This is a genomic window from Pseudomonas sp. Ag1 (assembly GCF_000278565.1).
Taxonomy (GTDB): domain Bacteria; phylum Pseudomonadota; class Gammaproteobacteria; order Pseudomonadales; family Pseudomonadaceae; genus Aquipseudomonas.
Genome location: NZ_AKVH01000107.1, coordinates 57,672 through 249,693, shown reverse-complemented (window position 1 = coordinate 249,693; position 192,022 = coordinate 57,672). Strand labels below are relative to the sequence as shown.

The following is a 192,022-nucleotide window of genomic DNA, read 5'->3' as shown; positions in this document are numbered from 1 at the left end:
CATGTGAGAGTAGGTCATCGTCAAGATTAAATTCCAGAACCCCTGATTGCTTATGCAGTCAGGGGTTTTGTTTTGGGCGGTCGGAAAGTATGGCGAGCTTGCTGGCGAAAAACTCCAACGGTAACGCGGGCTACCTGATGCCACGCATTGGTCTAAATCCCCTCGTCCCAATCCCCCCTCGCGCGCACAAACGCTACTGAATCCCCCGACAAATTTGCACAGTTATTTCTGAACCAGAACACTAGAATAGGCACCTAATCTTTTTTAGAGTCCGAGCCCTATATGCCCGACCCGGTTGATACCCTTGAGGTGTCAGACTTACCGCTGGACGAACTGGTGGCATGCCATGAGTGCGACCTGCTGATGCGCAAGCCGGAGCTTGCCCGCGGTGAGAAGGCCCAATGCCCGCGCTGCGGCTACGAGCTGTACGCTCACCGCCACAACGTCGTTGAACGAAGCCTGGCGTTAGTGCTTGCGGCGCTATTGTTGTACGTCCCCGCGAACTTTTTACCCATCATGCAGCTCAATCTACTCGGGCAGTCCTCGCAGGACACCGTATGGACCGGCGTCGTCGGCCTGTTCGACACCGGCATGCAGGGCGTCGCCGTGGTGGTGTTCCTCTGCAGCATGGGCATTCCGTTGCTCAAGCTCCTGTGCCAACTGGCGGTATTGCTGAGCATTCGCTGGAACATCGGTCGCAGCTACGGCCTGCTGTTTTATCGCATTTACCACCACCTCAAGGACTGGGGAATGCTCGAGGTGTACCTGATGGGCGTGCTGGTGGCGATCGTAAAACTGGCTGACATGGCCACTATCACCGTAGGGCTCGGTCTGGCCTGCTTCGTCAGTCTGTTAATGGTCCAGATACTGCTGGAGGTGGTCATGTCACCTCACCAGATCTGGGAAGCGCTGTCAGGAGAGGATGCTCATGCGGGCGATTGATGCGGGCATTCTGATCTGTACCGAATGCCACGAACTAAACAAACAAGACCCGGACACCGACGAGCAAACCTGCACCCGTTGCGGCGCGCTGGTCCACGCCCGTCGTCCGAACAGCCTGACGCGCACCTGGGCGCTGCTGATCACGGCAGCCATCTTGTACATCCCGGCCAATTTGTTGCCGATCATGACCGTAAGCTCCCTGGGCCAAGGCGATCCGAGCACCATCATGTCCGGCGTGATCCAGTTGATGCAGCACGGCATGTTCCCGATCGCCGCTGTAGTGTTCATCGCCAGCATTCTGGTGCCCACCTTCAAGCTGGTGGGCATCGGCTTGTTACTGTTCTCGGTGCAGCGTCACCAGCCACTTTCCGCGCAACAACGCATTATCATGTACCGCTTTATCGAGTTCATTGGCCGTTGGTCCATGCTGGATATCTTCGTGATTGCCATCCTGGTGGCGGTCGTAAACTTTGGGCGACTTGCCAGTGTCGAGGCCAATCTCGGTGCCGTAGCGTTCGCCAGTGTGGTGATCTTGACGATGCTTGCCGCAGTAACTTTTGATCCCCGACTGATTTGGGATAACACGGAGTCGGACGACGACCATGAGTGATTTGCCTAAGGCTAAAACCCGCCCAGCTTCCAACTGGTCGGCCATTTGGGTGCTGCCCCTGATTGCCCTGATCATCGGTGGCTGGTTGGGATGGCGTGCGTACAACCAGCAAGGTATCGAGATTCAGGTACGCTTTGAAAGCGGCGAAGGCATCCAGGCCAACAAGACCGAAGTGGTCTACAAAGGCATGTCCGTGGGTAAGGTCAAAACCCTGGCCCTGGATGACGAAGGTAACAATCGCGGGGTGATTGCTACCATCGAGATGAACAAGGATGTGGAGCAATACCTCAAGACCAACACCCGCTTCTGGCTGGTAAAGCCAAGTGTCAGCCTGGCCGGGATCACCGGCCTGGAAACCCTGGTCTCGGGTAACTACATCGCCGCCAGCCCAGGCGATGGTGAGCCGACGCGCAAGTTCAAGGCCCTGTCCGAAGAACCGCCTTTATCCGACGCCAAGCCCGGCCTGCACCTGACGATCAAAGCTGATCGACTCGGCTCGCTGAACCGTGGCAGCCCGGTGTTCTACAAGCAGATCCAGGTCGGCCAGGTCAAAAGCTACCTGCTCTCCGAAGACCAGACCACCGTTGAAATCAAGGTCTACATCGAGCCGACCTACGCCAGCCTGGTGCGTAAACACACGCGTTTCTGGAACGCCAGCGGCATCAGCATCGACGCCAACCTTTCCGGCGTAAAAGTCCGCAGTGAATCCCTGGCCAGCATCGTTGCCGGCGGTATCGCCTTCGCCACGCCGGAGAACCGCAAGGACAGCCCACCGACGGACCCGAGCCTGCCGTTCCGCCTGTACGAAGACTTCGATGCAGCCGCGGCGGGCATCAAGGTCAAAGTCAAACTCACCGACTTCGAAGGCCTCCAGGCGGGCCGCACCCCGGTGATGTACAAAGGCATCCAGGTCGGCAGCCTGAAAACCCTGAAGATCGATCCGGACCTGTCCAGCGCCAATGCCGAGTTGACCCTCGACCCACTGGCCGAAGACTACCTCGTCCAGGACACCCAATTCTGGGTAGTCAAACCGTCTATCTCCCTGGCGGGCATCACCGGGCTGGAAGCGTTGGTCAAAGGTAACTACATCGCCATCCGTCCCGGCGACAAGGGCACCGCGCCACAACGGGAGTACGTCGCCCGGGCCAAGGCGCCGCCACTGGACCTGCGTTCCCCCGGCCTGCACATGGTGCTCTTCACCGACAACCTCGGTTCCCTGGATGTCGGCAGCCCGATCCTCTACAAGCAGGTCAAGGTCGGTTCCGTGCAGAGCTACCAGTTCTCCCGCAAGAACAAGCAACTGGTGATCGGCGTCCATATCGAGAAAGAATACGAAGGCCTAGTCAATGGTTCGACCCGTTTCTGGAATGCCAGCGGCGTGACCCTGACCGGTGGGCTTACCGGCGGCATCCAGGTGAAAAGCGAATCCCTGGCCAGCCTGATGGCGGGCGGTATCGCCTTCGAAACCCCGGAGCCGAATGTGCCGCTGAAAAAGCGCATCCCGCGTTTCCGTCTGTTCCCGGATCGCGAAGCCGCCAACCAGCACGGTACGTTGGTGACCATCAAGGTCGACCGCGCCGATGGCCTGCGCCCGGGTACGCCAGTGCGCTTCAAGGGCCTGGACGTAGGCAAGATCGAAAGTGTCGACCTGAGCGCCGACATGCAATCGGTGCTGCTCAGCGCGCGTATCACCCAGGTGGCCGACCGCATTGCACGGGCCGGCAGTCAGTTCTGGGTGGTCAAGCCTGAACTGGGCCTGATGAAAACGTCGAACCTGGAAACCCTGGTGACCGGCCAGTACATTGAAGTACAGCCAGCGACCAAAAGCATCGGCCCACAGAAGAGTTTCGTCGCGCTGGACAAGCCGCCAGAAGCCGTTCATCAGGAGGAGGGCCTGAGCCTGGTACTCAGCGCCGCACGCCGTGGCTCGTTGAAGGAAGGCGTTCCGGTCACTTACCGCGAAGTCACCGTAGGCAAAGTTACCGGCTACGAGCTGGGCCAGACCGCCGACCGTGTGCTGGTTCACATCCTGATCGAGCCCAAGTACGCGCCTCTGGTGCGCAGTGGCAGCCGGTTCTGGAACACCAGCGGCTTCGGGCTCGACTTCGGCTTGTTCAAGGGCGCGACTGTTCGCACGGAGTCCCTGGAGACCCTGGTCGCCGGCGGCATCGCCTTTGCCACGCCGGACGGCGAGCGTATGGGCAACGCTGCACGGCCCCAGCAGACCTTCCCGCTGTTCGACAAGTTTGAAGATGAATGGCTGACCTGGGCCCCTAAAATCCCACTCGGCAAATAGACCGAGGCGCGGCCTTCGCGAGCAAGCCCGCTCCCACATTTGACCCAGTTCCCATTGAAGGAACCCGATTGAATGTGGGAGCGGGCTTGCTCGCGAAGAGGCCCTCAAGAACACCAAAAAAAGGCCGCGATCCAGAAGATCGCGGCCTTTTTGCATTTCAGCGCAACTGATTAAACCTCATCCAGCTCCGGCTCATCCGCCTGCACATTCACCGTTGCCTTCACCACATCGTGACGACGGATGTACTTCCAGTCCGCCTCATCAATGTAGATCCCGTTCGGCCCGCTGCCGCCTTCCAGGTCGATTGCCACCTGGGCGGAAACCTGCGGCTTCACACTCGCCAGAATCGGCACGAAGCCCAGTTGCAAGCTGGTCTCCAGCAATGCCGCCTGGTTCTTCTCATCGATGTCCGCGGCTTCATCGAGGTAGTACGGCAGGCGCACACGACCGGCCTGGTCGCGGTCCATCAAGTGCAGCAACAAATACATGTTGGTCAGCGCCTTGATGGTCATGGTGGTGCCGTTGGAGGCGGCGCCATCGATGTCGGTGTGAATGATCGGCTGGCCGTTGACCTTGGTGATCTCGAACGCCAGTTCGAACAAGTCCTTGAGGCCCAACTGGTTATGGTTGGCCGCAACCAGGCGCGCCAGGTATTCCTTGGCTTCCTCGTTCTTGTTGTCCTGCTCGGCGCTCTGGCTCAGATCGAACACCGACAGGGTTTCGCCTTCTTCATACTGACCGGCACTGTGGATGATCTGGTCGATATGCTTGAGGGCTTCCTTGTTCGGCGCGAGCACGATGCGGAAGCTCTGCAGGTTGGACACCTGGCGCTTGTTGATCTCACGGTTGAACAACGCCAACTGGTGCTCAAGGCTGTCATAGTCGCTGCGGATATTGCGCAAGGTGCGCGCGATATCCGTGACCGCCGCCCGCCGGGCCTTGCCCAGGGTCAGGGCTTCATCGGTACGGTGCGCGTAAGCGTTGATCAGCAGGTGCAGGCGGCGCTCCATATCGTCTTCACTGTCGAACTTGGCCACGCCCTTGAGGCGCACCTGTGCGTACAGCGCGTCGATCTGGCCATCAGCGCGCAGCAGGCCTTGCCAGCTGTCCTGGTAGTCATTGAGCAGCGGCAGCAGGTTGTCCATGGAATCGTCGACCGGGTCCATGAACGGCGTACCAAACGGCAAGTCTGCCGGCAGCAACTGGCGACGACGCAATGCGTCATCCAGGGTGCGCTGCTTGGCTTCCATATCACCAATCTGCCGGCCTACCAATTGCAGCTTGGCCGACAGTTGCTGGACGCGCTCGGTAAACGCATCGCTGGAGCGTTTCAATTCGTCCTGGGCCGCTTCCATCTGCGCCAGGCTTTCCAGCTTCTCGCCTTCCTCGGCGCTCAGGGTTTGTGCACGGCGGAAATCTTCCAGCGCCTTCTGCGCGTCCAGTACCTGTTGGTAAAGCGCTTCAGTCTGGGTCTTGCTCGCCGCGCGGTCGGCCGCCACGGCTTGCTGGGTTTTCAGTTGCTTGAGTTCTTTTTCCAGACGCTCTTTCTGGTCGCGCAACGCGGCGCGGTCAGCCAGTGCCTGCAACGCCGGTGGCTCGATGTGCGAGATGTCGATGGCCAGCCCCGGCACTTCAAAACGCTCGCCCTTGAAGCCATCAAGGATCTGCTCCAGGGATTTCACCCACAGGCCGTCCTCGTCCAGCGTGATGCCATGCTCACCCAGCGGCAAGCTGAACAGCGAACTGTTGAACAGGCGCATCAGACGCTCGACATCCTGCTGCGAGAATTCTTCCCGCAGCTTGGCGTAGCTGTTGTTGTCGGCGTGATCGAGTTGCTGCTTCACCGACTTCAGGCGTTTTTCCAGGTCCCGCAGACGTTCATCCAGATCCTCGGCGCTGAACTGACGCGACTGCGCCAAGGCCCCGGCCAGTTCATCGTGAGCATCCTTGGCGGCCAGCAGTTGCTGCTCCAGCACCTTGACGTCATCCACCAGCGCGAAGCGGTGCTTGAGCACTGACAGCTCACCCAGCCAGCGCTGAATCCCGCTGATTTCCCGCTCCAGGCGCATCAGCTCCTGAGTGCCGCCGCGCTGGTCGTTCTGCAGCGAATCCTGCTCGTTGCGGTAATGCTCGGCCTGGATCGTCAGTTCTTCCTTGCGCGCACTGGCGTAGTCCGACCAGGTGCCCAGCAACGAATCCAGCAGCGGTGACAGGCGATGCAGCTTGCCCCGCAGAATGTCCCGCTGCTTCACGCCGTTGGCCAAGGCTTCTACCAGAGGGCCGGCAGCCACCAGCGAGTTGTAGTCCTGCTCCATGCGTCGTACATCGCGGAAGGCTTCTTCGCACGCCGCGATGTAATCGACACTGCCGGAACGCAGGCTGTGTTCGAACGCATCCAGAAACAGCTGCTTCAACTTGGCCGCGGTGATTTCCCGCATGTGCAGCAAATTGATAAACAGCGCGCGGAAGGTCTTCAGGCTCTGCTCGCTGGTGGAGCGCAGCGGAATCAGGGTCAGGTCCAGCGGGATCGACGTATGGCCGCCCACCAGCAAACGCCGCAGCTCATCGGGCTTGAGCTCATAGGCTTTCAGGCCTTCGCGCTCAAGGTTGGTGAACAGCTCTTTCTGGCGCAGGCAGGTGTCGTTCTTCTGGTAGTGCGCCAGGTCCAGCTTGCCGGCGTAGGCAAAGAACTGGTGACCGAAACCACCGCCCGGGCCGCGACCGACCACGCCGATCACGTGCGGGCCATGGGGAAGCGAGACTTCCACGAGGATGTAGCTGGTGTCGGTGGCAAAGTAGAAACGCCGGGATTGCTCCAGGGTGTACTTGCCGAAACTCATGTCCGACATGCGCGCCAGAATCGGGAACTGCAAGGCGTTGATCGACGCCGATTTGCCAAGGTTGTTCGCGCCGTACACCGACAGCGGTTCTTCCAGCGGGAACAGGCCCAGGCTGTAACCGGCGGTGTTCAAAAGGGCGAAGCGGCGAATGCCGTAGCGTTCCTTGCTCATGCGTCGGTCTCCTGTTCTTCTGCAATGGCGCGGGCCAGGGCGTCTTCTTCGCTTTCTTCTGCAAAGTCACTCAAGTCCAGCGGGTCATCGGTCTTCAGCAGTTTTTCATCGCTGTCTTCGTCGATGATCACCGGGGCCGGCAACGGCAATACGCTGTGGATGCTCGCGGCCAGGTCGCGGTCTTGCTGGACCGAGAGGCACACATCGAGGAAGCGGTGCATCGGCGGCAGGAAGCGGTAGATGCCGTTCTCTTCACCGGCAAAACCCAGCTGGGTCATGCGGCGCATGATTTTTTCTTCCAGTTCCTCGACGGTCTGCACTTCGGCCTGGATAAACAGGTCGCGGTACTTTTCCAGCAACGACGGCAGTTCGTCACGGCCCAGGCTGCCACCGTCGAGCACGGCGATCGGATCGCGGCCCTGGTCGGCCAGGTGCTCGACGATGATGAAGGTGAACAACGCCAGGCGCTGGGCGGTCTTGTTGACCTGCGCGGCGGCCACGGCCGAGTCCGGCACGAAGTAGTAGAAACCTCGCGTGTCGCACACCAACTCAAAGCCCAGGGCCTTGAACAACGTGCGGTACTGGTCCTGGAAGTTCGACAGTTGGGCGTACAGCTCCGGGTCGCGGCGGCTGACGTGGTAACCCTTGAACAGCTCGCGAAAGATCGGCGCCAGCTGGGACAGTTCGGATAGATCAAGATGCATGAGGGGTGCTCGCAGAATTCCCGGCCGTATCAATACTGGCTGGAAGCAGGGCGAATGAGCGCAGGCTGACCTGGTGCTCGTGAGTGTGGTAATCCCGTCGTTCCAGACGTTCACGCTTGAAGCGTTTTTCCCGCGACAGGCGTGAGAACCAGTACAGCAACTCGTCGGTTGCGCCGTCCGGTTCCTGCTCCAGCAGCCAGGTCATCAGGTCCGGCATCGGCAGCGCGTCTTCACAGCGCTCGAGCATTTCCTTGACCGTGCGCGGTGCGCGAGGGGCTTCGCCCTTGTGGGATTTATGCGCCTTGGGGAAACGCGCCGGCTTCGGTTCGAAGTTGGCCAGGGCGTACACGTAGGCTTCGACCTGGCTGGCACTGCCAAGAAAGGTGCTTTGCGGCCGGGTGAACATCGGCATCGCCGCTTGCGGCACCGCGTCCAGGCCCTTGCGGCGAATCGCCGACAAGGCCAGCGCCGCGCCCCGGGTCACGGCATTGTGCCGGCGCGCTTCTTCCCGCAACGGCAGCAGCAGTTCCCGGGCGTGACGCAAGGTCAGTTGGGCGCTGGTCTGCATTTCGAGGATGCGCGCGTGGGTGCGCAGCAGCATGTCGTCGTCCACCAGGTGGCCGAGGCGCTGCTGCTCGGTGAGCATGCGCAACAGTACGTTTTCCACCTTGCGCACGCCTTGTTCGAAGGCGCCGTCGGCGTTCACCAGTTGAATCATCGGCTCGACGTATTCGTCCCAGGTCGCCAGTACTTCGGCGTAGCGCTGGCGCAACGGGATCTGCCGGTCGCTGGTCTTGGCGCGATCGGCCACGGCAGCGAGGGCCTGTTCGTCGTTGGCGAGTTTTTTCAGCACGTCGCGCACGCGCATGTCCAGCAGGCGCAGTTGGCGCGCCAGGTCATGGCCGTCGCGGATGTCGAAGGCGTCCTGGATATAACCCGCCAGGCGCTCAAGGTGGCGCAGGTAGGCTTCGATTTCCAGGCACAGGCCTAGCCGGTGCTCCTTGCGAAGATACGCCAGGAAGTCGTGGATCTGTGCGTTGAGCTCGAAACGGTTCGGGCTCTTGGCGACAGGCACCAGGATATCCAGGCGAATCCACACGTCCAGCAGGCTGGTGATGTCCTGTGGCGTGCTGTCCAGTTGTTGGGCGGCCAGCTGGGCGCGCAGTTCGCTGAGGCTCAGGGTGCCTTGGTCGAAGTGTTCGCACAGTGGCTCAAGCAGGGCCCAGTGTTCGGCGAGGGCGCGCAAGACGCGCTTGGGTTCGATCATCGGAATGGCCGGCTGGTTAGCGATTAAAAGCAGCGATTGTACTGCATCGGTGCCGGGATTTATCCACAGCCGGTCGTGAGGCGCTCACCGGAGCGATCAACTGCGGGCGATCTTCGTCGAAGGGCGGTAGAATCCCTGTTCTTTAGTTATCCACAAGTGGCCGACCTTTGCTTATCGAGTCCCGACGTCGCGCTTACTTGACCGCCATGCAGGTGGTCAACTGGCTGCCGCGCACTGAATTACCGTTCGCCGCCCCTTCGCGGCCCGAGCTGCTGGAGGCCCCGGAACCGTTCGAGGCTTTCGAGCCTTCGGGTGAGGAGGCGGCTGCGCCGGTGCCGCTGGTCAAGCCCGTGGCAGAAACCCCGGTGGTCCGGCCAAAGGTCGAAGTGCCGCGCCCGTCGCCGGTGGCCAAGCCGGTCGTCGCCGAAGAGGCGCCTGCCGTGGTCAAGGCTCCGGTCGTACCGCCGCCACGCTTTGCCCTGCAACTGCTGCGGGCCGGGCGATGCCTGCTGCTGGTGGAGTTACCCACAGGCGAGCGCTTCCAGGCCCGCGACCCGGCCTATCTGCTGCTCAAGGACATGTTGCGCGCCGCCGGCCTGCCCGACAGTCCGCAAATCGTTGGCGAGCCGGTGCGCTGGCCGCTGCTGGCCCGGGGCACCATGGACCAGGGCCCGGAAGCTGCACGGGATTTTGTGCAAGGTTTTGTCTCGGCGCGCCTGGAAGACGAACCCTGCGTGTGCCTGTGGCTGATCGGCCTGCCCGCCGTGCGTTTTGCCGGCGAAGCGAATGCCGAGGCCTGGTACCGCGAACTGCAGGTCGAAGGCCTGGGCTCCGTCTGGGCCCTGCCGGGCCTGGAACTATTAATGGAAGAGCCACAGCGTAAGGCTGATGTCTGGCAAGCCATGCGCCGGCTGATGGCGCGCTGGAAAAGTACCGATGAGTGAAGCTTTATCCTTCCGCCCGATGACCGAGGCGGACCTCGACGCTGTACTGAAGATCGAATACGCAGCGTTCAGCCACCCCTGGACCCGCGGGATTTTTCTCGACGGGCTGGGCAAATACCAGATCTGGCTGATGTTCGAAGGTGAGCAGCAGGTGGGTCACGGGGTGGTGCAGATCATCCTCGATGAAGCGCATTTGCTGAACATCACCGTCAAGCCGGAAAACCAGGGCCGTGGCCTGGGCTTGAGCTTGCTGGAGCACCTGATGTCCCGGGCCTACGAGGCCAAGGCGCGGGAATGTTTCCTGGAAGTGCGCGACAGCAACACCGGCGCGTTCCGGCTGTACGAGCGTTATGGTTTCAACGAAATTGGCCGTCGGCGGGATTATTACCCCGCCGTCGGTGGCCGCGAAGATGCGGTCGTGATGGCCTGCACCCTGGTCGACTAAACACAGGGCCCAATGTGGGAGCGGGCTTGGTGGGAGCGGGCTTGCTCGCGAAGGCGATGGTCCAGTCGCCAGATGTAATGACTGACACACCGCCTTCGCGAGCAAGCCCGCTCCCACATTCAGTTCGGCAGGGTGTCAGCGGTTGCCGTCTACTGGATCGATATCGGCCAACTCGGCCTCATCCAGGCCATTGCCGCCGCCGATCTCGTCTTCATCGACGATACTCAAATCGTAATCCGCCGGATGGTCTTCACCTGCTTCCTGCGCATCCCGCGCGCCATCCTCATGGATCAGCGTTTCCGGGCTCATGTCATCATCGGTTGAGTCATGATCGTCAGTGGAAGCACCGGTCATCCCGGCTTCGCGCACCCGTTCGTCGGGCATCAGGTGCTCACGCTCCCGAGGCGGAATTTCGTCGCCGATTTCCGCAGTCGGCTCCTCCTTGTCAAAATCCAGCTCGCGCATTTCGCCCATGCGATCTTCGTTGTCATCAATCGGTTCCGGCTGTGTAGCGCCGTAGGGACGTCGTGATTCAGTCATGGCGATTCCTCATACTGTGGGGCTTATAGTGTGTGGACAGGCATGGCTCCCCAAGATTCAAGAAATTGCCGCCGGCTATCTTTATTGTTGGCGTGACCCGGACGGGCGGTCGAGTGTCAAAACTGCGCATCATTCCTGAGGCTTTCCCTGATGAACGAACTACAAGACTTGCTTGATAACAACGAACGCTGGGCGGATGCGATCAAACAGGAAGATCCCGAATTCTTCGCCAAGCTCGCCCGCCAGCAAACCCCGGAATACCTGTGGATCGGCTGTTCCGACGCCCGCGTGCCGGCCAACGAGATCGTCGGCATGCTGCCTGGCGACCTGTTTGTGCACCGCAACGTGGCCAACGTGGTATTGCACACCGACCTCAATTGCCTGTCGGTGATCCAGTACGCAGTCGACGTGCTCAAGGTCAAACACATCCTGGTGACCGGCCACTATGGCTGCGGTGGCGTACGCGCCTCGATGCAGGACAACCAGTTGGGCCTGATCGACGGCTGGCTGCGCACCATCCGTGACCTGTACTACGAAAACCGCGACGTGCTGGCCCAGTTGCCCACGGAAGAGGAACGCGTAGACCGCCTGTGCGAACTGAACGTGATCCAGCAGGTGGCCAACGTCGGCCACACCAGCATCGTGCAGAACGCCTGGCACCGCGGGCAGAGCCTGTCGGTTCATGGCTGCATTTACGGGATCAAGGACGGCCGCTGGAAAAGCCTGAACACCACCATCAGTGGCTTCGAGCAATTGCCGCCGCAATACCGCCTGCGCCCGCTGGGTGCGGTCTAAGGGCTTTTGCGTTCGCGCCACTGCTCCATGAATTGCTGACCCTCGGGATTCAACGGCTCCTTCATGCCGGTGATCCAGCCCCGACAGTTGAGCTCGCCGCACTGGCAGCGAAACTGTCGGAACAATACGTCCTCGGTGTGGGCGTAATCCATGGTCAGCAGGGCACCGGCGGGAATGGGCTGAACGGACCACAGTTCCAGGTACGTCATGTCGAGAAACGCGTTCGGGTTGCACGAGTGCGAAATCAGGCCACTGAACCACGGGTCGTACAAGTGGATACGCGAGGACATCTGCACCGTATGCAGGCGCCGCTCATTCAATGCGTAGCCGGACACCCTGGCGATGCACATACGGCTGTCAAAGGTGACGCGGGTCTTGACTCCGTCGCCTGAACCGTCTCGGGTACGCACCACTTCATAGTCGCGAGCGCGGGGGTAGCCGTGTTCGGCGAGGGCGGTCGCGAACGGGTAAAGACACTTGCTCACAGCGGTTTTAGCCTTGTCCATGGCTTGAGTTTTCATGACTCTCCAGGAGGGGCTGCATCGACCTGCCGGTGGTGTCTTGACTGCCAGTCTTGCAGCGGATGGGCGCGGCTCAAGACTCGCTTAAGTGGGAGCCAATTTCTACTGTCAAATCTGACAGTAGAAATTGGCTATCTTTTATGTAGGAAAACGCCCTTCTGGCAGCCTGCTTCAGAGCGCCGGTGCTTCAATCGCCGGTTCTGGCACTGCGCTTTTCAATTGCCTCAGCTGGGTCTTGATCGCCGGCTGGGCACACTTGGCGTTCGCTTGATCGGGCGTCAGCTCGCGGATAGAGGTGTAGAACAGTTCGCAGGTCTGCTCCTTGCGCGTTACCTGCCAGGTGTTCATGCAGCCTTTGAGCTGCACATTCGGATCGCTGGCGGGCTTCTGGCCCATCGAGGCCTGCCAGCAGGCGGCGCTCAAGTCCTGGCCCATCACCTTCAAACCGGCCTCGTCGGCCTTTTGCTCGTCACCGTCGTAGGTGTCGGGGTTGGCGGCATACCAGATGTAGCTCGGGTGATTGGCACCCAGTACGGCGACCTGGCTCCCGACGGCCGGGCTGATTTGCGCCAGGCCCAGTACGGCAACGGTTTGCCCGTATTGCTGCTTGATCCAGCTGCGCACCGGCGCGCCGAAGGCCACCATCGGCAACGCGCCGCCCGCGTGCTGGCTCAGCTCCTTGACCATCCGGGTCTGATAGTCGGTGAAGTAACCGTACACACCTTCCAGGTCCTTGCCCGCCGTGGCAGGGGCGGCGATCGGGGCGATGTCGATGATGGTCTGGTATTCCGGCGTCTGGGTCGCCGGGATGCCATTGGCCGTGAGCAAGGTCGCCCAGCGGTCGGTGGTGGCCGACTCCAGGTAGTCCTGGAAGTGGGTCAGGGAATAATCCGGCGGGAAGTGCAGCAGCTCGATGCTCTTGCGGTTTTCCAGGGCCATGCCCAGCGGCAGGAACAGGTACCAGTTGAACTGCCATTTGCCATCACCATTGAGTTTGCTGGCGCCCTGGTAAGCCAGGTCGGCGGTATCGAGCAAGGTGGTCAACGGCTGGCCATAACCGTCTGGCACACCGCTGAACGTGGCCAGCACCTGGTCATGCTCGGTCTTGACGCTGACTTTGGCCCGGCTGTAACCGTCGCGTTGCAGGCTCTGGTTCAGGTAGTGCTCGACGGTCTGTTCCAGCGTCCAGGGACGAAAACAGATGACGCTGCAATTGTTCGGGTACGCGAACAACTGGGTGACCCGTTGCGGGGTACCCAGCGGTACGGTGATATCAGCCTGTACGACCGCACTCAAGGTCAGTGCGGCCAGGGTGAAGGACAACCTGGTGAGTTTGAACATGGATGGTTCCCTGTCAGCGAAAGCCCGTCTGCGCGGGGTGAATGCCCACCCTCACACAGTAGCGGTTGACCGGGAAAAGCGCGTAGAAAAACTGCGCGCTTGTCGCTTTTGAGCAAGTGCGTCTACACCTTGAAGTGCAGGGCGTTGGTCAGGTCACCCATGGGTTTCTGGCCGCGCGCGGTCATGGCATCGTCACGCTGCTTGAGCCCGTCGAGGGTTTCCAGCTGGAACACCCGGGTGATCAGACGCAGGATCGACGCGGTGTCGTAGACGGTATGGTCCACCGTGCCCTTGCGCGCGAACGGCGAGACCACCAGTGCCGGAATCCGCGTGCCCGGGCCCCAACGATCGCCTTTTGGCGGTGCAACGTGGTCCCACCAGCCGCCGTTTTCATCGACGGTGACGATCACCACCATGTTCTTCCACTGCGGGCTTTCCTGCAGCACCTTCAAGGCGCGGGTGATATGCCGGTCGCCCGAAGCGACGTCGGCGTAACCGGCGTGCATATTCAGGTTGCCCTGGGGTTTGTAGAAGGTCACCGCAGGCAGCTTGCCGGCCTGGGCATCGGCGAAGAACTTGTTGGTGCTGGCGTCATCCCCCAGGCCGCCATCGCGCAGGCGTTTATTGCGCTCAGCCGGGTTTTCCGGGCCTTGCTGCTTGAAGTAGTTGAAGGGCTGGTGGTGGTACTGGAAGTTCGGAATCTTCGGAATGCCGCCCGAGTCCTTGAACTGATCCAGCGTTGCTTGCCACGCACCGGCGTACCAGGCCCAGTCGACGTTCTTTTTCGACAGTTTGTCGCCGATGTGCTCGTGGGTTTGTGGCACCAGCACGTTAGGCAAGTCGGGCTTGGAGTAATCCGGGCGCTCGGGGTCGCGAATCCAGGTAGGCCAGTAAGGCGGGGCCAGGGTGTTCACGCCGAAACCGTCCGGGGTCAGTGCGCTGGGGCCGAATTGCGGCGGGCCGGTCATGGCGCTGGCCGGGGACTTGTCCAGAGGCTTGAGGCGCGGGTCGGTCGGGTCGTCGCTTTGCAGCGTGGCGATCTGTGCCTTGGCCACCGATTGCGCAGCGTTTGGGTACACCGGCGGGGTGGCGCTGATCAGGTATTGGTGGTTGAGGAACGAGCCGCCAAACGCGCCCTGGAAGAAGTTATCGCAGAGCACAAACTCCTTCGCCACGTCCCACAAGCGCAGGGCGTAACGGCTCTGGGCGTAATGGCCCATCAGCAGGCCGCCGGAGTCGCCCCAGGCGACGAACGCATCGTTTTTACCGCCATTGATCTGCATCTGGTTCTGATAGAACACATGCCACAAATCCCGGGTCACCAGGCTCAGGGGCTGGTCTTCGCCGTTCGGGCCCTTCAAGGCGTAGGGGGCGTTAGGCAGGTTTTCCTGGTATTGCACTTCGCTGGGGTAGGTCACGCCATCGACGGTCTGCGGGCCGATTTGCAACACGCCGCCCCAGGTCGGGGGCAGGGTGCTCAGCAGGCTGCCGTCGCGGTCGCGCTGCTGATAGTCCGCAGGGGCGAGGGCCGACAATGGTTTCTCGACCCCGGGGAAATCCGCAAACAGGTTGTTGAAACTGCGGTTTTCGGCGTAGATCACCACCACGGTTTTAACCTGTTCGTGCAAGGCCTTGTCCAGCTCTTGCGGCGTCAGCGGGCGATCCACCGGCTTGCCGGGTGCCTCGCTGGTATTGCCGCAGGCACTCAGGGTCGCACCCACGCCCAGCACGGCCGCGCCTCCCAGGAAGCGCCGCCGGCTGGTGTCGACTGGCGGTTTGGCTTCAATGTCTTGGGAAGGGCGGTCTTTGTGCTCGTCGCTCATTGCGGGGAGTCCATGCAGGTTAGTTGTTGCAATATGTTTCGCCGGAACGGTAGCAATGGAATGTGACGGAACGAAGACAGCGGTGTGATCATGTGGGCATGCTTCCTGATCCCAAGCACTGCTAGACTGGCCCGATATTGCATACCGCAGAGGTGCCCCATGAAACCTTCAACTGCCCTGGATCTCAAGAGGGCTGCCGTGCGTGAAGTAGTAGGACGTTTCCATACCTCCAACCCAAGGGTGTTTGGGTCCGTTTTGTTGGGGACTGATAAAGACGGCAGTGATCTCGATTTACTGGTTGATGCGCTACCGGGAGCGACCCTTTTTGACCTTGGTGGGCTGCAGGTGGAGTTGGAAGACTTGCTCGGGGTAAACGTCGATTTGCTGATGCCTGGCGATCTGCCTCTGAAGTTTCGTGCTCAAGTCTTGGCTGAGGCCCGGCCCGTATGATCTCAAATCGGATTGGCGACTACCTGGAGCACACGCCAGGCATCGTCCGACGCGATCACCTTTGTCGAAGGGGTGAGCAAACCTGAGTTTTTTGAAGACAAGCGTACCCAACAAGCCGTGATCATGAGTTTGATCATCATCGGCGAAGCGTCGACCAAAATAATGGATCAACATCCAGAGTTTGCAGCCGCCCAACCGCAGGTGCCTTGGCGCAGTATGCGCGGGATGCGCAACCGGATTGCCCATGGTTACTTCGACATAAATCTTGAAGTGGTATGGGACACGGTTCAGCACGCGCTACCTGAGCTGCTGAACAACCTGCCAGCCGCACCCGCCTGAAGAGCGGGTGCAGCTTCAGATAATTAAGGCATCACCGGCGGCAAATATTTAAGCGTCGTGCCCAACGCCCACAGCAGGAACAACACCAGCGGCGTATGCACCAGCAACTGCACAAACGAAAAGCCGATCAAGTCCCGCGCCTTCAACCCCAGCACGCCCAGCAGCGGCAGCATATAGAACGGGTTGATCAGGTTAGGCAGCGCTTCGGCGGCGTTGTAGATCTGCACCGCCCAGCCGAGGTGATATTCCAGGTCGTTGGCGACCTGCATCACGTACGGCGCCTCGATGATCCACTTGCCGCCGCCCGAAGGAATAAAGAAGCCCAGCACCGCCGAGTACACGCCCATCAACAGCGCGTAGGTGTCGTGGGACGCAATCGAGGTGAAGAAGGTCGAGATATGGTGCGCCAGGGTCGCGCCGTCACTGCCTTTCACCACGGTCATCAGCGCGGCAATCGAGCCATATAGCGGGAACTGGATCAGCACCCCGGTGGTGGTGGGTACCGCACGGGCCACCGCATCGAGAAAACTGCGCGGACGCCAGTGCAGTAGGGCACCGACCATCAGGAACAGGAAGTTATAGGTGTTCAGCCCCGAGATCGCGCTGATCGCCGGCTTGGTCGAGAATTCATGGAACAACCAACCGGCGGCCAGCAACGCCAGCAGGATGGTCAGCAACGGGCTGTGCTCCAGCCACTCGCCCGGACGGGTCGGCGGTTGCGGCTTGGGCATGTTGAAGGCCGGGTCGATACCGCAAGCCTTGGCGTCACGGGCGGAGTTCGGCCCGGGCGCGGTGGCGTAGGCGATGATCAGCGACACCACGATCAGCGCCAGCAACAGCACGCCGGACTGCCACAGAAAGATGGTGTCGGTGAACGGGATCATCCCGGTGATCGACAGGATCGACGGCGGCAAACTGGCCGGGTTGGCCTGCAACTGCGCCGCCGACGACGACAGCCCCAGCGCCCAAACGGCACCCAGGCCGAGGTAGGCCGCAGCACCGGCCGCGCGGTAATCCATGCGCAAATCCGTACGCCGGGCCAGCGCACGCACCAGCAAACCACCGAACACCAGGGACAGGCCCCAGTTGAGCAACGAGGCGACCATCGAAATCAGCGCCACCCAGGCCACGGCAGAACGGCCGTTCTTCGGGATGCGCGCCAGGCGGTCGATCAACTTTACGGCGGGCGGGGAGCTGGCGACCACGTAACCGCCAATCACCACAAAGGCCATTTGCATGGTGAACGGGATCAAACTCCAGAAACCGTCACCAAACGCCTTGGCGGCCTCGGTCGGCGCGGCGCCCATGCCCAGGGTCGCCACGGCGACAATGATCACGGCGAGGGCGGCAAACACCCAGGAGTCCGGAAACCAGCGCTCGGCGAAGTTTGAACAACGCAGGGCGAATCGGGCGTAGCGGCTGTCTTCGATAGCATCGGCCACGTTCAGTACCTCTATTTGTATTTATTATGGGGGGCGGCAGTTTTGCTGCATGTTCCTCTACGGCTATTCATTTGGGAATGTAGTTATCTTCATTGATCAATGAGTAAAGCAAATATATCCAGCGTGATTGCCATCACCGGGCCCAGCTCATAACCTGCAGGCCATTTTGTTTGTCTGCCGAGCTTTTCCATGACTGCCACCTCTTATCCACAGGCGCAGCGTTTCTCCCGCTCCGACTACAAAACCCTGGGCCTGGCTGCCCTGGGCGGGGCCCTGGAAATCTACGACTTCATCATCTTCGTATTTTTCGCGCTGACCCTCAGCCAGCTGTTCTTCCCGCCGGAAATGCCCGAGTGGCTGCGCCTGCTGCAAAGCTTCGGCATCTTTGTCACCGGCTACCTCGCGCGCCCGCTGGGCGGAATCCTGATGGCACACTTCGCCGATCACCTGGGGCGCAAACGAGTGTTCAGCCTGAGCATCCTGATGATGGCGCTGCCGTGCCTGCTGATCGGCATCATGCCCACCTACGCACACATCGGTTATTTCGCACCGTTGATCCTGCTGGCGCTGCGCATCCTCCAGGGTGCGGCAGTGGGCGGGGAAGTGCCCAGCGCCTGGGTGTTTGTCGCCGAACACGCTCCGGACAACCATCGTGGTTATGCCCTGGGCTTCCTCCAGGCCGGGCTGACCTTCGGCTACCTGCTCGGCGCGCTGACCGCGACACTGCTGGCGCAAGTCTTCACCCCGGCCGAAATCCTCGACTACGCCTGGCGCTTCCCGTTCCTGCTCGGCGGCGTGTTCGGCGTGATCGGTGTCTGGCTGCGGCGCTGGCTCAGCGAAACCCCGGTGTTCCTGCAAATGCAGGCCCGTCGCCAGGCCGGCGCCGAACTGCCGCTGCGTACCGTCCTGCGGGAACATCGCAGCGCGCTGCTGCCGGCGATGATCCTCACCTGCGTGCTCACCTCGGCCGTCGTCGTACTGGTGGTGATCACCCCGACCATGATGCAGAAAACCTTCGGCATGAGCCCCAGCCACACCTTCGCCCTGAGCGCGTTGGGCATCGTGTTCCTGAATATCGGTTGCGTGTTGGCCGGGCTGCTGGTGGACCGCATCGGCGCCTGGCGTGCGGTGTTGGTCTATAGCCTGCTGCTGCCGGTGGGGATTGCCGTGCTCTATGCGAGCCTGATTGCCGGTGGCGTGTGGCTGGGCGCAGCGTATGCAATTGCCGGCTTGAGTTGCGGGGTGGTGGGCGCGGTGCCGTCGGTGATGGTCAACCTGTTCCCGGCGCAGGTGCGGGTGTCGGGGATTTCCTTCACCTACAACATTGCCTATGCGCTGTGGGCGAGTACCACGCCGCTGATGTTGATCGCGTTGATGCCGACCAGCCCGTGGATCTGCGTGGGGTATTGCGTGGTGGTGGGCGCGGTGGGCGCAGTGAGTGCGGCGCATTTTGGCAAGCGCCTACCCACCTGATCGTTCCCACGCTCTGCGTGGGAACGCCTCACTGGACGCTCCGCGTCCGCTCGTGTGACGCGGAGCGTCACGGATGCATTCCCACGCGGAGCGTGGGAACGATCATTACGTCAGGAAGTGCCACATCAGCAGCGTGCCCACCAGGCCCACCACCGACACAATGGTCTGCAACACCGACCACACCCAGATCGTCTGCTTCAGTTGCAAGCCGAAGTATTCGCGCACCATCCAGAAGCCGGCATCGTTGACGTGGCAGAAGAACACCGAGCCGGCACCAATCGCCAGGGCGACCAGTGAGCTTTGCGTCGCCGCCAACCCCGCCATCATCGGCGCCAGGATGCCCGCCGTTGTCGTGGTGGCGACGGTCGCCGACCCCGTGGCCTGACGCAGCGCCACCGCAATCAACCAGGCCAGCAACAGGTACGGCATGTGCGCGCCTTCGGCCACCTTGCTGATGGTCTGGCTCACGCCGGCATCCAGCAGGGTTTGCTTCAACCCGCCACCGGCGCCGATGGTCAGCAACAGCACCGCGATCGGCGCCAGCGCCTTGCGCAGGGTGTTGCCGACATCGGCCCGCGGCATGCCGCTGGCCCAGCCCAGGCAGATCACCGCGGCAATCACCGCCAGGCCCAGCGCGATCAACGGCTCACCGAGGAACTTCAAGGTCAGTGCCACCGGGCTTTCCGGCGACATGGCAACCTTGGCCAGGGTGCTGCCGAGCATCAGGATCACCGGCAACAGGATGATCAGCAGCGACACACCAAAACTCGGCTGGCGCGGCGCCTTGGGCGGAGCACTGAACAGCGCGCCAATGTCGGCCGGCTCATCCACGTGCATGCGCTTGGACAGCCAGTTGCCGTACAACGGGCCGGCCAGAATCACGGCCGGTACCGCCAGGCAGAAGCCCAGCAACATGGTCAGGCCCAGGTCGGCGTGCAACGCGCTGACCGCAATCAGCGGCCCCGGATGCGGTGGCATCAAGGCGTGCAGGGTGGTCATCCCCGCCAGCGCCGGAATTGCGATTTTCAGCAGCGGCTGGTTCGAACGCTTGGCCATCACGAAGATGATCGGCACCATCATCACCAGGCCCACTTCGAAGAACAGCGGCAGGCCAATCACCATCGCCACCAGCGCCATCACCCACGGCAATGACTTGCCCTTGCCCAACCCCAGCAGGGTGGTGGCGATACGGTCGGCAGCGCCGGATTCGGCCATCAACGCGCCGAGCATCGAGCCCAGGGCAATGATGATCCCGGCTTCACCGAGGATCGCCCCGGCGCCTTTGCTGAAGGCCTTGGCCACTTCTTCCGGCGGCAAGCCCGCGCCGACACCGGCGATAAACGTACCGATCAGGATCGACAGGAAGGGCGGCAGCTTGGTCGCGCTGATCAACACAATGATGCTGGCGATGGCCAGTAATACGCAGAACATGAGGCGGGTGTCGTGAACCATCCACGCGGCAGTCGATAACTCCAAAACGGGACTCCTTATCGAACAGGTTGGCTAATATGTTTCTTTTTGTTTCCTGCTCGAAAAGCATACCTGATACAACGGTTCCAGAGCGTTCATGTTCAATTTTGGTGCGTATGGCTTAACGCTCAGCTGACGGCGAGATGACAATTTTGCAACTCGTGCCGGTGGTTTTGGCCTATAGCTCTATGATCAACCGGACGACCACCCACGAGGATATTTCATGAGCGCAGGACACAGCCACGCCCAGGTACGCGCCGGCCACGAACGGCTGTTATGGATCGCATTGGCACTGACCGGCAGCTTTATGATCGCCGAGGTGATCGGCGCCTTTATCACCGGCAGCCTGGCGCTGTTGTCCGATGCCGCGCACATGATGACCGACGCCCTGGCGCTAGGGATTTCCCTGGTGGCGATCCAGGTCGCCAAGCGCGCCGCCGACCGCAAGCGCACCTTCGGCTATGCGCGTTTCGAGATCCTGGCGGCAGCGTTTAATGCGCTGCTGCTGTTCGGCGTGGCGTTCTACATCCTGTATGAGGCGTATCAACGCTTGCAGGCGCCCGCCGAGATCCAGTCCACCGGCATGCTGGTGATCGCGGTGCTGGGGCTGGTGGTCAATCTGATTTCCATGCGATTGCTGAGTGCGGCCAGCGGCGAAAGCCTGAATGTGAAGGGCGCTTACCTGGAGGTCTGGAGCGACATGCTCGGCTCCATCGGCGTGATCATCGCGGCGCTGGTGATCATGTACACCGGCTGGGGCTGGGTGGATTCGGTGGTGGCGGCAGCGATTGGCTTCTGGGTGTTGCCCCGCACTTGGACGCTGCTCAAGGAAAGCATGAACGTGCTGCTGCAAGGTGTGCCGGATGGCATCGATATCGACAAGGTGGAGCAGGCGATTCGCGGCGTTCCCGGGGTCAAGGACGTGCACGACCTGCATATCTGGGCCCTCACCAGCGGCAAAAATGTGCTGAGTACTCATCTGGTGGCGGATTCGGCGCAAGGCAGCGAGCAACAGATCCTCAGCCAGGTGACGGAGTTACTGCATGAACAATTCGATATTTCCCACGCCACGATCCAGATCGAGGGCGAAGGTTTTCAGCATGACGAGCACGACGAGGTGCACGCCTGACCGTCACTCACGGTCTTCCAGCACATAACCCACGCCGCGCAAGGTATGGATCAACTTGCGCTCGAACGGGTCATCGATCTTCGCCCGCAGGCGGCGGATCGACACTTCCACCACATTGGTGTCGCAATCAAAGTTCATGTCCCACACGAACGAGATAATTTGCGTGCGCGACAGCACCACGCCGCTCTGGCGCATCAGCAGGTGCAGCAGGGCGAACTCCTTGGTGGTCAGGTCGATGCGCTGCAAACCGCGAAACGCCCGGTGGCGGCCCTGATCCAATTCCAGGTCGGCCACCCGCAACACATCCGGCACCGGCGAATGCACGCTGCGGCGCATCAAGGTGCGCACCCGCGCGAGTAATTCGGGGAACTCAAACGGCTTGACCAGGTAATCATCGGCGCCCAGGTCCAGGCCCTTGATCCGGTCGGCGAGGCGGCCCTGGGCGGTCAGCATCATGATGCGGGTGCTGCTGTTCTGGCGGATGCGTTGCAGCACGTCCCAGCCATCCATCAACGGCAAATTCACGTCGAGCATCACCAGGTCGTAGGCGTGCTGGCGAGACAAATGCAGGCCGTCGGCGCCGGTGGCGGCACAGTCGACGATATAGCCACTTTCGCTCAATCCCTGATGTAGATAATCGGCGGTTTTAGGTTCGTCTTCGATAACCAGAATACGCATGTCGAGGATCCCGCTGGGCAGTGGAAAAGTTGCCCGGAGCTTAAAGCAAAAGCCCGCGCCAGAGCCGTTGCTAACGGATTTGTAATGTTCTGGCCACTCCTCTGATAAGTACCGAAAGTTACATTGCCCACCTGTTAATTCATGGGCATGGAACTCTTGTTATGCCAACTTTTGTCCGCACGTTTATCGGCGCTTCGGTGCTGTTGCTGATGACGGTCCAGGGCGCAAACGCGCAAACCCTGACCCTCGAATCGGCCCTGCAAGCCGCCTTCGCCAACAACCCCGACATGGCCGCTGCGCAGTGGGAAATCGACATCGCCCAAGGCGGTCGCCAGCAGGCCGGTTTGATCCCGAATCCGGTGGCCTCCTGGGACGCCGAAGACACCCGCCGCAACTCGCGCACCACCACCGTAAAACTGAGCCAAACCCTGGAGCTGGGTGGCAAGCGCGGCGCCCGGATTGATGTCGCCACCCGTGCCCAGGAGGCGGCCGCACTCACCCTGGAACAGCGCCGCAACGGTCTGCGAGCGGAGGTCATCGACGGTTACTACGGCGCACTTCGCGCCCAGGAACGCCTCGACCTGGCCCAGCGCTCATTGGCATTGGCCGAGCGCGGCCTGGTGGTGGCCAATGGTCGCGTCACCGCCGGCAAAACGTCCCCGGTGGAAGCCACCCGCGCCCAGGTGCAACTCTCGGAAATCCGCCTGGAATTCAACCGCGCGCAGATGGGCCTGAGCGATGCCTACCGGCGCCTCGCGGCCAGTACTGGCGCGGCCAGCACCGATTTCCAGGCCGTCGCCACCCAAGCCCAGGCCGCCCCGGCATTACCGTCGCCCACGCAGTTGCTGGGGCGCCTGGAACAGACCGCCGAACTGCGCCTGGCCGAGCTGCAAATCGTCCAGGGCGAAGCGGCCCTGGGCCTGGAAAAAGCCCAGCGCATTCCCGACCTCGACGTGTCCATCGGCAGCCAATACGACGCCAGCGTGCGCGAGCGGGTCAACGTGGTGGGCGTTTCGATGCCAATCCCGCTGTTCAACCGCAACCAGGGCAACGTGCTGGCCGCGAGTCGCCGCGCCGACCAGGCCCGCGACCTGCGCAACGCTGCCGAACTGCGCCTGCGCACCGAAACCCGCCAGGCCCTGGACCTTTGGCAAACCGCGAATACCGAAGTGCGCTCGTTCAACCAACAGATCCTGCCCGCCGCCCAAAGCGCGGTGGACAGCGCCACCCGCGGTTTCGAGATGGGCAAGTTCAACTTCCTCGACGTACTCGACGCCCAGCGCACCTTGATTGCGGCCCGCACCCAATACCTCGCGGCGACAGCCCAGGCCACCGAAGCCTGGGTGCGCATCGAACGGATTTACGGCGACCTCGCCCGGTTTTGATTTTTTCAGGAGCGTTCCATGAACAACAAACACAGGATGGCGCTGGCCGTTGCGCTGATGCTGGCGTGGCCGGCCATCAGCGGTGCGGCAGAGGCGGAAGAAGAAGGCAAGATCGAGCTGACCGAACAGCAGGTCCAGGCCGCCGGTATTCAACTGGCCCCGGCGCAATCCCGGCAGATCAGCACTGTGCTTTCGCTGCCGGGCGAGGTGCGTTTCGACGAAGACCGCACCTCCCACATCGTCCCGCGTGCTGCCGGCGTGGTGGAGTCGGTGAAGGTCAACCTCGGCCAATCGGTGAAGAAGGGCGAGCTGCTCGCGGTGATCGCCAGCCAGCAGATTTCCGATCAGCGCAGTGAACTGGCGGCCATTGAGCGCCGGGTGGTACTGGCCCGCACCACCTTCCAGCGCGAGCGCCAGTTGTGGCAGGACAGGATCTCCGCCGAACAGGATTACCTGCTGGCGCGCCAGGCGCTGCAAGAGGCCGAAATCGCCCTGAACAATGCCCGGCAAAAGATGAACGCCCTGAGCGGCAGCGCTGTATTGGTCGGCGGCAATCGCTACGAACTGCGGGCGCCGTTCGACGGCGTGGTGGTGGAAAAACACCTGGGTGTCGGCGAGGTGGTGAGCGAGACCAGCAACGCATTCACCCTGTCGGACCTGTCCCAGGTGTGGGTCACCTTCGGCGTGTTCCCCAAGGATTTGAACAAGGTCCGGGTCGGCAAACCGGTGAAGGTCACGTCCTCGGAAATGGGCACCGAAGTACTTGGCACCGTGGCCTATGTCGGCAACTTGCTGGGGGAGCAGACCCGCACCGCCACCGTACGCGTCACGGTGCCGAACCCCGACGCTTCGTGGCGTCCAGGGCTGTTCGTTTCCGTGCAGGTCGCCACCGACACCTACCCGGCCAAGGTCACCGTCCCCCAGGAGGCGATCCAGACCGTCGAGGACAAACCCTCGGTGTTCGTGCGCACCAGCGACGGCTTCATGACCCGGCATATCGAACTGGGCGTCAGCGAAAACGGTTTCGTCGAAGTGCGCCAGGGCCTCGACGCCGGCGCGCAGGTGGCCACCGTCGGCAGCTTCATCCTCAAGTCCGAGTTGGGCAAGGCCTCGGCCGAGCACGCCCATTGATCCTGCGAGTGATTTCCCATGTTTGAGCGCCTTATCCAATTCGCCATCGAGCAGCGCATCATCGTGCTGCTGGCGGTGCTGTTGATGGCCGGTGTCGGTATCGCCAGCTATCAGAAATTGCCCATCGACGCCGTGCCGGATATCACCAACGTCCAGGTGCAGATCAACTCGGCGGCGGCGGGTTTTTCGCCGCTGGAAACCGAGCAGCGCATCACCTTTCCCATCGAGACCGCCATGGCCGGGCTGCCGGGCTTGCAGCAGACCCGCTCGCTGTCGCGCTCGGGCTTGTCCCAGGTCACGGTGATTTTCAAGGACGGCACCGACCTGTTCTTCGCCCGCCAGCTGGTCAACGAACGCTTGCAGGTGGCTCGCGAGCAACTGCCCGATGGCATCGAAAGCATGATGGGGCCGATCTCCACCGGGCTCGGGGAAATCTTCCTGTGGACCGTGGAGGCGAAAGACGGCGCGCGCAAGGAGGACGGCTCAGCCTATACGCCGACCGACCTGCGGGTGATCCAGGACTGGATCATCAAGCCGCAACTGCGCAACGTGCCGGGGGTGGCCGAGATCAACACCATCGGCGGCTTTGCCAAGGAATACCAGATCGCCCCGGACCCCAAGCGCCTGGCGGCCTACAACCTGACCTTGGGCGACCTGGTCACGGCGCTGGAGCGCAACAACGCCAACGTCGGCGCCGGCTACATCGAGCGCAGTGGCGAGCAATTGCTGATCCGTGCGCCGGGGCAAGTCGCGTCCATCGACGACATTGCCAACATCGTCATCACCACTTCCGACGGTACGCCGATTCGGGTGCGCAACGTCGCCCAGGTCGACATTGGCCGCGAGCTGCGTACCGGTGCCGCCACGGAAAATGGCCGCGAAGTGGTGCTGGGCACGGTGTTCATGTTGATCGGCGAAAACAGCCGCACGGTGTCCCAGGCGGTCGCGAAAAAACTCGAAGAGATCAACCGTTCGCTGCCTGAAGGTGTGGTGGCCGTCACCGTCTACGACCGCACCAACCTGGTGGAAAAAGCCATCAGCACCGTGAAGAAAAACCTCTTCGAAGGGGCGCTGTTGGTGGTGGCGGTGTTGTTCCTGTTCCTGGGGAATATCCGCGCCGCGCTGATCACCGCGATGGTGATTCCCCTGGCGATGTTGTTCACCTTTACCGGGATGTTTACCAACAAGGTCAGCGCCAACCTGATGAGCCTCGGCGCGCTGGATTTCGGGATTATCGTGGATGGCGCGGTGGTGATCGTCGAAAACGCCATCCGCCGCCTGGCCCACGCCCAGCAGCGCCACGGGCGATTGCTGACCCGCAGCGAGCGCCTGCATGAAGTGTTCGCGGCGGCCAAGGAAGCGCGGCGCGCGCTGATCTTCGGGCAACTGATCATCATGGTGGTGTACCTGCCGATCTTCGCCCTCACCGGGGTGGCCGGGAAGATGTTCCACCCGATGGCGTTCACCGTGGTGATCGCGCTGTTGGGGGCAATGATTCTGTCCGTAACCTTCGTGCCGGCGGCCATTGCGCTGTTCGTCACCGGCAAGGTCAAGGAAGAGGAAAACCTGGTGATGCGCAGCGCACGCCGTGTCTACGCGCCGGTGCTGGATTGGGTGATGGCGCGCCGGCCGCTGGTGTTCGGCCTGGCGGTGCTGGCCATCGTTGCGTCGGGCCTGGTGGCCAGTCGCATGGGCAGCGAATTTATCCCCAGCCTCAGCGAGGGTGATTTCGCCCAACAAGCGTTGCGGGTGCCGGGCACCAGCCTGACGCAGTCGGTGCAGATGCAGCAGCAGCTGGAAAAGACCTTGATGGCCGAGGTGCCGGAAATCGAGCGGGTATTCGCCCGCACCGGCACCGCGGAAATCGCCTCCGACCCGATGCCACCGAACATCTCCGACAGCTACGTGATGCTCAAGCCCAAGGACCAGTGGCCCGACCCGAAGAAGTCCCGCGAGGCAATCATCGCCGACATCCAGCGCGCCAGTGCGATTGTGCCGGGCAGCGTGTATGAACTGTCGCAACCGATCCAGCTGCGCTTCAACGAACTGATTTCCGGCGTGCGCAGTGACGTGGCGGTGAAGGTGTTTGGTGACGACATGGCGGTGCTCAACAAGACCGCCGGGGAAATCGCCGAGACCTTGCAAACCCTCAAGGGCGCCTCGGAAGTGAAGGTGGAACAGACCTCCGGCCTGCCGGTGCTGACCATCAATATCGACCGCGACAAGGCCGCGCGTTTCGGCCTGAACGTGGGCGATGTGCAAGACACGATTGCCGTCGCCGTGGGTGGGCGCCAGGCCGGGACGATGTACGAAGGCGACCGGCGTTTTGATATGGTCGTGCGTTTGTCTGATGCGCTGCGCACCGATATCGAAGGCCTGTCGCGGCTGTTGATTCCGATCCCGGCGCTGGCGAATAACGCGGCGGGGCAGTTGGGTTTTATCGCGCTGTCGGAAGTCGCCAGCCTGGACCTGGTGCTCGGCCCCAACCAGATCAGCCGCGAAAACGGCAAGCGCCTGGTGATCGTCAGCGCCAACGTGCGTGGGCGCGATATCGGCTCGTTTGTCGAGGAAGCCGGGACGGCCATCGGCACCCAGGTGAAAATTCCTGCGGGCTACTGGACCAGCTGGGGCGGCCAGTTCGAGCAGTTGAAGGAAGCTTCCGAGCGCTTGCGCATCGTGGTGCCGGTGGCATTGCTGCTGGTGTTCGGCTTGCTGTTCATGATGTTCAACAACCTCAAGGACGGGCTGCTGGTGTTCACCGGGATTCCCTTCGCGTTGACCGGCGGGATCATGGCGCTGTGGCTGCGGGACATTCCGTTGTCGATCTCGGCGGGCGTGGGTTTTATCGCGCTGTCGGGGGTGGCGGTGCTGAACGGGTTGGTGATGATTGCGTTCATTCGCAACCTGCGGGAAGAGGGGCGCTCATTGTCGGTGGCCATCAACGAAGGCGCCCTGACGCGCTTGCGCCCGGTGTTGATGACGGCGTTGGTGGCGTCGCTGGGGTTTATCCCCATGGCCCTGGCCACCGGCACCGGCGCCGAAGTGCAGCGCCCGTTGGCGACGGTGGTGATTGGCGGGATTATTTCGTCGACGCTGCTGACCCTGCTGGTATTGCCGGCGCTGTATCACTGGGCGCACCGGCGTGAAGAACAGGAAGACCGCCCGATGCCTGACCAATAACCTGTGGTGAGGGAGCAAGCTCCCTCACCACAGGTTATTGGCAGATAGCGTTGGTATGAAGGGGAAACACCAACCGAAACACAGTGAAATCTCCGGGCTCGCTGCTGACTTCTGCCCGGCCTTGATGCAGGGTCATGATCGACCGCACGATGGCCAGCCCCAGCCCGGTCCCCCCTTCGGAGCGGGCGCGGCTGCTGTCGACGCGGTAGAAACGCTCGAACAGGTTCGGCAGGTGGTGCGCTTCAATCCCCGGACCCGGGTTGCCCACCGACAGCGAGACTTGCTGCCCGTGGGTTTCCACCTGCAACGACACCGTGGAAGCGTGCGGGGTATGCCGGATGGCATTGGACAACAAGTTGGAAATCGCCCGCTGAATCATCAGGCGGTCGCCATGCACCGAGGCATCACCGTGAAGGCTCAGGCTCAGTTGCTTGTCTTCGGCACTCAACGCAAACAGCTCCATCACCCGGCGCGCTTCAGCGGCCAGGGACACGGGTGCAAACGAAACCCGCGCCGCCGGGTGGCTGACCTGTGCCAGGAACAGCATGTCGGAAACGATCCGCGCCAACCGCTCCATTTCTTCGGTGCTGGATTCCAGCACCGCCTTGTACTCCTCGGGCGGTCGCTCCCGGGACAACGTCACCTGGGCCTTGCCCATCAAGTTGGTCAGTGGCGCGCGCAGTTCGTGGGCCAGGTCATCGGAGAACTGCGACAGCTGCTGCACACCGCCATCCAGGCGCTGCAGCATGAAGTTGATGCCCTGCGCCAACTCGCCCAACTCGTTGGGCAAGTTATCCACAGCCAGGCGGTGGGTCAGATCCTGTGTGGTGACCTTGGCCGCGACGCGGCTGAACTGTTGCAGCGGTGCGAGCCCGCGTTGCACCACCCACCACGCGCCGATGCCGATCAGCAGCAACAGCAGCGGCAGGGCGATCACCGTGGAACGCAGGTAAGCACTGAGCAATGCCTGATCGTCCCTGCGGTCCAGGGACAGCAGCACCCGCACGCGTTCGCCGCTGGACAGGCGCATCAGGCTGGAGGCGCTGAGCACCTGGTTACCGTTGCTGTCGTCCCAGTTCAGGTAACCGAGGGTCTGGCGTGGTGCGAAGTCGGTCAGTAACGGTTCCTGTGGCTTGGCACCGACGCTCAGCAGCACCGCTTCATCGGGTGCGGTGCCGACGATGGTCAGGTAGAAATTGTCATGCCCCATCACCAGGTCCATCAGCGAATGCGGGCGGGCTTTTATGTCGCGGGTGTCCAGGCCGAGGGCGAGGCTGTGCTGGATCTGCTCCATCTTGCTTTCCAAGCCCTTGCGCGCCAGCTTCTCAAGCTCGTGGGTCAGCGCCAGGTAGGCCAGTGTCGCGAGCAGCACCACCAGGCCCGCGCCCATCAGGCTCACCGTCAGCCCGAGGCGCATCGACAGGCTGCTGGCTTTCATTGGCGGGCCTCCAGCACATAGCCCACGCCGCGAATGGTATGGATCAGCTTGACGTCACTCTGGTCATCGACCTTGGCCCGCAGGCGGCTGATGGAGACCTCCACCACGTTGGTGTCGCAGTCGAAATTCATGTCCCACACCAGGGAAATAATCTGCGTGCGGGTCAGCACTTCGCCAGACTGACGCATCAGCACATGCAGCAGCGCGAACTCCTTGGTGGTCAGGTCAATGCGCCGGGTGCCGCGATAGGCGCGGTGGCGGCGCGGGTCCAGTTCAAGGTCCGACACGCGGAAGACTTCCGGCACCGGTATGTGCTCGCTGCGGCGCAACAGCGTGCGCACCCGGGCCAGCAATTCGGGGAATTCGAAGGGTTTGACCAGGTAATCATCGGCGCCCATGTCCAGGCCCTTGATCTTGTCAGTCAGCCGGCCACGGGCTGTGAGCATCATCACCCGTTGGTTGCTGTCGCGGCGCAGTTGCTCAAGCACTTCCCAGCCGTCCTTGGCCGGCAGGTTTACATCGAGAATCACCAGTTCATAAGCGTGTTGCCCGGCCAGGTGCAGGCCGTCCACGCCGCTGGCGGCGCAGTCGACCACGTAACCGCTTTCGGTCAGGCCCTGCTGCAGGTAGGCGGCGGTTTTTTGCTCGTCCTCAACCACAAGGATACGCATGGGGATTTACCTTTTACTGATAGAGAGAGACTGAAATTCGAATTTTCCGAAGCCTGAAGGCTGAAGTAGCTACAGGGTCAATCAGCCAGTTTGTGACTGGTTGTTGCGTTGCAGAACGGGCGGGCAAAAAAAACGCCCCATCCGGGGCGTTAAAAATTCATCTCTTTCCAAAGGAGCTACACAAAAGCTTCAGAGATGAATGTGCTCGGTGTGCGCCGTTCAGATCGACTGCTTCTGTGCGTCGGCGGGCGCGGTCTCGGCCACGGACTGTTCACCGTGGACCTGTTGCTGTTGCTGGCGGAACTCGGCGAGGAACTGCCGGGAACGGTCGGCGCCGTCGTCGGCGAATGCGAGGGTGGAAGTGGCGCCGAGAAAACTGATCAATAACAGGTGGGATGGCTTCATGACGTGTCTCCAAATAAGGCGTGTGCCGTTAGTTGTGACCAGTGTATGAAGCGCAACTTAACGAGAAGGTGAGGCGCATATTACAGTTCTGACAGGCTTCAATTTGTGAACAGATGTTAGTCAACGGCAAATGAATGTAAGCATTTGCCGTTGTGTTCATTTACAGAATTGCCAATGGGTATTCGACAATCAACCGAACTTCCTCCAAGTCCGACTCAAAGGCACTTGAGCGAACGGTCGCCTGGCGCAAACGCAGCGACAGGTCTTTCAAGTTACCGCCCTGCACCACGTACTTCGCCTCGATATCCCGCTCCCAGCGGCGTTGATCGGTCAGCGGGTCGCCGGCCGCGTCACGGCGCATGTACACGCTGTTGGCGTTGCTGTAGTCGGCGCCGGTACCTTTGCCATAGCGGGTCATGAAGGTCAGGCCAGGAATGCCGAAGGCCTGCATGTCGAGGTTATAGGCGAGCATCCACGAGCGTTCCCTGGGCGAGTTGAAGTCGCTGTACTGGATCGAGTTGTTGAGGAAGATCGAGTCCGACATGCGCAGGTAGTCAAAGTCGTCATCGCCGTTGTTGCGCTGGTGCGACAGGGCCAGGCTGTGGGCGCCGACCTTGACCCCGAGCCTGGCGCTCCAGATGTTGTTATCGAACTCGCCAAGGCGTTTCTTGCCCTCGTCCACGGCCTTGTAATAGTTGAAGTCGCCAAACAGCGACACGTCATCGTTCAGCGGGTAGCTGGCGGCGCTGCCGAAGTAGTACTGGTCCCAGGCATCCTTCAGGCGGCTGGTGTACAGGCTGACGCTGAGGTGTTTGTTCACCTGGTAGTCGCCGCCGGCATAGCCGATCCAGGGTGAATCCACCTTGCCCGCATAAAAGGTCGCGAAGCCTTTATCCATGCCGCTCTGGGTGGGCTGGCTCATGCCGCTCAAGTGCCCGGCCTGCAAGCTCAAGCCGTCAATGCTGGTGTTTTGCGCGGTGACGCCACGGAAGCTTTCCGGCAACACCCGCGAGTCGCCGTAGGCCACCACCGGGGTCAGCGGGAACACGTCACCGGCCTTGATCACGGTATCCAGCAGGCGCACTTTTACCGCGCCGCCGAGCTTGCTGTAGCCGTCCTCGGGGTGGTTGTCGCTGTCTACCGGCAGTACGCCGAACGAGCCCTTGCCGCCGCTGCGGCCGGTGCCGGAGTCGAGTTTCAGGCCATACATCGCAAACGCATCGAGGCCGAAACCCACCGGACCCTGAGTGAATCCGGATTCGAACTTGCCGATAAAACCCTGGGCCCAGGCTTCGGAATAGCCATTGCCGGTGGGGCTCGACTGGCCCTTGCGGTCATCGCGGTTGAAGTAGAAGTTGCGGGCCAGCACGTTCAAGGTGCTGCCTTCGATAAATCCTTCGGGTTTTTCTTCCACGGCCATGCCTGACAGCGGGGTGAGCCCCGCCAGGGCGGCAATCATGGAGAGGGAAAGTGTGCGGTTAGTGCTCATGTAGCGCTCCTCGGTAGTGGCAGCTATCAGCTTCTTATCGATGGGGCATTCTTGTTGTGATGGCGCCCGGGCAGATAGTTGCAAACACGAGATAACGGCGAGGTGGCGCACAGATTACAATTTTGGAATTTCAATAAAACATAACGGATAAGTAATCTTTCGGTGAACTTTGCGACAGGCTTGGTTAGTTATTCTTGCTCTGAACTTTTAATTCAATAAGTCAGACGAGGACGCCCTCATGAATACCCTGAAAACCACTGTCGCTGCATTGGCCCTGATCGTTTCCGCCAGCGCGATGGCCGAAGGTGGAGGCGACCGCACCTTCGCCCAATTGATGCAAAACAATGAGCAAGCCATGGCCGCCTACGCCGCCAGAAAGGGCAAGCCTGCGCCCGAGGTGCTGGTGTATCGCTACGGCATGAAGCTGGACATTGCCAGGGTGGTGAATGTCACGCCGCCGATCCGCTCGTGCAGCGCGGTGCCGTCACGCATGACCTACGAAGACTCCACCGGCAAGCTCAACACGCTCCACTACCAAGTGATGGGCATCTGCCGTAACAACGGCAGTTGAGGGGCTGAAAAAATATAGTTGGGCAATGGGCTAAAGCTCTCTTAAGAAAATGCCGGCAGCGCCGATGCAGGTCAGATCCCGCCCTCATTTGCCCACCGGTGCCTCCATGTTCAACACCCGTCTCAAGCAGGAGCTGTCTGCTCTTCGCGAAGAATTATCCAGTTTGCAGCAGGTCAAGGAGAGCCTGGAAAGCGAAATGATGGCCCTGACCCTGGATCCCGAAGGGCGCATCGAGTCTGTCAATGCCATCTTCCTTCAAGAGATGGCTTACCAGGCAAGTCAGCTGCAAGGCCGCCTGATCGAGGATCTGGTGCCGGCGCACGTCAAGCACGACACCTTTCAACTGCGCTTCACGAACGCCCTGGTGCGTGGCGAACACTTCGCCGGTTCCGTACGCCTGATGCGCGGCAACGGCAATGAGGCGTGGCTGCGCTCCATCGTGCAACCGGTGCGTGGCAGTGACGGGCGTATCAAGCATATTTCGATGTACTCCAGCGACCTGACCCGCACTATCGAGGCGTCCCGCGAGCACGAAAACCTGATCACCGCGCTGGTGCGTTCCACGGCAGTGATCGAGTTCGACCTCAACGGTAATGTGCTGACGGCCAACGACCGTTTCCTCAACGGCATGGGTTACAGCCTGGCGCAGATCCAGGGCAAACATCACCGGATATTCTGTGAGCCGCAGGATGCCGGCAGCGTCGAGTACCAGCAGTTCTGGAAGCGCCTGAACGCCGGTGAATTCGTCGCGGGGCGCTTCAAGCGGGTGGACAGCCACGGGCGGGTGGTGTGGCTGGAGGCTTCGTATAACCCGGTGCTCGACGCCAACGAGCGGCTGTACAAAGTGGTCAAGTTCGCCACGGTGATCACCGACCAGGTCAACCAGGAACAGGCCGTGGCCGACGCGGCCAACATCGCCTACAGCACCTCGCTGCACACCGACAGCAGCGCCCAGCGCGGCACCACCGTGGTCACCCAGGCGGTGGAGGTGATGCGCGACCTGGCCAAGCACATGGAGCAGGCGGGTGAGGGCATTGAAGCGCTGAACGCCCAGTCCCAGGTGATTGGCAGCATCGTCAAGACCATCAGCGGCATCGCCGAGCAGACCAACCTGCTGGCGCTCAACGCCGCCATCGAAGCCGCCCGTGCCGGTGAGCAAGGCCGTGGTTTTGCGGTGGTGGCCGATGAGGTTCGGCAACTGGCGTCGCGTACCAGCAAGGCCACCGAGGAAATCGTCGGCGTGGTGCGCCAGAACCAGGACATGGCCCGCGATGCAGTGGCGCTGATGACCGATGGCCGCCTGCAGGCCGAGCAAGGGCTGGCCCTTGCGGCCGAGGCGGGCACGGTGATCGTCGAGATCCAGGACGGCGCCCAGAAGGTGGTCAGCGCCGTAGGGCAATTCGCCAATCAACTGAGCAGCTAGTCACCCGGGCTCATGCTTGATGTATCGTAGGTTTTTTTTCCGAGCCTTTCGTCCATGAGCCCTAACCATCGCCGTCCCGTCCCGCTGTCCAAGGCCTACCGCTTGCTCAACCACGGCCCGACCGTACTGGTCAGCGCCGCGCACAACGGCCAGCGCAACATTATGGCTGCGGCATGGGCGATGCCGCTGGATTTCGAGCCGCCCAAAGTCGCCGTCGTGCTGGATAAGGCCACCTGGACCCGGCAACTGCTCGAAGGCGCCGGCACTTTCGTGCTCAACGTACCGTGTGCGGCCCAGGCCGATATCGTGCAGACCGTGGGCAACACCACCGGCAGCGAGACCGACAAGTTCGCCGCATATGACTTGCAGACGTTCAGCGGCGAACACACCGAAGCGCCGATGCTTGAAGGCTGCGTGGCGTGGCTGGAATGCCGCTTGCTGCCGGAACCGCATAACCAGCAGACCTACGATCTGTTCCTCGCCGAAGTGGTGGCCGCCCAGGCTGATGAGCGCGTATTCAGCGACGGTCGCTGGCATTTCGAAGGGCAGGATGCGCTGCGTACCTTGCACCATGTGGCGGGCGGGCATTTCCTGACGATTGGTGAGCCGATTGATGGGCGACAGCTTTAAGCCCAGTGCCAATTCTTCCGGTACAGCCTGGTTTTGTGGCGAGGGAGCTTGCTCCCGCTGGAGCGCGAAGCGGTCCCATTGTTTCCTGCCAATACACTTGGTCGGTAGATATACGACTGCTGCGCAGCCGAGCGGGAGCAAGCTCCCTCGCCACAAAGGTTGTGTTACCACTGGGCTTTGCTGAGTGCCTCGGCAAACGCCATCAACTTCGGCGAGTACTGCCGCGATGGCGGATACACCAGCGATATCGCCCGACTGCGCCCGGCAAATTCCTCCAGCAAGGGCACCAGGCGCCCGGCCGCCAGATCTTCCCGCACCGCAAAGTCCATCACCTGGGCGATGCCGAATCCGCCCAGCGCGCCGTCCACCAGCGCATCGCCGATATCAAAGATCAACCGCCCCTCGACACTCACGTCCTGCACCCTGCCATCGAGCATGAACTGCCAGTCCACCAGCCGGCTGGTGCGCAGGTTGCGCACGGTCAGGCAATTATGGTCCTTGAGTTCATCGACGGTTTGCGGCGTACCAAAACGCGCGAGATAAGCCGGGGAGGCGACGGTGACCCAGCGCAGCGGTGGCAGTGCCCGGGCGATCAGGCGTTGGTCCTGGATGTCGCCGGTGCGCAGCAAGGCGTCAAAGCCTTCGTCGACGATGTCCACCAGGCGGTCGGTCATTACCGCTTCAATGCGCAGATCGGGGTATTGCAGGGTCAGCTCGCCGATTACCGGCATCACCACCTTGCGGCCAAACAACGAGGGCGTGCTGATCTTCAGCAAACCGGACGGTGAGGCACGGCGGTCGAGCATTTGCCGCTCGGCTTCGGCCAGTTCCGCCAGCAGCGGCGCGCTGCGTTCATACAGCATCTGCCCGTCGGGCGTGAGGCTGACGCTGCGGGTGTTGCGTTGCAGCAGGCGCACACCCAGCTGGTTTTCCAGCCGGGAAATGGCCCGGGACAAGCCCGATTGGGTCAGCCCCAGGTCTCCGGCGGCGCGAGTGAAACTGCGGGTTTCGGCGACGCGTACCAGCAGGCGAACAGCATTCAGATCCATGATTAAAGTCATTACTGAAAGAGTGATAGGGGTATTTATCATCTGTTGGGCATGAAAGAAACTGGCGCCTCTCATTTTCAGGCAGGACGCTGTGATGTCTTCTTCTCGACCCTCTGGCTGGATGCTGTTGCTGCTGGCAACCGCGCAACTGATCATCGCCCTCGACGCGACCATTGTGTTTGTCGCGCTGCCCCAAATCGGCAGCCACCTGGGGTTTTCTGCCCAGCAATTGCAGTGGGTGGTCAGTGCCTACAGCGTGGCGTTTGGTGGCTTCCTGTTGCTGGGCGGTCGGGCGGCGGACCTGTTGGGCAAGCGGCGCTTGTACATGCTTGGCCAGTCGCTGTATGCGCTGTCTTCCCTGGCGGCGGTGCTCGGTGGCAGCGCCTTGCTGCTGGTGCTGGCGCGGGCGGTGCAGGGTGTGGGCGGGGCGCTGTTGTTCCCGGCCACGCTGGCGCTGATCAACACCCACTACGCCGAAGGGCCCGCGCGTCATCGGGCGTTTGCCGTGTGGAGCGCGGCGTCTGCGGCGGGCCTGGCATTGGGCGCGTTGCTCGGCGGCGTGCTGACCCAGGCCTGGGGCTGGGAAGCGGTGTTCCTGGTGAACGTGCCATTGGCCGGTGCCTGTGCCCTGGCGGCGCGCTACTGGATTCCCGCCGATGGCGAGCGGGCCCGCGGGCGCAACTTTGATATCAGCGGTGCGTTGACCGTGACGCTGGGCGGCACCTTGCTGGTGTTCTCCCTGGTGCAGGGGCCGGAGTGGGGTTGGGCGGCACCGTCGACCCTGGGCTGCATGGCCCTGGCGTTGGTGCTGCTCGGGTTGTTTGGGTGGATCGAACACCGGGGCCGTGATCCGTTGATGCCGCTTCGCTTGTTGGGCTATCGCGAGTTGCGCATGGCCATGGTGTTGACGGCGGTGTTCATGAGCAGCTTTGGCGTGCAGTACTACTTTCTGGCGGTGTACTACCAGCAGGTCTACGGCTACAGCGTGTTGCAGGCGGGGTTGGCGTTTTTGCCGGCGACGCTGGTGTGCACCGCGGGTATCTGGCTGGCGGAGCGTTCATTGGCGCGGCTGGGGTTGCGCAACACCCTGGTCAGCGGCCAGTTGGCGGGTGCGGTGGGTATCGCTTTGGTATGTGTGGCGTTGCCGACGGGGGCGGGGTTCTGGTCGTTGCTGCCGGGGATTTTCATCCTGAGTATTGGCCAGGGCATGACCTGGACGGCGATGTGGGTGGCCGCCGGGCTGGGCATCCGGCCGGGCGAGCAGGGCGTGGCGGCGGGCATGGCGTCCACCAGCCAGCAGATTGGCGGTGCGTTGGGGCTGGCGTTGCTGGTGTCGTTGGCGAACGCCGGTGGGTCGACGGGCGCGGCGCAGGCGGGCGGGATTGAACTGGCGTTGTGGTGGAGCGCGGCGATTGCCCTGGCGGGGGCGGTGCTGGCGTTGGCCCTTAAGGAACGAGCTCCAGCGTCGAATACGATTTCGGCAGCGACATAGTTCAACTGTAGGAGCTGGCTTGCCTGCGATAGCGGAGTGTCAGCCAACAATTTATTAACTGATCCACCGCCATCGCAGGCAAGCCAGCTCCTACAGGTTGATCGCGTTTCAAGGCGGGATTTCAGCGCCCGAGCATCTTCACCCAGCGCGACGGCGGCATGCCGAAAGTGCTGCGGAACTGGCGGGTCATGTGGCTCTGGTCGGTGAAGCCGGCGGTCAGTGCCGCATCTACCAATGACTGGCCCTGGCCCAGCAGGCTGCGCACCAGGTCCAGGCGGCGCATGGTCAGGTAGCGATAGGGGCTGGTGCCGAACAACAAACGAAAATCCCGCGACAACGCCCAGCGGTCGCGGTTGGCGTATTCCGCCATTTCATCGAGGGTAATCGGCCGTCCCAGGGCACTGTGGATAAATTCCCGTGCGCGCTCGGCGGCCCGGTAGTCGAAGGTCTTGCGATTGACCGTGATGCCCGACGCGTTATTCAGCGCCTGGGCCAAGTCAAACATCGCGTCCTGTTCCTGCAGCGGGTCAATCGGGCAATCCAGGCTTTGCAGCAACACTTCACTGGCGCGGTACAGCCACGGGTCGCTGGACAATCCGCCGGGGATGAACGGTAACGGCTTGCCGCCGAGCACCTGCTGGATCAGCGCCGGCTCCACGTAAATCATCCGGTATTTGAAACCTTCCTCGCTGCCGGCCCAGCCGTCATGCACTTCATCGGGATGGATCACCATGGTCCGCCCCGGCAGGCTGTGGGTCATGCCGCCGCGATAGTGAAAGCTCTGCACACCGAACAGGGTACGGCCGATGGCATAGGTGTCGTGGCGATGGGGGTCGAAGCCAAACCCGGCAAAATACGCCTCGATGCGCTCCAGGCCACTGGCGTGGGGCGCGCGGTGCAGCCAGTCGATATTGGTCGCCATGATGAGTTGTCGCGCAAAGAGATGGAAATACGGTAACCCAGTCTGAATCCGCTGTCTGCCGGGGTCTTGTACGATTGTGCAGGGCGGGTACCGGGCATATGATCCTTATTCCTGCACTGCCCTCGGCGGAATCCCAAATGGAATTGTTCAATCCGGCCTACGCGGCTCCTCTGGTCTCGCTGGCCCTGCTCTGGACCGTCGCGGTCGTCACGCCCGGCCCGAACTTCTTCAACACCGCGCAACTGGCCGCCAGTTGTTCACGCCGCCATGGCGTGGTGGCGTCGGCTGGCGTGGCCACCGGCACCGTGATGTGGGGTCTGGCAGGCGGTTTGGGGATCAAGTCGCTGTTCACCGCAGCACCCATGTTGTACCTGGCGTTCAAGATCATCGGCGGCTGCTACCTGATTTACCTGGGGTTGAAACTGTTCCGGCGCTCGGCACCGTCGATGGCCCAGAACCTGTTGCCCGACGAACCTCGGCGTTCACTGTTCTCCGCCTGGCGCCTGGGTTTGCTGGGCAACCTGTCCAACCCCAAGGCGGCGCTGTTCGTCGCGACGATCTTTGCGTCCACCATGCCGCAGTCACCGTCGCCGACGCTGCTGACCCTGGCCGTGATCACCATGGCGACCTTGTCATTCAGTTGGTACTCCTGCGTGGCACTGGTGTTTTCCAGTGAGCGGATGGCCAACGTCTATGCCCGCTCGCGCAAGTGGCTGGACCGGTTTGCCGGTGGTTGTTATGTGCTGTTCGGGGCCACGCTGGTAGCGAATCGCTGACGGCTCATGGTAAGAAGCCTTACTTTCAAACGTGAGGCCGATCATGAGCAAGCTGCGGGTAGGGATTATTTTTGGTGGCCGTTCGGCCGAGCACGAAGTGTCGCTGCAATCGGCGCGCAACATCGTCGATGCACTGGACCGTTCGCGCTTCGAGCCGATCCTGATCGGCATCGACAAGGCTGGCCACTGGCACCTCAACGACACCTCGGGCTTTCTGCTCAACGAAGAAAACCCGGCGCTGATCGCCCTCAATCAATCCAATCGTGAACTGGCCGTGGTGCCGGGCAAGGCCAGCCAGCAACTGGTGGAAACCGCCAGCCAGGCCTCGTTGGAACATGTCGATGTGATCTTCCCGATCGTCCACGGCACCCTCGGCGAAGACGGCTGCCTGCAAGGCCTGCTGCGCATGGCCGACTTGCCGTTTGTCGGCTCCGACGTGCTGGGCTCGGCCGTGTGCATGGACAAGGACATCAGCAAACGCCTGCTGCGCGATGCCGGGATTGCCGTGACGCCGTTCATTACCCTCAACCGTCGCACGGCGGCGCGAACCACCTTCGAACAAGCCCGGCAGAAACTCGGAGTGCCGATGTTCGTGAAACCGGCGAACCAGGGTTCATCCGTGGGCGTGAGCAAGGTGGGCAGCGAGGCTGAATATCATGCCGCCGTAGAACTGGCCCTCGGGTTTGATGAGAAGGTGTTGGTGGAGTCGGCGGTAAAAGGCCGGGAAATCGAATGCGCCGTGTTGGGTAACGAGAATCCCATCGCCAGCGGCTGTGGCGAGATCGTGGTGCGGGACGGTTTCTACTCCTACGACAGCAAATACATCGATGACCAGGCAGCCCAGGTGGTGGTGCCGGCGGATATCAGCGTTGAAGCCAGCGAGCGCATTCGTGCGTTGGCTATCGAAGCGTTTGAAACACTGGGCTGTGCCGGGCTGGCGCGGGTGGATGTGTTTCTGACGGATGAGGGTGAGGTGCTGATCAACGAGATCAACTCGTTGCCGGGCTTTACGCGCATCAGCATGTATCCGAAGCTGTGGCAGGCGGCTGGCATGAGCTACAGCGAGCTGGTGAGCCGGTTGATCGAGCTGGCGCTGGAGCGGCATGCGGGGCGTAAGGGGTTGAAGATCAGCCGGTGATTTTTACGGCGTTAGACTTGGGAGCGCCGATTACTTTTTCATGAGCGACTCCATTGTGGCGAGGGAGCTTGCTCCCGTTGGGCTGCGCAGCAGCCCTGAAACTGAGTTTGGTGCGCTTGCTGAAAAAACGCATCAGCTCATTCTGGGGGCGCTTCGCACCCCAGCGGGAGCAAGCTCCCTCGCCACAAATATGGTGTTGCCGGGGAGGTTGTATTCGGCCGCTTTATCGTTGCGTTTTTCGCGAGATCCACGAATACAACAACGTCTTGCGCTCCGTACTGTCATGGGTCCTTCGGCGGTAACTCGCAAATGCAGGCGAGGTGCAATACGTACACACCTCGCTCACCTCAACCTGCTCAGGTTTTATCCCTGCCGCCTCCAGCAAGATCAGCGCATACCGGCCCAAATCAAACCACGCACTCAACGCCTGCCTGGGTTCTGGCGGCTGAATTTCCGGTGCCAACAACGGCCCCGGCTGCTCAAACGTCCACGGCGCATTTCCATCCCGCCACAAATGCCCCTGGCTCGCCTGCAACTGCGCCACAAACTCGCCACTCACCTCATAACAACACGGCTTGATCGACGGCCCGATCGCAATCCGCAACTGGTCCAACGCCACTCCCTCGGCGGTAAACCGTTGCATGGCATTGGCGATGATCCCGCCTTGCAGCCCCTTCCAGCCGCCGTGAATCGCCGCGACGAGATCCCCGCTCTCCGAAGCCATCAGCAGCGGCAGGCAATCGGCGGTAATCACCGCAATCGGCTGCACATCCCGGCTGAAAACCCCGTCAGCCTCCACCGTGTTGGGCGTAAGCTCCGGGTGCCATTCAATGGTCGTGGCGCTGTGCACCTGCTTGCAGATGAACACCTCGTCGGGCCGCAATGGATCGTCAATCGTACAAAACCCATGGTCGACGCCAGCCAGGGCGCCGAGGTTATTTGCCTTGTGCACGCGCAGCTCTCCAGTGAGTCAATTCAATCCCCCAGCGCTTCGCCTTCACGGCGTGGATCAGCCCCGCCGATCAACGACGCCTTGCCCTGCGCATCGCGCACCCGGACGATCGCCTGGGCGCCGCTGGTCATGTCGATTTCGCTCAGGGCGTGGCCCTTGTCCTTCAGTGCCTGTTTCAGCTGAGCACTGAACAACCCGGCTTCCAGCTCGGTCGCGCCGTTGCGGCTGCCGAAGTTGGGCAGGCCGACGGCCGCTTGCGGGTCGAGGTTCCAGTCGAGCATGGCCACCAGGGATTTGCTCACATATTCGATGATCTGCGAACCGCCCGGCGAACCCACCGTGGCCACCCACTCACCGCTCTGGCGATCAAACACCAGGGTCGGTGCCATCGACGAACGCGGGCGCTTGCCCGGCTCGATCCGGTTGGCCACCGGCTGGCCGTTCTCTTCGGGGATGAAGGAGAAGTCGGTCATCTGGTTATTCAGCAAAAAGCCCTGGACCATTACATGGGAACCGAATGCGGACTCCACCGTGGTGGTCATCGACACCGCGCCACCCACGTCATCCACCGCCACCACTTGCGAGGTGGAAATGCGCAACGGCGAGCGATCCGGCGCGTAGGCCACTTCAATTCCCGCAGGCTTGCCCGGCTTGGCGACGCCCATGCTGCGCTCACCAATCAATGCGGCACGGCCGGCCAGATAGTCCGGCGCGACCAGCCCGGCCACCGGCACCGGCACATAGTCGGAATCCGCCACGTACTGGGCGCGGTCGGCATAGGCCAGGCGGTCGGCCTCGGCGATCAGATGCACCGCTTCAGGCACCGGTTCCAGGCCGGCCGGGGAGTCGTTCTTCACCGGCTTCAACAGCCCAAGCGTCATACGCGGGTCGCGGGTTTCCAGGGCCTGCAACGTGCCGAGGATCTGCGCAATGGCGATCCCGCCCGACGACGGCGGCGGCATGCCGCAGACTTTCCAGCGTTTGTAGTCGGTGCACAACGGCGCCCGCTCAACTGCGCTGTAGCCCTTGAGGTCGGTCAGCGTCAGGCTGCCGGGGTTACTGTTGCCTTGCACCTTGCGGGTGATTTCGTCGGCAATCGGGCCGTAGTACAGCGCGTCCGGCCCTTCCTTGGCGATGCGCTTGAACACGTTGGCCAGCGCCGGGTTTTTCAGCAGCGTACCGGTGGCCTTCGGGCTGCCGTCGGCATTCAGGAAGTACGCGGTCATTTCCGGCGAGCGGCTGATGTAGCGGTCAGCGGCAATCAGGCTGTGCAGGCGCGCAGAGATCGGGAAACCCTCTTCGGCCAGGCGAATGGCCGGCTCAAACAGTTTGGCCCATTGCAGGTGGCCGGTCTTTTTATGGGCCATTTCCAGGGCACGCAACACCCCCGGGGTGGCCACCGAACGCCCGCCAATCTGTGCCTGCGGGAACGACATCGGCGTGCCATCGGCGTTGAGGAACAACCGCTCGGTAGCGCCCGCCGGTGCGGTTTCGCGACCGTCGTAGGCGTGCACCTGCTTGCCGTCCCACAGCATGATGAACGCGCCGCCGCCGATCCCGGAGGACTGCGGCTCCACCAGGGTCAGCACGGCCTGCATGGCAATCGCGGCGTCGATGGCCGAGCCGCCCTTGCGCAATATCTCGCGCCCGGCTTCGGCGGCCAGCGGGTTGGCGGCGGCGGCCATGTGGCGCTCGGCGTGGCGGGGGCTCATGTCGGTGCGATAGCCCGAGCCGAGCTCCGGGGCGGGCGGCAGTTCCGGCGCGGTGGCGCTGTGGCAGGCGGCGAGGGTGAGGGCGGCGGTGATCAGCAAGAGGGTGGTAAGGCGTTGGCGGTGAAAAATCGAAAACACGCGATGACTCCGTTCATTTGAGAATGATCTGTTGTCCGTGGGGAGGGAATGTACCTCAGTGGTTTGCAGGTTGGGAGATTGATCTGTATTTGGTTGTACGGTACAACTATATCCTTCGTCATTCGGGCAAGAGGTTTCCCCCCGTGAACCGTTCCAAGCCAGACCTTATCGATCAGATCCGCTGTGCCTCGCGTCTTATGGTGCGAGAGCTGGGCTTCATGCAGCCGAAGTTGGCGGCCAGCAGTTACCCACCGTCATCGGTGCACACGATTGTTGAAATCGGCGAGCATGGCGCGCTGACAGCGGCTGAACTGGTCATGTTGCTGGGGCTGGAAAAGTCGTCGGTGAGCCGCATGGTGCGCAAGCTGGTCGAGGCGGGCGAGCTGGAAGAGTTTGCCAACGAGGACGATGCCCGTTCGAAAAAGCTGCGCCTCACCACACGAGGCCAGAAGACGTTACGCGACATCGAAACGTTTGCCCGGCGCCAGGTGGGCGAGGCGATTGGCGACTTGTCCAGCGAACAGCAACAGGCCGTCAGCCGTGGGCTCGATCAATACGCCGCAGCCCTGCAAACCCAACGTACTGGCGCCCGGCAGCCGAGGCACTACCGCATTGCCCATGGCTACCGGCCAGGCATCATCGGGCGTATCGCGCAGATGCACGCCGAGTACTACGCCCAGCATGCGAATTTTGGCCAGCCGTTTGAAAGCCTGGTGGCGGCGGACATGGCCGAGTTGATGGGGCGCCTGGCCAACCCGCGCAACCAAGTCTGGGCAGTGCTGGACGCAGAGCAGATCGTCGGTTCGATCGCGATTGATGGCGAGGGCGAAAACGGCGAGGCGACCCTGCGCTGCTTCATCCTCGACCCGTCTGCCCACGGCCAGGGCTTGGGTAAACGGTTGTTGCAAGAGGCGCTGGATTTCTGTGACGGGCACCGGTTTCCGGCGGTGCGGCTGTGGACGTTCAAGGGCCTGGATGTGGCGCGCAAGCTTTATGAAAGCGCGGGCTTTGTGCTGGAGTCGGAACAGGAGGGGCAGCAGTGGGGCAAGTCTGTGGTGGAGCAGTGTTTTGTGCGGCAAGGGGTTTGACATACAGCGCCCCAGTAAGAGGCGCTCAGTGCTGATGCCGGTAGCGGGGAATGTCATGCGTCACCTTCTTGTGGTTCGCCAGCCAGGCTGACGTTCACATAATTCTTACCCGGGCACAGCTATGATGCTCGTCCTTATGCAATAAGCCTGACAGGGCGACCCATTATGAATGTGAGCGTTCTCTACGCGTTGGCGGCGGCGGCGTTGTTCGGCGCCAGCACTCCGCTTGCCAAGCTCCTGGGGGTGGATACGCCGCCCATCCTGTTGGCCGGGCTGCTCTATCTGGGCAGCGGCCTGGGCCTGGCCATCGTTCGGTTTGCTCGCGACCACGGCTGGAAACGGCCCGGGCTTGCAGCCGGAGAGTGGCCCTGGTTGGTGGGCGCCATTGTCTTTGGGGGCGTGCTTGCGCCTGTGGCGCTCATGTACGGGCTCACCCGCACAGCGGGCGCCACCGCATCGCTGATGCTCAATCTTGAGTCGGTGCTCACGGCCGTGCTGGCGTGGGTCGTGTTCAAAGAGAACGCAGATCGCCGCATCGTGATCGGCATGATCGCTATTGTTCTGGGCGGGATCGTTTTGTCATGGCCGCAAGGGACAGCGACGGCTCATGATTGGACGGGGCCGCTGGCCGTGGCGTTCGCCTGTTTTTGTTGGGCCATCGACAATAACCTGACCCGTAAGGTCTCTGCCTCGGATGCGCTGTTTATCGCCGGCAGCAAAGGCTTGGCGGCGGGTGTGGTCAATTGCTGTTTGGCGTTGGCCATCGGGTCGCAACTGCCAGCGGTGGCCACGCTCGGGTCAACCATGGTGGTTGGGCTGCTTGGGTATGGCGTGAGTCTGGTGCTGTTTGTGCTCGCTCTGCGCGGGCTTGGCAGTGCGCGCACCGGCGCCTATTTTTCCACGGCTCCTTTCCTGGGCGCGGTCATCTCGATCCTGATCCTGGGCGAGTCAGTTTCGCTGATGTTCTTGCTCGCGGCCGCCTTGATGGCCATCGGGGTGTGGATTCATCTGATGGAACATCATGCGCACGAGCATCAGCACGATCCCCTCATGCACGGTCATCGCCATACACACGATGAGCACCACCAGCATGTGCATAACTTTGCGTGGGACGGTACCGAGCCACATAGTCATGCCCATGAGCACGCACCGATCCAGCACAGTCATGCGCATTTTCCCGATGTGCACCATCGGCATAAACACTGACGTCTGTGGGGCAATAGGGCGGTTTACTTTTCTTCAGGCATAAAAAAACGGCCTACCTTTCGGTAAGCCGTTTTTAGTACTTGGTGGTACACAGCCATTTGAACTGATGATCTAAGATGCTGTATTTAATAGATTTTAATATTCATTGATTTGAAAGGCATACAGGTAGGCATACAAGCCGCCTATTACTGGCTACTGCTATCCCGCTTGGAGCACCGCCAGATAGTTAACTGCCACAGCCATAAGTCACCTATCTCGGCTGGTTTTACCTTTGTGCCCCTTCGTACCTAGAGCATTCAACGCGGTAAATGGTGTGAAGGTTGACATCTCATTCATTTTCGCTCGGAAAGCGCGACGCTCGCTTTCTTGTTTGAAGATCACTATGTCCCTGGATTGGAGTGTTTCGTCCTCTAGTAAGTGTTTTCTGACGTGCCAAAGGATGTCCCTGGCGTTTGGGGCGGTTGGAGCATGGGTTAAGGTTTTGGTTAGCAGTTGGAGGATGTCCGTCGGAAGCCATAGGTAGGCTTCGAATGTGAGCTTGTTGAGATTTCTCTGATCGTCAGGAAAGCTCATCCATTCAGCCAGCAATGAAGCGATTGCTTCTGACTTGACTCGGATCTGTTCAGATTTTTTCCACTCCTCCAGCTTCACTGCGTACTCATGGCCGATAGATTGCTTGATTCTCTCAGCGAACCAAGTTTTGAGCAGCCATAAAATGATTCCCATGCCTGTGATGCCACCAGCACTGCCAAGCATTGCCGCCCATACCAAATCTAAATCCATTTTCTACTCCGTCGGGTTGAGCGTGCGATCAAATTTGTGCTCACCTCTACCATCAGGAGAGGTTGCCAGATGTTTTATCAGATCCCTTGTACCTGCATGCTGCCTAGCGCAACGTTTCTGCTGCATCGAATCGCGAAAACCGCTGGGGACCCTGGTGATATCCAGAGGGTACGGGGCATGAAACCCGCGGGACCGCGTTAGCGGCAGCCGTGCCAACTTACTGAAATTTCAATGTTGAAATTGAAAGGATCTTGAAGAAAAAGCGGACATCGTTACCGTATTGGTAATGGTGCTCGAAGAGGGCCCAAACGGTAGGGCAAATGCACAGCTGAACTGGAGTTTACCGGGTTCACCTGTTCACTAAGCTGGGTGACTTTCCGCTAACACGATGCTGCGGGTTTCATGCCGCGTACTTGAATAAAATCCTCAGGGCCCCTGCACCTTTTCAACCCTGCGCCCTTTTTTGCCCGGATGTCATGGCACCGCCGAACGAGGCGATTGCCATTATGGAGCGCTTCAAGATTAAGAGGACGGTGCGGTTTTCTATCGCTGGAGGTTCCTACAGACGACGGGGCGGGGGTATTTTTTGGATACCCCCAAAAACCATGTAACAGGTGTAACTTGTGTATCGGTTAAAGCTAGGTTATTGATTTTATTTGTTTTTTCGTGAGTTGCACGTAGCGTTAAGTACATGTACACCTTGTGTAACCATTGATGTCGGTGTAACGGACATCATCTTGCCATCTGCGCGCGTCGGCTCATATCTACGTGTGATCCCTAAAAATTGTTGACCCCCAGCGGTCGTTACGAGCTTTCGTTTTCTGGACCTATGCTGGTAGGGACGAAGTGTTTAGTGAGCTTCTCGAAGAGGCTACTGCGATGCTCGATGACGATTTTCAGCTGTAGGGCAAAGAAAAAGGGAAGACTTATCTGTCGCTAGAAGTGGCCGAAAATGGTAGAAGCTGTTGAAGTATTTGCGGCTGCATAGTAGGGAGCGCTAATGTCGGCAGTGTTTGTTCATGTGTCGGATATCCATTTTGGTCAAGAAAAGGACGATCGGGTACACATCCATGCAGATGTAAAGCAGCAATTAATCTCGGACGCGCGTGAGGTGGTCTCTAGGATTGCTGGAGGTGCTGCGCACGGCATTCTAGTAACCGGCGATATAGCTCAGTCCGGCATTAAAGATGAATACGATGAAGCAGCCAAATGGCTAGATCAGCTAGCGGATAGTATTGGCGTAAATATCAACTGTGTTCAGATGGTGCCTGGCAATCATGATCTTGACAGGTCGAAACTATCGCCGGCTGTGCGCAGGATTCTCGACCAAATTCGAGCCGGTGGATCTACGGAATACGAAGAGACCCTTAGTGACCCTTTGATCCGAGCGGCGCTATTCGCCCGTTTTGAGGACTATGGCAATTTCAGCTTCGGCTATGACTGCCCTCTTAATGACGAGGCCGCTTATGCATCTGAGATGGTAGTGACGCTCGCGCCTGGACGAGCGTTACGCTTCATCAGATTCAATTCCTCGCTTCTCTGTCATGGTAAGGAACGTGATGAGCATCCAGAGCTGCTCATCGGTGCTCGCCAATTCACGATTCCTCGTGACGACGGGGTTGAGAACATCGTTCTCGTTCATCACCCTTTGAGTTGGTACAAGGATCAAGAGCAGGTCCGCGATTACATCCGAAGCCGTGCACGAGTTTTTATTTCGGGGCATGAACACGATCCCAAAGTATCTGTCGATAACGTCGAGCAGGGTTGCGATCTAATGATGCTAGCAGCCGGTGCTACTGTTCCTTTTAAATCCAATTCTGTATTCACCTTTACTTACAACATTATCGAATTCGATTGGGATGAGGAAGTCGATGGTTTGTCGGTAACGATTCATCCCCGGGCGTGGAACGCGCAACGTACTTGTTTCGAGGCTGATGACCAGCGTCTTGGAGGGAAGAGTCCCAACTATCGGTTGGGGTGCCCGTCGTTTCGTAAGGCAGGTCTTCAAGGGGCGGTTACAACAAGTCGCCTTAACGATGCCGCACCATCCGAAAGTCACACATTTTCTGTAGAGCCGACGATTGAGATGGTCCTGATGGATTCTTCAAGTGGGGAGCTTAGTCCTATGGCGCCGTCGGTTGAAGGTTACGAGGTTGCCCGACTCAGATTCTTTCGAGACCTGCTTGAAGGAGAGCGGTTACGTGTTCTCGTCGCAATGGACGCTATTCCGGAAAATTTTGATGAGCCAATGTCGCAGGGGCTGGAGCGCAGATTATTGGATCGGCTTGTTCGAGACGGAAAACTGGGCGATGTTGAGAAAATGATTGATCAGTTGATTGACGAGCGAAAGGACGGGGTTCATTGATGGAAAATATTGCGGTTTACATGCGAATTACGAGTGTCAGCGTTAGTGACGATGATGTGAGTTCCCGGCGCACCTCAGCGGCAAGCCTTGCAACAGCTTGGGGGAAAGAGTCGGACATCTTGAAGCTCGTCACGAAGGCGACCGACATTGCTAAAGCATTGAGCGGGGACGGTAGACCATCAATGTTGTTAGGCGAAGAAGTCCAGAAAGTCATTCAAAAAAAATCTGCATCATATCTGTATGACGAACGCCCGATGGACGTGGGCGTATGTGCTGGCGTAGCAATGCTTTCCCTACTTAATAAATCTGCAGGGACTTCCGGTTACCAGATCGTCGATATCTACGCTGCTGCCCTTTGGTCTGCCCTCGGATATCAACATGTGCTCGAAGACGCTCGGCGGGAAAAACTACGGCGTGACGTTTTCGACGCGGCCGTGAAGCGGAGCAGGACTTCGGCTGAGAAGGCGCGAACGCGATTGGACGTATCCGATCCATCCGGGATAAAAATCGCTATTGGCGCCGACGGTGCGCCAACCAACAATATTTCTGATGTATTGAATCTCACAGTTGAAGCACTACGTCGAAATGCGGCTTTAGATCGTGAGGAGCTGGATTTCCTGTGGTGGGCTCAGCTAGGGCGTAGTCGGATACTTAATCGGCAGCTATCGGCTATCACCGAACCGGCCCGAATCGTCTCCGCAGGTATCGAAGGTGCGAAGATGCTCCGACGTCTTCCATGTGACGTACATCGTGAAATCGTCTTACGAACGCTTGATCAAGATCCAGAACTCGATCTTTCTGAGTTGCTGGAGGCTATCGGAGATGATCGAGAACTACTCGGAGCGGAGTTTACAAAGGGTAATGTGATGAAGTATCCGACTATTTTTCCACTTCTTCATGCCTTAGCTACAGGTGAATTGGACAGTGTGGGCGCTACCTTAAAGCGGCCCGTTTCAGAGTGGGGTGAGCGAGCATTGATGGAGGCAGGGTTTGTTAAATTAATAGCTCACGGTCCTGCTCATCTATGAGTGGGTCTTGCAGGTTCGACGGGTGTACTGTCGATGAGACAGGGTTGTGTGCGCTCGAGCGAGACCCTTCAAGCTGCGGAAATCGGGCCGCAAACGATGTGCCCAACGCATTATCCTCAGACGTTCGGGGTAATGGTGAGTTCTCATCAAACGCAGGCGAGAGATTGGGAGCAGCTGTTCTTGAACAGCCCGAGCGCGCTAGCGCTTTTGCCTCCAGCCGTACGCTCGGGTTGGATGATTTGAATAATATTATGGGGACTCGCTACGTCAACGTGGTTGGCATCCTAGGCGATCCCGAGTCCGGTAAAACCGCATGTCTGGCAAGCCTTTATCTCCTTGTATCGCACGCTAAGCTCGAAGGCTGGTCATTTCGCGATAGCAAAAGCTTGACTGCTTTTGAAGAAATCGCGCGAGGTGCGCGAGATTGGAATGATGGCAGGGCTCCAGAACAGATGACTGTTCACACCGAATTGACGGATGATCGTAGTCCAGGTTTTTTGCACCTCCGACTCGTTAGGCGCTCTGACGGCCGGTGTGTCGATCTGGCACTTCCTGATATACCTGGGGAGTGGACGCAGGCGCTCGTCGCCACCGCGAGCTCAGATCGGTTCGAGTTCATGAGATCGGCAGAGGCTATCTGGATAGTTCTTGATGGTCGCTCATTAGCAGACATTGAGAAACGTCATGGGCTCATAGTCCGTATGGGACAGCTAGCCGCACGCTTAAAAACTATGTTTGAAGGGCACACACCTCGATTGATGGTTGTTGTAACTCATCGCGATTTGTATGCCCTTGAGGACAATGTGGCGGAGCGATTGCGCTCTGAGTTCAATCGTCGCGACGTAGAGGTCGAGATTGTGGGCGCTGCTCCGTTTTCAGAACAGCCACAAAATATACCCGCAGGATTTGGGTTAGCTGAGTTAGTCAATCTTACCATCGGGATACCTTCTGCCCGTCCCCCCCTGTGGGGCTCAACAGAACCTGCAGCAGATGGACGTTCTTATCTAAACTTCAGGAGGGATCGATGAGCCGATCAATCGTATTGCTTGGCGGTCCTGACTCAGGAAAGACGAACTACATTGGTCCTTTGTGGCGAGTGCTTGATGCCGGTAACGGGGAATTACATGCTGCAGAGCAGCCCGACGATATCAACTTCGTACTTGAAATCAGCGACCATATTTCTGCTGGAGGGTTTGCGCCGCGTTCGGAGCATAGCGATGCCAGACGTGATTTTGAAGTAGTCGTCGCCGCAGCAAAAGGGGGACCACAAGCTAGGATCGTCGTGCCTGATATTTCTGGAGAACTTTGGCGCAACGCTGTCATCAACAGCGAGATTGCCTCCGATTGGATGGATGAACTGAAGCGAGCCGATGGAGCGTTGCTTTTTGTGAGAGTTAATTCGGACCAGGATGTCAGACCCCTCGACTGGGTGACATCACGCACTATGTTGGAGAGAATTGGAGATGAGGAGGAGCTTGGATTACCTACGCAGGTAATGCTGTGTGAGCTAGTCAGATTTTTGGAAAACTCACTCTCCAGTCGTGAGGACGGAGAGCGCCCACGGCTCTCTATTGTCGTAACTGCTTGGGACCTAGTTGATACAGAGACATTTCAACGAGGCCCTTTTGCTTTTATTGAACGCGAATATCCGCTTGTCGCTGGTAAGCTGACAGACTTGGATAGTCTTGATGTTAGAGTCTTCGGCCTCAGTAGCGTTGGTGGTGACCTTAAGCACGATCCTGTCTATCGAAAAGCTTTTCTTGAAGGCGGGCCTGATGGTCGTGGATGGGTCGCCGTAATTGAGTCGGAGGAGTGGACAAAGGATCCTGATATCACTCTTCCCATCGCTTGGGCAGTAGGTCTTTCATCCTGTGACTAAAGCGGAAATTCAAATTCATGGCTATCGAAAAGGGCATCAACTGCTCGCTTCGTCAGCTGTGCTGTTAAAGGATGATCAGGCGGTTATAGACCGTCTATCCGACGTGGCCGGCCCGCTTCGTCCTAAAGAACAGTTTTCACCCTATATAACCGCGTATCCGCTTCCTAGTGGGCATTTTTACGTGATAGCCAGAACGTGGCAGGACAATAGTGTTGCACGAGCGGGCTGTGTGATCACCATGAGTGTATTAGTCGACGCGAAGTTGTGGTCACTCAGTCCCCCGATTCAATCCCTCCTTCGGCTGCTTGACCCGTCCCGGCTACCGACGGAGCAGGATGCCGTTAGCGTTGAGTTGGATGCGTCATTTGATGAGCGACTTCCTTCTACTCCCGCTTTCAGTGCAAGTGAGATGCTTGAAGCACTTTTCCTTGAGGATGCGAAGCCGATAGTGGTTTTCGACGCGCCCAGTCCGGAGCTGATCGCATTTCGTATAATCGCCGCGTTGTGGCCTGATATTAGGCGACGTTTCGCACTTTCGACGTTCGCACTTTCTCCTCGTAAAATAGGAGGCCGTGACCTTGATCTCGTTTTCGCACCAATGAACGCAAAGGCCAAGTTCAGTGACTGGCCTGGGCGTCGGGTGGACGGGAGGTCATCGCAGATCAGTCGGCACAGATGGACTGGCGCGTTGGTTCGGCGTGTCTTTGAGGAGCCAAGCCCCAATCTGCTATCCGAGCGGGAGATAAAATTGCTGGAGGGCAATGACGCGGACAGTGCGTCGGCTCTGCGCATTGCGCTACTTTGGGAAGAACTTCTTGAGAAATCGCAACACTCTCCTACAGCGGTGTTAGGTTTGTTAGATATCGCTAACTCTGGAATGGTCAACAACGTCTTTGCCGTAAAGCTTTTGGAACCTTTGTTGGCCAAAGCTACCCGCCTAGCTGAAAGTACGTTGCTAATTAATGACGCTTGGGACTTCGTTGGAGCAATCGCGCGAAAAATGCGTGGACATGACATGCCAGAGGGTCATGTTGCGGTACGTCACCTCGCTGGCCAACTCGCAGGGCGTGCACCTGATAGCGCCATCAATTTTCTAGGTAACCTCGATCTCAATGGCGCTACAGTCGATCTGATACCCAGCATTGCGCAAGGGCTCGGCCAGACTTCAGACTCACGAGTTGAAAAGGCAATGCTCGGCGCGCCTACTGACATTCTTGCAATCCTTGTCGCTCAGGATAGAGATTTGGCTCGACGGGTTGCCATGGATGACGATCTAATAAAAAGGATAGGAGAGACACTTACCTTCATCGATCGAAAGTTGGCAGACAGTGCTGGAAGTATGCTGCTTCCATTTCTCGTCGAGGATCGTCACATTATCGCTGCTAAACCAATATTTAACCGGTTGAATTCTCAAGAAATTGTCGCGGAATTGCGATGGCTAGGTCAGGCTAATAAATTTAAATCCAAACGTCTAAGCGTTATGCTCATAGAGCGAGCACGAAAAGTCGGCGGACTATCTGTCATTCGTGACGTTCTGATTTCGTTCGATGCCTCAGTGGCAAGAGATAATCTTCTCGCCCAGTCACTTGCTGCTACTAATACGGATCTGCGCTGGCTTCTTGATCAGGAACGACTGTCCAAGAGTTCTTTCGGGAAATTGCTTCTAGGAATGCTTGAGCGTGCGAGCGATGTTGAATTCGTAGGCCTTCTTGCTGATCAGAGAGTGATAAAGCAGTTATTGGCTCGACTTCCTGAGGGCTCAGTGGATATTTTAGTTCGGATGATTATGCAGGGGCATCTCCCGATTAATACATACATCCGGGTTATTAAAGCTACCATTGGTAGCGTAGACGATTCCAGAAGGTTTGAGATTGCTGAAAAAGTCTTAGAAAGATGCCTGTGTAATCGGTTCGACGGCGACGAGAGCGATTTCTTACCTGAGCTGCTCGGTATTATTGGAGCAAAACTTGATGGTCGGCGTACAGTTATTATAGGGTTAGGGCGTAATAACACAGGTGACCTGGTACGTCGAAATCTTATCGCTTACGAAAAAGCACCCTCGGCTGCCCGCCGGCGCATTGTCGAAGCCGTCGATGAAATTGCCTTGGCTCTTAGAGAACGTTACAGCCTAGAGCTAGATTCGGCGTCAAGTGAGGCCTGCGCTAATATAATGATCGATGCTGAAAAGACATCGTATAAAGCTCTATTGACTGCGGCGGGGATTCTTATGCCGTCGTTGCTGAATGCCAGGCACCAACCAATATCTCTGATGGTCGCAGCATTGTTTCCAATGCTTTATCGCGAGCTAGCTAGTGCAGATGATGTGCCAGACTTAATAAAGTTTATACCTTTCCTTGACTGGGATCGTTGCAAAGCTGCACGTCGTGAGCTAGTTGAAGCTTTTATGTTGTCATCATGGAGGCCGGGCGATCTAGCTTTAACGTCGTATCGATGCGGCGATGTAAGCAAGATTCTAGGGCAAGTAGCAAAAGCATATGGCGGCGGTAAGTATCTTGATATGATCGAAAATGACCTTGCTCGCTTAAGCGATAAAGAGCGTCGAATTATTGAATGGGAAATATCTGATATTAAGCCTGATAGTGGCTATTAGTTTTACACGGTTTGATTGGCTTGTTTGTGCTCTCGTGGAAAGCTCGGCGTATTTATGATTTATAGGAATGTGTGGTTGGTCTTTTTAAGGTCTAAATCTAGTTGGCGCAATGTTATTTAAGCGCCTGAGATTTGTTTATATATAAATCAGCCCGCATTTGCGGGCTGATTCGGGGTCAAGCGGCGAGTAGGTCTTCCAGCGAGATACTACGAGCTACCGCTGCCAAGTCCGAGCGTTCAAGTCTTGAATGAAAGGGGCCGAAGCGAGGCACGTTCAGTTCGGATAAAGCATTGCCCATTCCGCCTCTTTGGTGGCTGACGGCAAGTATCCGTGCGCCTACAGCGAGCAGTTGCTCGGTCGCCGCGTTCCATTCCTCATCCAATGCAAAGCCAACCGCGCTAAATGCTGCCGCCTTGGCTTCATCGTAAGCGTCCGAACTACACCGCCTTGCATCTCAGACCTTAATCCCCTTTAACCGCTGATTGACGCGCTCACACTCAAAAACTGCGAAATTGCACCCCACTTGACCACCCATTTGCGTTGCAACTGACCAATCATTTGCATTCGAAGTGATCAGGACTCTCGGCTCTGTAGGGTAAGAGCGTGGCTAAAAGCAGACCGTAGGTTTGGCCAGTCAACGGGGCTCATTGAGCGCCGCTCTTTTCCTGTTCAAGCCGACAAACAGGGGGGCAATGAAACGGGAAATCGTAGGCTAAGGCGCGAAGTTTTCGTGGCTATCTATTCCATGCAGCGAATCGATCAGCGGGCAGCTAACCGTCCCGTGGCTCGCGCAACAGTCATCAACCAACTGCGCCAGGACCAACTCGATCCGCCGCAGATCCGCAAGTTTCCCCCGCACGTCTTCGAGCTTCTGCTCGGCGTGCACACGCGCATCATTGCAGTGCGTACCGTCATCGAGCCGCAACAGTCCGGCCACTTCATCGAGGCTGAAGCCCAGCCGTTGTGCGGACTTCACGAATTTCACCCGTGCAATATCCGCCTCGCCGTAGCGACGAATGCTGCCGTAGGGCTTGTCCGGTTCGGGCAACAGCCCTTTGCGTTGATAGAACCGAATGGTTTCCACGTTAACCCCGGCTGCCTTGGCAAAGACGCCAATGGTCAGGCTTTCCGCAGTGTTTTTCATACCGCTTGACTCCGTACCTGACTACGGAAATAACCTTAACCCATCGATCAAACATTCGAAAGGTTGAACCCATGTCTGAATCACAAAAGGGCCGTGGTGCACTCCTCGCTGGAGGTCTGGCGGCGATCCTTGCGTCCACCTGCTGCCTGGGCCCGCTGGTGCTAATTGCCCTGGGCTTCAGCGGCGCCTGGATCGGTAATCTCACCGTTCTGGAGCCCTACCGCCCGTTTTTCATCGGCGCGGCATTGTTGGCGCTGTTCTTCGCTTACCGGCGCATTTTCCGCCCGGCTCAAGCCTGCAAACCCGGTGAGACCTGCGCAATTCCGCAGGTACGAACTACCTACAAGTTCATTTTCTGGCTCGTGATGGCACTCGTGCTGGTCGCGCTCGGTTTCCCCTACATCCTCCCGTTGTTTTACTGATCAGGCAGGAGTCTCCCATGAAAAAGCTGTTTGCCGCTCTCGCGCTCATTGCCGTGGTTTCCCCGGTGTGGGCCGCCATCCAAACCGTCACCCTGTCGGTACCGGGCATGACCTGCGCCGCCTGTCCGATCACGGTCAAGAAAGCGCTGACCCAGGTCGAGGGCGTGACCAAGACCGAGGTGAGTTTCGAGAAACGCGAAGCCATCGTGACCTTCGACGATGCCAAGACCAACTCCGAGGCCCTGACCAAGGCGACCGAGGATGCCGGCTATCCATCTACCATCAAGCAATAGGAGGAAATACCAATGAGAAATCCTCTCAATCTGTTCACGCGGATCGGTGACAAAGCCAGTTCCGTCGGTGTGCTGGTTTCAGCCCTAGGCTGCGCCGCGTGTTTTCCTGCTCTGGCTAGCTTAGGCGCTGCAATCGGTCTGGGCTTTTTGAGCCAGTGGGAAGGCCTGTTCATCACCACGCTACTGCCCTTGTTTGCGGCCCTGGCGCTGCTCGTCAATTCCCTTGGCTGGCTCAAACATCGGCAGTGGCAGCGAACTGCACTCGGCCTGATAGGCCCTGTCCTGGTCTTGGCTGCGGTGTTTTTGATGCGGGCTTATGGCTGGCGGAGCGGTTGGCTGCTCTATATCGGTCTGGCCCTCATGCTTGGGGGCTCGATCTGGGATCTCGTGTCGCCCGCCCACCCCCGTTGCGCCCCGGGTGCCTGCCCACCACAGCCAAAACAGTAATGCCGCAAAGAGACCCATTTGAGGAAGTAAACGCTATGACCACACTGCGAATCCACGGTATGACCTGCGCCTCCTGTGCCGACCGCGTCAGAGATGCTCTGGAGGGAATCTCCGGCGTGCACCGGGCGGACGTCTCCTACGCCGGTGGGAAGGCCGAAATGACGGCCGACGCGGCTGTCAGCCGTGAACAAATGCAAGCCGCCGTCGAGGCCCTTGGGTATCAAGCGTCGTTCGAAGTCGCCTCGCTACAACCGCGCCCCGGCCAGCTCGATAAGGCGCTGGGCTGGTTGCGCAGCGACACCGAGGTCGGCAAAAACGGCGACGCGCTACACATTGCAGTCATAGGCAGCGGCGGTGCGGCAATGGCGGCCGCCTTGAAGGCGGTGGAAGCCGGCGCCCGCGTCACTCTGATCGAGCGCGGCACCATCGGCGGCACTTGCGTCAACGTCGGCTGCGTGCCGTCGAAAATCATGATTCGCGCCGCGCATGTGGCTCATTTGCGCCGCGAGAGTCCGTTCGATGACGGAATGCCCGCCACGCCGCCGACCGTCCTGCGCGAGCGGCTGCTCGCGCAACAGCAAGGCCTTGTCGACGAACTGCGTCACGCCAAGTACGAAGGCATTCTGGAGAGCACACCAGCCATCACCGTGCTGCGTGGCACCGCTCGCTTCCAGGACGGCCACACGCTCAGCGTCGAACTGGTCGAGGGGGGCGGGCGCGAAGTCGCGTTCGACCGCTGCCTGATCGCTACCGGCGCCGGTGCGGCCGTGCCGCCGATTCGCGGGCTGCAAGACACCCCCTATTGGACCTCGGAGGAGGCACTGGCCAGCGCCAGTATTCCGCAACGGCTCGCCGTGATCGGCTCATCCGTGGTGGCCTTGGAGCTGGCGCAAGCCTTTGCCCGGCTGGGTAGCCGCGTCACCATCCTGGCGCGCAACTCGCTGTTCTTCCGCGAAGATCCGGCCATCGGCGAGGCGCTGACCGCAGCCTTCCGCATGGAGGGCATCGACGTGCTTGAGCAGACACAAGCCAGTCAGGTGACCCACGCCAACGGCGAATTCGTACTGACCACCAACCACGGTGAACTGCGCGCCGACCAACTGTTCGTCGCCACCGGCCGCACGCCCAACACCCAAAGCCTGAACCTGGAAGCGGCGGGTGTACTGTTGGATGAACGCGGCGCCATTCAGATCGATCAGGGCATGCGCAGTAGCGCAGTGGATATCTATGCAGCCGGCGACTGCACCAACCAGCCGCAGTTCGTCTACGTCGCGGCGGCGGCTGGCACCCGTGCGGCGATCAACATGACCGGCGGCGAAGCTACGCTTAATCTCGATGCCATGCCGGCGGTGGTGTTCACCGATCCGCAGGTGGCCACCGTCGGTTACAGCGAAGCGGAAGCACAGCGCGCAGGCCTCGAAACCGACAGTCGCACGCTGAGCCTGGACAACGTGCCGCGTGCGCTGGCCAACTTCGACACGCGAGGGTTCATCAAGCTGGTCGCCGAAGCGGGTTCTGGTCGGTTGCTCGGCGTGCAGGCGGTGGCCCCGGAAGCGGGCGAGCTGATTCAGACGGCGGTGCTGGCTATTCGCAACCGCATGACCGTGCAGGAGCTGGCCGACCAGTTGTTCCCCTACCTAACCATGGTCGAGGGCCTGAAGCTCGCGGCGCAGACTTTCACCAAGGACGTAAAGCAATTGTCCTGCTGCGCTGGATGAATGGAGAGCACCATGAAATTTGCCCGCTACATTACCGAGATCGCCGAACGTCTCACCCCGACCAACCGGCCCAAAGGTTTTGCGGAGTTCTTGGTCGCGCTACTGGGTGAACTTGCCAAGGGACGCCCGATTTCGCGAACTACGCTTGCCAGGACTCTTGGCTGGCCCGCTGAGCAAGTGGCGGCTGTGCTCGAACAAGCCACCAGTACCGAATACGACAACGATGGGAACATCATCGGCTATGTCCTCACCTTGCGCGAGACGTCGCATGTCTTGGAAATTGACAACCGCCGGCTGTATGCCTGGTGCGCGCTGGACACCCTGATGCTCCCGGCGTTAATCGGCCGTACAGCTCGCGTCTCGTCGCATTGCGCTGCAACTGGAGCACCCGTTTCGCTTACGGTTTCACCCAGCGAGATACAGGCTGTTGAACCTGCCGACGTGGCAGTGTCACTGGTATTGCCGCAGGAGGCGGCCGACGTTCGTCAGTCCTTCTGTTGCCATGTGCATTTCTTCGCATCTATCCCAGCGGCAGAAGATTGGGCCTCCAAGCATCAAGGATTGACTATCGTAAGCGTCCAAGAGGCGTTCGGCGTGGGCCAGGAGCTTAATCGACATCTGTTGCAGACCCTTCCAATGAGAACATCGTGATTGGATTTCGACTCAATGTCCTACGGAGTGGGCATCGGATTTCTCTTTCCGACTTTGATCCGGTGATCCCAGCCATCGCCAAAGTCATAGACCTAGCGGAATGTCCTTTTCCCGTTCAACGCTTTGATCAGAGTCTTGCGGGTCTCCGAGTTCACGGGAGGCCCCCATCCATCGGAGTCGGGAATACCGTAACTCTCACCAGCTATTTCAAACTCATGCAGATGGTCATCGTGCCAGCCCATTGCGATCTGGATCACCGCGTGCAATTTGCCTAAGGTGATGTTCTCGGGCACCGCCACACGGCGCCAGATGGCAGGTTCGATCCACTTCAATTCAATGTGCAGTAGCAACAAATCAGGTTCGGGTTTTGGCAAGCGAACAGTTTTGACCATGGATCAGGCGGCCTCGCAGAGTTCCGTGGAGGCGAGAGAAACGTTCCAGGGCAGCAGTTCGTCGACCCGATTGATCGGGTGGTCGGCGATGCGCTCCAGCACGTGTGTCAAATAGGCTTGCGGGTTCAGGTCGTTGAGTTTGGCTGAACCCACCAGGCTGTAAATCGCAGCCGCTCGTTCGCCGCCGGCGTTGGAACCGACGAACAGATAATTTTTTCTGCCTAGCGCGACAGCACGTAGCGCGCGTTCGGCAGCGTTGTTGTCGATCTCAATTCGCCCGTCATCGCAATAGCGCACCAAGGCCTGCCACCGATTGAGGGCATAGAGAATCGCACCGCCCAATGCCGATTTTTTCGACAGTTGAGTCAGCGTCTGGTTGAGCCACGCGTGGAGTTGTTCCAGCAGCGGACTGGCTCGGCTTTGCCGAACCACTTTTCGCAGGTTGGGCGGTTGCCCTCGAATCTCGCTTTCGATGGCATACAGGGCCGCAATCCGTTGCAGCGCCTCGGCGGCAAGTGGTGAAGCCAGGTCTTTGTAGACCTCGTAAAACTTGCGCCGGGCGTGAGCCCAACACGCCGCTTCCTCAATGGTGCCCGTGGCATATAGTTGAGCAAAACCGGCATAGCCGTCCGCCTGCAAGATCCCGCTGAAGCGCTTGAGATGCGCGCGGGGATGTTGCCCCTTGCGATCCGGCGAGTAGGCAAACCAGACCGCCGCCGGTGTCGCGTCCCCCGTAGGTCGGTCGTCCCGCACGTACGTCCACAGGCGCGCCGATTTGGTCTTGCCGTTGCCCGGCGCGAGCACGCCAATCGGCGTGTCGTCGGCATGGACTTTGTGTCCGCTCATGACGTGGTGCTCAAGGGCGTTGATCAGTGGTCGCAGCAACTGACTGCTCTGGCCAACCCAGTCGGCCAGGGTTGAGCGCTCCAGCTCCACGCCCTCACGGGCGTAGATCTCGGACTGCCGATACAACGGCAAATGATCGACAAACTTCGAGACCAGCACATGGGCCAACAACCCTGGGCCGGCAAGACCTCGGGCGATCGGGCGACTCGGTGCCGGCACCTGGGCGAAGTGCTCGCAGCAGCGGCAAACCCACTTCGGACGGACATGGCGAATGACTTTGAAACGTGCCGGAACGTACTCCAGCACTTCGGACACATCCTCACCTAAATGGCGAAGCGTCCCACCGCAGCCAGTGCATTGCGACTCGGGCTGATGAACGTGGGTTTCGCGAGGTAGGTGTTCAGGCAATGGTTTACGGCGCGAAACTGCGCGAGGTGCCGGCTCGACTGGAGGTGTCATTTCGGCTTGGCTGATTTGCAGCTCATCAAGGCTCAACTGGAGCTGGTCGATCATCGCTTCCAGTTGCTCGGAGCTGCGACCGAACTGCGTACGACGCAGCTTGGCGATCATCATCTTCAAGCGCTCAATCTCTGCGTGCTGGGCAGCGATCAGCGCCTTCAAGGCTTGAAGATCATTCGGCAGGGAGTCGGTCACGAGGGTCATGCCCGAATATTACTGGGGATTTTTTCAGCGCGGCAAGTCAGACCGCGAGGACGGGTGCTGTACGAATTGGCCGGCGCCAATCAATGCCCTCCAACAGCATCGACAACTGCGCGGTCGTCAGCGACACGCTGCCGCTGGTTGCTTGCGGCCAGACAAAGCGTCCTTGCTCCAACCGTTTGCAAAACAGGCACAAGCCGTCGCCATCCCACCACAACAGTTTGATCCGGTCACCACGCCGTCCGCGAAAGGCGAAGATCTGACCGGAGAAGGGATCGGCTTCCAGTTGAGTCTGCACCATGGCCGCCAAACCGTCGAAGCCACGACGCATGTCCGTGACGCCAGCGGCGATCCAGATACGGGTTCCAGCGGGAGGGGCAATCATCGCACTAACTGCTGCAAGACGAGTTGCAGCGTCTGCGGGTCTGGTGCTCCGGTGATACGCAACTTGGCTTTTCCTACCTCAACTGCGATCTCGGAATGACACTCTGCCTGTGGCTGGAAGACTGGCGGCAGATCCATTGGCGCCTCGATCACCTGGACTGGCAAAAACGAAGCACTCTGGCTGACCGGGCCGAATAGCCCTTCTTGGTATTGCTGCCGCCAGCGAAAGACCAGATTGGCATTGACGTCATGTTCGCGAGCGATCAATGACACGGAGGCGCCAGGCTGGAAGGTGGCCTCGACGACTTGGCGTTTAAAGTCCAGCGGAAAGTTGGGGCGGCGACCGGCTCGACGGGCTGGGGCAACTGTATCCAAGATAGTGTCCACTAAAAAATGGTGTCCACTATCTTGGCCAATTTGGAGGGCTGTCAGGAGAGGGTGCTGGCCGGACGGTTACGATTGAAGAAACTGTTGGTATATCCATCCCGGCGGCGAGCGTCCCTGGGGTTGTATGGCTGATTGGAACGTGTGAACATACTCTCAATATAGGTAGGGGGGGTATGGTATGGGTCATATGAGATCAAGCAAAGACAATCTTCTTAAGCGTGTAAAGCGAATCGCTGGGCAAGTCCAGGCGATTGAGCGAGCACTCGACTCTGATGATGACTGCTCGAAAACCCTGCTTTTGGTCGCTTCTGCCCGTGGCGCTATCAATGGGCTGATGGATGAAATTATCGAAGACCACGCTCGTGAACACGTTGCGAATCCGACACTCAGCAACGAAGAAAGAGCGAAAGGCGTCGATGAGCTTCTCGAAGCCATTCGCCGCTATTCCAAATAGGATTTGCCCAGATGAGTAATTCGTACACCGACTATTCCCACGACCATATGTTCCTGGGGAAATCACATGAAGAAAACGCCAAGCGAACCTTGTGGGTAGTGGCTCTGACCGTCGTAATGATGGTTGCTGAAATCACCGCAGGTTATCTCACTGGCTCAATGGCGTTGCTTGCTGATGGATTTCACATGGCAACACACGCTGGAGCACTTGGCATAGCCGCAGCTGCTTACGGTTACGCAAAAAGACATGCCTCAAATGCTCGCTACAGTTTTGGAACTGGCAAGGTTGGAGACTTGGGTGGCTTCGCATCTGCTCTGATTTTGGGACTGGTCTCTTTGGGAATTGCCGGAGAGTCGCTATTTCGTCTCTTTCAACCGACTCAAGTGCAATTCGGGACAGCGACTCTTATCGCAATTGTCGGATTAGCAGTGAATGTGGTGAGCGCGCTTTTGCTGTCTGGCGGTCATAATCATCACCATGGGCATGACCACGGCCAAGATGAATCTCACCATGCACATGGTCATGACAATAATCTGCGCTCTGCTTATATTCACGTCATTGCAGATGCACTGACTTCGGTTCTGGCCATCGCAGCACTGCTTGCTGGTCGTTACCTTGGTTGGGTCTGGCTCGACCCTGCAATGGGGATTGTGGGTGCAGTTGTCATCGCACGCTGGGCTTGGTCGTTGATGCGGGTGACTGCGAGTGTATTGCTAGACCAGACAGATGATCATGTCGCTGAAGAGATTCGTGAACTGGTTGAGCGACAGGGAGATGCTTCGATCATAGATCTTCATGTCTGGCAGGTAGGGCCGCAAGCCCGCGCCGCTATTGTGAGTGTTCTAGGCAGCCCAGCAGTGAATGCACAAAACATACGAGAACGGCTTGCGACAGTTCATGAGATCACTCATCTGACAGTTGAGTACCGCACGAAGCCGGGCGCTGTTTCACCCGATCAGGTCGCCGTTCAGGCTTAGCAATGAGCCCGTAGTTCGCATAAGTTCGCCGAGGAATTGACCAATGGCCAAGGACATCGAGAATCCGTGTACTTCTGTCTGCCAGTTGAACAGCGAACTGTGCGTCAGCTGCGGTCGCACCAAGGAAGACATCAGAAAATGGAAACGAATGAAGCGTCCAGAAAAAATGGCCGCTGTACAACGCGCGACCCTGCGTCTGAAAAGCCTGCAAAAAAAGAACTCTCAAACCACTGTAATTTAACTTTTCTACGCTTTCAGCCGAGACAGATGTCCAGATTCGGAAAGGCAAGCTGAGTGGCAACGCCACCCGAACTTAGCACTATCGTGGTCAGATGCGCAGTGCTTGTCAGCAGACGGAGCATGGCGTCATCTCAAATTGTTATTGAGGACAGCGGTACGGGGTTATCCGATTCGGCGCAGGCGCGCCTTTACAGCTTGTTGCTGATCGTCCTTTGCGTATTGCTTGAGAATGAAATCAACATAGCATGTCCCGCTGCATGGCCATGAGCTGGGACCATGCTGTGGCCGAATGGATGAGGTGGGATTAGTTTGCGGGGTATTCAGCAATGACCTGATCTACGCCGGCTTTGGTCAGGCCGATTATTTGGTAGGTCTCATGTACTCCGTCGACTTCCATTCCTGGAGAACCTGCTGGCATTCCAGGAGCAGCGATCCCGAGAAGGTCGTCACGCTTACTCATCGCAATTATTTGCTCAACTGGCACATGACCTTCAACAAACTTCCCGTTGATCATCGCAGTGTGACAAGACGAGAGTCGTGGAGCGACACCTAGATCTTGTTTGACAGCACTCATGTTGGTTTCTACATGATCAATGACGGTGAAGCCATTGGCCTCAAGATGCTGAATCCATTTTTTGCAGCATCCGCAGTTTGCATCTCGATGCACATCGATGGTCAGGGCCTGCGCCGCTTGAGCCGTTGAGCCGATGAACAGCGCAGCGAATGTTGCAATACGCAGAAATCGACTTGAAAGTCGGAAGCTACCTGTCATGAATATTTCCTTTTCCCTTGGAGACGGCGAGATGTTCTACGAAGCAATAGAACCCCACTCAAGCGTTCATGCCGCTGCAAAGGTTACATTGAAGGATCTACTTTAGAGTCGGGGAGCCAACTCCCCGATCATTTGAATTCGTAGGGCTAGTGCTCAAATCGCTCAGAACCACATCCGAATACCAGCTACAAACCGGGCCTCGTTTGTCTTTTCCCCTTCATCGCTGGCTAGGTCAGCCGTCTTACCATATGAGCGATTCCAGCTAACACCAATGTAGGGTGCGAATTGACGAGTAATTTCGTAGCGCAACCGCAGGCCTAGTTCGGTGTTGGCCAATCCAGATCCTATGCCGCGCTGAGGATCATTTTTCCCGTACAAGTTTACTTCGGCGGTCGGCTGCAAGATCAGGCGATTGGTCAACAGGATGTCGTAATCGCCTTCAAACCGAGCTGCGGTTTGACCGTTCTCACCAATATAAGCAGTCGCTTCAGCTTCAAAGTTATAGAGGGCCATGCCCTGAATACCGAGCGCTCCCCATGTTTGAGGTGACCCAGGTTTGAAGTCTTGTCGAATGCCGGTGACGACATCCCACCAAGGACCGATGGCGTGTCCCCACAGAGCCTGAAGTTCAGCGTTCTCGGTTACGCCATTGGTACGTTCGCCTTCCGAACGCAACCATAGGCGATCGACGTCACCGCCGATCCACCCTTTTGCATCCCAAGCCAGCGCACTACCGTTGTCAGCGTCTTGGTACTCAAATTTATCCAGGAGGATGAACGAGTTAATTTTTTTATCGTGCACACCATGGCCTGGTAAGTCTGGAAAAGCGGCGGCCCGGTCAGCGTCGGTAAGTACGGGGATTGGGGTTCGGCTTGTGGTAGTCGCCCCTCCATCCATGCTTTCCATACCGTCCATTTGCCCGTTATCGCTGTGATCCATAGCCCCCATCTTGCTATGGTCCATGGCTCCCATTGAGCCGTGGTCCATCTTGGAGTGATCCATCGCGGCATCTTTCGGTTTGGCGGGTTTGGATTTTTGTGCAGTTGAAGACTTTGCGTCCGCACTTGATGGCATCGCCATCGACGGATCCATCTCTTCAGCGGCTTGAGCCATGAAAAAGAATGCTGGACCGGTAGAGACTGCAAGTGCCATCAGCGTTGGGCGTAAAAACTTACTGGTCATGATCTCAATCTGCCTTTTTGGTTTTTTGGTCATGATCCATCGACTCATGGCTCATCTGGCTATGGTCCATCGCCCCGTGATCTAGCTTCGAATCGTTTGCCGTTGCTGGCTTGTCCGTTGCTGTAACAGGAACAGTGGTTGAATGGTCGCTGCCATTTTCCTCTGCCAGCACCGTGGACGAGAGTCCACCCAGCAGGACAGCGGCAAAGAGGCAACCCACGAGGGAATTACGATTTCGGTATGTGCTCACAGATCGTCTCCTTTACTCATCAACCCGTACTTCACGGAACATGCCCATTTCCATATGGAAAAGCAGGTGACAGTGATATGCCCAACGGCCTAAGGCATCAGCGGTGACTCGATAGCTGCGTTTGGTACCTGGTGGCATATCGATCGTGTGCTTGCGCACCATGAACTTGCCGTTCTCGTCCTCAAGGTCACTCCACATGCCGTGAAGGTGGATGGGGTGTGTCATCATGGTGTCGTTCACCAAGGTGATGCGCAGACGCTCGCCATACTTCAGGCGCAGCGGTTCGGCGTCAGAGAATTTGATGCCGTTGAACGACCACGAAAACTTCTCCATGTGACCGGTCAAATGAAGCTCGATGGTACGATTTGGCTCGCGGCCGTCAGGGTCTTGGAAAGTGCTTTTCAAGTCGGAGTAAGTGAGCACTCGACGACCATTGTTCCGCAAGCCTATGCCCGGATCACTTAGCTTTGGCGTTGGATTCATGGCTTGCATATCAACCAGGGGATTGTTGGTTTCAGAGGCAGGGTGTGTCTGCATTTCTCCACCCATACCACCCATGCCAGCCATCCCTGACATATCACCATTGCCCATCCCAGCCATCTTGCTGTGATCCATGCCCGCCATGTTAGTCATGTCACCGCTGTCCATGCCGGTCATCCCGGTCATGTCACTTTGGTCCATACCGGTCATCTTGCTGTGGTCCATGCCCGCCATGCCCGCCATGCCGGACATGTCACCTGGTGTCTTCTCTGCGCCGCCCATACCAGCCATGCTGCCATGGTCCATACCAGCCATACCGCCCATCCCCATGTCATCCATAGTGACGATTGGACGTGGATCTATAGCAGGTACCTGAGCAACTAGCCCTTCACGAAGAGCGAGGGTTCCGCGTGCATAACCCGTCCGATCCATAGACTGGGCGAAGATGGTGTAAGCCTCTTCACTGGCAGGCTCTACGATCACGTCATACGTTTCAGCTACGGCGATGCGGAATTCGTCAACACTCACTGGGTTGACGTGTTGGCCGTCGGCGGCCACAACGGTCATTTTCAAACCAGGAATGCGGACGTCGAAATAGCTCATCGCCGAGCCGTTGATAAAGCGTAGTCGTAGCTTCTCACCCGGCTTGAAAATACCGGTCCAGTTACCGTTTGGCGCCTGGCCATTCATGAGATAGGTGTAAGTATCTGCGCTGACGTCTCCAAGGTCGGTTGGGCTCATGTTCATTTCAGCCCACATCTTCCTGTCAGCTACTGTAGCTGACCAACCTTGCTTACTGACATCGTCGATAAAATCACCAACGGTGCGTTTATGGTGGTTGTAGTAGCCCGACTGTTTCTTAAGCTTGGCCATGACGCGACTAGGATCTTCATCGGTCCAATCAGTCAACATCACCACATAGTCGCGGTTGTATTGAAAAGGTTCAGGCTCTTTCGAGTCGATAACGATTGGCCCGTAAACCCCTGCCTGCTCCTGTAAGCCCGAGTGGCTGTGGTACCAGTACGTACCATTCTGATGAACCTTGAACTTGTACTCGTACATGCCGTCGGGTGCGATGCCATGGAAACTCAAGCCAGGTACACCGTCCATATTGGCCGGCAGAATGATCCCGTGCCAATGGATTGAGGTGTCTTGGTCCAGGCGGTTTTTTACACGCAGGGTGACTGTCTCTCCTTCGCGCCAACGCAGCAAAGGTCCTGGCAATGATCCATTGATGGTCATGGCTGTTCGCGGCGAGCCGGTAATGTTTACAGGTGTTTCACCAATAAACAGATCAAATTCATTGCCGGTGAGTACGCTCGGCAGACCTGGACTTGTCACCGCCCATACTGGAGTGCGCCAAAGGCCAAAGCCGCCGAGAATGCCACCAGCGGCCAAGCCTTTTACGAATGTCCGTCTAGAGGTTTTGGAATGCATGCCGTTTATTTCCAATCAGTCAAAAGGGAAGCCGTGCGAAACAACCGATCATGAGTTGCCCGGATCAGCTTTGCCCACCGTCACAAAAGACAAACTCTTACGGCAAGCGAGCTCAGAAATTGCCACATTTAAACCACCGCAGTGATTACATTTCTGTCAGCTTGGAGGGCTAGCTATTTAGCAATTCTTGTGATCCATCGCCTTGGCTTTGCTTTCAGCGACGGGATGTTGGGCATTTTGCGTTTGAGCTACTCGGTACGATTCCATCGAATTATTCCTGGCCACTTCCATGCGTGCGAAAGTCCGGTCACCACCCCCTTCAGCCATAGCCAAAGAAGAGACGGTCAGAGCCGCGATGACGAACAAGGTTTTGATAGGGTTCATTTGGGGGGCCTCGGATGATTATTGGTGACCCCTGAATCCACATCAGTCGTTGACTCTAGGGGGTGAGCTTGAGGCTCAATAGGACTATAAGACTCATCCCCTGTCAGGAAGCTTAGGCCAATATTACAGTTGTGTCAGGTTGCGATATTTCTCTTGAGATGCAGAGTGATTAGTCCGTAAGGTCTAAGCTATCCAACGACACATAACCTCCATCCACCATCTAAAATTTACCTGTGCGGCGTTGTAAGTTTCCGGTCACTGCACGATGGCGTGGCGTTTTTTGAGTTTTTCGCTGAAATCATACATCGGCTCGGACGCACTACGTTAAGCACTTGAGTGTTCGATAGGTGGGAATTAAATGGCAGCGTAACTAAAGGTGGCCACCGGTGAGTATTAATTTTGACAAAGCGCTTGGCTCCGCAGAAAGAGCATTACGTTTTCGCAGCCAACGAGCTGAGGTACTTAGCAATAATATCGCTAATGCCGACACTCCTAACTTTAAGGCCAGGGACTTGGACTTTTCTGCTGTACTGGCTAGCCAAACAAAAGGAGGTTTGGCTACTCCGTTCTCTTTAAAAACAACAAACCCAAAACATATTGCCGTAAACGAATTAGTAAGTGATATTCACGGCGGTGCTTTGCTTTACAGTACGCCGAACCAACCTTCCATTGATCAAAATACTGTGGATCAACAGGTCGAGGTCGCAAAGTATACGGAAAATGAAATTCATTTCGAAACCGCCTTTACTAGATTAAATGGAGCATTTAAGGGGCTACTTAAAGCTCTGCGAGGTGAATAATAAACTTTACCCAGCGAGGGAATCAGCGCCTCAGGCGCTGATTTGGGAAGGGAAACCGAGTGCTTCGACAGTTTTACGGACTTGCTCTGGGTTTTCACTGCTTTCAACGCTTACCTTACCTGCTGCGCGATCCACGGAAATCATAGCCTCGCTGTCCAGTGACTGAATTGCTTTGGTGATTTTGCTGACGCAGCTACCGCAACCAATGCCTGATACGTTTAAGACGAACATGGTTATTCCTCTTGTGCTGAGCAGTCTATTTTCACCGCAACAACAAGATCAACGTTGACACCACGGTAAGGTCAAGAGTTATGTATAGCGGGCTGTGAGCATCGGTTACGCTCATTCAATTCGGGTATTCCTCAGCCTCAAAGCATTGAAAACTACAGACGCAGAACTGACGCTCATGGCTAACGCAGCAATCATTGGAGACAGAAGGTGCCCCGTCAGTGGATAGAGCAGGCCTGCGGCGAGGGGAATACCCATTGAGTTGTAAAGGAAGGCGAACCCCAAGTTTTGCCGCATGTTTTTTACCGTTGCAACCGAAAGTGCCCGTGCCCGTAAAATCCCCATCAGGTCGCCTTTTACCAGCGTGAGCTGCGCGCTATTCATCGCGACGTCAGTCCCTGTACCCATGGCAATGCCCACATCTGCTCGCGCCAAGGCCGGTGCGTCGTTGATACCGTCGCCGGCCATGGCAACCTTTCGACCGGATTGCTGGAGGTCCGCCACCAGGCGCTCCTTGTCCTGAGGTTTCACTTCACCATGAACCTCTTCAATACCCATCTCCTTGGCGACAGCACGTGCGGTGGTGAGCCCGTCTCCCGTGGCCATGATGATTTTTACGTTATCAGCCTTAAGCTTGGTGACTGCTTCTTTAGAGGTCGGTTTTATCGGGTCTGAGACCGCTAGTAATCCTGCCAAGACCCCGTCAACTGCTAGATAGATGATGCTGATGCCTTCAAGGCGCAACAACTCTGCACGTTCTTGTAAGACCTTTGTGCTCACGCCGGCAGCTTCCATCAGTGCAGTGTTGCCCAGCTGTACTTTCTTGCCATCAACGAGACCACTCACCCCAATCCCTGAGCCGGACTCAAACGATTCAGGCTTGGTGAGCGCAATATTTTCAGTTCGGGCGTGATCGACGATGGCGTGTGCCAAAGGATGTTCGCTGCCTTGATCAAGGCTAGCGGCCAGTTGAAGCACATCGCGTGGGTTGAAATCTGGTGTGGCCTCCACACTGTGAAATACCGGCCGTCCCTCTGTCAGGGTTCCCGTTTTATCGACAATCAGTGTGTCGATCTTGCAAAGGTTTTCGATGGCACTGGCATCTCTGAACAGCACACCCATACTGGCGGCTTTACCCGTCGAAACCATGATCGACATGGGCGTTGCCAGACCCAGAGCACAGGGACAAGCGATGATAAGCACGGCGACAGCGTTGATCAGGCCGAAGACCCAGCTGGGTTCCGGGCCGAACAGTCCCCAACCTATGAGGGTCAGCAACGCAATCGCGATAACCGCCATCACAAAGTAGCCGGCGATCGAGTCGGCCATTCGTTGCATGGGCGCTTTGGAGCGTTGGGCTAGTGCGACCATTTGTACTATCTGCGACAGCATGGTGTCAGCGCCGACCTTTCGCGCCTCCATCACCAAGCTTCCATGAGTATTAAGCGTGGCACCGATCAGACTATCCCCTGCTCTTTTCATGACCGGCACAGGTTCACCAGTGAGCATGGATTCATCCACCGCACTTTCTCCCTCGAGTACAGAGCCATCAACTGGCACTTTTTCACCAGGTCTGACCCGCAAATGGTCTCCCAAGTGAACATGGGTAAGAGGAATGTCTTCCTCCTGACCATCGGCGTTGATCCTGCGTGCAGTCTTGGGAGATAGGCCAAGAAGGGACTTAATGGCGGCGGAGGTTTGTGACCGTGCTTTGAGCTCAAGAATCTGCCCAAGCAAGGTGAGCGAGATGATGACCGCAGCGGCTTCGAAGTAGACGCCGATGCGTCCATCTTGCATGAAGGTGGTGGGAAAACTTTGGGGAAATAGGGTTGCCGCGACGCTGTAAAGATAGGCTGCGGCAGTACCTAAACCAATCAGAGTCCACATGTTTGGACTGCGATTTCTAACGGATGCTATGCCTCTTACAAAAAAGGGCCAACCTGCCCATAAGGTGACCGGAGTGGCAAGAGCGAACTCGATCCAGTTTTGAACCGAACCATGGAAGATTTGTAATGAGTGACCCGCCATGGCTAGAAGGGCCACCATTACGGTTAAAGGCAGCGACCACCAAAAGCGGCGGGTGAAATCCAGGAGCTCGGGTTTGTCATCGTCATCAAGCGCGGGCATGACGGGCTCTAATGTCATGCCACATTTAGGGCAATTGCCGGGCCCTGGCTGTCTTATTTCCGGGTGCATAGGACAGGTAAACTCAGTGGCTAACTGTAGCGTGGGCTCTATAGCGGCGCTGCTGGGTTCAGCGCTGGGATGATTACCAATGTAGCGTTCTGGATCTGCCCGAAATTTCTCTTGGCATTTCTGGCTACAAAATTGATACGTCTGTCCTTGGTAAGACTCGCCAAATTTACTTGGAGGTATAACCGCCATACCGCACACCGGGTCGCGTAGACCACCGTCATTGGGTGAGGCAGCGTGGGCGGGACCGTGATCGTGGTGGCTCGGTGGAGTGGGCATAGCTATTTCTCTTCCTTGTTGGTTCCTGCCTGATCGCCATGGTCATGTCCGCCATGTCCATGTCCAAAAAAATGCATCAATGGACAGATCAACAGGATGAGGTAGGGCAAATACGGATAAACGTGGGTGAAATGTTCCCGCACCCCGTAAAAGGCACCGATCGCAATGAGCATGATCAGTACAACGCCTGTTTTGCGCCTCCAAAATGGTGGGGAGGTGCTTCCAGCCGGATGCTGATGCTTATCCATGATCTAGACCCCGTGTGTGAGCGTGTTGCTCTGATCTCTGCCTCAGAGCATAGCGAACTCTTGCGTCGACGCGGTTTTAGCGGTCGGTTCAGGCTTACTTCAAGTCAAATTGACCGACCATCCCCGACTGGTAATGACCTGGCACGTTGCAGGCAAATTGAAGTCCAGTTGTGTTGTTGAAGGTCCAGATCAACTCCTTGGTTGCCCCTGGCTCGATCAGCACGCTATTCGGGTCGTTGTGTTCCATTCCAACCATCTTCATGCCTCCCATGCTATGGCCCATGTTGCCCCACATTTTTCCAGTTCCGGTGGGTGTAAGCGTTCCATTCTGGAACATGCTCGCCATTTCTTTTTGGTGCGCCGCGTGAGCAGCGGCTTGGCCGATATTGAACTCGTGCAGCAACGCCCCTTTGTTGTGAAGTACAAAGCGAACCGTTTCACCGGGCTTTACGTCGATGCTTTTAGTTTTGAAGAAAATATCACCCATCTCTACATCAACCGTGCGAGTGACCTCTGAGGCGACTCCAGGCTGACCGATATCCTCTTTCCCATGACCTACGCTGGCCATCGCCGTAGCGCCGAGGAGTAGGGTGATTGCCGCAATAACTGGAGTAATGAGCTTAGTTTTCATGGTGACCTCGAGAGCCAGTGGAAAATACTAGCTATGCTAAAGGGATAGAGCTGAGCGTTAACTGACTTGAACACTACATTTCTGTCAGTTTTCCTGAGAAAACACGGCGCCCAGATGACGCCGTGTCTAGTGGGCGGTTCAGAGAGCCCCGTAGGAGTTATTCGGTTACTGATGGTTCTCAGAAAGCATCAGTTTGTGCTCGCGCTGCATTTGGTTCAAAACGTCATCAACCATGGCGTCGTGTTTTTCCATCCAGGCGAGATGTTCCTGAGGTGACATTGATGCTTTTGGATGATCTAGATGAAGCTGGCCCATGATCTCGCCCAGTATTTTCATATGCTCGGCCATGTGAACATGGCGCTGCCCTTCAGGAGCTTTTTCAGCTTGTACCAAGGTCGCTTCGGCTTTATCGCGCAGGCTTTCCATGCGCTCCATAATCCGATCTGCACCACCTTCAGCCAACGCAGATGCTGAGATGAGTATCGAACTAGCAAAGAATAGGACTTTTAAACGGTTCATGAGGAAGCTCCTTTTTGATTTGTTTTCCGGCTCCTCTAGCTTTCATGGTTAAGAGTCGGTCGAGCACCAGAAAGTACTCATGCTCGAACCCTAGACAGCACTCGCTGACATCTACCTGAAGCCAATATTACTTTTCTGTCAGTTGCTGGTTGGCAGAGGCATTTCATTGCAGACTCAGCCTCACAATTATTCGAGAGCCATCCCCATGAGACTTCTGGTTGCGGAAGACGAACCCAAAATAGGTATTTATTTGCAGCAAGGACTCACCGAGGCGGGGTTCAATGTTGATCGTTTTACCAATGGCAAAGACGCGCTTCAGCACGCCTTGAGCGAGGCGTATGACCTGCTGATTCTCGATGTGATGATGCCTGGGCTGGATGGCTGGGAAGTACTTCAGAAAGTGAGAGCATCCGGAAAAAATGTCCCTGTGCTTTTCCTCACGGCGCGAGACCGAGTTGAGGATCGGGTAAAAGGACTTGAGCTGGGGGCTGACGATTACCTGATCAAACCCTTCGCATTTTCTGAATTGCTGGCTCGCGTCAGAACGCTGCTGCGTAGAGGTACCACTGCCCCCTCCCAAACCCATATGAAATTGGCTGATTTGGAGGTGGACCTCCTCAAACGCAGGGTTATCCGCGCAGGCAAACGTATAGATCTAACGGCCAAAGAGTTTGCGTTGCTCGAATTGCTGCTCCGTCGTCGAGGTGAGGTTCTGCCCAAGTCGCTTATTGCTTCCCAGGTCTGGGACATGAACTTTGACAGCGATACTAACGTCATCGAGGTTGCTGTCAGGAGGCTCAGAGCAAAGATTGATGATGATTTTGAGGTCAAGCTTATCCACACCTCTCGAGGCATGGGGTACATGCTGGATGCGCCGGATTCGGGGACGGGGTCGGAATGAAGCGAATGTCCCTGACTACGCGCATGAGCCTGATGTTCATGCTAGCTGTAACGGCTGTGCTCACCGTCGCTGGACTCAGTTTTAACAACCTCAGCCGGCATCATTTCAAGATGCTGGATCAGCAGGCGCTGAACGAAAAGCTTCACTCGACGCAAAGAATTTTGACTGGGTTGAACAGCATTGATCAATTCAGTGATGTTAAGCCTGAGCTGGAGGCACTGCTTGGTGCTCATCGTGATTTGACAGCTCTTATCATCGATGGTGACGGTAAGCTCCTGTTTGCTGACCCAGGTCCGATCGTAGTTCCTGAAGACTTCCGAACGGTCACAAACAGCAATGTCTGGGAGTGGCGAGACCAGGAGCAGATATTTCGAGGCGTGACGGCGCAAGCCATAGTGACGGGGCAGGACAAGCCATTGACAGTGATGTTGATCTTTGATGTTACTCAACATATGGCCTTCTTCGAGACGCTTGAACGATGGTTTTGGATAGGACTGGTGATAAGCGCGCTGGTCAGTGCTGCACTGGGCTGGATGGTAGCGCGTAGTGGACTACGACCTATTCGCCTAGTCACTCAGGTAGCAGCTTCGATGTCAGCTAAATCGCTCAAAGAGCGTATTCCATTAGGTCCCGTTCCCCAAGAGCTCCAGCAGATGGTGCTCTCGTTCAACGCAATGTTATCTAGACTGGACGATGCGTTTGTTCGTTTATCGAACTTCTCTGCGGACATTGCTCACGAATTACGGACACCCGTTAGCAATTTGATGACTCACACTGAAGTGATTTTATCTAGAAAAAGAAATATTGAGGACTACGAGGACAATCTGTACTCAAATCTTGATGACTTGAAACGTATGGGACGTATGATTGATGACATGCTTTTTCTAGCGAAATCAGATAACGGTCTAATTACACATGAAAACAAACCGATTGACCTGGTAGCAGTAGTAGAGAAATTACTCGAGTACTACCGTTTGCTGGCTGATGAGCGAGGGATCGACCTGAAGGTCACAGGCAGGGGTAGCGTCCGAGGTGACGTACTCATGCTCGACAGGGCCATCTCTAATCTGCTCTCAAATGCGCTCCGGTACACCCCCGAAGGAAAGTGTATTACTGTCGATATTCGGCAGAAAGGAACTTCAATATCAGTCTCTGTGGAGAACCCGGGAGAGCCCATTGCGTCCGAGCATCTTGAAAAGCTGTTTGATCGATTTTATCGCGTGGACCCAGCTCGCAGAGAAGGAAGTCCAAGTAATGCAGGGCTAGGTTTATCGATTACTCGATCTATCATTGAAGCGCATGACGGAAAAATATGGTGTACGTCGTTAAACGGAATAACAGCCTTTCATATTGAACTCCCATGTGCTGATGCAAGAAAGGTCTAAGACACCTTGTTCATATGTATGCAGGCAACATGTGGTTAGCTCAATAGGATCGTTTTTGGATGAGAGAAAACTCTTGGAGCGTTCCAAAGAAAGTCGCGTATTTGGCGCCGTATCCGGGCAGATCAGTGCCAAAAACCCGCCCCAAGCTGACTGAAATGTAATCGAACAGTTTGCGTTCATGTGGCATCGTGTACTCGCACTGTGACGTTGGAAATCTTGTGATTCCTCCCTGTCCAGCCGGCCCTAGAACACGGAATTTGCTAGGTATTCGTCAGTGGTTTTAACGAGCGTCAAAAAGTAAAAAACTAGATATTCCCTAAAAACCTAGAACCAACAGCTTTTGCTGTCAGGAGTCTTGCATGTCATTCCTTAAAACTACCACCGTAGCTGTTGCGCTGACTGCGGGTTTGCTTCTGAGTGCAGTTGCTCAGGCGCATCCAAAGCTGGTTTCTTCTACTCCCGCTGAAGGATCGGATGCGGCGGCTCCGTCTAAAATCGAACTGCACTTTTCTGAGAATCTAACGACTCAGTTCTCTGGTGCAAAGCTGATTATGACCGATATGCCTGGTATGCCGAATTCACCTATGGGCGTAAAAGCTAACGTGGCAGGTGGCGGTGATCCGAAGACGATGGTTATTACACCCGCATCGCCATTGACCACGGGTACTTACAAAGTCGAATGGCGTGCCGTTTCCTCGGACACTCACCCGATTACCGGCAACTTTTCTTTCAAAGTGAAATGATTCATGAGCGACTCATTAAATATCGTTGTTCGCTTTGCTCTTTATTTCGACCTGATGCTGTTATTTGGACTGGCAATTTTTGGTCTTTATAGCCTCAGGGGAAAAGAAAGAATATCGGGAACAGTTTTGAATTTTGAGTCGCTTCTTTACAGTACTTCTGCTGTAGGTGTAGCTCTGTCCCTTGCCGCCATGTTGTTACTTGCGAAAGCAATGAGTGGCGTGTCGGGTTTCATGGAGCTACATCACCATATCTTTCAAATGGTTCTCATGGGGACTGACGTCGGTTTGACCTGGATGGTCCGAATAGGGGCGTTGGTGACGGCCATTATTGGCGTTTCCCTGAACAAGCGCTTTCCAACACTGAGTCTTTGGATTGTCACTGTCTGTGGCGCGATTGCGCTAGCGACGCTGGCATGGACAGGGCACGGAGCAATGGACGAGGGGAGCCGTCGCTACTGGCACTTTATTAGCGATATCTTCCATCTTTTGGCCGCAGGCGGTTGGTTGGGTGCGCTAGCGGCATTTGCCCTGCTGCTGCGTTTGAAATCACTGAAAGGTGAGCGAGAAGCACGAATTCTTGCTCGGGTACTGACAGGGTTTGAATCGGCCGGCGCGGTGATTGTAGTGATCATCAGCATTACGGGAGTGGCGAACTACCTATTTATCGTTGGGCCAAATCTCGATGAGGTGATGCTCAGCACTTATGGCGAGTTGCTATTTTTGAAGGTCCTGCTCTTTGCCGGGATGATCGTATTAGCGACGCTCAACCGTTTTCACCTAAGCCCGCTCTTGGAACGTTCTGTTCGAAATGGAGACTATGCTGTCGCGGTCAATGCCTTGCGCCGTAGCATGAAGCTCGAATTTTCAATGGCAGTCATCATTATTTGTCTAGTCGCATGGTTAGGTACTTTAAGCCCGGTCATGGAAATGAGCGCGGCATAGCGGTTGGTGATGGCCGACTAAGGAGTCTCAAGGGTGAATTGTAAGGGCCATTTGCACCGTCTACACTCCAGCTCATGAAACGCTACCTGCGGTTTTGCCTAATTTTCCTGATTAGCTTGGCGCTTCCCCTCAGCGGGATGGCGGGTGTTCAGACATCGATTGAACCATGCCCGATGAAAACCATGGGCATGGCGATGATGGATGGTATGGGGCAAGACTGCTGCCACGACATGAAAAGTCCCACCGAGCATGGCAAACCTTGTAAGCCCGGTCAGGAATGCAAAACTGGCGGCATGTTGCAAGTATCGATCATCAAGCCTCCTATCACCCTGTCCAGTCCTCTCATTCTATCATTCTCCAGCCATTTCCCGCTCGTACAAACCTCTTCAGGGGTATGGCGACCCCCACGTACTTGATTCCTGTACCACACTGAGCCTCATTCCGCGTTAGCGGGATGGCATATCTGCGCGCATGTCTTATGAAGCGCGCGGTGGATCATCACAGGAATCGTGAACATGAACTCCAAGTGCTGTTGCACAGGTTGGTCCTTCCTGGCCGGCCTGGCGGCAAGCGTACTTGCATTGCCGAGCTTCGCTAGCGCATTGACATTCGATGAAGCGCTGCGTCTGGCCGAAAACAATGCACCATCGTTGACCGCACAAGACGCCAAAATTCAAGCAGCCACTAGCGCGGCCATTCCCGCCGGCGAACTACCCGATCCCAAGCTACTGCTGGGCGTGCAGAACTACCCCATTGGTGGACCCGACAGATGGAGCATCGACCAGGACTTCATGACCATGCAAGTGGTCGGGATTAGGCAGGAGATGCCCAACAGCGACAAGCGCAAAGCACGTATCGAGGTCGCGGATGCGGCTGTTGATCGAGCGTCAGCCGAGCGTCGAGTGGCGCGTCTGAACGTCCGACAGTCCACGGCATTAGCCTGGATCAGAAGCTACTCGGTTGAGCGTAAAGATGCGTTGTTCCAGGACTTCTACAAAGAAAACCGTCTTCTGACCGATACCGTCAGAGCTCAGATTGCGGGTGGCCGAGCCCAACCCGCCGATGCGGTGACACCTAAACAGGAAGCTGCTCAACTGGCTGAGCAGCAGGATGATTTAGTTCGTCAACGTGCACAGGCCCGGGCCGCCCTCAAGCGCTGGATTGGCCCTGCCGCCGATGACAAACCGGTAGGCGGTTTGCCTGATTGGCCTATTGAGACCTCAGGTTACTCCCATAAGCTGCAACATCACCCCGAATTAGCGGCTTTTGTGCCGATGACCCGTGAAGCACAAGCCAAGATCCGTGAAGCTGAGGCGGAAAAGCAGTCTGACTGGAGCTGGGAATTCGATTATCAGCACCGAGGCCAACAATTCGGTGACATGGTCAGCGTGCAGTTTTCATGGGATCTCCCGCTGTTCCCTAACTCTCGGCAAAACCCCAAGATTGCGGCCAAGCACGCCGAACTAAACCAGCTTGAGGCTGAGCGCGAAGCCCTGTCACGCGAGCATACCCAGCAACTGGAGGATGAGTTGGCTGACTACGAGCGCCTCAATCGTGCAGTCAGCCGTAATCAGGAAAGCTTGTTGCCGTTGGCTAAAGAAAAGGTCGAACTCACGATGGCCAGCTACCGCTCCGGCAAGGGTGATTTGAACTCGGTTGTTGCCGCCCGACGCGAACTCATCGAAGCCCGTCTCAAGCAGGTTGACGTTGAAGAGCAACGTGCCCTGACCAGCGCTCGCCTGTATTTCTCTTACGGGGAGTCCGCTCAATGATTTTTAAATTATGGAAAGGGACTTTAATCATCGGCATCTCGATTGCCTTGGGTGTTGCCGGGGGTTACTGGTTAGCCCAACCGCGAATGAGCGGAGTAGCTGGTGTCGTACCGGATCATGAACCCAAAGCCTCTGCCGATCGAAAAGTTCTGTATTGGTATGATCCCATGTACCCACAACAGAAATTCGATAAACCGGGTAAGTCACCCTTCATGGACATGCAGATGATCCCTCAATACGCAGATACCAAGGGGGACAGCGCTGCCATTCGAATTGATCCAAGCCTGACTCAGAACCTTGGTGTGCGACTGGCTAGTGTCAGTCGAGGCGTATTTGCCTCGACACTGAACGTGGTAGGTGTGCTGGCCTTCAACGAACGGGACGTTGCAGTCATTCAGGCCCGTACAGCGGGTTTTGTCGAGCGTGTGTATGCCCACGCACCTGGTGATGTGCTGAAAGCGAATGCCGCCTTGGCAGATATCTTGGTGCCGGAGTGGGCAGCTGCTCAGGAGGAATTTCTCGCCCTCAAGCGTAGTGGCGATGCTGGCTTGCTGACAGCGGCCCGGCAGCGACTGCGGCTAACCGGAATGCCACTTACGTTAATTGCTCAAGTTGAGCGCACTGGCAAAGTTCAATCGAACCTGACGCTGACCAGCCCTATTGGTGGTGTGCTTCAAGAGCTGAGTGTGCGTGAAGGTATGACGGTGGCCGCAGGCGAGACGTTGGCTCGTGTTAATGGTTTGAGCAGTGTCTGGCTGGCCGTGGCTGTACCAGAGGCGGAAGCTGGGTCAATCGTAGTAGGGCAAGCAGCTGAAGCGCGTTTATCCGCATTCCCTGGAGTTGTGCTCAAGGGCGTCGTCAGTGCGATTCTTCCGGAAACCAGTTCGGACAGTCGCACACTTCGCGTTCGAGTTGAGTTACCCAATCCAGATGGCCGACTCAGACCAGGTTTGACCGCACAGGTAAGCCTCAATCGTTCAACGGAGCAAAGTGTTCTGTGGGTGCCGAGCGAGGCCGTCATTCGTACCGGTCGACGTGCGTTGGTCATGCTCTCTGAAGACGCTGGTCGATATCGCCCGGTGGAGGTGCAGCTAGGCCAGGATAACGATGGCAAGACGGCGATATTGAAAGGCTTGGAAGAGGGGCAGAAAGTGGTGACCTCTGGCCAGTTCCTGCTCGACTCGGAGGCCAGTCTCAAGGGCGTTGTCGCAAGCTCATTGGACGTTTCGCCATCTACTATGCCCGTTGGCGCTTTGCATGAGGCCGATGGTCAGATCGTTGAGATCAACGACAAAGAAGTCACGCTCGCCCACGGTCCCTTCAAGACATTGGGTATGCCAGGCATGACGATGACTTTCCCTCTCGCCACTCCTGCTCTGATGAAGGGCCTAAAAACGGGCGACAAGGTTCGGATCGCTGTTAGCCAGACGGACGATGGTCTGCGTGTTGAACGTCTGGAACGCTCTGGGGGCCAGCCATGATTGCGGCCCTTATTCGCTGGTCGGTGGCCAACCGCTTTCTTGTGTTGCTGGCGACGCTGTTCGTCACGGCATGGGGGATCTGGGCGGTTCAAAGTACGCCCATCGATGCATTGCCAGACCTGTCGGATGTTCAGGTAATTATCCGTACACCTTACCCAGGCCAAGCCCCACAGATCGTCGAAAACCAGGTGACCTATCCACTGGCAACCACCATGCTCTCGGTACCTGGGGCCAAGACTGTGCGCGGTTACTCCTTCTTTGGCGACAGCTTCGTTTATGTGCTGTTCGAAGACGGAACTGACTTGTACTGGGCCCGCTCGCGGGTGTTGGAATACCTGAGCCAGATACAAAGCCGCCTACCAGCCAGTGCTAAGCCAGCCTTAGGACCTGATGCCACTGGCGTTGGCTGGATTTTCCAGTACGCGTTGGTTGATCGCAGCGGTGGGCACGATCTGGCGCAACTGCGAGCCCTACAGGACTGGTTTCTCAAATTCGAGCTCAAGACGCTGCCGAACGTTGCGGAAGTTGCCACCGTAGGTGGCATGGTCAAACAGTATCAGGTCCAGCTCGATCCGCTAAAGTTGGCGAACTTGGGTATCACGCAGTCTGAGGTGACCGAGGCGATCGGCAAAGCCAATCAGGAAACCGGTGGAGCCGTGCTGGAAATGGCGGAGACAGAGTTCATCGTACGAGCTTCCGGCTACCTAAAGACGCTCAATGACTTTCGCGCCATCCCGCTCAAACTGGGCGCGGGCAGTGTGCCGGTCACGTTGGGCGATGTTGCCACGATTCAGTTAGGGCCTGAGATGCGTCGAGGCATTACCGAACTCGACGGTGAAGGTGAGACCGTCGGCGGCGTGGTGATTCTGCGCAGCGGGAAGAATGCTCGTGAAACCATTGCGGCGGTCAAAACCAAACTCGACGAGCTGAAAAGCAGTCTGCCGGCGGGGGTTGAAATCGTCACCACCTACGACCGCAGCAAGTTGATTGATCGTGCCGTGGAAAACCTCAGCCACAAGCTGATCGAAGAGTTCATCGTCGTCGCGTTGGTCTGCGGAATCTTTCTCTGGCACCTGCGTTCATCTCTGGTGGCAATCATTTCCCTGCCGGTTGGGGTGCTGATCGCCTTCATCGTGATGCGCTATCAGGGTATCAACGCCAACATCATGTCCCTTGGCGGGATTGCCATCGCCATCGGCGCTATGGTCGACGCTGCCGTGGTGATGATTGAAAATGCCCACAAGAAGGTCGAGGCTTGGCACGTGGCCAATCCTGGGGAGGAACTGAAAGGTGAACGTCATTGGCACGTGATGACTGAAGCGGCTGCCGAGGTAGGACCTGCATTGTTCTTCTGTCTGCTGATCATCACCCTGTCGTTCATTCCGGTGTTCACGCTGGAGGCTCAGGAAGGACGTCTATTCGGTCCATTGGCGTTCACCAAAACCTACGCTATGGCCGCAGCGGCTGGACTGTCGGTAACTCTCGTACCGGTGTTGATGGGGTATTGGATTCGTGGACGAATTCCCAATGAGCAGCAGAATCCGCTAAATCGCTGGTTGATCCGGATCTACGAACCCGCTCTGGACGCCGTATTACATCGACCTAAAATAACGCTGCTGGTTGCGTTGCTAGTCTTTGTCAGCGCGTTGTGGCCGATCTCTCGTCTGGGTGGTGAGTTTCTTCCCCCGCTGGACGAAGGGGACCTGCTCTATATGCCATCAGCTCTGCCTGGATTATCGGCGCAGAAGGCCGCGCAACTGCTTCAACAGACTGACCGTCTGATAAAGACAGTTCCAGAGGTCGAACACGTTTTCGGCAAAGCCGGCCGCGCTGAAACCGCGACTGACCCAGCACCTTTGGAAATGTTCGAAACCACCATCCAATTCAAACCACACGAACAGTGGCGCCCAGGCATGACCCAGGAAAAGCTCGTTGAGGAGCTAGACCAAGCGGTGCGTGTCCCAGGATTGACCAACATCTGGATACCGCCGATTCGTAACCGCATCGACATGCTGGCCACTGGCATAAAAAGCCCTATTGGTGTGAAGGTTGCCGGTACCAACCTGACGGAGATCGATGCCGTCACCCAAGCCATCGAACGTGTTGCCAAGGATGTCTCAGGTGTGAGTTCAGCGTTGGCCGAACGACTGACCGGTGGCCGCTATATTGATGTGGATATCGATCGTAAAGCTGCGGCCCGCTATGGGTTAAATATTGCCGATGTGCAATCGATCGTGGCCGGCGCAATCGGCGGTGAAAACGTCGGGGAGACGATTGAAGGGTTGGCTCGTTTCCCAATTAACGTACGTTACCCTCGTGAGTGGCGGGATTCACTCGGCGCTCTGGAGCAGTTACCTATCTATACCCCTCTAGGCAGCCAGATCACTCTTGGCACCGTTGCGAAGATCAAGGTCAGCGATGGTCCGCCGATGCTTAAGAGTGAGAACGCCCGACCTTCAGGCTGGGTGTATATCGACGTGCGGGGACGGGATATTGCTTCGGTAGTCGCCGATCTACGACGGGTCGTCAGCGAGCAGGTTAAGTTGCAGCCTGGTATGAGCCTGAGCTACGCAGGACAGTTCGAATTTCTCGAAAGGGCCAACGCACGACTCAAGCTGGTGGTGCCTGCCACGCTGTTGATCATCTTCGTGCTGCTTTATTTAACCTTTGCTCGCTTCGATGAGGCCTTGCTGATCATGGCCACTCTGCCATTCGCACTGACTGGTGGGGTATGGTTTCTCTATCTATTGGGATTCAACCTGTCGGTCGCCACTGGTGTCGGCTTTATCGCTTTGGCCGGTGTTTCTGCCGAATTTGGCGTAATTATGCTGCTTTATCTGAAGAACGCCTGGGCTGAGCGTGAAGACCTCGGCGATAGGACCGAGCACGGGCTGATGGCCGCGATTCGTGAAGGCGCTGTCCAGCGCGTTCGGCCCAAAGCCATGACTGTGGCTGTCATCATTGCTGGCTTGTTACCCATTTTGCTGGGCAGCGGGACCGGCAGCGAGGTGATGAGCCGAATTGCGGCACCCATGGTTGGAGGCATGATTACCGCGCCCTTGCTGTCGCTGTTTGTCATTCCGGCAGCCTATCGACTGATGCGTCGCCGGCACCTCTCAGTTGAGCCCATCAATCCTCAAGAAAAAGTCGTATGAAACTGACCCTGATTGCAGTTGCAAACACCGTATTTGCGCTGTCTCTTTCGGCCCACGCGTAGGACATGCCGGGCATGAAAATGTATGAATGGAATGCAAGCTCATTTAATGACAATGGCTAAGTGATTTAACGTTCGACTTTTGCAGAGCGTCGCAGCTCTTTTTTTGAGCCAGCCAATCACGAGCTGATAATAACAATACCCCGTCAGCTGGTCCCTCAAGCTTTACGGAGCTGCCAGTCGTGTTGTCTTTAATTATCACAGTAGGAGTTGCCGTAATGCCCGCTTTGAGGGCCTCCTCGACCTGTTGGCCAACATGCCGGGCGATCACTTTGTCGGTAGCTGCACAGGACAATAAGTCCTGGTAAGTAACATCAACGACGTTCAGATGCCCATTGAAACCCTCACCGTTGCTACGGGTCCGGTCAAAAATCTGGTCAATGGCTTGCCAGAAGGCAGGTGCGCCACCAAGCGCCCCCGCACATTCAGCGAGCTTGGCTTCGTGTAATGCGGTCGGACCGTGCACATCCAGTGGCAGATGATGCCACTGCAGGTTTACATCCTTCTGCTGCTGTATCCAGGTTTTCAACGCAGGTGTGTACGTCTTGCAGTAGGGGCACTCCAGATCCGCGAACTCAGTCACAGTCCAGCGTGCTTTGGAAGGACCAAACAACCACGGGCCTGTGTTGTGCGGGGATGGTATCTCACTTCGAGTGAGGGCTAAGCAGGCCATCGATGTGCCTGCCAAAACGCACCCCAGCATCAACCAATATTTGCGAAGGCCTATCATGCCCGAGCCTCTGCTGGCTTCGATGAAAGCAGCGCTTGTTTACGAAGGGCCTCAAGAAGAGCGTTCTCAGCATTCTCGGGTTGTGGGTGCTGTAGCAGCCAATTGGCTAACACCGCGTGAAGTTGGGACTCGATGTCACGACGATCCACCGCACGAACCAAAACCTGTTGCAGTTGCTCTATCAAAACGGGGGCACACACCTCAAGGGTTTGAAGGGCGTCTTCACCCGGTTGTTCAAGCAGCTGGGTCAGACTTTCTATAAGGTTCTGGGTCAGGGAATTCAATGCTCTCATGCTTGGCGCTCCAAGGCCGTGACTTGCTCGGGGAAAGTAATGATGTGAGGTTCGATACCGCGATAGCGGTCAAGCGTTGCAGCAACTTCAATGGCCGCATCCAGCTCGCTGCAGCCTTTGGCTTGCATGATGTCGAAGCGTTGCTTTTTCTCTTCCGGCTCGGTCATGGCCAGGGCCAGATACAAACTCGGTGGTACCGCCCGGAATAACATTTCCATGCTTTTGGACAACACGACGCCCTCGGTGAATTTGCCGCTTTCTTTACGCGCTGACAGCATCATCGACTTCTGTGCAGGAGTCAGTTCACGAAACCGCGCGATCTTCTCCACCTCATCAGGCGGCATGTTTAAGCACATCCACCACTCGATCATGTTGAGCAGGGCTGAGGCCTCTGGCGGCACGTCGTCAACGTTCTGGGTGGCCATCCAGAACCAGGCGCCGAGCTTTCGCCACATTTTGGTAATCTTGACGGAGTAGGGGGATAGGAGTGGGACCTTCAACTGGATGTGGCCTTCGTCGGTGAAGCAGATCAGCGGACGGCCTTTAAACTGGTCACGCTCGGCAATGTTGTTGACCGTGTTGAGCAGGGAAATATAAGCGATGGCCATCTGTGCGCTATAGCCTTCTCGCGCATAGGTGGCAAGGTCGACAATGGTAATGTCCGCTTCTGGCCATGGGGTGCCAGGACGGTTGAACATGTCGCCTTCGGTGCCCATACAGAACATGGACAAGGCTTCCGCCATCTCCAAGAATCGTGAGCTTCGGGCGTCTGGAATACCGGGCTCGAGTCCCATTTCTCGCAGCGCTTCACGGATATCTTCCGGCAGAACGATACGTTGCTCCGTCACGCATTTTTTCGCTGCATTCAGTATGCATTGGCGGATGGCGCTACGGTCGGCACGAGTAAGACGGGCATCCTCTTTTTCTTCACCACCGGTGATCATCAGCCTGGCCGCAATTTCCATCTCGCCCAGGATGTCGCGTTGTTCATCCTCGGTCTGGCTAGTCAGATGTTCGTCCGACGCCTCAAGATCATCAGCTTGGATAATCTTCACGTTTTGGCTGGGTTCGATGAGCTTCACGGCATCAGCGAATGGCGCGAGGCTGACACCCGATCCAGGTGCAAGTCGAACCCGGTTTACCGTCAAACCCAACTTTTTGGCGAAATCACCGAGTAAGCCGAAGCTGTTGCCAGCCTCCACAATGAATAGACGTGGCCGATAGATGGCGATGATTTGGCTAAGGATGTTTGTCGCGCTGGCCGATTTACCTGAACCCGTAGGCCCGAAAATGAACAAATGCGCGTTCATCTGCCGGTCCAGCTTGTTCAGCGGGTCGAAGGTTATCGGCGCTCCCCCACGGTTAAACAGGGTAATACCCGGGTGCCCGGTTCCGGTCGACCTACCCCAGACGGGGGCCAGGTTCGCAATGTGTTGGGCGAACATCAGTTGTGCGTACCACTCCAGTGCTTTGCGCGCATTGGGGTCGAAGTTGCCGGGTAGCCATCTAAGGTAGGAGTTCAGCGGTGCCACTTCATCCCGAGGTTCCACCGGCTCCATGCCCGCACCCAGCAATGCGCTGCTGAGTTGCAAACTGCGTTCGTGCAGCTGGGCATCATCTTTACCCCGCAGGTAAAACGCTACGCTACCTCTGTACAGCTTGTGCTTGCGCCCGAGCAACTGACGGGCGGTGGCGACGTCTTCGCGTGTCAGGATCGAGGCCTGAGTGTCTCCAACTGCCTTGCGTGAAAGCTGTTCCAGATGCCCTTCGAGAATGTCCTGCGGGGTGATCACGAGAGTGATACAGAGAATGGTGTCCTCTGGCATTTTGTCGAACAGTGCGTTGAGCGCATCACCGCCCTTTCGGGTTTCACCGGTTAAGTGCCCGGTCTTGGGAGCATCCCTCAAGCGGTCAAGCATCACCACCTGATGGGGAAGGCCGTCGAAATACCACAGACCTTTCTCTATATCTGACAGTGGTTCGCGATAAAACAGGTTTTGCGAGAAGTCAGTGCCGCTGGCGAGCGGCAGCTCGCCCTCTGCAGCACCAGGTGCTTGCTTGCACACCAATTCGTAGAAGCGGCGAATATCTGCATCGGCAGGGCCAAGATGATCGGGACGTGGATTGAACCAATGAATCAGCCAATGGCGAATGGCGTGGCCATCCATGCGATGGGTTTTAATGCCGGCGTTCGCCAAGCCGCCCACCAAGCGATCGCAGATGATTTTCAGGTAAGGACCTGGTGCCTGGCCTCGCACATCCGCTTGCGCGCCTTGGGTACGGCGGTAGACAACAACACGGACGCGGCGCTGTTGGCCCCTCCAGGGCAGTTGGCTGACCTTGGTGTCTTCAAACAGCCCGCCTGGTTTGGAGATGGATTCCAGGTGTTGCTTCATCAGCTTCAAATAAAGCTCGGTGAATGCACTGCCTTGTGCGCGTGGTTGAACGTAGTCATGCAGTTGCTGAAGGTAATCGTCCCAGCTGGTTTCGTCCTGGGCATAGAGCTGAACCACCCAGGGTGAGGTTTCAAGCTCGTCGAAGGAGTCCTGGAGGGCGTTTTCCAGGGCGTCGCGGGCCTTGCGTAACCATTCGGGATCCCGACCTTCAGTACCAATCGGTGTCAGCTCAAAAAAGGCAGCACGAGACACGCCGTCTTCCAATAGCATGGCTTTTTCTGCAGGCAGGTAATCTACCCACGGCAGTAGGTCTACGAAGGAGGGGTTGACGTGGTATAGACGGTCAGCATCAGCGGTTGTGGCTGGCTTTTTCTTTGGGTTACGCCAATCGCTCGGCGAGGGAATACCCATGGCAGCAAGGCGTTCGTAGTAACGCTCTGTAGCAGCCTCAAACGTCTCGGTTGCTGGTCCCTGCACATCGTCAGATAACGGCGAACCTGGTGTTACGCCAGGTTCCACACGCTCTGTCGCCCGTCGCGTTTTGAATCGTTCAAAAAAACCCATCAATATGCCTCCGTGCGTTCGCCAGGCATGGCGTATTGCACCCGCTGATACAGCGGAAACACCGTGGTGTAGCCTGGGATCGGTGCCGGGTCTGAACCCGCTAAATGAGGAAAGACGTACATCACCAGGTCGGGATTGGGTAGGCGTTTAAATTGGCTGTAGATCTCGTTTTGTGCGGTACGTGTGAACATGGTGTTGTCTGTTTCCCTCGTCTCCAGAGGCCGACGAAGATCTTGGCGTGCATCGAGCAATTGGCGGCTGCTCGAGCTGCTTGAGCCGCTGGAGCCTTGATCCCAAACGTCCATCATTGTGCGGTCCCCATGGGGGAGCAATTCGTCTTTGTTGGTGGAACAGGCCGAGGCGAGTAGGGCGATGGCCAGGTATGCACCTAGTTTTAAGCCATGATTAGTCAAGCGCAGTCGAAACATGACGGGCTCCTGAGCGATAGTTGACCTTGCGGCCATTGAGTTCGTAATCGATGGTCAGTTGCTGGTCCAGGTGCACAGCTATCTTTGCCCCGGGTTGTACATACACCGCTGCGAAGGCTTGCCCGTAGAGTTTGTTGACCCAGCTGGAGACGTCATTGACGCCCTGGCCAATAATTTTGCCCATGGCTTCACTGCCCGAGCCGCCGACAGAACCGATGGTCCCGGACTGAGGGTTTATAAAAGAGCCGCTGTTTCCATCTGACTTGATGAGGGAGGCAGCACCTGCGCCGGCGGCGGTAATCAGTACCTGCGAGCCAATGTATTGCGAGGCGTTGCTTTTGCGGTCGCCACTGATACAAGGAATGCCATAGGCATCGCTTATCCAGCCCAGGCCACCCTGAATGGTGGTTTGGTTGCCATTGTTCTGATTGTTACTATTTTGACTGCTATTCGTTTCTTCCTGAGGTTGTGGCAGCGTGCGCACAGTGCCGTCATTGAAGACGAACGTCAGGCTTTTGATCTGACCGCGTACGCAAGACAGGGTCCAATCGCCGGAAGCCGTTCCGCTGGCCACCGCGCCGGCGACGTCGGGCAAGTCGATGCCGTTGGCCGTGAGATTGTCCGGCCCGATCAATACCTTGAACGGGTAGGGGTCGTTGACAGTGCCGTCAATGGGCACCCGGCCGATCAGCGCGGACATGGCCACCGAACCCATCAATGTCGAGTTCTGCGGCAAGGTGTAGACCTTGCGCACCTGTTTGCGGGCCTCCTGTGGCGAGATTTCATTCGCAACACTTTGAGCGCCCGTGCGCAGTGCATTTTGTCCTCGGTCCACGGACTCGCCAAAAGAGGTCGGGAAGTTGAAGCCGCTTGCCGTTTGATTTGTCCCTGCAGCGATGGGCTTGCCGTTGACATCGACCGGCGTTGCGTCCTGCGGCTCTATCCAAACAACGTCCGCGCCAGGTCCGCCTTTGAAGCCTTGACCGTCACCTGGCTGAACGCCGAAGCCGATCGGCAAATCAGATCCAGACTCATTGCCACTGCCCGATTTGCTGCTCAGGGTATTGTACTGCTGCTGCAGTGTGTCCAAGAGGGTTTGGCTCTGTTGTTGCGCCTCCTGCTTCATCGTTTGCTGAACGTTCTGCAGTTTGTTATCGACGTTGAGGTCGATGTTCTGCAGGCGTTTTTGCAGCTCGATGTTCTGTTGCTTTAGTTCGTCATTGTTCTTCAAAGCATTGGAGACTTGGTCCTTGAGTTGTCTGCTTTCCACGACAATGGTGCGCAATGTGTCGCTGGGTGTATCTCCGTCAACCCCAAGCTTTTTAGCCTCCTTCGTACTAAGTACAACCGTTTCCGGCGCATGAACCTGTTGGTCGGCACTTTCGCGATTGAATAATTTGACCACTACGTATATCGCCAGGATCGCGAACGGTATGACCAGGTATTTAACAAGTGGATTACTCTTCACGACGGCCTCCCTTCGGATCGATCTGGCTGATGGCGGCCGGCAATAACGATTCGGCTAGACCATGACCACGGGTCACCAAGTAGACCGTCGAGGTGTCGCTGGAATCACCTTTGGCGCCAAGGTAGGGATGCTGAAAAGTCGCGGTGACAAAGTCACCCATCAGGTCACGCGGATCCAATGTGAGGTTTTGGGCGCTTGTGTTACGTAGCTTCACCGCCGTGACCCAATACTCGTCTAACCGCCACGACCCCAACGCAGAGGCTTCGACCGGCAATATCGGCATTAGGGTGGTGAGGTCCAAACCGCGCTTCAGATTGATCTGAGCAATCCCCTCCACGGGCTCAACGGTGCGTAGGGGCGCGTAAAGCATCTGTGCGGCATAGCGCGTCATGACCACCGGAAGAGGGGTCTCACGACGCGGTTTCGGCGCGTCCTCATCCTCCTCGGCTTGAGCGCTGGCTTGGGCCGTGGAAGAAGTTGAATGGTTGCTTGTAGGTTTGGCGTTGACTTGGCCGTAACGCGGGGCGGGACTGTCCCCGGCTACAATTTTAGCCGGCTCGGATGCGACCTGATTTGGTTTCCCTACCGTTGCGATGATATCCACGAGCATGATCTCACCGGAGTTCATGTTCTGCAGCTGTAAGCGAGTCGGTTCAATCGGCTCTTTCGCCAACAGGTAGAGGGCACCACCGGTGCTCTGCACGCGCAGTTTGTCGACGAGGTTACGAGGCAGACCCACCCGTACGTTTTGGTCCACAAAGACAATACGCTCCTGACCCACGATCAAGGGCAGTGCTATAGGGATACGATCCCAGCGCAGGATTTCGACGGCGTTGGCCAACCCGCAGAAGTGAAGGGCTACGAGCCCGATGATCAGTAGGCGGCGTGTCATCATTTGCCTCCTGCTCTGGTCGTTTCTGCGGAGACTTCGATGCGTTGTGGATTACTGCTATAACAGTCCCAGGCCAAGCCGAATGGGTTTTTTTCGGGATTGACGTCGAATCGGATAATTCTTAACGGATAGCGAGCAAATGCCCGCTTTACGCGCTCCCCGCCGTAGTGCTCGTCAGCGGTGATGTCCAGGTTGACGGTCCAGTCATTGATGCTGTGCTGTTCAATATGTTGCTCAGACTTATCGTCGATGCCTCTGCCTGGAATTTCAAATACACCCCGCTCACGTTTGCGCAGTTCCCCGCTATTGCGGCGTAGCTCGAAATCTTTCTGCAAGTAGGCTTTGCAGCTGGGAGTCAGGTAGCTTTCCAAGCGGGTAATGTTGTCCTCGTAGTCGGTTTCACCGTCAACGGGCCAACGGTTCATCTGCTGAAAAATGTACAGACCGAAGGCGTATACCGACTCCGGTGGAATATCCCACCACTTACGGGTGCTACCTGAACGTAGATCTGGAGGTACATGAACAGTTAGGTCACGCGGTGCGCTCTGCCAGCCATAAGCCATGTACAGACCCAGGGCAATGAGAAAACCAATGACCATGCGCAGGCTGTTAATGTGGGCCAGTTGGGCGTCTACTTTTTTACGGTAAGTCATTGAACCTCCGTTCGATGACAGGTCCACGCACCTGTACGAGTAATCAGCAGGGCTTTATTCCAGGTAGGAAAGAACCGCGCGATGTTCAATTGCATCTGGCGGTATAGCCATGTATCAGGTCGGCCGCGTTTCCACCGACGCAAGAAACGACTGGCAAGAAACAGCCCTAGGACAGCACAGAGCATGGCGGCGCCGATGATAAGTGCCCAAATCTGGGTCAATATCGCGGCCGGAATACCGATAACCAGCCCTGCGCCGGTGCTCAACGCCAAGGTGGCCCACATTTCGTCAGCGGTAAGGCCGCCCATGATGACTGGCTGATTGTTCAATCGCACAGGGAGGAAAATCAGGGTCCCATCGTCTGAGAGTTCTGTCATGGCCACGGCTCTTTTAAAGAATATTTGAAGCCTTGGTGACCAGAAAAATGGCGACACCGAGGATGGCGACGCCAACGGCGGCTGTCGCCCCCAGATCTCCCCATTTTTTCTTGCCAAGTTGAATTTCGTGGTAGGTGCCGAAGGCATGCCAAGCAACGCCACTGAAAATGACTGCGCAGATGATGAGGCCAAGCAAAGTAAAACCGTCAAAGGCGTAGTTCTGCATGGTTTGCATCAGGTTAGAGCCTTCCCCCCGGGTAGGAGGCTGAGACTGCGGAAGAGCCGCCATGGCCAGTTGGGGGAGAGCAAGCAACCCGATCAGCATGCGGCCCGGTTTTAAGAATGAAGTCATGGTGTATCTCCCATAGGGTCAACTAAGAACAAATGTGGTGAGGATCATGCAAAGCAGTAGGATGCGGACGAGCGAGGTCGAGGCAATCGTTCGATCAAGGTTGCCAGTGGCCCATCCTCGGTAGCAGCTCCAGATAGCCCAGGCGCCCCACATAAAGATGATGGCTACAGCGACGCCGACGAAAAACAGGTAGCTCGTCGAGGCAGGAAATCCTCCTGCCGCTTGAAACGCAGCAGCCTGAGCGCCGCTCATGCTCATGGCTTGCGTCCTTCGGTCGTGTATTGGCCTGACAGCTCAACAGGATCACGAGGCTGGGCTCGGGTTGGGGTTAGATAGCCCTCCAACCCATGACGAATTCGAGCGATATCACCTGCTAGACGCTGGTAATCGAAGAAGTAACGCTTGCCAGGTTCGTCGGCCACTTGAGCGCTACGACGTGCGGTGTCCTCTAAGGCATTCAACTGGCGGATCATCACGTCCAGGTTGGCCTGTTCGGAGGCTGAAGCAGCGGTCGCATGAGAGACAGGCAGGCCGCATCCAAAAAGTGCGATGAGGCCTGGCAAGGCAAGTCGGCAAGTGAGTGCAGTGAGACGCGGGTACTGGATCACGGCTGGGCTCTAGTCATTCCTGATGCCGTCAGCTTGCCGTGATCAAGCTATGGTCGCCGCAAGAAAACCATATTCAGGACTGTAAGGATTTCTTCTGACGGTACTGACACCATCAATCACAGTGGATAGGGCGTTTGAAGAACAGCAGATACCCGATGGGCAAGGCGAATCCGTAAGCCCAGCCTTGGGCGTTTTGATTGCCAACCTTGACTTCTCCTTTGACCACGGGCTGCACGCTGACCAGCTCCCAGCCTTCGCTGCCTAATTGAGCAAGGCGGTTTTGACGTTCAGAATCTTCCAGAAAACCCTGGGTGTCGGGTTCAGTGGTGGGCTCTTCGGACTTGAACATGAAGAGCTTTTTGGTTCTGACAACGTACTGAAAGGGAGAGAACTCAGTGTGGTATTCAAATTTCTGACGGCCCATGGCGACGTCCTCAATGTGCAGAGCTACCAGGGTTTCAATAATAAGCGCGTGCCAGCAATCTGAAATAGTTTGTTGCTAAGCGCGTGATTTCTGAGGTTGGAGTGCAGAGGTCCGAGCATCGACATAGCGCTGCATGATAGAAAGCACCATTGAGTTCAACGCTAGGATCTTCATCCCTCGCGTCACCGCCACGTACAGCAAATTCAACTCGTCATCTTTACGACCTTGATCGATATCGGGTGAAAGCGGATCAGCGCTAAAGTCGTCATACAGGCTGACAAAGTCCCACTCCAGCCCCTTGGCCTTGTGCCCAGTCGTGAGTGTCACGGTGGCGTCGAGCTCGTTATCTACAGAGCGGGAACGTAGGGTTTGGATCCGCTGGGGCAGGTCCGGATAGGCTGTAATGATCTTGATCGATCGCAACATCTCCGTATCCTGGCTTACCTCGGCTATTTCCACGTACTGTGAAAAGTCCCGGTAATCTCTCAACAGCCTGCGGTTCTGCACCTCATGGTTACGGTTGCGGCTGAATAGGTATAAATCTTCCAGATCGCGTAGCGAGTAGCTGTCGATACCGCCGACCCAGAAAATCTTGGGGTTGCTTGCGACCAGCTGCAGGGCGTTCTCGATGACGCCGGTCACGGTACGATGGATAAACGTGCGATGCGGTAGCTCTTCAGGCAGAGCCCGTTTAACCAGGGTATTGCAACCTAACCCCTGCAGCTTTCGTGTCTCACCCTTGTAAAAAAGAATGATGTTGGCCACATGCGCGACGGCAGGGCCGAAGCGAAAGCTTTGGGTCAGGTAGTGACGTTCGGCGTCGGCCATCCAGTCGCTGTTGAGCGCATCTTCTGCGCCGCGGAAGCGATAGATCTGCTGGTGGGGATCGCCGACTGCCACCTTGCGGACCCGTTGTATTTTTACTATGTCGGCAATAACTGGGTTCACGTCTTGACCTTCGTCGAGCAGAATGGCGTTAAATCGTTCGCTCAGGTCGGGCTTGCTTAGCTGATACAGCTTCAAGTAAGCGTCATGGGTGATCGACATTGCTGTGTCCTGCAGATCGATCATCCGGTTCCAGATGGTTTTAGCCACGTTTAAAGCATTGTTCAGGAAACGTTCCTGGGCACTTGTGAGCATTCGTTGCCCCTGGAATCTGGGAAAATGCACACGGCCCAACTCGTCATCGGCGCTGGCCATGAAGTTGTTAAGCGTGCTGAGGACATCCCGCACGAGCTCCCAGTCCTGGGTGTTGATGGCCCTTGCGATGTCCGTCAGGCGTAAGTTATTGGTCTGCTTGGTGGCGTACTGACTGCCATAGACTGCATATGCGAGGCCATGCGCCGTCTTACACACCACGTTTCTGCGTGGAAAGCGGCCCCTGGCAGCGAGCTCGACGGATTTGTTGTAGCAGAGGTAGAGCATTTTCACCGAGGCGTGTTGTGTGGCGTAGCCCACCAGTGTGGTGGTTTTGCCGGTACCGGCAAAAGCCTGAACCAGTAGCTTGTCAGCCGTGGAATGGATGATGGGCTGCTGTTCTTGTGTCCACTGCATGGGCAGCTCCTAAAGGTATTTTTTGAAGCTTGAAACGGTGATGTAAACGGACACACCCAACAGCACGGCGCAGGGCAACAGAATCAAAAGGGGGCTGATGCTGATGGGGATGGCCAGGTAGACCGTCCAGGGCACGATGGTCAGCGGAATGATCGTCCCCCGGGCTTTGTGATACAGGTAACTTGACTCGCGGCCGGAGCCGAATTTTCGTAGATCACGCCGCACCAGGCCATCGACCAAGCCAGTGAACGCCGCCAGTGCGAACAGCGGAATCGTCAACGTCAGAATGACCATTCGCACACAGAAGGTCAGGACTGTGTATAACGCGGCTAAGCCATAGTCCTGGAATTTGATCATCGCCCGACCGAGTTCGTAGCGAAGGTTCAAGGTTCCCGTTTGTTGTGGTGATGTTGAGCGAGCGTACTGTGTCAGTGCATTTATATTGTCCTGCATGCCGGTTTTCACCATCAGCCAGTCATAGACCGTTTGTGCCAGCCAGGTTGCCGTACGCCCCGGTTCTTTGATGACAACGCTGTGCAGCAGATCCTGGGACAGCCAGCCCAGTTCATGTTGGAACATCTGCTGAGCATGTTTCCAGCCGGCATCCGGCCAGAACGTGTACATGCAAAGCCATTCAACGACGATGGCGCCGAGCAAGGAGCCGAACATCACCCCCAAGAAATGAAAAGGGGTAGAGAACAGCATGCCCAGGAAGTTTTTTTGACCTTCCTGCTGTTGCTGGGCTTTTTCCGCGATATCGGCCATGGCTCTGTTCCTTCAAGCCTATGCGGCTTTTCCGTTATTGGCCATCTGGCGGAAGTCGTCTACCAAGTCATCAGGAAGCGACTCACTTAGTGCGTCATATCCCGGTGCTTGCCACCAGTCGCTGCTGGTTCCGGATCCTTTACGCATGCCCTCAACCAAGGCCTGAAGATCCTTGGGCATCACTTCATCGGGATCGCTTGCCGGCAACGGCATACGAATCTTCCACAAATTCCCGCCCTCTATCAGGGCAAAGCATTGCCCCTTGGGTAGGGCAACCACATGCGCCGGTTCGATCATCGGTACGCTGACACTTTGGATCTGATCGTGAGTGTTAGAGGTGAAAGCGGTGTTGCCGTTAATAGCGTCGTTTGCACTGCTTGCTGGTGTACTGGTAAACACCTGGACCTTTGGCAACTGGTTGGTCAGCAGCTCGGCGGTTGCAGTCTCACGTACACGTAACATGAACAGGTTGTTGAAGTTACCGATGACTTGGCCAGCTTTAGCCCGGTTACCGATTTTTGCCTCAATATCGCTCATGGTTTGGGTATAGGCCGTGACCTGCATGCCGGCACCACCGCCTTTGTTGATCATCGGTATGAATTCATCGCCCATCAGTTCGTTGAATTCGTCCGCATGTACGTTAATTGCTACCTTGCCGCCGGTGGCCCCGGGCAAGCCATCATCGATGCCAAACTTATAGATGTGACCCGCAACTGACACCAGGTCGCTGAACATCGAGTTGCCCACCGCTGCAGCTACCTCTGTATCAGATAAAGCGTCCAGGCCGACATAGACCACTGCCCGTTTGCGGATGATCTGCATCCAGTCAAAGATTGGTCGTGGGTCCTCAAGATCCATGTAGTCGGGAGATAGCAGCTCTGCAATCCGGCCTGTGGTCAGTTTTTCCAGCAATGGCAGAAGGCTGGCCACGATCTTGTCGAAATAGGTTTTGTCATAGCGTACGGCTGATCGCAGACCCTCCATCACTGGGTCGGAGATGCGTTGCTGAGTGAGGTACATGTCCAGGGCCACCACGCGTAGCGGTCGATCCTTCATGGCGAAACTGAGGTTCTTACGATCGATCTTTCCTTCCAGCTCAACGATGGTTTGCCAGGCTTTGGGATCATTTTCAGCAAAGTGCTTCTGCGCATACTCAATAAACAGCGCGTCAATGTTTGTCACATGCTTGAGGATCTGTTCATAGTCCGGCCGACGTCCCAGTGCCACGAGGGCGCGCGCGATGATGTTGACGAAACGCCAGGCGAATTCCCGGAATGCCGCGGAATTGCCTTCCCCCGAAAGTTGGCCGGCAATGCGGGTGGCAACCTCCGAGATCCGACCAAACCGGCCGACGGCGTTGTAGCGAGCGGAGTGATCGGGCCAGCCTAGGTGGAACACGTAGAATTCCTCCAGTCGGTTTGCGCGCTTGCATTCGATGTACATGCGCTTCAGGAGGTCTGCGTCGCCTTTAGGATCGAAGACAATCACCACTTCGCGGTCCAGGTCCATTTCTACATTGCGCTGGCTTCGATGAACGGGTTGCACGCGGCGCCCCATATGAACGCGGCGCCGGGGGCTACGGCGGGTACGCCTGATGTCTTGGGTGATAAACAACTCTGCCAAGCGGGTTTTTCCAACACGAGTAGTCCCCAATACAAGGGAGTGTCCAACCCGCTCACCCAGTGGCAGGCTGACATCCGCTTCGTTCGGCTCTATACCGTGTAAGCGCGGTAGCCCCCCGACTGGAGGAAGTGGACGCGCCGGGTTAAATGGCACATCCCACGAGGTAGCCTTTGACAGCAATTTGAGTGGAAAGGGTGCGAACTCCAGACGCTCCTCAATTCTGCGAGCAAAGGTATAGATAGACGTGGGCTCGACATACTCGGCGTACTTTGGGAGGTAAGTCTCCATCAACCGCTGAGTATGTTTTTGGGTCCAGCGAAAGCCTTTACCGATGAATAGCCGCTCATTGCTGACCGGCATGTCTTTGCTGGTCATGGTGTAGTGGGGTAGGCGCCGAATATTGCGCCGGTAACGCAGCACTACCAACGCTTGTTTGAGGCGGACGAACCCTAGACCCAGAAAGCCTGTACCGGCAACCATGCCGAATAAAGGCGTCAGAGCAACCGCCCAGGGCGCGAAAATACAGAGCAACGCCGCAGCGGCACATACGCAAACTGTGTACAGCTCAACAGCAGGGCGTAGTAACGACTCAATGGTGTAGGAGGTGGTCATGGATCACTTCCTATGAGTGAAAGGGGACAATGGCCCCACTGTTTCGAAATGGAAAACGACTGGCTTGCCTGTCTCAGCGATCAGCCCATAGGACTTGGCCAGGCGGTATATGGGGTGGTAGCTGTTAAGGGAGTTGACGTGTCCAGCAATGCGCTCTCGCCAGACTTCTAGTGGCATCGCTGCCTTGCTCAAATTACACGGCACGCACGCGGGCATCATGTTGCTGATGGCGTGGTTCTCTGGCCGCCCCAAAATGATGGCACCGGAGTACTTGCCGTCCACCCTCTCTGGTTCTCGCCATACTGCTTCCATGTGGTCCGCATGCCACCGGTCACCCAACAGCACACCGCAGTATGCGCAATGGCCCGCGAATTTAGCGTGAAGCTCGCAGCGTTGCTTCTTGGTCAGCTTCATGGGGCCGGGATCCTCCTTTCATGCGTGATGATGAATTGGCCAACTCTTGCCTCGCTTGCTCAACTGCCTCGGGCAGTCGTTCTTTTAGCCGCTGACATAGCTCCACCTCGTCACCAGGTACGCGGGCGATGACGGTGCCGCCATAGAGCTTGGCGACATAGGTGACCTGTTCAAAAAGCAGTTGGCCTGCTCGTGGGTCATCTGGTTGCTTGATGACCAAGGTGATGTGCGTAAGAGAGGCCATACCCTGGTTACTGCTGGATCGTTGTGGCAGTGATCAACAGCGGGTAATGCTGGACTCCCAAGCGCTGTGCCAGATCATTTGATGGAGCCGGGACCAACTGTAGATTTCCTGCCCATCGTTGGATTTCGGCAAACCGCTCGGCGCTGGCCACGTTAACCACAAGGCCCACTGCCTGCAGTTGCTGTAACTGATCGCGGCGCTGTGATAACCACTTTCTGGAGCTTTCATCGTCGCCTACAAGAAACAATGGTTGCAGGCCAGGTGCATTGATTACCCGGCCCTGTACCTGCCCGGGTGTCAGTTGGTCAGAGCGCACTGGAAACGAGCCTTGCCCACGCACACCAATATTCTCTGACTGTGCTGACTGCTCAGTAGGTTCTGGAGCCAAGTACTGGTAGTAGGGCAGAGCGGAAACACCCCCTCGGTCTTCAACAACAATCAGCGAGGTGGCATGCACTGCCATGGGGGAGGCCAAAGACAGCAAAACAGGCAGATGCAGCAATCTATTCATGGATTATTCGCCATCAGGTTGATACCGGTGACCCGGCTGAGGTGTTTGGCAAAAGCTCGTCGGTATCGGGCAGCGGGTTCGCCTCCGGCAGGGCGGTGGTACCGACCAGCAGCGGTGATCCAGTCGCCTCCTTTGGCTTTTTGCTCAGCCAGGATCTGGGCCGTAACCGAGAGGTTTTTGTACGGATCCAGCCCTTCGCAGGGATAGCTATAACGGTGGCCGTTGGCACCGATGTTGGTTTGTCCAAGCCCGACGTCGACTCTATTTGGGCCTGCGGTCTGAAGGGCGATCATCAACGCTCTGCAAGCATCGCTGCGTGTCGCAAAGCGATATCCGGCGCCGGCGACATTCAACGTCCAGGGCCAGGGGACGATCTGGCCGCGAAGTCGGGTGCCACTCTCTTGCAGTGCAACGGAGTACAGCACCTCGGACGGAACGCCGGCAGGCAGGGCAATCAACTGATAGGCCGGTGGCGGAACCTCGGCACCGTTAGCAAATGCCGCGGTGAGCAGTAGCCCCCCCGTTAAAGCCGCGCGAATTACAGACGCTGCCATTGTCCATTCACCTCGCGTACCACGGCCGGCAGCTCACCGCCGAGTCCAAGGCCAAGCCATCGACCGGCATCGTGATTCAATGTGATCTGTCGGCTTCTCACGCTGGCCGGTTCGACTCCAGCCAAGATGGCCCAGCGGCGAATTATTTCGTCATCACCTTGACTACCAACGAAGTACAGATCAAAGGACTGTTTCTGGTTTTGTAAGTCTTTGACGCGGTCAATACATGCGTTGCAACTGTCTTGAACAAAAACGGCTAGTCGTCCAGTGCCTTTCACAGCAGTTACCGCTCCCGAGCCTGGAGCAGATGCAGGGTTGGACGATAGTTGGATGACTTTTTCATTGGGGTAAAGACGTGCGAAGGCTTGGTCATAGGCCCTTTGGTACGCCAGTTCCTTATCGATACGCTGTCGCTCGGCTCGCACCTGCAGCTCTGCATAGCGTCGGCGCTCCTCCTCCGACTTCGCTTCGATGCCAAGTGCTGTCAGAGGATCCAGGCCTGGCGAATAGATTCCGCGAGGACCCTCCATCACAGTTTGAAAGCGGGACCATTCTTGGGGGGTTAATCCCCACTCGCGGGCGAGTTCTGTCTGACTGGCTCCTTGAGAAGAGTTGTGAACTTCACTGTTCTGAGTGTTCGAGATCGACGTTGATTGCCCCGAAGCCGCATGACAGACATATGCAAACGCGAAGGTGGCCAAGCCTGCAATGAAACCCAAAACGTAAAGAGCAATGTTCCTGGGCTTCTTTGTTTTCGAGGAAGTGGTAGGGGAGTGCATAAAGGAGGTCCTATTGCGCGACGGTTACGGTTTGAGGTGTTCCGGCCACGTCAAAGCGTGCGGATCTTCCGTCCAGCGCGTTGAGGCGCCAGGCGGTGCCCGCCACAGCGTCACCAGGTCGGATAAGGTAAATTTGATTCAACTGCGTGCTGCCAGGCGGTGCTACGGACAAAAAGCGTTCACCGCCGCGATACTCGATACCGACAACGGTAAAAGGGGGTGTTTGCGGTGTGACAGTGGTGGTAGCGGGCGGTGTTGGCCGCTTTGGTTGGCGGGCAACGGGCTTAGGCTTGGGCTTGAGGGGAACAGCAGTGGTTTGTTTGATGCGTGACTGACTGAGTTCTTGAAGACGGCTATCGAGTGTTTCGACGCTGGCTTTGAGGACTACCAATTCACCAGCAGACGCAGCATTTTGAGAGATTTCTTGCGCAGACTCCGTCGCTTGCTTTGCATACGCTTGTGCGGCATCAATTCGATTCGATAAAGCCTGCTGCCCGGCTCGGAAGTCCTCATTGGTCACCAGGTGGTTGCCGGCTACCGTGTCCAGTCGCTCATCGACTTTGCCCAGCCGCGTCAACAACGCATCGAGCGACTCTTTGTCTGCAGTCGCAGCCAAGCTGTTGCTGAGTTGGGAGAGTTGATGATGCTCATAACCCAGAATGCCTGCCAATAATGCAAGGCACAGACTGAGTATCGCTGTGGTTCGAGTAGGGCGTGGTAGGTTCATGGGCGTCCTCGCGAAAAAGCGAATACACCCTCTCAAACCGGTCTCTTAGGTGCATCAGGAAATAGGTTTTCCAGGACGCATGGTTTTTGAAGTGTCGAGTTGGCCGCTGGTAAATTGGGATCGTTATAAAAAAATGGCCACCCGAAGGTGGCCGTCAAACTATGAAGCAATGAGCTGCCTTGCAAGTGTCATTTCAACTGAATCACCATCTTGGTTCAGCGAGTCGAGACCAGAATCTGGCACATCTCCCGACGTGCTTTGAGCCACGGCGATTTTCTTGGCCATCAACTGCAGGCAAGTAATCTGAGAGCTGCCGGCATAGCCAAAAAAAACCACCCGCACCGGCTGCTTTTGCCCAATCCGCCATGACCGTCGAGCTGCCTGTTGCAAGGTGTACACGTTGTACCCCGTCTGCAGGAACGCAATGGTCGGAAAATCGAGCAAATCCAACCCGGTCTTGACCAGCTCCGGGTTAGTGATCAGTACGTCGACACCTCTGTCTACCTGGTCGAGGATCCAATCCTCGCGCCTGGCGGTATCCACTGACGCCCTCAGGACCGCTACTTTTAAACCAGATTGCTCCAGCAGTCGTTTCAGGCGAGAGGTGGTGTCTCGCGTGCCGCTGTACACGGTATAGGCCAGAACCTTCCGGCCTTTGGCTTTTTCCGTGAGGCAGAGGTCGAGCAGTGCTTTCTCCTTCGGCATTATTTGCTCATCTGCAAAGATCGAGGGGACGAACGCCAAGGTATCTTTGCTACGAGGGTGCTTAACGATCTCCGGTCGAAAGCAGCAGTCAGGCCAAGCCAGCAGCACGTTGAGTACTACCCCTAGCAAGGTAGTGTCTCGACGGGCCAATGCTTGGCGAAGTTCCTGCGTCAGTTTTCCTGCCAATTGCTGATAGGCCGACGCTTGTTCTGCAGACATGCTGATATCGACAAATTCCTCCTGGTACGCCGGCAACACGTTGCCACCGATATCTTTAAGTTTCAGAAACACGGTGAACGGCAACACAAAACGGTGAATGCCTTTAGGGCCGAAGCCTGGGGCTTTCACCGTTCGCACCGAGAGTTTTTTTCCCTTGGCTGTTTTGTGTGACACGTTGTCCCGCTCGGTGTAAATGTCCTTCAATACGCCGTGGTCGCGCATGAATGACATCGCGGCCGGAGCCATACTTCCGCGCGCGTTTGGTTTGTAACCGTCCTCGATCATTCGCCGGGTAAGTATTCGGAACAGGAGGTAGAACAGATCATCGGCATAGCCACCCATGAGGGTGCCTGTCAGCAGCACGGTTTTCCGTGCTTTCGCTGCCAATACACCCATGGCTTGACCCTGGGCCGAGCCACTGTTTTTGTATTCATGTCCTTCATCCACCACCAGCAGGTCGAAATATCCGTCTGGTAGGTAGCGTTTGATGAACTCGGTGGGTTGGAAACCGCCCTCGCCAAAGCCAAACTCAATGTTGGCCATGGCGCGCTCCATGCGTTTGGCTTGGCGGTCGCTGAAGATGAAATTGCCCTGAGCGTCCATCAGGTTGATGAATTCGCTGACGTTGTCGATCAGCATCGAAGCGAGGAAGTCCTCCCCGAAGTCATTCAGCAATCTGTCCGCACGTACTGGACCGATAGTCGGAATCCGACACATCGATTTTAGTATGGTCGCACGACGAGTTCCGTTGTCGGCTTTGCCCGGGCGCATCAGCGTCCAGAGTTGTCCTTGGCAATAAGGGCAGCTGCGACGGCGTTCCTCTCGGTGAAACTCTTCGACAGTCACACGGTTGCCTTCTAAGTCCAACAGAAGGCGTCCGCAGTCGGGGCATCCTGCGAAGTTGTATCCGCCGCTGGCGCGACGTGGCCAACATACCGTACGCCAGTGATACCCCATGCGCATTCGCACGCGTCCGAGAATGAAGAACTCTTTACGGCCATCGTAAGGATCCCCCAGTTGGTCACGTAGCTTGATCAGCTTAACCAGCGTATCGGGTCCATTGAGAACCCACACGCGTGCGTCTGGGATGGTTTCGAGTATCTCCCGTCGCCATTTGTAGACCAGGTGTGGAGGCGAAACCACCAAAGTGCGGCGGTAGCCCGCACTGTGCATGACAGCGGCTACAGCGATGGCCATCATGGTTTTCCCAGTGCCCATTTCTGCATTGATAACGGCTGCCTGCTCGTTGCGGTCTAGCAATAAAGCTGCAACGGCCTGCACTACATCAGCTTGAGCAGGGAACGGCTGGCGTTTGAGTTCGCTCATAACCCGTTGATAGGCTTCGTTGATGCTGCCGGAATAAACCGGTGGGTTAGAGCGATTGAGGGAGTCCAATAATTCATCACCGAATTCGTCGATGAACTCAGTCAGGCCGATGGCCAAGGGCGATACAGAGACTTGGGATAGGTCGTTCATGAGTGTTTCTCCAATAGGAACGAAACAGGGCATGCACGACACCCCGACGGGTATGGTGAATACCCTGCGGGTTGGTTAACGGATGGCCAGGTTGGCGTGGTGGGTCAGTAGTCCGATGGCAGCAACACGGTTGTTGCACTGCGGTCAGCTTCGGTGATGATCCAGAGCCGGGTCTCATCGCCGGCGCATATGTCATAACAGGAGAACAATCGATCCCCGTAGGTCAAAGCCCGTTGGTTACTGCTCCAGTCTTCTTTGGGCAGTTCCCCCCAGTCACCGGAGAAATGCCGTCGCAAGTAAGTGCTTGGATCGAGATGTCCACGCTCAATCAGGTGGTGCACTGACTGGGTCAGCACTAAGCGGCCAGGTTCAAATGTCACTCGTGGTGGTGGGGTCAGTGTTGGCTGTGTCACCACCTCATCAGCCTCATGCGGCGTATCCGCCGATGAACTGATGGTGATCACGCGGCCTTGGTTGGCAGAGCCTGGCGTCATGTCCCATGCCCGAATGATGGGCACGAAACGATCAGTCAGGATCCTTACCTCGGACACGTTGCCGTCCTGGTCTTCGGTGAACTCGGTCTTGCGGACCTTATCTTTGTAGGTATCGCCTTTGAGTACCAATACTCGGCCGGTTTTGGATTTCACTACGCCGGAAATCGCACCGGCAGCCAATGCCAACGCCAAGTGCCAGCGCGACAGCTCCCTCACGGGAGGTCGTGGCTGAGCGCCGCTTTGACCAAAGTGCAGTGTGAAGTCAGGCCACATGCCACGAAGTCTTTTGATTTCTTCGCTGAGCTGTTCAGGTTCAAGGCTGATACGGTAGAAGTGTTCCAGCTCGTTGGATGCCGAGAGAACCCTGTAGGGCTCCCATGGCCAACTGGTTGGTAACGCTTCCGCGCTCAATGTGCCGGTACCGATCGCCTGAAGGCGTGCGCGTACGTTTTTGACTTCTTGCGGTCGAGCGAGGTCCTGCCGGCGGATTCGTATACCGAAGATCACTACCTGTTTAAAGGTTGGATCAGCGGCTTTGTAGATCCGCAGTTCAGTAAAGTGATTGCATAGCCAACCACACAGCTCATCGTCCAGCACGTAGTGCGGAACAATCAGCACCAAGACTCCCCCGTACTGCAGCAGTGGTAGCGTCCGTTGATAGAACATCTTCTCCAGGCGCCGACGGCCGTTACCTTGGTACTGAGATGCACCTGCATGGTCAGCGACCAGGTTACCGTAGGGCGGGTTGAGCCAGAGCAAGCCGAAGGCCTGGCGGCTGATCATGGTGTCCATCAAGTCGCTGTGCAGCACGCAATCCAGCAGTGTCTTGCTGTGTTTGGCACGCTCCTGGTCATACTCGACTGCGTAGGTCTCAACGCGGTCACGCCCGAGTGCATGAGCAGCTTCAGCTAAGGCAACGCCTTCGCCTGCACAGGGATCGAAGATCCGCATCTTCCCGCTTGGGGATGGTGCCAACGCTTGTAGGGTGAGTTCCAGCGTCGTTTCGTCAGTGGGGTAGTAGCCATTGCGAGCGAAGTTGCGCGCCAATCGTGGGAACATCAAAGCCATGGTGAGGCTCCTGGATCAATGCTCAAACTGAGCGTGGGTTGAGAGCTGCCCCTGGCGAATGAGCTCGCCTAGGGCTGTTTCGAGAACGTCGAGTTGCAACGACAAACGCCATGCCGCAACAGCACCGGACGTTCCAGGTAACAGCTGCAGCATGTCGTGTTGGGTGAGCAACCCCATTACCTGCTCCTGCCAATGAGGCAGTAGCGGTAATGGACAGGTGTCCTGTATCAAAGGCCAAAGCCGTTGATGAGGTGACTGCCCGTTCTCAAGAAGGGCGTAGGCGAAGTGGTTGGCCCGATCCGGCTGTACGCAGCGTCGGTCAAACAACCAGAGGTGAATCAAGCTGCCGAATAACGTACCGCGCATTTGTCGCGTGGTGCGCTTCTCCAACAGATCGATGTTGGGGAAAACAGGAAGACTTCGGCCATCTACAACGATGTGAAACCGGCTTAGACCATCTTCTGTCGTGCCGAGGGTCAGCCTGGCCAGGAACTCCTGCAGCGCCGTGTCTCGACCCCATGCAGAAAGGAACACCAGGTTGCGTTGTTCGTCACACGCGCAAGCGTCGACGAAAAGATCATTGCACTCCTCGATTGGGAAGAGCGGGGTAGGGCTGGGCATGGGAACCTCCATAATGGAGGGGGAACCCGCCCGGAGGGGCGGTGAGCCCCTCGGGGGTGTTAGCAGTAAGTGTTATTGCTTGGGAAACAGCAGGTTGTCCGATTTGAACGTTTTATCGTTCGGGTCAAACGAGACCGTCTCGTCTTGAAATAGAGGGCTGTGCCCAGTGAGAAAAATTTGCCCCAGGTATTTGGGGCGAAGGGCAACGGCGGCATCGGCTTGTTCTGCCGTCATTTCGAGCTCCTCTACCAAGAAGTCCCAAAGCTCCTCATTCGTCGACACCTCGTTATTGGCGAGCTGATCTTCGATGTTTTCGAGGATTTCTTGGGTCAGGTTATTGAAGATTGGATTCATGTGCTGCTCCTGCTAAGTCGAGGAGCGCCCAGGAGGGAGCCCCTCATGGGTTGTGCCGATTGGCTTGGCGTATCGCGGGCTTCGTCAGGTATTGGAGATATTCCATACCTGCAGTTTGAAGTTGTGTACATAGCCGAGCTCAGAGAGCCGACTGCACTGTTGGCGTAGTTGCTGACGATCAACAGTTGTGTCCAGCCTGACTGTATCGCTTAGAGGCCAGATTGTGCCGAACAACTCAGCATCTGCCTCGAGGTCGTTGGTTCCGCCGGTCGGGGTCATCCCAAACGGGGCATCCTCTTTTGATACCTGTTTATTAGAGGCCGGTACTGCGGGTGGATTATTCCGCTGCACTGGCTTGGAGAGGTTGGAGGAAGACTCTTCATCCATAGGGTCAGGCTCGTTTGGCGAGAGCCTGGCGGCGTCTTCCGGTGTCAGATTGTCCACGTCGTCGAGGCTCATGCTTTCCAGCTTTGCACGGATCTCAACGACCAGGCGACCTGCTGTGGAGTAATACGAAGGACGGATCTCCGTTATCAGAAAGTCGCCTCGGTATTTTCCTTCATCGTACTGATCAAGGAGTGCGTCTTTGATCACGAACTCACCGATAGAGGTCGAGAGCCGTCCGACGTTGAATTCGCCATTGCGGCCACTGATGGTACGGATGGCCAGTTGGCCGGGGATGTTGATCATGGGCAGCTCCACACTGCTACGAATGAAAAAAGCCCGACAGATGTCGGGCTTTGGGTAGTGCTGTGAATGTCGAAGGATTATGGGCAAGAAGTATGAGTTTCTTCCTTGAGTGAGATGTACAGATAGAAAACGCCTGGCGGTGATTCTATGCGGTCAAGTTTTAGGTCCAGCCAGACTCGATCGGTGTTATTGCCGGCAGGCAATAAACGATAGAGGCCGAAATGGATCTGTGTGCTGTCAGGTTGCAAATGCAGTTCTCGATAGGCCTCCAGGACAACATCGCCCAGTCGCTCACTGACAACACTTGCATCCTGTGGGTTTTCAATATGCACCGCTTCCTGCCAGGCCCGGGGTGTTAAAACGACCGGGAGTTTGAGCAGGTCAGACGATACGAGGTTAGTGGTGGTTTGCATGTTTATCTCCAGGTGCGAAAACCACCTGGCCCGGTCGGGAGATGGTTTCCCGATGGGTCTTTATGCTGATTTGGAATCAGCGTGAGAGTCAGCCTATGCTACGTGGCGAGTTAGTAGTATTCGGGGTGGATAAGCTTATCTTCCAACTCCCAGCGAGCCCTTCGATATTCCTTGAGAAGTCCGTACTCCGACAACAGTGGGCTGTTTTCGGGATTGAATTCATCTCGATGGTCCATCTTTGCCAATGTGATAACCCCATCCAGAACTTCTAACCAAAGATCAGAAGTACGGGTGTAGCGCGGGTCATCATCGGGATCGAGTGCCGGGTTGCTCGGAAGTATTTTATCCAGCTCGCTGTAAACACTAGCTTGTGCTGCTAAAAGACCGATCTCGGTCAGCAGCGGCAGTCGTTGTGGGTTCATCATCATGGCTCATCTCCATTGCTCGGAAATCACCAATCCCGAAGGGTGGCGTTCCCTTCGATATGTAAATTGAAGTCACCCAGAGGGCGCTTGACTTCATGCAGCGTCACTTTCAGGTTGCGGATCTAAACGATCGCGGGCCTGCCAATACTCTTGGAGAAGTCCGAACGCCGATAAGGTCGGGCTGATGTCTGGGTTGAAATCATCTTTGTGGTCCATTTCGGCCAACTTAATAACCCCATCCAGAGCATCGAACCATAGGTCCGATGAGAGGAAGTAGTGCGGGTCATCATGAGGGTCAATTGCCACATTAATTGGACGTTGTTTGTCTAAGGCACTGTGAACACGAGCCTGAGCCGCTATTAGACCGATCTCAATCACCAGCGGCAGTCGTTGAGGGTTTATGATCATGGCGAATCTCCAGTCTTCGGAAACTACCAATCCCGAAGGGAGGCGTTCCCTTCGATACGAATATTGAAAGGCGCCCAGGGGGCGCCATGATTTCAATCATGCAGATTGACGTTGTTCAGGTTCAGGTTGTCCTTGGGCGTCATCCGAATCATCTCCAGCAGCACCATCCTGGGCAGGAAGGGGCTCAGCAGAGTCTTTCGGTTTGGCTTCATAGACAGTTACCCCATCCACCTTGATCCAGCCGATAAACAACAGGCGGCCCTTGAGGCTTGCTCCAGGTTGACCTTTTTTATCGCCTTTTTCGTAGGTAAATGCGTCGGTCCAGATATCACCGATTCGGAAGCTCACAAGGACCTTCTTTCCGGCTTCAACGGCTGCTTGGCTGCGACGAATCAGCTTTTCAGCTTCAGCGCCGACCACGTTGCAGTCGATATAGGAATACTCGGCATCATCCATCGAGCCGCGTAGTGCCGCAACGGTAACTGCCATGAATGGCTTACCTTTGCCGCGAGGTTTCACTTCACGGATACGGTTGAGATAACCGATACCAGTGGTGTGAAGGTCGAAGAATTTTGCTTCGTTGGATTGATTAGTGCTCATGGTGATTCTCCAGTTTCGAAATAACAGAAAGCGGAGAAACACTTCGCCCTGGGGGGAAAGTATTCCCCGCGAGGGTGGGTGGAGCTTAAGGTTGTTTAATGCATCAGCTTCATTGCAGCAATCATTACACCGACAGCTGCAGACAACATGACGCCCATGCGAATGGTGAGCTTGACTTCAAGCTGTGAAATCTCAGATTTGAACTCTGCAGCAAGAGCAGTTAAATCTGCCTTGGTAGCCAAACGTGAAAGCATGTCGGTCTCCAAAGCTTCAATAACAGCATTTGCCTTCTGTTCCGGGACGTTAATCGAAATCAACGCCTGGTAGAGAGCCAGTTCAGTTTTCATCAGACCTCCAAAAGTGAGAGGCCTGCCCTGACGGGGTAGGCCCGTCATGGGTGGGAAAGGTGCTTCCATCGACTAAGTCGACTGATCGCGCTACCGGAAGCTATGGCGATCTTGGGAGTGGATCAATGCGGAAAACCGCATCGTAGTCTTGCGGATCCAGACTACTTGGGCATGTTGCTGACGACGTCAGCGATACATGTGCAGATCATGGAAATACGATTGTCGCTTGTCAAGCCCCTACCGTGAAATCTCTGAGGAAACCTTCCCTTTGGGAAGGCTCCCTACAGAGGCGAAGGACGCAGACTTAGCAAGTTGCTGGCACCAACGAGCGTGCAGCTGGCTTCTTACGCGGTTTCCGAGCGGGCTTTTCGACCACTCGAGTGTTAGCCGCGTACCAAAGGTTCAGGTCGACACCTTTACGAGTTATTGCCGGTACATGATCCATCTCACGTACGAGACGCTCAGGTACGCAGGGCGGTGGAAGCAACGGAGCTGCTTTGGTATGGATAGCTGTGGGCGCAGCGCTGGTTTTCTTTACCGCACGCAGAAACTGTCGCGTGATGGTGCCAAGCGCGAAACCGAAGCCATAAGCAAGTTTGGACATGGTGATTCTCCTGCAGGTTGAATGCGGAGAACCCACTGACCCCGTTGGGGAAGTGATTCCCCGCGAGGTGAGTTGCATAAGGTGCTTCCATCGACGATTGTCGACCGACCGCGCTACCAGAAGCTCAGCGGTCTTGGGCGGATCTGACACGAACATCGTGTCGCAGTCTTCAAGATCCTGACTGCCTGGGCATGATGCTGACGACGTCAGCAAAGCACGTCCATATCATCGAAGGGGGGATGGTGATGTGTCAAGCGGAGAGGGATATTTCGCGGAGGGCAAAGAAGGTTCAGGTCGACAGGAGAAGCTACCGAGAGTAGCTGGGTCAACAGTCACTCTCGGATGTAGTAAGTAGCGTCTTTCAGAAAAAAATACCACCTGTGCGGGATGAAGGCGTTGTTGATCCCTGGGCTGTGATCTGAACGTCTTACTTCCAACACCTGGCCGATTATCGTGGCTGAGGCCAGCTAGCATAAGGCACGCATCCGCGCACAAAGGGAGCCCTGCGTTTCGCCGGCGGGCCACCGGCAAGGAAAAGCAGCTACCAATAGGTAGCCTGATCATCCTTTGCAAGATGATCAGGCTACCTATTGTGTGAGCTTTAAAAAGTGTGGGCCACAACACCAGTGTGGCCCTTAGACTACGGTGCTTCGAACCTCAACAGAGCCCTATGTGCCTTTGAACTCGCAATTCACGAGTTAGACGGCTGCGTGTCTGGCTTGAACAGGGAGACACAGGGAGAGCTCTGAACCAGGTCCGCACGCCCTTCCCGGAGCTATGCGTGCTTTGGGGTTGGTGATGAGGCAAGCCGCATCACCGGGCGCTACTGATGACCGCCAGTAGCCAACGGGGTGGAAACGTTGTTGTGATCATTATGTTGATAGGCCGGAGCTTATGCAACCCGGCGCCTTTCAAAGTCGGTCGACTCAGACTAATTGACGGCGACGACCGCACCTTCGGGAACAGGGGACGGAATTGCTATACCGGTCGCCCCAGTTATCTGTGAAATCAGCATTCCTGAACGCTTAAAACCAACGGTCGTTGTCTTTGTCAGGTCTACCAGCACAGAAGGCAAGCCTGACGGTGCAACCCCATCAAAATAAGTATAGGCCGTTCCTGATGAGATGTAAGAACCTACGCCCACAGGTTTCACAAACCACCCAGGTAGGTTGAGCGCAGAATCGCTCGGTACCCCGCTGAAGCCCGGGTTGGCCTGGGCATATTCGGTAGCGGCAGATCGGTACACCAGAAAGCCGCGACCCAGCGAGTCGAGGGTAGCGTAGTCGGATGTACGTTGGTCCTGATGTTGGTTCTCCATGAAAATGCTGGAGGCAATGAGCACAATCATCAAAACGAGCCATTGCATTGTCATGATATGAGCTCCATCCACAGAACGGTGGTTGTTACCACCTACGCGTCAATAACAAAACTATTTCGTGAGGATAATCAATGTTAAGCAAATTCCTACTAAGCCAAGCGCAATGACAGTCCACTTTGCGGCTCGCTTGATGCTCATTGGTTTGCGTTGTGGATTGATTAATTCCATAGTGGCGATCTTTTTTACTAAATAACGACCAGAGGCCGTTGGTTGTAACTTGTAAGTGAACTCGCCGACCTCGAATGCCTCTTTTCCTTCTAGTGCGCGACGCCATAGCACAGTTGAGCATATCCTGCTTCGGGTGCTTAGCCAGGTCTGTAATTCTCCAGCACTATACTCAACGTTATTCTCAAGCGTCTGCACTGCAATAATCCCCATAGACATACTATAAAACGTTTTGGAATTTATAAATGGATGCTTTATTTGAAGCAGCTCCAATAGAAAAGACCTGGCCAGGAAAGTCGAGATGTGGAGAGAAACCATCCACTTGCATTTCTGAAGATGTACCCAGTCTCACTATCCCCAATGCCAAAAGCGCCAGTTAAAGAGCACGACTTCCATGTAGTGTCGCCAAGGGAGCAGGTCACACTTCCTCTGGCAGGCGCCTGGCAGGTGCCCTGGATCAGCTGGAATTCCCACCCACCTGGTCTTTTCCATAAGCCTTGTTCGCAGGACAACGTTATTCCCGCGGCGCTTTTTGCAAGAAGGGTTCGGTCACTGCACTGTTGCCCCTCGGTAGCTATGCCTCCCAGGGACAAATATTCATTTGTCTGAATGCGATCATAGGCCGTTATCTTGCCCGTCGAGGTTATCTTTCCACCCCATAGTTCACCTCCGGTTGAAAAGTTTTTGTCGTTATAAACTTGGACCCAGTTGGGGCTATTTTGATAAATCCCGCCTCCCCATTTTTCGCTGTACCAGCCTGTGTCACCACGTGTTCTGAACCAACCACCTGTGCTGGTATCACCGTTAATGGTTGCAGTAGCGGCATTAACATTGGCTGTGGCGATAACGTTTCGAGCTGTAATGTCGGCGTTAGCTGTTATGTTGCCTGACGCTGTGATATTTCCTGCGTTGTTAATATTGTGGTTGCCCATCGTGATATCAGTATTCATCGTGTTGAATTCTGGATGATTGGGCACAGCGTTTCGATATAGATAGTCATTAGCCAACGCTCCATCCATAAGAAAAAGTGCGCTAGCTGTATGTCCTGGGCCAGGAGCTATAGCATAGTTACTTAGTGCTACCTGCCATCCACCCCGCACGCCCTGGACGATGTTCGGATTGGCAGAAGAGATGAACCCACCAGGTCCTCCGAGATTTTCAGCGATGGTTCGAATACCCATTTCAGGAATCGTCTGCCCACCTGTAGTAACCACAATCACTTCCAGTTGATTGGCGTTGGGTTTCCGGGCGAGGCCGACAATGGTCTGCCCAAAGGCGTTAGTGGGACTGAAACCCGCAGGAAGGTAGTTGGTGTTGACGAGCATCGGAACGGTTATTTGCACCGGTACGGTTGCTGCCGCGTTGGCCAGCACCACGCTGTAGTTATCCTTCAGATATTTGGCCAATGCCTCTGAAATGGTTCTCTGTTGATCAGCCGCAATTCGATAGTCCTGAGAATCCATCTGCTTGATTTGCCATGCGATCGCCAAAGTGACGACAACGGAGAAAACGGCCAATCCGATCGCCATGTCCAAGCTCAAGAAGCCCCGCTGCTTGTTCCTACTGGTCATTCCAGAGACTCCTTGATGATTGGTGAGCGATGTCGTGATCGAGCATCGTGATCTTTCCTGCATGGACTTTCTCTCGGATGCCCGGTCCGTCATCGCCCGTGAACAGCAGACTCTGCAGGGTTAATCGACGACTCCCTTCGTTGCCGCTTGATAAGGACTGGTGAAGAACGGCCACTAGCCCCTTGGAGAGCAGCTCTCGGGCGTTATTGAGTAACGGCTGAGCCAGGGCTGATATACGCTCAATGCCTTGAGTAACGCTGCCTGCATGGCCTGTGCTGATGATGAGATGGCCATTGATCGAGGCTTGAATTACTTGTGCTGCTGTCGAGCTGTCGCGAATTTCTCCCACGAACAGGAAATCGGCTCTTGTGCGCAGCGCTAGAATCAACGCTTCCTCGTATCCCCCCATCCGGCGAGAGACCGGAACTTGAATGCAGCGCCCACTGCCATGCCGACCATTCAAAAACGGTTCTGGAGGATCCTCGACAGCCACACAAATGCCTCCCCAGGCCTCAAGGCGAGCTTTCACCAGTGATGCAGCACTGGAGGTTTTCCCTGTGCCCATTTCCCCACAAATGAATATCAGGCCGCGAACCGTGTCACTCATCAGCGCGTCCTGCAGATAGTCGGGCAGACCCAGCATGTCCAATGGACGGATCTGGACTGAGGATTTGCTTACGACAAACACAGGTTTGCCATTCAAATCCAGCAACTGGGTTACACGAAGGACGACGCCATCTTCAATTAGGGCGAACTCTGGATCCTGGGTTGCCTTGTGCTTTTCCTCGCACTGCGCCCGTAAGCGCTCAAGGTCTGCCCGCCATTCGGCGGGCGCTTCAACCCTTCGTGCCTGCCCAGGGAGACCTTTGGCGTCGGCAAATCCATCGCCGAGGTACAGGTCGACGAATTCAGCATCAGAGATCACGCTCACACTGAATTCCTTAGTACGAAGTCCAAGCGATGGTATTGGCGTCCGAGGAGCAGCTGGTCGCAGCTGCCACCGCAGTGATTTCGCCGGCAATTGCAGTGCCGCCGTTGATCGCCGTAGTTGTCTGTTTGTCCTTGGCCATGTTCGAGGCAAGGGTGATGCAGGCATTTTTCGGAAGGTTGGATTCTGTGATGGTGAAGGTCATGCCGTTGCTCATCACGGTCACTGCGCCGTTCCAGCGGTTGGACAGGGCATTACCGTTGATGCTCATGCCGCCAGTTGCCTCGAGGTTGATCAAAGAAGGCGCTAAGTTGGTGCCTGCCGTGGCGTAACCCGTGGTGCTTTTCAGTCGTTTGGTATTGCTCAGCAACGTGCCGAGATTGCTCTGTTCAATAGTGACGTCCGAGCTGCCGAACGTTCTGTAGCCCATGAACACGATGAAACCAAGTGCCACCGCGATCAGCATCAACCAGAACATCCCGTCTAGGGAGAGAAATCCGCGTTGGTTGTTTGGAGTGTTTGTTGGCATTTCCAGTACCTCATTTAGGTTTGATTTAAAGCGTTGCAGTCACATTGCCGGCCAACTGGAAGATCCCGATCACTACCAGAATCATCATGACCCCCATGGCCATGGAGGACATGCCGATAAGAGATTTGGCGATGGCTTCGACGCGCTGAAGCGTTTGCTCCAGCCACCGGTTGGAAAACCGTTCCATCGACTCAGCGAAGCCTTTGCGGGTGGCGAGCACTTCCAGAAAATGCATCGCCATGGGGTCTGGGAATTGATGACCCGCAAGCTTCAATGCGGTACCGAAGTTTTTGCCGGCGCTCACTCCGTAATGAATGGCGCTCAGGCGCTCTTTCAACCATGGAGAGGCATTGCGTTGAAGAGAGGTCAGCGCATCTAGTTGGTTGATGCCGGAGCGCAGCATCACAGCCATGTTGAGCAGAAAGATCGATCCGTGGAGCGCCTTGTAGACTGACCAAGGCGGGAGCCTCTCTGCTCGGACTCGCAGGACCTGGAGCAGCTTGTTCAACTGCAGCTTCCACGAAGGGCTGGCGGCCGTAATCTGAAGGCCGCAAAACACGGGTAGAGTGATGATCGATATGAGGATGAAGACGATTACAGCTATCAGCGTCACTAGCCCGTAGTGGGTCACGAAATTCGATAGGGCATAGAGGAAGGCCGGCACGCCGGTCCACGCCTCGGGGTTGGAGCGTCGTGTCATGGAGGGCACCATCCACACTGCAATCACATACAGCAACGCCGCCATGACGCTCCACACCACGGAGGGGAAAACGGTGGCGGACGCTACGAGTTTGCTGATCCGCTGACGTACTTCGATGATCCTCACGCAGTCCCGAAATGCCTGCACCAGGTTGCCGGTGTCTTCCCCGGAAGCGATCAAAGAGTTCTCGTCATAGGGAACCCAGCCTTCGCAGGAAATGCTCAGCGATTTCCCACCTTTTACCGATTGCGCGATATCCCTGCAGGCAAGGGACACTGGATGGAGCTTCTGCCCGTTATCGCTGAATGCTCTGGCCACCGTGTGCAGTGCGTCCTCAAGCGACACACCATCCTCAAGGATGCCCATCAGGCTCTCGTAGAACTGGATTCTTTCGTTTTTGCCAAACTGCTTGGCATAGAAGGTCTCTGCCCAACGATTCAGCATCGCTCTGACGTCACTCAGCATGAGCGAGCTCCAGGATTTGCCGGTCAAAGTCCAACGGCCCCACCGTCATTTCGGCGTGGCGGGGGTCTACTAATCCTTGTTTCAGTTTGATGATCGTGTGTGCGGTCTTGGTAATACCGCCCATTTCCTTGACCCAGTGGCGACGTGCCGCACTTGCACCCTGCCCATTGAAAACGCGCATGAACTCAAGGTCGGTGAGCAAAGTTTCCGCAACCACCGTGCGACCGGTGATGCCCAAGCCTTTGCAATGCGGGCATCCCGGTCCTTTGAGGTAGGTCTCATCAATCGCTTCCAAATCGCGCAAGCGCTGCACCAGCGCACTGTTGAGCTGCCCGAGATGCTCGCGTGCGGGGACGCGGCAGTGGGAACACAGCACGGGCAAAAGGGATTGATTGACCACGCTTGTCATCAGTGCAGGATCAGTAACCAGGTGTCGGTCTACACCCATGTCGATCAGTCGTTGAAGAGCTGCTACAGCGTTGTTGGTGTGCAGTGTCGTCAGCACCAGGTGACCAGTCATACCGCCGCGGAAAGCCGCTTGTGCTGATGCAAGGTCCCGGATCTCCCCATACATGAGAATGTCAGGGTCGAGTCGCATGGAATTGGTGATACCGTCATTCCAGGTTTCACCGGCGCCCAGCGGTGACTGATTGGCGAGAAGTGGATATTCAGGTGGATCTTCCATCGTCAGAATGTGTTTTGTTCCACCGCACTCTTCGTGCAAGAGGTTCAGGTTTACCTGCAGCGACTTCGATTTGCCGGAACCGGTGGGTCCAGTGATCAGGTTCACCCCATAAGGCAAGCTGCGGATGCGGCTGAATGCATCAATTTGCTGCGTCAGGAAACCGAGATCACTAAGCGTCATTTTGGTTTTGTCGTCATACAGCAGACGCAAAACCATCAGAGGGCCATCTACGAGCGGCCGAGTGGCGACTCGGGCACCGAACAAACCGAGTTGGTCGACATAGGCGCGTTTTACCCTGGCGTCCTGGCTCACCTGCGGCTGGTAGTGGTCTTTCGCGACATCGCACATGCTGTTGTAGAGGGACGAGCAGAGCTCCATGCCCACCTGGCTCTGGTGCTGCTCTGCCTCCCACAAGAGCCCGTGGATGCGAAAGAAGATTCGAGTGATATCGTGACCTACGACAAAGTGGACGTCGCTGGCATTGCGCCGGTGGGCTTCTCCTAAAAGCTGCACCACCTGGGCCTGGCGCTTCGTCTCAGTCGCCGATAGTGCTTTACCATTTGCATCATCATTGGCGCGGTAGAGTGCCTTGATTGTGCTCATCGAGCAGACCTTGACCTCAAAGTGGTGATTTTCGTGTTCCAGCTGGTCCTCGAATGCCATGACATAGGCATCCGTTTGGTGTTGGGCTGACACATACAAAATCCCATCGCTGGTCAACGCACATAGTTGACGCAGCTCGGGTTTCAGCTCAAACGGTCCACCAGGGGCCGTCAGCAGTGTTTGGTGCGACGTCAGTAGGACTGCAGCAGACTCATCACTGTCAGGCTCTATGACATCTGGTTTTTCAGTCAGGATCGTCATCGAACTTCTCAATCAACGTTGGCCAGGGATCAGCCCAGGCGGCATAGGTGCTGATGGGGTAATGCTGGGGGCTGAATTGTTAACGTTGCTCAAGCTGGCCGGGGGCGTACTGGAAAAGCCGAGGGGGTAGCGCTTACCGCCACGCTCGAGGGTCACGTTTTCGACGGAGAGGATGGCCATGCGATAGCCACCGGGTAACTCCCGAGATGAGGCATCTGCGTCTACTTCAAATCCGCTGCTGTAGAGCAGAGTCGCACGCAGCCGTTTTGCTGAGCCGAATACCGCTTTCACGACAGGCAAGTCAGACTGTGTATCACTGCTGTGCGCCGAGGCTGCAGCCGGCTGTGTGAGGTTTCCTTGAGAAAAAAACACAGTTGACGGCTGCGTCGTCGCACTTTGGTCTTCGCCCTTGATCGATCTTTCGGCCTTGGCCTTCTCGGCTTTGGCATTCAACAAGATCGTCTGGCTTTGAATCTGGGCCAGCTCGCCGACGTTCACCCCAGATAGGGTGTTCTCATCTGCCCAGCTCGATGGTGCCCCTAACGCAAGGATGGAGCACAAAAAGCACAGCGCTTTATTTCGCATATAGGTCACCTATTACTGACCAGACAAGGTGGCCGGTCTCATATTTGGTTGTGATTTCGCGCAGCCGTAAGCCCTGACTGGGTGCGCCGGATAATGAGTCCAGCGGCGTAATGCCAGTGGCATAGCTCAGCTCGAATTGCTTCCATTGAGGCGGTGGGGGCGGCGGTGGCGCAGGTTGGCCCGGTATCGCTGGTTGAATGGGCACAACGACCGGCACTTCTTTCAGCACTGGGGTTTGAGTGAAGCTGTGCAGCCAAGACGACAGGTTCGCCAACATCACGATGGCGTCTTTTAGAGGCTCATCACCGGCTGCGGGTAGAGAGATGTCGAATTTCAACGTGGCCGAGTTGCCCTCGTCAAAGAAGGCCGGCCGATCAGAAAAGTGGCCCTGCGTCGCCTGTATCAGTTTGTCGGCCGTGCTATTGCCCGAGCGCTTATAGGAGGACAAAACCTGTGCGCCGTCGCAGACGGCACTCGTGAACTGCCATCCCTGAATGGACAGAGGCAACTGATAAATGACGTTGCTGCAACCCTCCAGGAAATCTGCAACAGATGGACGTTTGGCCCAAGGGTGTTCAAGCGCTTGGGGCGTCTGTTCCATACCGGATTCTTTTTGCAGTCTGGCCAACTCTGCCAGGCGTTGCTGTTCAGCCTGGAAAGCCGCCTCTTTGGCTATTTGGTCCTGATGGCTCTGCCATTGAGCCCACCCGATGATGCCGGCAGCGATCAGCGCGCCAAGAACCGCCAGCTGCACAAGTTCTGGTTTGGATAGCCCAAAGACGAGTGGCCGTAGCCGGTACTCGCGTTTTAGATGCGACGGCTGAAGTAGCTCTGCCACGTCCAGTGGTTGACCGCCCATATCGAACTCTGGGGGCAGGTACTCGTTGTCGAAGTTGATCCCACGACTGCGTTGTTGCGCGACTCGGCGGCGGACCTCAGCACCAGTGCCGATCATGTCGCAGCCAGAGATCACGCCACCTTGATACACAGCAACGAGGGCATATTGGTCAATCTCGCTCTCAGTTTTCCAGGCCGCGATCCATGAGTCCCCCAGCTGTCCAGCCAGGGTGGCCGCGAGCGAGTACATCCCTTTGGTGACCTCCTCGCTGCGCGCTACAAAACCTGCCTGAATAATGGCTGGTGTTCTTCTAATGGCGACAATGTCGAGGTGGTGCTCACGACCGTACTGGCGCGCTTCCTTCATGTGCCCGGTGACACTGCCCAGCGGATGCCAGCGCAGACCGGTGACAAATGATTTTCCACGATACTGGAGTACCTGGACTCGAGCAGAGCGTGCATTTTTTGAGGTTTCCGCAACCATGGCTTACCCCTTGGAACCTGTGCAATGCAGCAGTGGGGTATGGCAAGAGCCCCAAGGCTCGTTGGCAGCAGGTGAAATCACCGCGCTGGGGCTGCCTGTTTCGCTATCAACAACAGGAGTAATCAGCACTACGAGTACGCTGTGCCCTGTGGTGCGGATACGGCTGCCGCCCAAACCGAAGAATCCAGGATCACCTACGCCAGACTTGGTTGCGTTTTCGCTGTTCTCCTCAAAACCAGTCAGTACGAGGGTTTGACCGCTGCGCAATTTGACCTTGGGCGACAGGTTCTTGGTGTCGTAATCCGCTGTCTGGACACTGGAGCCGTTGCTCGTAAAAGTGGTGAAGGTCGGTTTGCTACTCATGCTCAGGGTGATCATCAGCAACATGTTGTCCTGGTCGATGATTCGAGGGAGCAACATCATGTTGAAGCCGCTGGTGATAGTCGCGGGGGTGAGCGAAGTAGACGATCCAACGGAAGCCGTGGTGGTTGTCGAGCTTGATGCGACATAGCTCTTTACGTTGCCGATCTGGATGGGTGCCGGCTGCAGATTCAGCGTGGTGACCGACGGCGAGCGAACGTTCGAGATTCGGCCCTGTTCGGAAAGTGCTTTGATGATTAAGTTGGAGCCAGCCCAAGGAGACTTCGACGTGTCCAAAATACTCAACGAGCCCGACACCGCGCCCGTGCTTATGCCGGTGGTGGCATTCTTCAGCGAAAAGCCCCATTTGTTGCTCAAGGACGTATAGACAGCCGTCCAGTCCAGGCCGGTCTGGTCTGTGTCGGTGAGAGTTACCTCGAAAACTTTGACGTTGAACAACACCTGACGGGTGATACTGCTGTTGATCGAATTCAGGTATTTAGCAACGTTTGAGAGTACTTCTGGTCGATCACTTACCGTCAGGGTGCCAGTGGAACGCGAGAGGAACATCCGACCTTGGGGCTGTTGGCTCAGCATCGCCTTGACGTTTTTTTCAATGTCTCCGATCAGCGAGGTCTTGATGGTAACGGTGGTGCTCTGGTTGCTGCCTGATTCACCCGATGCACCTGTCGACGAAGATCCGCCGCCACCACCACCGGAACTGCTCCCGCTGCCTGTAGCAGTCAGCAAGCCCGACTTCACTGTGCTTTCAATGACCTGGTCATCACCAAATGCCCAGACGTCGAACGTCTTGGTGTCGAAGTAAGTGACATGCACGCTTCGATCATCGGAGGAATAATTCCACGCTAAGCCTAACTGGGAGGTCGCTTGATTCAACAACCCTGACAGCTTGCCGCTGTACTTAATGGGGAATGTGTTGGGCGCAGTCAGCCCAATCGAATTCATTGAGCGGGCGTTGCTCGGAACATTGCCGATGACGCCGGCGGGCATGAAGTTGGTCAGGTTGTCGGCAGAGCCCAAACCAGGTGGAACTGCAGGTCCTGAGTTGCCCTGCGTCGAACTGGAAAGGACACTTGGGTCGATTGCGTCAGGGGCTACGATGACCGGTACACCACATTCACTAGTGATGTACTGCGCGATCTCAGCGATCCCAACGTTATATGAGGGGCGATAGGTGATGTCGCAATCCATGGTCAGCGGTAAACCACGCTTGGCGACCAGCGGTTTTTTGGATACCCATGGTTTGTCGCTGAACACCACCGTAGCGCGCGCGGACTCTTGCTGCTGATTTCTCAGAAATCGGCTGTATTGAGAGGCTGTCGCAGCGTCATTTTCAGCTCGGCTGGCCGATTCATTCACACGCTGCAGCGAACAGGAACTCACCAGTGCGACGATAAGTGACAAGGCTGTGCTTTTGATCCAGAGACGAGCAGTCATCATTTGTTCCTCTCTGTAATAAAAATCAGCCGCTGTGAGGAGTTACTGTCGACCACATCGACCAGAAAGGACCGTGGAGCCGAGTCGTAGAGTGGGAAAATCGACCCAATGGCTTCTTGGAAACTGCCCTCAAATCGAAGTGGAGCGTCAATTGAGTAATCCAAATCATCGACCTGCCACATCAGTTTCCAGCCCGCTTTTTCAGCCCAGCCTTCGACGGTTTGACGAAGGGTTGAGCCAGTTGAAGCCGTCCATGTCTGGGCCAGCGGCTTCGGCGCTGCAATGTCCGTCGCAACCGGCTTTGGCGCTGCAGAAACTGCGGCCGGCGCGGTGACCAGTTTCGGAGTTGAAGCGGCCTTGGCATCTGGGTTGCTGGACGAAGTCGAGGCCGGACTCTGAGTCGGCAAGGCAGACGTTTGTTTTGTAGAGCCATCCTTGGTAATCACCGTAGGAGGGGCCACGGTTTTGGCTGGTGCAGCGTTCGCCACAGGGGTAGCGGCTGATGCCGTTGTTGTGAAAGGCGCTGTTTGGGGAACGGCGGCGACTACTACTTGGCTGCCCGCATCATTGTTATTGCTCTTCGCTGCGATAGGCTGTGCAGCTGTCGATGTGTTGAGTTGAGCAATCTGAGTTGATGCAGGACGTGGAGAGTCCGGGAGCTGGTAGCCAGGGCGCAGGACGTAGCACACCTGACGGTTGACCTCGTCGACCTTCACCTGCCAGGCCGGACCTGCGAGCACCTGCAGGGTGTTACGCAGGGTCATAGGGCCAAGTTTATATTGGGCTGCTGGGAGTGGTCGGGTGTAAAGGATGTTGACGTGGCCAGAGTCTGCCGAGCAAAGCGTATAACCTGAACGGTCCACCACGTACTGCATGGCCTCATGCACATTTGGGTGCATGTTGGCTGGAATGCTGATGTCGATAATCTGAGCCATCAGGTCACGTTGGCCAGAATCTGGCAGCGTGCTGACGAGGGTGTAGCGGCCATAGCGCACTACTGGTTCTTTTTCAGGAACGGCGCCGCCAGGATAGAGGTCTGGCGTCAACATGTCCGGATTGCGACTGCTGTCGAAAGCGGGCTTGGGTGTCTGCGCCGTTTGGGTCGTGCAACTGGCGATTAACGCTAGAAGCGAGAGCGTGGTGACGTGCCTGATCATGTGCCGAGAGGCCCCCTGTAATGATAGGGGAACGGTGACAGGCTGGTACCAGCTGCGCAGTAGGAAATAGAAAACTACGTCTATAGGTATTTATAGGCTATACAAAGATGACGCGACCGAGGTGGAAAATTACCTAGTATCTGATCACCCATTTCCATTCACGCTGAGCATTCATTTGCATTCACGCTGACCACTCAATTGCATTCGACCTGACCAGCTATCCTGCCATTACGCCTAGAGTAATGAATCCAAAATCGCGTTCAGCGAACATCCATTCGAACATCAAATCTCCGTCCGCGTGCTGAGGCGATTGTTAATCCCTCCTGGTCGTTACCCTGTGGTCGACCGGTGAGCATTGATCCCCATCGTTAACTCCCGCCACAGGCATTTGTGCAAGCAGGCTGAACGTGGTTAAATCTGCATATTCGATTATCCACATATGCAGAGCGATTGCTTATGAGCCTTACACCACACACATTCTTCAAGTGCTTGGGTGATGAAACTCGCGCCCGGATCATGCTCATGCTTTCGGCTGAGGGTGAGTTGTGCGTGTGCGAGTTAATCTGGGCACTGGACGATAACCAGTCGAAGGTCTCCAGGCATCTTGCCCAACTGCGTGCTTGCGGGTTACTCGCAGATCGGAGGCAGGGTCAGTGGGTTTACTACCGGCTGCATCCCGAGCTTGAACAGTGGGCACTGGATGTTCTGAACGTCACTACGCAGGCACACCAGTCCTGGGTTAACGACCATCAAGGACGGCTGGCTTCCATGGAAGACAGACCCGTGCGCCAAGCCTCCTGCTGCTGACATCCTGATCTGGAACATACTCATGCTCATCGCAGCATCGATTTTCGTAGTTACGCTCGTCTTTGTTATCTGGCAACCCAAGGGGTTAGGTGTCGGCTGGAGCGCGGCAGCGGGTGCCGTTCTGGCACTACTGACTGGCGCCGTAAGTCTAGGGGATGTGCCGGTTGTGTGGCACATCGTCTGGAACGCTACCGCGACCTTCATTGCTGTGATCATCATCAGTTTGTTGCTCGATGAAGCGGGATTCTTCAAATGGGCGGCGCTTCATGTCGCTCGCTGGGGTCGGGGCAAAGGCGGACGTCTGTTTGCGCTGATGATCCTGCTCGGTGCAGCCGTTTCGGCACTGTTCGCCAATGATGGAGCCGCACTGATTCTGACCCCAATCGTCATCGCGATGCTGACGGCGCTTCGCTTCAGCCCGGCATCCACCTTGGCATTCGTGATGGCCGCAGGCTTCATCGCTGATACCGCCAGTCTGCCGATGGTGGTGTCCAACCTGGTGAACATCGTTTCGGCAGACTTTTTTGGCGTGGGTTTCGGTGAATACGCTTCTGTCATGTGGCCAGTGAACCTAGTGGCCGTGGCCGCGACACTGTTCATGCTCTGGATGTTCTATCGCAAGGACATTCCCGCCCAGTACGACGCGGATCAGCTTGAGGCCCCGGAGTCGGTGATTCGAGATCGGGCGACCTTCATTGCTGGCTGGTGGGTACTTGGCCTGCTGCTGGTTGGTCTGTTCGCACTGGAGCCGTTAGGTATCCCCATCAGCGCTGTTGCTGCTGCGTGTGCAATGATCCTGCTGGTCATCGCAGGTAAAGGCCAAATCATCTCCACGAGAAGGGTCATCAAGGACGCGCCCTGGCAAATTGTCGTGTTTTCGCTGGGCATGTATCTGGTGGTCTATGGCCTGCGTAATGCTGGCCTAACCGACTCGCTCTCGGGGCTGCTGAACATATTTGCCGAGCATGGCCTATGGGCCGCTACCTTGGGCACCGGTATCACCGCTGCGCTGTTGTCCTCGATCATGAACAACATGCCGAGTGTGCTTATCGGCGCTCTGTCCATTCAGGGCAGCGACGCTACAGGACTGGTACGTGAGGCCATGATCTACGCCAACGTCATCGGTTGCGATCTTGGCCCCAAGATCACGCCCATCGGAAGCCTGGCCACGTTGCTGTGGCTGCATGTGCTAGCGCAGAAAAATATCCGCATCACCTGGGGTTACTACTTCAAAGTCGGCAGCATCCTCACCCTCCCTATCTTGCTGGTAACGCTGGTGGCACTGGCGTCGCGGCTGAGCATCCCTGTCTAGGAGAAACCCATGAAAGTGCTATTTATGTGTACGGCAAACAGCTGCCGGAGCGTTCTCTCGGAGGGGTTGTTCAACCACCTGGCCCCGAGCGGTTTTAACGCCGTCAGTTCGGGCAGCTTCCCAAGCGGACAACTGAATCCACGCGCCGTGAGTACGTTGCAAGCGCTTGGTATCGACACCACAGATCTCTACAGCAAAGGCTCAGAGGTGTTTTCGGACTCACCACCGGATGTGGTGATCACCGTGTGTGATAAGGCTGGAGGCGAACCCTGCCCGGTCTATTTCGGGCCTGCTGTCAAAAGCCACTGGGGCCTCGCCGACCCTTCCGATGTAGAAGGCACAGACAGCGACATCCAAGCCGCATTTGACGCGACCGTCGTCCAGATTAAAAAGCGTTTCGAGGCATTCTTCAGCTTGGATCATTCGGCGCTCACACCGCAGGAACTGAAGCGCGAGCTAGATCAAATAGGTGAACTGTAATGGACGAATTTTCCTCGGAAAGCAGCCTGGATCTACCTAATCTGGATCAGTCGCTAATCGACTTCGTCACACTGGATCGCCTGCAAGGCAACGAGCAACCGACTCACAAACCACGCATCTTGTTGCTGTATGGCTCAACCCGTGAGCGCTCTTTCAGCAGGCTGCTGACCCAAGAGGCCGCGCGCATCCTGACCCTAATGGGAGCCGAGACCGTCATCTTTGATCCCTCGGGTCTGCCTCTCCCTGATGACGCTCCGGAAGACCATCCAAAGGTTAAAGAGCTGCGGGATCTGGTTCTGTGGTCAGAGGGACAGGTGTGGTGTTCGCCAGAGCGTCACGGTGCAATGTCTGCTGTATTCAAAGCCCAAATAGACTGGATACCTCTCACGTTGGGCGCTGTCCGCCCCAGCCAGGGCAAGACGTTGGCCGTCATGCAGGTCTGCGGTGGATCACAGTCCTTCAACACGGTAAACCAGCTTAGGATCCTCGGGCGCTGGATGCGGATGATCACCATCCCAAACCAGTCGTCAGTACCCAAAGCCTTTCTGGAGTTCGACGACGCAGGGCGTATGAAGCCATCCGCCTACTACGACCGTGTTGTGGACGTGATGGAGGAACTGATGAAGTTCACGCTGATGGTTCGGGGCCGGGAAACGTATTTGGTAGACCGCTATTCGGAGCGCAAGGAAAGCGCCGAAGCACTCTCGAAACGAGTCAATCAAAGATCGATTTGAGCGACCAAGGGGATAGAGGATGAGCAACACCACAGTAAGGATTGCGCAGATTTCGGACGCTCAAGCCATCCAGGCAATTTACGCACCGATGGTTGAGCATACGGCGATTTCGTTTGAGCTTGAGCCGCCCACAGTCGAAGAGATGGCCAAGCGGATTGGGTCGACTTTGCCGACTTACCCGTATCTGGTAGCGGAGCGAGACGGCCAGCTCATCGGCTATGCATATGCCAGTCAGCACCGGGCTCGTGAGGCCTATCGCTGGTCGGTCGACGTCACCGTTTATATATCGCCAGAAGCGCACCGTAGCGGGGTCGGCCGGGCACTGTATGGCGTGTTGCTGCCGACATTGAAAAGGCAAGGGTTTCACGCAGCCTTTGCCGGGATCGCGCTGCCAAACGATGGCAGCGTGGGGCTGCATGAAGCACTAGGCTTCGCTCACATCGGTACGTATCCAGAAGTAGGATTCAAGCATGGCGCTTGGCATGATGTTGGATATTGGCGTATCGCGCTGGATTCAACGAGTCCGCCAAAACTGTCCGTGCCTTTCAGTGAGATCAGTCTCTTCTGAATGGGTCTCGACGGCCATTATGAGCGATGGGAAGATTCTAATACGTAACAAAGTCAATTATGTTCGACTCCTCGAAATGAATACGAGCAAAGTGGGTAAAATCGAAATAGATTTGCCACTTTCGGAAGTTTGCAGATATCGAACGAAACTATTGTTGCCGATGGGGAGGCCTATTAGATTCCAGAAAACAAAAGTAATGGTTCCAAGTACGTTTACAAGGTCTCAGCCACTAAGAAGCAGTGATATACCGCAGATCTACAAATTGGTCGCCAATGCTTGTCTCGCGTTGCCGGCCGCGTCGGGCTCAATGAGGTCACTTGCCAACTGACGCTTATCCTGCAGCATTTGCCAAAGCATCTGGTCGATTGTGTTTTCCACCAGCGGGATTTTCACCACGACCATGCGCAATTGCCCATTGCGGTAGGCCCTGTCCTCAGCCTGGTCCTGCAGTCCAGGCGTCCAGGGGAGGCCCAGGAACATCACATAGTTGGCCGCAGTGAGGTTGTTGCCGGTGCCGGCAGCGGAGGTAGTGGCGGCAAAGACGCGGGTTTCTGGATCACTTTGGAATTGATCGATCGCCTTCTGCCGTTTGCCTACAGAGTCACTGCCGACAACCGTGACGCACCCGTACTCAGCTTGCTTGCACCGAGTGCGAAGTGTTCCTACCGTATCCTTGAACTCACAGAACAAGATTACTTTGTCCTCCGCGTCCAGTTCGCACAGCAGATCCATTACGACACGAATCTTTACCTGCTCAAGCAACTGACGCAGTGATCCCAACCTGGCGAGGCTAGGCCTGTCTTCGAGCCGAATTTGATCGTATTGCTTGCGCTCTTCAGCAGTGAGTTCGATGGGTAAAGTTTGGCGCTGTTTGCCCTTGAGACCGGGCAAGACATCCTTGCGTCGACGGAGCATCCAATCGCCGATTGCGCCCCGCAGATTCATGCGGAAATCCTGACTGCCGGCGAACTGTTCGCAGAATTCTTTCAAGGGCAGTTTCCCAACGGGGTGGCCGGATAGCCGTAGCAGCGTGTGCAGCTCAGATTCTCGGTTGAGGACTGGCGTACCCGTCAGCAGGTAACGGTTGGGTATCTTGGCGGCAATGTCGAAGCCGTGACGTGTCCACGCGGCGGTCGGCTCTTTCAGGCGGTGCGCCTCGTCGATGATCATCACTTCAAAGTGTCCTGCATGCAGAACAAAATCGCCAAGGCGTTCGTAGTTGGTGATAATCCATTGCGAAGAGGGATCAAAGACCTGTTGGCCGATAGTGGCCTTGGGATACACCATCTGGATTTCGCGTTGCCAGTTGATGATCAACGTCGACAGGGTGATAACCAAGATGGGTCTATTAGCTGCTCGGATTGCAGCGGCAATGATTGCTTGGCGAGTTTTACCAAGCCCCATGTCATCCGCAAGCAAGGCGCTTGTGCGCTGTAGCAAGTGCCGGATGCCTGCCGGTTGATGGTCCAGTAAAGAATAACCAGCCAATGCCTGGTTAATCTGTTCGGTAGTGGACCCGGTGCGCTCGATTGAGGGCACCGCGGCTAAATACACATCGGTTGAGGTGCTATCGTCAGCCGCTTTTGCTGCGCGCTCTTGTGGCGGTCCACCAAGACTGATGCGGGTGATTTCATCAGCTGGAACAACGGATCCGTCGGTCAGCAGCTCTTGCACGGTGTCGAGGATTTCGAACTGATCCTCCGACAATCCAAGCTCCAGGATCAAGTTGCTTCGCACCACTTCCGCACCAGCGTCAATGCGCCAGGACTTGGAATGCCCGAGAAACACGCCGTGCATGCGCCTTGAAACGGCGACCGCGCCAGGATGGTAGTCACCTGACAGCAGGATCCCGCCCTGAACGAGTGGAGCTATCCGAAAGGTCAGCCCCCACGTGAATGCCTGCCGATCTGGGTCGTTTTGTGCGGCTGTGATTTTATGTGAAAACGTCTCCCAACTTTCATTGAAACGGTCCTCGGACAACTCCATCAAACGGTGGAAGAGCACATCCAGGTCATCCAGCAACTTGCCTTTTGGTAATCGCCAATAGCGATGTTGAGGATGCTCGGCACGCCGAATATAGAAACCATTACGTTCGAGAAACAGCCGGTTCGCACCCTCAACGTATTGCATTAAGACCCCGAAGTCATAGCCGTCAAAAATGACTTTTTCGACCAGGTCCTGCCGGCGGTTCATCAGACGTGGACGACTCATGTCCTGCTCAATCGTTGGTTGATCCATTCCGCACAGGCCTGGGCATGCATTTTTTTCCGGTTTCGATTTGTATAGCGCGACATGGATAGTGTTTGGTCGGGCCATTCCAGGTTAATGGCGAGCTCACCCGATTTGATCTTTGCCCAAAACCATTGATAGGCCCGGTCAACCCTGGAGCCCGACTTAGGTGTGCGATTGCGGAGCCCTCTCAGTTGTATCGTCACCAGGTGTTTGGGAGTCAATTTTGCTAACGTTTCGCCCCAGGCACTTTCATCCATTTGGATTTCTGCAGAGGCCAACGATTTCCCGTTTTCGCGAACCGAAAAAAGACGGCAGATGCCCCGATAAGCACTGTAGTCGTAACCATCAATGCAATGGCCCAGCGCTCGATGTTCCGCATCAAGATCGGCGGGGCACTTCAGTTCGATAATTTGCAGCCCATTTGGACTCACGAGGGGTGTGCTGGTTGAATAAAGCAGCGGCTTCCAGGGCGTTAAAGAGTCTGTTCTTGTTTGTGGATCTACTGCATCTAAAGCCTCACGGATGTCTATCAACGCGAGGTGAAAGCCATTCACCAAGCTGGCGATCTGGTGATAGGAAGCAGTAGCAATGAAGCTTTTGAGTTTCTGCAGTGCTTCACCAGAAGCTGGTCCGTCGCTCTCATCAACGTTGTTAAAGAGCTCGTTCAGGTCTCGAAAGTCGTCGGCGATTTTGGACCAATTGTCGTCCGACCAATCAGTTGGACACCCTGACAGCAGCCTGTTCCAGTCCTGCGTTTGATCCAGCAGTTGATACGGGATTTTATCCAGCAGCGCGAAGAGAGTGATCCAGTGCGCTTTTTTAAGAGGACGGCGATTGCCCAGTGAGGCTCCCAGCAGCAGTCGATGCCAGGGTCCTTGTGGCCCCTCGCGGCTGATACGGGTCAATGCACTGCCGGTATCGAATACCCGCTGTTGACCCAGGTAGCGCACTGCAGCGCGCGGCGCCTGTAGCAGCCAAGCCAGTGTGTCGGAAAGGGGGAGGCCCGCGTCGGCTATGCGACCTACCAGGCACTCTTCAGCGGAAATCAAATAACGGTCCTCACTCCAGTATGGGCGCCACGCCTGAAGTTCATCCCATGGGCAGTTCATGTATACCTGCTGCTGCCCATCCCACGGCCACGGCCATTGATCTGCTAGTACCAGAAGTGGAATCAGTACTGGCTGGGCTTTTAGGGCCTGAAGGCGGCGTTTTCGGTCACCTTGAGCCAGCCAGTTATAGAGCTTGGGTGAGGGACATTGCGCTGAACGAATGGCGAATAAAAGCTCTTGGTCCAGACACTGGCAAAACTGCTTCAGCGTGCTGCCAATCTGCTTCAGGTAAAATCGGGTGCGGGGATTGAAGTACCGATTGTTGCTCGCCGTCCAATCGAAGCCGCGGCGATTAAAGCTTCCTAGATCTTCAATCGAAAGGGCTTTCGCCCTCTCTCCAGCAGACTTGCAGAAGGAGGTCAGTAGGACGTCTGCATACCAGCGTTTTTCAAACCTGAGCAGTAGCTGCTGGGCCACCATTGCGGTGGGTTTTCTCTTATGCACGCGGTCCTTGCTGAAGATTTTGCAGGCCTTAACCTGATGACCATCGAAGTACTGGAGGTGATCGCCGATTCTGGCCAGGAGCCGCCGTGTTTGATCATCTGTAGAGGGCAGGGCTACGCACCAGCAACGAGTATGGACAGTGGAACTCAGATAGGTATCGATGAAGGAGGTCAGCTGGGAGGGCGGTACGTTAAATTGTAAAGCCCAGGTCTGGGCGACTTCAATTTGCCGATGTGAGAACTTCTCCAGCTTCGGCGCTAAGATGCGCAGCCCCACCACCGATTGTCTCTTCTGTACGCTCACCCATGACCTCCTCTGCAATTTCGCAGAGGACTGTCAGGTATAGGAATGGTGGGCTTCTAGGGTTAATGCGTAACGGCGTTGTCGGTGATTTATATCGGCAATGGCAGAAGTCACACCCCTCTGGGTTTATTGAGATCTGGTTTGCCATTCAAGTTTGGAAAACTCACCTTGCATCCATTCGATTTGAAGCCTGTGCAACCCCAAAAGTCATAGCCACCGCCCCCTTTTTTTTGTCGCCTTGCGAGGGGTTGATTGCACTTGGGACAGTTGAAAGCGCCACCTGCTGTGGCTGGGCGTGGAGCGGACGCCATCGGCACACTCGGCATTCCACGTTGCTGAGACAGTTCCTCTTCCAGGCGTCTATGCAGACGCGCAACGACAGCTCCATAGGTGTCTTGGCCCTGGGCGACTTTGTCCAAATCCCGCTCCAGCTCCCTCGTAAAATCGAGCTCCACGAAACTGTAGAACCCTTCCAGCTTCGCGATTGTTTCCTCCCCCAGCGGCGCCGGTACCAGCTTGCGGCTTTTTTCCTCAATCATTCCTTTGCTGGTGATGTTCTTCAAGATCGAGGCGAACGTGCTGGGACGACCAATACCGCGGCGCTCCATTTCTTTGATTAGACTGGCCTTGGTGTAGCGGGATGGCGGCTGAGTTTTCTTCTTCAGCAGTTCTCCGTTGTGCACAGAGATGATCTGTTTTGGTGTGAGTGCAGGAACTGGGTTGCTCGCTGCTCCATCTTCCTCATCGTCTGTGTCATCGCCCTTGAGCAGTTTCCGCCACCCAGGATGAAAAAGGGTTTCACCAGTTGCATTGAATCGCAAAGCCTTACCATTTGGGCCAACCGCGAGCAGTTTTACAGCACGCACGTCGAATACCGCCGCTTCGATCTGGCTGGCCAGCGCCCGGACCCAAATCAACTTGTACAGGGCGAGTTCCTCGTCGTTCTCACCAGCTTTTGTATCAGCCCAATGCGTCGGGGTAATAGCGGGGTGGCCTTCCTGCGCGCCTTCGGCGGCCTTGAATGTACGTCGCTCGTCGACGGTCTTCAATCCGATAGATCTAGCTACGGTTCTAATATCCTCCATGGCCTCGTCTGGTACGTTGGGATTATCCGTCCTGTGGTAGGTGATCACGCCTTGTTCATACAATCGCTGGGCGACTTGCATGGTCTTGTCCGGGTCCCATTTCAAGGCGTTGCTGGCTGCTTGTTGAAGGGTGGAAGAGATGAAGGGCGCGGGTGGGTGGCGCTCGGCCTTGCGGTCTTCACAGGACTCGACGACGACATTACGTGTGCCGGCGACGAGTCGGGCCAGGTTGGCATCTTGAACGTAAGGAAAGTCTTTGCTCGCGAAATCCGGTACCGGTTGCCAGTCTGCATACCAGGTGGTGCCCTGATTCATATCCACAAAGTTCAGACGCACACCGAAGTGGTTGATTACCTGAAAGTTGCGGATCTCGCGCTCGCGCAAAACCACCAGGTATACGGCAGGCGATTGCACGCGGCCTGCAGAGGTGGGCTTGCCCATCAGTCGGCGTAGCTCCTGAGTCACCAGGTAACCCACCAAACGATCAAGTACACGCCGGCATTCTTGTGACGCGACTCTGTTCAAATCGATTTGGCGAGGATTGGCTAGAGCCTCTGCGACACGCTTCAGGGTGATTTCATTGAAGGTGATGCGTTTGTAGGATTTGACCGCCAGTACCTGCTGGATGTGCCAGCTGATGCTTTCACCTTCGCGATCCGGATCGGTTGCGAGGTAGATTTCATCGGCCTGTTTAGCTGCGGCCTTGATGGTCCGCACGGCCTTGGCGCTCTTATCCAGGATCTCGTACACCGGTGTGTAATTTTTGCGGACGCCTGTGGTGATCATGCTGTCGTCCTGCCCTCTGGCGGGCAAGTCACGTATGTGCCCACCACTGGCGACAACCAACCAGTGTTCGCCTGGGCGCAGTTTCTTCATCATTGGCTGAAGCTTTTTCAGCTTCCCAGGTGCCTCGATGATCAATAGCTTCACGGTGTGCCCCTTCTCAATTATGCAGAGCGGGACTGTCACGTCATGGCAGGTAAGGCTTCAATGGGAAATGGTCAATGCACAACGGGAGGCTTTTAGCGGCTAGAGGTCCAGCGTCAGCTGCTGTTCCTGGGCAAAGCCCTTTAGCCACGACGCGCGCATCGCAGGATGGTGGTAAGGGCAGTCATACACCCGTAGCCCTTTTCGGGCGGCGTCAGCACCGGCTATTTGAACGGCAGTATGGGGGTTATTGAATTGCCGCCTATCTGCTGGTTTCAAAGAAGTTCGAGATTGCGCCATTGGCTATCGGTCCCCGAAGAACAGATCTATCAGACAGTAACATCACGAATAGCGCATTTTTTTGCATCAAAAACGGAAGTTTTAAACTTCTGTGCTTGAGATAGCCGAATGGAAGTGTGACTCAACCTGAAAGTTAACGAATGGCGCGATTTTTTGCCAACCAATTGGCGGTTTGATGTCAATTCGAAGCTGGCTCGTCCGTCCAGTTCGCAACTCTGATCCACGCGATGAAGTCCTGAGTGGATTGTCCGCTTTGAACACGTAGTTGTTCCAGCTTGCCGTATAAGTGTTCAGTCATTTCGTCGTCGTCGTCAAAGTCGACGCGGTATTCAGTATCTAAGCGGTATTCATCGAGCAAGGTGTTGATAAATCGGCGGGCTTGCCAGGTATCAAGGTCTGTCTCTCCACGGCCCCCCATCAGATACTCTCCCGTTCGCCACCCAACTGGAGCCCATGATGCTCGGTTTATGTCCAGGGTGAGCCCGTAGTAGTCCGGAGCATTCACCTCGCTTTCATCAAAGTAAGCCCAGTAAACACGGCCTAAAGCTGGGTGCTCTGCGCCAATGACAACGTACCCTGTTGGGTCCCTCAAAACTTCATCCATCGGCACGTCCTAATTTGTAGTGGTTCTCTAATGAGGTCGGGGGAAACGATGAGCTGTTTCCCCCAACACCGACAGCTACACGAATGGGCCGAAAAATTAAGCCCCTGTTTTCAGAATTGCGGTGGATCGGTATCTGGATATTCATCCGGGCCTGGAGCTGGCTGCGGCCGCGATTCGGGTCTGTTGGACTGTTGCGAATTCTGGTTTTGCGAAGGCGCCAGATTCACCATGGTCACGCGGTGTGGCAGCATGCCGACCCGGCTGGCCTGGATTTTCAAAGCTTCGAATTCGCCATCGTCGTTCTTCCAACGGTCCATAACGGCGCGACCGGAAACCAGCACTCGCATACCTTTCTGGAACAGTTGCGAATAATGCTCGGCGTCCTTGTGCCACCACTCCACATTCGCCCAAAAACCGCCACGATCTTCGTAGCCGCCTTTGCCATCCGGAATCGAATTGTCGAAGTAAACGTTGGCTCGCATGAGTCGACGTGGGTCTTTATTGCCGTTGGGGAATTCTTTGAATTCCGGTGCAGAACCGATATTGCCTTCCCAGCCTTGTACGGGCGTGCCCATGAGTATTCTCCGAGGTTATTGGTGTTGCGTTGGGTTGTTGAGCTGCTGCAGGCGAGCGGTATACACGGCCTCTGCCTGGCCCATTTTTTCTGCGCACTCGGCGGCCTGTTTGGTGATCGAGTGCAGCAAACTCATTTGCATATTCAAGGTGATGCGCTGCAGCTCCATCACGTAAAGATCCTGCAGCATGGATTCCGGTGTTCTGGGTGAGCCCATCATTTCTGCCCAAACCCCTACGCCCATCCGCCGATCTGTCACCTGCTGCCATCTCAAAAACTGGGTGCCGGCTTGGGTGTTCTGCTCAGTCAACCGCACTGGAACTAGGGTGAATGGATATCGGCGGGCCTGGCTCAGCACTTCCTGGGCAAGAGCTTTTAAGTCCGATTCTTGAGCTCGGCAAAGATCGGCAAATTGGGTCAGCTCCCCCTTACCTTTAAAAGGCTTTAAAAGGCCCTTTAGTGAGGCAGCCTGTTGCAGTCGCTGAAAGGCTTCCTGTTGCAGTGGCCGGAAGGCGGTCTGTTGCAGCGACCCATCATTGGAGGGAATCTGGCCCATGCTCTTTAACCCTCAACGGGGTCATCGAGATGATCATCCGTCTCGGTTTGCTGCTGACCGCGGATGATCGGTGGCGCGAAATTCGAACGGCGGGTGCCTTCCAGGATGTCTTGTGGCAGCTCACCGTACCGCTCGTACATTTTGCGGGCTGCTTCAGCCTTGGCATTGTTTGCAGCGAAGTCGTCGCGGGCAGCGCCTGAGTACTTATAGATCTGGGCCAGACCAAACAGTCTCCGCAGTACCGCTGCGCCTTCGTCGATCCAGGTTTCCATATCGTGGCGCCCGACAAGGCCAACGTGCTGGGCCAACAGAATGCGTCTGACAATTTCGTCGTAGTTCGTCAGCAGGTACACAGCCTGAAATCCCAGGGGATTGGAGATGTACAGCGGGAGGCTGACAGGCTGGATCGAGAGGTTTTCGCTAATGCTGATGGCCGGTGGAAGAGAGGCCATGGCTGTGTCCAGGCGATCTTCGATGGTCTTTAACGCTTCCTTGGAATCGTTGATCTTTTCCTCGAGGAGGATCATCCACCAGTCAGAGTAGGGATCATCCTGTTGGGCGCCTCGAGACATTCGATTGACGACAGTGCAGAACCCTGACAGACCAATGATGCCGGCTTTGAGGTCATTTTTAGGGCGCCCCATCCATATACGAGCGGCGTGGTGAGTGTGAAGGGTGAGCTTCACATCGCTGCGCAGTGAACCGATGTTGAGCCGGAAGTTATCAGCCATGGTGCAGTGTTTCCTTGGGAAGAGGATTGACGTACCCATGCTGCAATTTGGCTATAGGAGACGCAGCATTAAATACGTAGCCCGATGGAAGGGGATTTGTTGAGGCTTCTATATAGGAAGAGCTGAAACTCGCCGGTGCGGACCGAATCCCTTGCGTGGCGGCCACCTCCGGTGCCGGATGCTGTCAGGGTGTTGTGGGCCACAACACTTGCCATGTCGCCGGCACGGATGCCGGATCCTGCCAAGGTGGTGCGGGCCGCACCACTTATATGGCKGCCACCTCCGGTGCCGGATGCTGTCAGGGTGTTGTGGGCCACAACACTTGCCRTGTCGCCGGCACGGATGCCGGATCCTGCCAAGGTGGTGCGGGCCGCACCACTTATATGGCGGCCACCTCCGGTGCCGGATGCTGTCAGGGTGTTGTGGGCCACAACACTTGCCGTGTCGCTGGCACGAATGCCGGATCCTGGGCAAGTGATTTGGGCCGAGTCACTTGCGTGGCGGCCGCGGCGTATTTCGGTTCCTGTCAGGGTGTTGCGGGCCGCAACACTTGCTGTGTAGCTGGCACAGATTCCGGTCACGACCGCTTCGCTCTGGGCCGCGTTACCACGATATTCTGGTTGTCCACCTGACATCATGGATGTGTACCCCGATTAGGCTTCAGCAGATGCAGCATTCCGCTGAGTGTGTGTTTTGCGGTTTGTATCGACTCAGGGCTACGCGTCTGCGTTAGCGTCTTCGTCGGCTGCTCTGCGCCCTCTGGCGGGGCTGAAGCGTCTTGACGCTCGGGGCTCGCTTTTGCCTTGTCGTCAGGGTTCCATTGGCTGTTGAAATCGCCGCGAACGGCCATGCCGACGAGCGTCATTAAGTATCCAAGCGGGTTTCGGACCCCTCCCGAGTCACAGCGGTGGACCCATTGTTTGATGAGCGCGGTTTTCAACTCTGCTGGAACCTTTTGCAGCGCCAGGACCGCGTTCTGTTTTTGCTCGACCGGTAGTCGATGCAGTGCACCGAGCAAATCGGCAGCGATGTCGTTTGGTGTGGGCGGTACATGTACAGAGCTTTTACAAACATCTTTGTGTGTATCTGTATACGTACTATATGAGTTCGGATGCCGAACTAAGTCCGAACTCAGTGATTTACGGCTGAGTTCGGCATCCGAACTCTGCTCCAAAGCGATTCGCTCTTCGCCTTTTTCACTGAGTTCGGTATCCGAACTCAGTGGAGATAGAGCTATATTTTGCTGAGTTCGGATTCCGAACTCAGTCGCTTTAAGAACGACTGGAGCCTGCGCTTTGGTCCAGGCCTGGCTATTCATGCGGGATTCGATGATGTCCAGCCTGCTAGGTAAGCGTTGGCCAACATCAGGATCAGCTGCAAATTCCTTCCAGGCAATTTCTGCCACTTCGCGAATCACCTTGGTCTGGTGCTGCATTGACTGCGCGAGTAGCTGCAAGTAGTCCTTGTCGAACTCTATAGCTTCGGCCGGTGTGACCGGTTCGTCGTGAAGCAGGTAGACGTTGCCTTGCACTTGTCCACTCAGATCATTGCGCACCCGTCGCCCCAGGCTAAGCCAACGGGTGAGACGTAAGGTCACTAATGCTTTTGATACAGTTTCACGCGAGGCAGGCCTACCGGGTTGCATACCCAAATATGGCCGCAGTTGGTCATAGGTAGGGAACGCCGTAAGGCCGTCGTCATTGATCAGTAGGCGAAATACCTGCCAGGTGTTTCTTTCAAGCGGGGTTAAGCGATCATCCAAAAGCAATCGGCGAGGAACCGTTTCGTGTGGGTTCCCGCTGAAAATAATTCCGGAGTAGGGGGAAGACCCTTCAATCCCCGGAGGCGCCGACTCTTTTTTCTGAAGCAAATGAGCTTCAAGGTGACCCGAGGCCGAGTCTAAAAGCGTCGACAAGGGAAGCCGAGACAACCTCATAATACAGAGTCACCTTCCACCGATGTCGCTGCAGGCTGTGCAAGTCGTTGAGAAGACACAAGCTGTAGCCTTCTCGGAAGGCCAGGGTTTGCAGGAGGGTAAAGCCCTTCCTTTATCCAGGACTGAATGCGATGCCAGATGATGGCCAGGCTGAGGTTTTCGTGGGTCTCATCTGGGCTAGTATCCTGTGGAGCATTGAGTTCCTCGGCGACCAACATGGCGATGTCCAGCAACGCGAGACTGTCGCCAAGCTCTACCTGATGCTCTTGCATTAGGTGCGTCCATCGGTACCAAAGCTGAGCGTCCATCTCCTCACTGAATTCGCGCCAACGGCCACGACGTGCCGTCACGCCGATCATTAGGCGTTGAAGGGCCACATCCTGCGGAGACAGCCCGAAGAACTGTTGCAGCATTTGAGTGGTCGCGCCAAGTCGCAGCGCACGTTCAATCATGCGCACTTCTTCATCAGAACGCTGCGCGCCTGACAGTAGTTTTTTTACCATGTCCCCATCAATGGTGACGTTGCACCAAGACACGGGAGTGTTAAGCAGCAAGCTCAGTACTGAAGGTTGTTGGAGCTGAGCCAATATCTCTGGCTCCAGGCCCATTTCGATGCAGCGCCGAAGTTGGCCATTACGCATGTGATGAAGCACCTGTGACAGGATTGCTTCATTTATTGGTGTCTTGGACATGACGACTCCCCCTTGTAGAGTCCGTGTGTTAACTGGCTGAATTCGGACCGTTGTTGGCGACTGACTGGATTTCCAGGTCAATCAAACGTCTTGCGAGACGAATAATGCGGAACAGCTTCACTAGAGCGCCGTCGCTGAGACGGCATTCACTTTCAGGGGGCTGATCTTTTGTGTGAGGCTGGCCCAGTAAGATCTGGCCCAGTCCGGCTGCGAACTCAAAGTCAGCCAACGCGTCGATTTGAAGCTTGGGTTGCTGCTGAATCATTTTCAGTACGATGGCCATCGAGCCGCTCAAAGACTGGAGCAGCGTCAAGGTATGTTGGGCTGTGGCAGTAATTTCGACTTCCGCTTCGGGGTGTCGGTAGCTGAACCCGACGCCACCATCGATATCGATAAATTGACCTGGGGCTTTGACCGAGCTGGCTATTTCGCGAGCCAATTGAGCGATGTGCTGACGCAGGGTCGCGGTATTGTCTATTTCGCGTTCGATGTACCAAAGGTCAGAAATGGGATTGAGTCCGCCAGCTTGAACAGGGATGGCCACCAAGGCATTGGAGGCGAAGTCGGGCAAGACCTCACCGTCAAGCGCAGCGAGCTCCCGTTTCATCTTGTCGACTCTGGGAGAAGTCTTCACAGGGCTCGCAACGTGCCCATCGATACGTGCTTGGCGCTCTTGTGGGCTCATTTGCTCCTGCGGAGTTGGGGCCAGTTGCTGTTGCACCCCTTGAGGTGAAGGACTCTCTTTGGAGGGCGTCGTCTTATGTGTGCTGCCCCCCGAAGTAGTAGGGGGTAGTTGTAGAGGGTTCTGATTAGCCTCAATGCCATTGTTCGAAACGTTAAGTTGAGTCCCCCCCTCAAATTGCGATGCAGGGTACTGTGGCAGCTCAAGAACCGGCGTAGACCGGCGCAATTGGTCCTGGTTCTGAGTGATTTCCAACAGTATTTGCTCGTAGCCGAGGTTCAGCGGCTTTTTAAGGTGATCTATCAGTTCGTCCTGAAATCGCTGGAATAGAAATTCTTCAGCGTCGCCCTCAAACTGGGACAGTACATCTTGGAAAAGCGTATCGAAATCAAGGTGCTGCTCCTGCTCTTGATAATTGCGATCCCAGCACTGAAGAGCTGTTTTGCGCAAAGACAGAAGCTTTATGATTCTGTCTACTCCCAGTCCAGAGTACAGCGCGCCTGGAATTGCTGGCAGTAAGTACCGAATGGTGTCGTGCATACGACTCAAGTGAGACGCGGAGACCGGGTAGCCATCCGCTGACAGCCGCCGTGAAAGCTCACGTAATGAGATAGACTCCCCTGCCTCTGTTTCATACAGCGCTCTCGCTTTGTCGACCCCAATAGCCCGCTCAATGAACAGGAGCTGGCCTTGGAGGTCGTTTTCAGCCAAGTGGCCGGTGAGCGAGATGATTTCGCCCCGAACGGCGTCCCAGGGTCGAAATAGGCAGTGAAACTTGAAGTACTTCTCGTCGCCGGTCTCACGATACAACTCGTTTAAAATTGCCAGGCGAGTGTTGCCGCCGTTGCGGATCCGGTACTTATCTTCCCCAGGTTTACGAGTGACGGGAGGTGGCGTATCGAGTCCCCGATTTCGTATCGACTCTTTAATTTCATCGTACTTCGGGTTACGAGTCGTCCTTGGGTTTTCGTCATACGGCAGCGTTTCGTCGAGAGTCAACAGCATGGGGGTATCGACGATGGGGTCGCTCATTCGCGCTGCCACCGGCGACTTCGATTCAAACGCCGGCAGCAACAGCTTATCTTTCATGGTTTGGGCCAAAGACGCTTTCATACTCTGGCTCCTGGCTGCTCATAAGCCGGGCTTGCCGCCAAAAGCTGGTCAATGATTTTCAAAGCACGATCCAGAGCAGCTTCAAGTTCGGCAGTTGTCTCCAGCCGATAAACAATTTCTGAGTTCATCGACCTGGCGTTTTCACGTGCTTCCAACGCGATGCGTTCGCGCATCCCGTCGGGCAGGCGAATAACGAATTTTTCTTCATGCAGACGCTGTGGTTTGTTACTCATGGTGGGCTCCGATGCCTAGGGTAGAAAGTGTGTTCAGCGACGTTTCAACTGATCAGTGAGTTGGGTAGGTAACCCCTTGATGACTAATGAATTGGACGCCTCGTCGTACTCGATCTTGTCCCCTAGCAGATGCGCTTCAAAACTGATGGACAAGCCTTCGGCACGGCCGGTGAACCGACGGAATTGGTTGAGAGTGCGTTTATCCAGGGGGATTTCCGGCGACAGGCCGTAGTCCTTATTGCGGATATGGTCGTAGAACGCCTTGGGGCGATCTTCATCGATCAAGCCTGACAGTTCCTCCAGGCCCATGGGTTCACCGAGCTTGGCCTGGCTGGTGGCGTAGTCCACCAGGGCCTTGGTTTTCTCGCGGGCCGATTCGTCTGGCAGGTCTTCGTTTTCAACGAAGTCGCTGAACGCCTTGAGGAGGGCGCGGGTTTCGCCCGGGCCGTCGACGCCTTCCATGCAGCCAATGAAGTCGCTGAAATACCCCGAGATCTTCTTACCGTTTTTGCCTTTGATGTACGAGATGTACTGCTTGGATTGCTTGTTGTTCTGCCACTCGGACAAGTTGATACGCGCTGCCAGGTGCAACTGGCCAACGTCCAGGTGGCGTGAAGGAGTGACGTCCAGATCGTCAGTAACCACCACGCCTTCACTGTGGTGGAGCAGGGCGACAGTTAGGTAGTCGGTCATGCCTTGCTGGTAATGGGCAAACAGTACGTGGCCACCGGTGGAGAGGTTGGACTCTTCCATCAGCTTTTGCAGATGCTCGACCGCCGTGTGGCTGAAGGCGGTGAAGTCCTGGTCACCTTCAAAGTACTGCTTTAACCAGCCGCTAAACGGGTGCGCGCCGGACTCGGCATGGAAGAAACCCCAGGCCTTGCCTTGTTTGGCGTTATAGCTCTCGTTGAGGTCGGCAAGCATGTTCTCGATGGCGACCGATTCGGATAGCTCCGAATCGCGTGCCTGGAGAACAGCAGGTGTGCCATCGGGTTTTTTGTCGATCAGGTGGACGATGCAATGACGGATAGGCATTAGATTGCCTCCTGCGAGTGTAGGGTTTGAGCTCGATCAGCACGACGAATACGGGCTTTGGCGTTGAGGCCTGAGCGGTAATCGCTTGCGGTTGATGAGGTGTAAATCGATCCAAGGCCAGATTTCGTGAACTTGATATGGCCACCTTGAGTGCGAGACACCGTCCAGCCATTCGCTTCAGCAAACTTCACGAGTACACGAAGGCTCTCGCTTTTTCCGCGTAGGAGATTGGTGGTCATAGCTCTGCATCCCTGTCTGCCAGAACGTTACCGGTCTGGATCGCGATGATTTCAGCCTGATCGCCAGGAAACTTGGTACCGAGCTCATGCAAAAAGTGACGCGTAGCCTCACGTGCTCCAGGCACGCGGAACACCACGCTGCAGTGCTGAACTTCCGCGGGGTGTTGCAGGTGAGACATGACGGCCACTTTCAGCGAGCAGCACTGGAGGTAGCGGGGCACCCAAACCGACCAGAAGTAGCTGGATAGCAAGGCGCCCGCACAGAGCAGTTCAACGGTAATTGTTGCGCTGGGCGTGTTGGTCAGCTCGACGTAGCCGAGCTTCTCAAACTCCAACAGATCCTCACGCATGCTCATTGGGACCACGGTGCTGTGGTCACGAGCAAGGCGGCCGATCGCTTGAGCTAATGCGTCGAGCTCCACCGGGTTGATCCCAGATTTATGGGCATGAGCCACAGCAGAGGCTTCGAACACGGCACCGGCATGGATACTAGGAAATAGCTCGGCGCTACTGTGCATCCGACACCTCCTGAAGCTCCTCGATGTCATAGCTATTGCAAGTAGGGCAAATAAGCTCGTCCACTTCACCGCCGGGTAAGGCTGGAGCGCCACTCACTTGATGTTTCGGGTGGTGGCTATCGCATTGAAGGCACCAGTGAGTGATGCGTACGAGAGTATTCATCGCTGAGGTGTGCTTTTTCATAGTTGAGCCCCTTGCCAGCCGGCGTTGGGACTGAGGTTGGCAAACCGGGTCTGATTGGCGATGAAGGCTGTTCGTACGGTCCCAGTTGGGCCGTTACGCGCCTTGCCGAGAATGATTTCTGCAATGCCTTTGTGTTCGCTCTGAGGGTGGTACACCTCGTCCCGGTAGACGAACATAATCAGGTCCGCGTCCTGTTCAATCGCACCGCTATCACGCAGGTCTGCGTTGATCGGACGCTTATTTGGCCGTCGCTCCAGTTCTCGGTTGAGCTGGGAAAGCGCAACCACCGGGCAATTCATCTCTTTCGCTAGGGCCTTGAGGGACTGGGATATAGCGCTGATCTCGTTGGCCCTGTTTTCCTGACCTGGGCAGCGCATGAGCTGCAGGTAATCGATCAGGATCAAGCTCGGGTGTCCGAAGCGACGAGCTGCTCGACGAGATTTAGCTCTGATTACTGCAGGCGTGAGCGCTGATGAGTCGTCGATGACCAGCCGCTCTCCATAGCCATTAATACGAGAAACCGCTGCAGTCAGCTTCGGCCAATCATCATCATCGAGCTTGCCCTTCAATAGCCTGCCCAGATCGATATGGCCTAGGATGCCCATCAATCGATACATCAGTGCTTTGGCCGGCATTTCCATGCTGAAAACCTGAACTGTACGATCAAGCTTTGCCTGCAGAGCCGTATCTATGAAGTTCAAGGCCAGAGAGGTCTTCCCCATAGACGGGCGCGCGCCGAGGATGATCAGGTCGGCTTCTTGAAAACCCGACGTCAGCTCGTCCAGGTCCTCCAGGCCTGAAGGCAGGCCGGTCACGGTGATATTGCCGTTGAAATGTTCGTCTATTTGTTCGACGACGTTCGTCAGGCATTGGTTGATATTGACGAATTCCGTTGCGCTCTTGCCTTCACCCAGAGCGAACAGTTGCTGTTCAATTGATTCTTGAACATCCTCCGCACTTGCCAACGGGTCTGTCGCCTCGCGAGAGCATTGGTATCCAAGGGACATGAGCTGTCTGAGCCGAGAGCGATTACGCACGATGGATGCGTAATGCTCGATGTTGGCTACAGACGGCGTGTTTTTGGCCAGCTCGCCCAGATAGCTCAGCCCTCCGGCTTCGTCTGGCTCCTCCAACGCGTTGTGGACGGTGACGATGTCGAACGGAATGGACTTGTCAGCAAGGCTTGCCATTGTCCGGAACAGCAACCGATGGTCGTGTCGGAAAAAATCAGAGGCATCCAGTTTGTCTGCGACGAGATCCCAGGTGTTGTTGTCGAGCAGTAGCCCACCTAACACACCTTGTTCAGCCTCTACGGAGTAGGGAGGTGAGAGGTCAAGGTGATTCATTTCCCAGACTCCTGGCCTATCTGAAGAAAACCACTCCCGTTGCGTGCCCCCAGGGCTTTGACCATGTCGACTTCAACCTTCGCTGAATTGATCATGACCTGAGCAACCTCGGCAACCGCTTTGGCCCGTTCGATTTCCATTGGTCTTTCTGGGTCCAGGAGGCTCTCGATCGCGACGAACAGGTGATTACGTAGATCTTCAATCTTGTTCTTCATGTTCAACCTCCCGGATGGTGCGTTTGAGTTTGCCGATAGCGCGTATTGCGGATTTCAGCTCTTCCGGATACCGATGAATGGTGTTCCGACGCATACGTTCTGCTCTCGTCAGCAACTCCAGGTTATTCAGGGCTATATGGGCCTTGTTGCCGTCCTTGAAGCACACGCACATGTTTATAGGGACTGGTCCGTGATGCTCCTCCCAAAGCAGTACATGCACGGCTTTCCAGTCAACGGGTGGGTAACCGGTATCGGTGATTTTCTTCTGCTGATAACCGTCAGGAGTTGTGCGCAGGCTGCCAATAGGCAGCCAGTTCCCCGGTTTATTGCCGGCCTTAAACTGCGTCTGAGTCATACGGCCAGAGGAGGGGAGCCCCTTAAGGCCCTTATTCCATGGGACGGATCCCTTGGGAAAGCGGAATTCTGCGCCCAACTTGCCGTCAAGCCGGCCACAGAGACTACTGCGAAGAAACTCGGCGCTTTTGCTCAAGCCCAGCCGTTTGGCTTTGGCATAGACCTGATAGACGCTGAGCCCCAATTCGGCGGCTAGGACCTGAGTCGGTTCATTGGGATAGCGGGCAATGAGCGAGCGCTCTTCTGCCTCACTCCAAACATGGTGTTTGTGAACCGGGGCAAGCCCAAGTTGGGATCTGGCTTGTTCCAGCGCCGCCATGGCCAAAGGTGAAAGCGAATGAGTTCTCATTGGCTCCCTCCATGCCCAAGGGCTCCTTGTGACTGCTGTCCGACACCACGATGCAGCCTGGCATGCTTGCCCTGGTCCCATCCCGCTTGCAAAGAGCGGGTGTCATGACCTTTGGCTTCGATGGGCTTGATAATGGCTAGCGTTAGTTTTGGATGATGCCATTCCAGGTAGGCTTGGATCTCCAGCGCAGTGTTTTCGTCTATCCCACCTGCAAACTGGTTCACCTTAGAGGCGACGGCATTGAGCCAGCCCTCGGCAAACAGTTGGCCGCGGTGACGTTTGGTTTTCAGTTGGCAGCGCTTCTGCTGGGCAACATGAGCTCGTCGGGCTGCGACAAGCTGGTGATGCAGCGTTGAATAGGTGTGAGCTGCCAGATCGGGTGAAATACCTTTCCCCAAGAACTTGAAGGACCAGCCAAGTAGCGGATTGAAATACGCCAAGTGGCTGCAATCGAAGGCTTGGGAACAGATTGAGGCCAGGTTGTGCAGCCAATCCTGCGGTGCCCGACGGGTTTTGGTACCCACAATGGATTCTTCGATTGTATGGGCAGCGACTTCGGTGTGTTCCAAGTTGTACTGATTCATCAAATGGCGAGCTTGACGAAGTGCAATTTCCACTTCGTTTGGGGCAGCGCCTTGTGACTTGGCCAGCGCCATGAGTTTGGCGACCTTGCTGAGGACTTTTTGCTTGTCCATCATTCACCCCCTTCCTGTTGGAGGCGGGGGGAGAGCGCCTCTGACCACAGGCGAAGTGTTTCTTCCTCATCAGCAGAGAGGTGAGTCCGGGCAAGGCAGTCCGCAACCTTCTGTTTCAGGGCATCAAGGCGGTCTTGAACACTTGACCCATCGTCGTAAGCAATCTCTTGCTCAACAGCTTGCACAACGTCATTACGAAGAGAGAGAACCGTGCTTATCCAAAAAGCACTTGGGCTGGTCCAGCCAATGAGCTTTCGAGTTCTGGCAGGCGACAGGTAATCACGGAGCCTGAGATTGAACTCCCTAGGGGAATAACCATTCCTGAAAACGTCTGCTCGATTAAGCGTCAGCGCTGTTTTAAGAATATCTAGAAGAGGGTCCAAAGCCGTTGGCTCAGGAGCAAAGGGTTCTAAATATGTTTCAGCTACCAGGCGTTTGGCTTCGGCATATCGACTTTGCTGACGGCGTTTGGCTTGGTTTTCGTCGCGGCCGCGCTTTTCCTTCGCGTGCTTAATGTTCGAGTTCACTGACTCGATAAGCTTCGCGGCGTCCTGCAAAAGCTGAAGCTGGTCAACGCTCAACTGAGCGCCAATCCGACCGGGTAATTGGTAACCGCTTGTCAGGGCTCGGATTTCTCGTGCGGTTCCACTGAGCTTGGCTTGCAAGCTGCGCAATTGCTGAGCGCTGTAGTACTTGCCAACCTCTAGGATGAGGTTTGCAGTAATACTGCGGGCGTCGGTAATGGAGGGCTTCGCCATTTCAACGACCCTCCCTCACCAAGTTAGCTACCTTTTCCTCGGTCATGGCCTCGAAGCGGTCACGCCATTCTGGAAAAAGCTCAATGGCCAATTGGCGGATCACGACAAGGGCTGCAGGGGATATGCGGTTGGAAGGCTGTCTGTATTCCAAGCGGTGTACTGGGACGCCCAGGGATGAACTGTTACGAAACACCACTGCGGAGGGGACGACGCATTCCAGAACGTTGATTTCGTCATTGTCCTGGAAAATTTCCCGTACCGACTGCTCGATCATTTGCGCGTCGGTGGTTTGGTCGAGATTGTTGACGACGATCCGCACAGGAGGGATTTTCATGCCCAGGCGCCCATAGGCGCGCAGGCCGTCCAGCATCTGCATGGATCCCCGGCTGAACTCCCGTGCAGCGAGCATATTGGGCGGAAGTGGGGATATGACCAAATCAGAGGCTAGGACCACCATTTCGAGCATTGCCGACCTGGCGCCTTGGGTGTCAATCAGTACCAGGTCGAAATGATCTTTGAAGCCCGGCATCAGGTTGGCGAGTCGCAACCGTCCGTCAGGTGCTTGCAGGATCAGGCTGTTCAGTTGGTTGTTGATGTCGTTGGAAATGACAAGCGACAGGTTTGGTATCGTGGTGCTGGATATGATCTTGGCTGATTCGGTGATATTGAATGCCAGCAGGTCGTAGATGCCTCCTTGAGCTTCATCGACCAATTGGTAATACGAGGAGAGCGAAGGCTGTGCAGGATCTAGGTCGATCATGAGCACGCGCAGGCCTGCATCCGCACAAAAAGCGCCGAGGTTGGCCTCGATGGTAGTTTTGCCTACGCCGCCTTTGGTCGAAACGACCGCAGAGATTTTCATGGTTTGGAGCCTCTAATGTGGGTTCATTAGAGGCTGCGAGGCCACGGAAACAGCTATGTGTAGCGAACACGATCCTGGGCTATGAAGCACTAAAACCAATTGTCTTTTAACCAATTGGTCGTAGGTTCGAATCCCACACGACCCACCATTTTTGAGACCAGTTAACGCTGGAATCGAATCTTAAGATCAGAGGCCAAAAGCGCTGATCGAAGAAGGCGACTGAGAGGTCGCCTTTTTTTTACCGGGGTATAGCGCAGTCCGGTAGCGCGCCTGCTTTGGGAGCAGGATGTCAGGAGTTCGAATCCCCTTACCCCGACCATATTAAAAATCCTCGTATCGAAAGATACGGGGATTTTTTTTGTGCGCGGAATCCTGTCCGCACCACAAAACAAATGTGGGAGCGGGCTTGCTCGCTAAAGCGGTGTGTCAGTCAGTGCATCTGGCACTGAACCACCGCTTTCGCGAGCAAGCCCGCTCCCACACTCACCGAGTCCTATCCCGGAACGTGCTGTCAGTGCAGTTTCAGGCGCGGCTCGGTCCCTCGCCCGATCTTGCTCCCCAGCATCAGCATCGCCGTGCGGAAGAAGCCATACAGCGCCATCTGGTGCATGCGATACAGCGACACATAGAACATCCGCGCCAGCCAGCCTTCCAGCATCACGCTGCCCGTCAGGTTGCCCATCAAGTTACCCACCGCCGAGAAGCGCGACAGCGAGATCAGCGAGCCGTAGTCGGTGTACTTGTACGACGGCAGGTCCTTGCCCTCGATTCGCAGTTTCAGCGACTTGGCCAGCAACGATGCCTGCTGGTGAGCTGCCTGGGCCCGTGGCGGCACATTGCGATCGGTGCCGGGTTGCGGGCAGGCCGCGCAGTCACCAAAGGCGAAGATGTTCTCGTCACGGGTGGTTTGCAGGGTCGGCAGCACTTGCAGTTGGTTGATACGGTTGGTTTCCAGGCCGTCGATGTCCTTGAGGAAGCCTGGCGCACGAATCCCGGCGGCCCAGACCTTGAGACTGGCCGGGATTACCTGGCCGCTGCTGGTGATCAGGGCGTCGGCCGTCACCTCACTCACGGCGGAGTTGGTCAGGACGGTCACCCCGAGTTTCTCCAGGGTTTTATGCACAGGCCCGCCGATCCGCTCCGGCAGGGCAGGCAACACCCGTGGGCCGGCTTCGATCAGGGTGATGTGCATGTTTTCCGGCTTGATCTTGTCCAGGCCATAGGCGGCCAGTTCATGTGCGGCGTTATGCAGTTCGGCGGCCAGCTCGACGCCGGTGGCACCGGCGCCGACGATGGCGACGCTGATCTGCTCTACCACGTCCGTCTGCCCGGCATGGGCGCGCAGATAGTGATTGAGCAATTGCTGGTGGAAACGCTCAGCCTGCTTGCGGGTGTCGAGGAACAGGCAGTGTTGCGCCGCGCCTTCGGTGCCGAAGTCATTGGTGGTGCTGCCGACGGCGATCACCAGGCTGTCGTAGCCCAGCACGCGCGCGGGCACCAGTTCCCGGCCTTCTTCGTCGAGGGTGGCGGCCAGCTGGATTTTTTTCTGCTCGCGATCAAGCCCGCTCATGCGCCCCAGCTGGAACTCGAAGTGGTTCCATTTGGCTTGGGCAACATAATTGAGTTCGTCTTCCGAAGAGTTCAGCGAGCCGGCCGCCACCTCGTGGAGCAAGGGTTTCCAGATGTGGGTGAGGTTGGCATCCACCAGGGTGACGCTGGCGATGCCGCGCTTGCCCAGAGTCTTACCCAGGCGGGTAGCCAACTCCAGGCCGCCGGCGCCGCCGCCGACGATAATAATACGATGGGTCATGGGGATATCTCGCAAGGCTAAAGGAAATCGGTGCAGTTACCCGAGCGAGCGCCAGGCAGCTCATAGCGTCAGGTAACTCAAAAGGCGGCTCAGCAAACCCAGGCCGATCACTGCAACCAGCACCACGGCAAGGAGCAGCCAGGGCCGGAAAGGCCTGCGCTCGACTTGGTTCTGGGACAGTTGCAGGTACTCTTCGACATGCTGTTGGTCGTCGGGGTTCAGGCGGCTGGTCATAAAGGCCTCGTCAGGTAGACGTTGCTGAAGGGCGCCACGTTACAGTCGGGTGATTGGCGGCATTGCCTGAAGCATAGTCGCCAACCCGATCACAGGCTGATGCCCACATCGAACACTATGCTGCGCCCCAGATTGTTGCGCAAGAAGTCCGGTGCGTCCGGGTGCGCGAACAGTACGCGGGCGAAGGTCGGCCCCACGAGGGACAGCGAGCGCCAGCCCTGGCGGAGGTACTCGGTGGGAGGAGGGAAGTGACTGTTGAGGTCCAGTACTTCGCGCTTGAGGCTGGCGAAGGCGATGAGGTCCAGCTCCCCCAGGTCCATCCCGCGCTCTTTATAGTTGTGGGCTTTCTTGCGCAGGGTGGGCGCCAGGCGCAACAGGAATTCGTGGGCGGGAATGCGCCGGGGCTTGGCTTCTCGCCGAACCAGTTGGCTCAGGGAAAACGCGCTGCGCCGCCGCAGCAGTTCGTCACGCCATTCATCGTTCAGGCGCCGGCCTTCATCGAGTACGAAAAACACTTCAAAACTGGCGTCGCGAAACAGCACGTCCGGCGGCTCTTGCCCGGCGGCGTGGAATTCTTCGGCGCGATAGGGCACGTTCAAGCCTTGCAACAGGCGCTGGCAGACCCAACGCTCACGCTCCCATTTGCGGGCATTGGACAGGAAAGCATTGGCTTGTTCGGCCGCTACGGTGAGCAGCCGCAAATAATCTGAGTCATCCATGTCACCAGCTTAGCGTCCAAATGATGACCGCAGGAAGTCCCGCGTCAAAAGGTCGGTGTAGACTGGCCACTCGACAGTTTCCCGTGGCATGAGGAGTATGCAGTGAAGTGTTTTGTGGTGCTGTTCTTGAGTCTTTTGCCCGTGTGGGCCCAAGCCGTCGAAGTGGGTGAGCGCGTTGCACGCTGGACGTTGCTTGATCAGTTCGACCAGGCCTACACCCTGGATGACCAGGCGCAAACCTTGCTCGTAGCGCGCAGCATGGACGCCGCCAAAATCGTCGACGCAGCGTTGCAAGGCCAGCCCAAGGGTTACCTGGAGGCTCGGCATGCGGTGTTTCTCGCCGATATCCAGCGCATGCCCCGGCTGATCGCGAAGATGTTCGCGGTGCCGGCGATGCAGGCCTACAACTATCGCGTCATGCTCGACCGCGATGCCCGTGTTACCCCGCGCTATCCCGCACCTGTGGATAAAGTGCTGTGGCTGCAACTGGATCACGGGACGCTGGTGGCGCAGCACGAATACGACTCCGCCGCTGAACTGCGCCAGGCCCTGGAGCAGGTGCAGCCGTGATCAGCGCAGCGGTGTTGGCGCCGGAAACCCTCAGCATCGGCTGGCTGCTGTATGCGCCGGTGGTGATGTGGGCGCTCCTGCGTTCGCCGTGGGTCGAGCTGTTTGCCGACCGCCGACGCCAGCACTTGCTGTTCGGCACCGTATTCGCACTGTTCATGTTGTGGTTGGTGCGCCGGGATTTCGACACTGGGGTGTCCTACCACTTCATCGGCATGACCGCCGTGACCTTGTTGCTCGATTGGCCCCTGGCGATCGTCGGAGGCTTTGCCGCGCAAATCGGCCTGGTGTTGCTCGGCCGCCAGGACCTGGCCGCCGTGGGGATTAACGGCATGCTGCTGATCCTGTTGCCGGTGCTGGTCACCGAAGGATGTGCGCTGCTGGTGGAGCGGGCGAAGCCACGCAATCCCTTTGTTTATATCTTCTGTTCGGGCTTTTTCGCCGCCGCACTGTCGGCCTTGTTGTGCCTGCTGGCAGGCCTGGGGCTGCTGTGGTTCGATGGCCGTTTTGCGATGCCGGAATGGATCGAGGATTTTGTCGGCTACTTGTGGCTGATCATTTTCCCCGAGGCCTTTATCAACGGCATGGTGATCAGCGCCCTGGTGGTGTTCTGCCCCGAGTGGCTGGAGACATTCAACCGCACTCGCTACCTCTCGGCGCCCTGGAAGGATGACGATCCGCGGCCTTGATCCAGGTCAAATGCCGCACGCGCAAGTGGTCGCATGCTCTGCAAAATTTCCAGGAGCACGGAATCATGAGTGTGTACGAGTGGGCACGGCAGGAGTTACGCAGAAGCCAGGACGCGGCGCAGGAAATCGGCTTTGACCCGGGCTTGACCCTGCGCGCCATGCTCAGTGCGGTGGTGCAGCAGAGCAAGGGCGTGCGCAGTTTTGAAGACCTGGCCGACGAGCTGCAGTACCTTGCAGAGAATCTCGACGACCAGCAGGACTATGGCTTTATGCGGCCTTAGTGTTTGGGCTGAAAGTCTTCGGAGAACAGGTCGTCCTCGGCGTCCGGGCTGACCGGGATCTTGTGTTCCTCGGACGCCCAGGCGCCCAGGTCGATCAGTTTGCAACGGTCCGAACAGAAGGGACGGTTGACGTTTTCTGCTTTCCATTCCACAGGTGCGCCGCAGGTTGGGCATTCGACGTTCAAGGGTTGGCTCATGATCGGCCTCCACGCAAAGTAAGGTAAAAGTGGTGCAGTCGCTCGACCTCGGCGTGCAGCCGGGCCAGGTCCTGGTCATTGACCAGCACGTCATCGGCATGGCGCAGGCGGTCTTCACGGGTGGCCTGGGCCTTGAGAATCGCCTGCACCTGCGCTTCGCTGATGCCATCGCGTTGCAGGGTACGCTGTATCTGCAACGATTGCGGCACGTCGATCACCAGCACCCGCTGGGTCATGGTGTACTGGCCGGACTCGATCAGCAGTGGTGACACCAGGATCGCGTAAGGCGATTGTGCACGCGCCAGGTGGCTGCGAATCTCCTCGGCGATCAGCGGGTGCAGCAACGCCTCCAGCCAGCGGCGCTCGTCGGGCACTTCGAAGATCAGCTTGCGCAACGCGCCGCGGTCCAGTTGCCCGTCAGGCTGCAGCACACCCGCACCGAAATGCCCGGCAATCTGCGCCAGGGCAGGGCGCCCGGGTTCGACTACCCAGCGCGCGGCGTGGTCGGCGTCAATCAAGTCCACGCCAAGCCGGACGAAGTGTTCGGCGGCGGCGCTTTTGCCACTGCCGATGCCGCCAGTGAGGCCAAGAATCCAGGGTGTTGCGACAGAAGTGGTCATCTGAAACCGACAGACTGCAAATAGAAGTCGGTTATTTGACCACCCCAGAGCAATGCAATCCAGCCGGCAATTGCCAGATACGGACCAAAAGGCATTGGAGTGGATGCCTGGGCTTTGCGCAGGCGCAATAGAATCAGGCCTCCCATCACACCCACCAGGGAAGACAGCAACAGCGTCATCGGCAGGATCTGCCAGCCGCCCCAGGCCCCGAGCATGGCCAGCAGCTTGAAATCCCCGTGCCCCATCCCGTCCTTGCCGGTAATCAGCTTGAACACCCAGAACACCGACCACAGGCTCATGTAACCGGCTACCGCGCCCCACAACGCATCGGGCATTGAAACAAAAACGCCAAAGCTGTTGAGGATCAACCCCAGCCAGAGCAACGGTAGCACCAACGCATCCGGCAGCAGTTGGTGGTCTGCATCGATCAGGCTCATCGCCAGCAAGCCCCAACTCAACAACAACACCGCTCCGGCTGCCCAGCCAAAACCGAAATGCCAGGCGACAACCGCCGAGATCAGCCCGCACGCCAGTTCAGTGATGGGATAACGCGCGCCAATAGATTGATGGCAACTTGAGCAACGTCCCTTGAGCAGTACATAACTGAGCAGCGGAATATTCTCCCAGGGGCGAATCGGGTGGTTGCAACGCGGGCAGCAGGAGTTTGGGTGCATCAGGTTATAGGGCGCGGCGACAGGCTCGGCGGGAAGGCCCAGTACTTCATGGGCCTGGGCTCGCCATTCACGTTCCAGCATCTTCGGCAGGCGCCATACCAGCACGTTGATAAAACTGCCGACAATCAAGCCCAGCAGCAACGCGCCTGACACAAACACCCACGGCTGATAAACGAGGATCTCAGTCAGTGGCGTGCTCAAAAGGCTGTACCGAGTTGAAAGATCGGCAGGTACATGGCCAGCACCAATGCCCCGACGATGCCGCCGAGTACCACCATGATCAGCGGCTCCATGAGGCTGGTAAGGTTGTCCACCAGGTTATCGACGTCAGCCTCGTAGTGGCAGGCGACTTTTTCCAGCATGTTATCGAGGGTGCCCGACTCCTCGCCGATAGCCGTCATCTGGATCGCCATGCCTGGAAACAGGCCGCTTATGGCCATGGATTCATTCAGCTGGATTCCGGTTGCAACGTCGTGCCGCATACGATTGATTGCCTGTTTGAACTGCCCGTTACCCGTGGCGCCGGCCACGGAATCCAATGCTTGCACCAATGGAACGCCCGCCGCAAAGGTGGTCGAGAGCGTGCGAGCGTAGCGGGCGACCGCCGACTTTTTCAGCAGTGTGCCTGCCACGGGAGCTTTCAACAAACTGGCATCGAGCCAGTGGCGAAAGCCTGTGGACGAGCGATAGGCTTTGCGCAGTCCTGCGAAACCGGCACCTGCGGCCAGGATCAGCATCCACCAGCTTTGCTGCATGAACTCCGACAGGCTGATGACGCCCAGGGTAAAGCCCGGCAGTCGTGCATCGACGCCGGCAAACAACCCCTGAAACTGCGGCACCACATGAATCAGCAGGATTGCGCTGACAGCGGTGGCGACTGCCAGTACCGTCACGGGATAGGTCATGGCCTTCTTGATTCTGGCTTTCAGCTGTTCGCTTTTTTCCAGGTGAATGGCCACCCTTTCCAGCAGCGCTTCGAGTGCGCCCGCCTGTTCACCCGCCGCAACCAGGTTGCAGTACAGATCATCGAAGTAGCGTGGGTATTTCTGCAAGGCGACAGCCAGGCTGCTGCCGGAGGCGATCTCCTGCTTCAAGCCTTGTACCAGCGCCCCCATATGCCGGTTGTCGAAGCCCTCGGCGATGATATCCAGCGCCTGTAAAAGTGCGATACCAGCCTTCAGCAGCGTCGCCAATTGGCGGGTGAAGAGGGCGATCTCTGCCGGTTTGACCGGCAGGGCGAGGCTCGGCCAACCGGCGAATTTCTTGCGTACGCGCCCAGGGTTGATACCTTGCTGGCGCAGCAGTGCCTTGATCAGGGCGGGATTGTGACCACGGGTTTCTCCGGATACCTTGCGCCCTTTGCGGTTGACGCCTTCCCAGGCATAGATCGCTGAAACATCATTCATTTCACGGTTCCGCACACAGACAGTGGAAGATTTATAGCTTAGTCAGGTGACGGATTCGGGCAGGCTCGCCGTGAGCGAAAAAATGTCAGTTTGTGCGTCTTGTTCAGCATTGGTTGCGCGGGGGTGAGTACACTGGCGCGGTTGCCGAGACGGGGTGCAGGATGCGCCTCGCGAAAGGTTTTATTCTGGAGAGTGAATGTGATGCGTCAGAAAGGTTTTACCTTGATCGAATTGTTGATCGTCGTGGCAATCATCGGCATTTTGGCCACCATCGGCCTGCCCATGTACACCAAGCACCAGGCCAAGGCCAAGTTCACCGCAGGGCTGGCCGAAGTCTCCGCGTTGAAGGCGGGCTTTGAAGACACGCTGAACCAGGGGACGCCACCGACCCTGGCGTTGATTGGCGGGACCAGCCCAACGGCCAACTGCAGGATTGACGTGACCGGCGACATCGCCACCGGTGCTGGCACGATTGCCTGTGAAATCCTCGATGCACCCGCGCCGGTCCTGGGCAAGATCATCACCTTGACCCGTAGCGCCACAACCGGCTGGAAGTGCACCACCACGGCAGAAGACCAATACGCCGCTAAAGGTTGTGCTTCCGGCGGCGCGTGATCATCAGGTCGTCTACTGTTTACGCAGCAAGGAAGAGCGTGTGTGTAAACCGCTCTACGCCCATCACAAGGAAGTAGAGGTTGCCGATGACGTCGTCTGTCCAGCAGCGGGGGAACATATTCCTCGTCGTGGTTATGTGTCTGCTGATGCTGGCGATCTGCGCGCCTTTCAGTAGTCATGACTGGCAACGTGCGGTGCAGATATGGGTGGCGCTGTGTGCGGTGGTGTATGGGCTGTGCTTGCCGCAGGCAGAGCGATGCGTAGACAGGTCGACAGCGCTCGGGGTGTCGCTGATCGGGGGCGCGGGGCTGGTTTCGGCCCTGTTGGCCCACCAGCCACTCTGGGCGTTGACCGAGCTGGCGCTGCTCATCAGTTGTTGCGCCACTGCTGTGGCTTTCAGCCGGGCCAGGCGCAATGGGGATGAGTCCCTGGATCGTGTATTGGTCCTGTTCGTATTGCTGCTGTGCATGGTTAAAAGTATTCAATATCTGCACGCCGGGGTACTCGCCTTCACCAGCGGCGAAGCAATCGTGAATACCGATTTGCTGTTGTCCGGGTTCTCCAATAAACGTTTCTACGGTCAGTTCCAGACCTTCACCCTGCCGCTGCTGGCGCTTCCCTTGCTGGTTTCAAACGTCGCTCGTCCAGCGCGGGGCGCAGTGTTCGCCCTGCTGTGTGTCTGGTGGCTGATCGCGATCGGTGGCGGTACCCGCGGCACCTGGCTCGGTATGGGCGCTGCCGGCTGCGTGCTGATGTTCCTGGGGCCGCAGGGGCGCCGTTGGCTGGGCTGGCAGTTGGCGGCACTGGCCTGTGGGTTAGTGTTGTATTGGTTGGTCTTCACGGTGCTGGCAGGGTACTTGGGGATTGTAATTTCCAATGGTGCCGTAGACCGACTGACCACCAGCCTCTCGGGGCGTGGGCCGATATGGTGGCAGGCCTGGAGCATGATTATCGAGCGGCCCTGGCTGGGTTTCGGGCCGATGCATTTTGCCGACATCGCCAATGACATTGCCGCTCACCCTCACCAGGCGATTCTGCAGTGGGCCAGCGAATGGGGCGTACCGTCGACGCTGTGCGTGATCGCGTTGGTTGCGTGGGCGGGTTGGTCAACCTTGGGCGTGTTGCGTGAGCGTGCGTTGTCATTGGCGCCCGTGGACCTGCTGCGCCTGTGCCTGTTTGCCTCGCTGATCGGTGCACTGGCCCAGGCACAGGTGGATGGGGTGATCGTGATGCCGGTGTCGCAACTCTGGCTGGCGCTGGTGGTTGGCTGGCTGATGGGATTGCATGTGTGGCGCGTTCCATCGGTCGCCCCGGTGCCGGCGTTGTACAGGGTGTGGATGGCCGCGAGCGTCGTGGCCGTGGGCTTGCTGGTGTTCGTCGCGATTCGTGACGTGCCCCGACTCACGGAGCGCAGCGAGCGCTACATGGGCCTGGGCAACGGTCACCTGCAGCCACGCTTTTGGGTGCAAGGTGTGATTGCCCTCGAAATGCAGTGAGTTGCCGGACGTCCAAGGCAGTGCTAGCTTTAGCCCACCGCCCGTGTAGCTCAGCCGGTAGAGCAGCGCACTCGTAACGCGAAGGTCGCAGGTTCGATTCCTGTCTCGGGCACAAAGGCAACACAGTTTTCAGATGATCCCAGAATGGTTCTGAAGGCCAGACGAACCGGTATTCATGCCTGTTCTTTTGTATCTGCGCGACCTTGATGACCCAGATGCATCCCCATTCCTCGATCTAAGAGAACGACATGACCACACAAGAAATGACCCAGGAAGCGCGGCACGAAGCAGCCCTCAAAAAGTACGTCGCGGAATCGCCGGAACTGCTGGATGAGATCAAGGACCTGAGCGCCGATGATCAAAGGGACCAGATCCAATGGGCGTTTGAGGATGAGGCCGAGGCCCAGGGCCTGCAGCCATGGGAACTGACCCTGAAGTACACCTCCACCCCCGAAGCGTTCGAGGCGGCGCGCCTGGCTTTGCACAAGGAAGCGGCCGAGGTGTTGGGTGTCGACTGGAACGAGTATTGCGGGATGAACAATCTCGCGATCTGACACAAGTTTAATGTGGCGAGGGGGCTTGCTCCCGCTGGGTTGCCAAGCGACCCCAAAAACCTTTGGAGCGCTGCGCACTCCAGCGGGAGCAAGCTCCCTCGCCACAAAAGCATGCGCTTACATTCAAGGGCGTTTCAGAGACTAAGCCGCATCGACAAATCCACCGCCTTCACATCCTTGGTCATCGCCCCGATGGAGATGTAGTCCACGCCGGTTTCAGCGATGGGCAGCAGGGTGCTTTCGTTGATCCCGCCACTGGCCTCCAGCTTGGCTTTGCCGTTGTTCAGGCGCACTGCTTCGCGCATGTCATCCAGGCTCAGCTCATCCAGCATGATGATATCGGCGCCCGCCGCCAGTGCCTCACGCAGTTCCTCCAGGCTTTCCACTTCGATTTCCACCGGCTTGCCCGGGGCGATCTTGTGGGCGGCGCTGATGGCCTGGGCAATGCCGCCGCAGGCTGCGATATGGTTTTCCTTGATCAGGAACGCGTCATACAGGCCGATGCGGTGGTTGTGGCAACCACCGCAGGTCACTGCATATTTTTGCGCCAGGCGCAGGCCGGGCAGGGTCTTGCGGGTATCCAGCAGCTTGACCTGGGTGGACGCGACAAAGTCCGCCAGGTATTGGGCGCGGGTGGCAACGCCTGACAACAGTTGCAGGAAATTCAGCGCGCAACGCTCGCCACTGAGCAGCGAGCGGGCCGGGCCTTCGAGGTGAAACAGCGCCTGGTTGGGGCTGACACGTTCGCCGTCGCGCACCTGCCAATGCACCGCGACGCGTGGGTCCAATTGGCGAAACACCGCTTCCACCCAGGCCGTGCCGCTGATGACGGCGGCGTCGCGCGTGATGATCGTGGCCTTGGCCAGGCGTTCGGCGGGGATCAGTTGTGCGGTGATATCCCCGCTGCCGATGTCTTCCAGCAGTGCGCGACGCACGTTGGCTTCGATTTCGGCGGTCAGGTCGGCTAGACGAAGATTGGGCATAACAGGCTCCACAAACAAAGTGCCTGGATTATAGGGGCAGGGCGGGCCTGAACCCAAGGCAACTGGCACCACGGGTGCGGTGCGCGATGTTCATTTACACGGCGATCACATAGTTCGCTGGCGCAACAACCCTCATTTGCAAGATAATCTCGCGCCTTGCAATTGGCGTCATAGCTTTGACGTCACGGTGATAGCCCGATTTTCGCAGTGCCCCGGCGTGCTTCGCGCCGTTGCTGCACCGATCTTTCACACAATCGAATACCGCCGTTTCAGGAGGCCAGGATGCACAATGACGGGAAGGTGGTGCCGATCAATAAGGCACGGGCGACGCCATCGCCGCTCGCCCGCCTGCCGGTGGTGTTGCTCCAGGTCCGTGACAAGGCGGCGCAGCAACTCAGGCAGGGACTGCAGGAGCTGTTTGATAACGCCGACGACACCCTGTTCGAAATGGCCGACAAGACCCGCAGTAACGTCGACCACGGTATTTTCTTTGAAGCCATGCGCGACCTGCGCCTCAAACGCAAGAATTTCGAGCGTGGCTTCATGGAGCAACTCTACGAAGCGTTTGCCAATCTTGGCAACGTGGAGCGCGGTGAGCTGCAACTGATTCCGGTGGTGTCCTACACCGCGGCGCCCGGGGGCTCGGGCGATGAACTGGAAAAAGCCGTCGCGCTCGAGGCCATGCTGGGCAAGGTGCTGCGCCGTGACGGGCTCGCCCTTGGGCAATTGACAGCCCGGCTGAATGCCTTGCTCGACAAACGTCTGGATGATCGGGACAACCCCCTGGGCCCGGCAATGCTGTGCGCGTTTTTTCTGCAAGCAGGACGCAGCCTTGGCGTGGAAATCCGGGTCAAGCTGATCATTCTCAAGCTGTTTGAGAAATACGTGCTCAGTGACGCTGATCTGTTGTACGGCGAAGCCAATCAGTTGCTGATCGCCACCGGCGTATTGCCCGAACTCAAGGCCGTGCCATCGCGGCGCGCCGTCGCCACGGCCGAGTTGCCTGAAGACACCCCGCCGATTGCCGGCCACCCGGCAGACGACAGCGGCCAGGAAGTTTTCGCGGCGTTGCAGGAATTGCTGTCGGCAGTGCGCGGCAGCGTGGCACCCACGCTGGAAGCCAGCGCCGAGACCCAGCCCATCTCCACCCGTGACTTGCTGCGCCTGCTCTCCCATTTGCAGCAATATGTGCCTGAGCCTGAGGTCGAGGACGATTTCGACCTGCGCAACCAGCTTGAACAATTGCTGACCCGGGTCAGCGTCAAGAGCGGCAAGTCGCGGGTGGTGGAGGATGCGGACGAGGATGTGATCAACCTGATCGCCATGCTGTTCGAGTTCATCCTCAATGACGGTACGGTGCCCGAGTCCCTCAAGGCGCTGATCGCCCGCCTGCAGATCCCGATGCTGAAAGTGGCGGTGCTGGACAAGAGTTTTTTCAGCCGCACCAATCACCCGGCGCGACGCTTGCTCAATGAAATCGCTTCGGCGGCCATGGGCTGGAGCCAGCGCGACGATTATCAGCGCGACAGCCTGTACCTGCACATCGAGCAGGTGGTGCAGCGGTTGTTGAATGATTTTGTGGATGATCCGGCAATCTTTTCCCAGTTACTGACCGAGTTCACCGCGTTTACCCATGACGAGCGACGCCGCAGCGAATTGCTGGAGCAACGTACCCGCGATGCAGAAGAAGGGCGCGCCCGTACCGAAATCGCTCGTCAGCGTGTAGCCGAAGCCCTCAATCTGCGGTTGCTGGGCAAAGTACTGCCCGAGGTCGTGGTGCAGTTCCTGCAACAGGCCTGGAGCCAGGTGCTGTTGCTGGCGTGCCTGAAGCATGGCGAGCACTCGCCACAATGGCTGGCCGGGTTGCGCACCATGGACGAGTTGATCTGGAGTGTCGGCCTCAGCGAAGACACCGAAGCCGGCCGGCACCTGCTGGAGCAGTTGCCAGGCTTGCTGAAAGCCTTGCGCGATGGGTTGAGCGGCGCGGCATTCGATCCCTTCATTACCCGGGAATTTTTCACCCGCTTGCAAACCCTGCATGTCCAATCGTTCCGGGGCAGTGCCGAGGAACAACCGTCGCTGTCGCAAGTCGAGGTGCGCGAGGCATTCGTCCTCAGTCCCGCGGCACCGGCCATCGAGGCGAGCCTGCCGGAAGATGATCCCGACCTGCTCAAGGTTCGCCAACTGCGGATCGGTTGCTGGGTGGAATTTCAGGAAGACGCCGAAAACACCCTGCGTTGCAAGCTGACGGCGATTATTGCGCCGGGCAATACCTGTATTTTCGTCAATCGAACCGGCCTCAAGGTATTGGAAAAAAATCCGCTTGAACTGGCCCTGGAGTTCAAGCGCGGCGCGGTGCGAACCCTGGATGATGCGCTGTTGTTCGACCGCGCCCTGGCTTCGGTGATTGGCAACCTGCGCCAACTTCATCGCGCCAAGTGATCGCAACCAGACAGCGGAACGCGGCATACTGAGTCACCCCAGCCTCGTTCAAGGAACCAGTATGCAGTTGGACCCCGCCAGCGGTTGGTGCCAGGGCATTCGCCATTGCCCCTCGCCCAACTTCAACGAGCGCCCCGGTGGCGAGATTTCCCTGTTGGTGGTGCACAACATCAGCCTGCCACCGGCGCAATTCGCCACCGGCAAGGTGCACGAGTTTTTCCAGAATCGCCTGGATGTCACGGAACATCCCTACTTTGAAGGTATTGCCGACCTACGGGTTTCTGCGCATTTTCTGATTGAGCGTGATGGCGCGGTGACGCAGTTTGTCTCGTGCCGGGACCGGGCCTGGCATGCCGGGGTATCGAGCTTCGAGGGGCGTGAGACGTGTAACGACTTTTCCCTGGGGATCGAGTTGGAGGGCACTGATGACCTGCCCTTCACCGATGCCCAGTATCAATCCCTGATCGCCCTGACGCGCCAGTTACTGGCGGCGTACACGGGCATTACCCGCCAGCGCATTTGTGGCCATAGCGATATCGCCCCGGGACGCAAGACCGACCCCGGACCCGAATTTGATTGGGCGCGCTTTCGCAGCGCCTTGCAGGATGGAGGACACGCACAATGAGTTTTCTGGTGTTGGTGCTGGCGGTATGGATCGAGAAGTTCTCGGCCCTGCGTCATCGTATACAACGTGATGGCGGTTGGTTGCGGGAACTGGCCAAGCTGGAGTCGAGCGCCAGCCTGGGCAAGCAGCCGTGGCTGATCCTCACATTGCTGGTGCTGCTGCCGGTGGCCTTGCTTGCGTTGTTGTTGCTGGTGCTGGAGCCAGTGGCCTATGGCCTGTTGGCGCTGCCGGTGCACCTGCTGGTGGTGATCTACAGCCTGGGCCGTGGCGATCTCCTGGCCGGATTGGGCCCGTTCCGTGATGCCTGGCGCCGGGGTGACCTGCAAGCGGCCGAACATGTGGCCGAACGTGACTTGAGCATCAGCGCCGACAGCGGTGAGCAGTTGCTGGAGCGGGTCCAGGGCCATCTGTTGTGGCAGGCCTACCAAAGCTTCTTCGCGGTGATTTTCTGGTACTTCCTCCTCGGGCCGGTGGCCGCCCTGGCCTACCGTCTGCTGGCGCTGGCGACCGAGACCAGCAAGAACCCACTGGTGGCCGAGCGTGCCGGGCAATTGCGCCATGCCTTCGACTGGTTGCCGGTACGTTTGCTGGCGGCGAGTTTCGCCCTGGTCGGCAACTTTGTGGCGGTCGGCCGGGTGATGCTGCATGAGCTGCTGAGCTGGGACATCAGTGCTGCGCAACTGGTGGAGAAGGTGGGCCTGGTGGCCGCGGAGATCCCGCCACCGGTGGTAGGCGCCGAGGGCATCAACAGCCTTGATCGTATCTGGGAGTTGCTGCTGCGTGCCGCCGTGCTGTGGTACGCCGGCTTTGCCATCTGGACCGTGCTGCCCTGATTTGCCCCCCCTGTAGGAGCGGGCAAGCTCGCTCCTACCTCGTTAACCTTAAGTTACAAACCTCCTTTTCGAATTGAGCTATACAGACAGAGCGCCAAATAGTGGCTATCTGCCGCCGCCCTGCGCCCTCAATAAAAATAAAAGAAAAGGGAGTTCACCTGTGAAGAGCTTGCTCTATCCCGCCGTCGCGTTCATGAACCGCCTGACCTTCGGCATGAAGTTCAGCCTTATCAGCGTGCTGTTCCTGTTGCCGATGCTGGCCACCAACTACTACCTGGTGCGCGATTCCTGGCGAGAATTCCAGGGCACTCGCATCGAGCTGCAAAGCCTCGACCTGCTGGGCAGCAGCCTGGCCCTGCGCCGCGACCTGGAAACCCTGAACAACCAGGTACAGATCAACGCAACCCTCGGCCAATCAGGCAAGGCCGGTGATATCGAAAACAAAATCACCGCCCTCGAAGACAGCCTGCTGCAGCGCCTGCAAAGCTTCCACGCCCTGTCCGCCGACCCAGAACAGGCCGCCGCCTTCGAAGCCAAGCGCGATGAAATGATCGCCGCCTTCAAGGCCCAGCAACAGGAAACTTCACTGCTCAGCAAAAGCGCGCTGATCGGCAAACTCCTCAACAAGGCGCAGATGCTCAGCCAGATCATCGCCAGCCAGTCGGGTTTGAGCCGTGACCCCCAGGGCGACCTGCGCCAACTCAGTGAACTGATCACCAGCGTCACCCCGCAAGTCACCCAGACCCTGGGGGAAGGCCGGGCCATGGGGGCTTATTCGTTGGGCCAGGGTTTTCTCAATTCGTCGTCCAGCACTCGTTTTGACGAGTTGCTGCAGCAACTGGAAAAGCTCCAGGCGGAATACGGCCTGAAACTGCAGGATGCCCTCGGCTCCAGCAAGCCAGCCCACGCAGCATTGGCGAGCCTGGCGGACGCGAGCAAGGCCAGCCTCAAGCAAGGCAGTGAGTTGTTCGAAGAGCAGGTCGTGGTGGCCGAAACCCTCGACGCCCCATGGCAAGGCTTCTACGACGACGTCAGCACGTTGATGGCCAAGACCTATCAGCTCGACGAAGCCACCCTGACCTTTCTCGAGCAGCAACTGGAGCAACGCCTGTCAGAAAACCGCACGCACATGATCGGATTGGTGGCGGCACTGGCGTCGGTGTTTTTGCTGATCTTCTATTTGTATGCCGGTTTCTACGCCTCCACCCGCACCACCTTGCGCCGCCTGGGGGCGACGATGGACAAGGTGGCGGCCGGTGACATGACCGTCACCTTCATCGCCCACAGCCGCGACGAACTGGGGGATTTGGGCCAGGTGTTCAACGCCACCGTGGCCAAAATCCATGACCTGATCGAGCGGGTAGGGCACACCGTCAACCAGGTCGAACACCAGGCCGGACAAGTGGAGTCAGTCTCGGCCAGCAGCAACCAGGCCGTGTCCGGCCAACGCAGCCAGATCGAGCAAGTGGCGACCGCCATGAACCAGATGTCCTCCACTGCCCAGGAAGTGGCGCGCAGTGCAGCGGCGGCGGTCAGCAGCGCCCACAGCGTCAACGATGAAACCGTCAGCGGACGCGGCCTGGTGCAGTCCCAGCAAGGCAGTATCGCGGCGTTGGCTTCGGAGATCGATCAATCGGTACGGGTCATCAACCAGTTGGCCATCGACAGCCAATCCATCAGTCGCGTGCTGGAAGTGATCAAGAGCATTGCCGAACAGACCAATCTGCTGGCGTTGAATGCCGCCATCGAGGCCGCGCGCGCGGGTGAGCAAGGACGCGGTTTCGCCGTGGTGGCCGATGAAGTGCGCACTTTGGCCCGGCGCACCCAGCACTCCACCGAAGAGATCGAGCAGATGATTGCCAAGCTCCACAGCGGTGTCGGCGCTGCGGTGAAGGCCATGGGCACCAGCCACGAGATGGCCAATGGCACGGTGGGGCAGTCGGAAAAAGTCCAGCAGGCCCTCGAAAACATCCTCGGCGCGGTAGGCATGATCGTCGACCAGAACCAGCAGATTGCCGCCGCCGTCGAACAGCAGACTGCCGTGGCCCATGACATCGATCAGAACATCGTCGAGATCAATCGCGCCGGTGAACATGCAGCGCAGGGCGCGCACCAGACTGAAGAGGCCAGCCGGCAGTTGTCCTTGCAAGTGATCGAGCTGAAGCAGTTGATCGGGGCCTTTCGAGTGTGAGGCATGGCCAGGCATGCATCGGGGATGGGCGCCTACCAGTTGAACAGCTCGCAGGCATTGCGGGTGCTCGCCTCGGCCAGCGCTGAGGAGCTGATGCCCATGCGCTCCGCCAGGGCGGCACAGATGTCTGGCAGGTGTTCGGGGCTGTTGCGCTGGCCGGGGTACATCACTGGGGCCATGTCCGGTGAGTCGGTTTCCAGTACCACGCTTTCCAGCGGCAGCCGGGCGATCACCTTGTGCATGCGCAGGGCTTGCGGCCACGTGGCCGCGCCGCCCAGGCCCAGTTTGAAGCCGAGCTTGATGTACTCGCGGGCCTCTTCCTGGCTGCCGGCAAACGCGTGGATGATTCCGCCCCGTGGTAGCCGAATGCGCTTGAGGGTGGCGATCACGGCAGCGTGGCTGCGGCGCACATGCAGCAGCGCCGGCAGTTGGAAATCCACCGCCAGCTTCAGTTGCGCTTCAAACAGGCTTTGCTGGCGTTCGCGGTCCAGCTTTTCGAGGAAATAATCCAGGCCGATTTCGCCCACCGCGCACAGTTGCCGGTGGCCGTTCAGGCGGGTCAGCCAGTCGCCCAGTTCCGTCAGGTCGGCGGGGCGATGGTCGTCGAGATACACCGGGTGCAGGCCGAAGGCGGCGAATAAATCCGCGTCGGTTTGCACCAGGTCCCACAACCGTTGCCAATTCTGCTGATAGACCCCGAGCACCACCATCCTGCGCACGCCCAGGCGGCGACTGCGGCTCAGGACTTCGCGGCGGTCCGTATCGAAGTCCGGAAAATCCAGATGGGTGTGGCTGTCGATCAGCTCCACACCGCTTACTCCGAGTGAATCCGCTGCTTGAACGTACGGCCGATGGCATGCACGCCGGGTTCGTAGTGCTGTTCTTCAATGGCCGCCAGCGCCAGGCGCAGCGCGGTGTCGGCAATCAACTGATGCTGCTGGGCCATGGCATTCACCGGCAGCGGCAGGAAATCCAGCAGTTGGGTGTCGCCAAACGTCCCCAGTCGCAGTGGCCGGGATTTGAGCGGGAAGTCATGCAGCGCGTCAAACACCCCTTGCAGCAAGACGTAGGACGTAGTCACCAGTGCGTCAGGCAAATGCCCCAGGCTTTGCAGCAACTGCTCCATCAGCTGTCGGCCACAGTCGCGGCTGAACGACTCGCCTTGTTCGATCAGCACTTCGCCGCTGAAGTCTTTCAGCGCTTGCTTGAAACCGGCGGTACGTTCCTGGCTGATGCTCAGCTCTGGCCGCGCGCCGATCAACACGATCTGCTTGGGCAGCGGGTGCAGCAGGCTGCTGGTCAATTGCTGGCAGGCCTGGCGATCATCGCTGACCACCGAGCAAAACTGCGTAGACTCCATCACCCGGTCGATGGCGATCACCGGCAAACCCTTGGCTTGCAGTTCGCGGTAGCTGTCGTCGGTGGCCGGCAGGCAGCTGGCGACAAACAGCGCATCGCAACGGCGGGCGCGGAACAATTGCAGCAGTTGCCGCTCACTGTCGGCGTCGTCGTCGGAGCTGGCGATCAGCAATTGATAGCCGCGGGCACGGGCGCCTTGTTCGAGCAGCTTGGCGATGCGTGCGTAACTGGGGTTTTCCAGGTCCGGCAGGATAAAACCCAGGGTACGGGTGTGCCGGCTGCGCAGCCCGGCGGCCTGGGGGTTGGGCGTAAAGCCATGTTCTTCAACCACGGCGCGCACCCGTTCGACGGTTGCGGTGCTGATCCGTTGCTGTTCGGCCTTGCCATTGATGACGTAGCTGGCGGTGGTCACAGACACACCGGCAATGCGCGCGATATCACTGAGTTTCAAACCGGGATTTCCTTGTTTTTTAGAGCTTGCCCCGACATTTTGTCCAATCGTAACCGATTACTGCAGGCGACCATTGTCGCAACTCAACAGCCGAGTGGCTCTTCAATCATGGGAAATTAACGCGTAATCTGCCATAAATTCTAGATTAAACGTTTCAGCAAGCGTATTTTTACGATTATCGCGACGAGTGTGGTCCTGCCAACTGACCACTCAGTCAATTTTATTCGAACGCTTTTGCACTGATTTATTCAAAATAATACCTAGTGCGCCCGCCGCACTAACTAGGAGAACGGCATGCTTGAGCTCACCCACGAGCAGATATCCATGGGCCAGACGGCTGTGGATAAGTCTGCTGCCTTGCAACTGCTCGCTGAAAAACTGGTGGCCGATGGCCTGGTCGCCGAGGGTTACCTCAGTGGCTTGCAAGCGCGTGAAGCCCAAGGTTCGACCTTTCTCGGCCAGGGTATCGCCATCCCCCACGGCACCCCCGAAACCCGCGACCAAGTGTTCGCCACCGGCGTGCGCCTGCTGCAATTTCCCGACGGCGTGGATTGGGGCGATGGCCAGATCGTCTACCTGGCGATCGGCATTGCCGCCAAATCCGACGAACACCTGCGCCTGCTGCAACTGCTGACCCGTGCCCTTGGCGAGACCGACCTGGGCCAGGCCCTGCGCCGCGCCAGTTCTGCCGAGGCCTTGCTGAAACTGCTGCAAGGTGCGCCGCAGGAGCTGGCGCTGGACGCACAGATGATTGGCCTGGGCGTGTCGGCTGATGATTTCGAAGAACTGGTGTGGAGAGGCGCACGCCTGCTGCGCCAGGCCGATTGCGTGAGCAATGGCTTTGCCGCCGTGCTGCAACAAGTCGACGCGCTGCCCCTGGGCGATGGCCTGTGGTGGCTGCACAGCGAGCAGACGGTGAAGCGTCCCGGCCTGGCCTTCGTCACCCCGGACAAACCCATGCGTTACCTGGGCCAGCCCTTGAGCGGCCTGTTCTGCCTGGCCAGCCTCGGCGAGGCCCACCAGACCTTGCTCGAACGCCTGTGTGCCTTGCTGATCGAAGGCCGTGGCCAGGAACTCGGCCGCGCCACCAGTAGCCGCGCCGTATTGGAAGTGCTCGGCGGTGAACTGCCAGCCGACTGGCCAAGCGTGCGCATTGCCCTGGCCAACGCCCACGGGCTGCATGCGCGCCCGGCGAAGATCCTCGCGCAATTGGCGAAAAGTTTTGCCGGTGAAATCCGTGTGCGCATCGTCGATGGAGACGTCGGCGCGGTATCGGTAAAAAGCCTGAGCAAGTTGCTCAGCCTCGGTGCGCGTCGCGGCCAGGTATTGGAGTTTGTCGCTGAGCCAACCATTGCCGGTGACGCCTTGCCCGCCTTGCTGGCGGCAGTGGAAGACGGCCTCGGCGAAGAAGTCGAGCCGTTGCCGGCAGTCAGCGCCCAACAAGCCGTGGTCGAGATCGAAACGGTCATCAGCGCGCCAGTGTCCGGCAGCCTGATCCAGGCCATTGCCGCCGCCCCCGGCATTGCGATTGGCCCGGCGCATATCCAGGTGCTGCAACCTTTCGAATACCCGCTGCGCGGCGAGTCGCCGGTGATCGAGCGCCAACGCCTGCACGCGGCATTGACCGACGTGCGCCGGGACATCCAGGGCCTGATCGAGCGCAGCAAATCCAAGGCCATCCGCGAGATCTTCATCACCCACCAGGAGATGCTCGACGACCCAGAACTGACCGACGAAGTCGAGACGCGCCTCAAGCAGGGCGAAAGCGCCGAGGCCGCGTGGATGAGCGTGATCGAAGCCGCCGCCAAACAGCAGGAATCGTTGCAGGACGCCTTGCTCGCCGAGCGCGCTGCCGATCTGCGTGACATTGGCCGCCGCGTGCTGGCACAACTGTGCGGCGTCGAAACCGCCCAGGAGCCGGACGAACCCTACATCCTGGTGATGGACGAAGTGGGTCCCTCGGACGTGGCGCGCCTGGACCCGGTGCGTGTTGCCGGCATCCTCACTGCCCGTGGCGGCGCCACCGCCCACAGCGCCATCGTCACCCGTGCTTTGGGCATTCCCGCGCTGGTGGGTGCAGGCCCTGCTGTATTGCTGTTGGCTTCGGGCACGCCGTTGTTGCTGGATGGCCAGCGCGGTCGCCTGCATGTGGACGCCGACGCCGCCACCTTGCAGCGCGCCACCGTCGAACGCGACACCCGCGAACAACGTCTGCAAGCCGCCGCCGCCCAACGCCATGAACCGGCCCTGACCCGCGATGGCCATGCCGTCGAAGTGTTCGCCAATATCGGCGAAAGCGCCGGGGTTGCCGGCGCGGTGGAGCAGGGCGCCGAAGGCATCGGCCTGCTGCGCACCGAACTGATTTTCATGGCCCACAAACAAGCGCCCGACGAAGCCACCCAGGAAGCCGAATACCGCCGCGTGCTCGACGGCCTCGGCGGTCGGCCGCTGGTGGTGCGCACCCTTGATGTGGGCGGTGACAAACCGCTGCCTTACTGGCCGATCGCCAAGGAAGAAAACCCCTTCCTCGGCGTGCGCGGCATCCGCCTGACCCTGCAACGCCCGCAGATCATGGAAGCGCAATTGCGCGCGCTGTTGCGTTCGGCAGACAACCGTCCACTGCGCATCATGTTCCCCATGGTTGGCAGTGTTGACGAGTGGCGCCAGGCCCGGGCCATGACCGAGCGCCTGCGCCTGGAAATCCCGGTGGCCGACCTGCAACTGGGGATCATGATCGAAGTGCCGTCGGCCGCGTTGCTGGCGCCGGTACTGGCCAAGGAAGTGGACTTCTTCAGCGTCGGCACCAACGACCTGACCCAATACACCTTGGCCATCGACCGTGGCCATCCGACGCTGTCGGCCCAGGCTGACGGCCTGCATCCGGCGGTGTTGCAACTGATCGACATCACCGTGCGCGCCGCCCATGCCCATGGCAAATGGGTCGGCGTGTGCGGCGAGCTGGCAGCCGACCCTTTGGCAGTTCCGGTGCTGATCGGCCTGGGAGTGGATGAGCTGAGTGTGTCTGCGCGCAGCATTCCCGAGGTCAAGGCACGGGTGCGTGAATTCAGTCTGAGCGAGGCCCAGGGCCTGGCACAAAAAGCCCTGGCGGTGGGTTCTCCCGCCGAAGTGCGTGCGCTTGTGGAGGCCGTGTAAATGGCAAGGATTTTAAGCCTGACGCTGAACCCGGCGTTGGACCTGACGGTGCGCCTGGCGCGCCTGGAACCGGGCGAGGTCAATCGCAGCGAAGCGATGATCACCCACGCTGCCGGCAAGGGCGTGAACGTGGCCCAGGTGCTGGCGGACCTTGGTCATCAGGTGACCGTGGGCGGCTTTCTTGGTGAGGACAATCCCCAGGCATTCGAGATGCTGATTGCCCGTCGCGGTTTTACCGATGCCTTTATTCGCGTGCCGGGCGAAACCCGCAGCAATATCAAGATCGCCGAGCAGGACGGGCGGGTCACGGATGTCAATGCGCCGGGCCCGTTGGTCAGCGAGCAGGCGCAACACGCACTGCTTGAGCAACTGGCGCGGATTGCTCCCGGCTACGACGCCGTCGTCGTGGCCGGCAGCCTTCCACGCGGCATCACCCCTCAGTGGTTCCAGGGCCTGCTGCAGCAACTGAAAAACCTCGGCTTGAAAGTCGCCCTGGACACCAGCGGCGAAGCGCTGCGCGCCGGATTGAACGCCGGCCCGTGGTTGGTCAAACCCAATACCGAAGAACTGGCCGATGCCCTTGGTCATTCCACAGATGCCATCCGCCAACTGCATCGGCAAGGTGTTGAGCATGTGGTGGTCTCCGACGGTGCCGCGGGTGTGAGCTGGTACAGCCCGGAAACGGCGCTGCACGCTACCCCGCCCAAGGTAACCGTGGCCAGTACCGTAGGTGCCGGCGACTCGCTGCTGGCCGGGATGCTTCACGGTTTGCTCAGTGGCGACACGCCGGAGCAGACCCTGGGCCGCGCCACCGCCATTGCCGCGATGGCGGTCACGCAGATCGGCTTTGGCATCACCGACGAAGCGCAGCTTGAGACTTTGCAGAGCGGCGTCCACGTGCGCCCGCTGACAGAACAATAAGAGGGTTGGTCATGAAGTTAGCCATTGTTACTGCCTGCCCGAACGGCATGGTCACCAGTGTGCTGTGCGCCCGCTTGCTGGATGCCGCCGCGCAACGCCAGGGCTGGAGCACCAGCGTCGAAGTGGTCGACGTGCAGCATCCGGAACGCCAATTGTCGGCGGCCACCATTGAAGCCGCCGAGTGGGTATTGCTGGTCAGCAGCACGCCGGTGGACATGCAGCGTTTTGTCGGCAAACGCGTATTCCGCAGCACGCCGGCCCAGGCGTTGCAGGATGTGGACGCGGTGTTGCGTCGCGGAGCCGAGGAGGCCCAGGTGCAGGTAGCTGACGCGGCACCGGCGAAAAGCACGCCGCGTATCGTCGCGATCACCGCGTGCCCGACCGGCGTCGCCCACACCTTCATGGCTGCCGAAGCGTTGCAGCAAACCGCCAAGCGCCTCGGGTATGACTTGCAGGTGGAAACCCAGGGCTCCGTGGGCGCCCGCACGCCGCTGAGTCCCGAGGCGATTCGTGACGCCGACGTTGTGCTGCTCGCCGCCGACATCGAAGTCGCCACCGAGCGCTTTGCCGGCAAGAAAATCTATCGCTGCGGCACCGGGATCGCGCTCAAGCAATCCGAGGCGACCCTCAACAAGGCGCTGGCCGAAGGCAAGCAGGAATCCGCTGCCAGTGGTGCCGCTGCCAAACCGGAGAAGACCGGTGTCTACAAACACTTGCTCACCGGCGTGTCGTTCATGCTGCCGATGGTGGTGGCGGGCGGTCTGCTGATCGCCCTGTCATTCGTGTTCGGCATTCATGCCTTTGAAGAAAAAGGCACTCTTGCCGCAGCGCTGAAAACCGTCGGCGACCAGGCGTTCATGCTGATGGTGCCGCTGCTGGCGGGTTACATCGCCTACTCGATTGCCGACCGTCCTGGATTGGCCCCCGGCATGATCGGTGGCCTGCTGGCCAGCACCTTGGGCGCGGGGTTTATCGGCGGGATCTTCGCCGGCTTTCTCGCCGGCTACTGCGTCAAATTCATCAGCCGCGCGATCCGTTTGCCCCAGAGCCTGGAAGCCCTCAAGCCGATCCTGATCATCCCGTTGCTGGCGAGCCTGTTCACGGGTCTTGCGATGATTTACCTGGTAGGGCCGCCGGTGGCGAAGATGCTCACCGGCCTCACGGATTTTCTCAGCACCATGGGCACCACCAACGCCGTGCTGCTGGGCATCTTGCTGGGCGGCATGATGTGCGTCGATCTCGGTGGCCCGATCAACAAGGCAGCCTACGCGTTTTCCGTCGGCCTGCTGGCAGCGCAAAGCGGTGCACCCATGGCCGCGACCATGGCTGCCGGCATGGTGCCGCCGATTGGCATGGGCATCGCCACCTTCCTGGCGCGGCGCAAGTTTGCCCAGACCGAGCGTGAAGCCGGCAAGGCCGCGCTGATCCTCGGCATGTGCTTTATCTCTGAAGGCGCGATTCCGTTTGCTGCCAAGGACCCGCTGCGGGTAATCCCGGCAAGCATCGCCGGCGGTGCGCTGACCGGTGCGCTGTCGATGTATTTCGGCTGCAAGCTGATGGCGCCCCATGGTGGATTGTTTGTGATGCTGATCCCGAATGCGATCAACCATGCGCTGCTGTACCTGCTGGCGATCGTGGCGGGCAGTTTGTTGACTGCCGTGGTGTATGCATTCCTCAAGCGCCCTGAGACCGTAGAACTTTCTGTCGCACCCGCCCAGGCATAACGCGGTTCATGTAGGAGCTGGCTTGCCTGCGATGCAGGCACCTCGGTGTATCAGCGCAACCGAGTTGAGGCTATCGCAGGCAAGCCAGCTCCCACATTTGACCTCCGTGAGCAATAAGGCCGGTGTCATAACTCGTTCATCCCGTCATGCTTAAGTTTCCCTTTTGCCGTTCGAGAGGGAACCCGCATGAGCCACTTCAATCTCGGCCGCCGCCGCGTGATGCAAGCCGTCGGCGCCGGCCTGTTGCTGCCGGGCCTCGCGCCTGCGGTGATCGCCTCGGTCAAGGATCGCCCGCAACTCACCGACGGCGTGCAGTCCGGCGACCTGCTGGGCGACCGCGCGATGATCTGGAGCCGCAGCGACCGCCCGGCCCGGATGGTGGTGGAGTGGGACACCCGCAGCGTATTCAGCAACCCGCGCAAATTCGTCTCGCCCCTGGCCGACAGCCGCACCGATTTCACCGCCCGTGTCGAACTCACCGGCCTGCCCGTCGACCAGGCGATTTTCTACCGTGTGCACTTTGAAGATGCCCAGACCGGCGTGGCCAGCGAGCCCTGGTTCGGTCACCTGCGCAGCGTGCCGCAGCAGCGCCGGGATATCCGCTTTGTGTGGAGCGGCGACACCGTCGGCCAGGGCTTCGGCATCAACCCGGACATCGGCGGCATGCGCATCTACGAAGCCATGCGCCTGCGCCTGCCGGACTTCTTCATTCACAGCGGCGACACCATCTATGCCGACGGCCCGGTGCCCGCGCAACTGACCACCGAGGACGGACGCATCTGGCGCAACATCACCACCGAAGCCAAAAGCAAAGTCGCTGAAACCCTGAATGAATACCGGGGCAACTACCGCTACAACCTGATGGACGAGAACGTACGTCGCTTCAACGCCGAAGTGCCGCAGATCTGGCAGTGGGACGACCACGAGGTGATCAACAACTGGTCGCCGAGCAAGCAACTGGATGAACGCTACAAGACTCGCGACATCAATACCCTGGTGGGCCGTGCGCGCCAGGCCTGGCTGGAATATTCACCGATGCGCCGGCAAAGCGCCGACCAGGGCGGGCGGATTTATCGCAAGCTCGGCTACGGCCCGTTGCTGGATGTGTTTGTGCTGGACATGCGCAGCTATCGCGGGCCGAACGATGACAACCTTGGCGGTGAAAAACCGTTCCTTGGGCGTGAGCAACTGGACTGGCTGAAGCGCGAATTGAAGGCCTCCCAGGCGCAGTGGAAAGTCATCGCCGCCGACATGCCCATTGGCCTGGGAGTGCCCGACGGTGAGGTCAGCCCCGGCGTGCCGCGTTGGGAAGCGATCGCCAACGGCGACCCGGGCCCGGCCCAGGGGCGCGAGTTGGAAATTGCCGAATTGCTCGCGTTTCTGCGGGCGCAGCAGGTGCGTAATCACGTGTGGCTGACGGCGGATGTGCATTACTGCGCGGCCCATCATTACCATCCGGATCGGGCGGCGTTTCAGGATTTTGAGCCGTTCTGGGAGTTTGTCGCCGGGCCGTTGAATGCCGGGAGTTTCGGGCCTAATCCGCTGGATAAAACCTTTGGCCCGGAAGTGGTGTTCGAGAAGGCGCCGACGGTGCAGAACAGCTCGCCGTTTGCCGGGTTCCAGTTTTTTGGCGAGGTGCAGATTGACGGGCAGACGGCGGAGCTGACGGTGATTTTGCGGGACCTGGATGGGGTTTCGGTGTTTGAACAGAAACTGGCGCCAGTGTGATTGCAATGCAATCTAGCTACTGAAGAAGAGCCAATGTGGGAGCGGGCTTGCTCGCGAAGGCGGTGTGTCAGTCAACAGATGTATCGACTGATCCACTGCCTTCGCGAGCAAGCCCGCTCCCACATTTTGATCGGTGTATCTTCAGGGGGTCAGTAAACATCCCGGCGGTAGCGGCCCTGCTCGATCAAACGTTCGACGGCTTCACTGCCCAGCACCTCATGCAGCACCTGATCCACACCCGCCGCCATCCCCTGCAAACTGCCGCAGACGTAAATCGCGGCGCCATCGGCCACCCATTTACGCAGCACATCCGCTGATTCGCGCAGGCGATCCTGCACGTAGATTTTCTCTGCCTGGTCCCGGGAAAAGGCCAGGTCCAGTAGCGCCAGGTCACCGCTGGCCAGCCAGCCTTGCAGCTCGTCCTGGCAGTGGTAGTCATGGGCGATATTGCGTTCGCCAAACAGCAGCCAGTTGCGCTGCTGGCCGTCGGCAACCCGCGCCTTGAGCAGGCTGCGCAACCCGGCAAGGCCGGTGCCGTTGCCCAGCAGGATCATCGGGAGCGGCTCGGTCGGCAGATGGAAACCACTGTTGCGCCGCACTCGCAGGCTGATGGTCGAACCCAGCGGTGCATGTTCGGTCAACCAGCCGGAACCCACGCCCACGCTGCCATCGGGGTGACGCTCCTGGCGCACGATCAGCTCCAGCACACCGTCGCTGGCAATCGAGGCGATGGAGTATTCGCGCATGCCCAGCGGCACCAGTGCATTGACCAGCGCCTGGGCATGCAGGCCCACCAGGTGTGCGCGATTGTCCGGCAGTTGGCGGCCGGCCAGGGCCTGGTCGAGGGTGTGTGCAAGGCCGTCGACTACCACACCTTCGCTGCCGGCCAGTCCCAGGCCTTCTAGGAAGTGTTCGATGGCCCATGGGCAATTGCGTGGCAGCACTTCCACCAGGTCGCCGGCCAGCCAGTCCCGGGGGGCTGGCGGGGTGAGCCCGAGCAAATAGACGCCGGAGCCACTGCTGTGCGGGTTGAGCAGGGTGCGTTGCTTCAGGGTCCAGTTTTCATAGGTCGCGCTGGCCCATGCCGCAGCGGGTGCATGGCCGGTCAGTTGGCCCAGTTGTTGTTGCCAGTGCAGCAACGCATCGGTGTCGCCGCTGTCGACTTCCACCGGGGCGAACAGCGGGTTGCCGCCCTGGTTGGTCAGCCAGAAATGCAGGCGCCGGGCGAAGCCGCAGAAGTGCTGGTACTGGCGATCACCCAGGGCCAACACCGAGTAGTTCAGGCCCTTGAGGGACATGTCCTGGCCGAGCACGCTGCGCTCGAAACCGCGGGCGCTGTCCGGTGCCTCGCCGTCGCCGAAGGTGCTGACCACGAACAGCGCATGGCTCGATTGGCGCAAATCCTCTTCGCTGACGCTGCCCAGCGACTGCACGTTCACCGGCACGCCGGCGGCCTGCAACTGCCCGGCGGTCTGCCAGGCCAGTTGCTCGGCAAAGCCGCTCTGGCTGGCAAAGCCGATCAGCCAGGCCGGCGCGTCGCTGTGGTTGCCGGTCAGGCCTTTGCGGGCATCGCGCACCTGGCGTTTCTTGCGGCGGCGGTCCAGGTACAACAGCCAGCCGGTGATGAAGAACAGCGGCATCAGCAGCGCGCTGAACGTCAGGATGATCCGGCCGGGCAGGCCGAAGTAGCTGCCGGTGTGCAGCGCATAGATACTGGTCAGGATCTGCGCCTTGAAGCTTTTGCCGGCGTAGGTGTCATGGGATTTGACTTCGCCGGTGGCCGGGTCGAGGTTGATCTGGTTCAGCGCGCGATCGTGGGGCGAGGTCTTCAGCAGGTAGTAGACGGTGGCGGGTTGGCCGGCGACCGCGGGCATGCGGATGTTGTAGCCGCTCAAGCCGGGGCCGGCGTTGCTGTAGATGCTGCTCCAGATCGCGGCGTAATTGGCCACCGGCGCAGGCCCTTCGGGGGCCGGGCCGCGCTTGCGTACGCGTTCGTTCTGCGGCGCGTCGGACAGCAGTCTGGTCATGCCGTTGCTGTACCACTCGTAGGACCAGAACAGTCCGGTGAGTGCCGCCAGAAGATAGAACAGCAGGCACCAGGTGCCGAATACCGAGTGCAGGTCCCAGTTGAAACTGCGGCCTTTCTTGCGCCAGTCCACCGCCAGCCATGCACGCCAGCTTGCCACCTGGCGCGGCCAGCGCAGGTACAGGCCCGAGAGGCAGAAGAACACCAGGATCAGCGTGCAGGCGCCGGTGATTTGCCGGCCGGTGTCGCCGATGGCGAGGAAGCGGTGCAGTTGCAGCACGAAACCGAAGAATTCCTGGCCGACGGCATCGCCCAGGTAGTCGCCGGTGTACGGGTCGAAGTAGCGCATCTGCCCGCGACGTTCACCGGGCGGTGGGGTGAACCAGACCTTGGCCGCGTTGGTGCTGTCGGGCTGCACCGTGAGCATCGACACGACTTTGCCTTCGCGGGCTTCCAGCAGGTGCACCAGTTCAGCGGGCGGCAGTACCCCGGCCGGACGCTTTTCCACCGTCAACACCGTCGGGTTCAGCAACTCGATGAGTTCATCCTGGAACGACACCGTTGCGCCGGTGATCCCCATCAAGGCCAACACCAGCCCGGCGGTAATGCCGAAGAACCAATGCAACTGGAACAGGGTTTTCTTCAACACGTCGTACGGCCTCGTCATCAGGTTAGGTGTTTCACGGCGCGCATTATGCCGCGAGTTGTCGAGAAACATTCTTTTTTACACGCAAAAACCCCACGCATCCGATGCGTGGGGTTTCGTGCAGTCATTTGTATCGGTTTAGAAATGGAAACTGGTGGTCAGCAGGGCCGTACGACCGGCTGCCTGGTTGGCAAAATGCGAGGCATAGGCCTTGTCGTAGTAGGTCTTGTCGGTGAGGTTCTGCACGTTCAACTGCAGGTCGACGTTCTTGGTCAGCTTGTAGCTGGCCATGGCGTCGTAGCGGGTGTAGGACGGCACGTAGACGGTGTTGCCCGCATCGCCGTAGACCTCGTCGACATAGAACGCGCCGCCGCCGATGGTGAGCTTGGGTGTCACGTCATACGTCGTCCACAGGCTGAAGGTGTTCTTCGGCGTGTTGGGCATCTGGTTGCCTTTGTTCGAGCCGGCACTGACGACACCGTTACGACCGTTCAGGCCCGGGTCCACCAGTTCGCTTTTCAGGTAGCTGTAGCCGGCGAACACTTGCCATTGATCGGTCAGCTTGCCGCTGGCGGAAAGCTCCAGGCCGTCGACGCGGGATTCGCCACCGTTTTCATAGGTCAGCGCGTCCACCAGGATCCGCGTGTTTTTCTTCTCGGTGCGGAACACCGCGGCGGTCAGGGACAGGCGGTCGTGGAACATGTCCCACTTGGTGCCCAGCTCGTAGTTGACGGTCTCTTCCGGTTTCAGGTCGCTGGTGGCGGCGCCGGCAGACAGCGGGTTGCCGTCGGCGCCTTCACCTACCAGGCCGCCGGCCGGTGAGGCTGAGGTGGCGTAGGAGGCATAGATGCTGCCGTTTTCAACCGGCTTCCAGACCAGGCCCGCCTGCCAGTTGAAGAACTGGCTGTCGTTCTTGATCTTGTTGCGGGCCTTGACGGTGGCGGTCGGCACCGCATTGGTGTTGGCCACGGTGTCGAAGGTGTCGTAGCGCAGGCCGACGTTCAGCAGCCATTTCGGGTCCAGCTCGATGGTGTCGAACACATAGGCGGCACGGCTGGTGGCCTTGGTGTTGGTGCCGTTGTAGTTGCGCGCAATGCTGCCGGTCCAGGCATCGTCCGGGTTCGGGTTGCCCAGCGAGGTGCACTGGCCGCCTTTGCCGGGCACCGGGCAACCGGGGTTGCTGTTCGGGCTGACGGTGTAGCCGCTGTAGCGGGTTTCTTCGCCGGTGAACTCAAGCCCGGTGGAGTAGGTGTTCTTGAAGCCCAGCGCCTGGAAGCTGCCAAACAGATCGGTCTGGTTGGTGGTGGTCTCGGTGGTGGACACGCGGGTGTTCGCGCGGCGCCACACGGTGCCGAACTGGTTGACGTTGTGCTGGCTGTCGTCGGGTTGGGTGACGATATAGTCCTGGCCGGTGTTGCCGTGGCGCAGGGTGTTTTTCAGCGTCATGTTGTCGTTCAGGTCGTGCTCGATGGAGAACGTGCTGATGTCGGCGCGGGTCTTGCGGAAGTCGCGATCCTTGAGGCCGTAGAAGTTGTTGCTGTCGCCGCCGTCGGTTGGTTTGTCATGCACGTGGGCGGCTCTTGCGCCGCTGTTGCTGTAGCCATACGGAATGCCCGAATCCGGCAGGTCGTTGCTTTCCATGTGGTAGTAGCTGAAGTTGACGCGCGTCGGAGTGCCCAGGCCGAAGGTCAGCGACGGCGCCACGCCCCAGCGGTCGTAGTTGACGGCATCACGCCCGGCGACGTTCTGTTCGTGGCTCATCAGGTTCAGGCGGAAGGCCGCGCTGTCGAGGAACTGACGGTTGACGTCGAGCACATAGCGGCGGGTCTGGTCGGAGCCGTAGGTGAAGCCACCGTTGGTGAAGTCCCGCGCCTGTGGCGTCTTGCTCACCAGGTTGAGGCTGCCGCCGGCCGAGCCGCGGCCGCCGAATGACGAGTTGGGGCCTTTGCTGACTTCGATGGATTCGATGTCGAAGATCTCGCGGCTCTGGCCGCCCGTGTCGCGCACGCCGTCGAGGTAGGTATCGCCCTGGGCGTCGAAGCCGCGAATGAACGGACGGTCGCCCTGCGGGTTGCCGCCTTCACCGGCGCCGAAGGTAATCCCCGGCACGGTGCGCAAGGCGTCCTGCAACGAGGTGGCGGCGGTGTCCTTGAGCACTTGCTGCGGTACGACGGTGACCGAGCGAGGAGTATCTACCAGCGGCGCGGTGTACTTCTGCGAGGAGGCTTTTTCGACCTGGTAGGACGTGCTGTCCTGTTCCTGGCCGGTGATGCTGGTGGCTCCCAGGGAAATGCTGTTGCGCTCGCCTTTCTGCTCGGTGTCTTCAGCAGCTTGCGCCATTTGGGCGGCAGAGCTGGCGCTGATGGCAACGCCGATGGCCGAGGCCAGCAAACGTGGTGAACTGGCAGGTGTTTTTATCGAAGTGCGCGGCATGAGTGTGTCCTTTCCCCAAGGAGGTGAGGCCGCGGAATATAGGGAGAACAAGACTTCATATCAATTGCGATACATTACTATTCGCACTGAATTTACGTTCTTTACACTTTTTGCTTACGGTTTTGACGATCTCGTTCGTCCTTTGGGCGGGAGTAGGGTTGTACACAGTCAATAAGAATCACTATCATTGGCGTCTCACTGTTTTCAGGTAATGCCTCCATGTTGCTGCACATTCCCGGCCTGTTCTCTCGCGAGGAAGTGCTGCGCATCCGCGAAGCCCTGGCGCACACCGAGTGGGCCGACGGCAAAATCACTGCCGGGCACCAATCGGCCAAGGCCAAACACAACCTGCAACTGCCGGAAGGCCACCCGCTGGCAAAGGAAATCGGCGCGGCGATCCTCGATCGACTGTGGAAAAATCCGCTGTTCATGTCAGCGGCGTTACCGCACAAGGTCTTCCCGCCATTGCTCAACTGTTACACCGCCGGCGGCAGTTTCGACTTCCATATCGACAACGCCGTGCGCCAGTCCAAGGGCAGCCACGAGCGGGTGCGCACTGACCTTTCCTCCACCGTATTTTTCAGCGACCCCGACGACTACGACGGCGGCGAGCTGGAAATCCAGGACACCTTCGGCCTGCAGCGGGTCAAGTTGCCGGCGGGCGACATGGTGCTGTACCCCGGCTCCAGCCTGCACAAGGTCAACGCCGTTACCCGTGGCGCGCGCTACGCCTCGTTTTTCTGGACCCAAAGCCTGGTGCGCGAGGACAGCCAGCGCACCTTGCTGTTCGAGATGGACGGGGCGATCCAGCAACTGAGCCGCGACGTGCCCGACCACCCCGCGCTGATCCAGCTCACCGGCACCTATCACAACCTGCTGCGCCGCTGGGTTGAGGTCTGACCGTGGGCTTTTTATTGCGCCGTGAAGAAGTACTCAACGTTGAGCAATTGCAGAGCATGCTCGACGACTCCCCGGTGCGCGCCGCCCAGGCGATTTTGATCGCCGCGAAAGAGGGTGTGGTGGATGCCCAGGCGCTGCTCGGGCAAATCCTGCTGGAAGGGCGCGGCATCGAGCGCGATGAAGCACTGGCAATGCGCTGGTTCCGCATCGCCGCCAAGGGCGGGCATTTGATGGCGCGCAATATGCTCGGGCGTTGCCTGGAGCATGGCTGGGGTTGCGAGGCGGATGCCGTGGCGGCGGCCCGGGAATATCGTCGGGCGGCCGAGGCCGGGCTGGATTGGGGTTTGTACAACTACGCCAACCTGCTGGCGACCGGGCGCGGGGTTGCCGAGGATCAAACCCAGGCGCTGGCGTGTTATCGACAGGCCGCGGAACTGGGCCATGCCAAGTCGATGAACCTGCTGGGGCGTTATCTGGAAGAAGGGCAGTGCTGCCCGAGGGATCTGGAGGCGGCGGTGGCGTGGTATCGCCAGTCAGCAGAAGGCGGGGATTTTCGCGGGCAGTTCAGTTATGCGGCGGTGTTGGCGGACCGGGGCGAGATAGAAACGGCACTGGAATGGTTGCGCAAGGCACTGGCGGGCGGGAATTTGAAGTTCTTGCGGGTGGCGCACAAGGCGTTGTGTGCCGCCAATGAGCCGCAGATACGGGCAATGGCCGAGATCTATCAAGAGCATGCGATTGAACTTGATCGTTCCCACGCGCTGCGTGGAAATGCCGCCCTGGACGCTCTGCGTCCGCTCTAACGGCGTGACGCAGAGCGTCACCGGATGCGTTCCCACGCAGAGCGTGGGAACGATCAGGGCGTGCGTTTACAGGTAGAACGATTTCAATGGCGGGAAGCCATTGAATTCAACTGCGCTGTAGCTGGTGGTGTACGCACCGGTGGACAACCAGTACATCCGGTCACCAATCGCCAGGTTCAGCGGCAGGCCGTACTTGTAGTTCTCGTACATGATGTCGGCGCTGTCGCAGGTCGGGCCGGCGATGACCACTTCTTCCATCTCGCCTTTCTTCTCGGTCCAGATCGGGAACTTGATGGCTTCGTCCATGGTTTCGATCAGACCGGAGAATTTGCCCACGTCGGTGTATACCCAGCGCTCGACGGCGGTGCGGGATTTACGCGCAACCAGTACCACTTCGCTGACCAGGATCCCGGCGTTGGCGATCAACGAACGGCCCGGCTCCAGGATGATTTCCGGCAGATCGTCACCGAAGTCTTCCTTGAGGAAGCGGATGATTTCCTCGGCGTAGGTTTCCAGGCTGTTGGTGCGGGTGATGTAGTTGGCCGGGAAGCCGCCGCCCATGTTGATCAGCTTCAGGTGGATGCCGTCTTCTTCCTTCAGGCGCTCGAAGATCACTTTAACCTTGGCAATCGCCGCGTCCCACACGCTGATGTCACGCTGTTGCGAGCCGACGTGGAAGGAGATGCCGTAAGGCACCAGGCCCAGGTCGCGGGCGAGAATCAGCAGGTCCATGGCCATGTCGGTCTGGCAGCCGAATTTGCGCGACAGCGGCCAGTCGGCGGTGGTCGAGCCTTCGGTGAGGATACGCACATACACTTTCGAACCCGGGGCGGCCTTGGCGATGTTGCGCAGGTCGGCTTCGGAGTCGGTGGAGAACAGGCGCACGCCCTTCTCGTAGAAGTAGCGGATGTCCTTGGATTTCTTGATGGTGTTGCCGTAGCTGATACGGTCGGGGCTGACGCCGCGGTCCATGACCTTGTCCAGCTCGTAGATCGACGCGATGTCGAAGCTCGAACCCTTGTCCTTGAGCAGGTCGATGATCTCGACGGCCGGGTTGGCCTTGACGGCGTAATACACCTTGGCGAATTCGAAACCGGCGCGCAGGTCATCGTAGGCCTGGCTGATCATCGCGGTGTCGATCACCACGAACGGGGTTTCCTGGGTGTCGGCGAACGCCTTCATTTTGTCAAAAGTGGCGCGCGCGAAATAGTCTTCGACCTGGATCGACATGCTGGGAACTCCTACTGGCAAACTAGATTGATCAATGGGTGCAAATGAACGTCCTCCGTATCCCCACTTTGGTTCGCCTACTTCCCAAGGCATGTCGCCGAAAGCAAAAAGGCCATGGGATCAACCGCTTCCCTTGGCCTTGCTGTCTCGTCGTCAGTACTTGAGCCGGATGGATCGTTTCCAGCATGGACGTTCGGCGCGAACTTTAGGACGTGAGGGGCTATAGATCAACTAAAAATGTCGCGTTTTTGCACGCGTTCGTCGTGCGGCCGCGTGCAGCTACTTATGTAACCGACCGGTATGACGGATTGATGTTCCCCCGGGAGGGGCAATTTGAGGTGTTGCAGGTACAGTGAAGATCCAATGTGGGAGCGGGCTTGCTCGCGAAGGCGGTGTATCAGCCAATGCATCCGGTGACTGACACTCCGCCTTCGCGAGCAAGCCCGCTCCCACATTTTGACCGCTGTGTGTCAGGTCAGGCCAGTGCTGTCTCGGCAGGCGACACAATGCTGGTCTTGCCCCCACGGGACTTACCGGAACTCAGATACTCGGCAATCGACTCCTGGGTGACTTCCCCCAGGAACACCCGCTCCGCATCCATCACCGGCAACCACGAGCGGTTGAACTCGTACATGCGCGACAACAGGATGCGCAAATGCTCGTCGTACGCCGCCGTGGCGTTGAATTCCCGCAGGTATTGGCCGCAGGTACCGGTCTGACGATGCAGGTCGCGACGTCGCACATAACCCAGCGCCTTGTTCTCGGCATCGGTGACCACCACGTAGCGACGGTCCAGCTCATCCATCTGCTCCAGGGCATCCGCCACCGGGGTTTCCGGGCTGACCGACGGCGCGTTGTCCGCCGCATCTTCAGCCTTCACCAGCAGCAGGCGCTTGAGGGTGCTGTCCTGGCCAACGAAGTTGCTGACGAATTCGTCGGCAGGGTGGGCCAGCAGGGTGTCCGGGTGGTCGATCTGCAGCAGCTTGCCGGCGCGGAAGATCGCGATCTTGTCACCCAGCTTGATGGCTTCGTCGATGTCGTGGCTGACCATGATCACGGTCTTGTTCAGCGCGCGCTGCATCTCGAAAAACTCGTTCTGGATCATCTCGCGGTTGATCGGGTCGACCGCGCCGAACGGCTCATCCATCAGCAGCAACGGTGCATCCGCCGCCAGGGCGCGGATCACGCCGATCCGCTGTTGCTGGCCGCCGGACAGCTCACGCGGGTAGCGATGCAGGTACTGCTTGGGTTCGAGCTTGATCATGCTCATCAACTCGCGGGCGCGGTCGTGGCATTTCTGCTTGTCCCAGCCCAGCAGCTTGGGCACCACCACGATGTTCTCTTCGATGGTCATGTTCGGGAACAGACCGATCTGCTGGATCACGTAGCCGATGTTGCGACGCAGGGTCACTTCGTCGAGGTCGGTGGTGTCTTCGCCGTTGATCAGGATCTTGCCGGAGGTCGGCTTGATCAGGCGGTTGATCATCTTCAGCGTGGTGCTCTTGCCGCAGCCCGAGGGGCCGAGGAATACGCAAATTTCGCCTTCGTTGACGGTCAGGCTTACGGAATCAACGGCGGTGATGGTCTTGCCGTTGCTTTGGAAGGTCTTGGTCAGGTTTTGAAGTTCGATCATTTGAGCAGTCCTTTTGGAGTCAGCGTGCGTTGCAGCCATTGCAGAAGCAGGTCGGCGAAGATGGCCAGGAGACTGACCAGCACGGCGCCAACAATCAGCATCGACATGTCGCTGCGGCTGATGGAAGCCAGAATAAGTACACCCAGGCCACCGGCGCCGATGGTGGCGGCGATGGTCATCACACCAATGTTCATGACGACGGCGGTGCGCACACCGGCGAGGATCACCGGTACGGCAATCGGCAGCTCGACCATGCGCAAGCGCTGGCCGAAGGTCATGCCGATGCCTTTGGCGGCCTCGCGAATGCCCGGCTCAACGCCGGTGAGGGCGAGGTAGGTGTTGCGCATGATGGGCAGCAGGGAATAGAGGAACACGGCGGTGATCGCCGGCATCGGCCCCAGGCCCTGGCCGAACTTGGAGTAGAACGGCAGCAGCAGGCCGAACAGCGCGATCGACGGCACGGTCAGCAACACCGTGGCACTGGCTTGCAATGGGCCGGCGAGCGTCGGGAAGCGGGTCATCAGCACGCCCAGGGGCACGCCGACGACGATTGCGAGGATCACTGCAATGCCGACCAGGGTGATGTGCTGCCAGGTCAGGTGCAGGACTTGGGCCCAATCAAGATGGGAAAAGGCGTTCAGGAATTCCATGTCTTCTCCTCTTAGTTGATCGGATGCTGGCGCAGGAAATCTGCGGCCACGGCGGACGGGCTTTCGTGGTCGACGTCGACCCGCGCATTCAGCTGGCGCATGGTTTCGTCGTCGAACAGCGCAGCCAGTGGCTTGAGATCAGCGGCCAGTTGCGGATGGGCATCGAGGTAAACCTGACGCACCACCGGCGCGGCGGTGTAGTCCGGGAAGTAGTGCTTGTCGTCTTCCAGCAGCTTCAATTTGAAGGCGTTCAGGCGACCGTCGGTGGTGTAGACCAAGCCGGCAAACACCTGGCCATTACGCAGCGCGGTGTACACCAGGCCGGCGTCCATCTGCCGGGTGTTCTTGCGGGTCAGGTTCATGTCGTACAGCTTGACCATGCCGGCCATGCCGTCGGAACGGTTGGCGAACTCGGTGTCCAGGGCCACCAGGCGGTTTTCCTTGGTTTTCTCGGCCAGTGCCGCGGTCAGGTCGCTGATGCTGTTGATCTGCGGGAATTCCTTGGCCACGTTCTCTGGCAGGGCCAGGGCGTAGGTGTTGCTGAATTTCGACGGGGAGAGCCAGACCAGGCCTTTTTTCGCGTCGAGTTCTTTCACTCGGGCGTAGGACTGTTCGCTGTCGAGCTTCTCGTCGACGTGGTTGTAGGCCACCAGCGACACGCCGGTGTATTCCCAGATCAGGTCCAGTTGCCCGCTTTCCTGGGCACTGCGTGCCAGGTTGCTGCCCAGGCCGCCGGTCACACGGGTGTCGTAGCCCTTGGTGCGCAGGTACTGGGAGGTGATTTCGGCGAGCAGGGTCTGTTCAGTGAACACCCGGGCACCGATGCGGATGACCGGTTTTTCAGCGGCTTGCGCAAACCCTGCGAACAGCAGGACGCAGCTCAATATCAATGTCAGTTTTTTCATGTGAATTCCTGTTTCAGGCCCAAGACGGGGCCAAAGCCTTAAGACGGACGCAACCCGCGTTCCAGCCAAAGGCGGCTGGCCATGGTCACCAGACCGTCGAGCAGCAAGGCCAGCAGCGCGGTGCATGCGGCGCCGAGCAGCAGTTGCGGCTGATTGTTCAGGGCGATGCCGGGGAAGATCAGGCTGCCCAGGCTGTTGGCGCCAATCAGGAACGCCAGGGGCGCGGTACCGACGTTGATCGCCAGGGCCACGCGCACACCGCCGATGATGATCGGCACGGCGTTGGGCAATTCCACGCGAAACAGCACCTGGCGCGGCGTCATGCCGATGCCGACGGCGGCTTCTTTCAGGGAACCTTGAACGTTTTTCAGGCCTTCATAGGTGTTGCGCACGATGGGCAGCAACGAGGCGAGGAACAGCGCGAAGATCGCGGGGCCGCTGCCGATGCCAAGGACACCGAGGGCGATGGCCAGTACGGCCAGGGGAGGGACGGTATTGCCGATGTTGAAGATCTGCATGAAGCGTTCTGCGCGCCCGACCATGTGGGGTCGGCTCAGCAGGATACCGACGGGAATCCCTACGATCAGGGCGGCCAGCATCGAAACAAGGACGAGGATCAAGTGAGCTTGCAGGTAAAACAACAAATCGTCGCGGTACAGTTCGATCGTGTTGATGCCGATCCAGTGGACCAGCAGGGCCAGGAGAGCGACGACAACCGCTCCTCCTATCAGCCCTTTGCCATAGCGAATAGCCACAGGCGGACTCCTTTTTTCTTTTGTCGGCGAACACATTTCCGAGCGGCAATGCCATTCCTGGCTGTCGGCGAATGTGGTCGCGAATAGCAGCTCGCCCCTACCGGCAACGCGGTATGCGGTCGAGCCATGAGCGCAGCCTCGTCAGGCTAACTTGCTGATTTTTCAGCCCCTGTTACGAGTGCGATAGCAGGGGAGTGGACGTCTCTACCTTTTAAAAGGTTCCATACTTGGCAGCAATTAGCCACCCCCAATGGGGTGAACGGTGGTCCGTCACCCCGGGTTTGCGCTATACTCGCCGCCCTTTTTTGACTCACCTGCCAGGCGATTTCCCATGACCCACCAGGCCGCCGAAGTCGCGAAACGCCGCACTTTCGCCATTATTTCCCACCCCGATGCCGGTAAAACCACCATCACCGAAAAGCTGTTGCTGATGGGCAAGGCGATCGCGGTGGCCGGCACGGTGAAATCCCGTAAATCCGACCGCCATGCCACCTCCGACTGGATGGAAATGGAAAAGCAGCGTGGTATTTCCATTACCACGTCGGTCATGCAGTTCCCGTATCGCGACCACATGATCAACCTGCTCGACACCCCGGGCCACGAAGACTTCTCCGAAGACACCTACCGCACCCTGACGGCGGTGGACTCGGCGCTGATGGTCCTCGACGGCGGTAAAGGCGTCGAGCCCCGCACCATCGCGCTGATGGACGTGTGCCGCCTGCGGGATACGCCGATTGTCAGCTTTATCAACAAACTCGACCGTGACATCCGCGACCCGATCGAACTGCTGGACGAAATCGAAGCCGTCCTGAAGATCAAGGCCGCGCCGATCACCTGGCCGATTGGTTGCTACCGCGACTTCAAGGGCGTGTACCACCTGGCCGACGACTACATCATTGTGTACACCGCCGGCCACGGCCACGAACGTACCGATGTGAAAATCATCGAGAAGCTCGACTCCGACGAAGCCCGCGCCCACCTGGGTGACGAGTACGACCGGTTTGTCGACCAGCTGGAACTGGTGCAGGGCGCCTGCCACGAGTTCAACCAGCAGGAATTCCTCGACGGCCAGCTGACGCCGGTGTTCTTCGGTACCGCCCTGGGCAACTTCGGTGTCGACCACGTGCTGGATGCCGTGGTCAATTGGGCCCCCAAGCCGCTGGCCCGGGTTGCCAACGAGCGTACCGTGGAGCCTGTGGAAGAGAAATTCGCCGGCTTCGTGTTCAAGATCCAGGCGAACATGGACCCCAAGCACCGCGACCGTATCGCCTTCATGCGTATCTGCTCCGGCAAATACGAAAAAGGCATGAAAATGCGCCACGTGCGTACCGGCAAGGACGTGCGCATCGGCGACGCCCTGACCTTCTTCTCCTCCGAGCGTGAGCAGCTGGAAGAAGCGTATGCCGGCGACATCATCGGCTTGCACAACCACGGCACCATCCAGATCGGTGACACCTTCACCGAAGGCGAAGTGCTGGGCTTCACCGGTATCCCGCACTTCGCCCCGGAACTGTTCCGCCGCGTACGCCTGCGTGACCCGCTGAAATCCAAGCAACTGCGCCAGGGTTTGCAGCAGTTGGCGGAAGAGGGTGCCACCCAGGTGTTCTTCCCGGAACGCAGCAACGACATCATCCTCGGCGCCGTCGGTGTGCTGCAGTTCGATGTAGTGGCCAGTCGCCTGAAAGAGGAATACAAGGTGGAATGCTCCTATGAGCCGATCACCGTGTACTCCGCGCGCTGGATCGACTGCAGCGATAAGAAGAAGCTGGAAGAGTTCAAGATCAAGGCCGTGGAAAACCTCGCGATCGACGGCGGTGGTCACCTGACCTACCTGGCCCCGACTCGGGTCAACCTGGCGCTGATGGAAGAGCGTTGGCCGGATGTGAAATTCCGCGCGACCCGTGAGCATCATTAAGATCTGAGCGGTACACCAAAAGGCGAAGCTGTCATGGCTTCGCCTTTTTTCATGCCCGAGAAAAGTGAATGGGCGGGTGTTGCATGCTTGCTGAATCGTTTCTCTGTGAGACTTGACAGTATTTCCCTGCCTTGCCTTCGGTCTATAAAGGCGATGCAGCGAGTCCCTTTAAAAGATGAGGTGATGACATGACTGATCCTAAAGCAAACGGTTCTTCAGGTGATATGCACGTTGTTTTAGTGCCTGAGCAAAATATGATGCTGACCCATGATGTCTTGCTTACTGCACTGTCCCGTCTAGTTGCAGTCGCTGGATACCATGGCGGGGTTAATGGGGTATCCATTCACTTTCTTCGAACAGGTCTTTCAGGCATTCAAAAAGGTGATGTTTTCAAAGTCGGTGTTCATGATGGCCTGGAAGTGGCGGCGATTGATTACACGTTCGAAGGTGATAACAGCATCCATGAGGCGGTAGACGGAAAAATTACTGTCGAGGATATCGATCATTCGCTGCCCTCTCTTCGTCTTAGCTTTGAGTTTCACGGCGAATTCAACCACGAAGTTGAAAACTTCCATGGGTCGTGCCGAGTCGAGGGGCTGGACAATTCCGGCTATGAAAAGATCAAGAGCCGATTTTCGAAAGACAGGCGATAAGCGTAGAAAACCGTTCGCAGGGGATTGAAGCGATTGTGCCGCCCATCCAGGCCAGGTGTTGCGAGAACGCCGCATTGGGTCTAGCGTCTATCGTGGCGACGGTAAAAGGCTGTCGTGCGCAATTCATCTTCTGACTGGGCGGAATTCGACCATGAGTATCTTTCAACGTGTGGTGCTGTTGCTCAAAGTGCTGGTGATGATGTCATTGGGCATGTCTGCCGCGTGGGCCAATACGGCTGTGCAAAGCCATGGCACGGGGTTTGTGGCGGCGAAGACGGTGCAGGCGGGTGGCTTGCAGTTGGCCAAGAGTGAATCCGAGCCCGGTGACGAAAACCAGGGCGGTTCCAAGGACGATGACGATGCCGAGAACCCGGACAATGATGGCGAAGACAGCGACACCTACAACGATGGCGACAGCGATACATAAGTAACGCAGGCAAAAGAAAGCCCCGCTTGCCGAACAGATGCGCTATCCGACAAGCAGGGCTGTAGAACACTGGAATGCTCTGGACTCACCCTCCAGAGCATTTTTTTGCACGTCAGACCACAAATTGCTCCGCGTAGTGGCAAGCCACCTGGCGGTTGTCCAGAGGTCGCAGCACCGGTTCATCGGTGCTGCACAGCTGGGTCGCGTACGGGCAGCGCTTGTGGAAGGCGCAGCCAGACGGCGGGTTCAACGGGTTGGGCAACTCGCCGACGATTTTGATCTTCGGTTTGTTCGGGTCCGGATGAATGGTCGGGGTCGCCGACAGCAACGCCTGGGTGTACGGGTGCAGCGGGCGCGCATAGATGTCTTCCTTCGGGCCCACTTCCACCGGGCGGCCGAGGTACATCACCATCACGTCATCGGCGACGTGCTGCACCACCGCGAGGTTGTGGGAGATGAACACGTAGGCGGTGTTGAATTCCTGCTGCAAATCCATGAACAGGTTCAGCACCTGGGCCTGGATCGATACGTCCAGCGCCGAGGTCGGTTCATCCGCCACCAGCACCTTGGGTTGCAGCATCATCGCCCGCGCCAGTGCGATCCGCTGGCGCTGGCCGCCGGAGAACATGTGCGGGTAGCGCTGATAATGCTCAGGGCGCAGGCCCACTTGCTTCATCATCGCCTGGACCTTTTCCCGGCGCTCGGCGGCAGACAGGTTGGTGTTGATCAGCAGCGGCTCGCCCAGTTGGTCGCCGACCTTCTGGCGCGGGTTCAGCGAGGCGTAAGGGCTCTGGAACACCATCTGCACGTCTTTGCGCAGTTGCTTGCGCTGGGCCTTGTCGGCACCGGCGACTTCTTGCCCGGCGATTTTCAGCGAGCCGGAAGACGGCTCTTCAATCAAGGTCAGGGCGCGGGCCAGGGTGGATTTGCCGCAACCGGACTCGCCCACGACCGCGAGGGTCTTGCCGGCTTCCAGCTCGAACGACACACCGTTGAGTGCGCGCACCAGGGCATGGCCCTTGAACAGGCCACGGGACACTTCGTAGTGACGGGTCAGGTCGCGGGCGGTAAGTACGACGGCCATTACGCCACCTCCTGGTTCAGCGGGTAGAAGCAGCGGGCAAGGCTGTTGCTTTTCGGGTCAAGGCCCGGGCGTTGGGCGCGGCAGGACTCCTGCACATACGGGCACCGCGGCGACAGCAGGCAACCCTGCGGGCGGTCATAACGGCCGGGAACGATACCCGGCAGCGTGGCCAGGCGCGTGGCGCCGAGGCTGTGCTCGGGGATCGCCTTGAGCAACGCTTCGCTGTACGGGTGCGCCGGGATGTCGAACAACTGCGGCACCTGGCCGACTTCCACGGCCTGGCCGGCATACATCACGCACACGCGCTGGGCGGTTTCAGCCACTACCGCGAGGTCGTGGGTGATCAGCACCAGGCCCATGTTCTGCTCTTTCTGCAAGGCCAGCAGCAGGTCCATGATCTGGGCCTGGATGGTCACGTCGAGCGCAGTAGTCGGTTCATCGGCGATCAGCAATTTCGGCTCGCCGGCAATCGCCATGGCGATGGCCACACGTTGGCTCATACCACCGGACAGCTGGTGCGGGTAGGCATCCATACGGCTCGCTGCTCCCGGGATTTCCACCTTTTCGAGCAGTTCGATGGCACGCTTGCGCGCTTGCTTGCCGGACATTTTCAAATGCAGGCGCAGCACTTCTTCGATCTGGAAACCCACGGTGTAGCTGGGGTTCAGGGCGGTCATCGGGTCCTGGAACACCATCGCCAGGTCTTTGCCGACGATCTGCCGACGCTGGCGGTTGCTCAGCTTGAGCATGTCCTTGCCGTCGAAGTTCAGGGCGTCGGCGGTGACGATACCGGGGTGCTCGATCAGGCCCATCAGCGCCATCATGGTCACGGATTTACCCGAACCCGACTCGCCAACGATCGCCAGTACTTCACCTTTGTCGACGGAGATGTCGAGGCCATCGACCACCGGCACGGCGGTCTTGTCGCCGAAGCGGACATTGAGATTCTTGATTTCTAGCAGTGACATGGGAATCTCCTCAGGCGGCGTTCTTGAGTTTCGGGTCCAGCGCATCGCGCAGGCCGTCGCCCATCAGGTTGATTGCCAGCACGCTGAGCAAAATGGTCAAGCCAGGCAGGCTCACGACCCACCAGGCGCGTTCGATGTAGTCGCGGGCCGAGGCCAGCATGGTGCCCCACTCAGGGGTTGGCGGTTGTACGCCAAGGCCCAGGAAGCCCAGGGCGGCAGCATCGAGAATCGCCGAGGAGAAACTCAGGGTGGCCTGAACGATCAGCGGCGCCATGCAGTTCGGCAGTACGGTGACGAACATCAGGCGCGGCAGGCCGGCGCCGGCGAGGCGGGCGGCAGTCACGTAGTCACGGTTCAGTTCGCCCATCACCGCAGCGCGGGTCAGACGGACATAGGACGGCAGCGACACGATCGCGATGGCGATCACGGTGTTGATCAGGCCAGGGCCGAGGATCGCGACAATCGCCACAGCCAGCAGCAGCGACGGCAGGGCCAGCATGATGTCCATCAGGCGCATGATGGTCGGGCCGAGCAGGCGCGGGAAGAAACCGGCGAACAGGCCCAGCAGGATCCCCGGGATCAGCGACATCACCACCGACGATAAGCCGATCAGCAACGACAGGCGCGAACCCTGGATCAGGCGCGACAGCAGGTCACGACCGAGTTCATCGGTGCCCAGCAGGAACTGGATCTGCCCACCTTCCAGCCAGGCCGGAGGGGTCAGCAGGAAGTCACGGTATTGCTCGCTCGGGTTATGCGGGGCCACCCAAGGGGCGAAGAGCGCGCAAAACACCACCAGCAACATGAACAGCAGGCCGGCAACGGCGCCCTTGTTCTTGGAAAAGGCTTGCCAGAATTCTTTGTACGGGGACGGGTACAGCAGGCTTTGATCGACTGCTACCGCGGGAGTAGGTGTGGTCATGGTCATGATCTCAGCGCTGGTGACGGATGCGTGGGTTGGCGAAGCCGTAGAGGATATCCACCACGAAGTTCACCAGAATCACCAGGCAGGCGATTAACAGGATGCCGTTTTGCACCACGGGATAATCCCGTGCGCCAATGGCTTCGATCAGCCATTTGCCGATGCCGGGCCACGAGAAGATGGTTTCGGTCAGGACCGCACCGGCCAGCAATGTGCCGACTTGCAGGCCGACCACGGTGAGTACCGGGATCAAGGCGTTACGCAGGCCGTGGACGAACACCACGCGTGCCGGCGACAGGCCCTTGGCCTTGGCGGTGCGGATGTAGTCTTCGCGCAGTACTTCGAGCATCGACGAACGGGTCATCCGCGCGATAACGGCCAGCGGGATGGTGCCGAGCACGATGGCCGGCAGGATCAGGTGGTGCAACGCGTCCCAGAATGCGTCCGGCTCGTCGGCCAGCAGGGTGTCGATCAGCATGAAGCCGGTGCGCGGCTCGATGTCGTAGAGCAGGTCGATCCGTCCGGAGACTGGCGTCCAGCCCAGGCTGACGGAGAAGAACATGATCAGGATCAGGCCCCACCAGAAGATCGGCATCGAATATCCCGCCAGGGAGATGCCCATCACCCCATGGTCGAACAGGGATCCTCGCTTCAAGGCCGCGATCACCCCGGCTAACAGCCCCAGGATGCCGGCGAACAACAGGGCGGCCATGGACAGTTCCAGGGTCGCAGGGAAAAGGGCGGTGAATTCAGTCCACACGCTGGTACGGGTGCGCAGGGATTCGCCGAGGTCGCCGTGGGCGAGCTTGCCGACATAATCCAGGTATTGCGCGTAGAGCGGTTTATTCAGACCAAGGCGTTCCATTGCCTGAGCGTGCATCTCGGGGTCGACTCGTCGTTCGCCCATCATGACTTCGACGGGGTCGCCAGGGATCATGCGAATCAACGCGAAGGTCAGCAAGGTGATGCCGAAAAACGTGGGGATCAATAACCCCAATCGGCGGGCAATAAAACTAAACATCTTGTTGTGTACCTCAATCAGCCGGTTAGGCAGGTTCGGCACCGTCAATGTCGACGGTGCCGAGCGTCTCTTATCTACTTCACCTGGGTGGTGGCGAAGTTATTTGTGGTCAGAGGGCTTTGGGTATAACCCTCGACGTTTTTACGCATGGCGGTGAACATTTTCGGGTAAGCCATGGGAATCCATGGTTGGTCCTTGTCGAAAACGTCCATTGCTTGTTCATAGAGTGCAGCGCGCTGGGTGGGTTCAGCGATGGCGCGCGCCTTGTCGATCAAGTCTTGAAACTCCTTGTTACACCAGCGGGCGTAGTTTTCGCCGTTTTTGGCTGCATCGCAACTCAAGTTCGGGGTGAGGAAGTTATCCGGGTCCCCGTTATCCCCCGCCCAGCCGGCGGAGACCATGTCATGTTCGCCATTCTTGGCGCGCTTGAGCATTTCGCCCCATTCCATGACCTTGATGTTCACTTTCAGGCCGATCTGCGCCAGATCCGCCTGCATGCGCTGGGCGCCGAGCATTGGGTTGGGGTTGGTCGGGCCGCCGCCGTTGCGGGTAAACAGGGTGAACTCGGTGCCTTCCGGTACGCCGGCTTCCTTGAGCAGGGCGCGAGCCTTGTCGAGGTCGCGGGGCGGGTTTTTCAGCTTGTCGCTGAAACCCAGCAGGGTTGGCGGGTACGGGCCGGTGGCGTCGACCGCGTTGCCTTTGCCGTACAGGGATTCGTTGTAGCCCTTCTTGTCGAACGCGATGTTGATCGCGTGACGCACCCGCGCGTCGCTCATGTACTTGTGGGTGGTGTTCATGGCGGTGTAAGCGGTGGTCATCGCCGCCAGTTCCGCCACCTTCAGGTTCGGGTCGGCCTTCATGCTCGGCACGTCATCCGGTTTCGGATACAGCGCGATCTGGCATTCGTTGGCCTTGAGCTTTTGCAGGCGCACGTTGTTGTCGGTGGTGATGGCCAGGATCAGCGGGTCAGCCGGCGGCTTGCCACGGAAGTACTCCGGGTTGGCCTTGAAGCGCACTTGGGCGTCTTTGGCGTAGCGGGTGAAGATGAACGGGCCGGTGCCGATGGGCTTGGCGTTCAGGTCGTCGGTCTTGCCGGACTTGAGCAACTGGTCGGCGTATTCGGCGGAGTGAATCGAGGAAAACGCCATGGCCAGGTCGGCCAGGAACGGTGCTTCAGGGCGGGTCAGGGTGAAGACCACGGTGTGGTCATCGGTCTTCTCTACGCTCTTGAGCAGTTCCTTGAAGCCCATGCTTTCAAAGTATGGGTAGCCCACGTTGGACTTTTTGTGCCACGGGTGATTCGGGTCCAGCTGGCGCTGGAAGCTCCAAAGCACGTCGTCGGCGTTCATGTTGCGCGTGGGTTTGAAGTAGTCGGTGGTGTGGAACTTGATGTCGTCACGCAGGTGAAAGGTGTAGGTCAGGCCATCGGCACTGATTTGCGGCAGATCCTTGGCCAGCGCCGGGATCACCTCGGTGGTGCCGGGCTTGAAGTCCACCAGGCGGTTGAAGATGGTTTCGGCCGCGGCGTCGGCGGTGACAGCCGTGGTGTACAGGACCGGATCGAAGCCTTCCGGGCTGGCTTCGGTGCAGACGACCAACGGTTTGGCCGAGATGCCGACAGCAACGCTCAACAGCGCAGCGGCAATGGCGGCTTGTAACGGGAGCATTTTCATCTAAGAGCCCTCTGCAATCGATTGGACCAGACAAGCGTAGGCGGCGGGCCCGTCCTGAGCCCGCCGCCGACCTGGCGCTGATTAAAGAATGTTGAACGGGATGGTGGTCACCAGGCGGAACTCACGCAGGTTGCCGTCAGCCTGGTTGGCGCTGGCACGGTGAGTCACGTAGGTACCACGAATGGTGGTGGCCTTGAGTGCGCCGCTCTGGATCGCGTAAGCCGCGCCTACACCGTATTCCTGGTGCTTCTCGCCGTCCTGGGCCTGAATGCCGTTGTAGGCAAAGCCAGCGCGGCCGCCGTCGCCGGTGTAGTGAGTACCGTCGATACCCCAGCCACGTGCCGAGTAGACGTTGAACTTCAGGCCCGGCACGCCGTATTCGGCCATGTTGATGCCGTAGGCGATCTGGAAGGACTTCTCGTTCGGACCGTTGAAGTCGGACGTCAGGGAGTTGGCCAGGTAGATGCCGTTGGTTTCGTGCAGGTAGTCGAAGTACTCGTCGCCGTTCACGGCCTGGTAGGAGAAGGTCAGGCTGTGAGCCTGGTGGGTCAGGCCGAACGACAGCGAGTAGGTATCGTTGTCGATCTTGCCCATCAACTTTTTGCCTTCGTCGACGGTCTTGTAGTAGTTCAGGCCCGTGGTCAGGGACAGGGTCTGGCTGTCACCCAGCTCGTGGGTAGCACCGAAGTAGTACTGGTTCCAGAAGTCTTCCACGTTAGCGGCGAACAGGCTGGTCTTCAGGCTCTTGAACGGCTGGTAGTTGACGCCCAGGGTGTTGACCTTGTCGGTTTCCTGGCGGCCGTTGCCGTATTCGGTACGGAATTTCGACAGGCTCTGCTCGGTCCGTGGCGAAACGCGGTCGAACACGCCGCCCTGGAAGGACAGGTTGCTGAACTCTTCGCTGTTGAAGCTCACACCTTCGAAGCTCGAAGGCAGCGCACGGTTACCGATGGTGTCGATGATGCCGCTGCTGAAGTTCTGGCGACCGGCGGTCAAGGTGGTGTTCGAGACACGGAACTTGACGTTGGCCAGG

General features: G+C 57.8%; 186 protein-coding genes, 2 tRNA genes and 3 pseudogenes (1 of these 191 running past the window's edge). 71 read left to right on the top strand and 120 right to left on the bottom strand.

The window, feature by feature from the left end; all coding sequences use genetic code 11:
• The first annotated feature begins 282 nt into the window (after positions 1-282).
• The 3 genes from A462_RS08490 to A462_RS08500 are packed head-to-tail and all read left to right on the top strand — an operon-like array spanning position 283 to position 3,848.
• Positions 283-942, top strand: a complete 660-nt coding sequence (locus A462_RS08490; protein ID WP_008437533.1) for a paraquat-inducible protein A — start codon at positions 283-285, stop codon at positions 940-942.
• Positions 929-1,552, top strand: coding sequence for a paraquat-inducible protein A (locus tag A462_RS08495; RefSeq protein ID WP_003214366.1), 624 nt, complete (start codon positions 929-931; stop codon positions 1,550-1,552). The genes A462_RS08490 and A462_RS08495 overlap by 14 nt, the downstream gene beginning before the upstream one ends.
• The gene (locus A462_RS08500; protein WP_003214369.1) at positions 1,545-3,848 is read left to right on the top strand and encodes a PqiB family protein; all 2,304 of its coding nucleotides are present in this window, start codon (positions 1,545-1,547) and stop codon (positions 3,846-3,848) included. Before A462_RS08495 ends, A462_RS08500 begins: the two co-directional genes overlap by 8 nt.
• 170 nt (positions 3,849-4,018) lie before the next feature.
• Here A462_RS08500 and mksF read toward each other — a convergent pair whose 3' ends face one another.
• From mksF to mksB, 3 genes are read right to left on the bottom strand one after another with little or no spacing between them, the layout of a single operon-like run.
• The gene (gene mksF / locus A462_RS08505) at positions 4,019-6,859 is read right to left on the bottom strand and encodes an Mks condensin complex protein MksF (protein ID WP_008437530.1); all 2,841 of its coding nucleotides are present in this window, start codon (positions 6,857-6,859) and stop codon (positions 4,019-4,021) included.
• Positions 6,856-7,563, bottom strand: coding sequence for an Mks condensin complex protein MksE (gene mksE / locus A462_RS08510; protein WP_003214375.1), 708 nt, complete (start codon positions 7,561-7,563; stop codon positions 6,856-6,858). Before mksE ends, mksF begins: the two co-directional genes overlap by 4 nt.
• On the bottom strand, positions 7,553-8,830 hold the full coding sequence (mksB, locus tag A462_RS08515) for an Mks condensin complex protein MksB (protein WP_003214377.1): 1,278 nt from the start codon (positions 8,828-8,830) through the stop codon (positions 7,553-7,555). Before mksB ends, mksE begins: the two co-directional genes overlap by 11 nt.
• Before the next feature lie 206 nt (positions 8,831-9,036).
• Between mksB and A462_RS08520 the strand changes: the two genes are divergently transcribed.
• On the top strand, positions 9,037-9,774 hold the full coding sequence (locus A462_RS08520) for a hypothetical protein (protein ID WP_003214379.1): 738 nt from the start codon (positions 9,037-9,039) through the stop codon (positions 9,772-9,774).
• Positions 9,767-10,219 (top strand): ribosomal protein S18-alanine N-acetyltransferase, encoded by a 453-nt coding sequence (gene rimI, locus A462_RS08525; protein ID WP_003214382.1) that lies wholly within the window; start codon positions 9,767-9,769, stop codon positions 10,217-10,219. Before A462_RS08520 ends, rimI begins: the two co-directional genes overlap by 8 nt.
• A gap of 135 nt (positions 10,220-10,354) precedes the next feature.
• On the opposite strand, the gene A462_RS08530 is transcribed toward rimI, so the two are convergent.
• Positions 10,355-10,759, bottom strand: coding sequence for a hypothetical protein (locus tag A462_RS08530; RefSeq protein WP_003214383.1), 405 nt, complete (start codon positions 10,757-10,759; stop codon positions 10,355-10,357).
• Between the two features lie 150 nt (positions 10,760-10,909).
• Between A462_RS08530 and can the strand changes: the two genes are divergently transcribed.
• Positions 10,910-11,554: a carbonate dehydratase gene (can, locus tag A462_RS08535; RefSeq protein ID WP_003214385.1), complete on the top strand. Its 645-nt coding sequence runs from the start codon at positions 10,910-10,912 to the stop codon at positions 11,552-11,554.
• On the opposite strand, the gene A462_RS08540 is transcribed toward can, so the two are convergent.
• From A462_RS08540 to acpA, 3 genes are all read right to left on the bottom strand, one after another.
• The gene (locus A462_RS08540; protein ID WP_032899640.1) at positions 11,551-12,075 is read right to left on the bottom strand and encodes an SET domain containing protein; all 525 of its coding nucleotides are present in this window, start codon (positions 12,073-12,075) and stop codon (positions 11,551-11,553) included. The genes can and A462_RS08540 overlap by 4 nt on opposite strands.
• 171 nt (positions 12,076-12,246) lie before the next feature.
• Positions 12,247-13,416, bottom strand: coding sequence for a hypothetical protein (locus A462_RS08545; protein WP_003214388.1), 1,170 nt, complete (start codon positions 13,414-13,416; stop codon positions 12,247-12,249).
• 122 nt (positions 13,417-13,538) lie between these two features.
• Positions 13,539-15,239, bottom strand: a complete 1,701-nt coding sequence (gene acpA, locus A462_RS08550) for an acid phosphatase (RefSeq protein ID WP_008437519.1) — start codon at positions 15,237-15,239, stop codon at positions 13,539-13,541.
• Between the two features lie 159 nt (positions 15,240-15,398).
• On the opposite strand from acpA, the gene A462_RS08555 reads away from it, so the two are divergent.
• Positions 15,399-15,689 (top strand): nucleotidyltransferase family protein, encoded by a 291-nt coding sequence (locus A462_RS08555; protein WP_008437516.1) that lies wholly within the window; start codon positions 15,399-15,401, stop codon positions 15,687-15,689.
• A 12-nt stretch (positions 15,690-15,701) separates the two neighbouring features.
• The gene (locus tag A462_RS08560) at positions 15,702-16,028 is read left to right on the top strand and encodes a HepT-like ribonuclease domain-containing protein (protein ID WP_008437514.1); all 327 of its coding nucleotides are present in this window, start codon (positions 15,702-15,704) and stop codon (positions 16,026-16,028) included.
• A 23-nt stretch (positions 16,029-16,051) separates the two neighbouring features.
• Here the strand turns inward: A462_RS08560 and A462_RS08565 are convergent, their stop codons facing one another.
• Positions 16,052-17,470 (bottom strand): short-chain fatty acid transporter, encoded by a 1,419-nt coding sequence (locus A462_RS08565; RefSeq protein WP_008437512.1) that lies wholly within the window; start codon positions 17,468-17,470, stop codon positions 16,052-16,054.
• Positions 17,471-17,659: 189 nt separating this feature from the next.
• On the opposite strand from A462_RS08565, the gene A462_RS08570 reads away from it, so the two are divergent.
• A complete protein-coding gene (locus tag A462_RS08570; protein ID WP_008437510.1) occupies positions 17,660-18,943 on the top strand; it encodes an MFS transporter in 1,284 nt (427 codons plus the stop codon).
• A 105-nt stretch (positions 18,944-19,048) separates the two neighbouring features.
• Here the strand turns inward: A462_RS08570 and A462_RS08575 are convergent, their stop codons facing one another.
• On the bottom strand, positions 19,049-20,419 hold the full coding sequence (locus tag A462_RS08575; RefSeq protein ID WP_008437508.1) for a GntT/GntP/DsdX family permease: 1,371 nt from the start codon (positions 20,417-20,419) through the stop codon (positions 19,049-19,051).
• Positions 20,420-20,636: 217 nt separating this feature from the next.
• Here A462_RS08575 and A462_RS08580 point away from each other — a divergent pair, with 217 nt between their 5' ends.
• On the top strand, positions 20,637-21,542 hold the full coding sequence (locus A462_RS08580) for a cation diffusion facilitator family transporter (RefSeq protein WP_008437507.1): 906 nt from the start codon (positions 20,637-20,639) through the stop codon (positions 21,540-21,542).
• Positions 21,543-21,545: 3 nt separating this feature from the next.
• Here A462_RS08580 and A462_RS08585 read toward each other — a convergent pair whose 3' ends face one another.
• Entirely contained in the window at positions 21,546-22,220 is a 675-nt protein-coding gene (locus A462_RS08585; RefSeq protein WP_008437506.1) for a heavy metal response regulator transcription factor, read from the bottom strand.
• A gap of 161 nt (positions 22,221-22,381) precedes the next feature.
• Between A462_RS08585 and A462_RS08590 the strand changes: the two genes are divergently transcribed.
• From A462_RS08590 to A462_RS08600, 3 genes are read left to right on the top strand one after another with little or no spacing between them, the layout of a single operon-like run.
• Positions 22,382-23,605: a TolC family protein gene (locus A462_RS08590; protein ID WP_008437505.1), complete on the top strand. Its 1,224-nt coding sequence runs from the start codon at positions 22,382-22,384 to the stop codon at positions 23,603-23,605.
• A gap of 18 nt (positions 23,606-23,623) precedes the next feature.
• Positions 23,624-24,736 carry an efflux RND transporter periplasmic adaptor subunit gene (locus A462_RS08595; RefSeq protein WP_008437504.1) on the top strand — a complete coding sequence of 371 codons (1,113 nt, stop codon included), beginning with the start codon at positions 23,624-23,626 and terminating at the stop codon, positions 24,734-24,736.
• An 18-nt stretch (positions 24,737-24,754) separates the two neighbouring features.
• Positions 24,755-27,916, top strand: a complete 3,162-nt coding sequence (locus A462_RS08600) for a CusA/CzcA family heavy metal efflux RND transporter (RefSeq protein ID WP_008437503.1) — start codon at positions 24,755-24,757, stop codon at positions 27,914-27,916.
• 34 nt (positions 27,917-27,950) lie between these two features.
• Here the strand turns inward: A462_RS08600 and A462_RS08605 are convergent, their stop codons facing one another.
• The 4 genes from A462_RS08605 to A462_RS08620 form a co-directional block, all read right to left on the bottom strand.
• Positions 27,951-29,354, bottom strand: a complete 1,404-nt coding sequence (locus A462_RS08605; RefSeq protein ID WP_008437501.1) for a heavy metal sensor histidine kinase — start codon at positions 29,352-29,354, stop codon at positions 27,951-27,953.
• Positions 29,351-30,025: a heavy metal response regulator transcription factor gene (locus tag A462_RS08610; protein WP_003214417.1), complete on the bottom strand. Its 675-nt coding sequence runs from the start codon at positions 30,023-30,025 to the stop codon at positions 29,351-29,353. The genes A462_RS08605 and A462_RS08610 overlap by 4 nt, the downstream gene beginning before the upstream one ends.
• Positions 30,026-30,244: 219 nt before the next feature.
• Positions 30,245-30,430: a hypothetical protein gene (locus A462_RS08615; RefSeq protein ID WP_008437498.1), complete on the bottom strand. Its 186-nt coding sequence runs from the start codon at positions 30,428-30,430 to the stop codon at positions 30,245-30,247.
• A gap of 160 nt (positions 30,431-30,590) precedes the next feature.
• On the bottom strand, positions 30,591-31,919 hold the full coding sequence (locus A462_RS08620; RefSeq protein ID WP_008437496.1) for an OprD family porin: 1,329 nt from the start codon (positions 31,917-31,919) through the stop codon (positions 30,591-30,593).
• A gap of 238 nt (positions 31,920-32,157) precedes the next feature.
• Here A462_RS08620 and A462_RS08625 point away from each other — a divergent pair, with 238 nt between their 5' ends.
• The 4 genes and pseudogenes from A462_RS08625 (at position 32,158) to A462_RS08635 (ending at position 34,543) form a co-directional block, all read left to right on the top strand.
• The gene (locus A462_RS08625) at positions 32,158-32,490 is read left to right on the top strand and encodes a DUF2790 domain-containing protein (protein ID WP_008437494.1); all 333 of its coding nucleotides are present in this window, start codon (positions 32,158-32,160) and stop codon (positions 32,488-32,490) included.
• Positions 32,491-32,539: 49 nt separating this feature from the next.
• Positions 32,540-33,373, top strand: a pseudogene (locus tag A462_RS35290) (PAS domain-containing protein); the annotation flags it as partial.
• 108 nt (positions 33,374-33,481) lie between these two features.
• Positions 33,482-33,913 (top strand): methyl-accepting chemotaxis protein, encoded by a 432-nt coding sequence (locus tag A462_RS35285; RefSeq protein ID WP_371132413.1) that lies wholly within the window; start codon positions 33,482-33,484, stop codon positions 33,911-33,913.
• Between the two features lie 54 nt (positions 33,914-33,967).
• Positions 33,968-34,543, top strand: coding sequence for a flavin reductase family protein (locus A462_RS08635; RefSeq protein WP_003214424.1), 576 nt, complete (start codon positions 33,968-33,970; stop codon positions 34,541-34,543).
• Between the two features lie 164 nt (positions 34,544-34,707).
• Here A462_RS08635 and A462_RS08640 read toward each other — a convergent pair whose 3' ends face one another.
• On the bottom strand, positions 34,708-35,592 hold the full coding sequence (locus tag A462_RS08640; RefSeq protein WP_008437493.1) for a LysR family transcriptional regulator: 885 nt from the start codon (positions 35,590-35,592) through the stop codon (positions 34,708-34,710).
• A gap of 121 nt (positions 35,593-35,713) precedes the next feature.
• Between A462_RS08640 and A462_RS08645 the strand changes: the two genes are divergently transcribed.
• A complete protein-coding gene (locus A462_RS08645; RefSeq protein WP_008437492.1) occupies positions 35,714-37,084 on the top strand; it encodes an MFS transporter in 1,371 nt (456 codons plus the stop codon).
• A gap of 121 nt (positions 37,085-37,205) precedes the next feature.
• On the opposite strand, the gene A462_RS08650 is transcribed toward A462_RS08645, so the two are convergent.
• Positions 37,206-38,006, bottom strand: a complete 801-nt coding sequence (locus tag A462_RS08650) for an AraC family transcriptional regulator (protein WP_003214430.1) — start codon at positions 38,004-38,006, stop codon at positions 37,206-37,208.
• 137 nt (positions 38,007-38,143) lie between these two features.
• On the opposite strand from A462_RS08650, the gene A462_RS08655 reads away from it, so the two are divergent.
• Together A462_RS08655 and ddlA are read left to right on the top strand one after the other, a co-directional pair.
• The gene (locus tag A462_RS08655) at positions 38,144-38,782 is read left to right on the top strand and encodes a LysE family translocator (protein WP_008437491.1); all 639 of its coding nucleotides are present in this window, start codon (positions 38,144-38,146) and stop codon (positions 38,780-38,782) included.
• Between the two features lie 43 nt (positions 38,783-38,825).
• On the top strand, positions 38,826-39,920 hold the full coding sequence (gene ddlA / locus A462_RS08660; protein WP_008437490.1) for a D-alanine--D-alanine ligase: 1,095 nt from the start codon (positions 38,826-38,828) through the stop codon (positions 39,918-39,920).
• A 223-nt stretch (positions 39,921-40,143) separates the two neighbouring features.
• Here the strand turns inward: ddlA and A462_RS08665 are convergent, their stop codons facing one another.
• Together A462_RS08665 and ggt are read right to left on the bottom strand one after the other, a co-directional pair.
• On the bottom strand, positions 40,144-40,872 hold the full coding sequence (locus tag A462_RS08665; protein ID WP_008437489.1) for a polyphenol oxidase family protein: 729 nt from the start codon (positions 40,870-40,872) through the stop codon (positions 40,144-40,146).
• Positions 40,873-40,895: 23 nt separating this feature from the next.
• Entirely contained in the window at positions 40,896-42,722 is a 1,827-nt protein-coding gene (ggt, locus tag A462_RS08670) for a gamma-glutamyltransferase (protein WP_008437488.1), read from the bottom strand.
• Positions 42,723-42,919: 197 nt separating this feature from the next.
• Between ggt and A462_RS08675 the strand changes: the two genes are divergently transcribed.
• Both A462_RS08675 and A462_RS08680 read left to right on the top strand, forming a co-directional pair.
• Positions 42,920-43,810, top strand: coding sequence for a bifunctional helix-turn-helix transcriptional regulator/GNAT family N-acetyltransferase (locus A462_RS08675; RefSeq protein WP_050550323.1), 891 nt, complete (start codon positions 42,920-42,922; stop codon positions 43,808-43,810).
• Positions 43,811-43,975: 165 nt separating this feature from the next.
• Entirely contained in the window at positions 43,976-45,016 is a 1,041-nt protein-coding gene (locus A462_RS08680) for a DMT family transporter (RefSeq protein WP_008437485.1), read from the top strand.
• 246 nt (positions 45,017-45,262) lie between these two features.
• Here the strand turns inward: A462_RS08680 and A462_RS0132640 are convergent, their stop codons facing one another.
• The gene (locus tag A462_RS0132640; RefSeq protein WP_008437483.1) at positions 45,263-45,799 is read right to left on the bottom strand and encodes a hypothetical protein; all 537 of its coding nucleotides are present in this window, start codon (positions 45,797-45,799) and stop codon (positions 45,263-45,265) included.
• A 1,000-nt stretch (positions 45,800-46,799) separates the two neighbouring features.
• Between A462_RS0132640 and A462_RS08685 the strand changes: the two genes are divergently transcribed.
• The 5 genes from A462_RS08685 (at position 46,800) to A462_RS08700 (ending at position 53,682) form a co-directional block, all read left to right on the top strand.
• Positions 46,800-48,164 (top strand): metallophosphoesterase, encoded by a 1,365-nt coding sequence (locus A462_RS08685; RefSeq protein ID WP_008437482.1) that lies wholly within the window; start codon positions 46,800-46,802, stop codon positions 48,162-48,164.
• Positions 48,164-49,192: a GTPase-associated system all-helical protein GASH gene (locus tag A462_RS08690; protein WP_008437480.1), complete on the top strand. Its 1,029-nt coding sequence runs from the start codon at positions 48,164-48,166 to the stop codon at positions 49,190-49,192. Before A462_RS08685 ends, A462_RS08690 begins: the two co-directional genes overlap by 1 nt.
• Positions 49,193-49,356: 164 nt before the next feature.
• Entirely contained in the window at positions 49,357-50,220 is an 864-nt protein-coding gene (locus A462_RS33695) for a TRAFAC clade GTPase domain-containing protein (RefSeq protein WP_238544254.1), read from the top strand.
• Positions 50,217-51,071: a hypothetical protein gene (locus A462_RS08695; protein WP_008437471.1), complete on the top strand. Its 855-nt coding sequence runs from the start codon at positions 50,217-50,219 to the stop codon at positions 51,069-51,071. Before A462_RS33695 ends, A462_RS08695 begins: the two co-directional genes overlap by 4 nt.
• Complete coding sequence (locus A462_RS08700; protein WP_032899633.1) at positions 51,064-53,682, top strand: GAP1-N1 domain-containing protein; 2,619 nt, start codon at positions 51,064-51,066, stop codon at positions 53,680-53,682. The genes A462_RS08695 and A462_RS08700 overlap by 8 nt, the downstream gene beginning before the upstream one ends.
• Before the next feature lie 712 nt (positions 53,683-54,394).
• On the opposite strand, the gene merR is transcribed toward A462_RS08700, so the two are convergent.
• On the bottom strand, positions 54,395-54,826 hold the full coding sequence (gene merR / locus A462_RS08705) for an Hg(II)-responsive transcriptional regulator (RefSeq protein ID WP_003425050.1): 432 nt from the start codon (positions 54,824-54,826) through the stop codon (positions 54,395-54,397).
• Positions 54,827-54,897: 71 nt separating this feature from the next.
• Here merR and merT point away from each other — a divergent pair, with 71 nt between their 5' ends.
• The 5 genes from merT to merB are packed head-to-tail and all read left to right on the top strand — an operon-like array spanning position 54,898 to position 58,357.
• Complete coding sequence (gene merT, locus A462_RS08710; RefSeq protein ID WP_003425049.1) at positions 54,898-55,248, top strand: mercuric ion transporter MerT; 351 nt, start codon at positions 54,898-54,900, stop codon at positions 55,246-55,248.
• A gap of 17 nt (positions 55,249-55,265) precedes the next feature.
• Positions 55,266-55,541, top strand: a complete 276-nt coding sequence (gene merP, locus A462_RS08715; RefSeq protein ID WP_003425048.1) for a mercury resistance system periplasmic binding protein MerP — start codon at positions 55,266-55,268, stop codon at positions 55,539-55,541.
• 12 nt (positions 55,542-55,553) lie between these two features.
• Positions 55,554-55,988: an organomercurial transporter MerC gene (gene merC, locus A462_RS08720; RefSeq protein WP_003425046.1), complete on the top strand. Its 435-nt coding sequence runs from the start codon at positions 55,554-55,556 to the stop codon at positions 55,986-55,988.
• 35 nt (positions 55,989-56,023) lie between these two features.
• Positions 56,024-57,706, top strand: coding sequence for a mercury(II) reductase (gene merA / locus A462_RS08725; RefSeq protein ID WP_003425044.1), 1,683 nt, complete (start codon positions 56,024-56,026; stop codon positions 57,704-57,706).
• Between the two features lie 12 nt (positions 57,707-57,718).
• On the top strand, positions 57,719-58,357 hold the full coding sequence (gene merB / locus A462_RS08730) for an organomercurial lyase MerB (RefSeq protein WP_003425042.1): 639 nt from the start codon (positions 57,719-57,721) through the stop codon (positions 58,355-58,357).
• 92 nt (positions 58,358-58,449) lie between these two features.
• Here the strand turns inward: merB and A462_RS08735 are convergent, their stop codons facing one another.
• From A462_RS08735 to A462_RS35280, 4 genes and pseudogenes are all read right to left on the bottom strand, one after another.
• The gene (locus A462_RS08735; protein WP_003425039.1) at positions 58,450-58,749 is read right to left on the bottom strand and encodes a plasmid pRiA4b ORF-3 family protein; all 300 of its coding nucleotides are present in this window, start codon (positions 58,747-58,749) and stop codon (positions 58,450-58,452) included.
• A 3-nt stretch (positions 58,750-58,752) separates the two neighbouring features.
• Complete coding sequence (gene tnpC / locus A462_RS08740; RefSeq protein ID WP_003425038.1) at positions 58,753-60,258, bottom strand: IS66 family transposase; 1,506 nt, start codon at positions 60,256-60,258, stop codon at positions 58,753-58,755.
• 37 nt (positions 60,259-60,295) lie between these two features.
• Positions 60,296-60,640 (bottom strand): IS66 family insertion sequence element accessory protein TnpB, encoded by a 345-nt coding sequence (gene tnpB / locus A462_RS08745; protein WP_003425037.1) that lies wholly within the window; start codon positions 60,638-60,640, stop codon positions 60,296-60,298.
• Positions 60,637-60,933: pseudogene (locus A462_RS35280) on the bottom strand (transposase); the annotation flags it as partial. The pseudogene A462_RS35280 and the gene tnpB, both read right to left, overlap by 4 nt.
• Before the next feature lie 271 nt (positions 60,934-61,204).
• Here A462_RS35280 and A462_RS08755 point away from each other — a divergent pair.
• The 3 genes from A462_RS08755 to A462_RS08765 are packed head-to-tail and all read left to right on the top strand — an operon-like array spanning position 61,205 to position 62,698.
• Positions 61,205-61,480, top strand: coding sequence for a metal/formaldehyde-sensitive transcriptional repressor (locus tag A462_RS08755; RefSeq protein WP_024073346.1), 276 nt, complete (start codon positions 61,205-61,207; stop codon positions 61,478-61,480).
• Positions 61,481-61,491: 11 nt separating this feature from the next.
• Complete coding sequence (gene dmeF / locus A462_RS08760; RefSeq protein ID WP_008437453.1) at positions 61,492-62,457, top strand: CDF family Co(II)/Ni(II) efflux transporter DmeF; 966 nt, start codon at positions 61,492-61,494, stop codon at positions 62,455-62,457.
• Positions 62,458-62,500: 43 nt separating this feature from the next.
• Complete coding sequence (locus A462_RS08765; RefSeq protein WP_008437450.1) at positions 62,501-62,698, top strand: DUF1289 domain-containing protein; 198 nt, start codon at positions 62,501-62,503, stop codon at positions 62,696-62,698.
• 303 nt (positions 62,699-63,001) lie between these two features.
• On the opposite strand, the gene A462_RS08770 is transcribed toward A462_RS08765, so the two are convergent.
• From A462_RS08770 to A462_RS0132635, 5 genes are all read right to left on the bottom strand, one after another.
• On the bottom strand, positions 63,002-63,469 hold the full coding sequence (locus A462_RS08770; RefSeq protein ID WP_008437448.1) for a DUF411 domain-containing protein: 468 nt from the start codon (positions 63,467-63,469) through the stop codon (positions 63,002-63,004).
• A 162-nt stretch (positions 63,470-63,631) separates the two neighbouring features.
• Positions 63,632-64,684, bottom strand: a complete 1,053-nt coding sequence (locus A462_RS08775) for a copper resistance protein B (RefSeq protein WP_008437443.1) — start codon at positions 64,682-64,684, stop codon at positions 63,632-63,634.
• A complete protein-coding gene (locus A462_RS34330; RefSeq protein WP_024073347.1) occupies positions 64,656-64,901 on the bottom strand; it encodes a hypothetical protein in 246 nt (81 codons plus the stop codon). The genes A462_RS08775 and A462_RS34330 overlap by 29 nt, the downstream gene beginning before the upstream one ends.
• A gap of 12 nt (positions 64,902-64,913) precedes the next feature.
• Complete coding sequence (locus tag A462_RS08780) at positions 64,914-66,818, bottom strand: copper resistance system multicopper oxidase (RefSeq protein WP_008437439.1); 1,905 nt, start codon at positions 66,816-66,818, stop codon at positions 64,914-64,916.
• A 177-nt stretch (positions 66,819-66,995) separates the two neighbouring features.
• Positions 66,996-67,202: a co-regulatory protein PtrA N-terminal domain-containing protein gene (locus A462_RS0132635; RefSeq protein WP_019821302.1), complete on the bottom strand. Its 207-nt coding sequence runs from the start codon at positions 67,200-67,202 to the stop codon at positions 66,996-66,998.
• A gap of 386 nt (positions 67,203-67,588) precedes the next feature.
• Here A462_RS0132635 and flgB point away from each other — a divergent pair, with 386 nt between their 5' ends.
• A complete protein-coding gene (gene flgB, locus A462_RS33685) occupies positions 67,589-68,002 on the top strand; it encodes a flagellar basal body rod protein FlgB (RefSeq protein ID WP_008437437.1) in 414 nt (137 codons plus the stop codon).
• 30 nt (positions 68,003-68,032) lie between these two features.
• Here flgB and A462_RS33680 read toward each other — a convergent pair whose 3' ends face one another.
• The 5 genes from A462_RS33680 to A462_RS08795 all read right to left on the bottom strand — a co-directional run bounded on the left by A462_RS33680 (position 68,033) and on the right by A462_RS08795 (position 72,100).
• Entirely contained in the window at positions 68,033-68,233 is a 201-nt protein-coding gene (locus tag A462_RS33680) for a heavy-metal-associated domain-containing protein (protein ID WP_008437435.1), read from the bottom strand.
• A gap of 111 nt (positions 68,234-68,344) precedes the next feature.
• Positions 68,345-70,702: a heavy metal translocating P-type ATPase gene (locus A462_RS08785; RefSeq protein ID WP_083853237.1), complete on the bottom strand. Its 2,358-nt coding sequence runs from the start codon at positions 70,700-70,702 to the stop codon at positions 68,345-68,347.
• A 2-nt stretch (positions 70,703-70,704) separates the two neighbouring features.
• The gene (locus A462_RS0132630) at positions 70,705-70,950 is read right to left on the bottom strand and encodes a DUF2933 domain-containing protein (protein ID WP_032899631.1); all 246 of its coding nucleotides are present in this window, start codon (positions 70,948-70,950) and stop codon (positions 70,705-70,707) included.
• A gap of 94 nt (positions 70,951-71,044) precedes the next feature.
• Positions 71,045-71,581, bottom strand: a complete 537-nt coding sequence (locus A462_RS08790; protein WP_008437431.1) for a cupredoxin domain-containing protein — start codon at positions 71,579-71,581, stop codon at positions 71,045-71,047.
• Between the two features lie 165 nt (positions 71,582-71,746).
• Positions 71,747-72,100 carry a co-regulatory protein PtrA N-terminal domain-containing protein gene (locus A462_RS08795; protein WP_008437430.1) on the bottom strand — a complete coding sequence of 118 codons (354 nt, stop codon included), beginning with the start codon at positions 72,098-72,100 and terminating at the stop codon, positions 71,747-71,749.
• Between the two features lie 205 nt (positions 72,101-72,305).
• Between A462_RS08795 and A462_RS08800 the strand changes: the two genes are divergently transcribed.
• The 8 genes from A462_RS08800 (at position 72,306) to A462_RS08825 (ending at position 82,479) form a co-directional block, all read left to right on the top strand.
• On the top strand, positions 72,306-73,001 hold the full coding sequence (locus A462_RS08800) for a heavy metal response regulator transcription factor (protein WP_008437429.1): 696 nt from the start codon (positions 72,306-72,308) through the stop codon (positions 72,999-73,001).
• Positions 72,998-74,386: a copper resistance membrane spanning protein CopS gene (gene copS, locus A462_RS08805; protein ID WP_008437425.1), complete on the top strand. Its 1,389-nt coding sequence runs from the start codon at positions 72,998-73,000 to the stop codon at positions 74,384-74,386. Before A462_RS08800 ends, copS begins: the two co-directional genes overlap by 4 nt.
• Positions 74,387-74,745: 359 nt before the next feature.
• A complete protein-coding gene (gene copC / locus A462_RS33675) occupies positions 74,746-75,129 on the top strand; it encodes a copper homeostasis periplasmic binding protein CopC (RefSeq protein WP_008437424.1) in 384 nt (127 codons plus the stop codon).
• A gap of 3 nt (positions 75,130-75,132) precedes the next feature.
• Positions 75,133-76,071: a copper homeostasis membrane protein CopD gene (gene copD, locus A462_RS08810; RefSeq protein ID WP_008437423.1), complete on the top strand. Its 939-nt coding sequence runs from the start codon at positions 75,133-75,135 to the stop codon at positions 76,069-76,071.
• A gap of 74 nt (positions 76,072-76,145) precedes the next feature.
• Positions 76,146-76,487, top strand: a complete 342-nt coding sequence (locus tag A462_RS34950; protein ID WP_073844967.1) for a hypothetical protein — start codon at positions 76,146-76,148, stop codon at positions 76,485-76,487.
• A 99-nt stretch (positions 76,488-76,586) separates the two neighbouring features.
• Positions 76,587-77,843, top strand: coding sequence for a TolC family protein (locus A462_RS08815; RefSeq protein ID WP_008437421.1), 1,257 nt, complete (start codon positions 76,587-76,589; stop codon positions 77,841-77,843).
• A complete protein-coding gene (locus A462_RS08820; protein ID WP_008437420.1) occupies positions 77,840-79,324 on the top strand; it encodes an efflux RND transporter periplasmic adaptor subunit in 1,485 nt (494 codons plus the stop codon). The genes A462_RS08815 and A462_RS08820 overlap by 4 nt, the downstream gene beginning before the upstream one ends.
• Positions 79,321-82,479 carry an efflux RND transporter permease subunit gene (locus A462_RS08825; RefSeq protein WP_008437418.1) on the top strand — a complete coding sequence of 1,053 codons (3,159 nt, stop codon included), beginning with the start codon at positions 79,321-79,323 and terminating at the stop codon, positions 82,477-82,479. The genes A462_RS08820 and A462_RS08825 overlap by 4 nt, the downstream gene beginning before the upstream one ends.
• Positions 82,480-82,584: 105 nt before the next feature.
• Here the strand turns inward: A462_RS08825 and A462_RS08830 are convergent, their stop codons facing one another.
• The 42 genes from A462_RS08830 to pilL2 form a co-directional block, all read right to left on the bottom strand.
• Complete coding sequence (locus tag A462_RS08830; RefSeq protein WP_008437415.1) at positions 82,585-83,268, bottom strand: DsbA family protein; 684 nt, start codon at positions 83,266-83,268, stop codon at positions 82,585-82,587.
• The gene (locus A462_RS08835) at positions 83,265-83,561 is read right to left on the bottom strand and encodes a hypothetical protein (RefSeq protein WP_008437414.1); all 297 of its coding nucleotides are present in this window, start codon (positions 83,559-83,561) and stop codon (positions 83,265-83,267) included. The genes A462_RS08830 and A462_RS08835 overlap by 4 nt, the downstream gene beginning before the upstream one ends.
• Positions 83,558-86,521: a conjugative transfer ATPase gene (locus A462_RS08840; protein WP_024073351.1), complete on the bottom strand. Its 2,964-nt coding sequence runs from the start codon at positions 86,519-86,521 to the stop codon at positions 83,558-83,560. Before A462_RS08840 ends, A462_RS08835 begins: the two co-directional genes overlap by 4 nt.
• Positions 86,521-86,949 carry a TIGR03751 family conjugal transfer lipoprotein gene (locus A462_RS08845; protein ID WP_008437412.1) on the bottom strand — a complete coding sequence of 143 codons (429 nt, stop codon included), beginning with the start codon at positions 86,947-86,949 and terminating at the stop codon, positions 86,521-86,523. The genes A462_RS08840 and A462_RS08845 overlap by 1 nt, the downstream gene beginning before the upstream one ends.
• A complete protein-coding gene (locus A462_RS08850; protein ID WP_024073352.1) occupies positions 86,927-88,417 on the bottom strand; it encodes a TIGR03752 family integrating conjugative element protein in 1,491 nt (496 codons plus the stop codon). The genes A462_RS08845 and A462_RS08850 overlap by 23 nt, the downstream gene beginning before the upstream one ends.
• The gene (locus tag A462_RS08855; protein WP_008437410.1) at positions 88,407-89,309 is read right to left on the bottom strand and encodes a TIGR03749 family integrating conjugative element protein; all 903 of its coding nucleotides are present in this window, start codon (positions 89,307-89,309) and stop codon (positions 88,407-88,409) included. Before A462_RS08855 ends, A462_RS08850 begins: the two co-directional genes overlap by 11 nt.
• Positions 89,309-89,962, bottom strand: coding sequence for a PFL_4703 family integrating conjugative element protein (locus A462_RS08860; protein WP_008437405.1), 654 nt, complete (start codon positions 89,960-89,962; stop codon positions 89,309-89,311). The genes A462_RS08855 and A462_RS08860 overlap by 1 nt, the downstream gene beginning before the upstream one ends.
• The gene (locus A462_RS08865; RefSeq protein ID WP_008437403.1) at positions 89,959-90,339 is read right to left on the bottom strand and encodes a TIGR03750 family conjugal transfer protein; all 381 of its coding nucleotides are present in this window, start codon (positions 90,337-90,339) and stop codon (positions 89,959-89,961) included. Before A462_RS08865 ends, A462_RS08860 begins: the two co-directional genes overlap by 4 nt.
• A 13-nt stretch (positions 90,340-90,352) precedes the next feature.
• Positions 90,353-90,691, bottom strand: a complete 339-nt coding sequence (locus A462_RS08870; RefSeq protein ID WP_008437401.1) for a TIGR03745 family integrating conjugative element membrane protein — start codon at positions 90,689-90,691, stop codon at positions 90,353-90,355.
• 18 nt (positions 90,692-90,709) lie between these two features.
• Positions 90,710-90,949, bottom strand: a complete 240-nt coding sequence (locus A462_RS08875; RefSeq protein ID WP_008437400.1) for a TIGR03758 family integrating conjugative element protein — start codon at positions 90,947-90,949, stop codon at positions 90,710-90,712.
• Complete coding sequence (locus tag A462_RS33665) at positions 90,946-91,254, bottom strand: integrative conjugative element protein, RAQPRD family (protein ID WP_178110642.1); 309 nt, start codon at positions 91,252-91,254, stop codon at positions 90,946-90,948. The genes A462_RS08875 and A462_RS33665 overlap by 4 nt, the downstream gene beginning before the upstream one ends.
• A 157-nt stretch (positions 91,255-91,411) precedes the next feature.
• The gene (locus A462_RS08880; protein WP_008437393.1) at positions 91,412-91,723 is read right to left on the bottom strand and encodes a hypothetical protein; all 312 of its coding nucleotides are present in this window, start codon (positions 91,721-91,723) and stop codon (positions 91,412-91,414) included.
• A gap of 75 nt (positions 91,724-91,798) precedes the next feature.
• The gene (locus tag A462_RS08885; protein WP_008437391.1) at positions 91,799-93,277 is read right to left on the bottom strand and encodes a UvrD-helicase domain-containing protein; all 1,479 of its coding nucleotides are present in this window, start codon (positions 93,275-93,277) and stop codon (positions 91,799-91,801) included.
• 9 nt (positions 93,278-93,286) lie between these two features.
• Entirely contained in the window at positions 93,287-94,042 is a 756-nt protein-coding gene (locus tag A462_RS08890; RefSeq protein WP_008437388.1) for a TIGR03747 family integrating conjugative element membrane protein, read from the bottom strand.
• Positions 94,043-94,060: 18 nt separating this feature from the next.
• Positions 94,061-96,277 carry a type IV conjugative transfer system coupling protein TraD gene (gene traD, locus A462_RS0132625; protein WP_024073353.1) on the bottom strand — a complete coding sequence of 739 codons (2,217 nt, stop codon included), beginning with the start codon at positions 96,275-96,277 and terminating at the stop codon, positions 94,061-94,063.
• Between the two features lie 3 nt (positions 96,278-96,280).
• The gene (locus A462_RS08895; protein WP_008437384.1) at positions 96,281-96,691 is read right to left on the bottom strand and encodes a hypothetical protein; all 411 of its coding nucleotides are present in this window, start codon (positions 96,689-96,691) and stop codon (positions 96,281-96,283) included.
• Positions 96,651-96,935: a hypothetical protein gene (locus A462_RS34325; RefSeq protein WP_024073354.1), complete on the bottom strand. Its 285-nt coding sequence runs from the start codon at positions 96,933-96,935 to the stop codon at positions 96,651-96,653. Before A462_RS34325 ends, A462_RS08895 begins: the two co-directional genes overlap by 41 nt.
• 7 nt (positions 96,936-96,942) lie before the next feature.
• Positions 96,943-97,446 carry an integrating conjugative element protein gene (locus A462_RS08900; protein WP_008437383.1) on the bottom strand — a complete coding sequence of 168 codons (504 nt, stop codon included), beginning with the start codon at positions 97,444-97,446 and terminating at the stop codon, positions 96,943-96,945.
• The gene (locus A462_RS08905; protein ID WP_008437382.1) at positions 97,443-98,000 is read right to left on the bottom strand and encodes a lytic transglycosylase; all 558 of its coding nucleotides are present in this window, start codon (positions 97,998-98,000) and stop codon (positions 97,443-97,445) included. Before A462_RS08905 ends, A462_RS08900 begins: the two co-directional genes overlap by 4 nt.
• On the bottom strand, positions 97,985-98,779 hold the full coding sequence (locus A462_RS33660; protein WP_124361236.1) for a TIGR03759 family integrating conjugative element protein: 795 nt from the start codon (positions 98,777-98,779) through the stop codon (positions 97,985-97,987). The genes A462_RS08905 and A462_RS33660 overlap by 16 nt, the downstream gene beginning before the upstream one ends.
• Before the next feature lie 10 nt (positions 98,780-98,789).
• The gene (locus A462_RS33655; protein ID WP_038448855.1) at positions 98,790-99,506 is read right to left on the bottom strand and encodes a hypothetical protein; all 717 of its coding nucleotides are present in this window, start codon (positions 99,504-99,506) and stop codon (positions 98,790-98,792) included.
• 159 nt (positions 99,507-99,665) lie between these two features.
• The gene (locus A462_RS08925) at positions 99,666-101,906 is read right to left on the bottom strand and encodes an SNF2-related protein (RefSeq protein ID WP_008437374.1); all 2,241 of its coding nucleotides are present in this window, start codon (positions 101,904-101,906) and stop codon (positions 99,666-99,668) included.
• 104 nt (positions 101,907-102,010) lie between these two features.
• Positions 102,011-103,468 carry a DUF6094 domain-containing protein gene (locus A462_RS08930; protein ID WP_008437372.1) on the bottom strand — a complete coding sequence of 486 codons (1,458 nt, stop codon included), beginning with the start codon at positions 103,466-103,468 and terminating at the stop codon, positions 102,011-102,013.
• A 15-nt stretch (positions 103,469-103,483) separates the two neighbouring features.
• Entirely contained in the window at positions 103,484-104,089 is a 606-nt protein-coding gene (locus A462_RS08935; protein ID WP_008437370.1) for a hypothetical protein, read from the bottom strand.
• Positions 104,090-104,161: 72 nt separating this feature from the next.
• Positions 104,162-104,443 carry a hypothetical protein gene (locus A462_RS08940; RefSeq protein ID WP_008437369.1) on the bottom strand — a complete coding sequence of 94 codons (282 nt, stop codon included), beginning with the start codon at positions 104,441-104,443 and terminating at the stop codon, positions 104,162-104,164.
• Between the two features lie 84 nt (positions 104,444-104,527).
• Positions 104,528-105,133, bottom strand: a complete 606-nt coding sequence (locus A462_RS08945; RefSeq protein WP_008437368.1) for a DUF3275 family protein — start codon at positions 105,131-105,133, stop codon at positions 104,528-104,530.
• A 77-nt stretch (positions 105,134-105,210) separates the two neighbouring features.
• Positions 105,211-105,546 carry a hypothetical protein gene (locus A462_RS33650; RefSeq protein ID WP_082236564.1) on the bottom strand — a complete coding sequence of 112 codons (336 nt, stop codon included), beginning with the start codon at positions 105,544-105,546 and terminating at the stop codon, positions 105,211-105,213.
• Positions 105,547-105,656: 110 nt separating this feature from the next.
• A complete protein-coding gene (locus A462_RS08950) occupies positions 105,657-105,974 on the bottom strand; it encodes a hypothetical protein (RefSeq protein ID WP_008437367.1) in 318 nt (105 codons plus the stop codon).
• A gap of 90 nt (positions 105,975-106,064) precedes the next feature.
• A complete protein-coding gene (locus tag A462_RS08955) occupies positions 106,065-106,379 on the bottom strand; it encodes a hypothetical protein (protein WP_008437366.1) in 315 nt (104 codons plus the stop codon).
• Between the two features lie 96 nt (positions 106,380-106,475).
• Positions 106,476-106,979, bottom strand: a complete 504-nt coding sequence (locus A462_RS08960) for an STY4534 family ICE replication protein (protein ID WP_008437365.1) — start codon at positions 106,977-106,979, stop codon at positions 106,476-106,478.
• Positions 106,980-107,074: 95 nt separating this feature from the next.
• Complete coding sequence (locus tag A462_RS08965) at positions 107,075-107,326, bottom strand: hypothetical protein (protein WP_008437363.1); 252 nt, start codon at positions 107,324-107,326, stop codon at positions 107,075-107,077.
• Between the two features lie 1,535 nt (positions 107,327-108,861).
• On the bottom strand, positions 108,862-109,302 hold the full coding sequence (gene pilM, locus A462_RS08970) for a type IV pilus biogenesis protein PilM (protein ID WP_008437362.1): 441 nt from the start codon (positions 109,300-109,302) through the stop codon (positions 108,862-108,864).
• Positions 109,303-109,359: 57 nt separating this feature from the next.
• A complete protein-coding gene (locus A462_RS34320) occupies positions 109,360-109,746 on the bottom strand; it encodes a hypothetical protein (protein WP_124361237.1) in 387 nt (128 codons plus the stop codon).
• Positions 109,728-111,044: a shufflon system plasmid conjugative transfer pilus tip adhesin PilV gene (gene pilV, locus A462_RS08975; RefSeq protein ID WP_008437360.1), complete on the bottom strand. Its 1,317-nt coding sequence runs from the start codon at positions 111,042-111,044 to the stop codon at positions 109,728-109,730. Before pilV ends, A462_RS34320 begins: the two co-directional genes overlap by 19 nt.
• Complete coding sequence (locus A462_RS08980) at positions 111,034-111,975, bottom strand: ATPase, T2SS/T4P/T4SS family (protein WP_008437359.1); 942 nt, start codon at positions 111,973-111,975, stop codon at positions 111,034-111,036. The genes pilV and A462_RS08980 overlap by 11 nt, the downstream gene beginning before the upstream one ends.
• Before the next feature lie 10 nt (positions 111,976-111,985).
• Positions 111,986-112,501, bottom strand: coding sequence for a type 4 pilus major pilin (locus tag A462_RS08985; RefSeq protein ID WP_173667485.1), 516 nt, complete (start codon positions 112,499-112,501; stop codon positions 111,986-111,988).
• A 25-nt stretch (positions 112,502-112,526) separates the two neighbouring features.
• Positions 112,527-113,666, bottom strand: a complete 1,140-nt coding sequence (locus tag A462_RS08990) for a type II secretion system F family protein (protein ID WP_008437357.1) — start codon at positions 113,664-113,666, stop codon at positions 112,527-112,529.
• Complete coding sequence (locus tag A462_RS08995) at positions 113,656-115,215, bottom strand: GspE/PulE family protein (protein WP_008437356.1); 1,560 nt, start codon at positions 115,213-115,215, stop codon at positions 113,656-113,658. Before A462_RS08995 ends, A462_RS08990 begins: the two co-directional genes overlap by 11 nt.
• A 12-nt stretch (positions 115,216-115,227) precedes the next feature.
• A complete protein-coding gene (gene pilP / locus A462_RS09000) occupies positions 115,228-115,800 on the bottom strand; it encodes a type IV pilus biogenesis protein PilP (RefSeq protein ID WP_008437355.1) in 573 nt (190 codons plus the stop codon).
• On the bottom strand, positions 115,790-117,121 hold the full coding sequence (gene pilO2, locus A462_RS09005; RefSeq protein ID WP_008437354.1) for a type 4b pilus protein PilO2: 1,332 nt from the start codon (positions 117,119-117,121) through the stop codon (positions 115,790-115,792). The genes pilP and pilO2 overlap by 11 nt, the downstream gene beginning before the upstream one ends.
• 3 nt (positions 117,122-117,124) lie before the next feature.
• The gene (pilN, locus tag A462_RS0132620) at positions 117,125-118,939 is read right to left on the bottom strand and encodes a PilN family type IVB pilus formation outer membrane protein (protein WP_032899626.1); all 1,815 of its coding nucleotides are present in this window, start codon (positions 118,937-118,939) and stop codon (positions 117,125-117,127) included.
• Positions 118,939-120,096 (bottom strand): PFGI-1 class ICE element type IV pilus protein PilL2, encoded by a 1,158-nt coding sequence (gene pilL2, locus A462_RS09010; protein WP_008437352.1) that lies wholly within the window; start codon positions 120,094-120,096, stop codon positions 118,939-118,941. Before pilL2 ends, pilN begins: the two co-directional genes overlap by 1 nt.
• A gap of 456 nt (positions 120,097-120,552) precedes the next feature.
• On the opposite strand from pilL2, the gene A462_RS09015 reads away from it, so the two are divergent.
• Genes A462_RS09015 through A462_RS09035 form a run of 5 tightly spaced genes read left to right on the top strand, consistent with a single transcriptional unit; the run spans position 120,553 to position 123,997 of the window.
• The gene (locus tag A462_RS09015; protein WP_008437351.1) at positions 120,553-120,903 is read left to right on the top strand and encodes a metalloregulator ArsR/SmtB family transcription factor; all 351 of its coding nucleotides are present in this window, start codon (positions 120,553-120,555) and stop codon (positions 120,901-120,903) included.
• 22 nt (positions 120,904-120,925) lie between these two features.
• Complete coding sequence (locus A462_RS09020) at positions 120,926-122,215, top strand: arsenic transporter (protein ID WP_008437350.1); 1,290 nt, start codon at positions 120,926-120,928, stop codon at positions 122,213-122,215.
• A gap of 9 nt (positions 122,216-122,224) precedes the next feature.
• A complete protein-coding gene (locus tag A462_RS09025) occupies positions 122,225-122,695 on the top strand; it encodes an arsenate reductase ArsC (RefSeq protein WP_008437349.1) in 471 nt (156 codons plus the stop codon).
• Positions 122,695-123,429, top strand: coding sequence for an arsenical resistance protein ArsH (arsH, locus tag A462_RS09030; protein ID WP_008437348.1), 735 nt, complete (start codon positions 122,695-122,697; stop codon positions 123,427-123,429). Before A462_RS09025 ends, arsH begins: the two co-directional genes overlap by 1 nt.
• Positions 123,430-123,448: 19 nt before the next feature.
• On the top strand, positions 123,449-123,997 hold the full coding sequence (locus tag A462_RS09035; protein WP_008437347.1) for an arsinothricin resistance N-acetyltransferase ArsN1 family B: 549 nt from the start codon (positions 123,449-123,451) through the stop codon (positions 123,995-123,997).
• 255 nt (positions 123,998-124,252) lie between these two features.
• Here A462_RS09035 and A462_RS09040 read toward each other — a convergent pair whose 3' ends face one another.
• From A462_RS09040 to A462_RS09125, 21 genes are all read right to left on the bottom strand, one after another.
• Complete coding sequence (locus A462_RS09040) at positions 124,253-126,208, bottom strand: DEAD/DEAH box helicase (protein ID WP_024073377.1); 1,956 nt, start codon at positions 126,206-126,208, stop codon at positions 124,253-124,255.
• Positions 126,205-128,085: a hypothetical protein gene (locus A462_RS09045; RefSeq protein WP_008437343.1), complete on the bottom strand. Its 1,881-nt coding sequence runs from the start codon at positions 128,083-128,085 to the stop codon at positions 126,205-126,207. Before A462_RS09045 ends, A462_RS09040 begins: the two co-directional genes overlap by 4 nt.
• Before the next feature lie 110 nt (positions 128,086-128,195).
• On the bottom strand, positions 128,196-130,100 hold the full coding sequence (topA, locus tag A462_RS09050) for a type I DNA topoisomerase (RefSeq protein ID WP_008437341.1): 1,905 nt from the start codon (positions 130,098-130,100) through the stop codon (positions 128,196-128,198).
• Positions 130,101-130,199: 99 nt separating this feature from the next.
• On the bottom strand, positions 130,200-130,397 hold the full coding sequence (locus A462_RS33640; protein WP_073845721.1) for a CrpP family ICE-associated protein: 198 nt from the start codon (positions 130,395-130,397) through the stop codon (positions 130,200-130,202).
• 178 nt (positions 130,398-130,575) lie between these two features.
• On the bottom strand, positions 130,576-131,001 hold the full coding sequence (locus tag A462_RS09055; RefSeq protein ID WP_008437339.1) for a hypothetical protein: 426 nt from the start codon (positions 130,999-131,001) through the stop codon (positions 130,576-130,578).
• A gap of 110 nt (positions 131,002-131,111) precedes the next feature.
• Positions 131,112-131,576, bottom strand: a complete 465-nt coding sequence (locus A462_RS09060; protein WP_008437336.1) for a single-stranded DNA-binding protein — start codon at positions 131,574-131,576, stop codon at positions 131,112-131,114.
• Positions 131,577-131,591: 15 nt separating this feature from the next.
• Positions 131,592-132,131, bottom strand: a complete 540-nt coding sequence (locus A462_RS09065) for a DUF3158 family protein (protein WP_008437334.1) — start codon at positions 132,129-132,131, stop codon at positions 131,592-131,594.
• Between the two features lie 5 nt (positions 132,132-132,136).
• On the bottom strand, positions 132,137-132,862 hold the full coding sequence (locus tag A462_RS09070; protein WP_008437331.1) for a PFL_4669 family integrating conjugative element protein: 726 nt from the start codon (positions 132,860-132,862) through the stop codon (positions 132,137-132,139).
• A 634-nt stretch (positions 132,863-133,496) separates the two neighbouring features.
• Positions 133,497-134,798 carry an STY4528 family pathogenicity island replication protein gene (locus tag A462_RS0132615; RefSeq protein ID WP_019816979.1) on the bottom strand — a complete coding sequence of 434 codons (1,302 nt, stop codon included), beginning with the start codon at positions 134,796-134,798 and terminating at the stop codon, positions 133,497-133,499.
• A complete protein-coding gene (locus A462_RS09075) occupies positions 134,795-135,490 on the bottom strand; it encodes a DUF2857 domain-containing protein (RefSeq protein WP_008437329.1) in 696 nt (231 codons plus the stop codon). The genes A462_RS0132615 and A462_RS09075 overlap by 4 nt, the downstream gene beginning before the upstream one ends.
• Before the next feature lie 28 nt (positions 135,491-135,518).
• On the bottom strand, positions 135,519-137,285 hold the full coding sequence (locus A462_RS09080) for a ParB family protein (protein WP_008437328.1): 1,767 nt from the start codon (positions 137,283-137,285) through the stop codon (positions 135,519-135,521).
• The gene (locus A462_RS35070; protein WP_008437327.1) at positions 137,282-137,518 is read right to left on the bottom strand and encodes an Arc family DNA-binding protein; all 237 of its coding nucleotides are present in this window, start codon (positions 137,516-137,518) and stop codon (positions 137,282-137,284) included. The genes A462_RS09080 and A462_RS35070 overlap by 4 nt, the downstream gene beginning before the upstream one ends.
• A 33-nt stretch (positions 137,519-137,551) precedes the next feature.
• Complete coding sequence (gene yejK / locus A462_RS09090; protein WP_008437326.1) at positions 137,552-138,553, bottom strand: nucleoid-associated protein YejK; 1,002 nt, start codon at positions 138,551-138,553, stop codon at positions 137,552-137,554.
• On the bottom strand, positions 138,553-138,792 hold the full coding sequence (locus A462_RS34940; RefSeq protein ID WP_008437325.1) for a type II toxin-antitoxin system HicA family toxin: 240 nt from the start codon (positions 138,790-138,792) through the stop codon (positions 138,553-138,555). Before A462_RS34940 ends, yejK begins: the two co-directional genes overlap by 1 nt.
• Positions 138,789-139,310 (bottom strand): hypothetical protein, encoded by a 522-nt coding sequence (locus tag A462_RS09095; RefSeq protein WP_008437321.1) that lies wholly within the window; start codon positions 139,308-139,310, stop codon positions 138,789-138,791. The genes A462_RS34940 and A462_RS09095 overlap by 4 nt, the downstream gene beginning before the upstream one ends.
• A 180-nt stretch (positions 139,311-139,490) precedes the next feature.
• On the bottom strand, positions 139,491-140,840 hold the full coding sequence (gene dnaB / locus A462_RS09100; protein ID WP_008437319.1) for a replicative DNA helicase: 1,350 nt from the start codon (positions 140,838-140,840) through the stop codon (positions 139,491-139,493).
• On the bottom strand, positions 140,837-141,055 hold the full coding sequence (locus A462_RS09105; protein ID WP_008437317.1) for a hypothetical protein: 219 nt from the start codon (positions 141,053-141,055) through the stop codon (positions 140,837-140,839). The genes dnaB and A462_RS09105 overlap by 4 nt, the downstream gene beginning before the upstream one ends.
• Positions 141,039-141,758 carry an HNH endonuclease signature motif containing protein gene (locus A462_RS33630; RefSeq protein WP_020301295.1) on the bottom strand — a complete coding sequence of 240 codons (720 nt, stop codon included), beginning with the start codon at positions 141,756-141,758 and terminating at the stop codon, positions 141,039-141,041. Before A462_RS33630 ends, A462_RS09105 begins: the two co-directional genes overlap by 17 nt.
• Complete coding sequence (locus A462_RS09115; RefSeq protein WP_008437315.1) at positions 141,755-142,456, bottom strand: DUF2786 domain-containing protein; 702 nt, start codon at positions 142,454-142,456, stop codon at positions 141,755-141,757. Before A462_RS09115 ends, A462_RS33630 begins: the two co-directional genes overlap by 4 nt.
• Positions 142,453-143,211: a hypothetical protein gene (locus A462_RS09120; protein WP_008437314.1), complete on the bottom strand. Its 759-nt coding sequence runs from the start codon at positions 143,209-143,211 to the stop codon at positions 142,453-142,455. Before A462_RS09120 ends, A462_RS09115 begins: the two co-directional genes overlap by 4 nt.
• A gap of 1 nt (position 143,212) precedes the next feature.
• Entirely contained in the window at positions 143,213-144,073 is an 861-nt protein-coding gene (locus tag A462_RS09125; RefSeq protein ID WP_008437313.1) for a ParA family protein, read from the bottom strand.
• 242 nt (positions 144,074-144,315) lie between these two features.
• Here A462_RS09125 and A462_RS09130 point away from each other — a divergent pair.
• A tRNA-Pro gene (locus tag A462_RS09130) sits at positions 144,316-144,392 on the top strand.
• 192 nt (positions 144,393-144,584) lie between these two features.
• On the opposite strand, the gene A462_RS09135 is transcribed toward A462_RS09130, so the two are convergent.
• The 3 genes from A462_RS09135 to A462_RS09145 all read right to left on the bottom strand — a co-directional run bounded on the left by A462_RS09135 (position 144,585) and on the right by A462_RS09145 (position 146,836).
• Positions 144,585-145,883 (bottom strand): NAD(P)/FAD-dependent oxidoreductase, encoded by a 1,299-nt coding sequence (locus tag A462_RS09135; protein WP_003215906.1) that lies wholly within the window; start codon positions 145,881-145,883, stop codon positions 144,585-144,587.
• A 60-nt stretch (positions 145,884-145,943) separates the two neighbouring features.
• Positions 145,944-146,117 carry a DUF3094 family protein gene (locus tag A462_RS09140; protein WP_003215908.1) on the bottom strand — a complete coding sequence of 58 codons (174 nt, stop codon included), beginning with the start codon at positions 146,115-146,117 and terminating at the stop codon, positions 145,944-145,946.
• Positions 146,118-146,206: 89 nt separating this feature from the next.
• A complete protein-coding gene (locus tag A462_RS09145) occupies positions 146,207-146,836 on the bottom strand; it encodes a DUF1780 domain-containing protein (RefSeq protein ID WP_008437312.1) in 630 nt (209 codons plus the stop codon).
• Between the two features lie 102 nt (positions 146,837-146,938).
• On the opposite strand from A462_RS09145, the gene A462_RS09150 reads away from it, so the two are divergent.
• The 3 genes from A462_RS09150 (at position 146,939) to A462_RS09160 (ending at position 148,373) form a co-directional block, all read left to right on the top strand.
• Entirely contained in the window at positions 146,939-147,406 is a 468-nt protein-coding gene (locus A462_RS09150; RefSeq protein WP_008437311.1) for a hypothetical protein, read from the top strand.
• Complete coding sequence (locus A462_RS09155; RefSeq protein WP_003215915.1) at positions 147,403-148,092, top strand: energy-coupling factor ABC transporter permease; 690 nt, start codon at positions 147,403-147,405, stop codon at positions 148,090-148,092. The genes A462_RS09150 and A462_RS09155 overlap by 4 nt, the downstream gene beginning before the upstream one ends.
• Before the next feature lie 65 nt (positions 148,093-148,157).
• Positions 148,158-148,373 carry a hypothetical protein gene (locus tag A462_RS09160; protein WP_003215917.1) on the top strand — a complete coding sequence of 72 codons (216 nt, stop codon included), beginning with the start codon at positions 148,158-148,160 and terminating at the stop codon, positions 148,371-148,373.
• Here the strand turns inward: A462_RS09160 and yacG are convergent.
• Genes yacG through A462_RS09180 form a run of 4 tightly spaced genes read right to left on the bottom strand, consistent with a single transcriptional unit; the run spans position 148,370 to position 151,270 of the window.
• Positions 148,370-148,570, bottom strand: a complete 201-nt coding sequence (gene yacG, locus A462_RS09165) for a DNA gyrase inhibitor YacG (RefSeq protein WP_003215918.1) — start codon at positions 148,568-148,570, stop codon at positions 148,370-148,372. The two genes, A462_RS09160 and yacG, sit on opposite strands and share 4 nt — an antisense overlap.
• Positions 148,567-149,190 carry a dephospho-CoA kinase gene (coaE, locus tag A462_RS09170; RefSeq protein ID WP_008437307.1) on the bottom strand — a complete coding sequence of 208 codons (624 nt, stop codon included), beginning with the start codon at positions 149,188-149,190 and terminating at the stop codon, positions 148,567-148,569. Before coaE ends, yacG begins: the two co-directional genes overlap by 4 nt.
• Positions 149,187-150,065, bottom strand: a complete 879-nt coding sequence (locus A462_RS09175) for a prepilin peptidase (protein ID WP_008437306.1) — start codon at positions 150,063-150,065, stop codon at positions 149,187-149,189. The genes coaE and A462_RS09175 overlap by 4 nt, the downstream gene beginning before the upstream one ends.
• The gene (locus tag A462_RS09180; RefSeq protein ID WP_008437304.1) at positions 150,062-151,270 is read right to left on the bottom strand and encodes a type II secretion system F family protein; all 1,209 of its coding nucleotides are present in this window, start codon (positions 151,268-151,270) and stop codon (positions 150,062-150,064) included. Before A462_RS09180 ends, A462_RS09175 begins: the two co-directional genes overlap by 4 nt.
• Before the next feature lie 201 nt (positions 151,271-151,471).
• Here A462_RS09180 and A462_RS09185 point away from each other — a divergent pair, with 201 nt between their 5' ends.
• The 4 genes from A462_RS09185 (at position 151,472) to A462_RS09200 (ending at position 153,935) form a co-directional block, all read left to right on the top strand.
• Complete coding sequence (locus A462_RS09185; protein WP_003215925.1) at positions 151,472-151,885, top strand: pilin; 414 nt, start codon at positions 151,472-151,474, stop codon at positions 151,883-151,885.
• An 86-nt stretch (positions 151,886-151,971) separates the two neighbouring features.
• On the top strand, positions 151,972-153,381 hold the full coding sequence (locus tag A462_RS09190) for an O-antigen ligase family protein (RefSeq protein ID WP_032899624.1): 1,410 nt from the start codon (positions 151,972-151,974) through the stop codon (positions 153,379-153,381).
• A gap of 39 nt (positions 153,382-153,420) precedes the next feature.
• Positions 153,421-153,493 (top strand) — tRNA-Thr (locus A462_RS09195).
• A 136-nt stretch (positions 153,494-153,629) separates the two neighbouring features.
• Positions 153,630-153,935 (top strand): DUF6388 family protein, encoded by a 306-nt coding sequence (locus tag A462_RS09200; RefSeq protein WP_008437299.1) that lies wholly within the window; start codon positions 153,630-153,632, stop codon positions 153,933-153,935.
• 134 nt (positions 153,936-154,069) lie between these two features.
• Here A462_RS09200 and nadC read toward each other — a convergent pair whose 3' ends face one another.
• Positions 154,070-154,918: a carboxylating nicotinate-nucleotide diphosphorylase gene (gene nadC / locus A462_RS09205; RefSeq protein WP_008437288.1), complete on the bottom strand. Its 849-nt coding sequence runs from the start codon at positions 154,916-154,918 to the stop codon at positions 154,070-154,072.
• Positions 154,919-155,200: 282 nt separating this feature from the next.
• Here nadC and A462_RS09210 point away from each other — a divergent pair, with 282 nt between their 5' ends.
• From A462_RS09210 to A462_RS35270, 5 genes and pseudogenes are all read left to right on the top strand, one after another.
• Positions 155,201-157,360 (top strand): DUF1631 domain-containing protein, encoded by a 2,160-nt coding sequence (locus A462_RS09210; RefSeq protein ID WP_008437287.1) that lies wholly within the window; start codon positions 155,201-155,203, stop codon positions 157,358-157,360.
• A gap of 61 nt (positions 157,361-157,421) precedes the next feature.
• The gene (gene ampD / locus A462_RS09215; RefSeq protein WP_003215934.1) at positions 157,422-157,985 is read left to right on the top strand and encodes a 1,6-anhydro-N-acetylmuramyl-L-alanine amidase AmpD; all 564 of its coding nucleotides are present in this window, start codon (positions 157,422-157,424) and stop codon (positions 157,983-157,985) included.
• Positions 157,982-158,818: a regulatory signaling modulator protein AmpE gene (ampE, locus tag A462_RS09220; protein WP_008437286.1), complete on the top strand. Its 837-nt coding sequence runs from the start codon at positions 157,982-157,984 to the stop codon at positions 158,816-158,818. The genes ampD and ampE overlap by 4 nt, the downstream gene beginning before the upstream one ends.
• 193 nt (positions 158,819-159,011) lie before the next feature.
• Positions 159,012-160,103 (top strand): annotated as a pseudogene (locus tag A462_RS35275) (methyl-accepting chemotaxis protein); the annotation flags it as partial.
• Positions 160,080-161,009, top strand: a complete 930-nt coding sequence (locus A462_RS35270) for a methyl-accepting chemotaxis protein (RefSeq protein ID WP_371135982.1) — start codon at positions 160,080-160,082, stop codon at positions 161,007-161,009. The pseudogene A462_RS35275 and the gene A462_RS35270, both read left to right, overlap by 24 nt.
• Before the next feature lie 32 nt (positions 161,010-161,041).
• Here the strand turns inward: A462_RS35270 and A462_RS09230 are convergent, their stop codons facing one another.
• A complete protein-coding gene (locus A462_RS09230) occupies positions 161,042-161,818 on the bottom strand; it encodes a TatD family hydrolase (protein ID WP_008437284.1) in 777 nt (258 codons plus the stop codon).
• A gap of 5 nt (positions 161,819-161,823) precedes the next feature.
• Complete coding sequence (gene cra / locus A462_RS09235; protein ID WP_008437283.1) at positions 161,824-162,819, bottom strand: catabolite repressor/activator; 996 nt, start codon at positions 162,817-162,819, stop codon at positions 161,824-161,826.
• Positions 162,820-163,113: 294 nt separating this feature from the next.
• On the opposite strand from cra, the gene ptsP reads away from it, so the two are divergent.
• The 4 genes from ptsP (at position 163,114) to A462_RS09255 (ending at position 170,345) form a co-directional block, all read left to right on the top strand.
• Complete coding sequence (gene ptsP / locus A462_RS09240; RefSeq protein WP_008437281.1) at positions 163,114-165,972, top strand: phosphoenolpyruvate--protein phosphotransferase; 2,859 nt, start codon at positions 163,114-163,116, stop codon at positions 165,970-165,972.
• Positions 165,973-166,893: a 1-phosphofructokinase gene (pfkB, locus tag A462_RS09245; protein ID WP_003215949.1), complete on the top strand. Its 921-nt coding sequence runs from the start codon at positions 165,973-165,975 to the stop codon at positions 166,891-166,893.
• Between the two features lie 11 nt (positions 166,894-166,904).
• Positions 166,905-168,617, top strand: coding sequence for a PTS fructose-like transporter subunit IIB (locus tag A462_RS09250; RefSeq protein ID WP_008437280.1), 1,713 nt, complete (start codon positions 166,905-166,907; stop codon positions 168,615-168,617).
• 186 nt (positions 168,618-168,803) lie between these two features.
• A complete protein-coding gene (locus A462_RS09255) occupies positions 168,804-170,345 on the top strand; it encodes an alkaline phosphatase D family protein (protein ID WP_008437279.1) in 1,542 nt (513 codons plus the stop codon).
• A gap of 149 nt (positions 170,346-170,494) precedes the next feature.
• On the opposite strand, the gene A462_RS09260 is transcribed toward A462_RS09255, so the two are convergent.
• Positions 170,495-173,020, bottom strand: coding sequence for a PepSY domain-containing protein (locus tag A462_RS09260; RefSeq protein WP_032899643.1), 2,526 nt, complete (start codon positions 173,018-173,020; stop codon positions 170,495-170,497).
• A gap of 135 nt (positions 173,021-173,155) precedes the next feature.
• The gene (locus A462_RS09265) at positions 173,156-175,450 is read right to left on the bottom strand and encodes a TonB-dependent receptor (protein ID WP_008437277.1); all 2,295 of its coding nucleotides are present in this window, start codon (positions 175,448-175,450) and stop codon (positions 173,156-173,158) included.
• A 219-nt stretch (positions 175,451-175,669) separates the two neighbouring features.
• Between A462_RS09265 and A462_RS09270 the strand changes: the two genes are divergently transcribed.
• Complete coding sequence (locus A462_RS09270) at positions 175,670-176,350, top strand: Fe2+-dependent dioxygenase (protein WP_008437276.1); 681 nt, start codon at positions 175,670-175,672, stop codon at positions 176,348-176,350.
• Positions 176,351-176,352: 2 nt separating this feature from the next.
• Positions 176,353-177,153, top strand: a complete 801-nt coding sequence (locus A462_RS09275; protein WP_008437275.1) for a tetratricopeptide repeat protein — start codon at positions 176,353-176,355, stop codon at positions 177,151-177,153.
• Positions 177,154-177,219: 66 nt separating this feature from the next.
• On the opposite strand, the gene A462_RS09280 is transcribed toward A462_RS09275, so the two are convergent.
• From A462_RS09280 to A462_RS09300, 5 genes are all read right to left on the bottom strand, one after another.
• Positions 177,220-178,383 carry a type III PLP-dependent enzyme gene (locus tag A462_RS09280; RefSeq protein WP_003215969.1) on the bottom strand — a complete coding sequence of 388 codons (1,164 nt, stop codon included), beginning with the start codon at positions 178,381-178,383 and terminating at the stop codon, positions 177,220-177,222.
• A gap of 475 nt (positions 178,384-178,858) precedes the next feature.
• Positions 178,859-180,016, bottom strand: a complete 1,158-nt coding sequence (locus tag A462_RS09285) for an osmoprotectant ABC transporter ATP-binding protein OsmV (RefSeq protein ID WP_008437274.1) — start codon at positions 180,014-180,016, stop codon at positions 178,859-178,861.
• On the bottom strand, positions 180,013-180,666 hold the full coding sequence (locus A462_RS09290; RefSeq protein WP_003215973.1) for an ABC transporter permease: 654 nt from the start codon (positions 180,664-180,666) through the stop codon (positions 180,013-180,015). The genes A462_RS09285 and A462_RS09290 overlap by 4 nt, the downstream gene beginning before the upstream one ends.
• Positions 180,667-180,677: 11 nt before the next feature.
• On the bottom strand, positions 180,678-181,571 hold the full coding sequence (locus tag A462_RS09295; RefSeq protein ID WP_003215975.1) for a glycine betaine ABC transporter substrate-binding protein: 894 nt from the start codon (positions 181,569-181,571) through the stop codon (positions 180,678-180,680).
• 38 nt (positions 181,572-181,609) lie between these two features.
• Positions 181,610-182,362: an ABC transporter permease gene (locus tag A462_RS09300; RefSeq protein ID WP_443200829.1), complete on the bottom strand. Its 753-nt coding sequence runs from the start codon at positions 182,360-182,362 to the stop codon at positions 181,610-181,612.
• Positions 182,363-182,657: 295 nt separating this feature from the next.
• Here A462_RS09300 and A462_RS09305 point away from each other — a divergent pair, with 295 nt between their 5' ends.
• The 3 genes from A462_RS09305 (at position 182,658) to A462_RS09310 (ending at position 185,321) form a co-directional block, all read left to right on the top strand.
• Positions 182,658-184,241, top strand: coding sequence for a peptide chain release factor 3 (locus A462_RS09305; RefSeq protein WP_003215978.1), 1,584 nt, complete (start codon positions 182,658-182,660; stop codon positions 184,239-184,241).
• 188 nt (positions 184,242-184,429) lie between these two features.
• On the top strand, positions 184,430-184,894 hold the full coding sequence (locus A462_RS34315) for a hypothetical protein (protein ID WP_157222850.1): 465 nt from the start codon (positions 184,430-184,432) through the stop codon (positions 184,892-184,894).
• Positions 184,895-185,045: 151 nt separating this feature from the next.
• Positions 185,046-185,321 carry a hypothetical protein gene (locus tag A462_RS09310; protein ID WP_003215984.1) on the top strand — a complete coding sequence of 92 codons (276 nt, stop codon included), beginning with the start codon at positions 185,046-185,048 and terminating at the stop codon, positions 185,319-185,321.
• A gap of 112 nt (positions 185,322-185,433) precedes the next feature.
• Here the strand turns inward: A462_RS09310 and A462_RS09315 are convergent, their stop codons facing one another.
• From A462_RS09315 to A462_RS09340, 6 genes are all read right to left on the bottom strand, one after another.
• Positions 185,434-186,405: a peptide ABC transporter ATP-binding protein gene (locus tag A462_RS09315; protein WP_003215987.1), complete on the bottom strand. Its 972-nt coding sequence runs from the start codon at positions 186,403-186,405 to the stop codon at positions 185,434-185,436.
• A complete protein-coding gene (locus A462_RS09320; RefSeq protein WP_008437263.1) occupies positions 186,405-187,373 on the bottom strand; it encodes an ABC transporter ATP-binding protein in 969 nt (322 codons plus the stop codon). The genes A462_RS09315 and A462_RS09320 overlap by 1 nt, the downstream gene beginning before the upstream one ends.
• A 10-nt stretch (positions 187,374-187,383) precedes the next feature.
• Positions 187,384-188,295: an ABC transporter permease subunit gene (locus tag A462_RS09325; RefSeq protein WP_003215991.1), complete on the bottom strand. Its 912-nt coding sequence runs from the start codon at positions 188,293-188,295 to the stop codon at positions 187,384-187,386.
• Between the two features lie 10 nt (positions 188,296-188,305).
• Entirely contained in the window at positions 188,306-189,316 is a 1,011-nt protein-coding gene (locus A462_RS09330) for an ABC transporter permease subunit (protein ID WP_003215992.1), read from the bottom strand.
• A 74-nt stretch (positions 189,317-189,390) separates the two neighbouring features.
• Positions 189,391-190,989 (bottom strand): ABC transporter substrate-binding protein, encoded by a 1,599-nt coding sequence (locus A462_RS09335; protein WP_008437262.1) that lies wholly within the window; start codon positions 190,987-190,989, stop codon positions 189,391-189,393.
• 81 nt (positions 190,990-191,070) lie between these two features.
• Positions 191,071-192,022: the 3' portion of an OprD family porin gene (locus A462_RS09340; RefSeq protein WP_003215995.1), read on the bottom strand. 446 nt of this gene lie beyond the right edge of the window; only the last 952 of its 1,398 coding nucleotides appear in the window; its start codon lies beyond the right edge, outside the window; its stop codon occupies positions 191,071-191,073.

Bases quoted from the DNA above. Each gene is read 5' to 3' on its own strand.
- A462_RS09300 (WP_443200829.1), bottom strand. From the start codon at position 182,362: ATGTGTTCGCCGACAAAAGAAAAAAGGAGTCCGCCTGTGGCTATTCGC.
- A462_RS08830 (WP_008437415.1), bottom strand. From the start codon at position 83,268: ATGATAGGCCTTCGCAAATATTGGTTGATGCTGGGGTGCGTTTTGGCA.
- A462_RS08690 (WP_008437480.1), top strand. From the start codon at position 48,164: ATGGAAAATATTGCGGTTTACATGCGAATTACGAGTGTCAGCGTTAGT.
- A462_RS09210 (WP_008437287.1), top strand. From the start codon at position 155,201: ATGCACAATGACGGGAAGGTGGTGCCGATCAATAAGGCACGGGCGACG.
- A462_RS09185 (WP_003215925.1), top strand. From the start codon at position 151,472: ATGCGTCAGAAAGGTTTTACCTTGATCGAATTGTTGATCGTCGTGGCA.
- A462_RS08755 (WP_024073346.1), top strand. From the start codon at position 61,205: ATGGGTCATATGAGATCAAGCAAAGACAATCTTCTTAAGCGTGTAAAG.
- pfkB (WP_003215949.1), top strand. From the start codon at position 165,973: ATGGCAAGGATTTTAAGCCTGACGCTGAACCCGGCGTTGGACCTGACG.
- merT (WP_003425049.1), top strand. From the start codon at position 54,898: ATGTCTGAATCACAAAAGGGCCGTGGTGCACTCCTCGCTGGAGGTCTG.
- A462_RS09250 (WP_008437280.1), top strand. From the start codon at position 166,905: ATGAAGTTAGCCATTGTTACTGCCTGCCCGAACGGCATGGTCACCAGT.
- mksE (WP_003214375.1), bottom strand. From the start codon at position 7,563: ATGCATCTTGATCTATCCGAACTGTCCCAGCTGGCGCCGATCTTTCGC.
- tnpC (WP_003425038.1), bottom strand. From the start codon at position 60,258: ATGACCCTCGTGACCGACTCCCTGCCGAATGATCTTCAAGCCTTGAAG.
- A462_RS08735 (WP_003425039.1), bottom strand. From the start codon at position 58,749: ATGGTCAAAACTGTTCGCTTGCCAAAACCCGAACCTGATTTGTTGCTA.
- A462_RS08845 (WP_008437412.1), bottom strand. From the start codon at position 86,949: ATGTTTCGACTGCGCTTGACTAATCATGGCTTAAAACTAGGTGCATAC.
- A462_RS09065 (WP_008437334.1), bottom strand. From the start codon at position 132,131: ATGGGCCAGATTCCCTCCAATGATGGGTCGCTGCAACAGACCGCCTTC.
- A462_RS08685 (WP_008437482.1), top strand. From the start codon at position 46,800: ATGTCGGCAGTGTTTGTTCATGTGTCGGATATCCATTTTGGTCAAGAA.
- A462_RS09135 (WP_003215906.1), bottom strand. From the start codon at position 145,883: ATGACCCATCGTATTATTATCGTCGGCGGCGGCGCCGGCGGCCTGGAG.
- A462_RS08815 (WP_008437421.1), top strand. From the start codon at position 76,587: ATGAACTCCAAGTGCTGTTGCACAGGTTGGTCCTTCCTGGCCGGCCTG.
- A462_RS08780 (WP_008437439.1), bottom strand. From the start codon at position 66,818: ATGCATTCCAAAACCTCTAGACGGACATTCGTAAAAGGCTTGGCCGCT.
- A462_RS08530 (WP_003214383.1), bottom strand. From the start codon at position 10,759: ATGACTGAATCACGACGTCCCTACGGCGCTACACAGCCGGAACCGATT.
- A462_RS08950 (WP_008437367.1), bottom strand. From the start codon at position 105,974: ATGATGATGAACCCACAACGACTGCCGCTGCTGACCGAGATCGGTCTT.
- A462_RS08785 (WP_083853237.1), bottom strand. From the start codon at position 70,702: ATGCCCACTCCACCGAGCCACCACGATCACGGTCCCGCCCACGCTGCC.
- A462_RS08835 (WP_008437414.1), bottom strand. From the start codon at position 83,561: ATGAGAGCATTGAATTCCCTGACCCAGAACCTTATAGAAAGTCTGACC.
- A462_RS08545 (WP_003214388.1), bottom strand. From the start codon at position 13,416: ATGTTCAAACTCACCAGGTTGTCCTTCACCCTGGCCGCACTGACCTTG.
- A462_RS08860 (WP_008437405.1), bottom strand. From the start codon at position 89,962: ATGACTTACCGTAAAAAAGTAGACGCCCAACTGGCCCACATTAACAGC.
- ampE (WP_008437286.1), top strand. From the start codon at position 157,982: ATGAGTTTTCTGGTGTTGGTGCTGGCGGTATGGATCGAGAAGTTCTCG.
- A462_RS08900 (WP_008437383.1), bottom strand. From the start codon at position 97,446: ATGAATAGATTGCTGCATCTGCCTGTTTTGCTGTCTTTGGCCTCCCCC.
- A462_RS33660 (WP_124361236.1), bottom strand. From the start codon at position 98,779: ATGCACTCCCCTACCACTTCCTCGAAAACAAAGAAGCCCAGGAACATT.
- A462_RS08625 (WP_008437494.1), top strand. From the start codon at position 32,158: ATGAATACCCTGAAAACCACTGTCGCTGCATTGGCCCTGATCGTTTCC.
- dnaB (WP_008437319.1), bottom strand. From the start codon at position 140,840: ATGAATCACCTTGACCTCTCACCTCCCTACTCCGTAGAGGCTGAACAA.
- coaE (WP_008437307.1), bottom strand. From the start codon at position 149,190: ATGACCACTTCTGTCGCAACACCCTGGATTCTTGGCCTCACTGGCGGC.
- A462_RS08800 (WP_008437429.1), top strand. From the start codon at position 72,306: ATGAGACTTCTGGTTGCGGAAGACGAACCCAAAATAGGTATTTATTTG.
- A462_RS08775 (WP_008437443.1), bottom strand. From the start codon at position 64,684: ATGACCAAAAAACCAAAAAGGCAGATTGAGATCATGACCAGTAAGTTT.
- merC (WP_003425046.1), top strand. From the start codon at position 55,554: ATGAGAAATCCTCTCAATCTGTTCACGCGGATCGGTGACAAAGCCAGT.
- A462_RS35070 (WP_008437327.1), bottom strand. From the start codon at position 137,518: ATGAGTAACAAACCACAGCGTCTGCATGAAGAAAAATTCGTTATTCGC.
- A462_RS08945 (WP_008437368.1), bottom strand. From the start codon at position 105,133: ATGATCAACATCCCCGGCCAACTGGCCATCCGTACCATCAGTGGCCGC.
- yacG (WP_003215918.1), bottom strand. From the start codon at position 148,570: ATGAGCCAACCCTTGAACGTCGAATGCCCAACCTGCGGCGCACCTGTG.
- A462_RS09290 (WP_003215973.1), bottom strand. From the start codon at position 180,666: ATGGAATTCCTGAACGCCTTTTCCCATCTTGATTGGGCCCAAGTCCTG.
- traD (WP_024073353.1), bottom strand. From the start codon at position 96,277: ATGACCACCTCCTACACCATTGAGTCGTTACTACGCCCTGCTGTTGAG.
- A462_RS08540 (WP_032899640.1), bottom strand. From the start codon at position 12,075: ATGAAAACTCAAGCCATGGACAAGGCTAAAACCGCTGTGAGCAAGTGT.
- A462_RS09060 (WP_008437336.1), bottom strand. From the start codon at position 131,576: ATGGGCACGCCCGTACAAGGCTGGGAAGGCAATATCGGTTCTGCACCG.
- A462_RS35285 (WP_371132413.1), top strand. From the start codon at position 33,482: ATGCGCGACCTGGCCAAGCACATGGAGCAGGCGGGTGAGGGCATTGAA.
- A462_RS08765 (WP_008437450.1), top strand. From the start codon at position 62,501: ATGGCCAAGGACATCGAGAATCCGTGTACTTCTGTCTGCCAGTTGAAC.
- A462_RS08650 (WP_003214430.1), bottom strand. From the start codon at position 38,006: ATGGCGACCAATATCGACTGGCTGCACCGCGCGCCCCACGCCAGTGGC.
- A462_RS08965 (WP_008437363.1), bottom strand. From the start codon at position 107,326: ATGAAAACTGAACTGGCTCTCTACCAGGCGTTGATTTCGATTAACGTC.
- A462_RS09075 (WP_008437329.1), bottom strand. From the start codon at position 135,490: ATGTCCAAGACACCAATAAATGAAGCAATCCTGTCACAGGTGCTTCAT.
- A462_RS08680 (WP_008437485.1), top strand. From the start codon at position 43,976: ATGAATGTGAGCGTTCTCTACGCGTTGGCGGCGGCGGCGTTGTTCGGC.
- pilP (WP_008437355.1), bottom strand. From the start codon at position 115,800: ATGCGAAATAAAGCGCTGTGCTTTTTGTGCTCCATCCTTGCGTTAGGG.
- A462_RS34940 (WP_008437325.1), bottom strand. From the start codon at position 138,792: ATGACCACCAATCTCCTACGCGGAAAAAGCGAGAGCCTTCGTGTACTC.
- A462_RS35270 (WP_371135982.1), top strand. From the start codon at position 160,080: ATGACCGTCACCTTCATCGCCCACAGCCGCGACGAACTGGGGGATTTG.
- A462_RS09080 (WP_008437328.1), bottom strand. From the start codon at position 137,285: ATGAAAGCGTCTTTGGCCCAAACCATGAAAGATAAGCTGTTGCTGCCG.
- mksF (WP_008437530.1), bottom strand. From the start codon at position 6,859: ATGAGCAAGGAACGCTACGGCATTCGCCGCTTCGCCCTTTTGAACACC.
- A462_RS08925 (WP_008437374.1), bottom strand. From the start codon at position 101,906: ATGAACGACCTATCCCAAGTCTCTGTATCGCCCTTGGCCATCGGCCTG.
- A462_RS08570 (WP_008437510.1), top strand. From the start codon at position 17,660: ATGACTGCCACCTCTTATCCACAGGCGCAGCGTTTCTCCCGCTCCGAC.
- pilV (WP_008437360.1), bottom strand. From the start codon at position 111,044: ATGACCAGTAGGAACAAGCAGCGGGGCTTCTTGAGCTTGGACATGGCG.
- A462_RS08890 (WP_008437388.1), bottom strand. From the start codon at position 94,042: ATGGCCGATATCGCGGAAAAAGCCCAGCAACAGCAGGAAGGTCAAAAA.
- can (WP_003214385.1), top strand. From the start codon at position 10,910: ATGAACGAACTACAAGACTTGCTTGATAACAACGAACGCTGGGCGGAT.
- A462_RS08615 (WP_008437498.1), bottom strand. From the start codon at position 30,430: ATGAAGCCATCCCACCTGTTATTGATCAGTTTTCTCGGCGCCACTTCC.
- A462_RS08930 (WP_008437372.1), bottom strand. From the start codon at position 103,468: ATGGCTTTGATGTTCCCACGATTGGCGCGCAACTTCGCTCGCAATGGC.
- A462_RS09095 (WP_008437321.1), bottom strand. From the start codon at position 139,310: ATGCACAGTAGCGCCGAGCTATTTCCTAGTATCCATGCCGGTGCCGTG.
- copS (WP_008437425.1), top strand. From the start codon at position 72,998: ATGAAGCGAATGTCCCTGACTACGCGCATGAGCCTGATGTTCATGCTA.
- pilN (WP_032899626.1), bottom strand. From the start codon at position 118,939: ATGACTGCTCGTCTCTGGATCAAAAGCACAGCCTTGTCACTTATCGTC.
- pilL2 (WP_008437352.1), bottom strand. From the start codon at position 120,096: ATGATCAGGCACGTCACCACGCTCTCGCTTCTAGCGTTAATCGCCAGT.
- A462_RS08840 (WP_024073351.1), bottom strand. From the start codon at position 86,521: ATGGGTTTTTTTGAACGATTCAAAACGCGACGGGCGACAGAGCGTGTG.
- A462_RS09330 (WP_003215992.1), bottom strand. From the start codon at position 189,316: ATGTTTAGTTTTATTGCCCGCCGATTGGGGTTATTGATCCCCACGTTT.
- A462_RS09105 (WP_008437317.1), bottom strand. From the start codon at position 141,055: ATGAAGAACAAGATTGAAGATCTACGTAATCACCTGTTCGTCGCGATC.
- rimI (WP_003214382.1), top strand. From the start codon at position 9,767: ATGAGTGAAGCTTTATCCTTCCGCCCGATGACCGAGGCGGACCTCGAC.
- A462_RS09320 (WP_008437263.1), bottom strand. From the start codon at position 187,373: ATGTCACTGCTAGAAATCAAGAATCTCAATGTCCGCTTCGGCGACAAG.
- A462_RS09325 (WP_003215991.1), bottom strand. From the start codon at position 188,295: ATGACCACACCTACTCCCGCGGTAGCAGTCGATCAAAGCCTGCTGTAC.
- ampD (WP_003215934.1), top strand. From the start codon at position 157,422: ATGCAGTTGGACCCCGCCAGCGGTTGGTGCCAGGGCATTCGCCATTGC.
- A462_RS33630 (WP_020301295.1), bottom strand. From the start codon at position 141,758: ATGAGAACTCATTCGCTTTCACCTTTGGCCATGGCGGCGCTGGAACAA.
- A462_RS09140 (WP_003215908.1), bottom strand. From the start codon at position 146,117: ATGACCAGCCGCCTGAACCCCGACGACCAACAGCATGTCGAAGAGTAC.
- A462_RS08960 (WP_008437365.1), bottom strand. From the start codon at position 106,979: ATGAGCACTAATCAATCCAACGAAGCAAAATTCTTCGACCTTCACACC.
- copC (WP_008437424.1), top strand. From the start codon at position 74,746: ATGTCATTCCTTAAAACTACCACCGTAGCTGTTGCGCTGACTGCGGGT.
- A462_RS08995 (WP_008437356.1), bottom strand. From the start codon at position 115,215: ATGACGATCCTGACTGAAAAACCAGATGTCATAGAGCCTGACAGTGAT.
- ddlA (WP_008437490.1), top strand. From the start codon at position 38,826: ATGAGCAAGCTGCGGGTAGGGATTATTTTTGGTGGCCGTTCGGCCGAG.
- A462_RS08885 (WP_008437391.1), bottom strand. From the start codon at position 93,277: ATGCAGTGGACACAAGAACAGCAGCCCATCATCCATTCCACGGCTGAC.
- arsH (WP_008437348.1), top strand. From the start codon at position 122,695: ATGGACGAATTTTCCTCGGAAAGCAGCCTGGATCTACCTAATCTGGAT.
- A462_RS08645 (WP_008437492.1), top strand. From the start codon at position 35,714: ATGCTGTTGCTGCTGGCAACCGCGCAACTGATCATCGCCCTCGACGCG.
- A462_RS09310 (WP_003215984.1), top strand. From the start codon at position 185,046: ATGAGTATCTTTCAACGTGTGGTGCTGTTGCTCAAAGTGCTGGTGATG.
- A462_RS09115 (WP_008437315.1), bottom strand. From the start codon at position 142,456: ATGATGGACAAGCAAAAAGTCCTCAGCAAGGTCGCCAAACTCATGGCG.
- A462_RS33640 (WP_073845721.1), bottom strand. From the start codon at position 130,397: ATGGCGCAATCTCGAACTTCTTTGAAACCAGCAGATAGGCGGCAATTC.
- A462_RS09305 (WP_003215978.1), top strand. From the start codon at position 182,658: ATGACCCACCAGGCCGCCGAAGTCGCGAAACGCCGCACTTTCGCCATT.
- A462_RS09040 (WP_024073377.1), bottom strand. From the start codon at position 126,208: ATGAGTCGTCCACGTCTGATGAACCGCCGGCAGGACCTGGTCGAAAAA.
- merB (WP_003425042.1), top strand. From the start codon at position 57,719: ATGAAATTTGCCCGCTACATTACCGAGATCGCCGAACGTCTCACCCCG.
- A462_RS08825 (WP_008437418.1), top strand. From the start codon at position 79,321: ATGATTGCGGCCCTTATTCGCTGGTCGGTGGCCAACCGCTTTCTTGTG.
- A462_RS08940 (WP_008437369.1), bottom strand. From the start codon at position 104,443: ATGAATCCAATCTTCAATAACCTGACCCAAGAAATCCTCGAAAACATC.
- A462_RS09255 (WP_008437279.1), top strand. From the start codon at position 168,804: ATGAGCCACTTCAATCTCGGCCGCCGCCGCGTGATGCAAGCCGTCGGC.
- A462_RS08875 (WP_008437400.1), bottom strand. From the start codon at position 90,949: ATGAGCATGAGCGGCGCTCAGGCTGCTGCGTTTCAAGCGGCAGGAGGA.
- pilO2 (WP_008437354.1), bottom strand. From the start codon at position 117,121: ATGGTTGCGGAAACCTCAAAAAATGCACGCTCTGCTCGAGTCCAGGTA.
- A462_RS09280 (WP_003215969.1), bottom strand. From the start codon at position 178,383: ATGTCGATCCAGGTCGAAGACTATTTCGCGCGCGCCACTTTTGACAAA.
- merA (WP_003425044.1), top strand. From the start codon at position 56,024: ATGACCACACTGCGAATCCACGGTATGACCTGCGCCTCCTGTGCCGAC.
- A462_RS09120 (WP_008437314.1), bottom strand. From the start codon at position 143,211: ATGGCGAAGCCCTCCATTACCGACGCCCGCAGTATTACTGCAAACCTC.
- A462_RS08870 (WP_008437401.1), bottom strand. From the start codon at position 90,691: ATGACTTCATTCTTAAAACCGGGCCGCATGCTGATCGGGTTGCTTGCT.
- pilM (WP_008437362.1), bottom strand. From the start codon at position 109,302: ATGACAATGCAATGGCTCGTTTTGATGATTGTGCTCATTGCCTCCAGC.
- A462_RS09270 (WP_008437276.1), top strand. From the start codon at position 175,670: ATGTTGCTGCACATTCCCGGCCTGTTCTCTCGCGAGGAAGTGCTGCGC.
- A462_RS08640 (WP_008437493.1), bottom strand. From the start codon at position 35,592: ATGGATCTGAATGCTGTTCGCCTGCTGGTACGCGTCGCCGAAACCCGC.
- A462_RS09125 (WP_008437313.1), bottom strand. From the start codon at position 144,073: ATGAAAATCTCTGCGGTCGTTTCGACCAAAGGCGGCGTAGGCAAAACT.
- A462_RS09315 (WP_003215987.1), bottom strand. From the start codon at position 186,405: ATGGCCGTCGTACTTACCGCCCGCGACCTGACCCGTCACTACGAAGTG.
- A462_RS34315 (WP_157222850.1), top strand. From the start codon at position 184,430: ATGACTGATCCTAAAGCAAACGGTTCTTCAGGTGATATGCACGTTGTT.
- A462_RS08820 (WP_008437420.1), top strand. From the start codon at position 77,840: ATGATTTTTAAATTATGGAAAGGGACTTTAATCATCGGCATCTCGATT.
- dmeF (WP_008437453.1), top strand. From the start codon at position 61,492: ATGAGTAATTCGTACACCGACTATTCCCACGACCATATGTTCCTGGGG.
- A462_RS08590 (WP_008437505.1), top strand. From the start codon at position 22,382: ATGCCAACTTTTGTCCGCACGTTTATCGGCGCTTCGGTGCTGTTGCTG.
- A462_RS09025 (WP_008437349.1), top strand. From the start codon at position 122,225: ATGAAAGTGCTATTTATGTGTACGGCAAACAGCTGCCGGAGCGTTCTC.
- A462_RS08770 (WP_008437448.1), bottom strand. From the start codon at position 63,469: ATGACAGGTAGCTTCCGACTTTCAAGTCGATTTCTGCGTATTGCAACA.
- A462_RS08935 (WP_008437370.1), bottom strand. From the start codon at position 104,089: ATGCCCAGCCCTACCCCGCTCTTCCCAATCGAGGAGTGCAATGATCTT.
- ptsP (WP_008437281.1), top strand. From the start codon at position 163,114: ATGCTTGAGCTCACCCACGAGCAGATATCCATGGGCCAGACGGCTGTG.
- A462_RS09160 (WP_003215917.1), top strand. From the start codon at position 148,158: ATGAGTGTGTACGAGTGGGCACGGCAGGAGTTACGCAGAAGCCAGGAC.
- A462_RS33655 (WP_038448855.1), bottom strand. From the start codon at position 99,506: ATGAACCTACCACGCCCTACTCGAACCACAGCGATACTCAGTCTGTGC.
- A462_RS08675 (WP_050550323.1), top strand. From the start codon at position 42,920: ATGGTGCGAGAGCTGGGCTTCATGCAGCCGAAGTTGGCGGCCAGCAGT.
- A462_RS09190 (WP_032899624.1), top strand. From the start codon at position 151,972: ATGACGTCGTCTGTCCAGCAGCGGGGGAACATATTCCTCGTCGTGGTT.
- nadC (WP_008437288.1), bottom strand. From the start codon at position 154,918: ATGCCCAATCTTCGTCTAGCCGACCTGACCGCCGAAATCGAAGCCAAC.
- A462_RS09200 (WP_008437299.1), top strand. From the start codon at position 153,630: ATGACCACACAAGAAATGACCCAGGAAGCGCGGCACGAAGCAGCCCTC.
- A462_RS08955 (WP_008437366.1), bottom strand. From the start codon at position 106,379: ATGATCATAAACCCTCAACGACTGCCGCTGGTGATTGAGATCGGTCTA.
- A462_RS08880 (WP_008437393.1), bottom strand. From the start codon at position 91,723: ATGGGCCGTCAGAAATTTGAATACCACACTGAGTTCTCTCCCTTTCAG.
- A462_RS08580 (WP_008437507.1), top strand. From the start codon at position 20,637: ATGAGCGCAGGACACAGCCACGCCCAGGTACGCGCCGGCCACGAACGG.
- yejK (WP_008437326.1), bottom strand. From the start codon at position 138,553: ATGCCTATCCGTCATTGCATCGTCCACCTGATCGACAAAAAACCCGAT.
- A462_RS08905 (WP_008437382.1), bottom strand. From the start codon at position 98,000: ATGGCAGCGTCTGTAATTCGCGCGGCTTTAACGGGGGGGCTACTGCTC.
- A462_RS09035 (WP_008437347.1), top strand. From the start codon at position 123,449: ATGAGCAACACCACAGTAAGGATTGCGCAGATTTCGGACGCTCAAGCC.
- A462_RS09015 (WP_008437351.1), top strand. From the start codon at position 120,553: ATGAGCCTTACACCACACACATTCTTCAAGTGCTTGGGTGATGAAACT.
- tnpB (WP_003425037.1), bottom strand. From the start codon at position 60,640: ATGATTGCCCCTCCCGCTGGAACCCGTATCTGGATCGCCGCTGGCGTC.
- A462_RS08605 (WP_008437501.1), bottom strand. From the start codon at position 29,354: ATGAAAGCCAGCAGCCTGTCGATGCGCCTCGGGCTGACGGTGAGCCTG.
- A462_RS08495 (WP_003214366.1), top strand. From the start codon at position 929: ATGCGGGCGATTGATGCGGGCATTCTGATCTGTACCGAATGCCACGAA.
- A462_RS08855 (WP_008437410.1), bottom strand. From the start codon at position 89,309: ATGACACGCCGCCTACTGATCATCGGGCTCGTAGCCCTTCACTTCTGC.
- A462_RS09145 (WP_008437312.1), bottom strand. From the start codon at position 146,836: ATGGATGACTCAGATTATTTGCGGCTGCTCACCGTAGCGGCCGAACAA.
- A462_RS09020 (WP_008437350.1), top strand. From the start codon at position 120,926: ATGCTCATCGCAGCATCGATTTTCGTAGTTACGCTCGTCTTTGTTATC.
- A462_RS0132640 (WP_008437483.1), bottom strand. From the start codon at position 45,799: ATGGATTTAGATTTGGTATGGGCGGCAATGCTTGGCAGTGCTGGTGGC.
- A462_RS08695 (WP_008437471.1), top strand. From the start codon at position 50,217: ATGAGCCGATCAATCGTATTGCTTGGCGGTCCTGACTCAGGAAAGACG.
- merR (WP_003425050.1), bottom strand. From the start codon at position 54,826: ATGAAAAACACTGCGGAAAGCCTGACCATTGGCGTCTTTGCCAAGGCA.
- A462_RS08990 (WP_008437357.1), bottom strand. From the start codon at position 113,666: ATGCTGAGTGACGTCAGAGCGATGCTGAATCGTTGGGCAGAGACCTTC.
- A462_RS08490 (WP_008437533.1), top strand. From the start codon at position 283: ATGCCCGACCCGGTTGATACCCTTGAGGTGTCAGACTTACCGCTGGAC.
- A462_RS09335 (WP_008437262.1), bottom strand. From the start codon at position 190,989: ATGAAAATGCTCCCGTTACAAGCCGCCATTGCCGCTGCGCTGTTGAGC.
- copD (WP_008437423.1), top strand. From the start codon at position 75,133: ATGAGCGACTCATTAAATATCGTTGTTCGCTTTGCTCTTTATTTCGAC.
- A462_RS34950 (WP_073844967.1), top strand. From the start codon at position 76,146: ATGAAACGCTACCTGCGGTTTTGCCTAATTTTCCTGATTAGCTTGGCG.
- A462_RS08595 (WP_008437504.1), top strand. From the start codon at position 23,624: ATGAACAACAAACACAGGATGGCGCTGGCCGTTGCGCTGATGCTGGCG.
- A462_RS08555 (WP_008437516.1), top strand. From the start codon at position 15,399: ATGAAACCTTCAACTGCCCTGGATCTCAAGAGGGCTGCCGTGCGTGAA.
- A462_RS08585 (WP_008437506.1), bottom strand. From the start codon at position 22,220: ATGCGTATTCTGGTTATCGAAGACGAACCTAAAACCGCCGATTATCTA.
- A462_RS0132615 (WP_019816979.1), bottom strand. From the start codon at position 134,798: ATGAGGTTGTCTCGGCTTCCCTTGTCGACGCTTTTAGACTCGGCCTCG.
- A462_RS08635 (WP_003214424.1), top strand. From the start codon at position 33,968: ATGAGCCCTAACCATCGCCGTCCCGTCCCGCTGTCCAAGGCCTACCGC.
- acpA (WP_008437519.1), bottom strand. From the start codon at position 15,239: ATGAGCGACGAGCACAAAGACCGCCCTTCCCAAGACATTGAAGCCAAA.
- mksB (WP_003214377.1), bottom strand. From the start codon at position 8,830: ATGATCGAACCCAAGCGCGTCTTGCGCGCCCTCGCCGAACACTGGGCC.
- A462_RS08985 (WP_173667485.1), bottom strand. From the start codon at position 112,501: ATGCCAACAAACACTCCAAACAACCAACGCGGATTTCTCTCCCTAGAC.
- A462_RS08790 (WP_008437431.1), bottom strand. From the start codon at position 71,581: ATGAAAACTAAGCTCATTACTCCAGTTATTGCGGCAATCACCCTACTC.
- A462_RS09265 (WP_008437277.1), bottom strand. From the start codon at position 175,450: ATGCCGCGCACTTCGATAAAAACACCTGCCAGTTCACCACGTTTGCTG.
- A462_RS08520 (WP_003214379.1), top strand. From the start codon at position 9,037: ATGCAGGTGGTCAACTGGCTGCCGCGCACTGAATTACCGTTCGCCGCC.
- A462_RS09055 (WP_008437339.1), bottom strand. From the start codon at position 131,001: ATGGATGAAGTTTTGAGGGACCCAACAGGGTACGTTGTCATTGGCGCA.
- A462_RS08600 (WP_008437503.1), top strand. From the start codon at position 24,755: ATGTTTGAGCGCCTTATCCAATTCGCCATCGAGCAGCGCATCATCGTG.
- A462_RS33650 (WP_082236564.1), bottom strand. From the start codon at position 105,546: ATGCAAACCACCACTAACCTCGTATCGTCTGACCTGCTCAAACTCCCG.
- A462_RS08500 (WP_003214369.1), top strand. From the start codon at position 1,545: ATGAGTGATTTGCCTAAGGCTAAAACCCGCCCAGCTTCCAACTGGTCG.
- A462_RS08655 (WP_008437491.1), top strand. From the start codon at position 38,144: ATGGAATTGTTCAATCCGGCCTACGCGGCTCCTCTGGTCTCGCTGGCC.
- A462_RS09180 (WP_008437304.1), bottom strand. From the start codon at position 151,270: ATGAATGATGTTTCAGCGATCTATGCCTGGGAAGGCGTCAACCGCAAA.
- A462_RS0132630 (WP_032899631.1), bottom strand. From the start codon at position 70,950: ATGGATAAGCATCAGCATCCGGCTGGAAGCACCTCCCCACCATTTTGG.
- merP (WP_003425048.1), top strand. From the start codon at position 55,266: ATGAAAAAGCTGTTTGCCGCTCTCGCGCTCATTGCCGTGGTTTCCCCG.
- A462_RS08895 (WP_008437384.1), bottom strand. From the start codon at position 96,691: ATGAAGCTGACCAAGAAGCAACGCTGCGAGCTTCACGCTAAATTCGCG.
- A462_RS09070 (WP_008437331.1), bottom strand. From the start codon at position 132,862: ATGGCTGATAACTTCCGGCTCAACATCGGTTCACTGCGCAGCGATGTG.
- A462_RS08795 (WP_008437430.1), bottom strand. From the start codon at position 72,100: ATGAACCGTTTAAAAGTCCTATTCTTTGCTAGTTCGATACTCATCTCA.
- A462_RS09295 (WP_003215975.1), bottom strand. From the start codon at position 181,571: ATGAAAAAACTGACATTGATATTGAGCTGCGTCCTGCTGTTCGCAGGG.
- A462_RS08865 (WP_008437403.1), bottom strand. From the start codon at position 90,339: ATGACAGAACTCTCAGACGATGGGACCCTGATTTTCCTCCCTGTGCGA.
- A462_RS08620 (WP_008437496.1), bottom strand. From the start codon at position 31,919: ATGAGCACTAACCGCACACTTTCCCTCTCCATGATTGCCGCCCTGGCG.
- A462_RS09285 (WP_008437274.1), bottom strand. From the start codon at position 180,016: ATGATCGAACTTCAAAACCTGACCAAGACCTTCCAAAGCAACGGCAAG.
- A462_RS33680 (WP_008437435.1), bottom strand. From the start codon at position 68,233: ATGTTCGTCTTAAACGTATCAGGCATTGGTTGCGGTAGCTGCGTCAGC.
- A462_RS08610 (WP_003214417.1), bottom strand. From the start codon at position 30,025: ATGCGTATCCTTGTGGTTGAGGACGAGCAAAAAACCGCCGCCTACCTG.
- A462_RS34325 (WP_024073354.1), bottom strand. From the start codon at position 96,935: ATGGCCTCTCTTACGCACATCACCTTGGTCATCAAGCAACCAGATGAC.
- A462_RS0132635 (WP_019821302.1), bottom strand. From the start codon at position 67,202: ATGAACCCTATCAAAACCTTGTTCGTCATCGCGGCTCTGACCGTCTCT.